Source organism: Sphingomonas sp. SORGH_AS_0870, from assembly GCF_031453175.1.
Lineage (GTDB): Bacteria > Pseudomonadota > Alphaproteobacteria > Sphingomonadales > Sphingomonadaceae > Sphingomonas.
Map to the genome: position 1 here is coordinate 3,531,800 of NZ_JAVIYW010000002.1, position 225,073 is coordinate 3,756,872.

The 225,073-nt window shown below is 67.3% G+C and carries 213 protein-coding genes, 4 tRNA genes, 4 pseudogenes, 1 CRISPR repeat array and 3 riboswitches (2 of these 225 cut by a window edge); of the genes and pseudogenes, 97 read left to right on the top strand and 124 right to left on the bottom strand.

Translation table 11 applies throughout. The annotated features are described in order from the left end of the window. The 4 genes from QE363_RS16375 to QE363_RS16390 form a co-directional block, all read right to left on the bottom strand. Positions 1 to 327: the 5' portion of a hypothetical protein gene (locus QE363_RS16375; RefSeq protein WP_309696960.1), read on the bottom strand. 255 nt of this gene lie to the left of the window's left edge; 327 of the gene's 582 nt are visible here — the first part of the coding sequence; its start codon is at positions 325 to 327; its stop codon lies off the left edge, out of view. Further along, on the bottom strand, positions 327 to 1,202 hold the full coding sequence (locus QE363_RS16380; protein ID WP_309696963.1) for a F0F1 ATP synthase subunit gamma: 876 nt from the start codon (positions 1,200 to 1,202) through the stop codon (positions 327 to 329). Before QE363_RS16380 ends, QE363_RS16375 begins: the two co-directional genes overlap by 1 nt. A gap of 102 nt (positions 1,203 to 1,304) precedes the next feature. Continuing rightward, on the bottom strand, positions 1,305 to 2,834 hold the full coding sequence (atpA, locus tag QE363_RS16385; RefSeq protein ID WP_007406897.1) for a F0F1 ATP synthase subunit alpha: 1,530 nt from the start codon (positions 2,832 to 2,834) through the stop codon (positions 1,305 to 1,307). 6 nt (positions 2,835 to 2,840) lie between these two features. Further along, positions 2,841 to 3,410 carry a F0F1 ATP synthase subunit delta gene (locus QE363_RS16390; RefSeq protein WP_307104613.1) on the bottom strand — a complete coding sequence of 190 codons (570 nt, stop codon included), beginning with the start codon at positions 3,408 to 3,410 and terminating at the stop codon, positions 2,841 to 2,843. 251 nt (positions 3,411 to 3,661) lie between these two features. On the opposite strand from QE363_RS16390, the gene QE363_RS16395 reads away from it, so the two are divergent. Continuing rightward, positions 3,662 to 4,492 (top strand): bifunctional transcriptional activator/DNA repair enzyme AdaA, encoded by an 831-nt coding sequence (locus QE363_RS16395; protein ID WP_405053194.1) that lies wholly within the window; start codon positions 3,662 to 3,664, stop codon positions 4,490 to 4,492. A gap of 270 nt (positions 4,493 to 4,762) precedes the next feature. On the opposite strand, the gene QE363_RS16400 is transcribed toward QE363_RS16395, so the two are convergent. Both QE363_RS16400 and QE363_RS16405 read right to left on the bottom strand, forming a co-directional pair. After that, the gene (locus tag QE363_RS16400; RefSeq protein WP_309696966.1) at positions 4,763 to 6,319 is read right to left on the bottom strand and encodes a hypothetical protein; all 1,557 of its coding nucleotides are present in this window, start codon (positions 6,317 to 6,319) and stop codon (positions 4,763 to 4,765) included. Positions 6,320 to 6,410: 91 nt separating this feature from the next. After that, the gene (locus QE363_RS16405) at positions 6,411 to 7,934 is read right to left on the bottom strand and encodes a trypsin-like peptidase domain-containing protein (RefSeq protein WP_309696968.1); all 1,524 of its coding nucleotides are present in this window, start codon (positions 7,932 to 7,934) and stop codon (positions 6,411 to 6,413) included. Between the two features lie 109 nt (positions 7,935 to 8,043). Between QE363_RS16405 and QE363_RS16410 the strand changes: the two genes are divergently transcribed. Beyond that, complete coding sequence (locus QE363_RS16410; RefSeq protein ID WP_309696970.1) at positions 8,044 to 9,564, top strand: ATPase, T2SS/T4P/T4SS family; 1,521 nt, start codon at positions 8,044 to 8,046, stop codon at positions 9,562 to 9,564. 61 nt (positions 9,565 to 9,625) lie between these two features. Further along, the gene (locus QE363_RS16415) at positions 9,626 to 10,876 is read left to right on the top strand and encodes an aspartyl protease family protein (protein ID WP_309696972.1); all 1,251 of its coding nucleotides are present in this window, start codon (positions 9,626 to 9,628) and stop codon (positions 10,874 to 10,876) included. Positions 10,877 to 10,880: 4 nt separating this feature from the next. On the opposite strand, the gene QE363_RS16420 is transcribed toward QE363_RS16415, so the two are convergent. From QE363_RS16420 to QE363_RS16445, 6 genes are all read right to left on the bottom strand, one after another. Next, positions 10,881 to 11,153, bottom strand: coding sequence for a 3TM-type holin (locus QE363_RS16420; RefSeq protein WP_309696974.1), 273 nt, complete (start codon positions 11,151 to 11,153; stop codon positions 10,881 to 10,883). Continuing rightward, positions 11,150 to 11,710 carry a glycosyl hydrolase 108 family protein gene (locus tag QE363_RS16425; RefSeq protein ID WP_309696976.1) on the bottom strand — a complete coding sequence of 187 codons (561 nt, stop codon included), beginning with the start codon at positions 11,708 to 11,710 and terminating at the stop codon, positions 11,150 to 11,152. Before QE363_RS16425 ends, QE363_RS16420 begins: the two co-directional genes overlap by 4 nt. A 58-nt stretch (positions 11,711 to 11,768) precedes the next feature. After that, a complete protein-coding gene (locus tag QE363_RS16430; RefSeq protein ID WP_309696979.1) occupies positions 11,769 to 12,674 on the bottom strand; it encodes an ROK family protein in 906 nt (301 codons plus the stop codon). 107 nt (positions 12,675 to 12,781) lie between these two features. After that, positions 12,782 to 13,771: an SDR family oxidoreductase gene (locus QE363_RS16435; RefSeq protein ID WP_309696982.1), complete on the bottom strand. Its 990-nt coding sequence runs from the start codon at positions 13,769 to 13,771 to the stop codon at positions 12,782 to 12,784. Between the two features lie 83 nt (positions 13,772 to 13,854). Next, on the bottom strand, positions 13,855 to 14,652 hold the full coding sequence (locus QE363_RS16440) for a phosphatase PAP2 family protein (protein WP_309696983.1): 798 nt from the start codon (positions 14,650 to 14,652) through the stop codon (positions 13,855 to 13,857). A 38-nt stretch (positions 14,653 to 14,690) separates the two neighbouring features. Further along, positions 14,691 to 15,137, bottom strand: a complete 447-nt coding sequence (locus QE363_RS16445; protein WP_309696985.1) for a MerC domain-containing protein — start codon at positions 15,135 to 15,137, stop codon at positions 14,691 to 14,693. 142 nt (positions 15,138 to 15,279) lie between these two features. Here QE363_RS16445 and QE363_RS16450 point away from each other — a divergent pair, with 142 nt between their 5' ends. From QE363_RS16450 to cobS, 6 genes are all read left to right on the top strand, one after another. Beyond that, entirely contained in the window at positions 15,280 to 18,417 is a 3,138-nt protein-coding gene (locus QE363_RS16450) for a glycoside hydrolase family 2 TIM barrel-domain containing protein (RefSeq protein WP_309696987.1), read from the top strand. After that, positions 18,414 to 20,681: a DPP IV N-terminal domain-containing protein gene (locus QE363_RS16455; protein ID WP_309696988.1), complete on the top strand. Its 2,268-nt coding sequence runs from the start codon at positions 18,414 to 18,416 to the stop codon at positions 20,679 to 20,681. The genes QE363_RS16450 and QE363_RS16455 overlap by 4 nt, the downstream gene beginning before the upstream one ends. A 409-nt stretch (positions 20,682 to 21,090) precedes the next feature. Further along, positions 21,091 to 21,275, top strand: a riboswitch (cobalamin riboswitch). Between the two features lie 91 nt (positions 21,276 to 21,366). Continuing rightward, positions 21,367 to 21,774: a DUF1636 domain-containing protein gene (locus QE363_RS16460; protein WP_307100414.1), complete on the top strand. Its 408-nt coding sequence runs from the start codon at positions 21,367 to 21,369 to the stop codon at positions 21,772 to 21,774. Beyond that, positions 21,771 to 22,781, top strand: a complete 1,011-nt coding sequence (gene cobT / locus QE363_RS16465) for a nicotinate-nucleotide--dimethylbenzimidazole phosphoribosyltransferase (RefSeq protein ID WP_309696991.1) — start codon at positions 21,771 to 21,773, stop codon at positions 22,779 to 22,781. The genes QE363_RS16460 and cobT overlap by 4 nt, the downstream gene beginning before the upstream one ends. Next, the gene (locus QE363_RS16470) at positions 22,778 to 23,335 is read left to right on the top strand and encodes a histidine phosphatase family protein (protein WP_309696993.1); all 558 of its coding nucleotides are present in this window, start codon (positions 22,778 to 22,780) and stop codon (positions 23,333 to 23,335) included. Before cobT ends, QE363_RS16470 begins: the two co-directional genes overlap by 4 nt. Next, positions 23,332 to 24,048, top strand: a complete 717-nt coding sequence (gene cobS, locus QE363_RS16475; RefSeq protein ID WP_309696996.1) for an adenosylcobinamide-GDP ribazoletransferase — start codon at positions 23,332 to 23,334, stop codon at positions 24,046 to 24,048. Before QE363_RS16470 ends, cobS begins: the two co-directional genes overlap by 4 nt. On the opposite strand, the gene QE363_RS16480 is transcribed toward cobS, so the two are convergent. From QE363_RS16480 to QE363_RS16490, 3 genes are read right to left on the bottom strand one after another with little or no spacing between them, the layout of a single operon-like run. Next, positions 24,033 to 25,487: a cobyric acid synthase gene (locus QE363_RS16480; RefSeq protein ID WP_309696998.1), complete on the bottom strand. Its 1,455-nt coding sequence runs from the start codon at positions 25,485 to 25,487 to the stop codon at positions 24,033 to 24,035. The two genes, cobS and QE363_RS16480, sit on opposite strands and share 16 nt — an antisense overlap. After that, entirely contained in the window at positions 25,475 to 26,413 is a 939-nt protein-coding gene (gene cbiB / locus QE363_RS16485) for an adenosylcobinamide-phosphate synthase CbiB (RefSeq protein ID WP_309697000.1), read from the bottom strand. Before cbiB ends, QE363_RS16480 begins: the two co-directional genes overlap by 13 nt. After that, entirely contained in the window at positions 26,406 to 27,395 is a 990-nt protein-coding gene (locus tag QE363_RS16490) for an aminotransferase class I/II-fold pyridoxal phosphate-dependent enzyme (protein ID WP_309697003.1), read from the bottom strand. The genes cbiB and QE363_RS16490 overlap by 8 nt, the downstream gene beginning before the upstream one ends. Before the next feature lie 27 nt (positions 27,396 to 27,422). On the opposite strand from QE363_RS16490, the gene cobU reads away from it, so the two are divergent. Both cobU and cobO read left to right on the top strand, forming a co-directional pair. After that, positions 27,423 to 27,947, top strand: coding sequence for a bifunctional adenosylcobinamide kinase/adenosylcobinamide-phosphate guanylyltransferase (gene cobU, locus QE363_RS16495; protein ID WP_309697005.1), 525 nt, complete (start codon positions 27,423 to 27,425; stop codon positions 27,945 to 27,947). Next, positions 27,947 to 28,546, top strand: coding sequence for a cob(I)yrinic acid a,c-diamide adenosyltransferase (cobO, locus tag QE363_RS16500; protein ID WP_373424646.1), 600 nt, complete (start codon positions 27,947 to 27,949; stop codon positions 28,544 to 28,546). Before cobU ends, cobO begins: the two co-directional genes overlap by 1 nt. Positions 28,547 to 28,725: 179 nt before the next feature. Here cobO and cobF read toward each other — a convergent pair whose 3' ends face one another. From cobF to cbiE, 6 genes are read right to left on the bottom strand one after another with little or no spacing between them, the layout of a single operon-like run. Further along, positions 28,726 to 29,490, bottom strand: a complete 765-nt coding sequence (cobF, locus tag QE363_RS16505) for a precorrin-6A synthase (deacetylating) (RefSeq protein WP_309697007.1) — start codon at positions 29,488 to 29,490, stop codon at positions 28,726 to 28,728. Next, a complete protein-coding gene (gene cobA, locus QE363_RS16510) occupies positions 29,487 to 30,209 on the bottom strand; it encodes a uroporphyrinogen-III C-methyltransferase (RefSeq protein WP_309697009.1) in 723 nt (240 codons plus the stop codon). The genes cobF and cobA overlap by 4 nt, the downstream gene beginning before the upstream one ends. Next, positions 30,206 to 31,513 carry a cobyrinate a,c-diamide synthase gene (locus tag QE363_RS16515; protein ID WP_309697011.1) on the bottom strand — a complete coding sequence of 436 codons (1,308 nt, stop codon included), beginning with the start codon at positions 31,511 to 31,513 and terminating at the stop codon, positions 30,206 to 30,208. Before QE363_RS16515 ends, cobA begins: the two co-directional genes overlap by 4 nt. Further along, entirely contained in the window at positions 31,510 to 32,274 is a 765-nt protein-coding gene (cobM, locus tag QE363_RS16520) for a precorrin-4 C(11)-methyltransferase (protein WP_309697013.1), read from the bottom strand. The genes QE363_RS16515 and cobM overlap by 4 nt, the downstream gene beginning before the upstream one ends. After that, positions 32,271 to 32,627: a cobalamin biosynthesis protein gene (locus QE363_RS16525; protein WP_309697015.1), complete on the bottom strand. Its 357-nt coding sequence runs from the start codon at positions 32,625 to 32,627 to the stop codon at positions 32,271 to 32,273. Before QE363_RS16525 ends, cobM begins: the two co-directional genes overlap by 4 nt. After that, the gene (gene cbiE, locus QE363_RS16530) at positions 32,621 to 33,820 is read right to left on the bottom strand and encodes a precorrin-6y C5,15-methyltransferase (decarboxylating) subunit CbiE (protein WP_309697017.1); all 1,200 of its coding nucleotides are present in this window, start codon (positions 33,818 to 33,820) and stop codon (positions 32,621 to 32,623) included. The genes QE363_RS16525 and cbiE overlap by 7 nt, the downstream gene beginning before the upstream one ends. On the opposite strand from cbiE, the gene QE363_RS16535 reads away from it, so the two are divergent. After that, positions 33,819 to 34,565 carry a cobalt-precorrin-6A reductase gene (locus QE363_RS16535; protein ID WP_309697019.1) on the top strand — a complete coding sequence of 249 codons (747 nt, stop codon included), beginning with the start codon at positions 33,819 to 33,821 and terminating at the stop codon, positions 34,563 to 34,565. The genes cbiE and QE363_RS16535 overlap by 2 nt on opposite strands. On the opposite strand, the gene cobJ is transcribed toward QE363_RS16535, so the two are convergent. The 7 genes from cobJ to QE363_RS16570 all read right to left on the bottom strand — a co-directional run bounded on the left by cobJ (position 34,541) and on the right by QE363_RS16570 (position 43,726). Continuing rightward, the gene (gene cobJ / locus QE363_RS16540) at positions 34,541 to 35,290 is read right to left on the bottom strand and encodes a precorrin-3B C(17)-methyltransferase (protein WP_309697021.1); all 750 of its coding nucleotides are present in this window, start codon (positions 35,288 to 35,290) and stop codon (positions 34,541 to 34,543) included. The two genes, QE363_RS16535 and cobJ, sit on opposite strands and share 25 nt — an antisense overlap. Further along, the gene (gene cobI, locus QE363_RS16545) at positions 35,287 to 36,015 is read right to left on the bottom strand and encodes a precorrin-2 C(20)-methyltransferase (protein WP_309697023.1); all 729 of its coding nucleotides are present in this window, start codon (positions 36,013 to 36,015) and stop codon (positions 35,287 to 35,289) included. The genes cobJ and cobI overlap by 4 nt, the downstream gene beginning before the upstream one ends. Next, the gene (locus tag QE363_RS16550) at positions 36,012 to 36,641 is read right to left on the bottom strand and encodes a precorrin-8X methylmutase (protein ID WP_261269916.1); all 630 of its coding nucleotides are present in this window, start codon (positions 36,639 to 36,641) and stop codon (positions 36,012 to 36,014) included. The genes cobI and QE363_RS16550 overlap by 4 nt, the downstream gene beginning before the upstream one ends. Next, positions 36,641 to 37,765 carry a cobalamin biosynthesis protein CobG gene (locus QE363_RS16555; protein WP_309697025.1) on the bottom strand — a complete coding sequence of 375 codons (1,125 nt, stop codon included), beginning with the start codon at positions 37,763 to 37,765 and terminating at the stop codon, positions 36,641 to 36,643. Before QE363_RS16555 ends, QE363_RS16550 begins: the two co-directional genes overlap by 1 nt. Further along, a complete protein-coding gene (cobN, locus tag QE363_RS16560) occupies positions 37,762 to 41,208 on the bottom strand; it encodes a cobaltochelatase subunit CobN (RefSeq protein WP_309697027.1) in 3,447 nt (1,148 codons plus the stop codon). The genes QE363_RS16555 and cobN overlap by 4 nt, the downstream gene beginning before the upstream one ends. 5 nt (positions 41,209 to 41,213) lie before the next feature. Continuing rightward, positions 41,214 to 42,251, bottom strand: a complete 1,038-nt coding sequence (gene cobW / locus QE363_RS16565; RefSeq protein ID WP_309697029.1) for a cobalamin biosynthesis protein CobW — start codon at positions 42,249 to 42,251, stop codon at positions 41,214 to 41,216. Positions 42,252 to 42,431: 180 nt separating this feature from the next. Next, positions 42,432 to 42,633: riboswitch (cobalamin riboswitch) on the bottom strand. A gap of 22 nt (positions 42,634 to 42,655) precedes the next feature. Then, positions 42,656 to 43,726, bottom strand: a complete 1,071-nt coding sequence (locus QE363_RS16570; RefSeq protein ID WP_309697031.1) for a HoxN/HupN/NixA family nickel/cobalt transporter — start codon at positions 43,724 to 43,726, stop codon at positions 42,656 to 42,658. A 164-nt stretch (positions 43,727 to 43,890) separates the two neighbouring features. Continuing rightward, a riboswitch (cobalamin riboswitch) is annotated at positions 43,891 to 44,093 on the bottom strand. A 109-nt stretch (positions 44,094 to 44,202) separates the two neighbouring features. Here QE363_RS16570 and QE363_RS16575 point away from each other — a divergent pair. After that, positions 44,203 to 44,769: a septal ring lytic transglycosylase RlpA family protein gene (locus QE363_RS16575; protein WP_309697033.1), complete on the top strand. Its 567-nt coding sequence runs from the start codon at positions 44,203 to 44,205 to the stop codon at positions 44,767 to 44,769. Between the two features lie 201 nt (positions 44,770 to 44,970). Here the strand turns inward: QE363_RS16575 and QE363_RS16580 are convergent. Next, positions 44,971 to 45,047, bottom strand: a tRNA-Pro gene (locus QE363_RS16580). Between the two features lie 192 nt (positions 45,048 to 45,239). On the opposite strand from QE363_RS16580, the gene yajC reads away from it, so the two are divergent. From yajC to QE363_RS16600, 4 genes are read left to right on the top strand one after another with little or no spacing between them, the layout of a single operon-like run. Continuing rightward, complete coding sequence (yajC, locus tag QE363_RS16585) at positions 45,240 to 45,590, top strand: preprotein translocase subunit YajC (protein WP_307100460.1); 351 nt, start codon at positions 45,240 to 45,242, stop codon at positions 45,588 to 45,590. A 4-nt stretch (positions 45,591 to 45,594) separates the two neighbouring features. After that, a complete protein-coding gene (secD, locus tag QE363_RS16590) occupies positions 45,595 to 47,199 on the top strand; it encodes a protein translocase subunit SecD (protein WP_307100462.1) in 1,605 nt (534 codons plus the stop codon). Positions 47,200 to 47,215: 16 nt separating this feature from the next. Next, positions 47,216 to 48,196, top strand: coding sequence for a protein translocase subunit SecF (gene secF, locus QE363_RS16595; RefSeq protein ID WP_309697037.1), 981 nt, complete (start codon positions 47,216 to 47,218; stop codon positions 48,194 to 48,196). Positions 48,197 to 48,205: 9 nt separating this feature from the next. Further along, positions 48,206 to 48,589, top strand: a complete 384-nt coding sequence (locus QE363_RS16600; RefSeq protein ID WP_307100466.1) for an Mth938-like domain-containing protein — start codon at positions 48,206 to 48,208, stop codon at positions 48,587 to 48,589. Here QE363_RS16600 and QE363_RS16605 read toward each other — a convergent pair. Beyond that, a complete protein-coding gene (locus tag QE363_RS16605; protein WP_309697039.1) occupies positions 48,571 to 49,767 on the bottom strand; it encodes a glycosyltransferase in 1,197 nt (398 codons plus the stop codon). The two genes, QE363_RS16600 and QE363_RS16605, sit on opposite strands and share 19 nt — an antisense overlap. Positions 49,768 to 50,001: 234 nt before the next feature. Between QE363_RS16605 and QE363_RS16610 the strand changes: the two genes are divergently transcribed. Then, positions 50,002 to 51,447, top strand: coding sequence for a S41 family peptidase (locus tag QE363_RS16610; protein ID WP_309697041.1), 1,446 nt, complete (start codon positions 50,002 to 50,004; stop codon positions 51,445 to 51,447). A 61-nt stretch (positions 51,448 to 51,508) separates the two neighbouring features. On the opposite strand, the gene QE363_RS16615 is transcribed toward QE363_RS16610, so the two are convergent. Then, positions 51,509 to 52,333 carry a phosphoheptose isomerase gene (locus QE363_RS16615; RefSeq protein ID WP_309697043.1) on the bottom strand — a complete coding sequence of 275 codons (825 nt, stop codon included), beginning with the start codon at positions 52,331 to 52,333 and terminating at the stop codon, positions 51,509 to 51,511. A gap of 180 nt (positions 52,334 to 52,513) precedes the next feature. On the opposite strand from QE363_RS16615, the gene QE363_RS16620 reads away from it, so the two are divergent. From QE363_RS16620 to QE363_RS16650, 7 genes are all read left to right on the top strand, one after another. After that, the gene (locus QE363_RS16620; protein WP_307100473.1) at positions 52,514 to 53,449 is read left to right on the top strand and encodes an outer membrane protein assembly factor BamD; all 936 of its coding nucleotides are present in this window, start codon (positions 52,514 to 52,516) and stop codon (positions 53,447 to 53,449) included. Between the two features lie 214 nt (positions 53,450 to 53,663). Beyond that, positions 53,664 to 55,328 (top strand): DNA repair protein RecN, encoded by a 1,665-nt coding sequence (recN, locus tag QE363_RS16625; RefSeq protein WP_309697046.1) that lies wholly within the window; start codon positions 53,664 to 53,666, stop codon positions 55,326 to 55,328. A gap of 137 nt (positions 55,329 to 55,465) precedes the next feature. Continuing rightward, positions 55,466 to 55,594 carry a hypothetical protein gene (locus tag QE363_RS16630; RefSeq protein WP_307100476.1) on the top strand — a complete coding sequence of 43 codons (129 nt, stop codon included), beginning with the start codon at positions 55,466 to 55,468 and terminating at the stop codon, positions 55,592 to 55,594. 92 nt (positions 55,595 to 55,686) lie between these two features. Next, a complete protein-coding gene (gene ligA, locus QE363_RS16635; protein WP_309697048.1) occupies positions 55,687 to 57,819 on the top strand; it encodes an NAD-dependent DNA ligase LigA in 2,133 nt (710 codons plus the stop codon). 329 nt (positions 57,820 to 58,148) lie between these two features. Then, positions 58,149 to 60,902 (top strand): TonB-dependent receptor domain-containing protein, encoded by a 2,754-nt coding sequence (locus QE363_RS16640; protein ID WP_309697050.1) that lies wholly within the window; start codon positions 58,149 to 58,151, stop codon positions 60,900 to 60,902. Positions 60,903 to 61,029: 127 nt separating this feature from the next. Next, a complete protein-coding gene (locus tag QE363_RS16645) occupies positions 61,030 to 62,169 on the top strand; it encodes a histidine kinase (RefSeq protein WP_309697052.1) in 1,140 nt (379 codons plus the stop codon). After that, entirely contained in the window at positions 62,166 to 62,963 is a 798-nt protein-coding gene (locus QE363_RS16650; RefSeq protein WP_307100485.1) for a LytTR family DNA-binding domain-containing protein, read from the top strand. The genes QE363_RS16645 and QE363_RS16650 overlap by 4 nt, the downstream gene beginning before the upstream one ends. Positions 62,964 to 63,189: 226 nt before the next feature. Here the strand turns inward: QE363_RS16650 and queE are convergent, their stop codons facing one another. From queE to QE363_RS16665, 3 genes are all read right to left on the bottom strand, one after another. Next, positions 63,190 to 63,822, bottom strand: a complete 633-nt coding sequence (gene queE, locus QE363_RS16655; protein WP_309697053.1) for a 7-carboxy-7-deazaguanine synthase — start codon at positions 63,820 to 63,822, stop codon at positions 63,190 to 63,192. A gap of 4 nt (positions 63,823 to 63,826) precedes the next feature. Continuing rightward, positions 63,827 to 64,522, bottom strand: coding sequence for a 7-cyano-7-deazaguanine synthase QueC (gene queC / locus QE363_RS16660; protein ID WP_309697055.1), 696 nt, complete (start codon positions 64,520 to 64,522; stop codon positions 63,827 to 63,829). A gap of 234 nt (positions 64,523 to 64,756) precedes the next feature. Then, entirely contained in the window at positions 64,757 to 65,608 is an 852-nt protein-coding gene (locus QE363_RS16665) for an ABC transporter permease (RefSeq protein WP_309697057.1), read from the bottom strand. An 87-nt stretch (positions 65,609 to 65,695) separates the two neighbouring features. Here QE363_RS16665 and QE363_RS16670 point away from each other — a divergent pair, with 87 nt between their 5' ends. Then, on the top strand, positions 65,696 to 66,346 hold the full coding sequence (locus QE363_RS16670; protein ID WP_309697061.1) for a GcrA family cell cycle regulator: 651 nt from the start codon (positions 65,696 to 65,698) through the stop codon (positions 66,344 to 66,346). Between the two features lie 184 nt (positions 66,347 to 66,530). Here the strand turns inward: QE363_RS16670 and QE363_RS16675 are convergent, their stop codons facing one another. Next, positions 66,531 to 67,391, bottom strand: a complete 861-nt coding sequence (locus QE363_RS16675; protein WP_309697063.1) for a hypothetical protein — start codon at positions 67,389 to 67,391, stop codon at positions 66,531 to 66,533. Positions 67,392 to 67,541: 150 nt separating this feature from the next. Here QE363_RS16675 and parE point away from each other — a divergent pair, with 150 nt between their 5' ends. The 4 genes from parE to QE363_RS16695 all read left to right on the top strand — a co-directional run bounded on the left by parE (position 67,542) and on the right by QE363_RS16695 (position 72,821). Beyond that, complete coding sequence (gene parE / locus QE363_RS16680) at positions 67,542 to 69,521, top strand: DNA topoisomerase IV subunit B (RefSeq protein WP_309697065.1); 1,980 nt, start codon at positions 67,542 to 67,544, stop codon at positions 69,519 to 69,521. 99 nt (positions 69,522 to 69,620) lie between these two features. Beyond that, positions 69,621 to 70,811 carry an aspartate aminotransferase family protein gene (locus QE363_RS16685; RefSeq protein WP_309697067.1) on the top strand — a complete coding sequence of 397 codons (1,191 nt, stop codon included), beginning with the start codon at positions 69,621 to 69,623 and terminating at the stop codon, positions 70,809 to 70,811. Between the two features lie 53 nt (positions 70,812 to 70,864). Then, the gene (argF, locus tag QE363_RS16690; RefSeq protein ID WP_309697069.1) at positions 70,865 to 71,788 is read left to right on the top strand and encodes an ornithine carbamoyltransferase; all 924 of its coding nucleotides are present in this window, start codon (positions 70,865 to 70,867) and stop codon (positions 71,786 to 71,788) included. 118 nt (positions 71,789 to 71,906) lie between these two features. Further along, positions 71,907 to 72,821 carry an Hsp33 family molecular chaperone HslO gene (locus tag QE363_RS16695; RefSeq protein WP_307100506.1) on the top strand — a complete coding sequence of 305 codons (915 nt, stop codon included), beginning with the start codon at positions 71,907 to 71,909 and terminating at the stop codon, positions 72,819 to 72,821. Between the two features lie 40 nt (positions 72,822 to 72,861). Here the strand turns inward: QE363_RS16695 and QE363_RS16700 are convergent, their stop codons facing one another. The 4 genes from QE363_RS16700 to QE363_RS16715 all read right to left on the bottom strand — a co-directional run bounded on the left by QE363_RS16700 (position 72,862) and on the right by QE363_RS16715 (position 75,709). After that, positions 72,862 to 73,191, bottom strand: a complete 330-nt coding sequence (locus QE363_RS16700; RefSeq protein WP_309697072.1) for a TM2 domain-containing protein — start codon at positions 73,189 to 73,191, stop codon at positions 72,862 to 72,864. Between the two features lie 126 nt (positions 73,192 to 73,317). Next, positions 73,318 to 74,109: a LysR family transcriptional regulator gene (locus tag QE363_RS16705; RefSeq protein WP_309697075.1), complete on the bottom strand. Its 792-nt coding sequence runs from the start codon at positions 74,107 to 74,109 to the stop codon at positions 73,318 to 73,320. Further along, the gene (apaG, locus tag QE363_RS16710) at positions 74,106 to 74,504 is read right to left on the bottom strand and encodes a Co2+/Mg2+ efflux protein ApaG (RefSeq protein ID WP_309697077.1); all 399 of its coding nucleotides are present in this window, start codon (positions 74,502 to 74,504) and stop codon (positions 74,106 to 74,108) included. Before apaG ends, QE363_RS16705 begins: the two co-directional genes overlap by 4 nt. Continuing rightward, positions 74,501 to 75,709 carry an aminotransferase class I/II-fold pyridoxal phosphate-dependent enzyme gene (locus QE363_RS16715; protein ID WP_309697079.1) on the bottom strand — a complete coding sequence of 403 codons (1,209 nt, stop codon included), beginning with the start codon at positions 75,707 to 75,709 and terminating at the stop codon, positions 74,501 to 74,503. The genes apaG and QE363_RS16715 overlap by 4 nt, the downstream gene beginning before the upstream one ends. A 135-nt stretch (positions 75,710 to 75,844) precedes the next feature. On the opposite strand from QE363_RS16715, the gene QE363_RS16720 reads away from it, so the two are divergent. Further along, positions 75,845 to 76,150 (top strand): hypothetical protein, encoded by a 306-nt coding sequence (locus QE363_RS16720; RefSeq protein WP_309697081.1) that lies wholly within the window; start codon positions 75,845 to 75,847, stop codon positions 76,148 to 76,150. 69 nt (positions 76,151 to 76,219) lie between these two features. Here the strand turns inward: QE363_RS16720 and QE363_RS16725 are convergent, their stop codons facing one another. Further along, positions 76,220 to 78,079 carry a beta-galactosidase gene (locus QE363_RS16725; RefSeq protein ID WP_309697083.1) on the bottom strand — a complete coding sequence of 620 codons (1,860 nt, stop codon included), beginning with the start codon at positions 78,077 to 78,079 and terminating at the stop codon, positions 76,220 to 76,222. A 197-nt stretch (positions 78,080 to 78,276) separates the two neighbouring features. Between QE363_RS16725 and QE363_RS16730 the strand changes: the two genes are divergently transcribed. Further along, a complete protein-coding gene (locus tag QE363_RS16730; RefSeq protein WP_309697085.1) occupies positions 78,277 to 79,521 on the top strand; it encodes a phospholipid carrier-dependent glycosyltransferase in 1,245 nt (414 codons plus the stop codon). A 106-nt stretch (positions 79,522 to 79,627) separates the two neighbouring features. Here QE363_RS16730 and QE363_RS16735 read toward each other — a convergent pair whose 3' ends face one another. Genes QE363_RS16735 through recO form a run of 3 tightly spaced genes read right to left on the bottom strand, consistent with a single transcriptional unit; the run spans position 79,628 to position 82,563 of the window. Then, positions 79,628 to 80,728 (bottom strand): glycosyltransferase family 2 protein, encoded by a 1,101-nt coding sequence (locus QE363_RS16735; protein ID WP_309697087.1) that lies wholly within the window; start codon positions 80,726 to 80,728, stop codon positions 79,628 to 79,630. Positions 80,729 to 80,733: 5 nt separating this feature from the next. After that, on the bottom strand, positions 80,734 to 81,777 hold the full coding sequence (gene leuB / locus QE363_RS16740; RefSeq protein ID WP_309697089.1) for a 3-isopropylmalate dehydrogenase: 1,044 nt from the start codon (positions 81,775 to 81,777) through the stop codon (positions 80,734 to 80,736). A 54-nt stretch (positions 81,778 to 81,831) separates the two neighbouring features. Next, positions 81,832 to 82,563 carry a DNA repair protein RecO gene (gene recO, locus QE363_RS16745; RefSeq protein ID WP_309697091.1) on the bottom strand — a complete coding sequence of 244 codons (732 nt, stop codon included), beginning with the start codon at positions 82,561 to 82,563 and terminating at the stop codon, positions 81,832 to 81,834. Positions 82,564 to 82,776: 213 nt separating this feature from the next. Between recO and QE363_RS16750 the strand changes: the two genes are divergently transcribed. Further along, positions 82,777 to 83,997: an aspartyl protease family protein gene (locus tag QE363_RS16750; RefSeq protein WP_309697094.1), complete on the top strand. Its 1,221-nt coding sequence runs from the start codon at positions 82,777 to 82,779 to the stop codon at positions 83,995 to 83,997. A gap of 14 nt (positions 83,998 to 84,011) precedes the next feature. Here QE363_RS16750 and uvrC read toward each other — a convergent pair whose 3' ends face one another. The 10 genes and pseudogenes from uvrC to QE363_RS16800 all read right to left on the bottom strand — a co-directional run bounded on the left by uvrC (position 84,012) and on the right by QE363_RS16800 (position 93,660). Next, positions 84,012 to 85,931 carry an excinuclease ABC subunit UvrC gene (gene uvrC / locus QE363_RS16755; protein WP_309697096.1) on the bottom strand — a complete coding sequence of 640 codons (1,920 nt, stop codon included), beginning with the start codon at positions 85,929 to 85,931 and terminating at the stop codon, positions 84,012 to 84,014. Positions 85,932 to 86,155: 224 nt separating this feature from the next. Then, positions 86,156 to 86,476: an SMR family transporter gene (locus QE363_RS16760; protein ID WP_309697098.1), complete on the bottom strand. Its 321-nt coding sequence runs from the start codon at positions 86,474 to 86,476 to the stop codon at positions 86,156 to 86,158. A gap of 346 nt (positions 86,477 to 86,822) precedes the next feature. Further along, positions 86,823 to 87,485 (bottom strand): hypothetical protein, encoded by a 663-nt coding sequence (locus tag QE363_RS16765; RefSeq protein ID WP_309697099.1) that lies wholly within the window; start codon positions 87,483 to 87,485, stop codon positions 86,823 to 86,825. Further along, on the bottom strand, positions 87,478 to 87,972 hold the full coding sequence (locus QE363_RS16770) for an ATPase (protein ID WP_261269959.1): 495 nt from the start codon (positions 87,970 to 87,972) through the stop codon (positions 87,478 to 87,480). Before QE363_RS16770 ends, QE363_RS16765 begins: the two co-directional genes overlap by 8 nt. A 63-nt stretch (positions 87,973 to 88,035) precedes the next feature. Continuing rightward, a pseudogene (locus tag QE363_RS16775) lies at positions 88,036 to 88,264 on the bottom strand (F0F1 ATP synthase subunit C). A gap of 81 nt (positions 88,265 to 88,345) precedes the next feature. Next, positions 88,346 to 89,137, bottom strand: a complete 792-nt coding sequence (locus QE363_RS16780) for a F0F1 ATP synthase subunit A (RefSeq protein ID WP_309697103.1) — start codon at positions 89,135 to 89,137, stop codon at positions 88,346 to 88,348. A 33-nt stretch (positions 89,138 to 89,170) separates the two neighbouring features. After that, a complete protein-coding gene (locus QE363_RS16785) occupies positions 89,171 to 89,488 on the bottom strand; it encodes an AtpZ/AtpI family protein (RefSeq protein WP_307100533.1) in 318 nt (105 codons plus the stop codon). Between the two features lie 388 nt (positions 89,489 to 89,876). Beyond that, a complete protein-coding gene (locus tag QE363_RS16790) occupies positions 89,877 to 90,257 on the bottom strand; it encodes a YdbL family protein (RefSeq protein WP_309697106.1) in 381 nt (126 codons plus the stop codon). Between the two features lie 2 nt (positions 90,258 to 90,259). Further along, positions 90,260 to 90,448: a YnbE family lipoprotein gene (locus tag QE363_RS16795; RefSeq protein ID WP_307100536.1), complete on the bottom strand. Its 189-nt coding sequence runs from the start codon at positions 90,446 to 90,448 to the stop codon at positions 90,260 to 90,262. Positions 90,449 to 90,477: 29 nt separating this feature from the next. After that, positions 90,478 to 93,660 (bottom strand): YdbH domain-containing protein, encoded by a 3,183-nt coding sequence (locus QE363_RS16800; RefSeq protein WP_309697108.1) that lies wholly within the window; start codon positions 93,658 to 93,660, stop codon positions 90,478 to 90,480. Between the two features lie 127 nt (positions 93,661 to 93,787). Here QE363_RS16800 and radC point away from each other — a divergent pair, with 127 nt between their 5' ends. The 8 genes from radC to QE363_RS16840 all read left to right on the top strand — a co-directional run bounded on the left by radC (position 93,788) and on the right by QE363_RS16840 (position 99,849). Continuing rightward, the gene (radC, locus tag QE363_RS16805) at positions 93,788 to 94,489 is read left to right on the top strand and encodes a DNA repair protein RadC (protein WP_307100540.1); all 702 of its coding nucleotides are present in this window, start codon (positions 93,788 to 93,790) and stop codon (positions 94,487 to 94,489) included. Between the two features lie 183 nt (positions 94,490 to 94,672). Then, entirely contained in the window at positions 94,673 to 95,248 is a 576-nt protein-coding gene (gene pth / locus QE363_RS16810) for an aminoacyl-tRNA hydrolase (RefSeq protein WP_307100542.1), read from the top strand. After that, positions 95,245 to 95,847: a TIGR02466 family protein gene (locus QE363_RS16815; RefSeq protein ID WP_309697111.1), complete on the top strand. Its 603-nt coding sequence runs from the start codon at positions 95,245 to 95,247 to the stop codon at positions 95,845 to 95,847. The genes pth and QE363_RS16815 overlap by 4 nt, the downstream gene beginning before the upstream one ends. Positions 95,848 to 96,007: 160 nt before the next feature. Beyond that, the gene (locus QE363_RS16820; RefSeq protein ID WP_307100545.1) at positions 96,008 to 96,202 is read left to right on the top strand and encodes a hypothetical protein; all 195 of its coding nucleotides are present in this window, start codon (positions 96,008 to 96,010) and stop codon (positions 96,200 to 96,202) included. 206 nt (positions 96,203 to 96,408) lie between these two features. Then, complete coding sequence (gene ychF / locus QE363_RS16825; RefSeq protein ID WP_307100547.1) at positions 96,409 to 97,509, top strand: redox-regulated ATPase YchF; 1,101 nt, start codon at positions 96,409 to 96,411, stop codon at positions 97,507 to 97,509. 79 nt (positions 97,510 to 97,588) lie between these two features. Further along, complete coding sequence (locus tag QE363_RS16830; protein ID WP_309697113.1) at positions 97,589 to 97,981, top strand: BLUF domain-containing protein; 393 nt, start codon at positions 97,589 to 97,591, stop codon at positions 97,979 to 97,981. A gap of 86 nt (positions 97,982 to 98,067) precedes the next feature. Next, complete coding sequence (locus QE363_RS16835) at positions 98,068 to 99,387, top strand: ectonucleotide pyrophosphatase/phosphodiesterase (RefSeq protein ID WP_309697115.1); 1,320 nt, start codon at positions 98,068 to 98,070, stop codon at positions 99,385 to 99,387. Positions 99,388 to 99,399: 12 nt separating this feature from the next. Next, on the top strand, positions 99,400 to 99,849 hold the full coding sequence (locus QE363_RS16840; protein ID WP_309697117.1) for a MaoC family dehydratase: 450 nt from the start codon (positions 99,400 to 99,402) through the stop codon (positions 99,847 to 99,849). Here QE363_RS16840 and QE363_RS16845 read toward each other — a convergent pair whose 3' ends face one another. After that, positions 99,850 to 100,374, bottom strand: a complete 525-nt coding sequence (locus QE363_RS16845) for a hypothetical protein (RefSeq protein WP_307100555.1) — start codon at positions 100,372 to 100,374, stop codon at positions 99,850 to 99,852. It lies immediately after the preceding gene. Positions 100,375 to 100,661: 287 nt separating this feature from the next. On the opposite strand from QE363_RS16845, the gene petA reads away from it, so the two are divergent. From petA to QE363_RS16880, 7 genes are all read left to right on the top strand, one after another. After that, positions 100,662 to 101,255, top strand: a complete 594-nt coding sequence (petA, locus tag QE363_RS16850) for a ubiquinol-cytochrome c reductase iron-sulfur subunit (protein ID WP_309697120.1) — start codon at positions 100,662 to 100,664, stop codon at positions 101,253 to 101,255. 15 nt (positions 101,256 to 101,270) lie between these two features. Beyond that, a complete protein-coding gene (locus QE363_RS16855) occupies positions 101,271 to 102,569 on the top strand; it encodes a cytochrome b/b6 (protein ID WP_309697122.1) in 1,299 nt (432 codons plus the stop codon). 25 nt (positions 102,570 to 102,594) lie between these two features. Beyond that, the gene (locus QE363_RS16860; protein WP_309697125.1) at positions 102,595 to 103,443 is read left to right on the top strand and encodes a cytochrome c1; all 849 of its coding nucleotides are present in this window, start codon (positions 102,595 to 102,597) and stop codon (positions 103,441 to 103,443) included. A 249-nt stretch (positions 103,444 to 103,692) separates the two neighbouring features. Further along, positions 103,693 to 104,229: an adenine phosphoribosyltransferase gene (locus QE363_RS16865; RefSeq protein WP_309697128.1), complete on the top strand. Its 537-nt coding sequence runs from the start codon at positions 103,693 to 103,695 to the stop codon at positions 104,227 to 104,229. Continuing rightward, positions 104,229 to 104,684, top strand: coding sequence for a TrmH family RNA methyltransferase (locus QE363_RS16870; protein ID WP_309697130.1), 456 nt, complete (start codon positions 104,229 to 104,231; stop codon positions 104,682 to 104,684). Before QE363_RS16865 ends, QE363_RS16870 begins: the two co-directional genes overlap by 1 nt. A 35-nt stretch (positions 104,685 to 104,719) precedes the next feature. Further along, positions 104,720 to 105,580 (top strand): oxygen-dependent coproporphyrinogen oxidase, encoded by an 861-nt coding sequence (gene hemF, locus QE363_RS16875; RefSeq protein WP_309697132.1) that lies wholly within the window; start codon positions 104,720 to 104,722, stop codon positions 105,578 to 105,580. 3 nt (positions 105,581 to 105,583) lie between these two features. Next, positions 105,584 to 106,177 carry an N-acetyltransferase gene (locus QE363_RS16880; protein WP_307100568.1) on the top strand — a complete coding sequence of 198 codons (594 nt, stop codon included), beginning with the start codon at positions 105,584 to 105,586 and terminating at the stop codon, positions 106,175 to 106,177. Here the strand turns inward: QE363_RS16880 and QE363_RS16885 are convergent. Then, positions 106,167 to 106,895, bottom strand: a complete 729-nt coding sequence (locus QE363_RS16885) for a hypothetical protein (protein WP_309697135.1) — start codon at positions 106,893 to 106,895, stop codon at positions 106,167 to 106,169. The genes QE363_RS16880 and QE363_RS16885 overlap by 11 nt on opposite strands. Before the next feature lie 11 nt (positions 106,896 to 106,906). Next, complete coding sequence (locus QE363_RS16890; RefSeq protein WP_309697137.1) at positions 106,907 to 107,758, bottom strand: hypothetical protein; 852 nt, start codon at positions 107,756 to 107,758, stop codon at positions 106,907 to 106,909. A 172-nt stretch (positions 107,759 to 107,930) separates the two neighbouring features. Here QE363_RS16890 and lipB point away from each other — a divergent pair, with 172 nt between their 5' ends. The 4 genes from lipB to QE363_RS16910 all read left to right on the top strand — a co-directional run bounded on the left by lipB (position 107,931) and on the right by QE363_RS16910 (position 111,938). Continuing rightward, positions 107,931 to 108,602, top strand: a complete 672-nt coding sequence (gene lipB, locus QE363_RS16895; protein ID WP_405053195.1) for a lipoyl(octanoyl) transferase LipB — start codon at positions 107,931 to 107,933, stop codon at positions 108,600 to 108,602. A 90-nt stretch (positions 108,603 to 108,692) separates the two neighbouring features. Next, positions 108,693 to 108,959 (top strand): hypothetical protein, encoded by a 267-nt coding sequence (locus QE363_RS16900; protein ID WP_307100572.1) that lies wholly within the window; start codon positions 108,693 to 108,695, stop codon positions 108,957 to 108,959. Between the two features lie 247 nt (positions 108,960 to 109,206). Further along, positions 109,207 to 109,914, top strand: coding sequence for a hypothetical protein (locus tag QE363_RS16905; protein WP_307100574.1), 708 nt, complete (start codon positions 109,207 to 109,209; stop codon positions 109,912 to 109,914). Between the two features lie 161 nt (positions 109,915 to 110,075). After that, entirely contained in the window at positions 110,076 to 111,938 is a 1,863-nt protein-coding gene (locus QE363_RS16910) for an ABC-F family ATP-binding cassette domain-containing protein (protein ID WP_309697140.1), read from the top strand. A 245-nt stretch (positions 111,939 to 112,183) separates the two neighbouring features. On the opposite strand, the gene QE363_RS16915 is transcribed toward QE363_RS16910, so the two are convergent. Then, positions 112,184 to 112,462 carry a DUF3297 family protein gene (locus QE363_RS16915; protein WP_309697142.1) on the bottom strand — a complete coding sequence of 93 codons (279 nt, stop codon included), beginning with the start codon at positions 112,460 to 112,462 and terminating at the stop codon, positions 112,184 to 112,186. 76 nt (positions 112,463 to 112,538) lie between these two features. Continuing rightward, positions 112,539 to 112,907 (bottom strand): hypothetical protein, encoded by a 369-nt coding sequence (locus QE363_RS16920; protein ID WP_309697144.1) that lies wholly within the window; start codon positions 112,905 to 112,907, stop codon positions 112,539 to 112,541. Positions 112,908 to 113,047: 140 nt separating this feature from the next. Here QE363_RS16920 and QE363_RS16925 point away from each other — a divergent pair, with 140 nt between their 5' ends. Then, positions 113,048 to 113,449, top strand: a complete 402-nt coding sequence (locus QE363_RS16925) for an EVE domain-containing protein (protein WP_309698232.1) — start codon at positions 113,048 to 113,050, stop codon at positions 113,447 to 113,449. 259 nt (positions 113,450 to 113,708) lie between these two features. Here the strand turns inward: QE363_RS16925 and QE363_RS16930 are convergent, their stop codons facing one another. The 4 genes from QE363_RS16930 to QE363_RS16945 form a co-directional block, all read right to left on the bottom strand. After that, positions 113,709 to 114,527 carry a shikimate 5-dehydrogenase gene (locus tag QE363_RS16930; RefSeq protein WP_309697146.1) on the bottom strand — a complete coding sequence of 273 codons (819 nt, stop codon included), beginning with the start codon at positions 114,525 to 114,527 and terminating at the stop codon, positions 113,709 to 113,711. An 88-nt stretch (positions 114,528 to 114,615) separates the two neighbouring features. Further along, positions 114,616 to 115,683, bottom strand: a complete 1,068-nt coding sequence (locus tag QE363_RS16935; RefSeq protein ID WP_309697148.1) for a sialidase family protein — start codon at positions 115,681 to 115,683, stop codon at positions 114,616 to 114,618. A 45-nt stretch (positions 115,684 to 115,728) separates the two neighbouring features. Then, entirely contained in the window at positions 115,729 to 116,769 is a 1,041-nt protein-coding gene (locus tag QE363_RS16940; RefSeq protein WP_309697150.1) for a nitronate monooxygenase, read from the bottom strand. Between the two features lie 7 nt (positions 116,770 to 116,776). Further along, positions 116,777 to 117,484 carry a cytochrome c family protein gene (locus tag QE363_RS16945; protein WP_309697152.1) on the bottom strand — a complete coding sequence of 236 codons (708 nt, stop codon included), beginning with the start codon at positions 117,482 to 117,484 and terminating at the stop codon, positions 116,777 to 116,779. 117 nt (positions 117,485 to 117,601) lie between these two features. Between QE363_RS16945 and QE363_RS16950 the strand changes: the two genes are divergently transcribed. Further along, on the top strand, positions 117,602 to 118,492 hold the full coding sequence (locus QE363_RS16950; protein WP_309697154.1) for a prephenate dehydratase: 891 nt from the start codon (positions 117,602 to 117,604) through the stop codon (positions 118,490 to 118,492). 361 nt (positions 118,493 to 118,853) lie between these two features. Here QE363_RS16950 and nudC read toward each other — a convergent pair whose 3' ends face one another. From nudC to mutY, 3 genes are read right to left on the bottom strand one after another with little or no spacing between them, the layout of a single operon-like run. After that, positions 118,854 to 119,708 carry an NAD(+) diphosphatase gene (nudC, locus tag QE363_RS16955; protein ID WP_309697156.1) on the bottom strand — a complete coding sequence of 285 codons (855 nt, stop codon included), beginning with the start codon at positions 119,706 to 119,708 and terminating at the stop codon, positions 118,854 to 118,856. Then, positions 119,705 to 121,024, bottom strand: a complete 1,320-nt coding sequence (locus tag QE363_RS16960) for a serine hydrolase domain-containing protein (protein WP_405053224.1) — start codon at positions 121,022 to 121,024, stop codon at positions 119,705 to 119,707. Before QE363_RS16960 ends, nudC begins: the two co-directional genes overlap by 4 nt. Positions 121,025 to 121,032: 8 nt before the next feature. Beyond that, complete coding sequence (gene mutY, locus QE363_RS16965; RefSeq protein ID WP_309697160.1) at positions 121,033 to 122,082, bottom strand: A/G-specific adenine glycosylase; 1,050 nt, start codon at positions 122,080 to 122,082, stop codon at positions 121,033 to 121,035. 26 nt (positions 122,083 to 122,108) lie between these two features. Between mutY and QE363_RS16970 the strand changes: the two genes are divergently transcribed. The 3 genes from QE363_RS16970 to QE363_RS16980 are packed head-to-tail and all read left to right on the top strand — an operon-like array spanning position 122,109 to position 124,085. After that, entirely contained in the window at positions 122,109 to 122,624 is a 516-nt protein-coding gene (locus QE363_RS16970; RefSeq protein ID WP_309697162.1) for a DciA family protein, read from the top strand. Further along, positions 122,624 to 123,319, top strand: coding sequence for a thioredoxin domain-containing protein (locus QE363_RS16975; RefSeq protein ID WP_309697164.1), 696 nt, complete (start codon positions 122,624 to 122,626; stop codon positions 123,317 to 123,319). The genes QE363_RS16970 and QE363_RS16975 overlap by 1 nt, the downstream gene beginning before the upstream one ends. 28 nt (positions 123,320 to 123,347) lie before the next feature. Continuing rightward, positions 123,348 to 124,085 carry a thioredoxin domain-containing protein gene (locus tag QE363_RS16980; RefSeq protein ID WP_309697165.1) on the top strand — a complete coding sequence of 246 codons (738 nt, stop codon included), beginning with the start codon at positions 123,348 to 123,350 and terminating at the stop codon, positions 124,083 to 124,085. A gap of 1,105 nt (positions 124,086 to 125,190) precedes the next feature. Here the strand turns inward: QE363_RS16980 and groL are convergent. Next, positions 125,191 to 126,831 carry a chaperonin GroEL gene (gene groL, locus QE363_RS16985; protein ID WP_307100603.1) on the bottom strand — a complete coding sequence of 547 codons (1,641 nt, stop codon included), beginning with the start codon at positions 126,829 to 126,831 and terminating at the stop codon, positions 125,191 to 125,193. 57 nt (positions 126,832 to 126,888) lie between these two features. Beyond that, entirely contained in the window at positions 126,889 to 127,176 is a 288-nt protein-coding gene (gene groES / locus QE363_RS16990; protein ID WP_230483787.1) for a co-chaperone GroES, read from the bottom strand. A gap of 226 nt (positions 127,177 to 127,402) precedes the next feature. On the opposite strand from groES, the gene sppA reads away from it, so the two are divergent. The 5 genes from sppA to QE363_RS17015 all read left to right on the top strand — a co-directional run bounded on the left by sppA (position 127,403) and on the right by QE363_RS17015 (position 133,706). Continuing rightward, positions 127,403 to 129,367 (top strand): signal peptide peptidase SppA, encoded by a 1,965-nt coding sequence (sppA, locus tag QE363_RS16995; RefSeq protein WP_309697168.1) that lies wholly within the window; start codon positions 127,403 to 127,405, stop codon positions 129,365 to 129,367. 204 nt (positions 129,368 to 129,571) lie between these two features. Next, the gene (locus tag QE363_RS17000; RefSeq protein WP_309697170.1) at positions 129,572 to 130,162 is read left to right on the top strand and encodes an N-acetyltransferase family protein; all 591 of its coding nucleotides are present in this window, start codon (positions 129,572 to 129,574) and stop codon (positions 130,160 to 130,162) included. A 146-nt stretch (positions 130,163 to 130,308) separates the two neighbouring features. Beyond that, positions 130,309 to 131,799: a glucose-6-phosphate isomerase gene (gene pgi, locus QE363_RS17005; protein ID WP_309697172.1), complete on the top strand. Its 1,491-nt coding sequence runs from the start codon at positions 130,309 to 130,311 to the stop codon at positions 131,797 to 131,799. A 226-nt stretch (positions 131,800 to 132,025) separates the two neighbouring features. Beyond that, the gene (gene gorA, locus QE363_RS17010) at positions 132,026 to 133,375 is read left to right on the top strand and encodes a glutathione-disulfide reductase (RefSeq protein ID WP_309697174.1); all 1,350 of its coding nucleotides are present in this window, start codon (positions 132,026 to 132,028) and stop codon (positions 133,373 to 133,375) included. A gap of 163 nt (positions 133,376 to 133,538) precedes the next feature. After that, positions 133,539 to 133,706: a hypothetical protein gene (locus QE363_RS17015; RefSeq protein ID WP_307100613.1), complete on the top strand. Its 168-nt coding sequence runs from the start codon at positions 133,539 to 133,541 to the stop codon at positions 133,704 to 133,706. A gap of 15 nt (positions 133,707 to 133,721) precedes the next feature. On the opposite strand, the gene QE363_RS17020 is transcribed toward QE363_RS17015, so the two are convergent. The 7 genes and pseudogenes from QE363_RS17020 to ptsP form a co-directional block, all read right to left on the bottom strand. Beyond that, a complete protein-coding gene (locus tag QE363_RS17020; RefSeq protein WP_309697177.1) occupies positions 133,722 to 134,345 on the bottom strand; it encodes a glutathione S-transferase family protein in 624 nt (207 codons plus the stop codon). 30 nt (positions 134,346 to 134,375) lie between these two features. Then, on the bottom strand, positions 134,376 to 135,272 hold the full coding sequence (locus tag QE363_RS17025) for a dienelactone hydrolase family protein (protein WP_309697179.1): 897 nt from the start codon (positions 135,270 to 135,272) through the stop codon (positions 134,376 to 134,378). Between the two features lie 285 nt (positions 135,273 to 135,557). After that, a pseudogene (ftsH, locus tag QE363_RS17030) lies at positions 135,558 to 137,537 on the bottom strand (ATP-dependent zinc metalloprotease FtsH). A gap of 124 nt (positions 137,538 to 137,661) precedes the next feature. Continuing rightward, complete coding sequence (gene tilS / locus QE363_RS17035; protein ID WP_307100620.1) at positions 137,662 to 138,654, bottom strand: tRNA lysidine(34) synthetase TilS; 993 nt, start codon at positions 138,652 to 138,654, stop codon at positions 137,662 to 137,664. Positions 138,655 to 138,761: 107 nt separating this feature from the next. Beyond that, a complete protein-coding gene (locus tag QE363_RS17040) occupies positions 138,762 to 139,697 on the bottom strand; it encodes a tetratricopeptide repeat protein (RefSeq protein WP_309697182.1) in 936 nt (311 codons plus the stop codon). 73 nt (positions 139,698 to 139,770) lie between these two features. After that, positions 139,771 to 140,748 (bottom strand): helix-turn-helix domain-containing protein, encoded by a 978-nt coding sequence (locus QE363_RS17045; RefSeq protein ID WP_309697184.1) that lies wholly within the window; start codon positions 140,746 to 140,748, stop codon positions 139,771 to 139,773. 70 nt (positions 140,749 to 140,818) lie between these two features. Then, positions 140,819 to 143,093 (bottom strand): annotated as a pseudogene (ptsP, locus tag QE363_RS17050) (phosphoenolpyruvate--protein phosphotransferase). 189 nt (positions 143,094 to 143,282) lie between these two features. On the opposite strand from ptsP, the gene QE363_RS17055 reads away from it, so the two are divergent. Next, positions 143,283 to 143,813 (top strand): DUF4142 domain-containing protein, encoded by a 531-nt coding sequence (locus tag QE363_RS17055; protein ID WP_309697186.1) that lies wholly within the window; start codon positions 143,283 to 143,285, stop codon positions 143,811 to 143,813. Here QE363_RS17055 and lldD read toward each other — a convergent pair. The 3 genes from lldD to QE363_RS17070 form a co-directional block, all read right to left on the bottom strand. Then, a complete protein-coding gene (gene lldD, locus QE363_RS17060; protein ID WP_309697187.1) occupies positions 143,810 to 144,955 on the bottom strand; it encodes an FMN-dependent L-lactate dehydrogenase LldD in 1,146 nt (381 codons plus the stop codon). The two genes, QE363_RS17055 and lldD, sit on opposite strands and share 4 nt — an antisense overlap. Positions 144,956 to 145,432: 477 nt before the next feature. Continuing rightward, on the bottom strand, positions 145,433 to 145,948 hold the full coding sequence (locus tag QE363_RS17065) for a hypothetical protein (protein WP_309697189.1): 516 nt from the start codon (positions 145,946 to 145,948) through the stop codon (positions 145,433 to 145,435). Then, positions 145,945 to 147,219, bottom strand: coding sequence for an XRE family transcriptional regulator (locus QE363_RS17070; protein WP_309698233.1), 1,275 nt, complete (start codon positions 147,217 to 147,219; stop codon positions 145,945 to 145,947). The genes QE363_RS17065 and QE363_RS17070 overlap by 4 nt, the downstream gene beginning before the upstream one ends. Positions 147,220 to 147,336: 117 nt before the next feature. On the opposite strand from QE363_RS17070, the gene QE363_RS17075 reads away from it, so the two are divergent. Then, positions 147,337 to 147,561 carry a DUF2188 domain-containing protein gene (locus tag QE363_RS17075; protein ID WP_309697191.1) on the top strand — a complete coding sequence of 75 codons (225 nt, stop codon included), beginning with the start codon at positions 147,337 to 147,339 and terminating at the stop codon, positions 147,559 to 147,561. 359 nt (positions 147,562 to 147,920) lie between these two features. Here the strand turns inward: QE363_RS17075 and QE363_RS17080 are convergent, their stop codons facing one another. From QE363_RS17080 to QE363_RS17100, 5 genes are all read right to left on the bottom strand, one after another. Continuing rightward, the gene (locus tag QE363_RS17080) at positions 147,921 to 148,460 is read right to left on the bottom strand and encodes a hypothetical protein (RefSeq protein ID WP_309697193.1); all 540 of its coding nucleotides are present in this window, start codon (positions 148,458 to 148,460) and stop codon (positions 147,921 to 147,923) included. 52 nt (positions 148,461 to 148,512) lie between these two features. Next, complete coding sequence (locus tag QE363_RS17085) at positions 148,513 to 149,376, bottom strand: hypothetical protein (RefSeq protein ID WP_309697196.1); 864 nt, start codon at positions 149,374 to 149,376, stop codon at positions 148,513 to 148,515. A 51-nt stretch (positions 149,377 to 149,427) separates the two neighbouring features. Then, positions 149,428 to 150,099: a hypothetical protein gene (locus tag QE363_RS17090; protein WP_309697199.1), complete on the bottom strand. Its 672-nt coding sequence runs from the start codon at positions 150,097 to 150,099 to the stop codon at positions 149,428 to 149,430. Positions 150,100 to 150,123: 24 nt separating this feature from the next. After that, positions 150,124 to 150,804 (bottom strand): hypothetical protein, encoded by a 681-nt coding sequence (locus tag QE363_RS17095; RefSeq protein ID WP_309697201.1) that lies wholly within the window; start codon positions 150,802 to 150,804, stop codon positions 150,124 to 150,126. 591 nt (positions 150,805 to 151,395) lie between these two features. Then, positions 151,396 to 151,578, bottom strand: coding sequence for a hypothetical protein (locus QE363_RS17100; RefSeq protein WP_309697203.1), 183 nt, complete (start codon positions 151,576 to 151,578; stop codon positions 151,396 to 151,398). 44 nt (positions 151,579 to 151,622) lie between these two features. Here QE363_RS17100 and QE363_RS17105 point away from each other — a divergent pair, with 44 nt between their 5' ends. The 3 genes from QE363_RS17105 to QE363_RS17115 are packed head-to-tail and all read left to right on the top strand — an operon-like array spanning position 151,623 to position 154,847. Next, positions 151,623 to 153,692: a S8 family peptidase gene (locus QE363_RS17105; RefSeq protein WP_309697205.1), complete on the top strand. Its 2,070-nt coding sequence runs from the start codon at positions 151,623 to 151,625 to the stop codon at positions 153,690 to 153,692. Between the two features lie 25 nt (positions 153,693 to 153,717). After that, positions 153,718 to 154,458 carry a hypothetical protein gene (locus QE363_RS17110; RefSeq protein ID WP_309697207.1) on the top strand — a complete coding sequence of 247 codons (741 nt, stop codon included), beginning with the start codon at positions 153,718 to 153,720 and terminating at the stop codon, positions 154,456 to 154,458. Then, positions 154,458 to 154,847: a DUF4878 domain-containing protein gene (locus tag QE363_RS17115; RefSeq protein ID WP_309697209.1), complete on the top strand. Its 390-nt coding sequence runs from the start codon at positions 154,458 to 154,460 to the stop codon at positions 154,845 to 154,847. The genes QE363_RS17110 and QE363_RS17115 overlap by 1 nt, the downstream gene beginning before the upstream one ends. An 8-nt stretch (positions 154,848 to 154,855) precedes the next feature. On the opposite strand, the gene QE363_RS17120 is transcribed toward QE363_RS17115, so the two are convergent. Beyond that, positions 154,856 to 157,504 (bottom strand): MobA/MobL family protein, encoded by a 2,649-nt coding sequence (locus tag QE363_RS17120; RefSeq protein WP_309697211.1) that lies wholly within the window; start codon positions 157,502 to 157,504, stop codon positions 154,856 to 154,858. 339 nt (positions 157,505 to 157,843) lie between these two features. Between QE363_RS17120 and QE363_RS17125 the strand changes: the two genes are divergently transcribed. The 6 genes from QE363_RS17125 to QE363_RS17150 all read left to right on the top strand — a co-directional run bounded on the left by QE363_RS17125 (position 157,844) and on the right by QE363_RS17150 (position 161,846). Further along, positions 157,844 to 158,578: a hypothetical protein gene (locus tag QE363_RS17125; RefSeq protein WP_309697213.1), complete on the top strand. Its 735-nt coding sequence runs from the start codon at positions 157,844 to 157,846 to the stop codon at positions 158,576 to 158,578. Next, positions 158,575 to 158,907, top strand: coding sequence for a hypothetical protein (locus QE363_RS17130; protein ID WP_309697216.1), 333 nt, complete (start codon positions 158,575 to 158,577; stop codon positions 158,905 to 158,907). Before QE363_RS17125 ends, QE363_RS17130 begins: the two co-directional genes overlap by 4 nt. Then, complete coding sequence (locus QE363_RS17135) at positions 158,904 to 160,616, top strand: hypothetical protein (protein ID WP_309697218.1); 1,713 nt, start codon at positions 158,904 to 158,906, stop codon at positions 160,614 to 160,616. The genes QE363_RS17130 and QE363_RS17135 overlap by 4 nt, the downstream gene beginning before the upstream one ends. Positions 160,617 to 160,686: 70 nt before the next feature. Next, the gene (locus QE363_RS17140; protein ID WP_309697220.1) at positions 160,687 to 160,812 is read left to right on the top strand and encodes a hypothetical protein; all 126 of its coding nucleotides are present in this window, start codon (positions 160,687 to 160,689) and stop codon (positions 160,810 to 160,812) included. Next, positions 160,809 to 161,330, top strand: coding sequence for a GNAT family N-acetyltransferase (locus tag QE363_RS17145; protein ID WP_405053196.1), 522 nt, complete (start codon positions 160,809 to 160,811; stop codon positions 161,328 to 161,330). The genes QE363_RS17140 and QE363_RS17145 overlap by 4 nt, the downstream gene beginning before the upstream one ends. A gap of 108 nt (positions 161,331 to 161,438) precedes the next feature. Then, on the top strand, positions 161,439 to 161,846 hold the full coding sequence (locus QE363_RS17150; RefSeq protein WP_309697225.1) for a DUF6326 family protein: 408 nt from the start codon (positions 161,439 to 161,441) through the stop codon (positions 161,844 to 161,846). Positions 161,847 to 161,913: 67 nt separating this feature from the next. Here QE363_RS17150 and QE363_RS17155 read toward each other — a convergent pair whose 3' ends face one another. Together QE363_RS17155 and QE363_RS17160 are read right to left on the bottom strand one after the other, a co-directional pair. Next, a complete protein-coding gene (locus QE363_RS17155; protein ID WP_309697227.1) occupies positions 161,914 to 162,312 on the bottom strand; it encodes a VOC family protein in 399 nt (132 codons plus the stop codon). A 68-nt stretch (positions 162,313 to 162,380) separates the two neighbouring features. Further along, positions 162,381 to 162,872: a GNAT family N-acetyltransferase gene (locus QE363_RS17160; RefSeq protein WP_309697230.1), complete on the bottom strand. Its 492-nt coding sequence runs from the start codon at positions 162,870 to 162,872 to the stop codon at positions 162,381 to 162,383. Between the two features lie 178 nt (positions 162,873 to 163,050). On the opposite strand from QE363_RS17160, the gene QE363_RS19735 reads away from it, so the two are divergent. Both QE363_RS19735 and QE363_RS17165 read left to right on the top strand, forming a co-directional pair. Beyond that, a complete protein-coding gene (locus tag QE363_RS19735) occupies positions 163,051 to 163,620 on the top strand; it encodes a helix-turn-helix domain-containing protein (RefSeq protein ID WP_405053197.1) in 570 nt (189 codons plus the stop codon). A 54-nt stretch (positions 163,621 to 163,674) separates the two neighbouring features. Further along, entirely contained in the window at positions 163,675 to 164,250 is a 576-nt protein-coding gene (locus QE363_RS17165; protein WP_309697232.1) for an HD domain-containing protein, read from the top strand. Between the two features lie 67 nt (positions 164,251 to 164,317). Here QE363_RS17165 and QE363_RS17170 read toward each other — a convergent pair whose 3' ends face one another. Then, positions 164,318 to 165,016 (bottom strand): GNAT family N-acetyltransferase, encoded by a 699-nt coding sequence (locus tag QE363_RS17170; protein ID WP_309697234.1) that lies wholly within the window; start codon positions 165,014 to 165,016, stop codon positions 164,318 to 164,320. A gap of 73 nt (positions 165,017 to 165,089) precedes the next feature. Further along, the gene (locus tag QE363_RS17175; RefSeq protein WP_309697236.1) at positions 165,090 to 165,590 is read right to left on the bottom strand and encodes a hypothetical protein; all 501 of its coding nucleotides are present in this window, start codon (positions 165,588 to 165,590) and stop codon (positions 165,090 to 165,092) included. 386 nt (positions 165,591 to 165,976) lie between these two features. Here QE363_RS17175 and QE363_RS17180 point away from each other — a divergent pair, with 386 nt between their 5' ends. Beyond that, positions 165,977 to 166,849, top strand: coding sequence for a DMT family transporter (locus QE363_RS17180; RefSeq protein WP_309697238.1), 873 nt, complete (start codon positions 165,977 to 165,979; stop codon positions 166,847 to 166,849). 59 nt (positions 166,850 to 166,908) lie between these two features. Here the strand turns inward: QE363_RS17180 and QE363_RS17185 are convergent, their stop codons facing one another. From QE363_RS17185 to QE363_RS17195, 3 genes are all read right to left on the bottom strand, one after another. Further along, on the bottom strand, positions 166,909 to 167,484 hold the full coding sequence (locus tag QE363_RS17185) for a hypothetical protein (RefSeq protein ID WP_309697239.1): 576 nt from the start codon (positions 167,482 to 167,484) through the stop codon (positions 166,909 to 166,911). A 1,352-nt stretch (positions 167,485 to 168,836) separates the two neighbouring features. Beyond that, positions 168,837 to 169,055, bottom strand: coding sequence for a VOC family protein (locus tag QE363_RS17190; RefSeq protein WP_309697241.1), 219 nt, complete (start codon positions 169,053 to 169,055; stop codon positions 168,837 to 168,839). Between the two features lie 70 nt (positions 169,056 to 169,125). Next, positions 169,126 to 170,157 (bottom strand): NADP-dependent oxidoreductase, encoded by a 1,032-nt coding sequence (locus tag QE363_RS17195; RefSeq protein WP_309697243.1) that lies wholly within the window; start codon positions 170,155 to 170,157, stop codon positions 169,126 to 169,128. Positions 170,158 to 170,441: 284 nt separating this feature from the next. On the opposite strand from QE363_RS17195, the gene QE363_RS17200 reads away from it, so the two are divergent. Beyond that, positions 170,442 to 170,810: a hypothetical protein gene (locus tag QE363_RS17200; RefSeq protein ID WP_309697245.1), complete on the top strand. Its 369-nt coding sequence runs from the start codon at positions 170,442 to 170,444 to the stop codon at positions 170,808 to 170,810. A 110-nt stretch (positions 170,811 to 170,920) separates the two neighbouring features. On the opposite strand, the gene QE363_RS17205 is transcribed toward QE363_RS17200, so the two are convergent. From QE363_RS17205 to QE363_RS17215, 3 genes are all read right to left on the bottom strand, one after another. Then, positions 170,921 to 171,319 (bottom strand): VOC family protein, encoded by a 399-nt coding sequence (locus QE363_RS17205; RefSeq protein ID WP_309697227.1) that lies wholly within the window; start codon positions 171,317 to 171,319, stop codon positions 170,921 to 170,923. 81 nt (positions 171,320 to 171,400) lie between these two features. Next, the gene (locus tag QE363_RS17210) at positions 171,401 to 171,934 is read right to left on the bottom strand and encodes a haloacid dehalogenase-like hydrolase (protein ID WP_405053198.1); all 534 of its coding nucleotides are present in this window, start codon (positions 171,932 to 171,934) and stop codon (positions 171,401 to 171,403) included. Then, positions 171,909 to 172,529 carry a LysE family transporter gene (locus tag QE363_RS17215; RefSeq protein WP_309697249.1) on the bottom strand — a complete coding sequence of 207 codons (621 nt, stop codon included), beginning with the start codon at positions 172,527 to 172,529 and terminating at the stop codon, positions 171,909 to 171,911. The genes QE363_RS17210 and QE363_RS17215 overlap by 26 nt, the downstream gene beginning before the upstream one ends. Before the next feature lie 87 nt (positions 172,530 to 172,616). Here QE363_RS17215 and QE363_RS17220 point away from each other — a divergent pair, with 87 nt between their 5' ends. After that, positions 172,617 to 173,492 (top strand): LysR family transcriptional regulator, encoded by an 876-nt coding sequence (locus QE363_RS17220; protein ID WP_309697251.1) that lies wholly within the window; start codon positions 172,617 to 172,619, stop codon positions 173,490 to 173,492. Between the two features lie 497 nt (positions 173,493 to 173,989). After that, positions 173,990 to 175,033, top strand: a pseudogene (locus QE363_RS19740) (recombinase family protein); the annotation flags it as partial. A 564-nt stretch (positions 175,034 to 175,597) separates the two neighbouring features. Here QE363_RS19740 and QE363_RS17235 read toward each other — a convergent pair. The 3 genes from QE363_RS17235 to dapB all read right to left on the bottom strand — a co-directional run bounded on the left by QE363_RS17235 (position 175,598) and on the right by dapB (position 177,125). Continuing rightward, a tRNA-Arg gene (locus QE363_RS17235) sits at positions 175,598 to 175,674 on the bottom strand. 45 nt (positions 175,675 to 175,719) lie between these two features. Further along, positions 175,720 to 176,391 (bottom strand): endonuclease III, encoded by a 672-nt coding sequence (nth, locus tag QE363_RS17240; protein WP_309697255.1) that lies wholly within the window; start codon positions 176,389 to 176,391, stop codon positions 175,720 to 175,722. A gap of 5 nt (positions 176,392 to 176,396) precedes the next feature. Further along, entirely contained in the window at positions 176,397 to 177,125 is a 729-nt protein-coding gene (gene dapB / locus QE363_RS17245; protein ID WP_309697256.1) for a 4-hydroxy-tetrahydrodipicolinate reductase, read from the bottom strand. 245 nt (positions 177,126 to 177,370) lie between these two features. Between dapB and QE363_RS17250 the strand changes: the two genes are divergently transcribed. Together QE363_RS17250 and QE363_RS17255 are read left to right on the top strand one after the other, a co-directional pair. Beyond that, positions 177,371 to 177,835, top strand: a complete 465-nt coding sequence (locus QE363_RS17250) for a hypothetical protein (protein WP_309697258.1) — start codon at positions 177,371 to 177,373, stop codon at positions 177,833 to 177,835. Between the two features lie 144 nt (positions 177,836 to 177,979). Further along, the gene (locus QE363_RS17255) at positions 177,980 to 178,681 is read left to right on the top strand and encodes an NAD-dependent deacylase (RefSeq protein WP_309697260.1); all 702 of its coding nucleotides are present in this window, start codon (positions 177,980 to 177,982) and stop codon (positions 178,679 to 178,681) included. Here the strand turns inward: QE363_RS17255 and QE363_RS17260 are convergent. The 4 genes from QE363_RS17260 to QE363_RS17275 form a co-directional block, all read right to left on the bottom strand. After that, positions 178,671 to 179,480, bottom strand: coding sequence for a 3'(2'),5'-bisphosphate nucleotidase CysQ (locus tag QE363_RS17260; RefSeq protein ID WP_309697262.1), 810 nt, complete (start codon positions 179,478 to 179,480; stop codon positions 178,671 to 178,673). The genes QE363_RS17255 and QE363_RS17260 overlap by 11 nt on opposite strands. Continuing rightward, complete coding sequence (locus QE363_RS17265) at positions 179,467 to 180,813, bottom strand: metallopeptidase TldD-related protein (protein ID WP_309697263.1); 1,347 nt, start codon at positions 180,811 to 180,813, stop codon at positions 179,467 to 179,469. The genes QE363_RS17260 and QE363_RS17265 overlap by 14 nt, the downstream gene beginning before the upstream one ends. A gap of 58 nt (positions 180,814 to 180,871) precedes the next feature. Continuing rightward, positions 180,872 to 182,602, bottom strand: coding sequence for a HAMP domain-containing methyl-accepting chemotaxis protein (locus tag QE363_RS17270; RefSeq protein WP_309697265.1), 1,731 nt, complete (start codon positions 182,600 to 182,602; stop codon positions 180,872 to 180,874). A gap of 150 nt (positions 182,603 to 182,752) precedes the next feature. After that, positions 182,753 to 183,382, bottom strand: coding sequence for a DNA-3-methyladenine glycosylase 2 family protein (locus QE363_RS17275; RefSeq protein ID WP_309697267.1), 630 nt, complete (start codon positions 183,380 to 183,382; stop codon positions 182,753 to 182,755). Positions 183,383 to 183,451: 69 nt separating this feature from the next. Between QE363_RS17275 and QE363_RS17280 the strand changes: the two genes are divergently transcribed. After that, on the top strand, positions 183,452 to 183,769 hold the full coding sequence (locus tag QE363_RS17280; RefSeq protein ID WP_267434059.1) for a 2Fe-2S iron-sulfur cluster-binding protein: 318 nt from the start codon (positions 183,452 to 183,454) through the stop codon (positions 183,767 to 183,769). A gap of 353 nt (positions 183,770 to 184,122) precedes the next feature. Here QE363_RS17280 and rlmB read toward each other — a convergent pair whose 3' ends face one another. Beyond that, the gene (gene rlmB / locus QE363_RS17285; RefSeq protein WP_307100665.1) at positions 184,123 to 184,866 is read right to left on the bottom strand and encodes a 23S rRNA (guanosine(2251)-2'-O)-methyltransferase RlmB; all 744 of its coding nucleotides are present in this window, start codon (positions 184,864 to 184,866) and stop codon (positions 184,123 to 184,125) included. Beyond that, entirely contained in the window at positions 184,866 to 186,476 is a 1,611-nt protein-coding gene (locus tag QE363_RS17290) for a M20/M25/M40 family metallo-hydrolase (RefSeq protein ID WP_309697272.1), read from the bottom strand. The genes rlmB and QE363_RS17290 overlap by 1 nt, the downstream gene beginning before the upstream one ends. Positions 186,477 to 186,643: 167 nt before the next feature. On the opposite strand from QE363_RS17290, the gene QE363_RS17295 reads away from it, so the two are divergent. The 5 genes from QE363_RS17295 (at position 186,644) to QE363_RS17315 (ending at position 188,211) form a co-directional block, all read left to right on the top strand. Then, positions 186,644 to 186,729, top strand: a tRNA-Tyr gene (locus tag QE363_RS17295). Between the two features lie 42 nt (positions 186,730 to 186,771). After that, positions 186,772 to 186,845, top strand: a tRNA-Gly gene (locus tag QE363_RS17300). A gap of 112 nt (positions 186,846 to 186,957) precedes the next feature. After that, positions 186,958 to 187,266, top strand: a complete 309-nt coding sequence (locus QE363_RS17305) for a polyhydroxyalkanoic acid system family protein (RefSeq protein WP_309697274.1) — start codon at positions 186,958 to 186,960, stop codon at positions 187,264 to 187,266. A 103-nt stretch (positions 187,267 to 187,369) separates the two neighbouring features. After that, entirely contained in the window at positions 187,370 to 187,822 is a 453-nt protein-coding gene (locus tag QE363_RS17310; RefSeq protein WP_307100671.1) for a DUF2721 domain-containing protein, read from the top strand. Next, positions 187,819 to 188,211: a DUF4345 domain-containing protein gene (locus tag QE363_RS17315; protein WP_309697276.1), complete on the top strand. Its 393-nt coding sequence runs from the start codon at positions 187,819 to 187,821 to the stop codon at positions 188,209 to 188,211. Before QE363_RS17310 ends, QE363_RS17315 begins: the two co-directional genes overlap by 4 nt. Positions 188,212 to 188,277: 66 nt before the next feature. Here the strand turns inward: QE363_RS17315 and QE363_RS17320 are convergent, their stop codons facing one another. Beyond that, the gene (locus QE363_RS17320; protein WP_309697278.1) at positions 188,278 to 189,621 is read right to left on the bottom strand and encodes an amidohydrolase; all 1,344 of its coding nucleotides are present in this window, start codon (positions 189,619 to 189,621) and stop codon (positions 188,278 to 188,280) included. 83 nt (positions 189,622 to 189,704) lie between these two features. Between QE363_RS17320 and uvrB the strand changes: the two genes are divergently transcribed. Next, on the top strand, positions 189,705 to 191,897 hold the full coding sequence (gene uvrB / locus QE363_RS17325; RefSeq protein WP_309697280.1) for an excinuclease ABC subunit UvrB: 2,193 nt from the start codon (positions 189,705 to 189,707) through the stop codon (positions 191,895 to 191,897). A gap of 496 nt (positions 191,898 to 192,393) precedes the next feature. On the opposite strand, the gene QE363_RS17330 is transcribed toward uvrB, so the two are convergent. Continuing rightward, entirely contained in the window at positions 192,394 to 192,765 is a 372-nt protein-coding gene (locus QE363_RS17330; RefSeq protein ID WP_309697282.1) for a PRC-barrel domain-containing protein, read from the bottom strand. Between the two features lie 129 nt (positions 192,766 to 192,894). On the opposite strand from QE363_RS17330, the gene QE363_RS17335 reads away from it, so the two are divergent. Continuing rightward, positions 192,895 to 193,428: a hypothetical protein gene (locus QE363_RS17335; RefSeq protein WP_309697284.1), complete on the top strand. Its 534-nt coding sequence runs from the start codon at positions 192,895 to 192,897 to the stop codon at positions 193,426 to 193,428. Positions 193,429 to 193,819: 391 nt separating this feature from the next. Here QE363_RS17335 and QE363_RS17340 read toward each other — a convergent pair whose 3' ends face one another. The 4 genes from QE363_RS17340 to ruvB form a co-directional block, all read right to left on the bottom strand. After that, positions 193,820 to 195,091 carry a hypothetical protein gene (locus QE363_RS17340; protein ID WP_309697285.1) on the bottom strand — a complete coding sequence of 424 codons (1,272 nt, stop codon included), beginning with the start codon at positions 195,089 to 195,091 and terminating at the stop codon, positions 193,820 to 193,822. Continuing rightward, positions 195,088 to 195,822 (bottom strand): hypothetical protein, encoded by a 735-nt coding sequence (locus QE363_RS17345; protein ID WP_309697287.1) that lies wholly within the window; start codon positions 195,820 to 195,822, stop codon positions 195,088 to 195,090. Before QE363_RS17345 ends, QE363_RS17340 begins: the two co-directional genes overlap by 4 nt. A gap of 4 nt (positions 195,823 to 195,826) precedes the next feature. After that, entirely contained in the window at positions 195,827 to 197,038 is a 1,212-nt protein-coding gene (locus QE363_RS17350; RefSeq protein WP_309697289.1) for a toxic anion resistance protein, read from the bottom strand. Between the two features lie 304 nt (positions 197,039 to 197,342). Further along, complete coding sequence (ruvB, locus tag QE363_RS17355; RefSeq protein ID WP_309697291.1) at positions 197,343 to 198,368, bottom strand: Holliday junction branch migration DNA helicase RuvB; 1,026 nt, start codon at positions 198,366 to 198,368, stop codon at positions 197,343 to 197,345. Between the two features lie 182 nt (positions 198,369 to 198,550). On the opposite strand from ruvB, the gene QE363_RS17360 reads away from it, so the two are divergent. Beyond that, positions 198,551 to 199,453, top strand: coding sequence for a 2-hydroxyacid dehydrogenase (locus QE363_RS17360; protein ID WP_309698234.1), 903 nt, complete (start codon positions 198,551 to 198,553; stop codon positions 199,451 to 199,453). A 16-nt stretch (positions 199,454 to 199,469) separates the two neighbouring features. On the opposite strand, the gene ruvA is transcribed toward QE363_RS17360, so the two are convergent. The 4 genes from ruvA to QE363_RS17380 all read right to left on the bottom strand — a co-directional run bounded on the left by ruvA (position 199,470) and on the right by QE363_RS17380 (position 202,298). Then, positions 199,470 to 200,069: a Holliday junction branch migration protein RuvA gene (gene ruvA / locus QE363_RS17365; protein ID WP_307100688.1), complete on the bottom strand. Its 600-nt coding sequence runs from the start codon at positions 200,067 to 200,069 to the stop codon at positions 199,470 to 199,472. A gap of 296 nt (positions 200,070 to 200,365) precedes the next feature. Beyond that, complete coding sequence (gene ruvC / locus QE363_RS17370) at positions 200,366 to 200,884, bottom strand: crossover junction endodeoxyribonuclease RuvC (RefSeq protein WP_309697292.1); 519 nt, start codon at positions 200,882 to 200,884, stop codon at positions 200,366 to 200,368. Positions 200,885 to 200,987: 103 nt separating this feature from the next. Next, the gene (locus QE363_RS17375; RefSeq protein ID WP_307100692.1) at positions 200,988 to 201,731 is read right to left on the bottom strand and encodes a YebC/PmpR family DNA-binding transcriptional regulator; all 744 of its coding nucleotides are present in this window, start codon (positions 201,729 to 201,731) and stop codon (positions 200,988 to 200,990) included. A gap of 27 nt (positions 201,732 to 201,758) precedes the next feature. Continuing rightward, a complete protein-coding gene (locus QE363_RS17380; protein ID WP_309697295.1) occupies positions 201,759 to 202,298 on the bottom strand; it encodes a DUF1003 domain-containing protein in 540 nt (179 codons plus the stop codon). A 69-nt stretch (positions 202,299 to 202,367) separates the two neighbouring features. Here QE363_RS17380 and QE363_RS17385 point away from each other — a divergent pair, with 69 nt between their 5' ends. Continuing rightward, positions 202,368 to 203,831, top strand: coding sequence for an ATP-binding protein (locus tag QE363_RS17385; protein WP_307100696.1), 1,464 nt, complete (start codon positions 202,368 to 202,370; stop codon positions 203,829 to 203,831). Positions 203,832 to 203,841: 10 nt separating this feature from the next. Continuing rightward, positions 203,842 to 204,348, top strand: a complete 507-nt coding sequence (locus QE363_RS17390) for a hypothetical protein (protein ID WP_309697298.1) — start codon at positions 203,842 to 203,844, stop codon at positions 204,346 to 204,348. Here the strand turns inward: QE363_RS17390 and QE363_RS17395 are convergent. Together QE363_RS17395 and QE363_RS17400 are read right to left on the bottom strand one after the other, a co-directional pair. Continuing rightward, positions 204,294 to 204,554 (bottom strand): DUF2312 domain-containing protein, encoded by a 261-nt coding sequence (locus QE363_RS17395; RefSeq protein ID WP_261268946.1) that lies wholly within the window; start codon positions 204,552 to 204,554, stop codon positions 204,294 to 204,296. The two genes, QE363_RS17390 and QE363_RS17395, sit on opposite strands and share 55 nt — an antisense overlap. 171 nt (positions 204,555 to 204,725) lie before the next feature. After that, the gene (locus QE363_RS17400) at positions 204,726 to 205,028 is read right to left on the bottom strand and encodes a DUF1244 domain-containing protein (RefSeq protein ID WP_261268945.1); all 303 of its coding nucleotides are present in this window, start codon (positions 205,026 to 205,028) and stop codon (positions 204,726 to 204,728) included. Positions 205,029 to 205,099: 71 nt separating this feature from the next. On the opposite strand from QE363_RS17400, the gene pyk reads away from it, so the two are divergent. From pyk to cas2, 4 genes are all read left to right on the top strand, one after another. Continuing rightward, the gene (gene pyk, locus QE363_RS17405) at positions 205,100 to 206,569 is read left to right on the top strand and encodes a pyruvate kinase (protein WP_309697301.1); all 1,470 of its coding nucleotides are present in this window, start codon (positions 205,100 to 205,102) and stop codon (positions 206,567 to 206,569) included. 315 nt (positions 206,570 to 206,884) lie between these two features. After that, entirely contained in the window at positions 206,885 to 210,157 is a 3,273-nt protein-coding gene (gene cas9 / locus QE363_RS17410; protein ID WP_309697303.1) for a type II CRISPR RNA-guided endonuclease Cas9, read from the top strand. A 15-nt stretch (positions 210,158 to 210,172) separates the two neighbouring features. Next, on the top strand, positions 210,173 to 211,102 hold the full coding sequence (gene cas1 / locus QE363_RS17415; protein WP_309697305.1) for a type II CRISPR-associated endonuclease Cas1: 930 nt from the start codon (positions 210,173 to 210,175) through the stop codon (positions 211,100 to 211,102). Between the two features lie 56 nt (positions 211,103 to 211,158). Next, positions 211,159 to 211,452, top strand: a complete 294-nt coding sequence (gene cas2, locus QE363_RS17420; protein WP_309697307.1) for a CRISPR-associated endonuclease Cas2 — start codon at positions 211,159 to 211,161, stop codon at positions 211,450 to 211,452. Positions 211,453 to 211,524: 72 nt separating this feature from the next. Beyond that, a CRISPR array of direct repeats spans positions 211,525 to 212,088; the repeat unit is 36 nt; unit sequence AGCATAGCCGCTCAGAGATTGCGGTCCAGCGGCAAC. Positions 212,089 to 212,275: 187 nt separating this feature from the next. On the opposite strand, the gene lpdA is transcribed toward cas2, so the two are convergent. The 10 genes from lpdA to phhA all read right to left on the bottom strand — a co-directional run bounded on the left by lpdA (position 212,276) and on the right by phhA (position 224,446). Continuing rightward, positions 212,276 to 213,670 (bottom strand): dihydrolipoyl dehydrogenase, encoded by a 1,395-nt coding sequence (lpdA, locus tag QE363_RS17425; RefSeq protein ID WP_309697309.1) that lies wholly within the window; start codon positions 213,668 to 213,670, stop codon positions 212,276 to 212,278. A 109-nt stretch (positions 213,671 to 213,779) separates the two neighbouring features. After that, positions 213,780 to 215,012 (bottom strand): 2-oxoglutarate dehydrogenase complex dihydrolipoyllysine-residue succinyltransferase, encoded by a 1,233-nt coding sequence (odhB, locus tag QE363_RS17430; protein ID WP_309697311.1) that lies wholly within the window; start codon positions 215,010 to 215,012, stop codon positions 213,780 to 213,782. A gap of 114 nt (positions 215,013 to 215,126) precedes the next feature. Beyond that, the gene (locus QE363_RS17435; RefSeq protein ID WP_309697313.1) at positions 215,127 to 218,105 is read right to left on the bottom strand and encodes a 2-oxoglutarate dehydrogenase E1 component; all 2,979 of its coding nucleotides are present in this window, start codon (positions 218,103 to 218,105) and stop codon (positions 215,127 to 215,129) included. Between the two features lie 130 nt (positions 218,106 to 218,235). Further along, the gene (sucD, locus tag QE363_RS17440) at positions 218,236 to 219,120 is read right to left on the bottom strand and encodes a succinate--CoA ligase subunit alpha (protein WP_307100711.1); all 885 of its coding nucleotides are present in this window, start codon (positions 219,118 to 219,120) and stop codon (positions 218,236 to 218,238) included. Positions 219,121 to 219,173: 53 nt separating this feature from the next. Continuing rightward, on the bottom strand, positions 219,174 to 219,473 hold the full coding sequence (locus QE363_RS17445; protein ID WP_387429495.1) for a GIY-YIG nuclease family protein: 300 nt from the start codon (positions 219,471 to 219,473) through the stop codon (positions 219,174 to 219,176). Between the two features lie 58 nt (positions 219,474 to 219,531). Further along, positions 219,532 to 220,494, bottom strand: coding sequence for a malate dehydrogenase (gene mdh, locus QE363_RS17450; protein ID WP_261268936.1), 963 nt, complete (start codon positions 220,492 to 220,494; stop codon positions 219,532 to 219,534). Positions 220,495 to 220,621: 127 nt separating this feature from the next. Continuing rightward, on the bottom strand, positions 220,622 to 221,740 hold the full coding sequence (gene zapE / locus QE363_RS17455) for a cell division protein ZapE (RefSeq protein ID WP_309697317.1): 1,119 nt from the start codon (positions 221,738 to 221,740) through the stop codon (positions 220,622 to 220,624). Between the two features lie 226 nt (positions 221,741 to 221,966). Then, positions 221,967 to 222,746, bottom strand: coding sequence for a succinate dehydrogenase iron-sulfur subunit (locus QE363_RS17460; protein ID WP_261268934.1), 780 nt, complete (start codon positions 222,744 to 222,746; stop codon positions 221,967 to 221,969). 109 nt (positions 222,747 to 222,855) lie between these two features. Beyond that, a complete protein-coding gene (locus QE363_RS17465) occupies positions 222,856 to 223,431 on the bottom strand; it encodes a ClpP family protease (RefSeq protein WP_307100720.1) in 576 nt (191 codons plus the stop codon). A 145-nt stretch (positions 223,432 to 223,576) separates the two neighbouring features. Further along, positions 223,577 to 224,446 (bottom strand): phenylalanine 4-monooxygenase, encoded by an 870-nt coding sequence (phhA, locus tag QE363_RS17470; protein ID WP_309697320.1) that lies wholly within the window; start codon positions 224,444 to 224,446, stop codon positions 223,577 to 223,579. 14 nt (positions 224,447 to 224,460) lie between these two features. Here phhA and QE363_RS17475 point away from each other — a divergent pair, with 14 nt between their 5' ends. After that, positions 224,461 to 225,073, top strand: partial view of a TIGR02117 family protein gene (locus QE363_RS17475; protein ID WP_309697323.1) — the 5' portion only. Its footprint extends 83 nt past the window's final position; only the first 613 of its 696 coding nucleotides appear in the window; it begins with the start codon at positions 224,461 to 224,463; the stop codon falls past the right edge of the window.

Sequence of the window (225,073 nt, forward strand, 5' to 3'; positions counted from 1 at the left end):
ATCGAGCGTGAAGCGAAGCGTGTTCAGCGTCTTCGCATCGCCCTCGACGATCAGATTGGCCATGTTGACCGGCGTCACCGACGGATCGGCCATCGGCGTGGCTTGCGCGACCGCGCGGTACTGGCCTTGGACGGGCACATAGCCGGTCATGCGAAAGCCCATCCGGTCGAGCAGGCTGACCGTCTCCGGTGCATTGCCAAACACGGTCGCCCACCCGCCCGTCACGAGCGGCGTCGGCGTCGCGCGGGGTGCGCCCTTCGGCTGATCGGACGCCTGGCCGCATCCGGCCAGAGCGACCGTCAGGCCCAGAAGGAGCGCAAGACGCATCAGAGCGCCTCGGCGCCCGAGATGATTTCGACCAGCTCGGTGGTGATCGCGGCCTGACGCGTGCGGTTATACTGGATCGACAGGCGGCGGATCATGTCGCCCGCATTGCGCGTGGCATTGTCCATCGCGTTCATCTGCGACCCGTAGAAACCGGCCTGGTTCTCCAGCAGCGCGCGGAAGATCTGCACCGCGACGTTGCGCGGCAGCAGCGCGTCGAGGATGTCCTCCTCGCTCGGCTCGAACTCGGCGACCGCCTCGACCGAGGTTTCGGCCTTGGTGGCTGCGGGCATCGGCACCGGGATCAGCTGCTGCGCGACCGGGTCCTGCACCAGCGCCGAGACGAACTTGGAATAGAACAGGTGCGCCACGTCGAACTCGCCGCGCTCGAAGCGGGCGATCAGGTCGTCGGCGATGACGCGCGCATCGTCGAACTTGGGCGCCTTGATCGCGCTCATGTCATGATCGGCGAGGATCGCGCCCGGGAAGAAGCGCTTCAGCACGCGCCCCTTCTTGCCCGCGATATAGAACTTCACCGTCTTGCCCTGCGCGGTCAGCTCTTCGGCCTTGCGGCGCGCGGCGCGGACGATGTTGGTGTTGAACGCACCCGCCAGGCCACGCTCGGAAGTCGCGACGACCAGCAGCTGGACATCGTCCTTGCCGGTGCCCGCCAGCAACGGCGACGCACCGACGCCGCCCACGCGCGCGGCCATGCCGGCCATCACCGTTTCCAGCCGCTCGGCATAGGGACGGCCGTTCTGCGCCGCGTCCTGCGCCCGGCGCAGCTTGGCGGCGGCGACCATCTTCATCGCCTTGGTGATCTTCTGGGTCGACTTGACCGAGTTGATCCGGATTTTGAGGGCCTTGAGGCTCGCCATCTAGTTTCCCACTTCGTCATCCCGACGCTTGAGGCCGGGATCTCTCACCTCGAGCGCGCGCTTGCGGCACGAGACCCCGGCTTTCGCCGGGGTGACGGACAATTACGCGAAGATCTTCGCGAACTGGTCGAGCGCGGCCTTGAGCTTGCCCTTGGCCTCGTCGCCCAGATCCTTGGTGTCGCGGATCATCGCCAGCACATCGGCATGATCATTGCGCAGATAAGCGAGCATCGCCGCTTCGTAGCGGACGACCTGCGCCACCGGCACGTTATCGATATAGCCGTTGGTGCCCGCGAAGATCGACGCCGTCTGCTCCTCGAAGGGCAGCGGGTTGAACTGCGGCTGCTTGAGCAGCTCGGTCAGGCGCGCACCGCGGTTGAGCAGCTTCTGCGTCGAGGCGTCGAGGTCCGAGCCGAACTGCGCGAAGGCGGCCATTTCGCGATACTGGGCCAGCTCCAGCTTGATCGAGCCCGACACCTTCTTCATCGCCTTGGTCTGCGCGGCCGAGCCCACGCGGCTGACCGACAGGCCGACGTTGATCGCCGGGCGGATGCCCGCGAAGAACAGGTCGGTTTCGAGGAAGATCTGGCCGTCAGTGATCGAGATCACGTTCGTCGGGATGTACGCCGACACGTCGCCCGCCTGGGTCTCGATGATCGGCAGCGCGGTCAGCGAACCGGCGCCATTGGCGTCGTTCATCTTGGCCGCACGCTCGAGCAGACGGCTGTGCAGGTAGAATACGTCGCCCGGATAGGCTTCACGGCCCGGCGGACGGCGCAGCAGCAGCGACATCTGGCGGTACGCAACGGCCTGCTTCGACAGATCGTCGAACACGATCAGCGCGTGCATGGCATTGTCGCGGAAATACTCGCCCATCGCGGTGCCGGTGTACGGCGCCAGGAACTGAAGCGGGGCAGGCTCCGACGCGGTCGCGGCGACGACGATGGAATATTCCATCGCGCCATTCTCTTCGAGCGTCTTGACCAGCTGCGCCACGGTCGAGCGCTTCTGACCCACGGCGACGTAGATGCAGTAGAGCTTCTTCGACTCGTCGGTGCCCGCGTTGACCGTCTTCTGGTTGATGAAGGCGTCGATCGCGACGGCCGACTTGCCGGTCTGGCGGTCGCCGATGATCAGCTCGCGCTGGCCACGGCCGACGGGGACGAGGGCATCGATCGCCTTCAGGCCGGTCTGCACCGGCTCATGCACGCCCTTGCGCGGGATGATGCCCGGCGCCTTCACCTCGACGCGGCGGCGCTCGGTCGCCTCGATCGGGCCCTTGCCGTCGATCGGGTTGCCCAGGCCGTCCACGACGCGGCCCAGCAGGCCACGGCCGACCGGCACGTCGACGATGGTGCCGGTGCGCTTGACGGTGTCGCCTTCCTTGATCTCGGCGTCCGAGCCGAAGATCACGACGCCGACATTATCGGCCTCGAGGTTCAGGGCCATGCCCTGCACGCCATTGGCGAACTCGACCATCTCGCCCGCCTGGACATTGTCGAGGCCGTAGATGCGCGCGATGCCGTCACCGACGCTCAGCACCTGGCCGGTCTCGCTGACCTGGGCCTCGGTGCCGAAATTGGCGATCTGGTCCTTGATGACCTTGGAGATTTCTGCGGCGCGGATATCCATGGAACGTCAGCCTTTCATCGCGCTGGCGAGCGCATTCAAACGGGTGCGGATCGAGCTATCGATCATCTGGGAACCGATGCGGACGACGAGCCCGCCGAGCAGGTCGGGATCGACCGACAGGTCGACCGAAACCTCACGACCGACGCGGGTGCGCAGCTGCTGCTTGAGCGCGGCGACCTGATCTTCGGTCAGCGGGTGGGCGCTCGTCACCTCGGCGGCGACCTCGCCGCGATGGCGGCTGGCCAGCTGGCGGTACGCGCGGATGATCTGCGGCAGCGCCGAGAGGCGCCGATTCTCGGCGAGCACGCCGAGGAAATTCTTGGTCACGCCGTCGAGGCCCAGCGTGTCGGCGACCGCCAGGATCGCCTTGACGGCAGCCCCGCGCGCCACGACCGGGCTCTTGGTCAGCGCAGCGAGGTCCTTGTCGGCGGCCAGCGCATCGCGAAGGGTCACGAGGCTCGCCTCGATCGTGTCGATCGAACGGCCCTCAACGGCCGTTTCGAACAGCGCGAGCGCATAACGTCCACCCAGGCTCGCCTGGATGCCGCCTGTGCCGCTTATAGTACCGCCGGACATCTCCACGGATGCGAATTCCTCGAACAACGAACGGGTTGGCCCCATGGGGAACGGGGCGCGAAAAACGCGCCTCCGATGGGTTGGCGGGCGGTTAGCATCGGGAACCTTGGGATGCAAGCTGCGTGGCGCATCTTGTGACGGGATGGTGACGCAAGTTTAACGGCTTTGGGCGCAAGCCGTGGGATGTATGCCACAGCGGCGCTGCTATCATGCCCCCGTCCCCAGGCCGGGGATCGTCGGAAGCCGTTGAAATGACTGACTTGCCCCGCCCTTTCGATGCGGATGCCGCCTGGGATGCCTTTTGCCGCAGGGACCGGCGGGCGGACGGGCAGTTCGTCGTCGCGGTCCAGACCACCGGCATCTATTGCCGCCCCAGCTGTGCCGCCCGGCGACCCCGGCGCGAACATGTCCGCTTCCACGCCGATGGCGCCTCGGCGCGGGCGGCGGGCTATCGCGCATGCCTGCGCTGCCTGCCCGACGACGTCGCGCGCGACCGGCAGGCGGTGGCCGAGGCGGTCGCCTTGCTCGAGGCCATGGAAGGCACCCCCGCGCTGACCGAGCTGGCGGCGCGGGTCGGCTATGCGCCGCATCATTTCCACCGGCTGTTCCGGCGCGCGACCGGGGTGACGCCCGCCGCCTATGCCCGCGCCCTGCGCACCGACCGCGCCGCGCGGGCGCTGGCGAGCGGATCGAGCGTGACGCACGCCGTGTACGAGGCGGGCTATGCCGGGCCGAGCCGATTCTATGCCGACAGCGAACAGCGGCTGGGCATGGCGCCCGGCCAGTGGCGGCGCGGCGGCGCGGGCGTGACGATCGAATGGGCGGTGGTCGATTCCCCGCTGGGCGCGCTGCTCGTGGCGGTCACGCCGCGCGGGGTGGCGCGGATCGCCTTCGAGGGGGACGCGGGGGGCCTGCGCCAATCCCTCCCCTCCGCCACGATCCGCCCGGCGGAAGGGGCGACCCGCGATCGCCTCGCCAGCGCCGTCGCCGCCGCCACCCCGCCCGACCCGCTGCTCGCCAAAGCCGCGCGGCACACTGCCTTCATCGCGGCGGTCGCGGGCGCATGGCGGACCCGCGGCTAGGGCAGATCGACATTCAGGATTGCGTCTTCCTCCCTCTCCCCTGGACAGGGGAGAGGGTTAGCGAAGCTTGCCAGCCTGCTGGCTAGCGCAGCTTGGGTGAGGGGTTGAGCGAGCCCAAGGGCTCGCGCGCTCGCCAAGCGAGCGCCCACCCCTCACCCAGCTCCGACTAGGCCTTTGCTTTGGCAAAGACCAAGTCTGCGCAACCCTCTCCCCTCTGACGAGGGGCAAGGGAAGGATAAGGCATCGCTAAATGTCGATCGGCCCTAAGGCCTATTCGCCGGGCGATTGCCCCGACATGGCGCCCAGCGCCTTGCGCACCGCATCGCCATTGCCCGCGTCGAGCAGCGTCAGCAGCTGCGCAGCCGGATTGTCGGGCGGCATATGCGGGTCGAAGGCGAGCGGGCGCAGCAGGCCCTTCGCCGTATCGATATGGTTGGCGCCGATCTCATGCGCCGCCAGCGTGAAGCGCAGCCCCTTGTCCTGCGGCACCAGCTGGAAGGCACGCTCCAGCCCGAGGACGGCGGACTCGCGCGGCTTTTCGCCCGCCATCACGAAGCTGCGATAGAATATCGCCAGCGGCTCGGCGGCATTGGGATCGGCGCGATTGGCGCGGACGATCCAGCTGCGCGCCTCCCCCCAGCGCTTCGCATCCTTGCTATGCTCGGCCTGGGCGCGGCGCAGATGGATCAGCCCCTTGTAGAGCAGCGCCTGTTGCGACTTGGCATCGACCGCCAGCGCGCGGTCCGCCGCCGCCTCGGCCGCCGCATCCTCGCCCGCGTCATAGGCCATCTCGGCGAACCAGCCCTGCGCCACCGCATCCTGCGGATAGGAGGCCGCGAGCGACGCGGCGCGCTCATAGACCTGCCGCGCGCTGGTCTGGTCGACGCCGCGATCCGACCGCATCCGCAGTTCGATCAGCGCCTGTTCGCCGGGGCTCAGCACGCGCACCGCGACCTGCGGCTTGGGCAGCCGGTCATAGGGGATCAGCATCCCCGGTATCCGGCTCTTGCGCAGATAGCTCTCCAGCTCCCGGTCGAGCTGCTTGAGCGAGCCATAGGCCTGGTCGCCCGCCGCGATGCTGGGCGTGCCGGTGTTGAGCAACGTCAGATAGCGATTGAACTTCGCCTTCTGGGCCGGGTCGAACATCAGCAAATGGGTCAGCAGCCAGCCGCGCCCATAAACCTGATCCAGCTCGGCGGGCCCCAGCTTGCGGCGCGACGAATCGAACAGCGTCTCGATCGGCAGCTTGCTGCTGTCCAGCAGGCCATAGGCGCGGTGCTGCGCCGCGACGCCGACCATCACCCCGTCGCGATCGAACCGCGCCGTGCTGGCGAACTCGGAAAAGCCCTCCGAGAACCAGGCGGGATAGGCGACGGTCGAATTGCCGAACAGGAAATGATGGCCATATTCGTGGAACAGCACGATCTGCGGCTGGAGCGCATTGGGGCCGTCGCCATCGCCCCGGATCGGGGTGAACGCCACCGAGCCCGAGGCGCGCGGCTGGTAGAAGCCGGCGACATGATCGCCGTCCTTGCCGTACAGCCGACGGATCGCCGCCACATTGGCCACGGCATAGACGGTGACGGGGTTGCTCTCCTGCCCGTCGACCTCGGGCAGATGGTAGAAATAGCGCAGCACGCCGTCGAACTGCTCCAGCCGCGTCGCCATCGCGCGGATCGCGTCCTCGGACATGTTGCCATAGATGACGAAGTGCCGGGCGCGCGCCTCGCGCCATTCGGCCTGTGCCGGACTGCCCAGAAACGCCGTGCAGACCATCATCAGCGCCGCCGCCATCCAGCGACGCGCGCGCATTCCCCCCAGGATCATCCCCGGCCCTCCCAAGCCGCTTCAGCCAAGGCCCCTTCTCACCGCAAGGGGGGATCGAGGCAAGCCCCATAGGGCCTTGCCCCCGACTTTGTCAGGTCGAGCGACAGCTATAGACCAGCTTCTCGTTGGGAAGCGGCGGCAGTTGCTGGCGGATCTGCGCCTGTTCGCTCTGCAGCCTCTGGAGCGCGGCATCGTCGCGGGTGCAGGCGCGCGGGGTGGCGGGCTGGCGCAGCTTGCGGATCGCCTCCATCGTCGCGGCGGGCAGCAGATAGCGGGTCTGGGTATAGCGGCGCGTGACGGGGTCGAAGCGCGCGACGGTCACCGTCTGCTCGTCATCGGGGACCAGGATACGCTGCCAGCCGCCCTCGCCTTCCAGGAACTGGACGTTGCGGTCGGCACAGCCGTCCGCGCCCCAGTCCAGCCGCGCCTCTGCGGTGGAGGATATGGTGATTCGGCTGCGATCGGGCTCCAGGGTGCAGATCAGCGCGCCCAGCGCCTTGCCCGGCGGCGACGCGCTGGGCGTCGTCGTCATTTCGGGCGGCAGCGCGATCTCGCCGGAGGGGCGCAGCAGGAACACGACCACCGCCGCGACGATCGCCGCTCCGCCCGCCGACACGGTCCAGATGGCGGGCCGCCGTCGACCGCGCGATTCGAGCAGCCCCGCCGCGCCGATGCCCAGCGCGCCGCCGACCAGCAGCAGCGCGGCGATCGCCATGACATTCTCCCGCGACCGCTCGGCCTGGGCGCGGGCGGTGGCCAGCGCGGCCTCGCGACGGATCGCGGCGGTGTTGGCGGCCTCGCGCCGGGCGGCGGCGGCATCGGCGATCGCACGCGCATCCGCCGCGCTGTCCTCGCGCAGCCGCTCCTCGATCGAGGTGCAGGGCATGCCGACCGCGGTATAGGGCTGCTTGGCGGCGCGGAGGAACGCCATCAGCTCGGTATCGGCGATCGCGAAGCCGAAGGTCGAATCGCCGTCGTCCGCGCGCGTCAGCGCCGAATTCACCCCGATCACCCGCCCGCAGGGGTCGAGCAGCGGCCCGCCCGAATTGCCGCGCGCGATGCTGGCGGTGTGGAGCAGCACCTCGATCCCGGTCAGCGCGCGGCGGCCCGAGGCGACACCCTGCGACCGGACGGGCGAGAGCGGACGGATATAGTCGGCGGCCGACTGCGCGGTCGCCAGATCGACATTGCCCGGATAGCCGAGCGCGATGACCTGATCCCCCTCGGTCACCGGGCCGGTGAACAGCGCCACGGTCGGCAGCTTGGCCTCGCTGACCTCGATCAGCGCCAGGTCGCGGTGCGCGTCATAGGCGATGACCCGGCCCTGATAGGATTTGCTGCCCTCGGACGGCACGACGCCGATCACGACATTGTCGGGATAGCGCTCGGCGAGTTCGACGACATGCGCGTTGGTGACGATCCGGTTGGGTGCGACCGCAAAGCCTGAGCCATGGCCGAACCCGGCCACCTGGTCGTCGACCATCGCGATGGTGACGACCCGCACCACCCCGCGCGCGGTCGCGGCGATGTCGTCCGCCCCGGCCGCGACGGGCATCAGTCCCAGCACGGCCAGCATCAGCGGCAGGAAACGGGCGAGGACGAACCGGCTCAACATGTCCTGCGCGCCATATCCCGCCATTTCCATGCCCCGCAACCGGGATCGGTTAGGCTTATGGTAAATCTTGCCATTTACCCCTGCCCGCCATGTCATGGGGAATTGCGGGATGAGTGCGTTCGGTCGCCGTCACGGTCTGGGAAGCGGGCAAGCGGGCCGCCCCGCCTTCGGCGTCGCGCGGCCGATGCACGGCCCCGGCCCGGCCGCCCGCCCCGATGGCGATTCGGCGGCCGCCGGACAGACGCTGTCCCCGCCCCCCTTTGCCGAGGGCCCCCGCGCCGCACCCGCCACTGCCGCCGATGCGATGCAGCGGCTGGCCGAACGCCAGGCCGCCCCGGTCGACGGCACCGCCGCGCGCGGCGAGGGCTTCGAGGCGTCGATCCACCGGATCAAGGAACAGGTGCTCCCCCGCCTGCTCGAACGCGTCGATCCCGAGGCCGCCGCGACGCTGGGCAAGGACGAGCTGGCCGAGGAATTCCGCCCGATCATCGGCGAGGTGCTAGCCGAGCTGAAGCTGACGCTCAACCGGCGCGAACAATTCGCGCTGGAAAAGGTGCTGGTCGACGAACTGCTCGGCCTGGGGCCGCTCGAGGAATTGCTGGCCGATGCCGACATCACCGACATCATGGTCAACGGCCCCGAGCAGACCTATGTCGAGCGCAAGGGGCGGCTGGAGCTCGCCCCCATCCGCTTTCGCGACGAGGAGCATCTGTTCCAGGTCGCGCAGCGCATCGTCAACTCGGTCGGCCGCCGCGTCGACCAGACCACGCCGCTGGCCGATGCCCGCCTGAAGGACGGCAGCCGAGTCAACGTCATCGTGCCGCCGCTGTCCCTGCGCGGCACCGCCATCTCGATCCGCAAATTCTCGGCCAAGCCGATCACCATCGACATGATGGCGGCGGGCGGATCGATGAGCCAGGACATGGCGACCCTGTTGAAGATCGCGGGGGCGTGCCGGTTCAACATCGTCATCTCGGGCGGCACCGGCTCGGGCAAGACGACGATGCTGAACGCCTTGTCCAAGATGATCGACCCCGGCGAGCGCGTGCTGACCATCGAGGACGCCGCCGAGCTTCGCCTGCAACAGCCGCACTGGCTGCCGCTGGAGACGCGTCCCGCCAATCTGGAGGGCCAGGGCGAGATCTCGATTCGCGACCTGGTGAAGAACGCGCTGCGCATGCGGCCCGACCGGATCATCCTGGGCGAAATCCGCGGGAGCGAATGTTTCGACATGCTGGCCGCGATGAACACCGGCCATGACGGGTCGATGTGCACGCTCCACTCCAATTCCCCGCGCGAGGCGCTGGCCCGCATGGAGAATATGGTGATGATGTCGGACATCAAGGTGCCCAAGGATGCGATCAGCCGCCAGATCGCCGACTCGGTCGATCTGGTCATCCAGGTCAAGCGCCTGCGCGACGGCAGCCGCCGCGTGACCAACATCACCGAGGTGATCGGGATGGAAGGCCCGGTGATCGTGACTCAGGAGCTGTTCGCCTTCGCCTATCTGGACGAGGGCACCGACGGCAAGATCATCGGCGAGTTCCGCTCGGCGGGCCTGCGCCCCTATACGCTGGAAAAGGCCAAGCAGTACGGCTTTGACGAGGCGCTGCTGGAGGCATGCCTCTGACGTCGAACGCGCGCGATTTCCCGCGCGCGCAGCTTCGGGCTGGGCTAGGCGTTGGGGCACGATGCCTCGCCTCTTCTATCTGCTCCCCGTCCCGTTCCTGCTGGCCGCCGCGATGGCGGTCCCCCGTGCCGATCAGGCTTCCAAGCCCGCCACGCCCGGTGCCGGGGCGGACGATATCGTCGCGGCCGCCGCGCGCGATCCGGGGGTCCAGACGCTGGCCCCCGATGCCGAGCAACGCTGGATCCCCTTTCAGCTGACCCCCGGCAACCAGATCCGCTTCGCCATGGCGATCGACGGGCAGCGCGTCTCGGCGATCCTCGACACCGGGGTCAGCTTCACCCTGTTGTCCAAGAGCTCGCCCATCGCCGCCAGGGCGAAGGTGCGCCCCGGCGGAGAGGCCAGCGCGATCGGCGGCGCGGTGGCGGTCGGATGGATGCCGACGCGCACCCTGGCGCTGGGCGGTCTGACCCGCAGGGGCGGCGGCGTGGTGGTCGCGCCGCTGCCCGCGCTGGCGACCGGGGATGCGACGCCGGTCGACCTGCTGGTCGGGCGCGACCTGCTGGCCGCCCATGCGCTCGACATCGACTATGCCGCCAAGCGCTTCCGCCTGATCCCCTCGGGCCGGATGCCCTTTACCGGGGCGACGGCGCCGCTGACCGTCTCGACCGAGCGGCGCGTCTATGAAAGCGCGGTCGGCCTGGGGGCGGCCAAGCTGTCGCCGGTGATCGTGGATACGGGGGACGGATCATCGCTGACCGTGACCCAGGCGGGATGGCGCGCGGCGCGGCTGTCCGCGCTGCCGACGACGACCGCGATCGGCTTCGGGCTGGCGGGGGCCAGCATCAACGATCTGGCGATCGTCCCCACGGTCCGGCTGGGCACGCTGACCGCGCATGAGGTCGAGGTGCGGATCGAACCCGCGCAGGGGTTCAGCGAATCGGTCGGCGCGGCGGGACGGATCGGGTCGGGCTTTCTCCAGCGTTACCGCGTCCTGCTCGATCCCGGCGCGGGGCGGATGATCCTGTCGCCCGGCCCCGATGCGGACAAGCCCATGCTGCGCTCGACGGCGGGGTTGTTGATGGGCGTGGCGGGCGACCGGCTGCGCGTGCTGCACGTCATGCGCGGCGGCCCGGCGGCGAAGACCGGCTGGCGCGACGGCGACACCATCTGCGCCATCGACGGACAGCCGATCCCCAAGGACTATGTCGACGGCCCGCTCGCCCGCTGGACGGTCGGCAAGCCTGGCACCGTCGTCCGCCTGCGCACCTGCGACGGGCAGGACCGCTCGCTGACGCTGGCGCGCTTCTATTGAGCCGTCATCGCCGCTTTCCCCATTCGCGCGCCACCGTATAGCCCAGATAGCCGGTGCCGAAGAGCGCATAGAGCGGCTCGGGTATGGCCGCGAGATATTGCGCCATGCCCCGGATCATCGCCGCCGCCATGCCGGGCCGCAGACCGGCGAGCAGCCCCATCGGGATGCTCCACAGCAGCAGCGCGTACATGACATAGAGGAAGGTCGGCCGCGCCCGGCGGGTCCAGGCATCGCCGCCCTCCCCCGCCGCATCGTCGATGCCGTCGCCGCCGGTCACGACAGCCGGTCCGCGAGCCAGCCGTACAGGAACGCCTCGTTGGCGGGCCGCCGCTCGGCGAGCGTCAGATAGCGTTCGCCCTGCAACGCCTCGACCGCCTTCAGCAGCACGGTCTCGCCCGCCGCCCCGCGATGCCGCAGGAACGCCGCCAGCGCGGCCAGCGTGGCGGGGCCGATCCGCCCGTCGGGCACTAGGTCGGGATAGTCGCGCCCGCCCCGGTTCAGGGCGGTCAGCGCGCGTTGCAGGAACCCGGCCGCCACCCCCGGCCCCATGTTGACACCGGTGTCGAACAGCTCCTCGGCCAGCGTCGGGGCCAGCTCGTCCACCCGGTCGAGCCCCGGCGCGGTCCAGTATAGCCGCCGATAGATCGCCTCCGCCCGCGCCAGCGGCAGGCGGCGCATCGGCCCGGTATAGCCGTCGGCGCGCGCGACCGTCTCGGTGATGCCGAACCGCGTCGCGCCGCCCCGGTCGGCGGGGTGATCGCTGTAATCGCCCTCGCGCGCGATCACCTGTGCGATCAGCGCATCGACCCCCGCCGTCTTGTTCCCCTGTCCCATATCACCCTCCCATGACAGGAGGGAAGGAACCATATCGGTTCGTTGTAGGACAGGGATTTTACGCTTGGGGCAGGACGCTGCGCGCCAGGGCCAGCGTGCCCAGCGGCCCCGCCTGGTCGCCCAGCTGCGCATGGACGATCCGGTTGGCGACCTGTGCGGCGTCCACGAAGGGCAGATAGCCCGACAGCTTCTCGACCGTGGCGGCCCGCACCATGTCGAGCAGGTGCGGCTGGCCCACGCCCACGCCGCCGCCGATGACGATCCGCCCGCAGGCCAGCGTCAGGAACAGCCCGGCAAAGCTCTCCGCCAGCGCATCGGCGACGAAGCCCCAGGCGGGATCGTCCGCCGCCAGCTCCTGGGCGGGCTTGCCCGTGCGCGCGGCGATGGCGGGGCCCGCCACCAGCCCTTCCAGGCAATCGCCGTGGAACGGGCAGGAGCCCGCAAAGGTGTCGCCCGGCACCCGGCGGACGCGGACATGGCCCGCCTCGGGATGCATCCGGCCCGACACCGGCTGGCCGTTGACGATGATGCCCATGCCGACGCCGGTGCCGATGGTGACATAGACATGGTCGGACAGGCCACGCGCCGCGCCCCACTGCCCCTCGGCCAGCGCCGCGCCGGTCACGTCGGTATGGATCGCGACGTGATCGCCAAAGCCCTCGGCCAGCGCGCCCGCCACGTCCGCCCCCGCCCAGCCGGGCTTGGGGGTGGCGAGCATATGGCCATAGTCCATGCCGGTCTTGTCCAGCGCGATCGGGCCGAAGCTGCCGATGCCCAGCGCCTCGGGCCGATATTCGTCGCGCCATTCGGCCAGACGCTGGCGCAGCGCGGCCAGCGTGACGGCGGGCGTGGTCGTCGGCAACCGCTCGGATACCAGAATGTCCCGTCCGCGCCCGATCAGTACAATCGATTTCGTACCGCCAAGCTCGACCCCCGCGACGATCCGATCCTGTGCCTCGGTCATTCCATTCTCCCGCCAGACTCTTATTCGCTAAGATGTGCGCGCCTGCGCGAAACCGCGCGTCGCGGTCAAGAGCGAGGCTGCAAAAAGCCTGGCGGGAGCGGGACGGTTCAGCCCACGCCGGTACCGCCCGAGGCGCCGAACACCTGTCCCGTGGCATAGCTTTGTTCGGACGCGGCCAGCGTCACATAGGTCGCCGCCAGTTCGGCGGGCTGGCCCGGACGGCCCAGCGGCGTATCCTCGCCAAAGCTCGCCACCTTGTCGGTCGGCTGCCCGCCCGAGGGCTGGAGCGGGGTCCAGAACGGGCCCGGCGCGACCGCGTTCACCCGGATGCCCTTGGGGCCGAGCTGCTTGGCCAGCGACTTGGCGAAGGCGACATTGGCCGCCTTGGTCTGGGCATAGTCGAACAGATTGCCCGAGGGCTGGAACGCCTGGACCGAGGCGGTGATGATGATCGCCGATCCGGGCTTCAGATGCGGCAGCGCCGCCTTGGTGATCCAGAAGGGCGCATAGATGTTGGTCTTCATCGTCCAGTCGAACGCCGCCTCGTCCAGATCGGCGAGGTCCTCGACCGATTGCTGGCGCCCGGCATTGTTGACCAGTATGTCCAGCCCGCCCAACTCGCGCACCGCACCGGCGACCAGCTTGCGGCAAAAGGCGGGATCGCGAATGTCGCCGGGGATGGCCACGCCCTTGCGCCCCTCGGCCCGGATCAGCGCGATGACCTCGCGCGCGTCCGATTCCTCGGCGGGCAGATAGTTGATCGCGACATCGGCGCCTTCGCGCGCATAGGCGATGGCGGCGGCGCGCCCGATCCCCGAATCACCGCCGGTGATCAGCGCCTTGCGCCCCGACAGCCGCCCCGAGCCGCGATAGCTCTTCTCGCCATGATCGGGCAGCGGCTGCATCTTGCTGGCGAGGCCGGGCCAGGCCTGGGGCTGGCGGGGAAAGGACGGCCTGGGGTAACGGTTGACCGGGTCCTGCACGGTGTTGACCGGCGTGGTCGCGGGGCCGGTGGCCTGCGCCGCGACCGCAGGGGCCGCGACGGCCGCCGCCGCTCCACCGAGGACAGCGCGCCGCGATGCCGAAATCTTGTCCATAATCCCGTTCCTTGCCGAAAAGCCGCCCGCCCCACCCGAACAGGTGCGGCGGATGACAGTTCCGTCATGAAACGGGTGAAGGGTCAGAAGATCGGTTGCGCGACCAGCGCCGCCTCCTGCCGACAGGCGGCCGCGTCCGGGCGCGGCGTCGCCGGGTTCCGGCGCAGCGCGTCGATCTCTGCCCGCGCGGCCGCCAGGTCATGCTGGAAGGCGGGGCTTTGCGACAGCGCGGTCAGCGTCACGGTGGCGGACAGCCGCCCGCCCTCGACCGCGCTGGCATTGTGCGCACCGCAGACGATCCGGCTTTCGCCAAAGGCCCGCCCGCGCGCCAGGATCGGCGTCGCGCGATCGGGCGCGATCTCGGCCAGCAGCATCGCCCAGGTCCATCCCGCCGTGGTGTGGCCCGAGGGATAGTCATAGCTGCCCTTGAGCTCGGATGCGGGCTGGCAGACCGGACCCCGGTCGATCAGATAGGGGCGCTGCCGCTTGTAATAGCGCTTGGCGATCCCCGTGGCGCGCGCGGTGTCGGAGCCGACCGCATCGATCAGCCGGATCGTCACCGGGGCGTTCTGCGGGGTCAGCGCGATGCCCAGCGCGCAGGAGAAGTCATGCGCCATGTCCGCATCGTCCAGCTTCACGTCGTTGGTCGCCAGCGCCCAGCGCGGCGTGCCGACCAGCTTGCGCGTCTGGCGGAAGATCGCCCGGTCGGCCTTGCCACGCGCATCGTCCGGCCTGGGCGCGGGCGGCAGGATCGCGAGCAGGTCGAACCCGCCCGCGGGCAGATAGTGCGGCGGCTCGTCCCCCTCGCGCACTTCGGCCAGCGCGGCGGTGCCCATCAGGGCCAGGACCAGACAGGATGCGACGAACTTCGATTTGGACACGGCGTCCCCCACTCACGGCTCGGGTTGAAGAAATCGGGTTACAGCGCGGTCAGCAACCGCATGTTGGTGGCATGGAGATTGGCGATATGCGCCAGCGCCAGCGTGATGCCGCCACCGACGGTCAGGATCGTGCCGATCAGCATATGGTCGAGCATCACCCCGAACATCAGCAGGAGCAGACCGCTCGCGCCCGCCAGCAGCGGGCCGACCACGCGATGCTGCCGCCACCCCCGGATCAGTGCGAAGCTGCTCAGCGGGACCGCGATGGCCAGCATGACGAGATGGAACGCCTCGCCGGTGTCGGTCCACTGGGCGAGCGCGGGCAGGAAGGCGGCCAGCACGGGCAGGAACAGGCAATGGATCAGGCACAGGGTCGATGCCGAGATGGCCAGACGGTCCACGCCCCAGCCGCCGCGATGATGCGGCGCTCCTCCCGGCATCGCGGCCAGCGCCGCTTCGTCGCCATCGTTGCGTTCGGTCATCATCCGGGCCTTTCCCATTCGCCCCCCGGTGGCGGCTAATGATATTATGTATCATGGATGGCAAGTGCTAAATCCGACGACCATGCCTTTAAATTGTATTCCGTATAATCTAGCATGGCGTGGTTTCAGAGGAGGAGGATGGGATATGGCGACGAAGCGACTGGCCCTGTGGGCAAGCCTGTCGGCCATGATGGCGAGCACCGCGCTGGCGCAAACCCCGGCTCCCCAACCGGCCCAACCCGTCCCGCCCCGCCCCGATTGGGAGAATCCCGCGATCGACCGGATCGGCGCGGAGCCGATGCACAGCAGTTTCGTCGGGTTCGAGACGCGGTCGGCGGCGCTGGCGGGCGATGTCGCCCGCTCGCGCTATCACCTGTCGCTCGACGGGACGTGGAAGGTGCACATGTCGCCCAATCCCGAGGCGCGCCCGATCGGCTTCGAGGACCCGGCGCGCGACGTATCGAGCTGGCACGACGTGGCGGTCCCCGGCATCCTCCAGGCGCAGGGGCTGAGCCGTCCGGTCTTCGTCGGCAGCGGCTATCCCTTTCCGCGCAACGAACCCTTTATCGAGCATCGGCTGAACGAGGTCGCCTCCTATCGCCGCGACTTCACCGTTCCGGCGCATTTCGCCGGACGCCGCCTGCTCCTCAACATCGGCGCGGCGGGGGCGGCCTATTATCTCTGGGTCAACGGCCAGAAGATCGGCTATTCGGAGGATTCCAAGCTCCCCGCCGAATTCGACATCAGCCGCGCCGCCCGGCCGGGCCGGAACACCATCGCGATCGAGCTCTACCGCCATTCGGACGGCAGCTACCTCGAGGATCAGGATTTCTGGCGGGTCAATGGGATCGAGCGGTCGATCACCCTCTATGCCGCGCCGCAGACGCATATCCGCGATCTGGCGATCGATGCCGGGCTGACCCATGACTATCGCGACGGGACGCTGTCGGCCGCGATCGACCTGGCGGGCGCGGCGCAGGCGACCTCGGTGCGCGCCACGCTGCTCGACGGCAAGCGGGTCGTGCTGACCCGGACCGCGCCGCCGACCGGCACGGCCGCGACGATCGCCGCCGAGGTTCCGGCGGTGAAGACGTGGAGCGCCGAGGACCCCAACCTCTACACGCTGCTGGTCGAACTGCTCGACGCGAAGGGCAAGCTGATCGAGGCGACCAGCCGCCGCATCGGCTTTCGCACCGTCGAGGTCGCGGGCGGCGAGGTGCGGGTCAACGGCAAGCGAATCATGATCCGCGGCGTCAACCGCCACGAGCATGACCCCCACACCTTCCGCGTCGTCTCCGAAGAGACGATGCGCAAGGATATCGAGCTGATGAAGGCCGCCAATATCAACGCGGTCCGCACCTCGCACTATCCCAATGATCCGCGCTGGTACGACCTGGCCGACGAATATGGCCTCTACGTGATGGACGAGGCCAATATCGAGAGCCACGGTTACTTGAGCCTCACCCAGGAAAAGGGCGATCCGACGCTGAACCTGGGCCACAAGCCCGAATGGGCGGCGGCGCATCTCGACCGGGTGCAACGCATGGTCGAGCGCGATCGCAACCACCCCTCGATCATCTTCTGGTCGCTGGGCAATGAAAGCGGCGTCGGCCCCAATTTCGAGGCGGCGGCGAAATGGATTCGCAAGCACGACAAGACCCGGCTGATCAACTTCCTGGGTTACAGCATGAGCGGCTGGCGGCATCCGACCAATGCCTATGTCGACATCTTCGCGCCCATGTACGACGATGTCGAGAAGCTGGCCGACTATGCCCAGCGGCCCGAATTCACCCAGCCGCTGATCCTGTGCGAATATGCCCATGCGATGGGCAACAGCCTGGGCGACTTCCAGGGCTATTGGGACGTGTTCCGCAAATATCCCAAGCTCCAGGGTGGCTTCGTCTGGGACTGGGTCGACCAGACGATGATCCTGAAGGACAAGGACGGCCGCCCCTATTGGGGGCAGGGCCTGGACTATGATCCCGATCCCAAGGATGCCGGGCTGCACGGCGACGACAGCCCGGTCGGCGACGGCGTGATCCAGTCGGACCGGACCCCCGACCCCGAATATTACGAGATGGCGCATGTCCAGTCGCCGATCCATTTCACCCACAAGGACGGCGGGTGGCAGGTGGTCAACCGCCACGACCATATCGACCTGTCGCGCTTCACGCTGGACTGGACGGTGCTGGAGAATGGCGTCGAGACGGCCCGCGGCAGCATCGCCACCCCGTCCGTGGCGGCGGGAGCGAGCGCGCCCCTGTCCTTCACCCTGCCCGCGCCCAGGGATGCCTCGGCCGAGCGTTCGCTGATCCTGCGCGCGCGGACCAGGGCGGGGGCGATCCCGCCGCTGCCCGCGGGCCATGTCGTCGGCTGGGACCAGTTCGCGCTGACCGGCCCGGTCTTCGCCGCCGTACCCGCCGGGTCGGTCGCGCCGCAGGAGAGCGCCGATGCGATGACGCTGGCGGCGGGCGATGCCGTGCTGGAGATCGACCGGACGACCGGGCTCGTCCGCCGTTATGCGCGGGGCGGCAAGACGCTGCTGACCGGCGGCACCCCCGATTTTACCCGCGCGCCGACCGACAATGACGTGGGCGCGGGCGTGCCCAAGAGCCATGCGATGTGGCAATATTTCTCCGAGCATCGCCGCCTCGACGCGATCCGGCGCGAGGGCGATGCCATCGTCGTGGATCACGACATGGGCGTCGGATCGGTCAAGATGCAGACCCGCTGGACCATGGCGCCGGACGGCAATGCGGCGGCGACCGTCCGCTTCACGCCGCTGCGCGCAACGCTGCCCGATCCCTTGCGCGTCGGCCTCGCCTTCGCGACGCCGGGGCAGCAATTCACCCAGGTCAGCTGGTTCGGGCGCGGCCCGTGGGAAAGCTATGCCGACCGCAAGACCGGCGCGATGATCGCCCGCTGGAGCGGGGCGCTGGCCGACCAGTATCACGACTATGCCCGGCCGCAGGAGAGCGGCAACAAGACCGATGTGCGCTGGGTGCAACTCACCGGCACCGGGGTCGGGCTCCGCGTGACGGGGGCGCAGCCGCTTTCGGTCAACGCCCTGCCCTTCCCCTATGCCGACCTGGCGATGAAGCCGCCGTCCCAGGCGCACAGCTCGGACATCCGCCCGCATGGCGACGGCACGCTGTTGATCGACGCCGCGCAGGTCGGGGTCGGCGGCGATACCGGCTGGAGCCTCGATGGCCGGGCGCACATGCCGTACCGCATTCCGCTCCAGCCCCTGACCTACAGCTTCACCATCGGAGCGGCCCGTTGAAGACCCTGCTGACCCTTTCGCTGTTGCTCGCCGCCGGTCCGGTCGCCGCGCAGGGCGTGCCCGACCGTATCGCCCAGTCGCTGGCCCTTCGCGAGCAATGGCAATGGCTGACCCGCGACATCGCCTCCCCCGCCGAGTGGGACGCGGACGGACGGCATTTCCATTATCGCAAGACGGTGGCGGGCGGCTTCGCCTTCGTCGATGTGGACGCGACCAGCCGCGCCAAGGCGCCCGCCTTCGACGCCGCCGCGCTCGCCCCCGCATTGGCCAGGGTCATGGGCAAGCCGATCGCACCGCTCCGCCTGCCCTTCGATCATTTCGCCTATACGCCCGATCGTTCGGCAATCACCTTCAGCATCGGCTATGAGGACGGCGTCACCTATCGCTGCGTCCTCGCCCGGCCCGCCTGCACCGTCGTCCCGCCGGAAAACCCCGGCCGCCCGCGCGGCTTCGGCGTGGTGCGCGACCTGCGCGTGCCCGCCGACAACCATCCCCGCCTCTCGCCCGACGGCAGGCTGGAGGCGCTGGTCCTCGACGACAATCTGGTCGTGCGCGAGGCGGGGGGCGGCAAGGAATTGTGGCGGTCCCAGGACGGCAGCCCCGCCAATTTCTACGATCCCGAGACGATCGCCTGGAGCCCGGACGGCCAGCATGTCGCGCTCCAGCGCGTCCGCCCCGGCTATCCCCGCATGGTCACCCGCGTCCTCGCCGCGCCACCGGGCAAGGTCCAGCCCGAGGTCGTCCAGCAACTCTATCCCAAGCCCGGCGACGCGGTGGACCAGGAGGCACCCGTCCTGTTCCGCGTCGCCGACGGCAAGCGGACCGAGATCGACCCGTCGCTGTTCGCAAATGCCTATACCCTGTCGGCCCCGGCCTGGCGGGCCGATGGCAGGAGCTTCGCCTTCGACGATCTGAAGCGCGGCTTCGGCGAGGCGAAGATCATCGCGGTCGATGCCGACACCGGCAAGGCGCATGCCGCCGTGACCGAAACCGCGAAGACCTTCGTCTTTCGCGACCGCATCTGGTCGCACGACGTGAAGGATATGGGCCGCGAGATTCTCTGGGCGTCGGAGCGGGACGGCTGGCGGCATCTCTATATGATCGACGGCACGACCGGCCGGATCGTTCGCCAGATCACCAAGGGCCAATGGATCGTCCGCGACATCGCCAAGGTCGATGACGACAAGCGCCAGATCTGGTTCTCGGCCAGCGGCTTCGTGCCCGGCGAAGACCCTTATTATAAGCAATGGTTCCGGGTCGATTTCGACGGCCGTAACCTGACCCGGCTGACCCAGGAGAATGCGACGCACGAGGTCCGCTTCTCCCCCGACATGACGACCTATGTGGACGTCTATTCGCGCACCGACCTGCCGGAGACGATGGAACTGCACGACGCGCGCGACGGCCGCCTGATCCAGACGCTGGAGAAAGGCGACATCACCGCGCTGACCGCCGCCGGGTTCCGCCCGCCGGAGCGCTTCACCGCCAAGGGCCGCGACGGCCGGACCGATATTTACGGCCTAGTCGTCCGCCCGCACGATTACGACCCGGGCAAACGCTATCCGGTGATCGAGAACATCTATGCCGGGCCGCATGACAGCTTCGTGCCCAAGGCCTTCTGGCCGTTCGGCGGCTTTTCGGGCGGCGACAAGGTCATGGGGATGCAGCAGCTCGCCGATCTGGGCTTCATCGTGGTGATGATCGACGGCATGGGCACCGCCAACCGCTCCAAGGCGTTCCACGACGTCGCCTGGAAGAACCTGGCCGATAGCGGCTTTCCCGACCGGATCGCCTGGATGAAGGCGCTGGCGGCGAAGGACCCCGCCGTCGATCTTTCCCGCGTCGGCATCTATGGCGGCTCGGCGGGCGGGCAGAGCACGCTGAACGCGCTGTTGTTCCACCCCGATTTCTACAAGGCCGGGGTCGCCTATGCCGGGTGTTTCGACAACCGGATGGACAAGATCGACTGGAACGAACAATGGCTCGGCTATCCGGTCGACCAGAGCTATCTGGACGCGTCGGGCGTGGTCCATGCGCACCAGTTGCAGGGCAAGCTGATGCTGGTCGTCGGCGAACAGGACTCCAATGTCGATCCCGCCAGCACGACCCAGGTGGTCGATGCGCTGATCAAGGCGGACAAGGATTTCGACCTGCTGGTCATCCCCGGCGGCGAGCATACCGCCGGGCGCAGCACCGGCCCGGTGGCCTATGCGATGCGACGGCAATATGCCTTTTTCCTGAAGGCCTTGCGCGGGGAGGAGTGAATTCCTCCCCTGCAAGGGGAGGGGGACCAGCGAAGCTGGTGGAGGGGTGTCCCCCTATCCAGAGTGCGACACCCCTCCGTCAGGCCTTACGGCCTGCCACCTCCCCTAGACATTCAGCAATGCCTTTCCTTCCCTCGCCCCTCGCAGAGGGGAGAGGGTTGCGCAGACTTGGTCTTTGCGAGAGCAAAGGCTTAGTCGGAGCTGGGTGAGGGGTGGGCGCTCGCGAAGCGAGCGCGCGAGCCTTTCGGCTCGCTCAACCCCTCACCCAAGCTGCGCTAGCCAGCAGGCTGGCAAGCTTCGCTAACCCTCTCCCCTGTCCAGGGGAGAGGGGAAGAAGACGCAATTCCGAATGTCGATCCCCCTGGCAGGGGAGGAATTAGCGGTGTTGCCTCCCGCCCTCCCCGCGCCTATCGCTCCGCCCGCGACAGGTTCCCCTCGGGGATGAAAAGGGAATGGGGTGCAACGCCCCGGCTGCCCCTGCAACTGTAAGCGGCGAGCCATCCGCCATCACGCCATTGGGGTTCGCCCCCGAGAAGGCGGCGGACCGGCACCGACCCGCGAGCCAGGAGACCTGCCCGTCGCGGTCGTCTTTCGGCCGGTCAAGGTGTACCGGGCGGACGGGGCTATCCCCTCGCGCGACGACAGCGCCTTTGTGGAGACATGCCCCGATGACCGAGCCCTGTTCATGCTGAAACCCGCCGCGAACGGCCCCGCCGTGGTCGCCTGCAACACCTGTCGCCTGTCCGACGACGCGCGCGAGGACGCCGAAGGGCGGCGCGGCGGCGCGCTGCTGGTCGAGGCGTTGCGCGCGGTGAAAGCCTCCGACCCGGCCTATGCGGATGTGGCGGTCGAGGAGATGCCCTGCCTCTTTGCCTGCCAGTCCTTCTGCACGGTCCATCTTCGCTGCCCCGGCAAGGTCGGCTATGTGATGGGCAAATTCGCCCCGGACGAGGAGGCCGCGCGCGCGATCCTGGACTATGCGCGCGCCTATGCCGACAGCGACTGGGGACAGGTGCCGTACAAGCAATGGCCGCAAGGGGTGAAGGGCCATTTCCTGACCCGCACGCCGCCCGAGGGATTCATCGTCGAATGACCGCTTTCCCGACCATCGCCAGCTTCGAGACGACCCTGGCCGTGTTGCCCGCGCCGGATACCGGCGCGCGCGACGCCGCCGCGCGGCGGCAGGGACAGCTGACCAAGCCGCCGGGCTCGCTCGGGCGGCTGGAGGACATCGCGATCTTTCTGGCCGGATGGCAGGGGCGCGAGCGGCCCCGGATCGATCGCGGGCGCGCGGTGATCTTCGCGGGCAATCACGGCGTGGTCGCACGCGGGGTCAGCGCCTTTCCGGCGGAAGTGACTGCGCAGATGGTCGCCAATTTCGCCGCCGGGGGCGCCGCGATCAACGCGCTGGCCGCCGCCGCCGGGCTGGAGCTGTCGGTCGTGCCGCTCGACCTCGACCGGCCGACGGTCGACTTCACCACCGGCCCGGCGATGAGCGAGGCGGAATGCCTGGCCGCGCTGTCGGCGGGGGCGGCGGCGGTCGGCGATGCCGACCTGCTGGTGCTGGGCGAGATGGGGATCGGCAACACGACCCCCGCCGCCGCGCTGGCCGCCGCCAGTTTCGGGGGCGATCCCGCCGACTGGGTCGGTCCCGGCACCGGGGTGGATGCACGCGGCCTGTCGCGCAAGGCGGCGGTGGTGGCCGAGGGGCTGGCGCTGCACCACGAGCATCTGACCAGCGCGTTCGAGCTGCTGCGCCGTCTGGGCGGGCGGGAGATCGCGGCGATGGCGGGCGCGATCCTGACGGCACGTACCCGCGGCGTACCGGTGGTGCTGGACGGCTTCATCGGCACCGCCGCGATCGCGCCGCTGGCACTGGTCAATCCCGCGATCACCGCCCATTGCCTGGCGGGCCATTGCTCGGCGGAGCCTGGCCATATTCGGCTGCTCGACCGGCTGGACCTTGTGCCGATCCTGTCGCTGAACATGCGGCTGGGCGAAGCGAGCGGCGCGGCGGTGGCGGTCCAGGTCATCCGCGCGGCGCTGGCGGCGCATGACGGCATGGCGACCTTTGCCGAGGCGGGCGTGGCGAGCGCGTGAGCGCGTTTCGCCTGCATCTGCTTCGGCATGGCGAGCCCGAGGCGGCGGGGCGAATGCTGGGGCGCACCGACAGCCCGGCGACGGTCGAGGGCATCGCCGCCTGCGCCGCGCGCGGACGCGATCTGGCGGTGACCCGGCGGATCAGTTCGCACCTGTCGCGCGCGCGCGCCTGTGTCGAGGCGATCGGGCCCGCCACGGTCGATCCCCGCTGGCGCGAACTGGATTTCGGCGACTGGGACGGGCTGGCGCCCGAAGCGATCGACCGGACCGCGCTCGGCCGGTTCTGGGACGATCCCGATGCCGCCCCTCCGCCGGGCGGGGAGCGCTGGTCCGATCTGGTCGCGCGCGTCGCGGCGGCCATCGCCGAGCTGCCGCCCGAACCGACGCTGGTCGTCACCCATGGCGGCGCGATGCGCGCGGCGCTGCATATCCTGTGCGGGTTCGACCGCCGCACCGTCTGGGCCTTTGCGCTGCCCTATGCCAGCCTGTTGACGCTGGAGGTGTGGGACGGCCGCCCCCGCGCGGCGCAGGTGACGGGTCTGGTCACGGCATGAAAGCGCTGATCCTCGCGCTCGGTTTCCTGACCCGCCTGCCCATGCCGCGCGTCGCAGCGGACGAGGCGGATTTCGCGGCGGCGATCCGGCTCTATCCGGTCGCCGGACTGGTCGTCGGGGCGATCGTCGCGGCGGCCGCCTGGCTGGGCGCGCGGTTCGATCCCTGGGCGGGGGCGCTGGCGGGGCTGGCGGCCTGGGTCTGGGTGACGGGGGCGCTGCATCTCGACGGGCTGGCGGACCTGGCCGATGGGCTGGGCGCGGCGCATGGCGACCGGTCGCGGCTGCTGGCGGTGATGGCCGAGCCGCAGATCGGCAGCTTCGGCGTCGTGGCGCTCGCCATGCAGCTTCTCGCCAAGCTGGTGCTGCTCCACGCAATGCCCGCCCGCGCCTGGCCGATGCTCGCGCTGATCCCGGCGGCGGCGCGGGTCGGTCCGCTGGTCTGGGCGCGCGTCCTGCCGCCGTTGCGCCCCGGCGGGCTGGGGGCGATGGTGGCGCGCGCGGTGCGGCCGTTCGACATGATCGCCTGGCTGATGGCGGCGGTCCTATTGGGTCTGGCCTGTCCGCCCATCGCCGTCACGCCGCTGCTGATCCTGCCGCTGTCGTTCTGGTTCCGGCAAAGGCTGGGCGGCGTGACCGGCGATGTGCACGGCGCCGGGATCGAGCTGACCGAGACCGGCCTGCTGATCGTCGCCCTCCTCTATCTGGCGGCCTGAGCGATCCGCAACAGCGCGTCGCAATCGACATGCGCCTCCAGCACGGCGGCGATGGCGTCGAGCGCGGCGTTTACATCGGCGCGGTGATCGGGCCCCGCCCCCGCCACGCCGATCCGCGCCAGCCACGCCGCGCGCTGCCCCGCCTCGCCCAGCAGGCCATGGACATAGCTGCCCGCGACCAGCCCGTCGGCGCTCATCGCACCCTCCGCCCGGCCATCGGCGAGGTGCCCGACGGGACGTGTGGCATCCGGCCCCTCAGTCCGGCCAAGGTGAATCTCATAACCGGAAAAGACCGCGCCCAGCGCCTCGCCCGTTACCGGCCGCACCGTCTTTTCGCCGGTCAGCACCGTCTCGACATCCAGCAGCCCCAGCCCCGCGACGCTGCCCGCCGGGCCCTCGACGCCATCCGGATCGGCCACCCGCCGCCCGAGCATCTGATAGCCGCCGCACAGGCCCAGCACCGGCCGCCCGCGCCGATGATGCGCGGCGATGTCGATATCCCACCCCTGCGCGCGGACGAAGGCCAGATCGGCGATGGTCGTCTTCGATCCCGCCAGCACGATCATCGCGGCATCGGGAATCGGCTGGCCGGGGCGGACCATGACCAGATCGACCTGGGGTTCGAGGCGCAGCGGATCGAGATCGTCGAAATTGGCGATGCGCGGGGTGATCGGACAGGCGATGACCACCCGCCCCCCAGCCCCGGCGGCGGGCCGCTCCAGCGCCACCGCATCCTCGCTCGGCAGGCGGCGCGCGTCCGCCAGCCACGGGATCAGCCCCAGCGAATGCCAGCCGGTATGCCCGGCGATCAGCGCCATGCCATCGGCGAACAGCGCCGGGTCGCCGCGAAACTTGTTGACCAGAAAGCCCCGGATCATCGCGGCATCGGCCGGGTCGATCACCGCCCTGGTGCCGACCAGCGACGCGATCACCCCGCCCCGGTCAATGTCTCCGGCCAGCACCACCGGCACGTTCGCCGCGCGCGCAAAGCCCATATTGGCGATATCGCCGCTGCGCAGATTGACCTCTGCGGGCGACCCCGCACCCTCGACGATGACGAGGTCGCATTCCGCCTCCAACCGGCGATAGCATTCCACCACCTCGGGGAGCAGCCCGATCCGCCCCTCGCGCCACTTCGCGGCGGGCAGCATCCCGCGCACCTGTCCGCGCACGATCAGTTGCGAGGTGCGGTCGCCCTGCGGCTTGAGCAGCACCGGGTTCATGTCGACATGCGGTTCGACCCGCGCCGCCATCGCCTGGGTCGCCTGCGCCCGGCCGATCTCGCCGCCTTGCGGGGTGGCGGCAGCGTTGTTGCTCATATTCTGCGGCTTGAACGGGCGGACGGACAGCCCGCGATTGGCGAAGACCCGGCACAGCCCCGCCACCAGCACCGACTTGCCGACATCCGACCCGGTGCCCTGGATCATCACGCCAGCCATGCGACACCCCCCGCGACGATCCACAGCAACAGGCAGGCGCGGGCATAGATCTGCAAGCCCGTCACGATATCGGCGGGCGTCGCGCTGCGGCCGCCGCGCCCGATCCAGGGCTTGATCTGGGTCACCCCGTCATAGCTCACCGGCCCCGCCAGCGCGACGCCCAGTGCCCCCGCCATCGCCGCCTCGGGCCAGCCCGCATTGGGCGAGGCATGGGCGCGCGCATCGCGCTTCATCACCGCCCAGCCGCCCGCGCCCGCCACACAGACCAGGACCCCGGCGATCCGCGCCGGTATCCAGTTCGCGCCGTCATCGATCCGCGCCGCCGCCCAGCCAAAGGCACGCCAGCGCGGCTCCTTGTGCCCGATCATGCTGTCGGCGGTGTTGATCGCCTTATAGACCCAGACGCCCGGCAGGCCGAGCAGCAACAGCCAGAAGAGCGGCGCGACGATGCCGTCGCAGAAACTCTCCGCCAGCGTCTCGATCGCGGCACGCGACACGCCCGCCTGATCCAGCCTTTGGGTATCGCGCCCCACCACCCGCGCGACCGCCGAGCGAGCGGCGGGCAGGTCGCCGCGCATCAGCGCGTCGGCGACGGGGCGGACATGCCCGTACAGGCTGCGCTGCGCCAGCGCGGGCCAGGCCAGGACCGCACTGGCGATCCAGCCCCATCGACCGAACAGCAGATGCGCCTCGCGGTCCAGCCACCATGCCGCAGCACCGGTCAGCGCGATCAGCATCAGGATCGTCGCCACCCCCAGCGCCCGGCGGGTCGCCTCGGACCGGTCGGGCCGGTTGCCATGCCGTTCGCAGACATTGAGGAATCGGGCAAAGCCGCCCACCGGATGCCCGACCCGGGCATAGAGCCGATCGGGCCAGCCGATCGCGGCATCGAGCGCCAGCGCCACCAGCGCGATCGGATCAGCCATGACTCAATACCTTGTCCAGCCGCGCAAGCTCCGCGAGCGAGGCGGGCACGCCGAAACGCAACCGCTCGGGCGCGTCGGCAAAGGGGCGGACGAGAATCCCCGCCGCCGCCAGCCGGTGGAAAACAGACCCCGCATCGGGTGTCTCGACCATGCGGAACAGCGGACACGCCCCCGTCGCGACCAGCCCGTGCCGCGCCAGCACGGCATCGAGCGCCGCCGCGCGTTCGACCAGCGCGAGGCGGGTCGCCGCGATCCACGCGCGATCGGCATAGGCCGCGCCGCCCCAGACCATCGCATGGCTCGACACCGGCCAGTCGCCCAGCAGGTCGCGAAGCCGCGACAGCAGCGCGGGCGCGGCGATCACGAAGCCCAGCCGCACGCCCGCCAGTCCGAAGAACTTGCCGAACGAACGCAGCACCACCACCCGCTCGCCGCCGGTGAAACCGGGATCCGGCATCGCATCGGCAAAGGCTTCGTCCAGGATCAGCCAGCCGCCCGCGCGCGCCTGCGCCTCGGCCAGCCGGGCCAGTGTCCCGCCGGTATGAACCACGCCATCGGGGTTGTTGGGATTGGCGAGCAACAGGCTGCCCGCCTGCCCCGCCCAGTTCTCCAGCGCGGCATGATCGACCCGCGTCATGGCGATCGCGCCGTGCGTGCCATAGCTGGGGCGAAGCGCCACGATCGGCTGGGCCACCCCGAGCAGCGGCAGCAGCCGCAACGCCATCTCGCTGCCCGGCACCGCCGCCACGCGTTCGGCCGCGACCCCGAAATGCGCCGCCGCCAGCGCCTCCAGCCGTGCGAGCGCGCCGCGATCGGGCAAGGGCCCCGCATCGACGTCCAGCCCCTCGGGCGGCGTCCAGGGAACCGGATTGATGCCGGTCGACAGGTCCAGCCACGGCGCGGGCGCGTTCGGGAACAGCGCCCTGGCCGCGTCGATCCGGCCGCCATGATAGGTCAGCGCGGCCATTTCCGCTTGCGTCACAGCCCGGCTCCCGCGATGCGGACGGGCATGCGCACGCCCCGCACCATCCTCGTCCTCGGCGGTGCCCGGTCGGGCAAGAGCCGCCATGCCCAGTCGCTGGCCGAGGCGATGACGCCGACCGGCTGCTTCATCGCGACGGCGCAGGCCTGGGACGCGGAGATGCGCGACCGGATCGCGCGGCACCAGGCCGACCGCGACGCGCGCTGGACGACCGTGGAGGCGCCGCTCGCGCTGCCCGAGGCCATGGCCGCGCATGGCCGTGCCGACCGGGTGCTGCTGGTCGACTGCCTGACCTTGTGGCTGACCAACCTGCTGCTGGGTGAGGCCGATCTGACGGCGGCGGGGGATGCGCTGGTCGCCGCCATCGCGGATGCGCCCGGCCCCGTCGTGCTGGTCAGCAACGAGGTCGGCTTCGGCATCGTCCCCGACAATGCGCTGGCCCGCCGCTTCCGCGATGCGCAAGGCACGCTGAACCAGCGGCTGGCGGGGGTCTGCGACGCGACCGACCTGGTGGTCGCCGGGCTGCCCCTTCGTCTTTCAGGAGAGAAATGATGCGAACCGACGCCGAACATGCCGAGCGCATGGCCAAGAAGAAGGTCGCGCAGGACAGGATGGTCGCCGCGCGCGACGCCGAAAAGGGGCTGGTCATCGTCCACACCGGCAAGGGCAAGGGCAAGACGACCGCCGCGCTCGGCATGGTGATCCGCGCGGTCGGCCACGGGATGCGCGTCGGCATGGTCCAGTTCGTCAAGGGCGCGATGACCACCGGCGAGGCGGCGGTGCTGGCGCGCTTTCCCGAGGTGGACTTCCACGCGATGGGCGAGGGCTTCACCTGGAACACCCAAGACCGCACCCGCGACATCGCCACCGCGCGCACCGCCTGGGACGAGGTGAAGCGGATGATCGCCGACCCGGCCTATGACCTGATCGTCGCGGACGAGCTGAACATCGTGTTGCGCTATGACTATCTGCCGGTCGACGAGGTGCTGGAGGTGCTGGCGACAAAGGGCGCGATGACCCATGTCGTCATCACGGGCCGCAACGCCCCCGACGCGCTGATCGCGGCGGCCGATCTGGTGACCGACATGACGCAGGTGAAGCATCCCTTCCGCGAACAGGGCGTGAAGGCGCAGAAGGGCATCGAGTTCTGACCCCGTCATCCCGGCACAAGCTTGCGGCGAGGCAATCCGTTTTAAGCCCCTCCTCCCGGAAGGGGGGGGGGGTTTGGGGTGGGGGCTCGGCCACGCGCGACACAATTTGGGGCGCAGCCCTCCCCCATCCCCTCCCGCCTGCGGGAGGGGAGCGGCTAGCGGCGAGTTGAGGGACATCGTCACAACCCCTCCCCCGCCAGATCCCCGCCCCGCCGCAGCAGATACACATCCATGATCCAGCCATGCGCACGCCGCAGCGCCGCCCGGCGCGCCACGATCCGCTCGGCCACATCCGCCAGCCGCCCGGTCTCGATCGCCTGCTGCGCCATGCCCAGATACGCCCCCCACCAGATTGCCGCATCCGGCTGATCCAGCGTCGTGAAGGCGCATCCGCCGTCGAGCATCACCGCTACGCTGTCCGCCCCTTGCGGCCAGCCCGTTTCGCGCAAGCGTCGCCCAGTCGTCACCATCACCGGTGCGCCGACCGCGTTGAACGGGATGGCATGCGCCGCGCACAGCGCCTGGATGCTGGTGATCCCCGGCACCACCGTCACCCGCTCCACCGCCGCCAGCCGCCGGGCGATGCGGATCGTGCTGTCATAGAGCGAGGGGTCGCCCCAGACGAGCAGCGCCACCCGCCCGCCATCCGGCAGATGTGCGGCAATCTCCGCCGCCCAGCATTCGGCGATCGCGTCATGCCAATGCTCGACCGTATCGAGATAGACGCCCTCTGCGGCGCGCACCGGCAGGTCGAACTCGACCACCCGCACCTCCGCCCCCACCAGCACCTGCGCGCAGATGTCGCGGCGCAGATCGATCAGCTCGACCTTGTCGCCTTTACGCGGCAGCAGGATCAGGTCGGCGGCGCGCATCGCGGCCTCCGCGGCGCGGGTCAGGTGCTCGGGATTGCCCGTGCCGATGCCGATCAGGTCGAGATGGATCACAGATCCTCCATCAACGGGCCATAGAGGATCAGCGCCGCCTTGTCCGACACGCCCTCCGCCAGCCGCGCGGCCAGTCCGGCCACGGTCGAGCGGGTCAGCCGCTGGTCGGGACAGCCGACATGCTCGGCCATCAGCGCGGGCGTTTCGGGCGGCAGGCCATGCGCGATCAGCGCCTCGGCCAGCGCGGGGAAGGTCCGCTTGGGCATGAACACAACCGTCGTCGCGCTCGCATCGGCCAGCGCCGCCATGTTGCGGTCGGCGGGCAGCGCGCCGGTCACGTCATGGCCGGTCACGAACTGCACCCGCCGCGCCTCGGCCCGCCGGGTCAGCGGAATGGCGGCAGCGGCCGCCGCCGCGCTCGCCGCGCTGACGCCGGGGACGATCTCGAAGCCGATACCGGCCGCCTTCAGCGCGACCATCTCTTCCTCCAGCCGCCCGAAAATGCCGGGATCGCCCGATTTCAGCCGCACCACCCGCTTGCCCGCCAGGGCGTGATCGACCAGCAGCCGGTCGATCTCCGCCTGTTTGGGCGAGGCGCGGCCCGCCCGCTTGCCCACCGCGATCAATTCCGCATCGGCGCGCGCATGGGTCAGCATGGGTCCGGCGGCCAGGTCGTCGAACAGCACGATATCGGCCTGCCCCAGGCAGCGCACCGCCTTGAGCGTCAGCAATTCGGGATCGCCCGGCCCCGCGCCGACCAGATAGACGAAGCCGCTCACCACCAGCGCGCCACCAGATGGAAGAAGGTGCCGGTCACCGCGCCCCGCCGCGATCCGGTTTCGGGCACCGCCTCGCCCTGCGCATCGACGACATGCGCAAGCGGCGCGTCGGGCTGTTCGAGGACGGTCGAATAATGGAATTCATGCCCGCCCAATACCGCGCCCTCGGGCATCCCCGCCACCTCGCCCAGCAGGGTCGCACGGCGATAACCCAGATGCATCTTGCGCTTGGCATAGCTGGTCACGAGGCCGAGCAGCCCCGCCATCCGGTGGCTGACGCCCTCGGCATCGATCAGCGCCTCGCCCAGCGCCATATAGCCGCCGCACTCGCCATGGACCGGCCTGGTCCGGGCATGGTCGGCCAGTCCGGCGCGGAACGTATCCGCCGCCGCCAGCCGCCCGGCATGAAGCTCAGGGTAACCGCCGGGCAGCCAGACCAGATCGGCCGACGCATCGGGGGCTTCATCGGCGAGCGGCGAGAAGGGCAGGATTTCAGCACCCGCCGCCCGCCAGCCCTCCAGCATATGCGGATAGACGAAGGAAAAGGCCGCATCCTGCGCCAGCGCGATCCGCTGCGCCGGGGGGGGCGGTAGGATCACGTCGGTGACGGGCGCGGTCTTGGCATAGGCCGCCGCGCGGATCGCTTCCAAGTCGACATGCGCCGCCAGGAACGCCGCATAGTCGCCGATCAGCCGGTCGAGTTCGGGATGCTCCACCGCCTGCACCAGCCCCAGATGCCGCTCCGGCAGCACCAGATCGCCGCGCCGGGGAAGCGCGCCGAAGACCGGCAGGCCAATCTCCTCGAACCCCAGCTTCGCCAGCCGTTCGTGACGCGGGCTCGCCACGCGGTTCAGGATCACGCCCGCCACCCGCAGGTCGGGGTCATAGCGCGCAAAGCCCAGCGCGGTCGCCGCCGCCGACTGCGCCTGGCCCGACACGTCGATGACCAGCACCACCGGCCAGCCCATCCGCCGCGCCGTCTCCGCGCTGCTGCCCATGCCGGTCGCGCCGGGTCTGGCGACACCGTCGAACAGCCCCATCGAGCCCTCCGCCAGCACCAGTTCGGCATCCGCCCCGCGCTGCCCCAGCGTATCGAGCAGCGGCGCAGGCATCGCCCAGCCGTCGAGGTTGAACGACGCCCGCCCGCACGCCGCGCGGTGGAAGGCGGGGTCGATATAGTCGGGGCCGCTCTTGAACGGCTGCACCGCCACCCCCGCATCGCGAAATGCGCGAAGCAGGCCCAGCATCACCGTCGTCTTGCCGGTGCCCGAAGCGGGCGCGGCGATCATCAATCCTGGCGTCATTCGATCGTGTTCCCAGGGCGATAGCGGCGGTCATAGCCTTCCGCATACAAGCGGCTTTCGGCGAAGTCGCTCTGGTCGAGCACGCGGCCGACCAGGATCAACGCGGTCCGCTCGGGGCCGTCGGCGGCCGCCGCCTCGATGGTGGACATAGTCGCGCGGACGATCCGCTGCTCGGGCCAGCTGGCGCGCCAGACGATCGCGACGGGGCAGTCCGCGCCGTAATGCGGGGTCAGGTCGGCGACGACCCGCGCCAGATTGTGGATCGACAGATGGATGGCCAGCGTCGCGCCGGTCGCGGCGAAGGCGGTCAGCGTCTCCCCCTCGGGCATGGCGCTGGCGCGACCGGGGGTGCGGGTCAGGATCACCGACTGGGCGATGCCGGGCAGGGTCAGCTCGCTCTCCAGCGCCGCCGCCGCCGCCGCGAAGGACGGCACGCCGGGCGTGACCGACACCGGGATGCCCAGTTCGCGCAACCTCCGCACCTGCTCGCCCATCGCCGACCAGACCGACAGGTCGCCCGAATGGAGCCGGGCGACGTCCTGGCCTTTGCGATGCGCGTCGGAAATCTCGGTCATGATCTCGTCCAGCGTCATCGGGGCGGTGTTCACGATCCGCGCGTCCGGTGGACAATGGTCCAGCACCGCTTCGGGCACCAGCGACCCGGCATAGAGACAGACCGGGCAGGCCGCGATCAGGTCGCGCCCGCGCAGGGTCAGCAGATCGGGGGCGCCGGGTCCGGCGCCGATGAAGTGAACGGTCATTGATCGGGTCCTTGGGCGATGGCGCAGGTCGCCATGCGGTCGGAGGAAATCAGGCGGGGCACGACGATCCGCGCGCCCGGCCCGGCGGCGGCGAGCGCCGCAGCTTCGGCGACGCTACCGACGCCGCGACGGGCGAGGCTGACGGTCGAGCGGGTCGGCGTATCCAGGCCGTCCAGCAGGGCCGCGTCGATCGGACGGACGGACAGGCCCTGCCCTTCGGCAAAATCGGCGATGACGGCTGCGCGGTCGGCGGGCACGGCCAGCGCATCGGGACGTATCCCCGCCGCCGCCAGCGCGCTGCGGAAGGAGTCGGGGGTCGCCCCCGCCCGGCATCCGAACCCGGCGATCACCATGCGACCCGCCACTGGACGATGGGATAGCTGGCCTTCCAGCCGCGCTTCGTCCCCAGCGGCCGGGCCTGGGCCAGTTCGATCCGCAACAGTTCGCCCCCGAAACGAGCATGGCACTCGGCCAGCAAAGCCTCCGTCTCCAGCGTCACCGCATGCGCGACCAGGCGGCACCGGGGCAGGCCGCGCAGGGCCTCGACCAGCGGCCGCGACAGGCCGCCGCCGACGAAGACCGCATCGGGATACGGCCGGTCGGCGAGCCGGTCGAGCGCATCCCCCTCGACCAGTTCGAGCCGCTCGACGCCCAGCCGCAGGGCATTGTCGCGGGCGCGGGCCAAGCGGTCGGGATCGCGCTCGAAACCGATGGCGCGGGTCGTCGGGTCGCTCAGCAGCCATTCGATCGCGACCGACCCCGAACCGGCGCCGATATCCCATAATAGCTCACCGGCACGCGGAGCCAGCGCCGACAGTGCAAGCGCACGGACGGGGCGCTTGGTGATCTGTCCGTCATGCGCGAACCAGTCATCGTCCAGCCCGCTCGCGCAAGGTAGGGCGCGGCCGTCTCCCGCAGGCTCGATCGCCACCGCGACCGGGTGCGCGATGTCGGTCCCGTCGAGCGCCGCCGCCGTCGTCCGCCGCACCCGCTCGCGCGGACCGCCCAGCGCCTCCAGCACGGTCAACACGCTGTCGCCGAAACCCTGATCGACCAGCCAGGCCGCGAGCCCCGGCACCGCCGCCCCGTCGCGCATCAGCGCCAGCACCCGCCGCCCCGGTGCCAGATGCGGGCGCAGCGTCTCGATGGGGCGGGCGTGCAGCCCGACGCTCCGGATCGTCTCGACCGGCCAGCCCAGCCGCGCGGCCGCCAGTGACAGGGTCGAGGGGGCGGGATGGGCGATCCACTCGCCCGGCTCCAGATGGCGGGTCACGACCGACCCCGCGCCGAACCAGAAGGGATCGCCCGAGGCGAGCATCACCACCCGTTCCCCCCGCCGGTCGAGGAGCATCGGCACCCCGTCCGCGAACGGCACCGGCCAGACGATGCGCCGCGCCCCGCCGCACTCGGGCAGCAGCGACAGGTGACGGGCCGCGCCCATCACGCTATCGGCCGATTCGATCGCGGCGCGCGCGGGGGCGGTCAGGCCGTCCCAGCCATCCTCGCCGATCCCGACGATCGTCAGCCAGGGCCCGGAGTCAGCCATGCGCCATATCCTTCTGCTCGGCGGCACGACCGAGGCGAGCGCGCTGGCCACCGCGCTGGCAGAGCGTGGCGAGTGCGCGGTGCTGAGCTATGCGGGCCGTACCGAAGCGCCGCGCGCGCAGGCGATCCCGACGCGGGTCGGTGGCTTTGGCGGCATCGAGGGGCTGGCCGATCATATGACCCGCGAGGGCGTAACGCATCTGGTCGACGCCACCCATCCCTTCGCGGCACGCATCAGCGCCAATGCGATCGCGGCGGCCGAGCTGGCGGGCGTGAAGCTGCTCGCAATGACCCGACCCGCCTGGGACGCGTGCGCTGGCGACCGCTGGATTCGCGTCGCCGATACGGCGGAGGCCGTCGCTGCGCTGGGCAGCGAGGCGGCACGAATCTTCCTGGCGCTCGGTCGCCAGACCATCGGGGACTTCGCCGATGCTGCGCAGCATTTCTACCTGCTGCGCTTCGTCGATGCCGCCGAGGTCCCCGCCCTGCCGCGCCATCATCTGGTCGTGGATCGCGGTCCCTTCACGCTGGCGGGGGAACTGGCCCTGCTGCGCGAACACCGGATTGAGGTCATCGTCGCCAAGAATGCGGGCGGCGCGGGCGCGCGGGCCAAGCTGGATGCGGCGCGCGAACTCGGGCTGCCGGTCGTGATGATCGACCGTCCCTTCATCCCCGACCGGCCTCAGGTGGAGAGCGTCGCGGCGGTGCTCGACTGGCTCGATCACGGCGTCGTCCGCGGGGTGTAGAGGATCGGGCGACCCGAGTGCGGGATCATCCGCGTGCGGCTGGAACCGATGATGACGACGGTGCGCATGTCCGCCATCTCGCCCCGCGCCTGGGGCAAGGGCACGATGCGCAGATGCTCCTCCGGGGTCGAGACGGCGCGCGCGAACAGCACCGGGCGGTCGTCGCCGCACGTCTCGCGGAGCAGCGCAAAGGCTGCGTCCAGTGCATCGGGCCGCGCCTTGGACCGGGGATTGTAGAGCGCGATGGCAAAATCCGCCTCCGCCGCCAGCCGCAGCCGCCGCTCGATCAGCGCCTGCGGCTTGAGGTTGTCGGACAGGTTGATCGCGCAGAAATCATGCCCCAGCGGCGCGCCCGCGCGCGCGCTGGCCGCCAGCATCGCGGTGATGCCGGGCAGGACGCGGATGTCTAGGTCGTGCCACCGCGCCGGATCTTCCTCCACCCGCTCGAAGATTGCCGCCGCCATGGCGAAGACGCCCGGATCGCCCGAGGACACCACGACCACCCGCGCGCCCGCCTCCGCCATTTCCAGCGCATGGAGCGCGCGGTCACGCTCGACCCGATTGTCGCTGGCATGGCGGGTCAGGCCGGGGCGTTCGGGCACGCGCGCGACATAGGGGATATAGCCGACCACATCGGTCGCCTCCGCCAGCGCCGCCGACACCTCGGGCGTGACCATGGCGTCCGCCCCCGGCCCCAGCCCCGCGACGATCAGCCAGCCGCTCATGGCCGCCGCCCCTGCCCATGGATCAGCGCGATCGAGAAATAGGGGGCGGGTGCGTCCTCCACCTCCGCCAGCCGCCGCACGCGCTCGCCCGCCTGGGCGGCATGTTCGATCAGCCACGCCTGGTCCGACCGCCCCGCCGCCGCGATGGCACGGCGCAGCTTGGGCAGATGGCGGCCGATCTTCATCACGACCAGCGCATCGGTTTCGGCAATGCGGCGGGTCAGTTCCGGCTCGGGAAGGGTCGCCATCGCGACGGTCAGCACATCGTCGCCCCAGGTGATCGGCGCGCCGCTGGCGGTCCAGGCGCCCGACATGCCGGTGATGCCCGGCACCACCACGACGGGGGCATGGGGAAGCAACCTGCTGTGCAGGTGCATGAACGATCCGTAGAAGAACGGATCGCCCTCGCACAGCACCACCACATCCTCGCCGCGCTGCACCAGCGACAGGATATGCGCGGTGCAGGTCGCGTAGAAGGCGGACAGGCATTCATTGTAACGCGGGTCGGTGAAGACGATCTCGGTCGTGACCGGATAGTCCATCGGATATTCGACCACGTCGTCCCGCAACATGCCCTCGACGATGGTGCGCGCATGGCCGCGCCGCCCGGCCTTGCGGAAATAGGCGACGTGCCGCGCGCCGCGCACCAGCCGGTCGGCGCGGACGCTCATCAGGTCCGCCGCGCCGGGGCCGAGGCCGACACCGTGGATCGTGCCCGTCGTCATTCGGCGCGGCTCGCCAGCGCGTTGATCGCCGCGACGGTGATCGCACTGCCGCCCGGGCGGCCCTTCACGATGGCGCAGGGGACGGGCATCGCCTCCCACAGCGCGTCCTTCGACTCCATCGCGCCGACAAAGCCGACCGGACAGCCGATGATCGCCGCCGGGCGCGGACAGTCGGGGTCTTCCAGCATGGTCAGCAGGTGGAAGAGCGCGGTCGGCGCGTTGCCGATCGCGACCAGCGCGCCCGCCAGATGCGGCCGCCACAGCTCCAGCGCGGCGGCGGAGCGGGTCGTGCCCATATCCTTGGCCAGTGCGGGCACCGACGGATCGCGCAAGGTGCAGATCACCGGATTGTCGGCGGGCAGCCGCGCGCGCGTGACGCCCTCGCTGACCATATGCGCATCGCACAGGATCGCCGCGCCCGCCGCCAGCGCCTGCCGCCCCGCCGTCGCGAAGCCGCGCGAGAAGTGGATCGACGGGGCGAGTTCGACTAGCCCGGCGGCATGGATCATGCGGACCGCGACCGGCTCCTCCTCCGCATCGAAGCGGGCGAGCTCCGCCTCGGCGCGGATGATGGCGAAGGACTGGCGATAGATCGCCGCGCCATCGGTTTCGTAACTATAGGGCATCAACAGGCTCCGAGAAGCGCGACCGCCCGCTCGGGCGACAATCCGGTGTGAAGCGGTGCCGCCCCGGCGCGGGCATGGCGGGCCAGATCGAAAGCCCCCTCGCGCCCGGTCAGCACCCAGTCCGCCGCCCGTGCCCGCGCGCAGCCCTTCGCGCAACCCGAGACGTGCAGACGCCCCTCGATCGACGGCGCGAGGCGGGCGGCCAGATCGCGGGTCTCGACGCTCGCCTGCGGACAGGCGGGCGCGCCGACACAGGCGTCGACATGCAGGATCGGCGCATCGTCCAGCACCATGCCGGTGGCCGGCCGGGGAGCGACGCCCTCCGCGATCAGCAGCCGCCACGGGGTCAGCCGAACGGCACAGCCCTGGCTGCGGACAAAGGTCGCCAGCGCCGATGCCCCGATCCGGCCGAACGGCAATCCATAGACCGCACCGACCGGATGGGCGCCGGGCCGCATCGGCGGGCCGCCCTCGCCCGGCACCGCATCGCCGCTCGCCCAGTCGGGCAGATCGGCCGCGTGGCGCGCCATCCGCCCGGCGGCGGCGCCTTCGCTCTCGACGAACCAGTGCGCCAACCGGATCAGCGCATCGGCGGCGGTCCGGCGCGTAATGCGCATGCCCGCCGCCCGGCCATCGGCGCGCAGCAGCAAGTCCCCATCCGCCCCCCGCTCGATCCGGAAATCGGCGGGCGCTTCCATCAGCATCGGGGTTGGCCCCGCATCGATCGCAAAGCCGATCTTGCTCGGCAGATCGGGCAAGTCGGTCAGCCGCGCGCGCAACTCGGTCGCGATGCCATGCGAATCGTCGCCCTCGCGCCAGTCGGGATTGATCAGGATCGCGCCCCGCGCCTCGCGCACCGGATCGGGATCGACCAGCCCCAGCGCGCGGAGCGCCTCGACCATCGGGGGCCAGCTCCGCTCGGTCGCGCCGCGCAGTTGCAGGTTCGCGCGCGCCGTCAGGTCGATCTGGCCATTGCCATGGGCGTTTGCGGCCTCGCACAGCCCCTCGACCTGATGCGCCTCCAGCCGGGCCAGCGGCGGCCGGACCCGGACCAGCAGGCCGTCACCCGCCATCATCGGCCGCCACGCATCGGGGCACCAGCCCTTGACCACGAACTCGCTCATGCCGCGCCGTCCAGCATCGCCAGCACCGAGTTGCGCCGCGTCCGCCACAGCCCCGCCGCATGAAGCGCCGCGAACCGCGCCTCCATCGCCGCCAGCGCCGCCGGATTGGCCTGCGCCATGAAGTCGCGCACCTCGTCGCGGGCGAGCGTCGCGTCCCAGTACAGATCGATCAGTGACGCCGGGACCATGTCGGCCAGATGCGCAAAGCTGCCCAGATGGTCGAGCGTCGCGGCGATCTCCGCCGCGCCGCGAAAGCCATGCGCCATCATCCCCGCCATCCAGCGCGGATGGGCGGCGCGGGCATGGACGGTGCGGGCGATCTCCTCGGCCAGCGTCCGCGCCCTGGGGCTGGCCGGATCGCGCGTGTCGAGATGATAGAGCGACGCCGCCCCCTCTCCCAAGGCCACCCGCGCCGCCGCGAAGCCCGCCTGATGCGCGGCATAATCCGCCGCCAGCAGCAGATCGCTCTCGGGGAGGTCATGGACATGGACAAAGGCCTGTGCCCCCGCCACCCGCGCGGCGATCCCGTCCGCATCGCGCCGGTCGCCATCGTCGAGCGCGGTGGCCGAGGCCGCGAGCCAGCTTTCCCCCGCTGCGATCCGCGCGGCCTCGTCATAGCCCGCCTCGGGGTCCAGCCCGATGCCGTATCGGCCGGGCGCGGGGCCATAGACGCGCGGTGTCGCCTGCCCGACATAGGGGTTCCATTCGGGCTCTTCGTCGCGCTGGCCGAGAGCCCGCACCGCCTGTCCGAACAAGGCGACCAGATGCGGGAAGGCGTCGCGGAACAGCCCCGACACGCGCAGCGTCACATCGACGCGCGGCCGGTCAAAGCGCATCAGCGGCATCACCTCGAACCCCGTCACCCGTTCGGAACGGTGGTCCCAGACCGGCTCGACCCCGATCAGGTGGAGCGCCATGGCGAATTCCTCGCCCGCGGTACGCATCGTCGCCGATCCCCAGAGATCGACGATCAGGCTGCGCAGGTGATCGCCCTCTTCCTGCATGTGGCGCCGGATCAGTTCCTCGGCGAGCTTGACCCCTTGCGTCTGCGCGGCGCGGCTCGGCACCGCGCGGGGATCGATGGCGTAGAGGTTGCGGCCCGTCGGCAACACATCGGCGCGGCCCCGGTAGGGCGAACCCGATGGCCCCGCCGCCACCCGTCGTCCGTCCAGCCCCGCCAGCAGCCCGGCCCGCTCGGCCGCGCCCTGTTCGCCGCGCCCGAAGACATGGAGCCCTTCGCCGAACTGGCTGTCCTTCACGTCGCAGACAAAGGCGTCGATCCGGGCGAGCGGATCCTCCGCCCCCGCCAGCCCCAGCGTCTCGCCCAGCCCGACGCTGTCCGCCTCCTCCGCGATCAGGCCGCGCAGCCGGTCGCGGCGCGCCGGGTCGAGGCCATCGGCATTGGCATATTCGTCGAGCAGCGCCTCCAGCCGCCCCAGCCCCGCGCCGCTCCCCGCCTGGACCAGCGCCGGGGGGACATGGCCGAGGGTGACGGCACCCAGCCGCCGCTTGGCCTGCGCCGCCTCGCCCGGATCGTTGACGATGAAGGGATAGAGGACGGGCCAGTCGCGCGTCAGCGCCTCGGGCCAGCAGGCGTCGGACAGCGCAACCGCCTTGCCGGGCAACCACTCCAGCGTGCCATGCGCGCCGACATGGACCAGCGCGTCGATCGCTTGCGCGCGGAGCCAGAGGTAGAAGGCGACATAGGCGTGGCGGGGACAGCGCGACAGGTCGTGATAATCCTCGCCCCGCGCGCTCGGTCGGCCGCGTTCGGGCTGGAGCGCGACGATCGCCTTGCCCAGCGCCAGCGCGGGGAAGTGGAAGGCGTCGCCCTCGACCAGCGGATCCTGTTCGACCGCGCCCCAGCTTTCGAACAGATCGGCGCGCAACGCTTCGGGTAATGTGGAAAGTGCGTCGTGATACGCCGCCACCGGCCATGCGATTCGGTTGGCGAGCAACGCGGCGGGCAAATCCGACGGGGCTTCCACATCATAACCGGCCTCGCGCAGATCGCCGAGGATCGCTTGCGCCGAGGCGAAACCGTCCAGCCCCACCGCATGCGCCGCCTGCCAGTCCTTGCCCGGATAGGTGGACAGCAGGATCGCCAGCCGCCGCTCGGCCGCCGGGGTCGTCGCCAGCCTCGCCCAGCCCGCAACCTTGTCCGCCACGGCGGCGATCCGCGCGGGCTCGGCGCGGTGGAGGCGCAGGGCGATGTCGAAATCAGGGTCACGCTCGCCGGGTTGCTTGAAGCTGATGACCCCTGCGAACAGCCGTCCGTCGATCTCGGGCAGGACAACGTGCATGGCGAGGTCGGCGGGTGACAGGCCCCGCGCCGCGCCCTCCCAGCCCTCACGGTCGCTGGTCGCGAGCGCGACCTGGAACACCGGCACGCCCGCCCCGTCGAGCGGGGTGGTGTCGTCCTCGCCTCGCGCGGAGAAGGCGGTGGCGTTGACGATCGCGGCCGGGGCGAGCGCCGCAACCCAGCGCGCGATCCACGGGCCTGCGCCCTCGGCCTTCAGCGAGGGGACGAACAGCGCGACGGGGTCGAAGCCGCGTTCGGTCAGGGCGGCGTGGAGGGCGGCGATCGGCTCGAGGTCGGCGGCGGCGAGATAGGCACGGTAGAAGGTGATCAGGACGCGGGGGCGTGTTGCCCTGAGCAAAGTTGCGGCTGGGCAGGACAAGCCTTCTGGCATCCAGCCCCCGACCGGAGCCACTATAAAGCCTCTCTCCGGGCAGGGAGTTTCAGGTCGGTCATGCCCCCAGCATGACCTGAACGATGCGAGGCATCGTTCACCTGAAACTGGGTTGGGGAGGGGCAAGGCCGCGGGCAACTTAGCCTGTGGATAGGGCCCTCCCCCACCCCCTCCCGCCTGCGGGAGGGGCGTGTTTGTGGCCAACGCCGGTCCATCTAGCCCCTCTCCCGGCAGGGGGAGGGGTTGGGGAGGGGCAAGGGCCACGGGCGATACAACTGCCGCAAGCGCCTCCAGAGCGGCAGCCGCCGCCTCCGCTCCCCCCGCATCGCACAGCGCCGTCAGCCGCCGCACCACCGCCTGATCGACGGTGGACGCCGCCATCAAACGCCGGTCCTCCCGCCCGTCCGCTGCCAGCACCGCCAGCGCAATCCCGCGCTCGCGCGCCAACCGCTCGACTTCGCGCAGGCCATATTCCCAATAGGCCGCCCCGCCGATCAACCGGATCAGGATCGCCTTCGCATGCGCCAGCGTCTGTTCGACATAGGTGTCGACCGACAGCGGATGGACCAGCGCCGCCAGATTGGCGAGCCGCAGCGACCAGGGGAATCCCCCTGCCCGCCAGCCCGCCGCAAAGGCACTGAGGTCGCTGTCGGAAAAGGACAGCACCACCACGTCACCGGGACGCTGCCCCAGATCCTGCGGAACCGCCTGTTCCTCCAGCCCATGGCTCTCGCGAAAGACGAGATGCACTGCGCTTAGCCCTTCAGCACGCCCTCGATCGCGGCACGGTCGATCCGGTCATGCTCGGCGATGACGACCAGCCGGGTGCCGCGTGGCTCGCCCGCACCCCAGGGGCGGTCGTAGCTGGTGCGCACCCGGCGGCCGACCGCCTGGACCAGCAGCCGCATCGGCTTGCCCGCGACCGCCGCATAACCCTTTACGCGCAGGATATCCTGCTGCTCGGCGAGCGTGACGATGCGCGCGGCAATCGCCTCGGGGCTCTCCACCTCGCCCAGCATCACCGAGAGGCTGTCGAAATCGTCATGCTCGTGATCGTCCGCGCCGTCATGGTGCGAGGGGCGCGCGGCGATGTCGTCCTCGGCGGCGGCTTCCAGGCCCAGCACGATCTCGGCAGAGACGATGCCGTCGACCGCCTCGACCATGGGCAGCGGGCGCGGGGCCTCGGCGGCGATGATCTCGCGCGCCCTGGCGACGTCCTCCGCCCCCGCCAGATCGGCCTTGGTCAAGAGGACGAGGTCGGCGCACGCCAGCTGATCCTCGAACACCTCGGACAACGGCGTTTCATGGTCCAGGCTGGGATCGGCGGCACGCTGCGCCTCCACCGCGTCGAGATCGGGGGCGAAGCGGCCCGCCGCGACGGCCTCCGCATCGGCCAGTGCCACCACGCCGTCGACAGTGATGCGCGAGCGGATCGCGGGCCAGTCGAACGCCTTGAGCAGCGGCTTGGGCAGCGCGAGCCCTGAGGTCTCGATCAGGATGTGATCGGGGCGCGGCTCCATCGCGAGCAGCTTTTCGACCGTCGGGATGAAATCGTCGGCGACGGTGCAGCAGATACAGCCATTGGCCAGCTCGACGATATTCTCCGCCGGGCAGTCGGGGATGGCGCAGCTTTGGAGGATGTCGCCATCGACGCCCAGCGTGCCGAATTCGTTGACGACGACCGCCAGGCGGCGACCGCCGGCGTTGCGGATCAGGTGGCTGATGAGCGTGGTTTTTCCGGCGCCCAGAAAGCCGGTGACGATGGTGACGGGGACCTTGCTGAGGTCACGCATGCTATTTCTCCGACGCGCCGGACGAGCGAGCGCGGACACGGGACCGATCGCCGGAGCGGTGACGGACGGGCGCAGTCGAATGCGTCCGCCCCGCGTGTCGGCGACCGATGCGGCCCCGGCCGCATGGCTTCGTCGCTCCCCGACGGAGAACCGTGCCCCGACCACCCCCTGGGTCCAGGCAAGAGCGACCATGACGCCGGCAGGTCTCCTGGCTCGCGGGTCAAAGCGAGGGGATGCGCCTTCCCGGATCGCTCCAGTGGCCGTGCCTCCGATGGGGCACCAGCATCGCTCGCTCGCCGCTTACAGTTGCAGGGACAGCCGGGGATTTGCACCCCATTCCCGTTTCAAAGCCCCAAGGGGCACCGGCGCGATCTTCGGGGCGTTTCGGCCCCGATGTGCGGCATTTATCCCGCCGCGCCGGGCTTGGCAATTCGCGCCTCCATCGCGGCGAACCCGCGCCAGCGATAGAGGAGGAAACTCGCGCCCCAGCAGATCACGAACAGCCCGACGATGGCGAAGCCCAGCACGTTGAAATGCTCCGACAGCGCCCCCGCATAGCGGAACGGCCCCGCCGTCCAGCCGAACCGCTCGGCGAGCAGCGCGGTCGCCTGGATGCCGCCGATCACCAGCGCGACCAGCGCCGAGACCAGGGTGATCGTCATGTTGTAATAGAGCTTGCGAAGCGGATGGACGAACGCCCATTCATACGCGCCCAGCATCACCAGCCCGTCGGCGGTATCGATCAGCGCCATGCCCACCGCGAACAGCACGGGAAAGACCAGGATCGTCGCCAGCGACACGCCGTCCGCCGCATGCGCGCCCGACAGGCCGAGAATGGCGACCTCGGTCGCAGTGTCGAAACCCAGCCCGAACAGGAAGCCGAGCGGCGCCATGTGCCAGCTCCGCCGGATCAGCCGGAACAGCGGACGGAAGAGGCGCGACAACGGCCCCTGCCCCGAAAACATCATCGCGGCATCCGCCTCCGCCATCGGCTCGCCGCGCGCGACCCGGCGGAACCGGGTCCAGACATCGCGCAGGATGATCAGGTTCATGATCGCGATGGCGAACAGGAAACTCGCCGAGACGATGGTGGCGATGGTCCCGCCGCTCTGCCCGAACGCCTCGAAGTCGGACAGGGTGCTGGCGGCCAGCGCGACCGTGGTCGCCGCGATCAGGACGATGGCGGAATGGCCGATCGCGAACCACAGCCCGACCGCGATCGGGCGCTGGCCGTCCTGCATCAGCTTGCGGGTGACATTGTCGATGGCGGCGATGTGGTCGGCATCGACCGCATGGCGCAGCCCCAGGCTATAGGCGAGCAACGCGGTGCCGAGCATCAGGCTGTTGCCCGCGAAGACGCTCAGCGCCCAGCCCCAGACGGCGATATTGACGAAGACCAGCGCGCCCATCAGCAGCGCGACCCGCTTCTTCAGCGGCAACCGGGCGCGCGGCGCTCCGGCATGATGGTAGGACATGGGTGATACCCCCGGCGTCATTGCGACAAGGGCCGAACTCCGCTGTCGCGGTCGCCATCCCACCCCACGGACGCACGCCGGGCGGGATGGCCGATTCGTCTCGGCCGATGGGCGTCGCTCGCATGATACAATATATCCAGCCGGTGACCATCCCCTGGATCGCGGCAAGAGCGACTCGCACCGGCAGGTCTCCTGGCTTGCGGGTCGAAGCGCACGCGACACGGCCTTCCCGGATGGCTCCAGTGGCTGTCCCCTGTCGCAGGGACCGGCGTCGCTCGCTCACCGCTTACAGTTGCAGGGACAGCTGGGGATCTTCACCCCATTCCCGTTTCAAGCCCCGAGGGGCACCGGCGCGATTGACCGGCGGTCGGGCTGAAAGCCGTTGCCGGTCGGCACGGGGATAGTCTGCGGCGGGTGGAGGCGCAAACCGCTTTATCGGGCCGGACGCCCGGCTTAATCCGGATCACATGGTGGATGTGAGAAGATGGCGCCGCTGGGCGCCGGCGGCGGCGTGCCTGGTCGCGGCGTGTTCGGGCGGGAATTACCGGCCGGTCAGCGATTATCCGGTGCGGATCGGCAAGCCCTATACGGTGCGCGGCGTCACCTATGTGCCTGCCGAGGACGCGACCTATGACATGCTGGGCTATGCCAGCTGGTATGGCAGCGAATCGGGCAAGCGCACCGCGAATGGCGAGCGTTTCCGCCCCGGCTGGGCGACGGCGGCGCATACCACCCTGCCGCTGCCCAGCTATGTCGAGGTGACGGCGCTGGATACGGGACGGCGGATCATCGTGCGGGTCAATGATCGCGGGCCGTTCGCGGGATCGTCGCGGATCATCGACCTGTCGCGCGGCGCCGCCGAACAGCTCGGCCTGCGCGCGGTCGGCAAGGCGGCGGTACGGGTGCGGCGGGTGGAGCCGGACGAGAGGGACCGCGAACGCCTGCGCCACGGCAAGGCGGCGCGGCCATTGCCGCCGGTATCGGATGCAGTGCGGGCGAATCTGCTGTCGCAGATCGCGGCGGCGGGCATGACGGTGCGGTAACGCATTTCTCCCCAAGCTCGCTTGGGGAGGGGAACCGCTCGCGTCAGCGAGGGGTGGAGGGGCCGGAGGGACTTGCCCCACCACCACCGCTTCGCGGCGGTCCCCCTCCCCATCTGCGATGGGGAGGAATTAAGGGGTCCAGAAACGAAAAAAGCGGGCTTTCGCCCGCTTCATCGTCGTCCACTGATGTCAGTAGAAGATTGGTCGGGGCGACAGGATTCGAACCTGCGACCCCCACACCCCCAGTGTGATGCGCTACCAGGCTGCGCTACGCCCCGACCGAGCGGCGGCCTCTAGGCGGGTTTTCCGAAGGATGCAAGCCTTGATGTGAAGATAGTGCGCACCCCACATCCGGCGCTCCATTGCGCCTGTTCGCCTGCGATGGTAGCGGGCAGGCTATCCGACATGGGGGCTGGTCGATCGTTCGCGGTCGGCGGGTGCCCGTGCCCATTCAGCATAGACGGGTCCGAATGTTCATTCCCTTCACCGCCCCAGTCGCCGCGATGGCTGCCGCCACCGGGGCCACCGCATCGAGCGGCGCCGCCTCGTTCCTCAGCCTGGCGCCGCTGCTCCTCGTCTTCGTGGTCTTCTATTTCCTGATGATCCGCCCGCAACAGCGCCGCATGAAGACGCTGCAAGCCTCGATCGAGGGGGTCAAGAAGGGCGATCAGGTCACCACGGCGGGCGGCATCGTCGGCAAGGTGACCCGCGTCGAGGACCAGCTGGTCGAGGTCGAGATCGCGCCGAACGTCCGCGTCCGGGTGGTCAAAGCGACGTTGACCGACGTGGTCAATCCGAACGCCAAGCCCGCGAACGACTGACCCGATGCTCGATTTCCCCCGCTGGAAGGTCGCTTCCATCGTCGCGCTGCTGGCGGCCCTGTGCCTGCTGGCGATCCCGAGCTTTCTGCCCGAGAGCGTCACCAACACCTGGGGTTCGATTCCGCACCCGCGTGTGAACAAGGGCCTCGATCTGGCGGGCGGCAGCTATCTGCTGCTGGAGGCGGACACCGCCGACCTCGCCAATTCGCGGCTGGAGACGATGCGCGACCAAGTGGCGGCGGAGATGCGGCGAGGCAATCCGCGCATCGAGATCGGCGACATCTCGGTCCGCGGCGGACAGCTCAGCTTCATGCTGCGCGATCCGACCCAGGTCGATGCGGCGCGTGAGCGGCTGCTGTCGATCACCGGCGGCGGGGCGGGCATGACCGGCCAGCGCGAATGGGACATCCAGGTCGTCGACACCTCGCGCTTCGTGCTGAAGCCGACCCAGGCGGGCCTGACCCAGGCGGTCGACACCGCGATGAAGACCGCGACCGAGGTCGTGCGTCGCCGCATCGACGCGCTGGGCACCAAGGAGCCGACGATCCTTCAGCAGGGCAGCAACCGCATCGTGGTGCAGGTGCCGGGTCTTCAGGATCCGCAACAGCTGAAGGACCTGATCGGCAAGACCGCCAAGCTGGAGTTCAAGCTGGTCGACACGACCGCCAACCCGGCCGAGGTGGTCAAGGGCAACGCCCCCGCCGGCAGCCAGGTCCTGCCCTATCCCGGCAACCCGCTGGGCGCGCCGGTGATCGCGGTCAAGCGGCCGGTCATCATCTCGGGCGACCAGCTGATCGACGCGCAGCAGACCTTCGACCAGCAGACCAATGCGCCGCAGGTGGCGATCACCTTCGACGCGCAGGGCGGTCGCAAGTTCGCGCGGATCACGCAGGAAAATACCGGCAAGCCGTTCGCTATCATCCTCGATGGCCAGGTGCTGTCGGCTCCCAATATCAACGAACCGATCCTGGGCGGTCGTGCCCAGATCATGGGCAACTTCACCGTCGACACCGCCAACCAGCTCGCGATCTCGCTGCGTTCGGGCAAGCTGCCGATCGACCTGAAGGTCGTCGAGGAACGCACCGTCGGCCCCGACCTGGGCGCCGATTCGATCCGCGCCGGTATCCTGGCCTCGGCGATCGCGGCGGTCGCCGTCATCGTCTTCATGACCGTCACCTATGGTCGGTTCGGCATCTATGCGAACATCGCGGTCGTCATCAACGTACTGGTCATCCTGGCGGTCATGGCAATGCTGAACGCGACGCTGACCCTGCCGGGTATCGCGGGCTTCATCCTGACCATCGGCACCGCGGTCGACGCCAACGTGCTGATCAACGAGCGTATCCGCGAGGAACGCAGGCGCGGGCGAAGCGTCATCCAGTCGGTCGAGCTGGGCTATAAGGAAGCCAGCCGCACCATCTTCGAGGCGAACGTGACCCACGCCATTTCGGGCGTCATCATGCTCGTGCTGGGCTCGGGCCCGGTCAAGGGCTTCGCGGTCGTGCTGCTGATCGGCATCGTGACCAGCGTGTTCACCGCCGTTACCTTCACGCGGATGCTCGTGGCGCTGTGGTTGCGCCGCGAAAAGCCCAAGACCATCAATATTTGAGGCAGGAGAACAGATCATGCGCCTCCTGAAACTCGTCCCCGACAACACGAACATCGACTTTGTCCGCCTGCGCGGCTGGGCGTTCGGGCTGACGCTCGCGCTCACCCTGCTGGCGGTCGGCGTGACGTTCGCCAGAGGTCTCAATCTGGGCGTCGACTTTGTCGGCGGCCTGATGATCGAGGAAAAATTCCCCACCCCGCCCTCGGCCGACCGGGTACGTTCGGTCATCGACGGGCTGGGCGTCGGCGAAGCCAATATCCAGACGGTCGGCGACGGCCGGACCATCAGCATCCGCCTGCCCGCCCCGGCCTCCAACGACGAAGGCGCGACCAACGCCGTCGTCCGCAAGGTCGAGACCGCGCTGGGCCAGCGATTCCCCGGCGCGACCTTCAGCCGTTACGACACGGTGTCGGGCAAGGTGTCGGGCGAGCTGATCAAGCACGGCGTGCTGGCGGTCGTCCTGGCGATCCTGGGCATCGGCCTGTTCGCCATCTTCCGCTTCGAATGGCAGTTCGGCGTGTCGACCATCGTCGCCATCGTCCACGACCTTCTCGTCACGCTGGGCTTCTTCGCGATCACCCGGTTCGAGCTGGACCTGACGATCATCGCGGCGTTCCTGACCATCATCGGCTATTCGATCAACGACAAGATCGTGATCGACGACCGTATCCGCGAGAATATGCGCCGCTATCGCAAGATGGACATGCGCGAGATCATCAACCTGTCGGTGAACGAGACGCTGCCGCGCACGGTCATGACCTCGGTCACGATCCTGCTGGCGCTGATCGCGCTGCTGCTGCTGGGCGGCCATGTGCTGCGCGGCTTCACCGCGGCGATGATCCTGGGCATCGTGGTCGGCACCTATTCGTCGATCTACGTCTCGTCCTCGCTGCTCATCACGCTGGGCCTGCGCGCCGAGCCGAACCGCGAAAAGCCCGGCACGACCGACAAGCGCAGCATCGCCGACGCCGAGCGCATCACCCCGCGAGAGGGGTGAGCCGGGCGCATGAGCGACTCGATCCGCATCACCCGCGATCCGACCGCCCCCGGCCCGATCGTCCGTGGCTTTGCCGCCACGGGCTTCCGGGTCGGGGAGATCGCCTACCCTGCGCTGCTGCTCTCCCCCGACTGGCATGAGCCGTGGAGCCCGCCGCCCTTCGAGGCGCTGGATGCACAGGCGGTGGCGTCGTTGATCGACGAGGCGCCGGAATTCCTGTTGCTCGGCACGGGCGCGACGCTGCGTCGGGCGCCGCGTGCGCTGATCGAGGCGCTGGAGGCGCGCGGACTGGGCGTCGAGGCGATGGACAGCCGTGCCGCCGCCCGCGCCTGGGGCGTGCTGCGCTCCGAGGGGCGCAAGATCGTCGCCGCGCTCTACCCGCTCGACGCCTGAGCGGCCGCCTGGCGGCGCGCGACCAGCCCCGCCAGATGCGAGTGAAGCGCCGCGGCATTGGCCGCCCAGGTGAAGTCGCGCACCGCCGCGCGCACCGTCCAGGGGTCGGGCGCCTGCTCCAGCACATCGCGGATCGCATCCGCAAAGGCTTCGGCCTCGGGCGCGGTGATTCGCCCCGCCGTGCGGCTGGTCACCACATCGCCCGCCCCGCCCGCCGGCGTGATGACGATGGGCGTCCCGCAGGCGAGCGACTCGACCCAGGCATTAGCAAGCCCCTCGGATGCCGAGGCCAGCGCCATCACATTGGCCGCTCCCAGCAGCGGCGGCAGCGCCTGGTGCGGGATGCCGCCGACCAGCTGCACCCGCTCGCTCATGCCCAGCCGTGCGACCTGCGCTGCGAGCGCGTCACGCTCCGGTCCCTCTCCCACGATCAACAGCTCGACGCCGGGCAGCCGGGCGACCGCATCGATCACCACATGATGTCCCTTGCGCGGGATCAGCGCGCCCAGCGAGACGACCAGCGGCCCCCGGATTCCCAGCGCCTGCTTGGCAGCGGGCCGGTCGATCGGCTGGAAGATCGCCTGGTCGACGCCGGTATGATGGACCCGTATCCGTTGTCGCGCCACGCCGAGCGCGGCGACGTCGTCGGCCATCGCATCGCTGACCGCCAACAGCCCGTCGGCCCGCGCCGCCGCCCTGGCGACCTGATGGCGGGTGGCCGGGGCCCGCCCCCAATGATGGATGTCCGCGCCCCGCGCCTTGATCGAGACCGGCACGCCATAGCGCCGCCCCAGCGCCACCGCCGCCGGACCATCGGGAAAGAAGAAGGAGGCATCGATCACGTCGAACCGCTGCTCCTCCCACAGCCGGTCGAGCAGCGGGCACAGCGCCCGGACCAGCGCGGCGACATGGAACCGCCCGCCCGTGCCCGGCAGCGTCACGAAGCGCGGCCGCGCGACCGACAGCCCATGCCATGTCTCCGCCACCGGCAGCGCGGCCTGCGCCCGGAACCGGGCGGCGCGCGCCAGCGGCCAGACGGGCAAGCCGATCGGCGCGACCACGCGCACCGAAACACCGGGCCGCTGCGCCAGCGCCGCCGTCTGCCGCTCGACGAAAATGCCGAAATTCGGGCGCGTCGCATCGGGAAACAGGCTCGACAGGGTCAGGACGTTCAGCATCAATCCTTCAACTCCGGTCGGCGCGCCCACGATGCGCGACGCTCATCCTAGCCCGGAAACGGGTGGTGGCAAAAACCATGGCCGCGAAAGATGATGGACATGCGATCATCTTGCGCGATCAAATACCCATCCTGACTCGCCACAGTTAAGAATTGTTCATCAACGCGACAGATCGTCCCTGACACAGTTACGGCCATGGGCTATCCAGTCCAGACCAACAGGGTGGGACATTTCATGACGCGATTCGGACGTTTGGGCACGATGCTGGCCCTGGCCGCGACGCTGGCGGGCTGTGGCGGCGATGGCGGGTCGAACACGATCACCCCTTCGGGCGGGGGCGGCTCGGGAAGCGGCTCGAGCGGCACCGCGACGAACGGCTGCTCGCTGCGCAACCGACAGAACTGGGTCGCGGCGCAGATGAACGAATGGTATCTCTTCCCCGAGACGCTGCCCGCCAGCCTCGACCCGACCCCCTATTCCACCGTCAGCGACTATATCGACGCGCTGACCGCGACCGCACGGGCGCAACGCAAGGATCGCTATTTCACCTACATCACCTCCATCAAGGAGGAGGATGCCTATTATAATTCGGGTGCGGATGCGGGCTTCGGCTTCCGCCTGACCGCCGACGCCTCGCAGACCAGGCTGATGGTCGCCGAGTCGTTCGAGAGCGGCGCCGCGCTGGCCGCCGGAATCGATCGCGGGACCGAGATTCGCGGCATCGGCACCACGACCGCCAATGTCCAGTCGATCGCCGACATCGTTCGCGCCGATCCGAACAACGGCCTGTCCAACGCGCTCGGTCCCGATACGGCGGGCACGACCCGCGTGCTCCAGGTCGCCGACACGTCGGGCAATGTCCGCACCGTCACGCTGACCAAGTCGGCCTTCACGCTCCAGCCGGTGTCGCCCAATTACGGCACCCAGGTGATCGTCGAGAACGGCCAGCGTTACGGCTATATCAACCTGCGCACCTTCATCAGCACCGCCGATCCGCAGTTGCGCGCCGCCTTCGCCACCTTCAAGCAGCAGGGCATCACCCAGGTCGTCGTCGACCTGCGCTATAATGGCGGCGGCGCGATCACCATTGCCGACCTGTTCAACAACCTGCTGGGCGGCAATCGCCAGACGTCGGACGTGATGGGCTATACCGCCTTCCGCGCCAGCAAGGCGTCGAACAACACCACCACCTATTTCGCGCCCCAGTCCGAATCGATCGTACCGACCCGGCTCGCCTTCATCGGCACGGGCGGCACCGCCTCGGCCAGCGAATTGGTGGTGAACCGGACGCTGCCCTATATGGGGTCCAATAGCGGGCTGATCGGCGCCAACACCTATGGCAAGCCGGTGGGGCAGATCGCGCTCGACAAGAGCGAGTGCGACGACCGGCTGCGCGTCATCGCGATCTCGATCCAGAACGCCAATCAGCAGGGCGGCTATTATAACGGCCTGGCCAGCGTCGTGCCCGCCAGTTGCAAGGCGGGCGACGACCTGACCCGCAAGATGGGCGATCCGCAGGAAGCCTCGACCCGCGCCGCGCTGGACTTCCTCCAGGGCAAGACCTGCACTCCGATCAGCGCCTCGACCGCGACGGCGCAATCGCTGTCGGGCGGCGCGCGCAAGCTGCTCCAGCCCGAACGCCCCTCGGTCGCGCAGCGCGACGTGCCGGGCCTGTTCTGATACGAAAACGCCCCTCCGGCCATAAGGCGGGAGGGGCGCTTTTCCGTCCAGGACCTCCGGCTTACAGCCGCTGCGTCCCCGCATAGGCGAACAGCGCATCGCCGTCGCCCGACAGCGTCACTGTCTCGGCGCCGGTGACGGTCAGGCACTGGCCCGCCTGGAACGCGACGCCCGCGACCTCGCCCGATCCGGTGATCGGGATCAGCCAGGCCGTCCGCCCCTCGGGCAGCGCCACGGCGTGCTCGCCCGCCGCCCAGCGTTCCAGCACGAATTTCGGCCCCTCGACCAGGATATCGCGCCCCTCGCCCGCCGGCCCCGGCGAGACGATCGGCTGATAGGGGGTCAGATGCGCGACATCGACCCCGTCCTCCAGATGCAGCTCGCGGTCGCTGCCATAGTCGTAGAGGCGGTAGGTGGTCTCGCTGTTCTGCTGCACCTCGATCACCGTCAGCCCGGCGCCGATCGCATGGATGGTGCCCGACGGCGCGTAATAGAAATCGCCCTCCTTGACCGGCACCCAGTCCAGATCGGCCTCGACCGAGCCGTCGCGGGCGTCGGCGCGCAGCTGTTCCTTGGTCATCGGCGCCTTGGGGCCCAGCGCGATGGTCGAATCGGGCTCGGCGGTCAGGATGGTCCAGCATTCGTCCTTGCCGCGCGGCAGGCCACGGGCATGGGCCTGTTCGTCGTCGGGATGGACCTGGACCGACAGCTTCTCGCTGGTGAACAGATATTTGATGAGCAGGTCGGGCGAGGTGTCGCCCGGCGCCTGGAACCAGACCTCGCCGATCGGCGCGCCGTCGGCGGGCGCATCCTCGAAGCCGGGATACAGGGTATGGCGGCCCCAGGGCTTTTCGACGCGGTGGGTATGGAGCAGCGTGGCGGGCATGGGTCTATCTTCCTTCCGATCGGGCGACGGGAAAACCGTCGGCGCCATGGGCCGTTCCGCCCTGCCCCGCCCATGCCGCGACCCATATGTCGATGGCAAGCCGCGTCGTTTCGCATCCGTCGCAGACGCATGTGCGGAAGGACTGTTCCCCGCCGTCCGGCTGCGCTAAGGACATGCGCGATGCGTAACCCCCGTTCCCGTGCGCTGTCGCTGGCGCTCATCGCCGCTCTGGCCCTTCCGATCGCGGGTTGCGCCCGCAACCGTACCCGCACCGACCTGCCTTATGTCGCACGCGACGTCGGCACGCTCTATACCGCCGCCAAGAACCGGCTGGATCAGGGCCGCTATAAGGAGGCCGCGCTGCTGTTCGACGAGGTGGAGCGTCAGCACCCCTATTCGATCTGGGCCCGCCGCGCGCAGCTGATGAGCGCGTTCAGCTATTATCTGGGCCGCGACTATACCCAGTCGATCCAGTCGGCGCAGCGTTTCATCTCGGTCCATCCCGGCAATCGCGACGCGCCCTATGCCTATTATCTGATCGCGCTCGGCTATTACGAGCAGATCCAGGACGTCACCCGCGACCAGAAGATCACCCGCCAGGCGCTCGACGCGCTGGGCGAGCTGATGCGCCGCTATCCCAATTCGCGCTATGCCGCCGATGCGCGGCTGAAGGTCGATCTGGTCAACGATCACCTGGCGGGCAAGGAAATGGAGATAGGCCGCTTCTACGAGGACCGGCACCAGTGGCTGGCCGCGTCGATGCGCTTCCGCACCGTGGTCGACAAGTACCAGACGACCAGCCACACGCCCGAGGCGCTGCTGCGGCTGACCGAGACCTATCTGGCGCTGGGCGTGCGTCCCGAGGCGGAACGCGCCGCCGCCGTGCTGGGCGCCAATTATCCGGGCAGCGACTGGTATAACCGCGCCTACAAGCTGATGCGCGAATATCCGGTCGAGACGATCCCGCCGATCCAGCCGGGCCAGCCCGTGGTGCCGCAGGGCACGCCGGGTTCGGTCAATGTCACCCTGCCGGGCAGCGCGGGCAACGCCACCCCCAGCGCCGCCGCACCGGGCCGCCCGACCCCGACGGGCAACAACAGCTCGCCGACCGGCTAAGCCCTTTTCCTCCCCCGCAAGGGGAGATGGCATGCCGAGGGCCTGACGGGAGGGGTGTCGCGCGCTCGACAGGGCGCCCCCCTCCGTCAGCTTCGCTGACCCCCCTTCTCTTGCAGGGGAGGAAGGCCATGTATCGCGCCCCACCCGAACAAATCGGGATCATTTTCGCGCAGGGGGATAACATCGCGCGGCATTTGGCTTTATATCGCGCCCCATGCTGACCGCGCTGTCCATCCGTGATGTCGTGCTGATCGAGGCGCTCGACCTCGATTTCGGCCAAGGCCTGGGCGTCCTGACGGGCGAGACGGGCGCCGGCAAATCCATCCTGCTCGACGCGCTGGGCCTGGCCCTTGGCGGGCGCGGCGACAGCGGCCTTGTCCGCCATGGCGCGGGCCAGGCGATCGTCACCGCCAGCTTCGAGCCCCCCGCCCCCGACAGCCGCCTCGCCACGATCCTCGACGATGCGGGCATCGCGGTCGAGCCGGGCGAACCGCTGATCGTCCGCCGTCAGGTCAAGGCCGATGGCGGCAGCCGGGGCTTCGTCAACAGCCAGCCCGCCTCCGCCGCGCTGCTGCGCGAGATCGCGCCCTTCCTGGTCGAGATCCACGGCCAGCATGACGATCGCGGGCTGCTGAACCCGCGCGGCCACCGGATGATGCTCGACAGTTTCGGGCGGATCGACACCGGCGCGGTCGCCGCCGCCTGGACCAAGCTGCGCGAGGCGGAGACGGCGCTGGCCACCGCGCGCGAGGAGATCGAGACGGCGGCGCGCGACCGCGAATGGCTGGAACATGCGGTCGCCGAACTCACCAGGCTCGCTCCCGAACCGGGCGAGGAGGAATCGCTGGCCGACCGGCGGCGCACCATGCAGCGTTCGGAAAAGATCGCGGGCGAATTGTCCGCGATCGAGGACCATTTGCAGGGCTCCGACGGCGCGCTGGCGGGACTTCGCCAGGCGGCCCGCGTGCTGGAACGGATCGGCGAGGATCACCCCGCGCTGGCCGAGGCGCTGGCGGCCATCGACCGCGCGGTGATCGAGGCGTCGCTGGCCGAAGAGCGGCTGGCCGATGCGCATCGCGAGCTCGCCTATGATCCCCGCGCGCTGGAGGAGGACGAGGCCCGGCTGTTCGAGCTGCGCGGCATGGCACGCAAGCACCGGGTCCAGCCCGACGACCTGGCCGAGCTGACCGAGCAGCTGCGCGGGCGGCTGGAGCGGCTGGATGCGGGCGAAGAGGGGATCGGTCGGCTGGAGGCCGCCGTCGCGACCGCGCGCGCGTCCTATGACAAGGCCGCGGCCCAGATTTCTAAGGCGCGCGCCGCCGCCGCCGAGCGGCTGGATCAGGCGGTGAAGAGCGAACTCGCCCCGCTCAAGCTGGACGCCGCGCGATTCCGCACCGTGGTCGCCACCGTCGAGCCGTCCGGCTGGTCGGCAGCGGGCAAGGACCGGGTCGAGTTCGAGATTTCGACCAACCCCGGCGCGCCCTTCGCCCCGCTGATGAAGATCGCCAGCGGCGGCGAATTGTCGCGTTTCATCCTGGCGCTGAAGGTCGCGCTGGCCGAGGAAGGCGGCGCGACGACGATGATCTTCGACGAGATCGATCGCGGCGTCGGCGGCGCGGTCGCCTCCGCGATCGGCGACCGGCTGCACCGGCTGGCGCGGCGGACCCAGTTGCTGGTCGTGACCCACAGCCCGCAGGTGGCGGCGCGCGGCGCGGCGCATCTGCTGATCGCCAAGAGCCATGACGGCACCGTCACCCGCACCGGGGTCCGCGCCTTGAGCGAAGCGGAACGGCGCGAGGAGATTGCGCGTATGCTGTCGGGCGCGACGATCACCGACGAAGCCCGCGCCCAGGCCGACCGACTGCTCGAAACGCTGTAGGCGACGCCAATTCGATTTTATATCTGATGTCGATCAGTTATGAAGGCGATGCGTTCGATCCTTGCGCACGCCTTCAACGGATTCATCGCATGCCCGTCACTCTGCCTTTCACGCCCGCTCCGCCCAGTGCAAACGATATGACGGCATTGGTGGCGGGACTGCGTTCCTGCCTGGCGCTGGCGGATCGACTCGACCTGCCGATGGTCGGCATCCATCTGGAACAGGCCCGGTCATGGCTGATCGCCCATGGCTATGACGAGGCATAGCGCCATCCCCAAGATACGCCCGTTCCTCGCGACGTCGGACTGACGTCATCGCGGTCTTGATCCTCCGGCGGGGGGTGGACTAGCACGGCGGCGTGACTGCCCTCCCCGCCCTGCCGCAAACCGATCTCGAAGCCGCCGCCGATCTGGAGGCGCTCGCCCGCGACATCGCGCATCATAACCGCCTCTATCACACCGAGGACGCGCCCGAGATTTCGGACGCCGACTATGACGCGCTGGTCCGCCGCAACGCCGCGATCGAGGCGGCCTTCCCCCATCTGGTCCGGAGCGACTCGCCCAGCGTCCAGGTCGGCGCCGCCCCCGCCGCGCATCTGGCCAAGGTCGCGCATGCCCGGCCGATGACCAGCCTCGACAACGCCTTCACCGACGAGGAGGTCGAGGAATTCGTCGGCCGCGTCCGCCGCTATCTGAAGCTGCCCGACGACGCGCCCGTCACGCTGACCGCCGAGCCCAAGATCGACGGCCTGTCCTGTTCGCTGCGCTATGTCGACGGACGGCTGGTCCAGGCGCTGACCCGCGGCGACGGCGCGATCGGCGAGGACGTGACCGAGAATGTCCGCACCATCGCCGACATCCCCCAGACCATCCCCGCGCCGGGCGTGTTCGAGGTGCGCGGCGAGGTCTATATGAGCAAGGCCGATTTCGCCGCGCTCAACGCCAAGCTGGCGCAGGAGGCGGCCGAGACGGGCAAGGAGGCGCGCCAGTTCGCCAATCCGCGCAACGCCGCCGCCGGTTCGCTGCGCCAGAAGAACCCCGCGATCACGGCGGGCCGCCCCTTGCGCTTCCTGGCGCATGGCTGGGGCGAGGCGAGCGAGGTCGCGGTCGACAGCCAGTTCGACATGGTCGAGACCTGGCGCCGCTGGGGCTTTCCCATCGCCGACGCCTTTGCCCGCGTGCCGGATGCCGCCGCCGCGCTGGCCATCTATCGCACGATCGAGGCGCAGCGCGCCGACCTGCCCTTCGATATCGATGGCGTGGTCTACAAGGTCGACCGGCTCGACTGGCAGGCGCGGCTCGGCATCGTCGGGCGCACCCCGCGCTGGGCGATCGCGCACAAATTCCCCGCCGAGCGCGCGCAGACCACGCTGGAGCGGATCGACATCCAAGTCGGCCGCACCGGCGCGCTGACCCCGGTCGCGCGGCTGGAGCCGGTGACGGTCGGCGGCGTGGTCGTGACCAATGCGACGCTGCACAATGCCGACGAGATCGAGCGGCTGGGGGTGCGCCCTGGCGACCGAGTCGTCCTGCAACGCGCGGGCGACGTCATCCCGCAGATCGTCGAGAACCTGACCCGCGACGTGGCCCGCGAGCCCTTCGCCTTCCCCGATCACTGCCCCGAATGCGGCAGTCTGGCGACTCGCGAGGAGGGCGAGGTCGTCATCCGTTGCACCGGCGGGCTGATCTGCCCGGCGCAACGCGTCGAACGCCTGATCCATTTCGTCTCGCGCCATGCCTTCGACATCACCGGGCTGGGCCTGGTGCGGATCGAGGATTTCTTCCGCGACGGCCTGATCGCCTCGCCCGCCGACATCTTCCGGCTGCACCGGCACCGCGAGGCGCTGATCGCGCGCGAGCGCATGTCCGAACTGGTGGTCGACAAGCTGCTGGCGGCGATCGACGCGCGGCGCGACATATCGCTCGACCGTTTCCTCTTCGCGCTGGGCATCCGCCATGTCGGCGAGATCACCGCGCGCGATCTGGCGCGGCGTTTCGTGTCGATGGCGGGCTTCCGCGCGATGATCGACGCCGCGCTTCAGGTCCGCGCCGAAACGGTGCCCGCGCTGGGCGAGCCCGAGCGCAAGTTCGAGCTGCGCCGCCAGCGCGCCATCGTCGCCGCGATCGACACCCCCCAGATCGGCCCCGAAGTCGCCGATGCGCTGCTCGACTTCTTCGCCGAGGAGCATAACCGCGCGGTCGTCGACGACCTGCTGGGCGAGGTGACGCCCGCCGACACCGTTCACCAGACCCGCGAGTCGGAGGTCACCGGCAAGACGCTGGTCTTCACCGGCACGCTCGAAACCCTGTCGCGCGACGAGGCCAAGGCCCAGGCGGAGGCGCTGGGCGCGCGCGTCTCGGGATCGGTCTCGGCCAAGACCGACCTGGTCATCGCCGGGCCGGGCGCCGGATCGAAGCTGAAAAAGGCGCAGGACCTGGGCATCCGGGTAATCGACGAAGCCGCCTGGAACGACCTCGTCGCATCCAGCTGACCCTGCGCGACGCCGCCGCCGAATCATGACGGCGGCGTCACCTTCGCAACGACGGTCGAGCGCCCTTATCGGCCCTTGCGTGTCGCCACCGACCGCGCCGCTGGAACCTTGCGAACCGGAAAATTGCCGCGATCCGAATGCGATGGCGCTGTGATCGCTCCCATTACCGTTGCCAAACTGCAACGCCCGGCAATTGAGTGATCACCCCCCTGTCGTAAGCGTGAACTTTGTCACATAACGGCAATGTTCGTCAGTCAGGGGCACGCTCAACCGAGCCGGAAAACACGGCCGGACCGCGCCGCTTCGCGCGAAAAGGGGACCTTTTATCTATGCGTAATTCGCTTTTCCTGGGCGCGGCCATCGTCGCGCTCGCCATTCCTGCGGCGGCCGCCGCGCAGTCGACGGGCTCGGTCGATGCTGAGGACGTCGTCGTCACCGGCAGCCGCAACGACAGCGTAGGCGGCGTGAAGACGGTCGACACCACCCGCAACAAGGCGGTCCTGACCCAGCAGTTCATCAGCCGCCAGACGCCGGGCCAGAGCGTCAATGAGATCATCAACAACCTGCCGGGCGTCAGCTTCCAGAACAACGATCCCTTCGGATCGGCGGGTGGTACGCTGACGATTCGTGGCTTTGATTCGACCCGCATCAGCCAGACCTTCGACGGCATACCGCTGAACGACACCGGCAACTATGCAATCTATTCCAACCAGCAGTTGGACCCCGAGCTGATCGAGCAGGTCAACGTCAATCTCGGCACCACCGACGTCGACTCGCCGACCGCCGCCGCGACCGGTTCGACCGTCAACTATCGCAGCCTGATGCCCTCGGACACGTTCGGCGCGCGCATGGTCGGATCAGTCGGCGACTACAGCTTCTTCCGCGTTTTCGGCATGGTCAACACGGGCGTCTTCACGCCGTGGGGCACCAAGGCCTGGATTGCGGGCAGCAGCGCGACGAACAACGTCGTGTTCAACAATTACGGCAAGATCGCCAAGCAGCAGTATAACGCGAAGGTCTATCAGCCGATCGGCAGCAACGGCGACTTCATCGCTGTGTCGGGCCATTACAATCAGAACCGCAACAACTTCTTCGGTTCGGCTCCGCTGCGTGAAGACACCAACGTGTTCACCTCGACCGGCGGCAGCGGTCCAAATGCCGCTGCCCCGACGCTGGTGACCGGTGCTGTCCGCACGGCTGGCACGGGTTCGAGCAACCGCTTCCCCAACAGCCGCGATGAACTGCCGTACAACGTCGCGCGCTGCCAGATCGACACGCCGCAAGCAGGTGTGAACGACGTCCCGAACAGCTGCGGCACCAGCTTCGACGAGCGCTACAACCCCTCGAACACCGCCAATATCCGCATCAACTCGCGTTTCACGCTGGCTGACAACCTGATCCTGTCGGCGGATCCCTATTATCAGTATACCAAGGCCAATGGCGGCGGCACCGTGCGCGGCCAGGAAGGTGGCTTTGTCCGCAACGGCGTCACTTATTACGGCTTCATCAACAACAACTACTATTTCGGCCGTGATCTGAATGGCGACGGGGATGTGCTGGATCGCACGTCGACCACCGGCACGACCACCACGAACGGCGGCGTCACCCTGCTGGCTCCCAGCCAGACCGTCACCCATCGTTACGGCCTGATCTCGTCGCTCCGCTACGATTTCGCGCCTGGTCAGACTTTCCGTGTCGCCTACACGCATGAATATGCTCGTCATCGCCAGACCGGCGAACTGGGCTATCTCCAGTTGAATGGTCCGCCATTCGACGTTTTCCCGATCAACAACCCCATCCTCGCAGCCAATGGCTTTGCGGTACAGAAGCGTGATCGCCAGTCGTTCGCGATCCTGGACCAGGTTTCGGGTGAATATACCGGTAAGTTTCTCGACGATACGCTGACGCTGCAGGCTGGCGTCCGCGCTCCGTGGTTCAAGCGCGACTTGAACAACTTCTGCTTCGTCACTTCGGGCGGCGGCAATGTTGACTGTCTGGGTCGGGGCAATGATGCAGCCAATGCTGCCTATGCCGCGCAGAACCCCTATTCGTACAACGCCGCCACCAATACGGTGACCGGCTATGCAGTGCCGCAGCAGCGTGTTCTGAAGTACAACCGCGTTCTTCCAAGCGCAGGCTTCACCTATCGCTTCGACGGCAGCGCCTCGGTCTTCGGTAACTACTCGCGCGGTTTTCAGGTCCCGGGTACGGACAATCTGTACCAGACAATCTATTATCCCGCGAACACCGAAGCGGCCAACCCGAAGCCCGAATTTTCGGATAACTTCGACCTCGGCGCGCGCTACACCACCAATCGCCTTCAGGCGCAGGTCGGCCTGTGGTACACCAAGTTCAGCAACCGTCTGGCCTCGGCCTATGACGTCGACACCCAGCAGACCATCTATCGCAACCTGGGCCGTGTCGACAAATATGGCATCGACGGTTCGATCGCCTATCGCCCGATCAATGAACTGCTGTTCTACGTCTTCGGCTCGTACATGAAGTCGGAGATCAAGAACGACGTCGTGCTCGGTCGCTGCCCAACCACGCTGACCGCAGCAAATACGACGACCAACTGCACCACGGCGGGAGCGCCGACCTACGCCTTGACCGCTGGCAAGCGGGAATCGGGTGCGCCCGTCTACACGCTGGGCGGTCGCGTCCAGGCCACACTCGGCCCGGTGGACCTCGGCGTCCAAGCCAAGCGGACCGGCCGTCGTTATCTGAACGACCAGAACCTGCCGCAGTTCGCCTGCACGGTCGCATTGATCAACAATGTCTGCCCGACCGTCTCCAACGTGCCCGCGTCGTTCACCGGCACGCGCGGTATCCAGTACCAGACCTATGGTGCCTATGCGCCAGGTTACACGACCGTCGATCTGGACGCGCGTATCTCGCTGGGCTGGACCGGCATTGGCACCGACAAGACCTACATCCAGCTGAACCTGCAGAACGTGTTCAACACCTTCTATGTCGGCGGCATGGGTCAGGCCGGTCAGACGGCGAACGTCGTGTCGTCGCTGCCCTTCGTCCAGATTGGTTCGCCCCGCGCACTGATCGTGTCGCTCAACACGCAGTTCTGAGTTCCGACCCGGCTTTTAAGTCGGACTGGATTTCGGGCCGCCCCTCCTCCGGGAAGGGCGGCCCTTTCTTTTGCCCCTGCCCCAATCTTTGCCCTTCGCCTGTGGTCCGTGTAGATGTCGCCCGGCCATGGCCACCCATTCGCCCGTCGCGACCAGCACCGCTTCGCCCGCCGCCGCCGACCAATTGTCGGTGCGGCCGTTTTTCGAGAACAAGGCGCGTGCCTTCTGGATACTCCAGGCGGTCGGCTGGTCCGGCTATCTGGTCCAGCGTTCGGTGGTCGGCGTCTCCAACGGCTTTTCGCTGGAGAAGATCATCCCGGTGATCATCGAGGCGATCCTGGGCTATTGCATCACGCTGCTGCTCTCGACCCTCTATGGCTATTACCGGCGGCTGCCGCGCATCGCGGGGGTGTTCCTGACGCTGGCGACGCTGGCGGCCGCGACGTTCCTTTATGCCGCGCTCAACGCCTTTTCCTTTTCGTTCATCACCACGACCCAGCCGGGGGTCACCGTCTCGCTGCTGATCGGCAATCTGTTCATCACCTTCGAGGTGCTGGCGGGCTGGTCGGCGCTCTATTTCGCGATCAACTATTATCTGATCGTCGAGCACCAGATCGACGAGATGCGCGCGCTGGAGCATCAGGCGTCGTCGGCGCAGCTGGCGATGCTGCGCTACCAGTTGAACCCGCATTTCCTGTTCAACACGCTCAATTCCATCTCGACGCTGGTGCTGCTCAAGCAGACCGAGCGGGCGAATGCGATGTTAAGCCGGCTGTCAGCCTTCCTCCGCTACACGCTGGCCAATGAGCCCACGGCGCATGTGACCGTGGCGCAAGAGGTTGAAACGCTGAAACTCTATCTGGAAATCGAGAAGATGCGCTTCGAGGATCGCCTGCGCCCGAGTTTCGAGATCGACCCGCGGGCCGAACGTGCCCGGCTGCCCTCGCTGCTGCTGCAACCGCTGGTCGAGAACGCTATCAAATATGCCGTCACCCCGCAGGAAGAAGGCGCCGATATCCGCGTCGATGTGCGACTGGTCGGGCAACGGGTGCGGATCGCCGTATCCGATACCGGTCCCGGCTTGCACGAGGTGCGTCATTCCTCAAGCGTTTCGACCGGCGTTGGGCTGTCCAATATCCGCGAACGGCTGGCCCAGGCTTATGGCCCGGATCACCGCTTCGAATCCCGCTCCGCGCCGGCTGGCGGATTCTCGGTCGAGATCGAGATCCCCTTCCAGCTTGAGAATGTGAACAGAGAGGCCGCATGACCATCCGTACCATCCTCGTCGACGACGAGCCCCTGGCGATCCAGGGACTGGAGATCCGTCTCCAGGCGCACGAAGACGTCGAGATCATCGAGCGCTGCTCGAACGGGCGCGAAGCGATCCGCGCGATCAAGACGCACAAGCCCGACCTCGTCTTCCTCGACATCCAGATGCCCGGTTTCGACGGTTTCTCGGTGATCCAGGGGCTGATGGAGGTCGAACCGCCCTTGTTCGTCTTCGTCACCGCCTATTCCGACCATGCCCTGCGCGCGTTCGAGGCGCAGGCGGTCGACTATCTGATGAAGCCGGTCGAGGAGGCACGACTCGCCGACACGCTCGACCGCGTGCGCCAGCGGCTGAACGAGAAGCGCGGCGCGGGCGAGGTCGAGAAGCTGAAGGAAGTGCTCGCCGAGCATGCCCCCGAAGCGGTCGCCGACCTGAACGAAGGCGGCGAGGTCGCCGCCAGCCGCTTCGAGAAGCTCATCAACATCAAGGATCGCGGCCAGATCTTCCGCGTCGATGTCGACACGATCGAGATGATCGAGGCGGCGGGCGATTACATGGTGATCAACACCGGCGACAATTCGCTGGTCCTGCGCGAGACGATGAAGGACCTGGAGAAGCGACTCGACCCCCGGCGGTTCCAGCGGGTGCACCGTTCGACCATCGTCAACCTGGACCTGGTCAAGCAGGTCAAGCCGCACACCAATGGCGAATGCTTCCTGCTGCTCGAGTCGGGCGCGCAGGTGAAGGTCTCGCGCAGCTACCGCGACGTGGTGGCGCGGTTCGTTCACTAAAGGACTCAGCCTCCGTTCGCACTGAGCGAAGTCGAAGTGCACGTTCCGCGTTGGGTTGGCGTCGGGCGTGGCCTTCGACTTCGCTCAGGCTGAACGGAGGGTGGGACTTATCGGCAGAGCCGTTCATGCTGAGCCCTTCGACGGGCTGGCAAGCCAGCCGCTCAGGATGAGCATCGGCACTTCGCGCTGAAGTCGAAGCGCACGCTCCGACGCCAGCCCAAAACCCCTACCGCAACCCCAGCATCTTGTGCGTCTGGAGCGTCAACCGCCAGCGCGGCCGCTCCATGACCATGGCAATGCACGCCTCGCGATTCGCCTCCGCGCGCGGATCGTCGAGCGGCTGGAGCAAATGGTTGGCGAAGTCCCAGCCTTCGACCTCCGCCGGGTCGATGCCTGCCTGGGGCCAGACCAGCTTCAACTCCTGCCCGGAGCGCTGGACGACCTGCGACCCCGCCTTGGGGCTGATGCACACCCAGTCGATGCCCGGATGCGCTGAGATCGTCCCATTGCTCTCGATCGCGATGAAGAACCCCGCCGCATGCAGCGCCTCGACCAGCGCGTCGTCGACCTGAAGCATCGGCTCGCCCCCGGTCAGCACGACGAAGCGCTGGTCGCGCGTCGTGCCCCAGAAACCCTCGACCGCCGCGACCAGCGCCGCCGCATCGGCGAAGCGCCCGCCGCCCAGGCCGTCGACCCCGACGAAATCGGTGTCGCAGAAGCGGCAAATCGCGCTCGCCCGGTCCTGCTCGCGCCCCGACCACAGGTTGCACCCGGCAAAGCGCACGAACACCGCCCGCCGCCCCGCCTGCACCCCTTCGCCCTGGAGCGTCAGGAACATCTCCTTGACGGCATAGCTCATGGCCTCAGCCCTGCGGCTTGACCGCATAGGCGGTGGGATCGGGAATGCCCGCTTCCTCGAACCCGCGCGAACGCAGGCGGCAGCTGTCGCACTCGCCGCAATGCAGCCCCTCGGGCGTCGGGTCGTAACAGGACCAACTGATCCCCATGTCGACGCCCAGCCGCGTACCTTCGCGCACGATGTCGGCCTTGGTCATGTGCTGGAGCGGCGCGTGGATCTTGAAGGGGTGGCCCTCGACGCCCGCCTTGGTGGCGATCTCGGCCAGCCCCTCGAAGGCGGCGATGAATTCGGGGCGGCAATCGGGATAGCCCGAATAGTCGAGCGCATTGACCCCGATGAACAGGTCGCGCGCGCCCGCCGCTTCGGCCCAGCCCAGCGCCAGGCTGAGGAAGATGGTGTTGCGCGCCGGGACATAGGTGATGGGAATGCCCGGCTGCACCCCGTCCTTGGGCACGTCGATATCGGCGGTCAGCGCCGACCCGCCGAACGCCGACAGGTCGAGCGGCAGGACGATATGCCGCTCGGCCCCCAGCGCCTCGGCGACGCGCGCGGCGGCGGCCAGTTCGACCTTGTGACGCTGGTTGTAATCCACCGACAATGCGAGGATGCGATAGCCTGCGGCCTTGGCCGAGGCGGCGGAAATCATCGAGTCCAGCCCGCCCGAAACGAGCACGACCGCCATGGGAGCAGAAGATGTCATGATGGGGTCCTCCGCTACGCCCATTGGCGCGCGCTTGCAATGCCGCTTGGATCACGGAGCGCGAAAGGCCGGGACCGCCTGGCCCGATCCCCGAGGGGCATCGACGGCGCAGGCGGTCCCGCTAAGGACCTGAACCGGGCATGCTGACAACCCGGCCAAGAGGAGGTTCCGCTGCTGGAGCAGAGAGGCAGGAATAGCGGCTCTATGGTGAAAAAGCGGTTAAGCCGCAGGGCCTTAATTTTTCAGCTTCCAGCCTTTGCGCAACAGCACATAGCACAGCACCGCCATCGCGACGTCGATGCCCAGCACGATCGCGCCGCCCAGCGTCACCGGCGAATCGGCCAGCCCCAGAAAGCCGTAGCGGAAGCCCGAGATCACATAGAAGAACGGGTTGGCATGGCTGATCGCGCGGAACGTCGGGGCGAGGCCATCGACCGAATAGAAGGTGCCCGACAGCAGCGACAGCGGCACGACCACGAAATTGGTGACGGCGGCGGCATGGTCGAACTTCTCCGCCCAGATCGACGTCAGCACGCCCAGCAGCGCCAGGAACACCGAACCCAGCAGGCCGAACCACAGCACCGCGAAAAAGGCGTGCGGCGTCACATGGACGCCCGGCCAGATCGCCATCGCCGCCCAGACGGTCACCCCGACCAGCACCGCGCGCGTCACCGCGCCGCCGACCAGCGCGGCCAGCAGCTCGGCGGTGGACAGCGGCGGCATCAGATAGTCGACGATCGTACCCTGGATCTTGCCGACCAGCAGCGAGAAGCTGGCATTGGCGAAGGCGTTGTTCATCATCCCCATGACGATCAGGCCCGGCGCGATGAAATCGGCGAACGGCACCTGCATCCCCGCCACCGGCACGGCATGACGCCCGCCCAGCGCGGTGGTGAAAATGATGAGGTAAAGCAGGGTCGTGACCGACGGCGCCCAGATCGTCTGGAGCTGCACCTTGAAGAACCGGCGCACCTCCTTGATATAGAGGGTTCGCAGGCCTCCCCAGTTGATGTTCCGGATCACGGGCTTACCAGGGGCGGCGCGCACCGCCGAGTGGATTTCGCCGATTGGGGGCTGGCTGCTCATCGCCATAGCGCGTAACCGTTGCCGTGGCCGCCCGCAACCCGGTACAATGACTGGCCGGTGCGATGATGAAGTGAGGAAAGGTTTCGAATGTCGTGGACCGATGAGCGGATCGATACGCTCAGGACGATGTGGGAGGCGGGACAGACCGCCAGCCAGATCGCCGAAGCATTGGGCGGAGTCAGCCGCAACGCGGTGATCGGCAAGGCGCATCGCCTGGGCCTTCAGGCGCGTCCGTCGCCGGTAAAGGCCAACGAGCCCGCCGCCGCCCCGGTGGCCGAGGCGCCCGAGCCGGTTCCTGCCGCTCCGCCGCCCGCCCCGGAACCCGAGCCCGAACCCGTGCGCGCCGAACCGGTCGCCCCCGCCGCGCCCGAACCCGCCGCCGAACCGACGCGCGAGCCGCAGCCGATCCTGCGTTCGGTCGGCCCCGGCGGCTTCGTCCGCCAGTCGCCCGGCGAGCAGCAGCCCCCGCCCTCGCCCGCTCCGCCGCGTCGCCTGGTCCCCGCCAAGCCCAGCGCCGAGATTGCGGGCAAGACCTCGCTGCTCGACCTGAACGACCGCATCTGCAAATGGCCGATCGGCCATCCGGGCGAGCCGGACTTCCACTTCTGCGGCGAAAAGGTGAATCCGGGCTTCCCCTATTGCGTCGAGCATTGCGGCCACGCCTATCAGGCGCAGCTGCCCCGCCGCGACCGTCGCCCGCCGCCGCCGCTGCCCTTTGGCGGCCCGCGCGTCCGCTGATTCGGGGTCGATGGAAAAAGCCCGCCGGTTTCGCGACCGGCGGGCTTTTTCGTTGCTGGCGTAATTCCGTGGCCTTCGACTTCGCTCAGGCTGAACGGACGTCAGGTACCAACCTCCGTTCGCACTGAGCGAAGTCGAAGTGCACGCCCCGCCGCTCTTCCCGAGCGACGGGACGCCCCTCGCATCAGAACCGGAACGCCGCCGTCGCGCGCAGCGAGTGCCAGCGGAACTTGTCGTCCGACCGGCGGATGTCGGTGCCCGCCGTATTGGGCGCCAGCACGAACGGGTTGGTCGCGGGCGCCGACCCCTGGGTCACGCGGACGCGGGTCTCGTCGTCGTTATACTGGTGGTACATATATTCCATGCCGATCGAGAAGTTGCGGCCGATCTTCTGCTCGATGCCGCCACCCCCGAGAAAGCCGAACCGGTTGCGATCGCCGCTGATCGCAAAGGCGTTGGCGGTGTTGGACGTGGTGAAGGTCCGGTTGATCCGCGCATAGCCGCCACCGAAGGTGCCGTAGAACAGCGTGTTGTTCGCCGCATAGCCCGCGCGTCCGCGAACCGAGGCTTCCCAGTCGATGCTGCGGGTGAAGGTGTACCAGGCGGGCGTGGTCGAAAAGCCCGAGACGCTGTCGGTGATCTCCGACTTGCCGAACTCGCCGACCGCGCCATAGACGATGTTGCCGACCTGATGGTCGATGCCGACCCGGCCATAATAGGCGATGCCGTCCTTGTCGTTATTGCATCCGGTGGCTGCATTCTGGGGCGACAGGTTGCTGCGCGCGGCGCCGTTGCAGAAGCCCGGCGAGAAGGCGTTGGCGCCGGTCGAGGTCGTCACGACATCGCCGAACCGGCCGTCGCCGTTGCGATCGAACAGCAGGCGCGAGCCGACATCATTGGGCTGCACGTCGTAACCGAAGCTGCCCCCGACATAGACGCCCGAAAACGGAGCGGCATCGTCCCCCGTCGCATAGCTGTCCTGCGCCATTGCCGGCGCGGCGAACAAGGCCGAGGCTGCGGCGCCCGCCATCCAAAACTTCACCATAAATTCTCCCGTGTCCCTTGGCTAAGGTTCCGGGGGAACGGACGGACGCGACCGAAATATCCCGCGACTTAACGTAAGCAAAGTTTTGTCGCATTTGCGCGGTGCAGGCGGCGCTGGCGCACCGGCCTTACAGCCCCTATAGTTCCCGTTATGTCCAATGACCTGTTCGCGGGCACGCCCCGCACCCAGCCCGCCTATGACGCCTCCTCGATCGAGGTGCTGGAAGGGCTGGAGCCGGTGCGCCGCCGCCCCGGCATGTATATCGGCGGCACCGACGAACGCGCGCTGCACCACCTGGCCGCCGAGGTCCTCGACAATGCGATGGACGAGGCGGTGGCGGGCCACGCCACCCGGATCGAGGTCAAGCTGGAGCCGGGCAACCGCCTGACCATCGTCGACAATGGTCGCGGCATCCCGGTCGACCCGCACCCCAAATTCCCCGACAAGTCGGCGCTGGAGGTGATCCTGTCCACGCTGCATTCGGGCGGCAAGTTCACCGGCAAGGCCTATGCGACCTCGGGCGGCCTGCACGGCGTCGGCGTGTCGGTGGTCAATGCGCTGTCCTCGGACACGGTGGTCGAGGTCGCGCGCGAGCGTATCCTCTATCGCCAGTGTTTCGCGCGCGGCGCGACGCTGGGGCCGCTGGAGACGGTGGGCGCCGCCCCCAACCGGCGCGGGACCAGCGTCGCCTTTACCCCCGATACCGAGATTTTCGGCCCCGAACTCGCCTTCAAGCCCGCCCGGCTGCACAAGCTGGTCCGCTCCAAGGCCTATCTGTTCGCGGGCGTCGAGATTCGCTGGCACTGTTCGCCCGCGCTGATCACCGACGACACGCCCGCCGAGGCGGTGTTCCAGTTCCCCGGCGGCCTGGCCGATCACCTGAAGGAACAGCTGGGCGGGCGCGAATGCGCCACTGCCGATTTCTTCTCCGGGAACCAGGAGTTTCCGGGCGAACAGGGCCGCGTCGAATGGGCGGTCGCCTGGCCGCTGTGGAGCGACGGCAGCTATAGCTGGTATTGCAACACCATCCCGACCCCCGATGGCGGCACCCATGAACAGGGCCTGCGCCAGGCGCTGGTCCGGGGCCTGCGCGCGTTCGGCGAGCTGGTGAACCAGAAAAAGGCCAAGGACATCACCGCCGACGACGTCATGGTCGGCTCCGAACTGATGTTGTCGGTCTTCATCCGCGAACCGCAATTCCAGAGCCAGACCAAGGATCGCCTGACCAGCCCCGAAGCCGCCGGGCTGGTCGAAAAGGCGGTGCGCGACCATTTCGACCATTATCTCTCCGCCAATATGGAGCGCGGCAAGGCACTGCTCGGCTATGTGCTCGACCGGATGGACGAACGGCTGCGCCGCAAGGCGGAGCGCGAGGTCAAGCGCAAGACCGCGACCTCGGCGCGCAAGCTGCGCCTGCCCGGCAAGCTGACCGACTGCGCCGCCGACAGCCCCGAGGGGACCGAATTGTTCATCGTCGAGGGCGACTCGGCGGGCGGCTCGGCCAAGCAGGCGCGCGACCGCAAGACCCAGGCGATCCTGCCGATCCGCGGCAAGATCCTGAACGTCGCCAGCGCCACCTCGACCAAGATCCTGCAGAATCAGGAAATTGCCGACCTGACGCTGGCCATGGGCTGCGGCACGCGCAAGGATTGCGACCCGACCCAGCTGCGCTACGAAAAGATCGTCATCATGACCGACGCCGACGTGGACGGCGCGCATATCGCCACGCTGCTGATGACCTTCTTCTTCCAGGAAATGCCCGATCTGGTGCGGCGCGGGCACCTCTATCTCGCCCAGCCGCCGCTCTATCGCCTGACGGTCGGGGCCAAGTCGCTCTACGCCCGCGACGACGCCCACCGCGCCGAGCTGGAGCGCACCGCGTTCAAGGGAAAGAAGGTCGACGTCGCCCGCTTCAAGGGCCTGGGCGAGATGAACCCCGGCCAGTTGCGCGAAACCACCATGGACCCCGCCACCCGCAGCCTGATCCGCATCACCCTGCCCCAGGAATATGAAGAACGGGCGGGCGTGAAGGACCTGGTCGACCGGCTGATGGGCAACAACCCGGCGCACCGCTTCGCCTTCATCCAGGAGAATGCGGCGCGGCTGGACGAAGAGGTGATCGACGCCTGACGCGATGACGGCAGCGGTGTTGTCTCGCTTTTGGTGATCGGCTATCGTGACGAAGGGCGGCCCATTGAGCCGCCCTTTGCTGTTTGAAGGAGACGTCCCGTGACCATCACCGCCCTGATGCCCGTTTACCCACGGTGCGGGGTGCGTCCGGTCCGAGGCGAGGGCGTCTATCTGTACGGCGAAAATGGCGAGCAGTATCTGGACTTTGCCGCCGGGATCGCGGTGAACGCGCTGGGCCATGGTCATCCGAAACTGGTCGAGGCGATCGCCAAACAGGCCGCGACGCTGATGCATGTGTCCAACCTGTACGGTAGTCCGCAGGGCGAGCATTTCGCGCAGCGGCTGGTCGATTCGACCTTTGCCGATACGGTGTTCTTCACCAATTCGGGTGCCGAGGCGGTCGAGTGCGCGATCAAGACCGCGCGCCGCTATCACTTCGCCAATGGCAATCCGCAGCGTCATACGCTGATCACGTTCAACAACGCCTTTCACGGGCGGACGCTGGGCGCGATCTCGGCGACCAACCAGCCCAAGATGCGCGACGGGTTCGAGCCGCTGCTGCCCGGCTTCGCCTATGCGCCGTTCGACGATCTGGAGGCGGCGCTCGCGCTGATCGACGAGAACACCGCCGGTTTCCTGGTCGAGCCGATCCAGGGTGAAGGCGGCCTGCGCCCTGCCAGCACGGAATTCCTCCAGGGCCTGCGCAAGGCGTGCGACGAGCATGGCCTGCTGCTGGTGCTGGACGAGGTGCAGTGCGGTTACGGTCGCACCGGCAAGTTCTTCGCGCATGAGCTGTACGGCGTGACGCCCGACATCATGGCGGTGGCCAAGGGCATTGGCGGCGGCTTCCCGCTGGGCGCGTGCCTGGCGACCGAGGAAGCGGCCAAGGGCATGGTGATCGGCACCCACGGCTCGACCTATGGCGGCAACCCGCTGTCCATGGCGGCGGGCGAGGCGGTACTGGACGTGATCCAGGAGCCGGGCTTCCTCGAGCATGTCGAGGCGATGGGCCAGCGGCTGCGCTCCACGCTGGAGCAGATGACTCCGAACTTCGATCATCTGTTCGAGGAGGTTCGCGGTCATGGCCTGATGCAGGGCCTGAAGATGAAGAGCGACAGCCGTCGCTTCGTCGCGCATTGCCGCGACCATCACGGTCTGCTGCTGGTCGCGGCGGGCGAGAATGTGATCCGCATCCTGCCGCCGCTGACCATCGACGAGAGCCACATCACCGAGTTCGCGACGAAACTGTCCGACGCCGCGCGCGTCTATGTCCCCGCCGCCGACGATTGATGATCCCTGCCACCCCGGCGGCACCGTCCGCCGGGGCGACGGAGTAATATTCCATGACGATCCGCCACTTCCTGAACCTCGCCGACGCCGGTCCCGAGGGTGTGACCGCCATTCTGACCGATGCCCAGGCCCGCAAGGCCGCGCGCGCCGGTTTCACCAAGGGCCGCGTCGATGCCGACGCCCCGCTGGCCGGGCACACGCTCGCCATGGTGTTCGAGAAGAACTCGACCCGCACCCGCGTCAGCTTCGACATGGCGATCCGCCAGCTGGGCGGCACCTCGATCGTGCTCGATGCCGGGACCATGCAGCTGGGTCGCGGCGAGACGATCGCCGACACCGCGCGCATCCTGTCGGGCTATACCGACGCGATCATGATCCGCACCGACGATCATGCCAAGGTCGAGGAGATGGCGCATTATGCCAGCGTGCCGGTCATCAACGGGCTGACCGACCTGTCGCACCCCTGCCAGATCATGGCCGACCTGCTGACCGTGATCGAGGCGGGCAAGACGCTGCCCGGCATGAAGGTCGCCTGGCTGGGTGACGGCAACAACGTGCTGCACTCGATCGTCGAGGCGGGCGGACTGCTCGGCTTCGACGTGGTCGCCGCCTGCCCCAACGGTTATCACCCGGAGCCGGGCACGCTCGAACTAGGCAAGGGTCGCGCGATCTGCACGACCGATCCGCGTGCGGCGGTCGAGGGAGCGGACATCGTCGTCACCGACACCTGGATCTCGATGGGCCAGGCCCATGCCGAGGAAAAGCTGGCCGCGATGATGCCGTTCCAGGTCAATGCCGAGCTGATGGCGCTGGCCAAGCCGGATGCCAAGTTCCTCCACTGCCTGCCCGCGCACCGCGACGAGGAAGTCACGTCGGACGTCATCGACGGGCCGCAATCGCTGATCTGGCCGGAAGCGGAGAACCGCCTTCACGCGCAGAAATCGGTGCTGCGCTGGTGCTTCGGCCAGATCGGTTGATCGGCAGCGAACCGATCCTATCTATGGAAAGGCCGGCGGGTTCGTCGGCCTTTTCTCTTTCCCCCGCCGCACCGGCACCATATCGCCCGGACGTTTCCCGGCGCGTAAAGGCACGACCATGACCGACCTCACCCTGCCCGACCTCGACCGCGCGATCGCGTTCACCATCCCCGAGCAGCATGCGCGTGGCCGGCTGGTGCGGCTGGGCCCCGTGCTGGACGAGATACTGGCGGCGCATGCCTATCCCCCGGTGATCGAGCGGCTGCTGGCCGAGGCGCTGACGCTGACCGCGCTGATGGGCGCGACGCTGAAGGACACGGGCGGGCAGCTGACCATCCAGACGCGCAGCGACAGCGGCGTGATCCGGCTGCTGGTTTGCGATTATCGCGGCGGCGAGCTGCGTGGCTATATCCAGTATGACGAGGACCGGCTGGCCGAACTGCCCGCCGACCCGACGCTGTTCGCGCTGTTCGGCCAGGGCTATCTGGCGATCACCTTCGACCTGGCGGTGACGGGCGAACGCTATCAGGGCATCGTGCCGATCGACGGCGAGACGCTGTCGGCGGCGGCGGAAAGCTATTTCATCCAGTCCGAACAGATCCCCAGCCTGTTGCGCGTGGGGATCGCCAAGGGACCGGACGGCCGCACCGTCGCGGGCGGTCTGTTCCTCCAGCATCTGCCCGAGGGCGAGGAAGGCCGCGAGCGGCTGCACGTCAAGCTCGACCACCCCGAATGGGAGCATGTCCAGGCGCTCGGCCAGACCATGCAGGCCGAGGAACTGGCCGACGCCGCGCTGCCGCTGGAGACGCTCGTGTGGCGGCTGTTCAACGAGGAGCAGAATGTCCGCGTGTCGGAAAGCCCGGCCATCGTGCGCGGCTGCCGCTGCTCGGCGGAGTATATCGCGAGCGTCATCACCAAATTCTCGGTCGAGGAACGGCGCGAGATGGCGGATGCCGAGGGACTAATCCAGGTCGACTGCGCGTTCTGCGCGAAGAAATTCCCGGTGCCCTTCGACGCGGAAGCCGCGGCCTGATCCTCGTCGCCCCGGTGAAGACCGAGGCGACGACCATGGTTCAAATCGTGGCGGGAATGCCGCCGGTCAGATCGTTCGCCAGACGCATATTATAGCGGCGCGCAATACCGGGCAGCAGGAACAGGTCGACAAACAGCCACAACCAAGCAAATCCCAACACAACCAAGCCGACGCCCATCCAGACCGTCATCCAGCCGACGAAGTTCAACAGCAGCATCGCCACCGCCGATCCCGTGCTGCCGAGATAAAAGCGGTGCGCCCCGAACCCGCCCAGAAATATCAACAGCAAATAGGCGACACCCACCGACTTGCGGCTGGCATCGTATATGAGTTGTGAACGGGCGATTTCGGCACGATTCAAATCCGACATGGTCTCTCCCCCCTGATGTCAGGTGAGATCAAAGCGCAATTCGCCGGCGATGACAAACAAACTTTTGGATTTACTGGAAACCGTACGATCCCGAAAAGCCGGGGCCATGTCGATCGACCGGAGAGACTAGCCCCCCAGCGCCTCGACCAGCGCCTTGACCTTCTGCTGGCGCCATTGCGGGAGCGGCGCGACCAGCCAGTATCCCATCCGCGACGGCACCGCCTCGCCGGTGGCGACCACCCGCCCCTCGGCCAGATCGCGCTCGGCGAGCAGCTGCGGCACCACCGCCCTACCCAGCCCCGCCGCCACCGCGTCGATCGCCAGCCCCGCATCGGTCACGCGGACCAGCGGCGTTCCTTCTTCGGGCGCGCCGGGCCAGGCGATCAGCGGCGCGTCTTCGGGACCGCCAGGAGCACCGATCGCGATCATCCCGTCCGACTCGATCGCCTCGCCCTCCAGCCCGCCGGGCCCATCGCCCCAGCGGATGGCGAGGTCCAGATTGGCCTCGGTGAAGTCCAGCCCCTCGTCCGATGCGATCAGCGAGAAGCGCAGGTCGGGATCGCTGGCGGCGATCGCGGCCAAGCGCGGCATCAGCCACTTCTCGGTCACGTCGCGCGGCGCGGCGATGGTCAGCGACTTGGACGACTGGCCCGCCTGCATGGCGCGCACGGCGTCCTCGAATTGCAGGAAACCGGCGCGCAATGGCGCCAGCCCCGCCTCGGCCTCCGGGGTCAGCTCCAGCCCGCGCGTGGTGCGGCGGAACAGGACGACGCCCAGCGTATCCTCCAGCGCGCGGATCTGCTGCCCGACCGCCGCCGGGGTGACGGCCAGTTCGTCGGCGGCGCGGGTGAAGCTCAGATGCCGGGCCGCCGCGTCCAGCACGCGCAAGCCGTTCAGCGGCAGATGCGTCCGCTTCACGATTCCACCGCCGGCGCGATCAGCGCGAAATGGGGGATGGCCGCATCGAAGGTCGCGCCGTCCGCGCCGACCATACGATAGCTGCCCTGCATCGCCCCGCTGGTCGTCGCCAGCGGGCAGCCCGAGACATAATCATAGGCCGCACCCGGCTGGATCACCGGCTGTTCGCCGACCACGCCCTCGCCCTCGACCGAATGGCGTGCGCCGCGCCCGTCGGTGATGATCCAGCGGCGGGTGAGCAGCTGTACCGGCTGATCGCCCTCATTCTCGATACGGACATGATAGGCCCAGAACCAGCGCCCGCGCTCGGGCTCCGACTGTTCGGGCAGATAGCTGACCGACACCCGGACCGTCACCGGCCCGGTGGTCAGCGCATGGGAAAAGAGCGCCTTCACAGACCCACGGCACGCAGCGCCTGGTCGAGATCGTCGATCAGGTCGTCCGCATCCTCCAGCCCGACATTCAGGCGCAGCATCCCCTCGCCGATCCCCATCTCGACCCGCTTGTCCTCGGCGACGCCCGCATGGGTGGTCGAGGCGGGGTGGGTCATCAGCGAGCGCGAGTCGCCGATATTGTTGGAAATATCGATCAGCTCCAGCGCATCGAGCAGCCCGTGCGCCTGGGTCCGCCCGCCATCGAGTTCGATCGCGAAGATGCTGCCGCCCGCCTTCATCTGGCGCATGGCGAGTTCGTGCTGCGGATGGCTGGGCAGCGCCGGGCACAGGACGCGGGGGACACGCCCCTCCAGGAACTGCGCGACCTTCAACGCCGATTCCGACTGGCGATGGATGCGCAGGTCGAGCGTCTCCAGCCCCTTGAGCACCACCCAGGCGTTGAACGCCGACAGGGTCGGGCCGGTGTTGCGGGTAAAGGGCAGCAGCGTGTTGGTGATGAAGTCTTCGGTCCCGCACACCGCGCCCGCCAGCACGCGCCCCTGCCCGTCCATCATCTTGGTGGCGGAATAGGCGGTCACGTCCGCGCCGAAATCCATCGGCCGCTGGAGCGCCGGGGTGGCGAAGGCATTGTCGACGACCGTGGTGATCCCACGCTCGCGCGCGATGGCGCAGATCGCCTCCAGGTCGGCCACGTCCATGGTCGGATTGGCGGGCGTCTCGAAGAAGAAGACCTTGGTCTCGGGCCGCACCGCATCCAGGAACGCCTGCGGGTCGCGGGCGTCGACGACGGTGGTGGCGATGCCGAACTTGGGCAGCAGCGTGTCGGTCAGCCAGCGGCACGAACCGAACGCCGCGCGGCCGCCGACCAGATGGTCGCCCGCCTGCAACTGGCAGAGCAGCACCGCCGTCATCGCCGCCATGCCGGACGCCATGGTCCGGCACGCCTCGGCGCCCTCCAGCAGCGCGATACGCTGTTCGAGCATCTCGACGGTCGGGTTCTGGAGGCGGGAATAGGTCATCCCCTCCTGCTCGCCCGCGAACCGCGCCGCCGCATCGCCCGCCCGGTCATAGCAATAGCCCGAGGTCAGGAAGAGCGCCTCGGAGGTTTCGCCATATTCCGACCGCGCGGTGCCGCCGCGAACGGCCTGCGTGGCGGGGCGCCATTGGGTGGTGATCGAACGGTCCTGGCCAGTCTTGCGCTTCATGCCAGCCCATTTGCCGGTCCGGGGGGCGGGGTTCAAGGATATTCGGACACGCGCGGCCAAGTGTAGCCGTTACCGAAGCGGAACGGAATTGCGACGATCCGGTTGTTGCGGCCGAAACGAACAGGGGAAATGACGATGAAGATGCGTATCGGTCTTTTGCTGGCGGCCAGCCTGGTCTCGCTGTCGGCCTGCAACAACAAGGGCACCGACAAGCTGGCGGGCCGCGTCGAGGACGCTGCCGACAACCGCGCCGATAATATGGAAAGCCAGGCGGACATGCTGCGCAACGAGGCCAAGGCGCTCGACAAGCAGGCCGAGAAGACCCGCGACTATGCCGAGGACCGCGCCGACGCGATCAAGGCCGCCGACGTCAATGCCAGCGCCATGAGCCAGGAACAGCGCGACGCGATCGTCGCCAACCAGGCCGCGGCGGTCCGATAATCCCATCGGCACGCGTTGCCCCTCCGCCACCGGCTGCGCCTGGCGGTGGAGGGGCAGAGCCGGTCGACCTTATTGCGCCTCGCGATGGTTGGTGATCTTGCCGTAGATCGGCTTGGTCACGCTGGTCAGCCGGTCGCCGGCATCGCCGGTCAGGTCGAAGAACAGGACGCGGTTCGCCCCCTGCTTCATCCATGGTGCGGGCGTGAACAGCGTATGGACGGGGCCGATCCCCCAATAGCGGCCCAGATTATGGCCGTTGAACCACAACTGCCCCTTATGCGCGCCGCGCATGTCGAGATAGGTGTCGGCGGGCTGCGTCACCGTCATCTCCGCCTCGTAGAAACAGGGCCCGGTGCAGGGCTTGGCCGATAGCTTCAACGCCGACAGGTCGTCCATCGGCAGGCGGAACATCTGCCAGTCGGTCAGCGGCTGCCCCGCCAGCGTCACCGCGCCGGTCAGGCCGGCCTGCTCGGTCCGGATGGCATGGCTGTAGTTCACACGGCCGGTATTCTCGACCAATATGTCCAGCGTTGCGGGCGCGGTCCGCGCGGGCAGCTCCACCGTTTCCTGATCCAGCCGCCGGTCGAGCGTGCCGACCAGCTTGCGGCCCAGATAGACCTGCGCATAGCTGTGCATGCCCTTCAGCATCAGCGTCCCCGCCGGGCCCTTTGGCACGGTGACGCGGTAGAGGACGTAACCGTAATTCTGGTCGAGTTCCTCGAACGTCTTGGGCTGCGCCGCGCGGATCGGCTGCGGCAGATTGTCCCAGAGCGAGGCGCTGCGCCGGACCGGCGAGACGGGGAAGCTCTGCGCGACGGTGGGCGCGGGAGTGGGGGCGGCGGGCTTGCCGGTCACCTCGGCGATGGCGGCGGCGATCAGCCCGTATTTGTAGCGCGGATTGCCCGCCTCATCGATCGGCGCGTCATAGTCATAGCTGGTCGTGTCGGGGTGATAGTCCTTGCCGGTGTGCGAATCCGCCCCGTTCATCCAGCCGAAGGTGGTGCCGCCATGGACCATGTAGAGCGAGATCGAATAGCCGCGCTTGAGCATATAGGCCATTTCCTCGGCCTCTTTCTTGCCGTCGGTCTCGTGATGGTCCTCGCCCCATTTGTCGAACCAGCCCGCCCAATATTCGCCGACCATGCGCAGGCCGTCGGGGCGATAGGCCTCCAGCTTGGCGATGGCGTTCTGCGCACCACCCGACCCGAAATTGACGACCGAGGGCAGGTTGGGCAGCGACCCCTTGGCCAGGTCGCCGCCCTGGTTGCTGGTGAACAACACCCCGTCCGCCAGCCCGGCGCGCTTGTAGCTGGCCTCCAGCCCGCGCAGATAATCCTGGTCGCTGCCAAAGGCGCCATATTCATTCTCGAGCTGGACCGCGACGATCGGCCCGCCATTCTTCAGCAGCAGCGGCTTGACCTCCTGCCCCAGCCGCATCAGCCAGCGATCGACCGCGGCGGTATATTTGGGATCGGTCGAGCGCAGCACGAGGCTCCGGTCCTTGAGCAGCCAGGACGGATAGCCGCCCAGTTCCCATTCGGCGCAGACATAGGGACCGGGGCGCAGGATGACGTCGAGCCCCTCGGCCTGCGCGTCGCGGATGAAGGCGACGATGTCGTTCTGGCCGCTGAAATCATAGGTGCCGGGGCGCGGTTCGTGCGCGTTCCAGAAGGCATAGGTGGTGATGGTGTTCAGCCCCATCGCCTTGGCCTTGCGCAGCCGGTCGCGCCAATAGGCACGCGGGATGCGGACATAGTGCATCTCGCCCGAAATCACCTGATGCGGCTGGCCGTTGCGCAGAAAGCCCTTGCCCTGCACCGCGAAGGTCCGGGGCGGGCCGTCATTGGCGGTGGGGCCTTGCGCCTGAAGCGGCGACAGGGCGGTGGCCGCCAGAATCCCGCACAAGATCGATCGAACCGCTCGCGTCACGTCACTCTCCCGCAATCTGGACCGGACGGGATGTGTCGGACGATTGCGCCCCACCCCTGCCCCTTCGCCATGGGTGCCATGTGCAAAGCCTTTCGTCAAATTGTCTGACCATTGAAAAGGGGAACCGGCGACCCTTTCGCATCGGGCGTCACCAACCCCATTGCCCCGCCTCACCTGCGGCGTCATGACCTGGGGCCATGCGCCGCCTGCTCGCCCGCTTCAGCCGCCCGGTCCCCGCGCTCCTCGCCCTTCTGGTCGCCGCGCAGGCCCTGTTCTGCTGGCGGCTGACCACGCCGCACAAGCTGGTCTTCGACGAGGTTCATTACGTCCCCGCCGCCCGCGCGCTGCTGGCGCTGGAGGGGCCGGTGAACATCGAGCATCCGCTGCTCGGCAAGGCGCTGATCGGGCTGGGCATGATGGCCTTTGGCGACAATCCGCTCGGCTGGCGGGCGATGTCGACGCTGGCGGGCACCGCGATCGTCGGCGGCGTGTTCGCCATCGTCTGGCTGATGACCCGGCGGACGCGCGCCGCCGCGATCGGCGCGGGGCTGACGCTCGCCAACTTCATGGTGCTGGTGCAGGCGCGGATCGCGATGCTGGACGGCTTCATGGCGGCGTTCACCGTGCTTGCGGTCGCCACCATGGGATGGGCGATGCGCGGCACGCCCGCGCAAAGCCGGTGGCGCTGGGGCCTGGGCGCGGTGCTGCTGGGGCTGGCGGTCGGAACCAAATGGGCGGCGGTCCCCTATCTGGGCTATGCCGCGATCGGCTTCGTCCTGATGAAGCGCGGCGATCCCAGCCGCTGGCCGGGGCTGCGCTGGTCGTCGGCCTGGGGGCTGCTGGGCATCGGGGCGGGGCTGGCCTATGCCGCGACCTTCGCACCGGCCTTTTTCTATGCGCGCGATCCGCTGACCGTGGCGGGGTTCGTGCCCTTTCAGCTCGACATGTATGCGCGCCAGACCCAGGTGCTGGCGGCGCACACCTATCAATCGGCCTGGTGGAGCTGGCCGGTGATCGGGCGGCCCATCTGGTATTTCTACGAGGTCGCCGACGGGGCGCAGCGGGGCATCTTCCTGCTCGGCAATCCGGCGGTGATGTGGGGCGGGCTGGTAGCAGTGGCGGCCTGCGCGCTGGGCTGGGTCCGGACGCGCGAGGTGCGGCCGGGGTTCGCGGCGGCGCTGTGGATCGGCGGCTTCGCGGTCTGGGCGATCATCCCCAAGTCGCTGGGCTTCTATTATTATTACTTCCTGCCCGCCATCTGGCTGTCGGTCGCGCTGGCGGTGGCGATCGATCGGTGGCGGGCGGCGCTGCGCGACTGGGACGAGGCCTATCTGGTCGCGGCCGCCTGTCTGTTCGTCTACTTCTATCCGATCCTGACCGCGGGGGCGCTGGCGGGGCCGAAGTCCTTCGTGCGGTGGACGTGGTTTGTCGATTGGCGGTGAAGGACGGGACGTGCACTTCGACTTCGCTCAGTGCGAACGGCGTTTCGTACCAAGATCCGTTCAGGCTGAGCGAAGTCGAAGCCCACGCCCCGCCATCACCGCCAGCTCAATACCGCCCCCAGACGAACCGCGACGACAGCGCGTAATTCCACACCGCGCCGACCAGCACGCCGATCAGCGCCGACACCGCCCATTCGTTCGCCCGCGCATCGTGCAGAAAGGCCGCGACGCCGACATTGGCGATCGCCCCGACCGCGCAGACCAGACAGAAGGACACCCATCCGTCGAGCAGCGGCCGGAACCCGCGCAGGCGCCGATCGCGATAGGTCAGCGCGTTGTTCAGAAAGAAGTTGAACGTCATCGCCGCCGCCACCGCGACGATCTGGCTGGCCAGGAAGGTCGCGCCCAGCAGGACGAAGAACAGGCTCAGCACCGCCATATGGATGCCGACCCCCAGCACGCCGATCGCCGAGAACATGGCGAAGCGCACCGGCACCACCTTCCCGAACCGCCGGTCGTAGAGCGCGATCAGATATTCCATCGCAACGACGTGATCGAGCTTCGACTCGCCCTCGGTCCGCACGCGGAAGACATAGGGCATCTCGGCGGCGCGCAAGGGGCGCGGCGAGGCGCTCATGATGTCGAGCAGGATCTTGAAGCCGATCCCCGACAGATGCGGCACCGTCTCGCGCGCCACGGCCGTACGGACCATGAAGAAGCCGCTCATCGGGTCGGACAGGTTCACGTTCAGCACCCGCTGCGACAGCCGGGTCGCAAAGGCCGACTTGGCCACCCGGTCGCGGTCCCAGTCGCCCGTACCGCCGCCATCCACGAAGCGCGAGCCGACGACGATGTCGAGATCGTCCTCCGCCTGCAACCGGTCGAGCATCTTCGGCAGCAGCGTCTCGTCATGCTGCAGATCGCCGTCGATCACCGCCACCATCGGCGCGGCGGTGGCGCACATCCCCTCGATACAGGCCGAGGACAGGCCCCGCCGTCCGATCCGCTGGATCACCCGGACGCGGGGATCGACCCGCGCCAGCTCGCGCGCGGCATCGGCGGTGCCGTCGGGACTGTTGTCGTCGACGAAGATCGCCTCCCACCGCCGCCCGGCCAGCGCCTGGTCGAGCTTGGCGATGAGCACGGGCACATTGGCGCGCTCGTTGAAGGTCGGGATGACGACCGCGAGTTCGAGGAGCGCGCTCACCGGTATCAGAGGCGCTCGAGGATCGCGTCGGCCATGGCGCGGGTCGACAGGCTGCCGCCCAGATCGCCGGTCCGCGCACCGTCGCGGATCGCGCTTGCCACCGCCGCGTCGATCCGGTCGGCGGCCTCGCCCAGCCCCAGCGAGTGGCGCAGCATCATCGCCGACGACAGGATCGCCGCGCACGGATTGGCCTTGCCCTGCCCGGCAATGTCGGGGGCCGAGCCATGGATCGGCTCGTACAGCCCCTTGCCCGTCGCACCCAGCGCGGCCGAGGGCAGCATCCCGATCGAGCCCGCACACATCGACGCCTGATCCGACAATATATCGCCGAACAGATTGCCGGTTAGTATCACGTCGAACTGGCCCGGATCGCGCACCAGCTGCATCGCGCAATTGTCGACATACATATGCTCGAGCGTGACCTCGGGGTAATCCTTCGCCACCTCGATCACCACGTCGCGCCACAGCTGCGACGTCTCCAGCACATTGGCCTTGTCCACCGACAACAGGCGACGGCGGCGGCGCATCGCGGTCTCGAAGCCGACGCGCGCGATCCGCGCGACCTCTTCCTCGTCATAGCGCATCAGGTCATGACCCTCGCGCAGCCCCGCCTCGGTGGTGCCGCGGCCCTTGGCGCCGAAATAGACGTCGCCGGTCAGCTCGCGCACGATCACCATGTCGATGCGCCGCGCGATGTCGGGGCGCAGCGAGCTGGCATCCTCCAGCCCCTCGAACAGCCGGGCGGGGCGCAGATTGGCGAACAGGCCGAACGCCTTGCGCAGCCCCAGGATCGCCTGCTCCGGCCGATGCGCGCGCTCCAGCGTGTCGAAGCGCGGATCGCCGACCGCCCCGAACAGCAGCGCATCGGCGCGCTCCGCCACCTCCAGCGTCTCGGGCGGCAGCGGATGGCCCGCCGCTTCATACGCCGCGCCACCGACCTTGGCCTCCTCGAAGGTCAGGCCGAGGTCCAGCGCCTCCAGCACGCGCCGCGCTTCGGCGGTCACTTCCGGGCCGATGCCGTCACCGGCGAGGATCGCGATCAATGCCATGGCTGGCCCCTTCTCATTTCCGTTCGGAGCGCCCTTTGCCTTAGCGGGCGGGCATCACGCAACCGCCCTTTTGAAACGATCGAACAGCCGGGCGCGGGCCGGCATCGGATCATGGCGCAGACCGGCCAGGATATCGCGCGCCAGGAAATGCGCGGTGATCCGCCCGGCGGCGAAGATGTCGGGCCAGTCCCCCGCCCCGCCCTCGCGCAGAAAGGGCGGCAGGGGAAACAACCGCGCCTCGTACCCGAACGCCGCCCCCGCCGACACCGCCGCGCCGCTCTTGGGGCTGACATAGGCGAGATCGGCGGTCCCGCCGGTGACGGTGCACCGCTCCAGATCGAGCCCGAACCCCAATTGTCCCAGCAGCAGCAATTCATACCGCACCAGCGCCCCCGCCCAGCCGCGCGCCGACGGGGCCGACTCGATCGCGGTCAACACCGCGTCGAGCGCGTCGTACAGGATGGGATAGGGCTGCTCCTCCGGCAGCGCGGCAGCGGTCAACGCGCAGAGCCACTCGATCCCGGCGGCAGCCAGCGGCTCGCCGTGGAGCCCCGCGCGGCTATGCCCGGGCTCGATGGTCAGCGCGGCGAGTTGCTCGACCGTCCGCGCCCGCCACTCGCCGATGATCCCGTTGCCCGGTTGCAGCACCGGCCTGAGCGCCCGCGACCGCCCGCCCCGGACATAACCCGGCTGCACCCCGTCCTCGCGGGTCAAGGTCCGCACGATCGCCCCATGCTCGCCATGCGGCCGGACCGACAGGATGATGGCGGGGGCGACGCGGTGCATGGAGGGGATGTAGGGGGGAATGGGGTGGGATGCCATGGAGAGCGAGCGGACAACAGTATCGAAGATACCAGCGCACGCCACCAAACAACGCCAAGGCCGCCGATGAAAAGTTGGTGACTACGGCGTTTTCAGCTTGCCCCAATGATCCGCGTTACGTCACCATCCCGCAAAGTTATCTCGAGGCAAAACCGCAGAAATGGGCAGGTCATTGATATGATTTCGGGTTTTGTCAAAAGATCGTTGACTTGGGCGGCATTGCTCATATTTTCCCAAGCGGCGCTTGTACCACTCTCGGCACTTTGGGCGCAAGAAAACCCCTCCACCCTACCCGCGACCTTTACCGACCGCCCGGTTTTCTGGATACCCGATGCCGGATCGGGATGGATCGACTTCGAGCCCAAAAGCGATATCGTCATCATCCCGGTCGTCTTGAACGGTCACCCCACGAAAGCGATGATTGATACGGGCTTCGATCATGTCGTTGTGAGCAAGGCCTATGCCGACGCCCATCATCTTCCCCTGACGCCTTGGGCCAAACCGGAAAGTGACGGTGGGCCGACGCAACTCTATACCACGCCGTCCGTCACCCTGGATGTCGGCGCGATTCGCACCACGAAACCCGGTGCCGTCACCGTCATGGACCTCAGCCGCTTGAACGCCATGGGCCTTGCCGATGTCGAGGTGGTCATCGGCCTGCCCATACTTGGCATCTTCGAATGGCAGGTCGATCAGGATCATCATCGTTTCCGGTTGCTAAGCAGCGGATCCATCCCGATCCCCGACGGCATTCCCATCCGGGTAGGGCCAAACAACTCTCGGCTGGTCACCGACGTCTCGATCAACGGCCAGTCCGCATCCCCCACGATGATTGACACCGGCAACGACAGCGCGGTTTCCATCTCGCCTGCTGTTGCCGAGCGTACGGGGTTCAAGCCGCAGACGGACATCGGATCGGTCGGCGTTGGGGGCATGGTCGTCCACCCCCTCGGCCGACTGACCGATTTCACGCTCGGGGCGTACAGGGTTTCGGGTGCCTATGCGACGGTCGAGCAAGCGAACTGGTGGGGATCGAACGAGATACAGGCCTCGATAGGCATGGGCGTGCTGCGCGCCTATAATATGACGGTCGACCTGACAGCGGGACGGATGCTGCTGGAACCACGAATGCCGCCGTTAAAGCCAGCCTATCGAAGCACATCCGGCATACAGGGATATACCCGGAACGGGCGGTTATCGGTCGCCCATGTCATGAGTCAATCACCAGCGGCCGCTGGCAAGCTGAAACCGGGCGACGAGATATGTGCCATCGATCAAAAGGTCGTCTCAAAAGAATTGGTCGAAGATTATTTTGCTCATGCTGCCCCAGGAACCAAACATCTGCTGACTCTCTGCGATGGCACTTCGCGGGCAATCACATTACGCAGCTTCTACTAACGGCGGCAACACCCTCATCGGCTATGGTAAAAATCGTACACCTGCTGCGCCACCGCCTGGCTCACCCCCGGCGCCTTCTGCAAGTCTTCCAAGCTGGCATTGCGCACCGCCCGGCCCGTGCCGAAGTGCATCAGCAGCGCCTTCTTCCGCGCCGGGCCGATGCCGGGCACTTCGTCCAGCGGGCTCGCGCCCATCGCCTTGGCGCGCTTGTCGCGGTGCGCGCCGATCACGAAGCGGTGGACCTCGTCGCGTAGCCGCTGGAGGTAGAAGAGCAGCGGCGCGTTGACCGGCAGCATCCGTTCGCTGCCGTCCATCATGTGAAAGACCTCGCGTCCCTCGCGGCCGTGATGCGGGCCCTTGGCGACGCCGACCAGGCAGACATCCTCGATGCCCAGATCTTCCAGCACCGCCTTGGCCGCGTTGAGCTGGCCGCGCCCGCCGTCGATCAGAACCAGGTCGGGCCAGGTCGCATCGTCGCGGTCGGGATTTTCCTCGAGCTGGCGCGCGAAGCGGCGACGGAAGACTTCGCGCATCATGCCGAAATCGTCATTGGTTGCCGCCTCGTTCCCCTTGATGTTGAACTTGCGATACTGGCCCTTCTGGAAACCCTCCGGCCCGGCCACGACCATCGCGCCCAGCGCATTGGTGCCCTGGATATGGCTGTTGTCGTACACTTCGATCCGCTGCGGCGGTTCGGACAGGTCGAAGAAGTCCGCCACCTCGCGCAGCAATTTCGCCTGGGTGGTCGACTCGGCCAATCGCCGGTCGAGCGCCTCGACCGCGTTGCGCTTCGCCTGATCGAGCAGGCGGCGGCGGTCGCCGCGCTGCGGCACGGTGAGTTGCACCTTATACCCAGCGCGCTCGCCCAGCGCCTCGGTCAGCAATTCGCCTTCAGGCAGGTCGCGGTCGAGCAGGATCGTCTTGGCGGGCGGCACCTCCTCATAGAATTGGCTGAGGAAGCTGGTCAGCACCTCCTCCTCGGGCACGTCGGTGGTGTGCGCCGGGAAGAAGCTGCGATGCCCCCAATTCTGGCCGCCGCGAATGAAGAAGGCCTGGATGCCCATCACCCCCTCGCGACACGCCAGCGCGAAGATGTCGGCGTCGCCCACGCCCTCGGCATTGATCGCCTGCGTCCCCTGGATGAAGGTCAGCGCCTTCAACCGGTCGCGCAGGATCGCGGCGAGTTCGAAGTCCATCGCCTCAGCCGCCGCCTGCATCTGCGCGCCCAGCTTGGCCTGGACCTGGGTGGACTTGCCGCCGAGGAAATTCTTCGCATCCGCGACCAGCTCGGCATAAGCCGCCTCGTCGATCCGGCCGACGCACGGGGCCGAGCATCGCTTGATCTGGTAGAGCAGGCAGGGCCGGTCGCGCCCCTTGAAGAAGCTGTCGGTGCACGACCGCAACAGAAACAGCTTTTGCAGCGCGTTCAGCGTGTTGTTGACGCTGCCCGCACTGGCGAAGGGGCCATAGTAATTGCCGACCGCCCGCCGGGCGCCGCGATGCTTCTGGATGCGCGGAAAGTCGTGATCGTTGCGCAGCAGGATGAAGGGAAAGCTCTTGTCGTCGCGCAGCAGCACGTTGAAGGCCGGGCGGTAACGCTTGATGAGTTGCGCCTCGAGCAGCAGCGCCTCGGCCTCATTGTTGGTCGTGACGATCGTCATCGACCGGGTCTGCGCCACCATCCGCTGGAGCCGCTTGGGTAGGCGATCGACCTGGGTATAATTGGCGACGCGGTTCTTCAGCGCGCGCGCCTTGCCGATATACAGCACGTCGCCGCGCGCATCCTGCATCCGGTACACGCCCGGCCGCAGCGGCAGCGTCGCCAGCACGTTGCGGATCGCCGCCACCCCCGCCTTCAGATCGGGCGCATCGGCCCCGCGCAGGGTGAAGGTGGATTTCTCTTCGTTGAAGCGGTCGACGGGAGGCTCGGACATTACGGCCGATTTAGGAGCGCGGGGGGCGGATCGCTACCCTGTGAGGTGGCTTTGGTTCACGCGAAGACGCGAAGACGCGACGGTTTTTTGTTCGCGCGGAGGCGCGGAGGACGCAGAGGCGTTCCAAACGTGGCGGTCGGAAGACCTTCTTCTTTCTCCGCGCTCTCTGCGCCTCCGCGCGAACCATCTTCTTCGTGTCTTCGCGGCTTCGCGCGAACCAAAATTCAGCCCTGCGCGAACAGCTTGGTCCCCATCACGCCGATCACGGTCAGCACCATGAAGCCCGCCTGGATCGGCGCGATTCTGTCGCCGAAGACGATCGCGCCGCCGATCACGACGCCCACCGCGCCCAGCCCGGTCCACACCGCATAGGCGGTCCCGGCCGCAAGCCCGCGCATGGCCAGCGCCAGCAGGCCCATGTTCACGAAGCTGAGCAGGATCGGCACGCTCGACGCCTGCCAGGTGGCAACGGTCGCCGCCCATTTCAGGCTAAGCGCCCAGCAAATCTCGGTAATCACGGCAATGCCCAGAATGACCCATGCCATCGGAGCGTCTCCTTGGTTACGGGCTCGGCACTATGGGCATCGGCGCCGGAAACCCGGAAGAGACGGCGATGCGGCCCCGTGCTTGCGGGGTTATGTCATGTGGGGCCTGGCCCGGCGGGCCCCCTCCCCAAGTCGAGCTTGAGAAGAAATTGGCTTTCCCATCCCCCGTTCGGGCTGAGCGAAGTCGAAGCCCACGCCCTGCCCTCTTCACACGCAGGGCGAGGGATTCCCTTGGGCTTCGACTTCGCTCAGCCTGAACGGTGTGGGCGGTCGTTCGGCCGCCAAAAACGACCGAACCGCGCCTCGGTCGCCCGAAGCGCGGTCCTGTCACTGGCCCTGGCGCCGATCAGTTCGGGCGGCCGAGCCCTGCAATCGAGCGGTCAATCATCGCCCGGTCGGCCTCGACCGAGTGATGCTCGGCGATCAGCAGACCGGCGGCCTTGGCCGCGGCCTCGGCGGCGCGGGCGCGGACCTCGGCCAGCGCGGTGCGCTCGGCGGCCGCGATCTTGTCCTCGGCCATCTTGGCGCGACGCTCCATCAGCGCCTCGGCATCGGCCTTGGCCTTGCTGAGCAGCTGACCCGCCTCATGCTGCGCCTGGACGCGCATCGCCTCGGCATCGGCATGGGCCGCCTTGGCCTTGGCCTCATATTCGGCCTTCAGCGTTTCGGCTTCCTGACGCAGCTTGTTCGCTTCGTCGAGCTGGGCGCGGATGCCGGCGATCTTCTGGTCGAGCGAACGACCGATCATCGCGGGCACCTTCTTCACCAGCATCCCGATCAACACGACCAGAGCGGCGAGCGCCACCCAGCCGGTCGAATCGAAACCCAGCGCGGTGGGGCTGGCGGCGTGATGCTCGCCCTCGGCGGGCGCGACCGTGTTCGCGGTCAGGCCATCGCCCTCGCGGATCGGCTGGGGGGCCATGCCCTCGGCCGAGGCCGCATCGGCCAGGTTCTGCGCGACCAGCGCGTCGGCGTTGGTCAGCGCGCCGTTCGCGGAATGATTAGCCATGCGCGCTCACCTTTCGCACCGCGTCGGCCGCCGCATCCTCGCCCACATGGACGCCGGACAGCTTGGCGACGAGATCGCGCGCGGCCTCGGCCGCCACGGACTGAAGATTGGCCATCGCCTCGGCCTTGGCATTGGCGATCGCCAGGTCGTGATGACCCAGCCGCTCGGCCAGGTCGGCATCGGCCGCCTTGACCTGCGCCTCGAAGGCATGGGTGGCCCGCGCCTTGGCGGCGTTGGTTTCCGCCATCGCGGCGGTGCGCGCGGCGTCCATCTCGGCCCGCCATGCCGCCTCGACCCGGTCGGCCTCGGCACGCGCGGCCTCCGCCGCCGCCAGATCGCCGGCGATACGGGCTTCGCGAGCGTCGACGGTCGCCTGAATCTTGGGCACCATCCCACGACCGACCACGAAATAGAGCAGGCCGAAGGTGATCAGGAGCCAGAAGATCTGCGACGCATAGGTCGCACTGATCTGTGCTATCTGGGGCATGGAGTCCTCGTTGCCATATCAACCGGGCGCATCGTCACCGACACGCCCGGCCGATCCGAATGATTAGGCGACGAACACCAGGATGATCATCGTCACGAAGGCGAGCAGGCCCAGAAGCTCGGCACCGGCGAAACCGATGAAGAGGCGGCCCTGCTGGCTGTCCGCCGCACCCGGATTGCGCAGCGCGCCTTCGAGGAACTTGGCGAACACGTTGCCCACGCCGAGCGAGGCGATGCCCATGCCCGATAGCGGCCAGACCGGCACCGATCAGCTTCGCGGCTTCTGCGTCCATTTCAATCACTCCAGTTCAAAAAGGGTCGTTTGGGTATTCAAGTCGTGCGTCGCGGCCACCCGCCCGGTCCGGCTTCCCGGATCAGTGCAGGTTGACGGCGTCGTTCAGGTAAACCGAGGTCAGCAGCGCGAAGACATAGGCCTGGATCGCGGCGACCAGCAGTTCGAGAAGCGTGATGCCGATCATCAGCAGGAAGCTCGGCAGGGTGATGAGCGCGGCATAGCCCGGGCCCATGTTGATGCCGTTGATGACGAAGGCGGCGAGAACCTTCAGCAGGATGTGCCCCGCGGTCATCGCGACGAACAGTCGCAGACCCAGCGAGAAGGGGCGCACCAGGAAGCTCATCAGCTCGACCACGAAGATCAGCGGGATCATCGGGACCGGCGTGCCGTGCGGCACGAACAGCGCGAAGAAGTGGAAACCATGGCGACCGAAGCCGACGATCAGCACGATCGCGAACGAGATCAGCGCGAGCACGCCGGTCACGGTCACATGGCTGGTCACGGTGAAGGGATGGACACCCGGCACCACGCCGAAGGGCAGCAGGCCCAGCACGTTGGCGAACAGGATGAACATGAACAGCGAGAAGACATAAGGCAGGAAGCGCTTGCCCTCCGGCCCGATATTCGACGTCAGCATCGAATTGACGAAGCCGGTGAAGCCCTCGACCGCCGCCTGCCAGCGACCGGGGACCAGATCGCGCTTCATCCCGCCGATCATGAAGATCCACAGCGCGACCAACGTCGCCACCATCCACAGAGCGGAATTGGTGAAGGAAAGGTCGTAGCCGCCGACCACCCAATGCCGACCGAGCACCGGCTCGATCAGGAACTGGTGCATCGGATCAATCTTGCCGCCCGATTCTGCCGCCACGCTGCTTCGTTCCCACATATGACGAACGCCCGGTTACTCCGGGCGTTCGCCAGAAATCCGAATGATCTGCCTGAACGCCACGCCGATCCCCAGGAACAGCATCACGATCAGGGCCCAGGGTGCGGTGCCGAACCAGCGGTCGAAAAGCCAGCCGATCAACGCACTGCCCACAAGACTTCCGATCAGCGCGGAGATGACGCGGCTGCCCTGGGAATATCCCCTGTCGGCATCCACCTTCACCCCCTGCCGCGATGCGCCCTCCGCGCGTGCCTGTGCCAGTCGCTTGTCCAGCGCGGCCAGACGCGGATCGTCCGCATCGCCAAAGTCCTGTCCGGGCTCTTTCTCCGCCACGCAGCCACCCTCACCTGTTTTCGTCACCGAAGGGGAGAATGCGCGCGAACGGCGAGCGACCCCGCCAAGGCGAGGCCCGTTTAGAAAGGCCCTCCCCCCAAGTCAACCGCCTGGGGTGGGCGTTGTGACAGATGCGTTAAGGATTGTTGCCGAGGAGCGACAGGACCGCCCGATTCGCGGGCCGGTTCTTCTCCGCCCCATGGGGAGCCCCCCTTCTTCCCCCCTCCCGCAGGCGGGAGGGGTCGGGGGAGGGCTGGCGCTATCGTCGGGCAATGCCTTTGAAGATACGGGACTTCGCCCCCCCCTCCCCTCAAACCGATCGCCTGACCGCAACCGGACTCCCCTCCCCCAGCCCCTCCCGCCTGCGGGAGGGGAGTAAGAAAGGAGCTTAAACGCAGGCCGGTGCCCGCTCGGGCGCCGCCGCGGTGCGCGTCTTCCACACGCCCTCGGGCGTCTTGTACTTCTCGCCGCTGGCGGTCTGCGCGATCAGGTTGCAGCCGCTGGTAAAGGCCATCTGCTCGACGGTCGCGCCGCTGGCCTGCGCCTTCTGGGTATAGGCCGCCTTGCGCTGGATATTGATGCTGTTGACCAGCGTGCGCAGCGCGGGGGTCGCGGCGCCGACGATGCCCAGATAGCCGTCGGGCTGCTCGCCGACCAATCCCTCGGCGCGCGCGGCGGCATAGGCGGGATCGCGTTGCGCGATCGCCACGCCCGAAATGCCGATCAGCGCGACCGCTGCCGCCACCATCATCACCGCCTTGGTCTTCATGATCAGAATATCCCCGGATTCTGCTGGATCAGCGATTTGGCCTCGCCGTCCAGGCGATATACCACTTCCTGCGTCACATTGATGTTGAGATTGATCTCGATCGGCTTGTCCGGCGCGGAAATGTTCACACATCCCCCGCTCGCCAGGACCAGCGCGACCGGCATCCATCGCGTCATCCCCAAGATCGGCATTCTGTCCTGCATTTTCAATCCTGTTACGGTCATGGCACGGTCTCGCTTGCGCTGCGCTGAATGGGGGTTCCGGCGGCCGGGGCGGGGGGCGGCGCGGTGCGCTTATTCTGTTCCTCCAGCAGCGCGGGCAGGTTCCGCTGGATCAGGCGGCGCGGGTCGTAGAAGGACTGCGCCGAATCGAGCAGCCCGCGAAAGGGCGCCTTGATCCGCACGTTGAACACGAAGGGCAGCTTCTGCAGCCGCCGGATCAGGAAGTTCGACTTGGCGCCCTTGCCCTGGCTGATCCCGGCGAAGCGGACATCGGTCACCATCTCGCCCGCCAGCGGCCCGTTCATGTCGATCCGGAGCGAACGATAGTTGAGCGAGCGAAGCGCCCCGAAGGCCAGATTGCCCCAAAGCCCCAGATCCTTCTGGCTGACCGCCCCCAGATAGGCGATGCTGCCCCCGCCCGGCCGGACGACTAGCCGCCCGCCCTCGATCCGCCCGCCGCGCTCGTCGAAGACCATCGGCAGTTCGCCGTCGAAGATGCCGGTGGCGTTGAGATTCTGGAAATCGAACTGGAGCAGGAACTGGTCGGCCGCCGCGCCCTTGACGTGGAAGGTCATCCGCCGCTCCACCGGCTGCGAGAAATCGAGCAGCGTCGGGTCGAGCGTCAGCGTGCCGCCCGCAAAGGGCCAGTTGCCGCTCTCCACCCGGATGCGCGTGCCCGACAGCGTCTGGTAGCGGACGGTGCCGTTCGTCACCTGGATGCCGGGATTGATCGTGCGGATCGTCACCACCTGGCCCGGCGCGCTTTCCAGCGCCAGCAGGTCGGTGAAATGGATCTTGCCCGCAATCCCGGTGACGGGGCCGAGCGCGGCGGCGAGGTCGATGCCCTCGGTGCCGAAATCGCCGGTCGAGCGGACGCCATCGGCATCCCAGGCGATCCGCCCCTGACCGGACATCTCGCCTCGCACATCCTCGATCACGCCCTTGGTGACGGGGGTCAGCAATTCGGGCTGGAACTCCTTGGTAAAGGTCAGCCCCGGCACCACCAGCTCGGCCGAGCCCGCGCCCCGATCGAGCGCATGGGTGATGGCGACATCGGCGACCTTCACATTCCTGGTGGGCTCGAACAGCCCGCCCTTCGCATCGATCCGGCTGCCCGCCAGCGTCAGCGTCAGCGTCACGTCCCGCGCCGCCATCGGCAGGAAGCGCGGCGAATCGGCGCGGGCATCGCTCACCTGCAACCCGCCGTTCAGGGTCAGTACGCCCTTGGCCAGCCGCCACGTGCCATCGGCCTGCCCCAGCAGCAGCGGCACCTGCCCGACCTGGCCGCTACCGCCGGTGAACTGGCCCGCGATTCCTTCCGGCGTGATCCGGCCCGACAGGCTCGCCGCGTCGATCCGGGTCGGCGATTCGGGGCGGCCGATGCGGCTCTCGACGCCGGTCAGCGTGAAGCTGCGATCCGCCAGCGCGAAACGGGTCGCCGCCGCCGACAGCGCCAGCGGGCTGCTCCCGATCCGCCCGGCGAGCCTTGTCGGCCCCAGTTGCGCCCCGCCGCCGATCCGCCCACCGTCGAGACGGACCAGCGCGCCGTCGAGCGGGCAAAGCGTCGTCGCGACCCGCTCCAGCCGGAGCCCCGACAGCGCCAGCCGGTCGATCGCCAGCGGCTGGCAGCTCGGATTGACCCGCAAGCGCCGCCCGCCATCCCAGTTGGCGGTGATGGGCAGGACCAGATTGTCGATCCGGCCGCCGCTGATCGGCCCGGACAGCATGGCGCGTGTCGTGATCTGCGTCTCGCCATTCATCGCCGCCTGGAACACCAGCCGGTCGAGCGCCAGGCTGGCACCACCCGCGTCGTAACGCGCCAGCTCGGCGGTGCCGCGCATCGGCGCGCCCGGTGCATCCTGTCGCAAGGTGGCGCGCAGGCCGGGCAGGCCGCCTCCGCGCATCGCCAGCCGGGTGTCGAGCCGCAGCCCCCGCGCGTCATAGGTCAGCCCCGCGCCATCCGCGAAGGCCAGCCGCCCGCCACTGGCCGAGGCGAGCGACAGGCGCGGCACCCGCACCGCAAAGCCGGGGCCGCGCGGCCCCTTGTCGCTGTCGATCGCCAGCGCGACGTCGGCGGCGAATCGCCGCCCGCCGCGCCGCACGGCCTCGGCCATGGCGCTCGCCACCGGGCCGACCGGGGTTCCGGCGGCGGCCGCGCCCCATTGCCCGACCCGCGCCAGCATGGCGGGCGACAGCTGTGCGTCCCCCAGCGTCATCCGGCCGTCGAAGCGGGTGGCGGGGCCGACCAGATATTGTCCGGCGATCGTCGCCCGCCCGGCACGGCCCGGTTGCGCGACGACGTTGCGCGCGGCCAGCTGCATCCGGCCATGCGTGCCCTTGGGCGTGCCGGTGAAATCGAGCTGTCCTTCGATCGCGGCGGCGGCCATGACGGGATGGCGGATCGCGCCGCTGCCCACCGTGGCACGCCCCTGCCACCGATCGAGCGCCGCGCCGAAGGTCACATCGACCCGCGCCGCCAGATCGGCCACCGCCACCTCGCCGCAGCGCAGATTGCCGAGCCGCAGCGGCCCCGTCAGCGTCGGCTGCTCGCGCACCACCCGTACGCGCAGCGGCGCGGCAAGCCCCGTGGCGACGCAATCGCCCATCACCAGCCGGGGCGCCACCGCCGCCAGATGCCCGGTGAAACCGTCGCTCAACACCCCCCGCCCCGACAGGCTGATCCCCACCGGCCCATGCGGCGTGTCGAGCCGGATGCCGCCATCATCGACCACGACATCCAGCGCGGGGAGCGCAAAGGGCTTGCCCGAGGACGGCCCCATCAGCTTGTCCAGCGCGCCCAGCGTGATCCGTCCGCCGACCAGACGCCCGTGCAACCGCACCCGACCGGCCCGCACCCCCGTCACCTCGGGGCCGGACAGGGTCAGCCGGGTCCGCGTCTCCAGCCAGTCGGCGACCAGGTCGGGATCGCGCGGATCGCCGATCACCACATCGGTCAGCCTTTGCCGTCCCGTCCCCAAGTCGGAAATTTTGTAGCGCGCAGGAACGCCGCGCCGCGCCAGTTCGCGATCGATGAAACCCCCGGCGAGCGGCTTGCGCTCCAGCCACAGCGCGATCAGCGCGACCAGGATCAGCAGCGCGATGGCGATCAGGATACGCTGGAGGCGACGGAAGCGCCGGATCGGGCTTTCGGGGGTGCCGACTTCCTCGTTCGCGCCCTCCACCCCGATGCCACTCCTTCCGTCTTGACCTGTGTCATAACCCTATGGTCGCGCCGCACGCAATCGCACGAAGCCCGGCGACAGTTCCCCGCGCCGCCCTTATGCTTTCCGGCAAAGGGGGAAGCGGACCATGGGCGACGGTGGCGGCGGGGACGAGCGGGATCAGCCGAATGACCATGCCGGACACCGTGCGCGACTGCGCGACCGGTTGTTGGGCGGTGGCGGATTGCTCGACCATGAACTGATCGAATATCTGCTGATGACCGCCATCCCCCGCCGCGACACCAAACCGATCGCCAAGGCGCTGTTGCGCGAATTCCATGACATAGGCGGGGTGCTGACCGCCGATCCCAATGCCCTGCGGCGCGTCGACGGGGTGGGTGAGACGGCTGCGGCGGCGCTCAAGATCGCGCAGGCCTGTGCGCTGCGGCTGGTGCAGGTGGAGGCGGCGAAGCGCCCGGTCCTGTCCAACTGGCAGGCGCTGCTCGACTATCTCCATGCCGACATGGCGCATCACGGGGTCGAGCGGTTCCGGGTGCTGCACCTCAACACGCGTAACATGCTGATCCGCGACGAGCTGATGGGACAGGGTTCGATCGACCAGGCGCCGGTCTATATCCGCGAGGTGATTCGCCGCGCGATCGACTTCGGATCGGCGGCGCTGATCCTGGTGCACAACCATCCCAGCGGCGACCCCTCGCCCAGCCGCGCCGATATCGACGTGACCCGCGCCATCGCGGAGGCGGGCAAGCGGCTGGGGATCACGGTGCACGACCATCTGATCATCGGCACCTCGGGGCATGTGAGTCTGCGGGCGCAGGGGTTGATCTGAGGGGGATTCCCTTGGGCTTCGACTTCGCTCAGCCTGAACGGCTGTTGATAGTGCGGCAGGATTACCCAAACCTCGTTCAGGCTGAGCGAAGTCGAAGCCCACGCCCCCATTACCCTCACCGCATTGGAAACCCGAAGCCCCCGGTGCTAGGGCCCTGCCAACCAAGCGAATAAGGAATATCACATGCAGGTCTGGGCCGGGTTGGGCAATCCGGGGCCGCAATATGCGATGCACCGCCACAATGTCGGCTTCATGGCGATGGACGCCATCGCCGAGGTGCATGATTTCGGCCCCGTGAAGAAGCAGTTCCAGGGCTGGACCCAGGAAGGCCGCATCGGCGGGCAGAAGATCCTGCTGCTCAAGCCCGCGACCTTCATGAACGAGAGCGGGCGCAGCGTCGGCGACGCGCTGCGCTTCTATAAGCTGGGGGTGGAGGCGCTGACCGTCTTCCACGACGAACTCGACCTCGCCCCCTTCCGCGTGAAGGTGAAGACCGGCGGCGGCACGGCGGGGCATAACGGACTGCGCTCGATCGACCAGCATCTGGGGCCCGACTTCCGCCGCGTCCGGCTCGGCATCGGCCATCCGGGACACAAGGACCGCGTGACCGGCCATGTGCTGGGCAATTACGCCAAGGCGGAGATCGAGCCGCTGTCCGACCTGCTCGGCGCGCTGGCGGCGGAGGCGCGCTGGCTGGCCGAAGGGGACGATGTCCGCTTCGTCAACGACATCGCGCTGCGCCTGGGAGATCCGGCATGAGCGTGCGCCGCCTCTTCGCCTCGCTTCTCTATGAGGGCCAGCTGGACGATGCCGATCTGCTGGAGGAGATCGAGCAGAGCTGCTGGGCGTTGGCCGAGGACGACCGCGCCGGGCGGCGCTGGTCGAAGGAGCATGGCTATCGCGGCTATACCAGCTATGCCTCGCTCAACGACCTGCCGATCCGCGATCCGGTCTTCGCGGACCTGCGCAAGAAGCTCGACCGCCATGTCGCGCGCTTCGCCGAGGAATGCGCCTTCGACCTGGGCGGGCGCAAGCTGAAGCTGGACAGCCTGTGGGTCAATGTCCTGAAACCCGGCGGGCATCATTCGGCGCATATCCATCCGCACTCGGTCGTGTCGGGCACGCTCTATGTCGCCATGCCCCAGGGATCGGGCGCGCTGAAGCTGGAGGATCCGCGGCTGTCGATGCTGATGGCCGCCCCGCCGCGCCGTGCCGATGCGCCCGACGACCTGTCCACCTTCGCCACCGCCACGCCCCAGCCGGGAACGGTGCTGCTGTGGGAAAGCTGGCTGCGGCACGAGGTCGTGCCCAACGGCGCCAAGGGCGAGCGGATCAGCGTCAGCTTCAACTATCGCTGATCCGCCGCGCGCGACGATCCGCGCCGCACCCGCGACAGGGCGAAAGGTTCCCGCGCTTCATCGATGAAAGCGGGCGCTTCGCCGCGCCGGTATCGTGCCGTTAACTTATCTCGGTTAAGGGGGATATCGATCGCACCCCCTATCCCGGACGTTATTCCCGATGATCGAATTCGCTGTCTTCACCTTCGGCATGTTGGCGAGCTTCGTGCTGTCGGGCCTGGGCCGGAACAAGAAGGCGCAGCGCGCCAATCCGCCTATGCTGCACTATCTGGGCCTGGTGCTGATGGGGTTTTCGGGGGCGCTGGGCGTGATGCTGCTCGCCTGGGCCGCCGCGATGATGGTCGGGATCGCCTGACCCCATAACCCCTTCCCCCAGTCCGTTCAGCCTGAGCGAAGTCGAAGGCCACGCTGGAACATCCGACAATGGCGCCCCGCCCAACCGTCATCCCTTGGCCTTCGACTTCGCTCGGGCTGAACGGAGCATGGGAGAAGCGCTCGGTTGAGAAATATCCCCATCGTCGCTAGAGGGACGCTTTCCCCTTCCTGTAGGATAAGCGACGCATGGGTTTCCGCTGCGGCATCGTCGGCCTGCCGAATGTCGGCAAGTCCACCCTCTTCAACGCGCTGACCGAAACGGCGGCGGCGCAGGCCGCCAATTATCCGTTCTGCACGATCGAGCCGAATGTCGGCAACGTCGCGGTCCCCGATCCGCGCCTGTACCAGCTGGCCGAGGTCGCCGGTTCCGCCAAGATCATCGAGACGCAGCTCGCCTTTGTCGACATTGCCGGGCTGGTGCGCGGCGCGTCCAAGGGCGAAGGCCTGGGCAATCAGTTCCTGGGCAATATCCGCGAGGTTGACGCGATCGTCCATGTCCTGCGCTGCTTCGAGGACGGCGACGTGACCCATGTCGAGGGCAAGGTCGACCCCATCGCCGATGCCGAGACGGTCGAGACCGAGCTGATGCTCTCCGACCTCGAAAGCCTGGAAAAGCGCGTGCCCGCCTTCATCAAGAAGGGGCAGCAGGGCGACAAGGAGGCCAAGATCGCCGCCTCGGTCCTGGGCCAGACGCTGGAGTTGCTGCGCGACGGCAAGCCCGCGCGGCTGACCGTGCCCAAGGATGAGGAAGAGGCGCGCGTGTTCTCGCAGGCGCAGCTGCTGACCGCCAAGCCCGTCCTCTATGTCTGCAATGTCGAGGAATCGAACGCCGCCAACGGCAATGCCCATTCGGCGCGCGTCTTCGAAAAGGCCGCCGCCGAGGGCGCGCAGGCGGTCGTCGTGTCGGCCGCGATCGAGGCCGACATCGCGACCATGCCCGCGGAGGATCGCGGCGAGTTCCTGTCCGAGCTGGGCCTGTCCGAAACCGGCCTCGCCCGCGTGATCCGCGCCGGTTACGCGCTGCTCGACCTGCTGACCTTCTTCACGGTCGGCCCCAAGGAGGCGCGCGCCTGGACCGTCCATCGCGGCGCCAAGGCGCCCAATGCGGCGGGCGAGATTCACAGCGATTTCGAACGCGGCTTCATCCGCGCCGAAACCATCGCCTTTGCCGACTATATCGCCTTCAAGGGCGAGGCGGGCGCCCGCGACGCGGGCAAGCTGCGCGCCGAGGGCAAGGAATATGTCGTGCAGGACGGCGACGTGATGCTGTTCCGCTTCAACGTCTGACCCATTATGCGCCGGTCGGCTCCGGCCGCCCGGCGCATTGCCGCTTTGCAGCGCGCGCCGGAGGACCTAGAAGCCCATTATGATCCAGGTTAGTTCGTTCCGGCGTATCATCTATAGCAGCCAGGCCGTGGGCGAGGATGGCCGGTCGGACCACCTGGCCATATTGCGCGTCTCGCGCCGCAACAACGGCATGGACGGCATTTCGGGCATCCTCTGGATCGAGCGGGGCCGCTATCTCCAGTTGATCGAGGGCCCCGTCGACAGCGTCGGCGATGCGTTCGAGCGGATCCGGCGCGATCCGCGCCACACCGACATCCAGGTCCTCGACGACCGCCGGACCGACACGCCGACCTTCGGCGACTGGGCGATGGCGGGGCTGCCCGGCGATCATCCCGCCGAAGCCGCCGAACGGCTGCGGGTCCTGCTTCGCCATGCCGCGCCGGAGGTGCGCCACTTCTTCCCGCTGGACTGACTGGCCGGGCAAGCGCGATCCTGCCGACGGGCCTCGCCAGTGTCACAGGACGACGCTATCGGCTGGCCTGAAAGGATAGCCGCTCCGTGACCCGACTCCCCCTCGCCGCCCTGGCCCTGACCCTCCTGGCCGGTTGTGCCTACCCCTATACGCCGCCCGCATTGCCCCCGATCGGCGAGAGCGCGGCAAACGCGGGGGCGGCGACGCCCCGCCCCGCCGCCGATGCGGTCGCGGCGCGCGCGCCGGTCACGATCCTGGTATCGATCGACGGCTTCCGCCCCGATTATCTGACGCGCGGGCTGACCCCGAACCTGTCGCGGCTGGCGGCCGAGGGAGTCAGCGCATCGATGCGCCCCTCCTTCCCGTCCAAGACCTTCCCCAATCACTGGACGCTGGTCACCGGGCTGGTGCCCGATCGCCACGGGATCGTCGCCAACGGCTTCACCGATCCGGCCCATCCCGACGCGCGCTTCACCATGGCCTCGGACCAGCCCTATTGGTGGAATACCGCCGAGCCGATCTGGATCACCGCCGAAAAGGCCGGGATTCCCACCGCCACCATGTTCTGGCCGGGATCGAACGTCGCCTGGGGCGGCACCTTCCACCCCGGCGACTATGGCGGCACCGTGACGGGCGGCATGCGTCCGCACGACTGGCAGCAGTTCAACCAGAACGTGACCGACCGCCAGCGAGTCGATTCGATCATCGACTGGCTGCGTCGCCCGGCGGCCAGCCGCCCGCAGTTCCTGACGCTGTATTTCGACGAAGTGGACAGCGCGGGCCACGACGCCGGCCCCGACTCGCCGCAGGTGAACGCGGCGGTCGGCAAGGTGGACGAGGCGATCGGCCGCCTGCTGGCCGGGCTGGCCGAACTGGGCCAGCCCGCCAATCTGGTCGTCGTCGCCGATCACGGCATGGCCGCGACCTCCAGCGACCGGATCGTGACCGAGGATATGCTGGTCGATCCCGCCGATGCGGTGATGACCGAGGACGGTCCCTATGCGACCTTCCGCGCGGTGCCGGGGCACGAGGCCGCGCTGGAGCGGCGGTTGCTCGGCCATCACGATCATGCCGATTGCTGGCGCAGCCCGGCGATGCCCGCGCGTTTCCATTATGGTCGCAACCCGCGCATCCCGCCCTATTTCTGCCTCGCCCAGACCGGCTGGCTGATCCAGGCCAAGCGGCCCGACGCCCCCTTTGCCAAGGGCACCCATGGCTATGACAATGCCGATCCCGCCATGGCCGCGCTGTTCATCGCGCAGGGCCCCGCATTTCGGTCGGGGGTGCGGCTGGCGCCGTTCGACAATGTCGATGTCGCCCCGCTGCTGCGCGATCTGATCGGGCTCCCGGCGGGTCGGGGGCTGGACGGCAACGATGCGCCGTTCCGCCGCGTTTTCAAACGATAAGGAGAGGATTCGATGATCTGGCTGGAGGATGTGGCGGTCGGCGATACCGCGCGGTTCGGAAATCATCGGGTCGAGCGCGACGAAGTCATCGCCTTTGCCACGCGCTACGATCCCCAGCCCTTTCACCTGTCCGACGAGGACGCCGCCGCCACCCATTTCGGGCGGCTGTCGGCCAGCGGCTGGCACACCGCGTCGATGACCATGGCGATGATCGTCGAGCATTACCGGGCGACCGGCTTTCAGAGCCTGGGTTCGCCCGGCATCGACGAGCTTCGCTGGCTGAAGCCGGTCTATCCGGGCGACACGCTGCGCTGCGAGACCGAGGTGCTGGAGGTGCGCCGCTCGGCCAGTCGGCCCGACATGGGGCTGATCGTCAGCCTCCTGACCGTCTATAACCAGGACGATGTGGCGGTGATGCGGTTCCGCCCCACGCTGATGATCCGGGCCCGCTCGGCAGGCTGATCAGCGCGGCCCGCGCGGCCCACCCCGCGCGCCGCCGGGCCGCCCGCCGCGCCAGCCGGGATTGCCGCCGCGAGGGCCGCGCCATCCCTCGACCCGTGGGGCCGGTGGGCGGGGCGCGACACCAACACCGGGGTTGGGGCCGGGGCCACGCGGGCCGTTGCCCCAGCGATCGCCGCGCCAGCCGTTGCGACCCCAGCCGCGCCACTGGTCGCGGATCGGGGCCCCGCGCCACGCGCCGCGCCGCCCTTCCCAATAGGCGCGCTGGCCCTCGTTCCAGCGGAACGGCCGACGATAGCGGTCATAGACATAGACGCCCGTGCCCGGATAATAAAAGTCGTCGTACCAGCCATAATAGGACGGCGCATAACCCGCGCCATAATAGCCGGGGGCGTAGCCATAGCCGCCATAACCGCCATAGCCCGTGCCCACCGACACGCCGCTATAGCCATAGCCGTCCGCGCAGCCGCCCAGCGCCAACAGCCCGGCGGCCAGCAAGCCGCCCCATCCGATCCTGCCCAAGAGCATCGCCTCTCTCCATGCCCCTGGTCGTTCCTGCGGATGCGACAGGGGCCCGTCATCCGCGTCCGTCATCGGTCAACCCGAACCACGCCATCATGGTTCCTGCGCCCGCCCGACTGCAACCGCCATGAACGCCACCGCAAAGGGGATTGGCAAAGCCCGCCAAGCAAGGCTAACCTGACGCTCCGTTCATCATGGGCGGGCGAGATCGGGCGGCGCATGACCGGGGACAATCCGGCACGACCGCCAGGGCGCGACCGGCGCCACGCGAACGAGGTGGAGGGACAGGACGAATGGCGATGACGGAGAACACCGTACCCCCCGGCGAGTCGCCGGAGCCATTCCACGAAGAGGTCCATGATCCCCGCCGCCGCGACTTCATCAACGTCGCCGCCGTGTCCTTCGCGGGCGTGGGGGGGCTGGCCATCGTCCTGCCGCTCATCAACCAGATGAACCCCTCGGCCGACGTGCTGGCGCAGTCGACCACCGAGATCGACCTATCCAAGATCGCGCCGGGCCAGGCGATCAAGGCCAGCTTCCGCAAGCAACCGCTGTTCGTCCGCAACCTGACGCCCAAGGAGATGGCGGAGGCCGATGCGGTGCCGCTGTCCGAGCTGCGCGATCCCCAGACGCTGGAGGAGCGGACCAAGCCGGGCAAGAAGAACTGGCTGATCACGCTGGGCGTCTGCACCCATCTGGGCTGCGTGCCGCTGGGCGCGGGCGAGGGCGAGAATAAGGGCCCCTATGGCGGCTATTTCTGCCCGTGCCACGGTTCGGCCTATGACACCGCCGCGCGCATCCGAAAGGGTCCGGCACCGAAGAACCTCTTCGTGCCCGATTACAAGTTCGACAGCGACACGACCGTCACGGTCGGCGCGGCCGCTTAAAGGGGGACCCGAGACATGAGCTTTCCCTGGGCCAAGCATTACGAACCGAAACAGCCGGTCATGCGCTGGCTGGACGAGAAGCTGCCGTTGCCGCGCCTCGTCTATAATGCGGTGGGCGCGGGCTATCCGGTGCCGCGCAACCTGAATTACTTCTGGAATTTCGGCGTGCTGGCGGGCGCCGCGCTTGCCATCCAGATCATCACCGGCGTGGTGCTGGCGATGCATTATGCCGCCAATGCGGGCGTCGCCTTCGACTCGGTCGAAAGCATCATGCGCGACGTCAATGCGGGCTGGTTCCTGCGCTATGCCCACGCCAACGGCGCGTCGATGTTCTTCATCGTCGTCTATACGCACATCTTCCGCGGCCTCTATTACGGGTCCTACAAGGCCCCGCGCGAGATGGTGTGGCTGCTCGGCGTCGTCATCTTCCTGCTGATGATGGCCACCGCCTTCATGGGCTATGTGCTCCCCTGGGGGCAGATGAGCTTTTGGGGGGCGCAGGTCATCACCGGCTTCTTCTCGGCGATCCCGCTGGTCGGCGACACCATCCGCGTCTGGCTGCTGGGCGGTTTCGCGCCGGACAATGCCGCGCTCAACCGCTTCTTCTCACTCCACTATCTGCTGCCCTTCGTGATCGCGGGCGTCATCATCCTGCACATCTGGGCGCTGCACATTCCGGGTTCCAACAACCCGACCGGCGTCGACGTGAAGGGCGAGCAGGATACGGTGCCCTTCCACCCCTATTACACCGCCAAGGATGCGGTGGGGCTGGGCGTGTTCCTGCTGGTCTTTGCGACCCTGTTGTTCTTCTTCCCCAACTATCTGGGCCATCCGGACAATTACATCCCGGCCAACCCGCTCTCGACCCCGGCGCATATCGTGCCCGAATGGTATTTCTGGCCCTTCTACGCGATCCTGCGCGCCTTCACCGCCGACTTCATCCTGCCCGCCAAGCTGTGGGGCGTGCTGGCGATGTTCGGGTCGATCCTGCTGCTGTTCTTCCTTCCCTGGCTGGACAGCTCGCCGGTGCGGTCGAGCAATTTCCGGCCCAAGGCGCGGATCGCCTTCTGGGTGCTGGTGGTCGACGTGCTGCTGCTCGGCTGGTGCGGGGGGTCGCCCGCGACGCCCTTCTTCATCATCCTCAGCCAGGTCACGGCGGCCTATTACTTCCTCCACTTCCTGGTGATCCTGCCCTGGATCGCGCGGACGGAGCGGCCCGCCCCCCTGCCCCATTCGATCACCGAAGCCGTGCTGGCCAAACATGGCGGCACCGCGCCCACCAAGTCGGCCCTAACCCCTTCGGCTTCGGCCTGACACGAACCGAGAGAGGATTTCGAACATGGTTCGTGGCATCGCATTCCTGGTCGGGGCGGCCTTCACCCTGGTCCTCGCCATCGCGCTGTGGGGCAGCGTCTCGGGGCTGGTCTCCGACCCGCCCGCCCCCACCGCCGAGGAGGAGTTCCACCTCCACCCCAAGCCCGCGCATCTGGCCTCGGACGGGATATTGGGCCGGTTCGACCGGCGCCAGCTCCAGCGCGGCTTCCAGGTCTATAAGGAGGTCTGCGCGGCCTGCCATTCGCTGCGGCTGGTGGCGTTCCGCGACCTGAAGGATCTGGGCTATAACGAGGCCGAGGTGAAGGCGATCGCCAACCAGTGGGTGATCGAACAGCCGAGCATCAACCCGGAGACGGGCGAGGCGACGACGCGCAAGAACGTGCCCGCCGACCATTTCCCCTCGCCCTTCGCCAACGAGGTCGCGGCGCGCGCGGCGAACAACAATGCGCTGCCGCCCGACCTGTCGCTGATGACCAAGGCGCGGCATGACGGCACCAATTACGTCTATTCGCTGATCGGCCCCGATGCCTATCGCAACCAGCCCGCCGCGCTGCTGCGCCAGTTCCCGGATGCGAAGACGCCGGCGGGGCTGCACTACAATCCCTATTTCGCGAACCTCAACATCGCGATGCCGCCGCCACTGACCCAGGACGGGCAGGTCCAATATACCGACGGCACGCTGGCGACCCGCGACCAGATGGCCAAGGACGTCGCCGCCTTCCTGACCTGGACCGCCGAGCCCAAGCTGGAATCGCGCCACGCTGCGGGGATCGGGGCGGTGATCTTCATCCTGATCTTCTGCTTCCTAGCCTGGGGCGCGTATCAGAATGTCTGGCGCGACGTGAAGCATTGAGGCCGTATCGGATCATGTGAGAGACTGGGGCGGTTTTCCGACGAGGGAGCCGCCCTTTTTTTTCTTTGGGAACCCGCCGCCCCACTCCCGACCTCCGTTCAGGCTGAGCGAAGTCGAAGCCCATGCCCGAACCTTTCCTCCGGCCCCTTTGGCAATGGATTCCCTTGGCCTTCGACTTCGCTCAGGCCGAACGGAGGGTTGGGATTGCCCCCCTTTACCCCCGCCGCCATCAGGCCCATGAGGCGCCGCATGAACGCCAATGACGATCTGAAAGCCCTGATCCGCACGATCCCGGACTTTCCCAAGCCCGGCATCGCGTTCCGCGACATCACCACGCTGCTGCTCGACCCGACGGGTTTCGCGAAGACCATCGAGCGGATGGTCGCCGCGACGCGCGGGCCGGTCGACATGATCGCGGGAATCGAGGCGCGGGGCTTCCTCTTCGCTGCCGCGCTGGCGGTGCCGCTGAACGCGGGCGTGCTGCTGATCCGCAAGGACGGCAAGCTGCCCGGCGCGACCATCGCCGAGGATTATGCGCTGGAATATGGCCAGGACCGGATCGCGATGCACGAGGATGCGCTGGTCCCCGGCGCGCGCGTCCTGCTGGTCGACGACCTGATCGCCACCGGCGGCACCGCCCGTGCGGCCGTCCGGCTGTTGCGCAAGGCGGGGGGCGTCGTCGAACAGGCGCAGTTCCTGGTCGACCTGCCCGATCTCGGCGGCGCCGACGCGTTGCGGGCCGAGGGGCTGGCGGTCGATGCGCTGCTGTCCTTTCCGGGCCATTGATGCGGCTGGCGCTTCATGAGCCCGATATTGCGGGCAATGTCGGCACGCTGATCCGCACCGCGACCTGTTTCGGCGTCGCGGTCGACCTGATCGAGCCGATGGGCTTTCCCTATTCCGACCGGGCGCTGGCGCGATCGGCGATGGACTATGCCGCCATGGCCCAGGTGGTGCGCCATGCCGATTGGGACGCCTTCCGCGCCGCCACGCCGGGACGGATCGTACTGGCGACGACGCTGGGCGCGCTGCCGCTGCCCGAGATGGTGTTCCGCCCCGACGACGTGATCCTGCTCGGCTCGGAGGGCGCAGGGGTGCCGGAGGCGGTGCACGACGCCGCCGACATCCGGGTGCGCGTGCCGATGCGCAGCGGCGTCCGCTCGCTCAACGTCGCGATCACCGGCGGCATCCTGCTGGCCGAGGCGCGGCGGCAGACGGGTTGGGACCAAATGCCGGGTTGACCCCCGCCCCCTCCCCCGCCCAGAGACTCCGGACCATGACCAGCCGCACCCCCGACATCGCGCTCGACGCCGAGCAGGACGCCGCCCGCCTCTGGTTCGAATCGCTGCGCGACCGGATCTGCGCCGCGTTCGAGGCGATCGAGCGCGAGGCGGGGTCGGACGCGGCCTTCACCTATACCGCCTGGGACCGTGCCGACCCCAGCGGCGAGCCCGGCGGCGGCGGGGTGCGCGGCGTGATGAAGGGGCGCGTCTTCGAAAAGGTCGGCGTCAACGTCTCGACCGTCGGCGGCACGTTCGAGGGGCCGTTCGCCCAGACCATCCACGGCGCGGGCGAGGATCCGCGCTTCGTGGCGACCGGCATCAGCCTGGTCGCACACATGGCCAACCCGCATGTCCCCGCGGTCCATATGAACACCCGCTTCCTGACCACGACGAAGCGCTGGTTCGGCGGCGGTGCGGACCTGAATCCGCCGCTGCCCATCGAGGAGGATACCGCCGAATTCCATGCCGCGATGCAGGCGGCGTGCGATGCGCATGACCCGGACCATTATCCCCGGTTCAAGGCCTGGGCCGACGACTATTTCTACATCCCCCACCGCAAGGTGCATCGCGGCGTGGGCGGCATCTTCTACGATCATCTGGAGGGCGATTTCGACGCCAATTTCGCGCTGACCCGCGATGTCGGCGAGGCGTTCCTGGACGTCTATCCGCGCATCGTCCGGCGGCGGATGGACCAGCCCTTTACCGAGGCGGATCGCGCGACGATGCTGGCGTGGCGCGGGCGCTATGCCGAGTTCAACCTGGTCCATGATCGCGGCACGCTGTTCGGGCTGAAGACGGGCGGCAATATCGAGGCGATCCTGATGAGCCTGCCGCCGCTCGCGACCTGGGAATAATCCATGGCGCTGATCCCCGTCGATCCCGGCGAGATCGCCACCATCGTCACCACGCTGGAGATGCGCGAGCGCCCGCGCCCGCGCCCGATGCTCGCCTCGCCGTTGCGGCTGACCGCCTGGGCCAGGCCCGACCCTGCCAAATACCGGGCGCTGTTCGCGCGGGTCGGCGCGCCGTGGCTGTGGTTCTCGCGGCTGGTGATGGACGATGCGATGCTGACCGGGATCATCCACGATCCCGCCGTCTCGGTCTTCGCGGTCATCGACCGGATGGGGATCGAGGTCGGCTTGCTCGAACTCGACCATCGCCAGACGGGCGCGTGCGAGATCGGCTATTTCGGACTGATCCCCGAACTGGCGGGGCATGGCCATGGCCGTTGGCTGATGGCGCAGGCGATGCTGCGCGCCTGGACGCCGGGGGTGGAGCGGGTCTGGGTGCATACCTGCACGCTCGACCATCCCTCGGCGCTGAGCTTCTACCGCAAGCAGGGATTCACCCCGATCGGGCGCGCGATCGAGACCTTTCCCGATCCCCGCGCGCTGGGATTGTTGCCCGAGGATGCCGCGCCGCAAATCCCGCGCCTGGGGATCAGCGGCTGACCAGTCGGCGATAGGCGGCGAGCGCGATCAGCGCCTGGGCCACCCCGGACGCCAGCGCCACCGCCGCCGCCCCGGTCTGGAGCAGGGCGATCGCGACCGGATTGCCGCCGCTGCCCTGCACCGTGTCGATCAGCAGGATGAAGGGCTGGCCCAGGATCATCCCGCCCAGATAGGTGCAGGAGGCCAGCGCCGCCATCGGCAGCCCGACGCCCCGCGTCAGCGCGAACGAGCGGGCCAGCGCCGCCAGCGCGGGCATCCGCCGCTCGGCCAGCAGGATCGGCCCGACCAGCAGCAACCGCCCCGCGACATACAGCCCCGGCAGGATGTAGAGCAGCATTCCCGCCCCCACCGGCAACGCCACTAGGATCATCGCGAGCAGGAAGCGCGGCGCGATCCGCAGGCTGACGTTCAGCGCCTGTCCCACCGTCAACCGGCCGCCGCCCAGATGCAGCGCCAGCAGCGCCGCGGTGCCGATCAGCCCGATCGCATAGGTGGCGAAATACCAGCCGCCATATTGCCCGGCCCAGTTGCCCACCGAATCGACCCAGGCCATCGCACGCGCCGCGCCGTCTGCCGCGTCCTCCTCGGGCAGCGGCGGCGCAGGCACCAGCAGGCCGAGCGCGAGCGTCGGCAGGAACAGGAAAGGCGCGGCGAGCCGCAGCGTAAGGTCGGCATTCCGGCGGAACAGGCCCCAGGCGTCCCGCAGCGCAGCCATCATGTCGAACGTCATCACAGCGACGGCGTGCCGTCCTCCGTGGCCGGACCGGCGGGATGCTCGGCCGCCGTCGCGACATAGAGCCGGGCGACGAAGACATAGGCCAGCGTCATGAAGGCGGCGGTGACGATCGACCCCAGCACCCCGACCAGCCCCAGCACGATCCCCGGCCGGTCGGGCCCGAGCGCCAGCCGCAGGACGGCGCCGGTCACCCCCTGCACCGCCAGCGTGGTGACGAACAGGACGATCAGGAACAGCAGCGAGACGCCGATCAGCCGCCAGGTCATCCCACGCGTCAACGTCAGCGACCGGCGATAGGCGCCCAGCCCCCGCCGCTCGTTCAGGACCACCGCATAAAGGGGCATGAACCGCACGCCGATCCACACCGCGACCAGGGCGAGGGCCAGGATGTAGAGCCCCAGAATCGCACCCAGCCCCGAGGGGATGGGCGGCATCAGCGCGGGATTGCCATTGGCGGCCACCGCCTGCGCGAAGTCGAAGCCCGAGGCCCCCAGCAGGACCATGGGAATGAGGATGGCGACCATGAACGCCAGGCCGAGCACCAGCGCCACGCCCAGCGCCGCCGGGAATCGCCGCCACCCGGCACGCGCCGCATCGGCCTGGGTGGTCGCGGGATGGGTGGCCAGCGCCATGATCGCCAGCTGCGCCCAGATGCCCAGCAGCGCGCCCAGGATCGTCGATACCATCATCAGGCCGCCATGCGGCACGCTGCCAGCGGGGACGAGCAGCAGCTGGACCAGGACCGGGACCACGAACCCGATCGCGGCGAAGGGGACCAGCATCCCGGCCCTGCCCGCCAGCACCTGTTGCGTGCTGTCCCACACCGATCCGATCCTGACGGTCATCTTGCTTCCCTTTGCCCCGTCATGCGGCCGACCTGTCCGGCGTCATCCGTCATGAACATGACTCCTGCCTAACCGATTGCCGGACGGGATGCCATCGGTCGCGTTGGCCCGCCGCCCCCTTCCCGGCGGAACGCTTGCATCGCCGCCGCCCCAGGCGCAGATAGCGCGCATCGTGACCGATCTTCCCGCCTTTTCCGATATCGAATGGCGCATCAGCGCCGGGCTCACCCCCTATGACCAGTCGCTTGCCGAGATGGAGGCGCGCGCCGCCGCGGTGGCGGCGGGCGAGGCGCGCGAGCTGGTCTGGCTGCTCGAACATCCCCCCGTCTATACGGCCGGGACCAGCGCCGATCCGGCCGAGCTGGTCGATCCGCGCTTTCCGGTGCACCAGACCGGGCGCGGCGGCAAATATACCTATCACGGGCCCGGACAGCGGACCGGCTATCTGGTGCTCGACCTGACCAAGCGCGGCCGCGACGTGCGGCAGTTCGTCCATGCGCTGGAGGACTGGCTGATCGCCGCGCTCGGCCGGCTGGGGGTGAATGCCTTCAGCGTGGACGGGCGCGTCGGCATCTGGACCCGCGACGGCGGGCCGGAGGCCAAGATCGGCGCGATCGGGGTGCGCGTGCGCCGCTGGGTCACGCTGCACGGGTTCGCGGTCAATATCGCGCCCGACCTGTCCCATTTCGGTGGCATCATCCCCTGCGGCCTGCCGGAGTTCCCGGTGACCAGTCTTTTTGCGTTGAATGGCACCAAGTCATTGGAAACCTTTGACGAGGCGCTTGCGTTCAGCTTTCCGGCTTTCCTCAAGACCCTTGATCCGGTCCGACAAAACGAGGCTTGAGGACCAGGCGGTATCCGATTAATGTCCACCCCGATTTGGGTAATAGGGCCAGCAAGCCGTTCCAAATCCTTATTATCAAGGGAGCTTCCAATGCGTGCAATCATCTCCAAGGTCCTGACGGGCTCGATCATCGCCGGCGCGGCGCTCGCGGTTTCGGCTTGCGGCTCGAAGACCGAGAACACCACCGACGCGAACATGACCACCGAAATGAACGCTTCGGAAGGCATGGACACCACCACCGACAACATGACCGCCGTCGACGGCGCCATGAACGGTGGCGTGATGGCCAACGACACCATGTCGAACGACATGATGATGGCCAACGACACGATGACCAACGCGTCGAACGCGATGTAATCATCGCCAGGATCATTCCTGACGACAGGGGCCGTCCGGGCGACCGGGCGGCCCTTTTCATGGGTGCGCCAGCCCGCTTAAAGGGGGTGTCGGTGCCACCGCCAACACCGCGATTTCGCTGCCTTTCCGTAACGACCGATCGCATCCGACAATCGACGCGACCCCGTGATTTCCATTTGGGTCGCCCCCCAAAAAGCGTTATGTTTCGGGACGCTCGAAAGCCCTACGGGGGAAGGATCGGAACACAATGAAGGTGGTGCGTACCGCGCTGGTCGCCGGCGTGGCTTTTTGGGGGATGGGTGCCGCGGCACCCGCATCGGCACAATTCTTCCTGCAGCCCTATAATTTCCAGGGAAAGCCCGTTCAGGGCGACGAACCCGGCATCGGCCAGCCGCTGCCCGGCGCGACCCCGGCCGAGCTGCGCGCGGGGCTGCTCTGGAACATGCGCGCCGCGCTCAACGTCGCCGCGCTGCAATGCCAGTTCGAGCCGACGCTGGCCACGGTCGCCAACTACAACGCGATCCTCAAGGATCATGAGGGCGAGCTGAAGGGCGCGTTCGACACGCTCGGCGCCTATTTCAAGCGCAAGAACAAGACCGTGAAGGAAGGCCAGAACGCGCTCGACCAGTTCGGCACGCGCACCTATGCCAGCTTCTCCTCGGTGTCGGGCCAGCTGGGCTTCTGCCAGACGGCCAGCTCGATCCTGCATCAGGCGGTCTTCACCCCGCGCGGCCATCTGGGCGAGCTGGCGGTCGACCGGATGCAGGAACTGCGCAACAGCCTGGTCCCTTATGGCGAGCAGCGCTTCCCGCGCTATATCGGCCGCGAGCATGTCGCCGTGACCATGCCGCGCCTGGACGCGCTGTGCTGGAACAAGCGGGCCGAATGGGTCGTCAAGAAGTGCGGGCCGCAGAACTGGCCGCCCGCCGGCGCGACCAACCTCGCCGCGCGCTGAACCCTACACCTCCCCGACACGGGGAGGTCGCAGGCCGAAGGCCTGACGGAGGGGTTTTCCCGGCGGCAAGGCAGAGCCGACCTCGCCAGCCGGGACACCCCTCCACCATGTTTCGCATGGTCCCCCTCCCCTTTCGCGCCGGAATTTGCTACGCGCGCGCCATGCTCAATCTGAATGGCATCACCGTGCGCCTGGGCGGCCGCACGATCCTCGACGGTGCATCCGCCGCGCTCCCCCCCGGCAGCCGGGTCGGCCTGATCGGCCGCAACGGTGCTGGCAAGTCGACGCTCGTCCGCGTGATCGCGGGCCAGCTGGAGGCCGATGACGGCGCCTGCGAAATGCCCAAGGGCGCGCGGCTCGGCTATATCGCGCAGGAAGCGCCCGACGGCACCGCCACCCCGTTCGAGACGGTGCTGGCCGCCGATGTCGAGCGCGCCGAGCTGATGGAGCGCAGCGAGACCGAGAGCGATCCCGAAAAGCTGGGCGACATTTACGAGCGGTTGATCGCGATCGACGCCTATACCGCCCCCGCGCGCGCCTCCAGCATCCTGCAGGGGCTGGGTTTCGACGAGGCGATGCAGGCGCGCCCGCTGTCCAGCTATTCGGGCGGGTGGAAGATGCGCGTGGCGCTCGCCGCCCTGCTCTTCTCGGCGCCCGACGTGCTGCTGCTCGACGAACCGTCGAACCACCTCGACCTCGAAGCGGTGATGTGGCTGGAGGATTTCCTCAAATCCTATCGCGCGACGATCCTGCTGGTCAGCCATGAGCGCGACTTCCTGAACAATGTCGTCGACCATATCCTGCACCTGCAGGGCGGCAAGGTGACGCTCTACCCCGGCGGTTACGATTCGTTCGAGCGCCAGCGCGCCGAGCGGATGGCGCAGCTCGCCGCCGCCAAGGCGAATCAGGAGGCGCAGCGCGCCAAGCTACAGGATTACATCGCGCGCAACTCGGCCCGCGCCTCGACCGCCAAACAGGCACAGAGCCGCGCCAAGATGCTGTCCAAGATGCAGCCCATCGCCGAGATGGCGAACGATCCCTCGCTGTCCTTCGATTTCCCCGATCCCGACCAGCTGCGCCCGCCGCTGATCACGCTCGACCTCGCCAGTGTGGGCTATGCGGAGACGCCGATCCTGAAGCGGCTGAACCTGCGTATCGACCCGGACGACCGGATCGCGCTCCTGGGCCGCAACGGCAACGGCAAGACGACGCTGGCCCGCCTGCTCGCCGCGCAGCTGACGCCGATGGAAGGCGACATGAATTCGTCGGGCAAGATGCGCGTCGGCTATTTCACCCAATATCAGGTCGAGGAGCTCGACACCGACGATACCGCGCTGGAACACATGACCCGGATCATGCGCGGCGCGACCCCGGCGGCGGTACGCGCGCAGCTGGGCCGGTTCGGCTTTTCGGGTGACAAGGCGACGACCAAGGTCGGCAAGCTGTCGGGCGGCGAGCGGGCCCGCTTGGCGCTGGCGCTCATCACGCGCGACGCGCCGCACATGCTGATCCTCGACGAACCGACCAACCACCTCGACGTCGATGCGCGCGAGGCGCTGGTCCAGGCGCTCAACATGTACAAGGGCACCGTCGTCCTGGTCAGCCATGACCGCCACATGCTGGAGATGACCGCCGATCGGCTGGTGCTGGTCGACAACGGCACCGCCAAGGAATTCGACGGGTCGCTGGACGATTATATCGCCTTCGTCCTGAAGGGCGATGCGGGCCAGGGCGATGCCGCCTCCAAGGCGGACCGCGCGGCCAGCAAGAAGGCCTCGGCCGAGCAGCGCGAACGCTTCAACGCGATGAAGAAGACGCTCCGGGGCATCGAGGACGAGATGGCCAAGCTGACCCGCGAGCGCGACGCGCTGGACAAGGCGATGAACGACCCGGCCTCGGCCGAACCACGCCATGCCAGGCTGTCGATGGGCGAACTGAACAAGCGCCGCGCCGAAGTGGTCGAGAAACTCGCCGATGCCGAGACGCGCTGGATGGAGGCGGGCGAGGCGATGGAGGCGGCTTGAGCCCGGCCCTCCGTTCGCGTTGAGTGACGTCGAAATGCGGCAGGGGATTCCCTTGGGCTTCGACTTCGCTCAGCCTGAACGGGGGGTTGGGAGCAGATGGTCCATAACGCAGGCATGTTCCCCGGCGAAGGCCGGGGCCCAGTTACAGCGAAGGTAGATGGCGCGCTACCCGACGAGTGGGAGGCAACCACACCTCACCCTCGAAGGCAACCGGACCCCGGCCTTCGCCGGGGTCCGACCGGAAATCAGGCCTCGTCCGAACCCTCGGCGGCGTCTTCGCCAGCGGCCGGGTTCTCGATCCACGCCTCGACCTCGCCGGTCAGCTTCAGGGTCAGCGGGCGGCCATGGCGGTCGACCTTCTTGCCCAGCGCGACGCGGATCCAGCCTTCGGAAATGCAATATTCCTCGACGTCGCGGCGCTCGGCGCCCTTGAAGCGGATGCCAACGCCCCGCTGGAGCAGGTCCTGGTCGAAATAGGGGCTGTCCGGGTTGGTGGACAGGCGATCGGGAACGGTATCGGTCATGTCCGCGCCTTAACGCCGAGACGGGCTCGCTGCCAAGAAAAAGCGGCGCCGGAATGATCCGACGCCGCCCTTGGACTTAGTTGCAGACCCGCACCTGGACGTTGCGGCCCCAATAGGGGTCCCAGCGCCAGTCGTTCCAGCAACGCGGCCGGTAATCCTGATATTCATAGACCACCGCCGGGGGCGGCGGCGCATAATAGGGATCATAGCCGCGATCGTAATAATAACCGCGATCGACATAGCGCGGCCGGTTGCTGCTGGCGATCGCAGCCCCGACGCCCAGGCCGAGGATGCCGCCGAGCAAAGCGCCCGCCACCGCATCGCCACCGCGATCCCGGTTGTAATAGCCGCGACCCCAACGCTGCGCCTCGGCGGGTGCCGCTGCGGTCAGCGCGGTCGCGGCCAAGGCGAAGCCCAACCCCACTTTCTTCAAAACTCCGTTCATACCGAACCTCCGATACTGATACGCCCGGTCCGCTGATGGCAAAACGCGCCGCTGGCGTCGGTGTTGCGTTCCCTGCCATCATCGGGCTGAATGGACATGGAATGCGGCGTTTAGTCGCGGTTCAGGAGCGCGATACGACCATGGCCCATTGGCTGCTGAAATCGGAGGCGGACAGCTATGGCTGGGACGATCTGGTCCGTGACGGCGAGACCGAATGGGACGGCGTACGCAACGCCGCCGCCGCCAAGCATCTGCGCGGCATGGCGGTGGGCGACTCGGCGATCTTCTATCACAGCGGCAAGGACAAGGCGGCGGTCGGGATCGTCACCGTCACCCGCACCGCGCGCCCCGACGGCGAGGATGGACGCTGGGTATCGGTCCAGGTCGCGCCCGACCGGCCGCTCCCCCGCCCCGTCACGCTGGCGGCGATGAAGGCGGAGGCCAGGCTGGCCGACCTGCCGATGCTGCGCCAGTCCCGCCTCTCCGTCTCGCCGGTAGGCGAAGCCGAATGGGCGGTGCTGATGGCGATGGGCGGAATCTAGGGCGGGTCGACGCTCAGCGATGCCTTTCCGGCCCTCGCCCCTCGCAGAGGGGAGAGGGTTGCGCAGACTTGGCCTTTGCATAGCAAAGGCTTAGTCGGAGCTGGGTGAGGGGTGGGCGCTCGCGAAGCGAGCGCGCGAGCCTCTGGGCTCGCTCAACCCCTCACCCAAGCTGCGCTAGCCAGCAGGCTGGCAAGCTTCGCTAACCCTCTCCCCTTTCCAGGGGAGAGGGGAAGAAAACAATACTGAATGTCGATCGGCCCTAGCCCAGGCTGCGCGCATAGGCGGCCGCTTCGGCCACCTGATCGGGGGTGGGGCGCAGGCCGGTATAGAGGACGAACTGTTCCAGCGCCTGGATGGTCGCGACCTCGGTGCCGGTGACGATTCGCTTGCCCAGCGCCCGCGCGGTCTTCAGGAACCGTGTCTCGGGCGGATATTGCACCACATCGAAGGCGATGTCCGCATCGGCGATCATCGCCTCGGGAAAGGCCAGGTCATCCTCATTGCCGCCGGTCATGCCGATCGGCGTGACGTTGATGAGCAGCGGCGCGCCCTCACCCAATTCACTCGCCCAGCCAAAGCCGTAAAGCTCGGCCAGCCCCCGCCCCGCGGCTTCGTTGCGCGCGACGATGGTGCCGTGGGTGAAACCCGAATCCCGCAGTGCGGCGGCGACCGCCTTGGCCATGCCGCCCGATCCGCGCAGCACGAACGGCGTCGCGCGATCGATATCGGCGACTAGTTCGACGACAGCGGCATAGTCGGTATTGTATCCCGTCAGCCGCCCGCCATCGTTGACGATCGTGTTGACACTGTCGATCGCCGCCGCCGACCCGGCCAGCCCGTCGAGCATCGGGATCACCGCTTCCTTGAACGGCATCGAGATCGCACAGCCCCGAATGTCCAGCGCGCGAATCCCCCCGACCGCCGCCGCCAGATCGGTGGTGCTGAACGACTTGTAGACATAGTCGAGCCCGGTCAGCTCATAGAGCCAGTTGTGGAAGCGCGATCCGAAATTGCCGGGCCGCGCCGACAGCGACATGCACAGCCGCGTATCGCGACCGATGGGGGGCTTGGTGGTCATCGCGACGGTGTAGCGGGCTGCGGCGCGGGTGGCACCCCCTTGTTGATTTCGCGGGCGATTCCCGTGGCCTTCGACGGGCCTCCCTCCCTTACCTGAGCAGCCTGGGATCGATCACGACATGCCGGATATGCTGCCGGTTCCAGGTATAGGTCACATGGACCAGCCCGTCGCGCGTCTGGATCACCGCCGGATAGGCATAGCCATCGGGCATCGGCTTGCTCTCCAGCGTCAGCGCGTTGCGCCAGCGCACCCCGTCATCGGACAGGCCGATATTGATCGGCCAGCGCGGCCCGTCGCCCGGCGTATCGGGGGCGTGTGCGCTGTGGTTATAGACGATCAGCTGGCGCCCGTCGGCCAGCGTCACCGCATCGGTGCCCGCATTGGGATTGGGCAGGTCGATGGCCGCGATCGGCGACCAAGTGACGCCATTGTCGCGCGACCAGCTCTGCGCCAGCGCCCCCTGCCGCGTCCGCGCGATCAGTTCCAGGCGACCGTCCGGGTGGAAGAGGATGCTGGGCTGGATCGCCTCGATATGCATGGGGCTGGCGATGCGCGGGCCCACCGTCCAGCTCTTGCCCTGGTCGGTACTACGCTCGATCCGCAGCGACCAGATATTGGCCTCGGCATTGCCCTCCTCGCGGCTGGATGGAGCGATCCAGCTGCCATCGGCGGCGATCACCAGCTTGTTCTTGATCGGCCCCAGCACGCCCTCGGGCAGCCGCTCGGGACGCGTCCAGGTGCGGCCGCCATCGGTCGAGCGAATCACCATGCCCCACCATTCGCGTGGGTTCGGCCCCACCTTGTAGAACAGCTGGAGCGCGCCGCCCGGCGGCTGGAACAGCACAGGGTTCCAGGTCGGATAGCGTTTGCTGTCCGCGCTGACGCCATCGGCGACGGGCACCGGCGCGGCCCAGCCCTTTGCCTCCCGGCGCGCGAACCAGATGCGGACATCGGGGCGGCTCTCGCCCGAGCCGGCGAACCAGGCGGCGGCCAGCGTGCCGTCGGGAAGCTGGACGATCGTGGAGGCATGCGCCTGTGGATAGGGGGCGGCGGCATCGACGAACTCGGACAGCAGGATCGGCGAGCGGCTCTCCGCTGCGGGCAGGGGCGCGGCCGCGACCAGCGCGGGGGCCGCCATCCAAAGCGCGATTCTCACAAACTGTCCCTTTCCGATGCCTGCAATCGTCGGCGCGGATAGACGCTATCGCCGTATCTCGCCAGCGATCGTGCGGACCAGCGTGCCCGCCGGCAGGGCGCGGGCCAGCGGAGCCCCCTGCCCGGCCCATTGCGCGCCATAGCCAGGCTCGCCCTTCGCACGGGCGGCGGCGTTCAGCGCCTTTCCGGCGTCATAGGCCTGCGGATAATCGGGCGGCGCGACCGACAAGGTCTCGCCCAGCGCGGTGAAGCGATTGGGCAGGCAGCGCGCGGGCCGCCCGGATATGGCGCGGGTCATGACGCTATGCGCCGCTCCGGGGCCGCTCAGCGCCGCGCGATAGGCGTCATCCGCCGCGCTTTCCGGACAGGCGATGAAAGCGGTGCCCAGCTGCGCCGCCACCGCCCCCAGCGCCAGCGCCGCCGACACGCCCGCCCCGTCCATGATCCCGCCTGCCGCGATGACCGGCAGGCGCGTCCGCACCACCAGCATCCGGGTCAGCGCCAGCGTCCCCAGCCGGTCGTCGGGCGCATCCGGGTCGAAGACGCCGCGATGCCCGCCCGCTTCATAGCCTTGCGCGACCAGCGCATCGATGCCCGCATGCTCGGCGGCCCGCGCCTCCGCCAGCGAGGTGACGCTCGCCAGCAACCGGCAGCCGACGCCTTTCAGTGCCGCGATCCGATCGGCACCGGGCAGGCTGAAATGGAAGCTGACCACCGAGGGGCGCGTCGCGACCAGCAGGGCCAGCATCGCGTCATCCTCGGCAAAGCTGGCATAGATGGTGCGCAAGGCCAGCGGCGGAGCGGCGTCCTGTTCGGCGAAGGCGGGCCGCAACGCCTCGCGCCAGGCCGCCTCCCGCTGGGGATCGGGGCGAGGCGGCGCATGGACGAAGAGATTGACGTTGAAGGGGCGCGGCGTTCGGCCCCGCGTCTCGGCGATCATGGCGGCGGCACCGGCGGCATCGCTCGCCCCCAGGGCGACCGCGCCGAGCCCGCCCGCCTCCCCGACCGCCGCCGCCATGGCGGGCGTCGACACCCCCGCCATCGGCGCTTGCAGGATCGGCGGATCGAGGCTCAGGCCGGGCAGCATCCCCCGGTCAGCGCGGCGCCTTGGCCCCCTCCACCGCCGCCTGCGGATCGACCGAGGGTGCGCCCCGCGCGGGCGTGCCGGTATTGGCGATCGACCCGGTATCGCCGCGCGGATCCTCCTCGACCCGGTTGACCGCCGCATCGACGCCGTTGGCGGGGGCGTCGCCCGCCGCCGGTTCCTTGGCGGCCGGCGCGGCGGGCAGCGGCAGGTTCGATCCCTGCTGGTTGAGATAGAGGATCACGTTCGCGCGGTCCTGCGGATTGGACAGCCCGGCAAAGGTCATCTTGGTGCCGGGCGCGAATTTGCGCGGGGACGTCAGCCACGCGTTCATCTTGTCCCAGTCCCATGTGCCGCCGACCGCCTTCAGCGCGTCGGAGAAGGCGAAGCCCGCCTTGCCCTGCGCGATGGCCTCTCCCATGGTGGCATAGAGGTTGGGACCGATCCCGTTCGCGCCGCCCTGGTTGATCGTGTGGCAGGCGGCGCATTTCTTGAAAACTTCGGCGCCCTTGGCCGCATCGGCGGTCGGCAGCAGCGAGGCGATCGGCACCTCGGCGGCACCCCCGCCCGATCCCTCGGCCTCGACGCCCTCGATCGCATAGCCCATTTTCTCGGGGCGCTCGTCGTGGAAGATCATGCCGCCGACGATCGAAAGGCCCAATGCGACGCCTGCCGCGCCCAGCACCCATCCCGCGATCGTATTGGTCTTTAGGTCCATCGCTTTTCGCTGCCCCGCCAATATCTCTCCTGAACGCAGACCTTAGGTGCGGCTTTCGCCGACGGCAAGTTTTGCTTCCCTTGATCGCATGGCGCCCGCGCTTTAGGCCGCTGGCCCATGGAAAATTATGCCGCCCCCGCCCGCCCGATCGTCGCGGCGATGACCGAGGCCGCGCTGGCCGAACCCGCGCGCGCGGTCGCCTTTCAAGGTGCGCCGGGCGCCAACAGCCATGTCGCGGCGGTGGAGGCCTTTCCGGACGGCCTGCCGCTGCCCTGTTTCGACTTTGCCGACGCGCTGGATGCGGTGAAGAGCGGCAAGGCCGACCGCGCGATCATCCCGATCGAGAATTCGCTGCACGGGCGCGTCGCCGACATCCATTTCCTGCTGCCCGAATCCGGGCTGGCGATCGTCGGCGAGCATTTCCTGTCGATCCGCCATGCGCTGATGGCGACGGGCGGCCGTGAGGGGCTGGTCGAGGCGATGAGCCATCCGCAGGCGCTGGGCCAGTGCCGCCACTGGCTGCGCGCGCATGGGATTCGCCCGATCGCCTATGCCGATACGGCGGGCGCGGCGGCGCGGGTGGCGGAGATGGGCGACGCCAGCATCGCCGCGCTCGCCCCCCCGCGCGCCGCCGAGCTGTACGGCCTGAACCTGCTGGCCGAGGATGTTTCGGACGGCGACCGCAACATGACCCGCTTCGTGGTGCTGGCGCGCGGCGGCCAGCCGCCGGTGGGCGACGGTCCGTGGATGACCAGCCTGATCTTCGAGGTGAAGAACATCCCCGCCGCGCTCTACAAGGCGATGGGCGGCTTTGCGACCAACGGCGTCAACATGACCAAGCTGGAAAGCTATCAGCGCGGCGGCAGCTTCGCGGCGACCGAATTCTATTGCGACGTGGTCGGCAAGCCGGGCGACCCCGCCTTCGACCGCGCGATCGAGGAACTGGGCTTCCACAGCAAATGGATGCGGGTGCTGGGCACCTACGCCCAGGCACGCCAGCGCGGCTGAAATCCTCCCCGGCAGGGGGGGGGGGAGACCGCCACAAAGCGGTGGTGAAGGGGGATGGCAGCCAACGAGCGCCGATCGACATTTCCTCCCCTCGCCCCTCGCAGAGGGGAGAGGGTTGCGCAGACTTGGCCTTTGCGAAAGCAAAGGCTTAGTCGGAGCTGGGTGAGGGGTGGGCGCTCGCTTGGCGAGCGCGCGAGCCCTTGGGCTCGCTCAACCCCTCACCCAAGCTGCGCTAGCCAGCAGGCTGGCAAGCTTCGCTAACCCTCTCCCCTGTCCAGGGGAGAAGAAGCGATCCTGAATGTCGGTCCGCCCTAAGCCCCCCCATCAGGCCTTCGGTCTGCCACCTCGCCATGCCGGGGGATTATCGGGCCCACGTCTCCAGCAGCGTATGCGCGATGGCATAAGCGGGCGGCACGCCGAAGCGCGACGCATCCCCCGCCAGCGCGGCGCGCACCTCGTCCCGCGACACCCAGATCGCGTCCTCCAGCTCGGTCGTGTCGATCGCCAGCCGGTCGTCCAGCGCCGTCGCGACACAGGCGATCATCAGCGACGAAGGGAAGGGCCAAGGCTGGCTGGCGATATAGCGCACGTCGCGCACCCGCACGCCCGCCTCCTCGAACAGCTCGCGCGCGACCGCTTCCTCGATCGATTCGCCGGGTTCCAGAAACCCCGCCAGCGCCGAATAGCGCCCCGGCGGAAAGGCGGGCTGGCGGCCGAGCAGCGCGCGACCCTCATGCTCGGCGATCATGATGACCACCGGGTCGACTCGCGGGAAATGCTCGGTGCCGCACGCCGGGCAGCGCCGCCCCCAGCCCGCGCGGAACGGCGCGGTCGCCGCGCCGCAGCGCGCACAAAAGCCATGCCGGGCATGCCAGTCGAGCACCGAGCGCGCCGCCGCATAGGTCGCCGCCTCGCCCGCCGCCAGCGCGTGGAGGGCCGCGATCATCTCGACCGAGCGCCCTACCGCCGGTTCCGCGACCAGCCGCGCGAAATGCGGCACGCCGTCCTCGATGCCCAGCAGGACATGATCCTCCGGCCGGGCGTCAGGGGCGATGGCGGTCCAGCCGAGGCGCCCCTCGGCCATGACCGGCTGATATTCGTTCAGGATCAGCAGCCGTGCCGCCGGATCGGCCAGCGCCGCGGCGAAACCCGGTTCGTCATGACGCAGCGGATCGGCGCGGTCGAGTCGCCCGCCGGTAAAGCCCAGTCCGTTCATCGACGCGGTGCCCCCAGATCCTGGTACAGCGCCGCCGCCAGATCGCGCCGCAACGGATAGCGGTCCGCCGGGAAGTAATTGACCATGACGGTCCCACGCATGTGGCGGCTGGGGTCGACAAAGGCGATGGTGCCCGCCGCGCCGCCCCAGCCATAGGTGCCCTTGCCCGGCCCGCCCGGCGTATCGGCCAGCGTTACCGACCCGCCCGCGCCGAAGCCGGTCGGCACCTCACCCGCGCTGCCCCCGGTCGTGCCCGAAACCGAGCCATAGGTGACGCCCGGCGGCAGCAGGTTCGACATGGCGAGCTGGACCGTCTCGGCCTTCATCACGCGGACGCCGTCCACCTCTCCGCCATTCTGGAGCATCTGGAGGAACCGGTCATAGTCGCGCGCCGACATGACCAGCCCCGCCCCGCCATAGGGAAAGCTGGGCGGCTGGCGAAAGACCGAGCCCGCCGCCGGATCGAGCGGCACCAACTGGTCGCCGATGAAGGTGTAATTGGTCGCCAGCCGGTTCGCCGCCGAGGCCGGGACCTGCCAATAGCTGGATGTCATCCTGAGCGGGGTGAATAGGCGCGTCTGGACGAACCGTTCGAACGGCATGCCCGACACCTTCTCGACCACGGCCGCCAGCACGTCGAGGCCGATCGAATAGCTCCATTTGGTCCCCGGCTCGGCGATCAGCGGCAGGGTCGCGACGCGCTCGGCGAATTGCTGGAGGCTGGCGGGGCGGGTCGGCCGCACCTTGGCCTCGACCTGCGCATTGGCCGCGAAGGGCACGATGCCGAGCCGCTCATATTCCTGAAGCAGCGGCCCCTTCGTGACGATGCTGTATCCCAGCCCGGCGGTGTGGGTCATCAGCTCGCGGATGGTGATCGGCTTGGTTGCAGGCCGGGTTTCCAGCGAATGGTCGGGGTCGGTCAGCACCCGCATCCGCGCATAGGCCGGATAGATGTCGGACAGCGGCTGGTCGAGCTTCAGCCGCCCCTCCTCGATCAACATCATCGCGGCCATCGCGGTGATCGGCTTGGTCATCGAATAGACCCGCCACAGTGTGTCCGGCCCGGCGGCGGGCGCGTTCGGCTCCAGGCCGGTCCGCCCTGCCGAGACGAAGACGGTCGGCTGTCCCTGCATCCCCAGCGCGGCGACGATGCCGGGCATCTTGCCGGTGCGGACATAGCTGTCGAACAGGGCCTGGGTCGCGGGCAGCCGGGTCGCCGCCGCCGCCGATACGCGGGGCGGTGCCGCCAGCTGGGCCGGGGCGGCGGTCGCCAGCAGGGTCATCGCCACCCCGCCCGTCATCATCATTCGGCGCATCATCGGCATCAGGTCCTTTTCAACAGATCGGCCGCCCGCGCGAACAGCGTGGGGAGCCCGGCGGTTCCCAGATCGGCGATCAGCCACCATTCCCCCGCCGCCGCGTCCTCGGGCCGCCCTTCGCTCCGGGCGAGCGCGAGTTCCAGCTCGAAATGGGTGAAGCCATGCACGACCGTTTCGTTCAGCATCGTCCATGGCCCCTTGCCCGGTGCCTCGGCCAGCCCCGGCCGTTCGTCGCTCCATGGCCCGGTCGGCAGCGCGCGCATGCCGCCCAGCATCCCCTTGTCCGGGCGGCGGACCAGCCAGACCCGCCCTTCCTGCTCGATCCAGAAGACGGTGCCGTGACGATAGGGACGTTTTTTCTTGGGCGCCTTGGCGGGAAGCGTCTCGGCAATCCCTTGCGCGCGGGCATCGCAATCGACCGCCAGGGGGCAGAGCAGGCATTGCGGCTTCTTCACCGTGCAGATCGCGGAGCCCAGGTCCATCATCGCCTGCGCGAAGTCGCCAGCGCGGGCGTCGGGGGTGATTCGGTCGGTCGCAGCGCGGATCGCGGGCCGCGCGGCGGGCAGCGGCGTTTCGATCGCGAACAACCGGGCTACGACGCGCTCGACATTGGCATCGACCACCACCGCGCGCTCGCCGAACGCGATCGCCGCCACCGCCGCCGCCGTATAGGCCCCCAGCCCCGGCAGGTCGCGCAACGCCGCCTCCGTCGCCGGGAAACGCCCGCCATGCTCCGCCACGACCGCCCGCGCGGCCTTCACCAGATTGCGCGCACGGGCATAATAGCCCAGCCCCGCCCAGGCGGCCATGATGTCCTCGTCGGGCGCGGCGGCCAGGCTGGCCACGTCGGGCCAACGTTCGACCCAGGCGGTGAAGCGCGGCGCGACCGCCGCCACCGTCGTCTGTTGCAGCATCACCTCCGACAGCCAGACCCGGTACGGATCGGGCGTCTCCCCCGGCTTGCTGCGCCAGGGCAGGTCGCGGGCATGACGGTCGTACCAGGCGAGCAGCCGGGCGGCAGGATTGTCGGGCGATGATGAAGGCTTGGCGTGCACCGGCCCGCTATGGCATGGAGCGCGACATGAGCAAGCGCGTCCGCGCCCCCCAGGAGCCGCCCCCCCGTTCCAACCGCCCCCGCGCGGTGTCCGAACTGCTGCCCGCCATCGGCGGCGCGGCCTTTCGTCGTTTCGGCTTCGTGCAGAGCGCGATCGTCAGCCGCTGGCCCGATATCGTCGGCCCGCGCCTGTCGACCGCCAGCGCCCCCGAATCGATCCGCTTTCCGCAGGGCGAGAAGCAGGATGGCGTGCTGACCCTGGTCGTGCGCGGGGCCCATGCCCCGATGATGCAGCATATCGCGCCCGAGATCATCGAGCGGGTGAACCGCTTCTTCGGCTATCCGGCGGTCGCGCGGTTGCAGATCCGGCAGGGCGAGCTGCCGATGGGCGCCCCCCGCCGCCCCGCCCGCCCCAAGCCCCAGCCGGTGCCGCCGGAAATGGGCGACGGCCTGCGCCAGATCGCCGACCCAGAGCTTCGCGCGGTGCTCGAATCGCTGGCCGCGGGCGTCGCGGCGACGCGCGGCATTCCCAAGGTATCGTGATGCGCCTTTTCCTGTCGCTGGCCGCGATCGGCCTTTCGCTTTCCGCCACCAGCGCCGTCGAAGCGGCCCAGGCACAGCGCAAGACCGACTGGACGACCCATATCACCCAGACGCCGACGGGCGCCTATGTCATCGGCAATCCGGCGGCGCGGGTGAAGCTGGTCGAATATGTCAGCTATACCTGCCCGCATTGCGCCGCCTTCATCAACAGCTCGGGCGCGGTGCTGAAGGGGCAGATGGTCCGGTCGGGCTCGACCAGCATCGAGCTGCGCCATTACATCTTCAACCGGATCGACCTGGCGGCCGCGCTGATCGCGCGGTGCGGCGGCGCGGCGAAATTCGCAGGGCTGACCGACACGCTGTTCGCGCAGCAGAAGACGTGGCTGGCGCGCGGCATGGAGTTCGAACAGGCCAATGGCCAGCGGATCGGCATGTATCCGGCGGCGGCGCAGATGCGCGCGATCGCCGATGGCGCGGGGCTGACCGAGATCGGCCGGAGCGCCGGGCTGACCGATGCGCAGATCACCGCCTGCCTGTCGGATCGCGCCGCCACCGACCGGATCGTCGCGATGACCAGCTCGGCCCCCAAGACCCTGGAGGGCACGCCCGGCTTCTTCATCAACGGTCGCCAGGCGACGGGCGTCTTCACCTGGGAGCGCCTGTTGCCGCTGTTGCGCGCGGCCGGAGCCCGCTGACCCCCCTTTTCTCTCGGAGCATTTGTCGATGAAGTCTCGTCTCCTCCTTCTCGCCCTGCCTCTCGCGCTGGCCGCCTGCGGTGGCGGCGGCGACGCCAACAGCAGCGCTCCCGCCGCCTCGCCGGTCGCGGCGGTTCCCGCGCCTGCGGGCAAGGACTGGACCCAGGTCGTCAGCAAGACCGGCGAAGGCTTCGTGATGGGCAACCCCAATGCCCCGATCAAGCTGGTCGAATATGGCTCGCGCCTGTGCCCCGCCTGCGGCGCCTTTGCGCGGGAAGGCTATGAGCCGCTGACGAACGATTACGTCAAGTCGGGCAAGGTCAGCTGGGAATTCCGCGAATTCCTGATCCACGGCGCGCCCGACCTGCCGCCCGCGCTGCTCGGCATCTGCGCGGGCGAGGCGACCTTCTTCCCGATCCTGGAACAGATGTACCAGTCGCAGCAGGGCTTCAACGACAAGCTCCAGGCGATGAGCCCCGAGCAGCAAAAGGCGTTGCAGAATGCCAAGCCGGTCGACGTGATCAAGGCGCTGGCCGACCAGATGGACCTGATCAACTTCGTCAAGCAGCGCGGCATCCCCGAGGCCAAGGCGCGCGCCTGCCTCGGCAACATGCTGGAGATCGACCGCCTGACCAAGCAGACCCAGGATCGCGGGGCCGACGGCACGGTGACGGGTACCCCGACCTTCATCCTGAACGGCAAGCCGCTTCAGGGTGCGATCACCTGGAAGGACGTCCAGGCGGCGCTGAAGAACGCGGGCGCGTAAGCGCGGCATTCGCGGTTCGTGAAGGGCGGTCGGGCGAAGGCTCGGCCGCCCTTTTTCGTGTCCACGCCTCCTGCTCCCCGGCGAAGGCCGGGGCCCAGTCGCCCCATCGTCGCTGGCGCGCGGACGGTTTCATGGGAGGCGTTTGCAACGCGCCGGTTTGAGCCTCCCACGCGACGCCGGGAGCCATCTCGATCGCTTCGTAACTGGGCCCCGGCCTTCGCCGGGGAACGGGGCCTTTCAATGGCTCTCCCCTACCCCGTTCGCACTGAGCGAAATCGAAATGCACGCCCCGCCATCTCCGCGAGGGGATTCCCATGGCCTTCGACTGCGCTCAGGCTGAACGGAGGGAGGATGTAGGATGGTGCCGACGCTCCCCCACCCCGTTCGTACTGAGCAAAGTCGAAGTGCATGCCCCGCCATCTCCGCGAGGGGATTCCCATGGCCTTCGACTGCGCTCAGGCTGAACGGAGGGAAGGATGTGGGATGGCGCCGACACTCCCCCACCCCGTTCACACTGAGCGAAGTCGAAGTGCACGTACCGCCGTCTCCGCAAGCGGATTCCCATGGCCTTCGACTACGCTCAGGCTGAACGGAGGGAAGGATGTGGGATGGTGCCGACACTCCCCCACCCCGTTCACACTGAGCGAAGTCGAAGTGCACGTACCGCCGTCTCCGCAAGCGGATTCCCATGGCCTTCGACTACGCTCAGGCTGAACGGAGGGCAGACTGTGGGATAGCGCCGACACTCCCCACCCCCGTTCGCACTGAGCGAAGTCGAAGTGCACGCCCCACCATCTCCGCGAGGGGATACCCATGGCCTCCGACTGCGCTCAGGCTGAACGGAGGGAAAGATGTGGGATCGCGCCGACACTCCCCACCTCCGTTCGCACTGAGCGAAGTCGAAGTGCACGCCACGCCATCTCCGCGAAGGCATTCCCGTGGCCTTCGACTACGCTCAGGCTGGACGGAGTTCGGAACCATGAAGCAGACACAAAAAAAGGGCCCGGGGATCGCTCCCCGGGCCCTTTTCTGTTGGCTGTGCCGCAAGGACAGGCCGGTCCGGTTCCCGGCGAGGCGCAAGCCCCGCCGGTCGCCGCTATCCGACTTAGAAGTCCATGCCGCCCATGCCGCCCATGCCGCCACCGGCGGGCATGGCGGGCTTGTCTTCGGGCAGCTCGGCCACGGTGGCTTCCGTGGTGATCAGCAGGCCCGCGACCGACGCCGCGTTCTGGAGCGCGGTGCGCACGACCTTGGTCGGGTCGATGACGCCGGCGGCGACCAGGTTCTCATAGGTGTCGGTCGACGCGTTGAAGCCGAACGAGGTGTCGTTCTGGTCGAGCAGCTTGCCCGACACGACCGCACCGTCATGACCCGCGTTCTGAGCGATCTGGCGAACCAGCGCGGTCAGCGACTTGCGAACGATGTCGATGCCGCGGGTCTGGTCGTCGTTGACGCCCTTGACGCCGTCCAGCGCCTTGGTCGCGTACAGCAGCGCCGTACCACCGCCGGGGACGATGCCCTCTTCGACGGCCGCGCGGGTCGCGTGCAGCGCGTCGTCGACGCGGTCCTTGCGCTCCTTCACCTCGACCTCGGTCGCACCGCCGACCTTGATCACGGCCACGCCGCCAGCGAGCTTGGCCAGACGCTCCTGGAGCTTCTCGCGGTCGTAATCGCTGGTGGTGTTCTCGATCTGCGCACGGATCGCCTCGGTGCGGCCCTTGATCGCGTCGGCATCACCCGCACCATCGACGATGGTGGTGTTGTCCTTGTCGATCGTGACGCGCTTGGCGGTGCCCAGCATGCCGACGGTGACGGTCTCGAGCTTGATGCCCAGATCTTCCGAGATCAGCTCGCCCGCGGTCAGGATGGCGATGTCTTCCAGCATCGCCTTGCGACGATCGCCGAAGCCCGGTGCCTTGACCGCTGCGACCTTCAAGCCGCCGCGCAGCTTGTTGACGACGAGCGTGGCGAGCGCCTCACCCTCGATGTCCTCGGCGATGATCAGGAGCGGACGGCCCGACTGGACGACGGCTTCCAGGATCGGGAGCATCGCCTGCAGGTTCGACAGCTTCTTCTCGTGGATCAGGATGTACGGGTCGTTGAGTTCGACCGTCATCTTCTCCGGGTTGGTGATGAAGTAGGGCGACAGGTAACCACGGTCGAACTGCATGCCCTCGACGACGTCGAGTTCGAATTCGAGGCCCTTGGCCTCCTCGACGGTGATGACGCCTTCCTTGCCGACCTTTTCCATGGCTTCGGCGATCTTCTCGCCGACTTCACGGTCGCCGTTCGCCGAGATGATGCCGACCTGGGCAACTTCCTGGCTGCCCGAGACGGGCTTCGAGCGCGACTTGATGTCCTCGGTCACCTTGGCGACGGCGATGTCGATGCCGCGCTTCAGGTCCATCGGGTTCATGCCGGCCGCAACCGACTTCATGCCCTCGCGGACGATCGCCTGAGCGAGGACGGTCGCGGTGGTGGTGCCGTCACCGGCGATGTCGTTGGTCTTCGACGCCACTTCGCGCACCATCTGGGCGCCCATGTTCTCGAACTTGTCCTTGAGTTCGATTTCCTTGGCGACCGAAACGCCGTCCTTGGTGATGCGGGGCGCACCGAACGACTTGTCGATCACGACGTTGCGGCCCTTCGGCCCCAGCGTGACCTTGACGGCATCGGCGAGGATGTCGACGCCCTTCAGAATGCGCTCACGCGCGTCGCGCGAAAACTTGACTTCCTTGGCTGCCATGGTGGCTACCCTTTCGATCTGGAATTGTCAGAAAAACGGAAAAGAAGAAACGGTCGCTCAGCCGATGATGCCGAGGATGTCCGATTCCTTCATGATCAGCAGGTCTTCACCGTTCACCTTGACCTCGGTGCCCGACCACTTGCCGAACAGGATGCGGTCGCCCGCCTTCACGTCCAGCGGGGTCAGCTTGCCGTCTTCGGCCTTCGCGCCCGAACCGGCGGCGACAACCTCGCCCTCCTGGGGCTTTTCCTTGGCGGTGTCGGGGATGATGATCCCACCGGCCGTCTTTTCCTCGGCCTCGACGCGACGGACGAGAACGCGGTCGTGCAACGGACGAAAGTTCATTGCCATGTCCCTTTATCTGGCATGTTACACTTTTCTGGCACTCGAGCCATGCGAGTGCCAACGCCACCGGATATGTGAACGCCGGTTCAGGCCGTCAACGACCCCCATCAAAAAATTTCGACCGGCCGCCCCGAAAGCGGGAACAAAATCGCGGTGCGGCGGCGTCCGTATTGGGTGGCTAATACGGACCATTGCCGCGCCTTCGCGGCTGGGGTAGCGATGGGGAATGACCGACGCTCGCGCAGACGCTCTTCCGCCCGCCTCTCCCCTCGACCAGGATTTCAGCCGACCGGGACGCAAGCCGGGCAAGCGCAGCGGCTGGCGCATCCTGAAGGCGGCGTGGCGGCTGCTGGTCGGGATCAAGGATTTCCTGGTCCTGGCGGCAATGCTGTTGTTCTTCGGCCTGATCTTCGCCGCGCTCAACGCACGGCCGGGGACCAAGGCGATCACCGACGGCGCCCTCCTCCTCAAGCTGGACGGCCCGATCGTCGAGCAGCCCGAGACCATCGCGCCGCTCGCCATGCTGTCGGGGCGCAGCGTCCCGCACGAATATCGCCTGCGCGATCTGGTCCGCGCGATCGATGCCGCCAAGGATGACGGCCGGGTCAAGGTGCTGGTCCTGGACCTGGATGCGTTCGGCGGCGCCTATCCCGCCAGTCTTCAGGAGGTCGGCGACGCGATCCAGCGCTTCCGCAAGGGCGGCAAGCCGGTGCTGGCCTATGCCACGGCCTATACCGACGGCGCCTATCGCCTGGCCGCGAACGCCAGCGAGATCTGGGTCAACCCACTGGGCGGCACGCTGTTCGCGGGGCCGGGCGGCAACCAGCTCTATTACAAGGGCCTGATCGACAAGCTGGGCGTCAACGCGCATGTCTACCGCGTCGGCAAGTTCAAGTCCTTCGTCGAGCCCTATATCCGCGCCGACCAGAGCCCCGAGGCGCGCGCGGCCTCGCAGGCGCTGTACGGCACGCTGTTCGCCCAGTGGCGCGAGGGCGTCGCCAAGGCGCGGCCCAAGGCGCAGATCGACGGCTTCCTGGCCCAGCCCGACCGTGCGGTGCTGGCCGCGAACGGCAGCATCGCCGATGCGAACCTGAAGGCCGGGCTGGTCGACAGGCTGGGTGACAAGCTGGCCTTCGGCAAGCGCGTCGCCGAGATTGCGGGCGCCGACGCGAGCAAGCCCGCGGGCAGCTTCCGGACCATCTCCTACGCCTCCTGGGTTCGTGCCCACCCCCTGCCGACGCAAGGCGACGCGATCGGCGTGCTGACCATCGCGGGCAATATCGTCGATGGCGAGGCGGGCCCCGGCACCGCGGCGGGCGATACGATCGCCAAGGCGCTGCTCGACGGGCTGGCCAAGAAGAAACTGAAGGCGCTGGTCGTCCGCGTCGCCTCGCCCGGCGGCTCGGTGCTGGCCTCCGAGCAGATCCGCCAGGCGATCCTGGAGGCCAAGCGCCAGAAGCTGCCCGTCATCGTGTCGATGGGCGGCCTGGCCGCATCGGGCGGCTATTGGGTCTCGACCCCCGCCGACCTGATCTTCGCAGAGCCGGGCACGATCACCGGGTCGATCGGCATATTCGGGCTGATCCCCTCGTTCGAGAACACGCTGGCCAAGATCGGCATCACCACCGACGGGGTGAAGACCACGCCGCTGACCGGCCAGCCCGACGTGCTGGGCGGCTTCACCCCGATGCTCGACACGATCCTCCAGGCGGGGATCGAGAATGGCTATCGCCAGTTCCTGACCCGCGTCGCCGAGTCGCGCCACATGTCGGTGGAAAAGGTCGACACCATCGCGCAGGGGCGCGTGTGGGACGGCGGCACCGCGCGGCAGATCGGGCTGGTCGACCGGTTCGGCACCCTGTCCGACGCGATCGCCGAGGCCGCGCGCCGCGCCAGGCTGGACCCCGCCAAGGTCCATGCCGAATATCTGGAGAAGAAGCCGGGCTTCGCCGCGATGCTGGCCGAAGGATTCGACGGCGACGATGACGACACGCAGCAGGGCGGCGACGTGTTCGCCATCGCCGCGGCGGAGCGTCGCGCGGTCGCGGCCCGCGCGCTGGGCGATGTCGCACGGCTGGCGCGCGGCGGGTCGGTGCAGGCGCGCTGCCTGGAATGCGGCGGCCTGGGTCCGGTGGGCTCGGTCAGCGACGAGCGGCTGCTCGATCTGCTGATCGCGCGGCTGGGGTTGTGAGCTGATCCGCCATCTCCGTTCAGCCTGAGCGAAGTCGAAGGCCAGAGGACTCTCTTGCCCCTACGTGGGGCGTGCACTTCGACTTCGCTCAGTGCGAACGGGGCTTGGGATTGTGGCCTTCCCAAAACGGCGCGCGGGAATCGGGGCTTTCCGAACGGCGCATCCGCACGCTAGGCAGGCCCATCGTTTCAGGAGACGCCCCCCATGATCGCCATTCGCGCCGCCCGCCCCGATGACGCCGCCGCCATCGCCGCCATCTATGCGCCGCACGTGCTGGCGGGGGTGGTGTCCTTCGAGACGCAGGCGCCCGATGCCGATGCGATGCGTGCGCGGATGGAGGGCGCGGACGGGCTGTATCCATGGATCGTCGCCACGCTGAGCGACGAGGCGGGCCGCGAGGATGCCGTGATCGGCTATGCCTATGCCGCGCGCTTCCGCGAGCGCGCGGCGTATCGCTGGGTGGTGGAGACGACCATCTATGTCGCCGACGTGTCGCAACGCGCGGGCGTCGGACGGCTGCTCTACGAGGCGCTGGTCGACACGCTGACCGCGCAGGGCTTCACCCAGGCGATGGGCGTGATCGCGCTGCCCAATGACGGATCGATCAAGCTGCACGAGGCGGTCGGCTTCCGCCGCGCGGGCGTCTTTCGCGAGGTCGGCCACAAGCATGGCCGCTGGATCGATGTCGGCTATTGGCAGCGCGAACTGGCCCAGCCCGTGCCCCAGCCCGCCGAGCCCCGGCGCTTTGCCGATGTCGGCGTGGTGCGCGACCCGGTGGCGGTGAAGCACCGCTGACCGATCCGCCGCAAGTCGCCCGCCCGTGGCGATTTCGCGTACCAGCCTGATCCACCATACCAATCTAGGGCTTGGCTTTGCGCACCCGCATTGTCTAACGCCGTGGATGAAGCCCTTTGGGGCAGGTCAAGGAAGGAACAGGCATCATGGCTGCCGACTGGTCGACGATCGAATCGCTCCCGCAGACTCCGCTTCTCGATCTTTTCGCGAATGATCCCAACCGGCTGGCCTCGCTCAGCCTGGACGTGGCGGGCATCCATTTCGACTGGTCCAAGACGCATCTGACGCCCGACGCCGTCGCCGCCTTCGCCGAACTGGCCAAGGCCAAGGGGCTGGCCGCCAAGCGCGACGCGCTGTTCGGCGGCGAGGTGGTCAACGTCACCGAAGGCCGCGCGGTCGAGCACACCGCCGAGCGTGGCGAGGGCAATCCCGAAAGCGTCGCCACCGCCCGCGCCTCGCACGCCCGGATGCGCGCGCTGATCGACGCGATCGAGGCCGAGGCGCTGGGTCCCATCCGCCATGTCCTGCACATCGGCATCGGCGGATCGGCGCTGGGCCCCGACCTGCTGGTCGACGCGCTGGGCCGCGACAGCGACCGCTATGACGTCGCCATCGTCTCCAATGTCGACGGCGTCGCGCTGGAGGAGGTGTTCAAGCGCTTCGACCCCGCCGCCACCTTGCTGGTCGTCGCATCCAAGACCTTCACCACCACCGAGACGATGCTCAACGCCACCTCGGCGCTCCAGTGGATGACCGAGCATGGTGTCGAGGACCCCTATGGCCGCGTCATCGCGCTGACCGCCAACCCCGCCAAGGCGGTCGAATGGGGCGTGGACGAGACGCGCATCCTGTCCTTCGCCGAGTCGGTCGGCGGCCGCTATTCGCTCTGGTCGACGATCGGCTTTCCCGCCGCGCTGGGCCTGGGCTGGGACGCGTTCGAGGAACTGCTGGAAGGCGCGGCCGAGATGGATCGCCATTTCCGCCTGAGCGACCTGTCGCAGAACGCCCCCGCGCTCGCCGCCTTTGCCGACCTCTATTACACCCAGGTCCGCCATGCCGAGACGCGCGCGCCCTTCGCCTATGACGAGCGACTGCGCCTCCTGCCCTCCTATCTCCAGCAGCTGGAGATGGAATCGAACGGCAAGGGCGTGACGGTCGACGGCCAGCCCGTCGGCCGTCCCACCGCCGCGATCACCTGGGGCGGGGTCGGCACCGATGCGCAGCACGCGGTGTTCCAGCTGCTCCATCAGGGCACCCACCTCGTCCCCGTCGAGTTCATCGCGGTGGTCGAGCCGGGCGACGTGCTGAGCGACGAGCATCACCGCCAGCTGCTGCTCAACGCCTTCGCGCAGGGCGCCGCGCTGATGAAGGGCAAGAAGACCGACGATCCCGCGCGCAGCTATTCCGGCGATCGTCCGTCCTCAACCATCCTGCTCGAGACGCTCGACCCGCGCACGCTGGGCGCGCTGATCGCCTTTTACGAGCACCGCGTGTTCGTGAACGGCGTGATCCTTGGCATCAACAGCTTCGACCAGTTCGGCGTCGAGCTGGGCAAGGAAATGGCGAAGGCCGCCGATCAGGGCGGGCAGGATTTCGATCCCTCGACCGAGGACCTGATCAAGCGCGCCTTTGGGTGATCCGATCCTCCCCCTGCCAGGGGAGGGGGACCGGCGAAGCTGGTGGAGGGGTGTCGCCCTTTCGATAGCGGGACACCCCTCCGTCACGCGACGCGTGCCACCTTCCCTTGCAGGGGAGGAATTTGAATTTCCGATCACTGTCAGGGGGACGCTGAACTTGGCTCGGCGTCCCCCGTTATGCTTTTAGGCGGGCCTGTCGCCCCCATTCCCCGGAGAAACCGATCCCATGGCTGAGTATGACTATGACCTGTTCGTCATCGGCGCAGGCTCGGGGGGAACGCGGGCGTCGCGGGTCGCGGCGGCGCATGGCGCGCGCGTGGCGGTGGCCGAGGAGTATCGCGTCGGCGGCACCTGCGTCATCCGTGGCTGCGTGCCGAAGAAGCTGCTGGTGTACGGCGCGCATTTCGCCGAGGATCTGAAGGACGCCCGCCGCTTCGGCTGGCAGGTGCCCAGCGAGTGCGAATTTTCGTGGAAGACGCTGCGCGACAATGTCCTGTCGGAGGTCGACCGGCTGAACGGTGCCTATACCAACACGCTGGAAAGCCATAAGGTCGAGATCATCCAGCAGCGCGCGGTCGTTACCGGCCCGCACAGCGTGCGCCTGGCCGATGGGACCGAGAAGACCGCCGACAAGATCCTGATCGCGGTCGGCGCGCATCCCGCCGTCCCCTCCTGCCCCGGCCATGAGCATGGCATCACCTCCAACGAGGCGTTCCATCTCGATGCGATCCCCAGCCGCGTGCTGATCGCGGGCGCGGGCTATATCGCGAACGAATTTGCGGGCGTCTTCCACCAGTTCGGCGCGCACGTCACGCTGATCAACCGCAGCAAGGATATCCTTCGCGGATACGACCTGACGATCCGCGACCGGCTGCTCCAGATTTCGATGATGAAGGGGATCGAGTTCCGCTTCGACGCGACCTTCGAGGGGATCGAGAAGCAGGCGGACGGCTCGCTGCTGGTTTCCATGTCGAACCATGCGCCGATCGAGGTCGATCTGGTCATGTTCGCGACCGGCCGCCTGCCCAACACCCATGGGCTGGGGCTGGAATCGGCGGGCGTCGAATTGGACGAGCATGGCGCGATCAAGGTGGACGAGGATAATCGTTCGACCTGCGACAGCATCTATGCGGTCGGCGACGTGACCAACCGCGTCCAGCTGACCCCAGTGGCGATCCGTGAGGGACAGGCCTTTGCCGACACGATCTTCGGCAACAAGCCGACCCGCGTCGATTATAACTGCATCCCCGCCGCCGTGTTCAGCCACCCGCCCATGGCGGGGGTCGGCATGACCGAGGCGCAGGCCAAGCAGAAGCTGGGCTCGGTCCGCGTCTATACCTCCGACTTCCGCCCGATGAAGAATGTGCTGGCGGGGCGCGACGAGCGTGCGCTCTACAAGATGGTGTGCGACGGCGACACCGACCGGGTGGTCGGGCTGCACATGATCGGCCCCGACGTGCCCGAGATCATCCAGGCGGCGGCGGTCGCGGTGAAGGCGGGGCTCACCAAGGCGCAGTTCGACGCCACCGTCGCGCTGCACCCGACCATGGCCGAGGAACTGGTCCTGATGCGCTGACCCGCGCGCACCCTGCCCCCGAGTGTCCCGCTCGGGGGCAGATGGTCACTTGGCCCAGGGAATTCGTTATCGCGAAAAACGTTATCGAAGCTTAAGCCTCGCGCGTTATGCGATTGCACGGCCGTCACGCGATGGTCCGAAACCCGTTGCCCTGGAAACCGCGATGTCCGCTCCTGCCCCGACCCTCGATCAGATCATCGCGCTGGCCCAGGCCGCGCTGGAGGGCGCCGATGCGCTGAACCAGCCGCTGGCGGGCAATCATTTCGCCGCCGGGCTCGACATGCTGCGCGCCGCCCAGCAGGCACAGCGCGCGTTTCCGGTACTCGCCTGACCCGCCGGGGCGGAGTCAGGCCACCCCTTCCTCGACCCTTTCGTCGTCCAGCGCAGTGGCGCGCGCATGGGCGGGGCGATCGCTCAACCGGCCGATATAGGCCATGACCGGCTCGGTCTTGGGCAGCAGTCCGAACTGGGTGAACCACATCAGTTGCGACCCCAGATAGACATCGGCGGCCGTGAAGCGATCCCCCGCGATATAGGGATGGCGCGCCACCGCATCGCCGATCACCGCCACCGCCCGGTCGAAATCGCCATAGCCCGCCATGCGCTGCTGCTCGACCGTCGGGGTCACGCCCATCGCGCGGTTGGTGATCGCCGCCTCCAGCGGGCCCGCCGCGAAGAACAGCCAGCGATAATAATCGGCACGCTCCGCCGGCAATGGCGCCAGCCCGGCATCCGGAAAGGCATCGGCCAGATAGGCGCAGATCGCAGCGGTTTCGGTCACCACCTGCCCGCGATGGACGATGGCGGGCACCTTCATCATCGGGTTGATCGCGCGATAGGCGGGCGCGACCATCGTCGTCCCATAGTCGAGCACCACCGTATCGTAAGAGGCCCCGCTCTCCTCCAGCATCCAGCGCGCGATGCGGCCGCGCGAGCGGGGGTTGGTGTAGAGCGTCAGATCGTCGGTCATCGCATGTTTCCTCGATACGTGCCGGACCGGTCAGACCCGGTCGAGATGGCGATGCAGGAAGCGCATCGTCCGCTCCCATGCCTGCGCGGCCGCCGCCGCGTCATAGCGCGCCGCCGAGCTGTCATTGTTGAACGCATGATCGACGCCGGGATAGGTGAAGGCCTCGACCGGCCGCCCCGCCGCCTTGAGTGCCGCGACCCAAGGCGTGCCGGTCGCGTTCACCCGCGCATCCTTGCCCGCATAATGGAGCATCAGCGGCGTGCGGACCTTCACCGCTTCGGCCGGGTCGGGGGCAGGCCCGTAATAGGCGACCCCCGCCGCCAGGGCCGGTCCCGCCGCCACCGCCAGCCGGTTGACGAACGCCCCGCCCCAGCAAAAGCCGACCGCGCCGACCTTGCCGGTCCCCGTCCGATCCGCCCGCCCATGGTCGATCATCGCCCGCGCCTGGGCCAGCGCCAGATCATAGTCGAGCGTACCGATCAGGGTGCGCGCCTTGTCCTCGTCGGGCGGCGTCCCCCCCTGGGGGGCGAGCAGGTCGGGCGCGATCGCGTGGAATCCGGCCAGCGCCAGCCGCCGCGCGACATCCTCGATATGTGGGGTCAGGCCGCGATTCTCATGGATGATCAGGACCGTGCCCAGCCGCTTCCGCGCAGTCCGGGGACTGGCGAGATAGGCCGCCGACCGCGCGCCCGCCTCCATCCCCTCGCGCCGGTCGATCCGCAGCCGCGTGTCGTGCGGATCGGTCTGCGTGGCCGCCGCCGGACTGGCGGCGATGCCAAGGATCAGCGCCTCGGCCGCCGCGGCCGACCCGGCCAGCGCGGTCATCTGACGCAACAGGGTACGGCGGTCGTGATGCTCATGGGTGAAGGCGTCATAAATCCGGACGGCCCGGTCATGCAGCGAATCGGTCGGGGGGATATCGGTCATGCGGGCATCCTCCACTCCTGATCGCGGGTCCGGCATCGGCGCCGGTGATTTTGCGATCCGGATGAGTAGCTTAGTCGGGTGCGGGGACCGGGGCTAGGCTTGATCGGGTCCGGTTGGGACATGGCCTTCGACTTCGCCCAGGCCGAACGGAGAGAGGCACCGCCCCCCTCACCCGAAACCGCCGTTCACGCTGAGCGAAGTCGAAGCGCACGGGATGGCGCACGCCTCCAAACAAAAAGGCCACCCCCTTTCGGGGATGGCCCTTATGTCAGCTTGGCTGGAAGATCACGCCCCCAGCGGGCTCGGCGATCCGAACGGTCCGGGGCCGCGCCGCGTCTTCGGGATCGAGGTTCCCGCCTTGGCGATCGGCACCGCCTTCGCCTTGGGATCGTCGCGACCGATATCGTCGCCCGCGATCAGCTTCTTGATCTCGTCGCCCGACAGCGTCTCATATTCCAGCAGCGCACCGGCCAGCAGATGGAGCTGGTCGACATGCTCGGTCAGGACGTGCTTGGCGCGGTGCAGGCCGCCCTCGACGATCGACTTGATCTCGTCGTCGATCAACTGCGCGGTCTGGTTGGACATGCGCACCGGCTGGCTGGACGAGTAACCCAGGAAGCTCTCGCCCTCGGGCTGGGCATATTCCACCGGGCCGACCTTGTCCGACATGCCCCATTTGGTGACCATGTCGCGCGCCAGACCCGTGGCATATTGGATGTCGCCGCTCGCGCCGCTCGACACCTTGTCGTAACCGAAGATGATCTCCTCGGCGACGCGACCGCCCATGGCGACGGCCAGGTTCGCGTACATCTTGTCGCGGTGATAGCTGTACGAGTCGCGCTCCGGCAGGCGCATCACCATGCCCAGCGCGCGACCGCGCGGGATGATCGTCGCCTTGTGGATCGGGTCCGAGGCCGGTTCGTGCAGCGCGATGATCGCATGGCCCGCCTCGTGATAGGCGGTCATCCGCTTCTCGTCCTCGGTCATGACCATCGAGCGACGCTCCGCGCCCATCATGACCTTGTCCTTGGCTTCCTCGAACTCGGCATTGGCGACCAGGCGCTTGCCCTTGCGCGCCGCCATCAGCGCGGCTTCGTTGACCAGATTGGCCAGGTCCGCACCCGAGAAGCCCGGCGTGCCGCGCGCGATGACGCGGGCATCGACGTCGGGTGCCAGCGGCACCTTCTTCATATGGACTTCGAGGATCTTCACGCGGCCGTCGATGTCCGGACGCGGCACCACGACCTGGCGGTCGAAGCGGCCGGGACGCAGCAGCGCGGGATCGAGCACGTCGGGGCGGTTGGTCGCGGCGATGATGATGATGCCCTCATTGGCCTCGAAACCATCCATCTCGACCAGCAGCTGGTTCAGCGTCTGCTCGCGCTCGTCATTGCCGTTGCCCAGGCCCGCACCGCGATGACGGCCGACCGCGTCGATTTCGTCGATGAAGACGATGCAGGGCGCGCTCTTCTTGGCCTGTTCGAACATGTCGCGCACGCGGCTGGCGCCGACGCCGACGAACATCTCGACGAAATCCGAACCCGAAATGGTGAAGAAGGGCACGCCCGCCTCCCCCGCGATCGCGCGCGCCAGCAGCGTCTTGCCGGTGCCGGGCGAGCCGACCAGCAACGCGCCCTTCGGGATCTTGCCGCCCAGACGGGCGAACTTCGACGGGTCCTTCAGGAACTCGACAATTTCCTGCAGCTCTTCGCGCGCTTCGTCGATGCCGGCCACATCGTCGAAGGTCACCTTGCCTTCCTTCTGGGTCAGCATCCGCGCGCGGCTCTTGCCAAAGCCCATCGCGCCGCTGGCCCCGCCGCCCTTCTGCATCTGGCGCAGCACGAAGAAGGCGATGCCGATGAACAGCAGGAACGGCAGCGAATTATAGAGCATCAGCATCCAGATCGACGGGCCTTCCTCGGCCTTGGCCGTGAAGGTCACGCCTCCTCACCCGCCCTTGTCGCGCAGACGCGGGATCAGCTGCGAATCGGGAACCGGGCTGGTGCGAAATTTCTCGCCCGAGGACAGCGTGCCCGTGATCGAATCGCGCGAGATGACGGCGGTCTTCACCGTCCCCTCGTCCACCTTGTCGAGGAAGGTGGAATATTCGATCTGGTTGCCGCTCTGGGCCGACGATCCCGCGCCGGACAGGCTGACGAACAGGGCGAGCGCCATCAGGATGCCCACCCAGATCAACAGGCTCTTCATCCAGGGGTTGCCGCCCCCATTGGGATCGGGGCTCTGTTGCTTGTCGTTGTCGTTCATCGGTGCCGGATACCTTTCAGCCCTCAAGATAGGCACAGCGAGGTTAATGGCAATGGAACAACGCCGATCAAAGTGATCGAGCGCCCCCTCCGACGTCGATCACGCGCCCGAGTCAGCCCCCCAGTCAGCCGGTGCGGCGGGGCGGCGCGGGACGGAAGCGCCAGATACCCGACCGCACGCTGGCGATCACGCCCGCCTGGGTCGCGCGGCTGCCTTGTGCCAGCGCGTCGAGCAGCTTCTCGATATTGCCGCCCTCGTTCCAGGCGGGAGCCTCGATCGCGGCGGCGGCGCGAACGGTGCCGATCGCGCGCCGCGCCAGCCGACGCCCCAGTTCGCGCGGCAGGTCGGCGGCGGCGATGCGGACATTGTCCCCGTCGATCTGCGCCCGCTCCTGCCACAGCCAGTCGACCGTCGCGCGCAGATCGGTGTCCGCCTCGGCCAGCTGCGCCGCCGCCCGCGCGAGTTGCGCCACGCCCAGCCATTCATGCCCGTCGAGCAGCTGGCGGAACCGGGTGCGGTCGTGCCGGGGATCATGATTGGCGGGATCGTCGACAAAGGGCGCCTCGGCGCGGCGGACGATCCGGCGCAGCTCGGCGCGGCGCCAGTCGAGCAGCGGGCGCAGCACCGTCATGCCTGCGATGACCGTCCGGGCCCGGACCCCGGACAGCCCCGACAGCCCGGCCCCGCGCGCGGCGCGCATCAGGAAGGTCTCGGCCTGGTCGTCGGCATGATGCGCGGTCAGGATCGCCGCTGCGCCGATCGCGCGCGCCTGCTCGGCGAGCAGCGCATAGCGGACCTCGCGCGCCTGCGCCTGGATGCTGGCTCCCGCGATCGCCTCGCCGGGCCTGAGGGCGTGATGCGGCACGCCCAAAGTGGCGCAGTGTGCCGCGACCATCCGCACCTCGTCGGCGGCCTCGGGGCGCAGACCGTGATCGACCGTCGCCACCGCGATCCGCCCCGGAAAAGCCGAAGCCGCCAGCATCAGCATCGCCATGCTGTCGGGGCCGCCCGACACGCCCAGCAACAGCGGCGCCGTATCGGAGGACAAATCGTGAAGGATCGTCAGATCCGCCGCGAAACGCGCGATCTGATCGACGGCCGTGGCATCGGTGGCCATGATGCTCTCGAAACTGGTGAGGGATGCGCCCGCTCTGGCCCTTCCGCCGCCCGCGCGCAAGGGGTTTCGGCCCCCTGCCCGCCGCCGGTTTCGAGCGGATCAGCCGCTTACTGGCACTTGGCCGCCGAACGTCCCGCCGCGACCTGCCCCTTCATCGCGCCCGACAGCTTGGCGCCATAGACATCGCTCAGCTCGTCATAGACCTTGCAGGCATCGGCGGCCTTGTTGAGCTTGGTCAGCGCCTGGCCCAGATACATCAGGCTTTCGGGGGCGCGCTCGCCATCCGGGAATTTCTTGTAATTCTCGTAAAAGGCCATCGAAGCGAGGCTGGGCTTGCCCGAGTCGAGATAGGTGCGGCCCAGCAGATTCTGCGCATAGCTGGCGCGGCGGCTCTTGGGATAGTCCGCGACGACCTTCTTCAACTGCGCCTCGGCTTCGGGGTAGCGCTTGGCCGCCCACAGGCGATAGCCATAGAGATAGGCGTCCTCGGCCGCATCGCCGGTCGATGGCTTTTCCACTGCCGCGCCGCCGGCCGCCGCCGGGGTCGCCGTATCGCCGCTCGCGACGACCGCCGCCGGGGTCTTGGTCGGGCGGGTCGAGGCCGTCGGAGCGGGCGTTCCGGTGTCGAGCGGCGCGCTCTGCCCGGCCGGGGCGATCGGGGCGGGCCCGGCCTCCAGCGCCTTCAACCGCGCCTCGGTGCCGCGCCTATAGGCGTCGAACTGCTCCTGAAGCTGGCGGGTGCGAAAGCCGTTCTGCTCGATCTGGCCGGTCAGATTGGCCATCTGCTCCTCAAGCGAGGTGACGCGCGAGGTCAGGTCTGCCAGCGCGCTCGTCGCGGGCACGCCGGGGGCCTGCGCCTGGGTCTGGGGCGCGGTGATCTCGGGCTGGACATAGCCGCCCGCGCCGTTCGGAAACACCTTGCGCTGGACCGCGCGCATCTCGCTTTCCAGCTTGCCGACCCGGCCCTCGACATTGGACTGGGCTTGCGCGGCGGTCGGCAGGATCATCACGGCCGCGACCCCGGCCAGCAACAGGTTACGCATCGGTCTCACCCCCCGGTGGGCTGGTTGTTGAACGGACGCGGCACCCTATGCCCCGTCCCGGCTGTCTCCAGCCTTAAAGATCGGCCGGTGCCGTGGCGGCGGGCGTCGGCGACGGCGCGGGGGCGGGCGGTGCCGTCACCCCTGCATCATTGCCGGTCGTCGTCGGGCGCCGTCGCTCCTCGCGCACGCGCGGCGCGGCGACAGGAGTCGGCAAGGCGCTGGCGGCGGGCTGGGGCGCGCCGGACAGACGCGCCGCGATCGAGGCGGGGTCGAGCCGCACGTCCTTGATCGCGCGCGAACCGTCGCCCAGCGGCGGGATGGCCGCGCCGTTCAGCGTCACCGCCAGCTTGTCGGGACGGCCGACATTCAACAGCGGCCCCTGCGCATCGGCGGGCACCTCATATTGCTCGCCGGGCTTCAGCGTGCCCATCTTCAGCGTGACGTTGTTGGCGTCATAGACACGCAGCCAGACATCGCCCTTGGCGGTCAGCACGACCTTGCCGCCCGTCACCGGGGTCGGGCTGGGCGCGGGCGTCGGAGCCGGAGCGGCGGCGTTCGCATTGGCGAGCGGGGTCGCAGCGGGCACCTCCTGTGCGGTGTGGTCGCGGCGGAACAGGTCGGTGCCGTACCACAGCCCGGCGATGATCAGCAGCGCCAGCGCCAGCCCGACGCCGAAAATCGCCAGCCCGCGCGACGGCACGCGGGCGGGATCGGCGATATCCTGGGGCACATATTCGGTGATGCGGCGGCCCAGCCGGTCGACATCGGCGCGCACCGCCTGCGCGATCGCCACCTCGTCCGCGCCCACGGCACGGGCATAGGCCTTGGCGAAGCCGACCGCATAGGTGGCCGATGGCAGGCTCTGATAATCGGATGCCTCGATCGCCGCGAGATGGCGGCTGGGGATACGCGTCCGCGCACCGATATCGCCGAGCGAAAGCCCCTGCGCCTCGCGCGCCGTGCGCAGGACGTCACCGGCGCGGGCAGGTGCCGCCGGTGCGGCATCGTGGCCGGGATTGACCTCGTCCATTCTCAACTCCGAAGTGACCATGGCCCACCCCATGATCGCGGTCGTTCTTTCAGACGGCTGGGATCAAGTCAACGCGGAGCCCCGCCCCGCGTCAGGCCAATTCCACACCATTCGTCGCAGCCCAGGCACCAAGCGCCCCGCGCATGTCACGGACCGGATTGGCAAGCAGCCGCGCCATCTCGGCGGTGATCGCCGCGCGGTCGAGCGAGCGGATCATCGCCTTGACCGGCCCGACCGCCGCCGGGGTGATCGACAGCCGGTCGAGCCCCAGCCCGATCAGCGCCATCGCCTCCAGCGGACGCCCGCCCATCTCGCCGCACACGCCGACGCGCACCCCCGCCGCGCGCGCGGGCTCGACCACCCGGCGCAGGAAGCGCAGGATCGAAGGGCTGAGCCAGTCATAGCGCTCGGCCAGCTTCGGGTTGGCCCGGTCGGCGGCGAACAGGAACTGGGTCAGGTCGTTGGTGCCGATCGACAGGAAATCGACATTGGGCAGTATCAGGTCGAGCTGTTCGGCCAGCGCGGGCACCTCCAGCATCGCGCCGTAGCGCACCTCGATCGGCAGGCGGCGTCCGCGCGCGCCCAGCCAGGCGCGCTGCGCCTCGAACAGCGCCTTGGCCTCGTCGAACTCCCACGCCTCCGACACCATCGGGAACATGACGTGGAGGGTGCGCCCCGCCCCCGCCTCGATCAGCGCGCGCGCCTGCGCCTTCATCAGCCCGTCGCGCTCCAGCGCCAGGCGCAGCGCGCGCCAGCCCATCGCGGGATTCTCCTCGTCCCCGGCGGGCGTGTTCAGATAGGGCAGCGCCTTGTCGCCGCCGATGTCGATGGTGCGGAACACGACCGGCCGGTCGCCCGCCGCCTCCATCACGTCACGGTACAGACGCTGCTGCCGCTCGCGCTGCGGCAGGGTGGCGGAGACGAGGAACTGGAATTCGGTGCGGAACAGCCCGATCCCGTCCGCCCCCGTGGTGTCGAGCGCGGCGGCATCGTCGCGCAGCCCGGCATTGACCATCAGCGTGACGCGGTGCCCGTCCTTCGTCACCGGCGGCACGTCGCGCAGGGCCGCGAACGCCGCGCGCCGCTTCTGGCGCAGCGCCAGCTTGGCCTCGAACGCCTCCTCCATCGCCGAGGTCGGACGGACCAGCACGCTGCCCTCGGTCACGTCGAGGAGCAGCTGGTCGCCCTCCGCGATCTGGCGCCGCACGTCGCTGACCCGGCCCAGCACGGGCACGCCCATCGCGCGCGCCACGATGATGACATGCGCGGTCAGCGACCCTTCCTCCAGGATCACGCCCTTCAGCCGCCGCCGGTCATATTCCAGCAGCTCGGCCGGGCCCAGGTTGCGCGCGATCAGGATCGTGTCCTGGCGCAGGCCCAGCTGCGCCGCCGTCCCCATCTGGCCCGACACGATGCGCAGCAGCCGGTTGGACAGGTCCTCCAGATCGTGCATCCGGTCGGCGAGCAGCGGGTCGTCGATCTGGCGCATCCGCTGGCGCGTGCGCTGCTGCACCCGCTCGATAGCGGCCTCGGCGGTCAGGCCGCTGTCGATCGCCTCGTTGATCCGGCGCGCCCAGCCCTCGTCATAGGCGAACATCTTATAGGTCTCGATGACCTCGACATGCTCGCCCGCCACACCGAACTCGGCCTCGCGCGCCATGCGGTCGATCTGTTCGCGCATCTTGTCGAACGCGGCATAGACCCGGCGGCGCTCGGCATCGATGTCCTCGGCGACCGTATGCTCGATGACGATGCGCGGCTGGTGATAGACCGCAAAGCCGCTGCCCATGCCGTCGACCAGCTTCTGTCCGCCCAGCCGGACCGACGCGGTCATCTGCGGCCGCGCGCCCGCCGCGCCCGCCGCGTCGATCAGCCCGGCATTGGCGATCAGTTCGGACAGGACCATCGCGACGGTCTGCAGCGCCTCGATCTCGACATCGGCATATTTGCGCGGCTCGCTATGCTGCACCGCCAGCACGCCCACCGCCCGTTCGCGCCGGGATGATCGGCACGCCCGCAAAGCTGTGGAACCGGTCCTCGCCCGTCTCGGGCTTATAGGCGAAATCGGGATGGCTTGCGGCTTCGTCCAGGTTCAGCACCTCGACATCCTCGGCGATCGTGCCGACCAGCCCCTCACCCAGCGCCAGCTTGGTGACGTGGACCGCCTCCTCGGCCAGCCCGCGCGTCGCGAACAGCTCCAGCACGCCCTCGCGTAGCAGATAGATGGAGCACACCTCGCTGCCGATCGCCTCGCCGATGATCTGGACCACCTGGTTCAGCTTGGCTTGGGCTGGCGCGCGCGACGCCATCACGTCGTGGAGGCGGACGAGGATCTCGCGGGCGGATGCGGCGGCCGAAACGGGCATGGCGACAGGGCTAACAGACGGCAGGCGGCGGTGTCATGCCCTAATATCGCAGCGCCGTGCCTTTTCCGGTTGGACGCGCCCCTCCCATATCGCCCAAGTGACTGATCCGCGTTATATTTCAGATATTTATCTGGAACAGCGCGATGATCGGCCGGTTGCGATCCCACATCCATTGCACGGGAGATCATCATGCCCAAGGCCCTTCGCATCGCGCCCGCCCTTTGCCTCGCGCTCGGCATCGCCGCCGCCACCCCCGCCATGGCGCAGACCCCGCCGCCCCCGCCCCCTGCCGCCGCCACGGCGAAGGCCCCCGATTATGTGAAGGCGGCGGGCATGAGCGATCTGTACGAGATCACCTCCAGCAAGCTCGCGCTGCAAAAGTCGCGCAATGCCGATGTCCGGCGATTCGCGCAGATGATGATCGATCATCACCAGCAGACGACCGCCGCCACCGTGCAGGCGGCGCGGCAGGACGGCCTGAGGCCGACACCGCCCCGGCTGGGCGGGGCGCAGGCCTCGATCGGCGAGCTGAGCCGCGCTTCGGGCGATGCTTTCGACCGGCTCTATATCGGGCAGCAGATTCCCGCGCATCAGGCCGCGCTCGAACTGCACCAGGGCTTCGCGGCGAATGGCGACAAGCCCGCGCTGAAGGCCAGCGCGCAAAGCGCCATCCCGATCGTGCAGCAGCATATCCAGATGCTGCAACAGATGCCGCGCTAGGCGATACGCCCGGCCAGCGCCGTCCGGTCGAGTTCGGCGACCGAACGGACGCCGGTCAGGGTCATGGCGACGCGCATCTCGCTGTCGATCAGGCGGAGGAGGTTGGCGACCCCGGCCTCCCCGTCCGCCGCCAGCGCATAGATGAAGGCGCGGCCCAGCATCACCGCATCCGCCCCCAGCGCCAGCATCCGCACCACGTCGAGCCCCGATCGGATGCCCGAATCGGCGAGCAGCCGTAGTTCGCCCTTCACCGCGTCGGCGATGGCGGGCAGGGCGTGTGCGCTCGACCGCACGCCGTCCAGCTGCCGCCCGCCATGGTTGGACACGACGATCCCGTCCGCGCCGAAGCGCACCGCGTCGCGCGCGTCCTCCGGGTCGAGAATGCCCTTGATGACGATCGCGCCCTTCCAGACACCGCGAATCCATTCCAGGTCGCGCCAGGCGATCGACGGATCGAAATTGGCCGCCAGCCAGCCGATATAGTCGGCCAGCGCGGTCGGCGCGCCGCGATAGGCCGAGATATTGCCCAGGTCATGCGGCCGCCCGCGCAAGCCCACATCCCAGGCCCAGCGCGGATGCGTGACCGCCTGCACCATCCGGCGAAACGCGGCATTGGGCCCCGACATGCCCGAATGCGCATCACGGTAGCGTGCACCGGGCGTCGGCATATCCACCGTGAAGACCAGGGTCGTCACCCCCGCCGCCTGCGCCCGCTCCAGCGCGTCGCGCATGAAGCCGCGATCCTTGAGCACGTAGAGCTGGAACCAGATCGGCGCAGCGGACGCCGCCCGCACTTCCTGGATCGCGCAGACCGAGACGGTCGACAGAGTGAAGGGAATGCCCTTGGCCGCCGCCGCGCGCGCCGCCTGCACCTCGCCGCGCCTGGCATACATGCCGGTCAGCCCGACGGGCGCCAGGACCACCGGCATCGCCATCCGGGTGCCGAACAGCTCGGTCTCCAGGCTGAGATCGGCGACGTCGCGCAGGACCCGCTGGCGCAGTTCGATCCCGGCCAGATCCTCGACATTGCGGCGCAACGTGTGCTCGGCATTCGCGCCGCCGTCGATATAGTGGAACAGGAACGGCGGCAGCCGCCGGCGCGCGGCCTCCCGATAGTCGGTCGGGGCGGAGATGATCGTCACGCGGCAGCCTCTATCCCGGATGGCCCGGCACGCCCGAGCACGACGACTCGCTGACGGAGCCCTTGCCCGTTCCGTACACCGCGCCACCCCCACGACAAAAGCCCCAGCGGCCCAGCCCCACGCGCGATGCGCAGCGGCCTCGGTCAGGCGATCAATCCGAAATGTTCGATGGCGCGCCCGAGGTGAAAGCGGTGGGCACTCAGATCATTGGGAAATTCGGGTTCCGAGGGCGGCTTAATGGGGTCTTCTACCCGAACGTGAGTCGATAGGGCCTGACGCGACGATTCATCGATAGCCCTCGCGGCCTAGTCCCGAATCTCGGGTGGCCGAGTTTGGGACGAAGCCGTCGTTCTGAGATTACAGGTCGATGACCGTTCTCGCCGAAAGCTGCCAATCGCATGGGATTTTGGCGTTGCTCTCGCCAGCGAACGCCGCATCGCAATCGCGCACTTCTTTATGAATGCCACAAACGGAAGGCTACATCATCTCGGTGAAGCTGGCGACAGGAATGCGAAAGCGGTGATTAGCTGCCCAATCGTCCTTGATGGTGTCGGCCTGCGCAACTGTTATCAAGGCATGCTCAATCATGCGCACCATAAGATCAGCGGTCCGCACGATCACCAATCCTTCGGCGATCCGCTGGGCCTCGTTGATGGCACGTCGGTCGTCGATCGCCACCCCCGCACCTGTCACCATGGCATGCGCGATCGTGGCACTTTCACCCACGCCTAGACGGGTCGTACCCGTCAGCTGCCCGAAAATATTGAGCGCCGCCTCGTTGGTGACGGTGCAGGCCTCGACGTGGCCTGCGGCCAATGCCGCTCGATACCGCTCCACCTGCTCAGGATAGAAATCTGTCAGCTCGCCTGCGGCATGGTCGGTGACGATGAAGCGGCAGGGCAATGCGCCAAGCAGTTCCATCCGATCAATGCGGAGGAAATTGACCAACACGGAGGTGTCAGTCACGAGGATGGCGTCAGGAAAAACCATCACGCAGAGCGGGCCACCTCAGCCAGATCGAAGAGATGACGACCTTCGATTTCGAGGGACTTGCTCAGGTCGAGCAATCGCCCACGGGAGATTTCCCCACGGCGGTAGGCCTCAATGGCCAGGTGCGCGATGCGACTACGCAGCTCGCGGCTGCCACGCTTCTGGTTGTCGGTGCCTTCAAGGTCGTCAAACAGCTCCAGCGCCCTGAGGTAATCGCGTCCCGCATCCTGCTTGCCGGGGGTGCGCAGCGCTTCACTTTCCGCTGGACTGATGCGGCGAAGGCTCTTGAGGCGAAACACCGCCGCTTCGTAGCTCACGCCAAAGCGGTGGGCGATGTAGGCCACGTCCTGAAAGCCGATGGTTTGCGAATTGGGTGCAGGCCGTGCCTGCCCCTCGATGCTGCCGCCGCTGGCGGCATCGAACACAAGTACGTCACCACGGGAAGGCTGGCCCTTCCCGAGCTGGCGCAATTCGTCGTCTATGCCTTCTGCGGGTAGCAGAAAAGCGGAAGCGAAGGCGTTCGCGCGCTGCTCAACCCGTTCTGCCCGATTGTCGGTGGTGGTGACATTCGCCACCCGATCCCGATCGAACAGGGCATGCGCATATTCATGCGCGTAGGAGAAACGGCGGCGCGCGCGCGGATGCTGCGCATTGACGAGAATTGCCATGCCGATGCTTGGATGGTGCAGGAATAGGCCAGACATGGTGCCAGGCAGGTTTGCCCCTGATGCCCAAATGCCCTGATCAACCATCATCTCAGCGAGGTCTGGAAGTGGCGCGCTTCCCAAACCAAGACGACGGCGCTCTTGGTCGGCAACCTTATGCCCCTGAAGGACGGCATCCCACACGGAACGGGGGGTGGGCTCCTGATACACAGGGGGGCTGGGGCGCTCTTCGCGTCCAAGCATCGCCTCAAGGTTGACGCCTTCGCGGCACAGGGAAACGCACCGCGTCACCTGAAGACGGATGCTATCATCTTCTTGCAGGCCAGGTGCAAGCCGATGGAGTGCGACAAGCACGTCATCATCCTGCGGCTGCACTTCGGTGAGGAACCACGATAGTGGCCGACGGTAAAGCTCGGCGAGCTTGCTCAGCTCCAAGGTGGAGACAAGACGGTTGCCCGCCTCAATCTGGGTGATCGCGGTGCGCGGAATGCCGACGTGATCTGCCGCGGCTTGCTGGCTTACGCTGGCAAGCTCCCGTGCTTCCCGCAGCCTGCGGGCTAGTTCTGGGCTGGTCATGACGATCTCCTCACTGCCAGGGAGGGCAGTCATCTCCACACATTTTTCCCCTTCTATATACACCATCGAACAAAAATGTCAAATTCTTCCTTGAATGTTCGATTGCTCAATTCCATATTCTAACTGCCAATCCGGAAGGGGGTGATTTGAATGGCAGGCAAGAACCAGCATGTGGTCCGTCGCGGTGACGACTGGGCAGTTCTGGGGGCGGGAAACAGCCGTGATACGGCACACTTCGACACGCAGCGCGAGGCAATCGCGCGGGCGACGGAGATTGCCCGTAACCAGGGCAGCGAAGTCCTCATCCATGGCAGGAATAATCTGATCCGTGAGCGTAACAGCTACGGCAACGATCCCTTCCCGCCGCGCGGCTAAGAGGGAAGCCCTGAGGCTTCCCTCTGCCGATGGCTGATGCACGGTGCGAAACGGACTTCAGCTGACGGTAACATAGACGCTGCTCCTGCTCGTAACGGGGGCAGCGTCTATATGTGCGTTGCGTTGACGAATGCCACCCATTTTATTCGCTTTGCCAATCGTCTGCTTAGGTCACGGCGATTGACCGCATTTGGTGGAACCGGAAGTTGGCCGTGCAGGGCAGAACGACTGGCTTTGGTCGAAAGTTGACTGGCTGGCGGTCGATTGAATACTGTCGTCCAATCGACCGCCAACGATGTGACAGTCCTGTCAGCGTTGACGGTACGCACATCTTACGCGCCAACGAGGCTGACGACGCCTCACGCCGCCACCCGCACCTCCTCCATCGGTGTCGCGTCGGCGTAGCTGCCCCCGGCGGGTATGAAAACCGAACCGTGCAATTCGATGCCGCGCATCTGATCGGCGGCTTCCCGCCAGCGCCGGTGCGCGCGTTCAATGCCGCGCTTGATGCGGCTGTGGGACGGCAGCGGCGACGCGGTCAGGATGGAGCGCGGCCCGACCGACCAGCGATGCGTGTCGCTGAGCAGTTCGATGATCCCGTCGTCGCTGGCGAGGTAGGGCTGCACGTCCGCGTGCCACTCGACAAGGACGTTGCCGCGTGTGGCAAGCGAGATGCCAACTGGCCCATCGGCGATGGGCAGGTCGAATTGCACGAGGACGAAGTCTCGGTTGGTCTGTTCGACGATGGCGGCGATCTCCAGTGCCTCGGCGAAGTTCTTGCGCCCGCCCGAGGCATAGGCGATCGGATTGCCGATGGGCGCATATTGTGGATAGCCCATCGCGAGACGCAGGCCGATGGTCCAGGCCTGCATCGTATCCATTGATTCGATGACGCTCATATCGTTGATCCTTCTTTCTTTTCCGCCCCTTCGAAGAGGCCATCATCACGGCTCAGTTGCAGGCCGAGGCTCCCAAGGTTTCCAGTTTGCGGGCTTCCGCCGCGAAGGATGCGGCGAGCAGGTCGTCGGCGTATCGCTGCCAATCGGCAGCGTAAGGTCGGTGGGCGCAGTGCTCGGTGACGAAGCCCGTCAACCGCCGCGTTGCCTCCAGGACGGAGACGGTGCCGCCGGACAGGTGGCGCCAGCGCATCAGAAGTGCCGCAGTGCTCAGCACGTCGCCCTCGCAGACCGAGCGGACTGCCGACCATTTGCCCTGCTGCATCAATTGCGAGACGAGGTCCGGCCGGCAGGTCAGTTTGGCCGGGATGCCCAGCCGGGCAGCGACCTCGGCGAGGTGCGCGGGGGCCGCCCCGCCGCACATTTCGCTGCAGAGGTCGAGATGGCCCGATGCATCGCGCCGCCATGGCGACAACAGGCCTGTCAGGCACGATGGCAACCGCAGGCCGGCGTCGATCGCCCCGATCAGGATCTGCGGCAGGTCGGCGTGGAAGCCACCCCAGGTCGCGAGCTGGACGTGGCCAAGCTGCTCCATATCGGTGAAAAAGGCCTTCAGGACAGCGGCTTCGTCCTGCTCCGGCAGGCCGCGCGTTTCCAGCCTAACCGGTCGCAGGCCGTCATCGGCCTCGGTCATCACCAGCCAACTCAGTGTCGTGATCCGGTGACAGGGCCAGCGCGGTGTCACGCGCGGGTCAGTCCGTAATTCGCGCGAAGACAGGTTAGCCGCATCGGCGGGCAGGAAGCGTTCGCTTGCCTGGTATCGGCCATGCGCTTCATGGTCATAGGCGAGTTCGGCATCGAGGACGACGACGAAGCGGGGCGTGTTGCTCTTCCAGAGCGAGGTCAGGTCGTGGTGCATAGTAGTTCTCCGGCGGGCGATCGCGCGCCCACATTTCGGTTAAGGGAAAGGTCAGCGGGCGGTGCGTTGCTCGCCCCGCCAGCGGTCCAGTGCCCGGAGTGCTGCCTGTGCGGGGTGATCGGCGTCGTCGAAATCGCCGAAGCCTTGAGCCCAGCATCGCCATCCGGCGATCGCCTCGCCGATCAGTTCGACAGCAGTCGTGCTCGGATCCGGCAGCAGGAAGGTCGGCATTGACCCCTCGCATTCGTCGACCGGCGTTTGCAGCGGGCACATGCACGGCATGAGATGCGCGCGTGCCTGGCGAAGGTGCCATGTGTGGCCGGGCGGCAGGGCCCGCCATCGCCCCGCGGTGTCGGCTGCGGCCGCGATGATGCGCGGGTGGCGCGCCGGATCGGCCAGCGCGAGCAGACGATATGGGACGGCGCCGAAATTGTGCCAGCTGATCAAGGCATGGGGTGATGCGATCTGCGGCTCCAGCCAGTCGAGCAGATCGAGGACCGTATCCCCTTCGCCGAGACAGCGAGCCTCGGTCGAGAAGCGGTAGCCGTCATGATCCGGAGTGACAGTGAGCATGCCGATCCCGCAGAGGATGCGGGCATCCGGCCTGTTGCGGGCGGCGGGACAGGCCCCGATGGTGCGGATGGCGAGTGCGATCGACGCGGGCGCGAAACCTCGCTCCTCGATCGACAGGTCGATGAAAGACATGGGTATTTCCTTGAACATTGGCCGCATGGCGGCCGTGTGGGATCAGTCGGCGGCGGACAGCAGGTCCGCGACATGCGCTTGCGCTGCGGCTTGATCGCTTTCGCCGAGCCAGACGGAGAGATGGTCGCTGAGGACGGCGGCGATGCTGTGTCCGACCGGGTTCAGCGCGGCGAAGCGCCGTATGACGAGCCGAAAGGTGGCGATTGCATCGACTTGCACCTGCCCCTCGATCTCACTGATGTCCGACCGCAGCCAGCTAGCGAAGCGGCGCCCCCGATCGACCTGGGCATGAAGAATGTTCATGTTCGCGCAGGCCTGCGCGAAGGTCAGCCGTTTGTCGTCGTGGCTGGCGGTCAAATTCAAGGCATATTGTTGACCGCATCCCGCAAGCGCGCGGATGCAGGGCGACCATCTGGCACCGGGCAGGCGCTCGAGAAGCGCCGCGTCATCATCTAGGCCATATCCGGCAATCGTTGCCCCATCACGTAGCAGCTGTTCGTCGAGCCAGGTCAGGAGCCACTCTGCGGGATCGGAAGGCTGGAGAACACAGCTGTCGAGGGCAAAGTGAATGTCCGAACCGCGCAGTTCAGCGGTCAGGATGGCGGCACCGATGGGGATTTGGCGGTCGACGCCCAGGCGATGACCGATATCGAGCCGGGCGACGCTCAGGGCCGTGATGATAGGTGAAGGAAGCATTGGCAATGTGCTCCAGGCACGCGGCATTGTCCCCAGACTGCGTGAAGCAGCTGGAGTTTAGGGCACGCGGATGGTGGCGGATGACCGGCAGAACCGGCCGACGACGAAAATTCTGACCGAGGGCCGAGCCGGCGGATGCCGACCCTGTTTTTTCCTTCTTTCAGAACCTTCGCATCGTCCGTCCGTACGGATCAGCGCCAACGGCGCCCCTTTTCCATGCCAGCGGCATGGCTTTGCCTTTCGGAGGCACTTCCGGGCTGTCGCAATTCGTTAAGGATTGCCCTATAGCCTGAGGTGGCCTGTGGGAGTTTGTCCTGTGGGCCGGGGCGTCGAAACCCCGAAATGGAAGCCGGTCGAAAGACCAACAAGGTCGAAAAGCTCTTCGGCCGGGTGGCGGACGCGCATGTCCAGGCCCCGGCTAAAGGCGTTCGCGCCTGTTCCATTTCAGGTTTCGAACACCCGGCTCACGGGCCGGCACCCTAGGTTTACTGGGGTGCCGCCGGCTGTCCGGCGTGCATCCCCATTGGGGGATGATGATGGTCGGAATACGGGGAATCAGAGCAGCATCGGCCAGCATGCTGGCGATGACGATCGCCGCCTGCGGGGGCGGCGGCGCGATCAGCAGTGCGGGCAGCGTAGCAACGCCACCGCCGACTGGCGGCTCGACGCCGACGCCCAGTCCATCACCGACGCCTGCGCCGACACCGACGCCCGCGCCGACGCCATCGCCAAGTCCGACACCGTCGCCAACGCCCGCGCCGTCTCCGACGCCTTCACCCACACCCACACCCACACCCACACCCACGCCCACGCCAACGCCGCCGCCGCCGGTCTATTCGACGCCGGTGACGCCACCGCCGGGCTATGTCATCACGCCATCGGACCGCCAGCCGATCCGCTCGGTCAACGACACGCCCGAGTTCCGCCGCAACTACGGTGCCAACGAATTCATGAATGCGCTCTACGCGCTCGATAGCGGGCACACCGGTCAGGGCGTCACCGTCGCCGTGGTCGACGATGGCGTGATGAACGTGAACGGCGAGCTTGAGGGCCGCATCGACCAGACGCTGTCCAAGGACTTCGGCTATATCGTGGCCGCCGACGGCACCCGGACCAAGCGTAACGAACTGGGCAGCGCAGCGTCGGACCACGGCACGGCGGTCGCCAACATCATCGCCGCCCGCATCAACGGCGGTGGCGCGGTGGGTTATGCGCCATCCGCGACGATCGTTGCGCTCCGCGTCGCCGACTGGGACGAAAAGACGCAAGGGGAAATCTTGTGGCACACCGACGAGGCCATCCGCTATGCGGCGGACAAGGGTATCAAGATCGTCAGTTCATCGCTGGTCGGTGGCAGCGCGAGCTGGACTGCGGCAACCGAAAGGCTGGCGGCGACCGGTGGCCTGCTGGTCAACTCGACCGGCAATTACGGCGCTGCCGATCCCCACAATAGCCAGTGGATCACCGCCGACAATCGCAAGGCGCTGCTGTTCGTCGGCGCACTCAGCCCGGCACTGAACGCCTATGAAATTGAGGCCTATTCCAATCGGGCGGGGACCATGAAGGACCGCACCGTCGTCGCGGTCGGCTCCAATGTTACCACGCTGGTCGATGGCACGGTCGGTGTCTTCTCCGGCACCAGTTCGGCGGCGCCCGTGGTCGCAGGTCTCGCTGCCGACATTCTGTCCAAATGGCCGCAGTTGAGCGGCCAGCAGGCAGGCGACGTCATCCTGAAGACTGCCAAGGACATCGGTGCACCGGGACCGGACGAGGTGTTTGGCATGGGGCTGGTGGACTTCAAGGCGGCGCTGTCGCCGGTCAATCCGACGCTGTCGAACGGATCGACCCAGACCAGCGTCGCGAAATCGGTGATGGTGGTGCCGGGGGCGGTCGGTACCGCTGCGATCCAGACGGCGCTGTCGCATGTGACGGTGCTCGACGCCTATGGCCGCGACTTCGCCGGTTCAGTCGCTGCGCTCGTCTTCCAGCCGCAGGTCATGGCCGATCGCCGGATCGAGCGGCGGGTCCAGCAGATGGGGCGACAGGCGAGCCTGTCACTCGGCGGCTTCAGCGGGACGATGGGCTTTACCAGCACCCGCTTCGGCCCCGGCCAGGATCAGGTCCGAGCCGCAGCGACGGCAGGCACCTTTGGCTATACCGACGGGACAATTGGGGTGCATGCGGCATGGAATGCCGGTGACATGCTCCAGGCCGATGTCATGGGTCTGGCGCCCTTCGCCGATGGCGTGTTCGCCTATGCCCCGCAGGCCGCGACCAGCCTCGGCGTCGACCGGGCGGTCGGTGGCGGACGGCTCGGGCTGACCATGGCGGCGGGGCGAGCCAGCGGGAGTTCCGCGCAGGCGATGACGCTGGGCTGGAGCCGGGGTGGCCTCGATCTGCGCGCCTCGTTCATCGACGAGGATGGCACGCTGATGGGTATGCCGACCGGTGCCGGTGCGCTGCGATTGGGACGCGGCGCCCGCACCGTCATGGTCGAGGTTCACCACCGCATCGGTGTGACCGATAGCTGGGCGCTGGAGGGCTATGGCTCGCTGGGCGTCACCCGGCTGAAGATCGACGCCGCCTCGCTGGTGACGGGCGCGACCCCGATCCTCGGCAGCCGGATCGGCATGCAGGCAACCGGCGCGGTGCCCGGCGGTCTGCTGACGCTCGGGATCGCGCAGCCGCTCGCCATTGAGGCGGGCGCGGCGGAGCTGACCCTGGGCACCGGCTACGACCTTTCCAGCCGTTCGGTCCTGTACGGCGTCACCCGCGCCAGCCTTGCAGGGCAACGCCGTGTCCAGATTACCGCCGGTTACGTCACCCGCACCGCCATGCCGCTTCGCCTCGGCGTCATGCACGACGTCACCGACGGCTCCGTCGCCGCGCTCGTCGGCTGGCACACCGGCTTCTGATCCGACTAATTCAAGGGAGACACACATGCGTTTGACCATTGCACTCGTCATCGGGCTGGCCGCCGTGCCCGCCGCCGCTCAGCGGGCACCGATCACCAAGTTGCTCGACAAGATCCCATCCGTCTTTGGGACTGGGCCGAAGCAGCCTGCCATCACCATGCCGGCCACGCCGGTGATCGTCGGCCTGACCCGCGCTGCCGGTCGCAGTGTTGCCGGTGATCCGGTCACCTTCGATCTCGGCGGCTTTCGCCTCGGTATGAGCGAGGCGGAGGTGACCGCTGTCGCGACATCCCGTAAATTGGTCACCAAGGGCGCAACCCGCTTTGTCGATTTTGAAAGCGAGGTACGCGGTGCGATCAATATCGCGGGTGGCGCTGGTGGAGCCCCGACCCGACGCAGCGTGCTCGGCGACACGACGCTTCAGGACGACGCTGGCGGGCGATATACGCTAAGAATGCTCGTCTGGCCGGACGGGGCGCATCTGTCGTCGATCGTGTACCTCGCGCCGCAAGGGACGACGGTTGCCGAATGGCGTCGCATGCTGGTCGAAAAATGGGCCAAGCCTCGCGAGGAGCAGCTGGGCGATACATTCGCGGCACGCTGGAGCAAGAACGGCAGTGGCTTCCGCGCCAGCGCGAATGTTGGCCCGCAGGGCGGAACGGTAATGATCGCGCCACCGGAAGGTTCGGCCCAGCAACCCGGCCGACTGGTCGAGCAGGCCGCTGACGCCTTCATCGCTGCTCGTGCCAAGAAGCCGGTGCTGTGATGGACGCGATCCTGAAGGGGACGATGCACATCCGTCCGCTGGTCGTAGCCGCCGCGCTTCTGGCGCTGACCGCCTGCGGCCAAGGACCGGGTGACGCCGCCCGTGCCGCAATAGAGGCGATTGGGCGCGGTCAGACCGCCGAGGCGCTCGAGCGGATCGACCCGGAAATCAAGGCGACCGCCGGGATCTTCATCACGCCGATGCTGCAGGACAAGGCCAGGAAGGCCAAGGCGAAGGGCGGGGTCACGTCAGTCGAGGTCGAGAAGGTCGATCATACCGAGGCGGATCACGCCGTGGTGACCACCGTCACCCGCTTTGGCGACGGGTCGAAGCAGACCGACACCGGCAAGGTACGCCGCATCAACGGCAAGTGGTACATTACCATGTGATGGACTGCTCACCGTGACATCGTGCCCGGATCGTCGATCAGCGGCGTCCGACGGGGGCTCCCGCCTCCGTTGCCATCCGCATGACGCGGAGAGGTTCCGCCAGATGCGGGCGGCGCGGCGCCATGAATGCCGCTTCGCGATAATGGCGGCGGTGTGCTGGATGACGAGGCATCAGGCACACCGCTCCGCCGCGAAGCCCCCGTCGGCGGGTCGGCCATCGCCAACCCTGGCTTCGGCGCGGTCCCAATGTCGGCCCGCACCCGTTCGGCGAGCCTTCCAAGGACACTTTGCACCTTGTCGTCATGGCGCCAAGCCTCGACCAGATCTCGCATGACGTCTGGGGCGGCTTGGCCCAGCGACCAACCTGCGTCGCCCCGCACCAACTGGTCGGGATGCGCAACGGCATAGCTTGCGATCATCGCGTGTTCGCCAATTTGCTGTGCAGCGATATCTTCGAGCTGGCGCTGCACCCGTTCGGTTTGGATATCGTCGTCACGCAGGCCGAAAGTCGCCAGTGTCAGCGCATCGATCTGTCGGCGGCCATCGACGTTCGGTACAGGACGGCGTTCCCGCTCGATCTCATCCAGCATCGCTGTGGTCCGGTCAGCACGGTCGTCTTGCCGGACGCGTTCGAGGAGAGCGCGGCGCAAGTCATCGTCGCCGATGCCGACCGCCATCACCGTGTCACGCTCGCGCTGAGGCAGGACGGACCAGGCGGGTTCGATCCGTTTGCCGTTCCGGTGATACGGGCGCGGTTCCGCGTTGCGCAGGATGCGGCACGCTTCCTCGACCAGTGTACGTCGAGCGACTTCGGCGGCGCGTTCGGCGTCGGCCTGCTTTGCCGCTGCCTCGGCGCCCTTTCGTTGTTCGGCTGCACGCTGCTGGTCGAGGCGATGACGCTCGCGCAGGGCGCGGCCGAGATCATCGTGCGGCAGGCTTTCAATCATTTGACGTGCCGCCATCGCCATGGCGGACAGATCAAGGATCAGGCGGTTGTGTTCCCGCCGATAGGGCGTCGGTTCAGCGGTTAGGATCAGGAGGCGAGCCTGTTCATGCGCATGTTGCCGATCAAGTGCGACGAGGCGCTGGTGAATCGCTACGGCTGTGGCGCGCTGCTCGGCCAGTTTCTGATGCCGCACCGTCGACGTGGCCCGACCCGCCACGATGGTCGCGACACGCCGGGACTGCGTCAGCGCAGTCCGGGACGGTATGACCGGTGCCGATACCATGCCGATCCGCTCCGCGATCGTTCGAGCCGTGACCGCCAATGTCATGGCCGTGTGGCGCACCGCAGGCGACGGCTGATGCACGACCCGCCGCCGCTGGATGCGCCGCAGGATCGCCTGGGCGTGATCGCGGACCTTCAGGACGGTTTGTGAAGCGACGGGTCGAACGACAGGCTTCGCTCGGCGGACCCGTTCGATCATCTCGCGGGCTGACGTAGCGATCACCGTCGCATGGGCGGTGAGCGCAGCGGCGTGTGCCCGCAGGCCAGCCACGTGCATCCGCCGTTCGAGCAGCGACGTCAGCCGGCCGTGGGCCTGTACCTCGCGTTCAACCCGCGCCTTCTCGACCGCAAGCTCGTTGCTCTCAGCGATGACGGCGTTGCGAGTGACGGCATAAACATGCTCTCCGCGTTCGTGCGCCGCCATCGCGGCTGCACCGACATGCGCCTGCCGTTGGGCGTCGATCCCGCGCTCCTTGTACGTCTGATGGGTGAAACGCTCCGGTCGGCCAGCCGCGCGGCAGGCACGGTTCATGTGCGCGGCGGCCAGCGCCCGCATCAGCTTCAGGCCGTCCGGGTCGGTCAGGCCGTTCACCTTCTCCTGCGCGATCGACCATTCATGGTCGCCGGTGCGCTCGCAGGGTCGCAGCGAGAAACAAACATGGGCATGGTAATTGCGCTGATCGCCCTTGGCATCTGGCGTGTGGATCGCAGCGACCCACGGCAGGCCGAGTCGGCCGAAAGTCCGCTGGCAGAACTCCTCGACCAGCGCGCGGCGTTCAACCGCGGTCAGGTCATGCGGCAGGTTCCAGATGATGCGATGCTGGACGATCGCATTCGCGCGATAGCCTTCCTCGACCGCCTCCAGCGCGCGCCAGCCTGCAGCAATCTCGTGGGCGTCCTTACCCATGTTCGACATCGGCACAGAATCGGTCGCGTCATCGCCGATCCGCTCGAGCGCATCCTCGCGCAGGATATAGAGCGCGTGATCGGCGGGCAGGCCCGCGCGCCATGTCTTCGATTTGAAGCCGACGTAGCGAATGCGGAAGTACAACGAGACGCGGCCGCGTTCGTCGACCATTGGCATCTGGTAGGTGCGGATGGCGCGCTTCGACACGCCGGTGAGCATCGCCATCTTACGGGACGGTGCTGCGCTGCCCGATCCCGGTCGATCGGCCTTGGCCATGCGGATGCGCAGCGGATGCCCCCAGGCACGCGCCAGTTCCCGGTCAAGTCTGCGGTCTGCCGCCGCCTGTTCCCGCGCTGCGCGAACGCGCCGACGTTGGCGCAGCGCTGCGACGCGCCGGAAGGCCGTGGCGACCGTGCGTTCCGCCGCTTGGATGCGGCGCTCTGTCCGCCCGCCGTCCATCATCAGGCGGAAGACTGCCGCGTCCGCCCGCGCCCATATCCCTTCCTCGGTCTCCAGCAGCATCGCGCGCCCTTGATTGTGACGCCGCAGGCTGGGGGGTGGGATCAGGAGCGGATGCGCCGTTGACCGGGGTCAACATTTCTTTCGCATCCCACCCCTCAGACCTTCCCTCATCTGCGGTCTTTCGCTTCGTAGGAACTGATGCTCACCGCCGTTGCGGGGGGCGCTCCATTTGACGGAACCAGAAATGCGCGGCGCAGGCGGGTTCCGGTTCGACGTCGCAGCAGGCGGTCGATCGCACACCCGCGCATCCATCGTCAGCGAAAATGGAGCGCCCCCCGCAACGGCCGGAATCGGAGGTTCGTATCGTCAGCCCGTCCAACACCGACGAGGAGACGACCCATGGAATACGACGCCATCGAAGCCCGCCGCCGCCGCGAATATGAGGCGGCCATCGCGGTAGAACGCAGGGCTGAGGAACGGCTGGCCGAGATCAAGCGAAGGGCGCGTAACGCCAAGGGGCGATTATTGTCGACCACGCGATCGGAGCAGTGGCACCGCATGGCCCTCGCGTGGCTCGAGCGGGATGTGGGATACACGGGCGAAATGGCGGCGGCGCGCGTCTGGCTGCGCCACCAGCCGCTCGACGCTTATACCGAGTTGGTCGCACCCTTCGCCGCCGCGATGCCGGGCGCCACGATCATCGCGGCCGAGGTCGCGGCGGTCCGTGCCCATCTCGACGAGTGGACGAAGCGCGGGGAGGCGCTACTGCTCGACCGCGCAGCCCGCGCCTATGCGGAGGACGTCGCGGGCTTTCGCGTCTGGCAGCGTGACCATCCCGACAGCAATGCATGGCGGCGCAAGGCGATGACGAAATCGCAGGGATTCCTGATCGGGCGGATGGTGGCCGCGCTCGATCTCGAGCCGCCCGCGCGGATGAATCGCGGCGAGGCGCACGACTGGATCGAACAGCGCGGCGGGAATCCGCGGCTCGTCGGCCTGCCGATTGATTCCGATACGCCGCGCGGGCCGTCGCACTTCTCGTCGGAGGTCACAGCTGCGTCGACCGGTGAGGTTTCCAGCGCAACCGATCAACGCTCGCTCGGCGACGCGGGCCATCGAGGGGACGCGGCATGACTGATATCCTCGACGAATTCCGCTCGGTCATCGTCGGCGACCGCGTCGAGCGCTTCCCGGGGTACGACGCGCTCGCGCGTCGTGCCGAGGATCTGATCGGCCGGATGCAGCAGATTGAAAGAGCGCTGGGTGCAACCCCGCCAGGGTCGGAAAAGGACTGGCATGATCTGGCGGCCGCCGCCGAAGCACTGGTCGCCATCACCGCGGCGCAGGAGCAATGGCTCGCCGATCACGATGCCGCGCTCGGCCGTGCGATCGAGCAGGCGCGCAGCGACATACGATCCCTCAACCATCGGGAAGGTAAGGCGGACGCGGGAGACGTGGCATGAGCATCATCGACGAAATCGCCGCAGCGGTCGCGCAGGCCGGCCTCGACGACGGCATTGATCCGTCCGTCGGTCTGCGGTGTGGCTGGGACTATTGGGTGCCGGGCCAGCCGCTGACCGATCGCTGCGGAATTGCCCGCACGCCACACCGCCTTCCCATCGACCTGGACCCGCTGCCCGAAGGCGCCGTTGCGATCATCGACGGTACGATGACCGCGGCGCAACTCGGCGGATCGATCTGGCGGCAGATCCTGGTCCGCCCGCGCGATCCTCGCGCAGTCATGGGCCATGACCCGTTTGCCGTCAGCAGCATGGCCGCGCATTGCGGACGTGCCGAGCATCTGGTCACGCTGGTCGGTCATTCGCCCCGCGACCTGGCGATCTATCTCGACGACCTGCGACTGCGCGACCGTGCGGTCTTCGACCGGGTGATCGCCAAGGACTTCAAGGGCGCGATCGCGCTGCGCCCGACAATTGCCGATGATCCGTGGCCCGACCGCGTGCGCGCGTTGTGGGAAGCGCCGGAGGCGGACTATCTCCCGCCCTTCCTCGTCGCCGTCCTTTACGCCGAACTTGCCCGCCTGGCCGTCAACCACGACGGGCTTCTCGTCATGGCATTCGACGGAGGCATCGAACTCTCGACGCGGCGCTTCGTGCCCCGCGTCCCGCTGGCGGGCGGTCCCCATCAACCGTCAGCGATCAAGCGGGCGATCGATATGCTGCCCTATCAGTCGATCGCCTTGAGTGCGCCGGGGACCATCCTGCAGCGCGGCGATGCCGAAGCGGCAGCGGCCTGGGCCAAGGTCTGCGCCGCAAGTCTGTCGGCGGTGGCCGAAGAGCGGGAGGGTCTCGATATCGCGCCCGCCACGCCCCAGCAGGCCAAGGCGATCGCCCGCGATTTCGAGGCACATCCCGCCTTCTGGCTGGAACAGCGCAACGATCACGGATGGTCGCGCCAGAACCGCCCCGCCGCGACATATTGGGGGCTGGATTGGCGCCAGCACGCCTCGGTCGGGCTGGTGGAGATCATGATGACGGCCCAGGACTGGAACTGTCGCTGCCGGCCGGGCGGACGGAGACTCAGCACCATGTCGATGCGGCGCGTGTCCTGGGCGATCGCGACGATCAGCTATGCATGGATGACGGAGAACAACCCGGCTGCCGCGGTCTGGCTGTTGCGGCAGGCGCAGGGCAAGAACGAAGATTCGCTCGACGCGTTCAGCCCCTTCGCGATGGACGATATCCTCAAGGAGAAGTCGGGAAACACGCTGCGCAAGAAAGCCCTTGCGCTGGTTGCCGATCGGCCGAAGCCGGGCGAGCTGGGCTATACGGCGCGCTATCAGGCCCATTTGTGGCTCAACGACCGTGGGGACGACATCGCGCATTACCGGCAGTATAAGTGGGACGCGATCATGGGGTACCATAAGGCGAAGGCGGGTATCTTGCCCAAGATCCTCCGGGATACGAGCCGAGTGCCCGAAGAAGTGGCTGCGGTTTTGGGGCGAGCACATGGCGTATCGCCGATCCACGGTGACATCGGACATAATAAGCCGCCATCCTCCGCCATGGCCGACGACATTGCTGCCGCTCGCGGTTCGCAGAACGTCGGCATGATGATTTCGCCCTTGGCGACCGACCCGATGCGCGAAATGCTGTTACGAAAGCCGAGGGCTCAGTCGAAAAAGAAGGAGGCGAAGACCAAAACGCGATGACCTCGTCCATGCCACCCATTTTTAGCGGATGGCATGGACGGCAATCCGTCGGACGCTAATCGTCCTACACTTGGCCGATCGTCACTACGTTCCGCTGGTCGGCAGTGGGGTGAAATCAAACCGTTCCGGCGTCGATATGCGGGTGACGGCGCACATGGCCGATAGCGTGTCGGCGCAGATGAACCCGGCAATTTGAGTGAGGCGGCTTTTCCACAAGGATCGAGTTTCAGGAAAGAGAATGAAAGCGACCGACGTAAGCAATATGGCCGAAAACATGAAGGCTGTGCGGTAGCAGAGGCGTTTATGGCGGTCACGTTGAGGTTGCAGAAGGTGACGGAGGCTGACCCGGAGCGTGGTTGGGCACCGGCCGAGTTCTACGACATAATTGCTGGCGGCGAAGTGGTTGGCACAATCCAACTTCGCCTCGGCAATACTGATTACATGCGCCTGTATGGCGGGCATGTGGGATACAAGGTCGAGCCGGAACATCGAGGGCACGGCTATGCGAGCCAGGCGCTGGCGGCATTGGGGCCGATCGCTCGGAACCACGGTTTTGACGAAATCTGGGTCACCGTTCGGCCGGACAATACTGCCTCTTGCCGCACGTTGGAAAAGGCCGGAGCCAGCTTTGAGGGAACATTAGCAGTCCCGGTCGACAGCGACCTATATGCACGGGGCGACCTCCACATGCGGCGCTATCGTCTATCCCTGTAATCGGCTCCGGCAGCTTCCCAATGGGATCGAGAAATGGGAATCTCACACCGGTCGTTGCGATGATGGCCCAACTGTTTTATTGCGGCAATACACTAGCAGGGGGCGTAGGTGGGGTTGGAAGAATATCGAGCGCCGGCCAAGGTGAAGCTGGCGGCACTGTGGGCGTCGACGATGTTCTGCTACATCTACGGCGACTATTTCGGCCTCTACGTCGCCGGCACGCTGGCGGATATGAACCACGGCAGCATGGGGCCACTCGGCCATGCAACCCCCGGCGTCCTCACGGGCGTGTCGTTGATGATGGCAGTGCCGAGCCTTATGGTCGCGCTGTCGCTCCTGCTCCCGGCGCGCATATGTCGGTGGGCCTGCATCGTCCTCGGGCTATTCTACACCGCGATCATGGCGGTCAGCCTTCCCGGATCGGAACCGTTCTACAAGGTGCTGGCGGTGATCGAGATGACGCTGACGCTGGCGATCGCCGGCATCGCGATCCGCTGGCCGCGCCCATCCGTTTGATCGGCTTCCCATAAGGAACGGCGGATGGGACGTTCAACGCCGTCTCATTAGGATGGTGAATTGGGAATCATTGTGTGGCGGTGACAGGTTCGATCAAATCCCACCGATTGCCATAGAGGTCCTCGAAGACGGCCACGATGCCATACGGTTCATGGCGAGGCTTCTCGACGAACCGGATGCCCCGCTGGGTGTAAGCAAGATGGTCACGGGCGAAGTCATCGGTTTCGAGGAACAAGAACACCCGACCGCCACTCTGATCGCCGATCGCTCCACGTTGCCTGTCACCGACAGCCCGTGCCAGTAGCAGTCCGCTCGCCGCGCCATGCGGCGCGACCACCACCCACCGCTTGCCATCTGTCATCGCTGTGTCGTCGCGTAACTCGAAGCCAAGCTTTCCGACGAAAAAGTCGATGGCAGTGTCATATTCGTCAACGAGGAGGGCGGTCAGGTTCAGGCGCTGCGGCATCCGGTGAAGCTGCCCTAATCCGGGCGTCGAGCCAACGCCTGCTTCCCATTGGGATCGAGAAATGGGAATCAGTCGATCGGCCTCATCATCATGAGGCAAGGCGTGTCCTCACCCCACAAGTCCGAAAACACCTCGAGCGGCTCGAACCCGCTGGCTTCATAGAAGAGCCGGGTTTCCGCATAATGCGGATCGGGATGGGATGCAGCTAGGGTCTTGACGGTGAACCAGCGGATGCCTTCGGCTCTTAGCATGGTTTCTGCTTGCTCGATCAGTTTGCGCCCGCAGCCCCTACCGCGCTGATCCCGCGCGACACCAATTACATGGATTTCGGCTGCGACGGATGTATGTTTTTCCAGCGACAGAAAACCGGCAGCTTTGCCGTTCTCCGAATAGGCGACCAGGGTCGGCAAACGCGTCGTGGCGGCGACATATTCATCGAGCGATTCAGGCCGTCCGAACCATTCGGGCAGGCTGTCGAGAATATCTCGCGCGATAATCTCTGTCCCTTCGCGCACCACTTCGATCCGGTACGTTCCACCACTTGATCCGACGCCGCTCATACGCCCCCCGTTGTCGATGGCTAATGACGTCGATCGGCGGGATCGCCAAGGGCTGTCAGGCGCTGCTTTCGGCTTTCCGATTGGGAACAGCGACGAAGACGGTCTGCGCATTCCCATTGGAAGCGAATATTGGCACGGCATATGACCGATATAGACTGGCCGACGGTGAGGGAGCGACGTGAGCGAAGCGGTTTCTATACCCGGCCACCACCTTGGCGTTCGCCTAAGGCGCTTTCGGCGCCTGCGCGGCTTCAAGCAGGAGCATGTCGCGGAAACCCTGGGTGTATCGCAAGGGCTCGTTTCACGCTGGGAATCAGGCAGGCACGTTCCATCGCCCGCATTGGGGCGTCAAATCCGCGACCTTATCGCCGTGGCCCCGGATTCGTCCTCAGATCGGGCGCTGCGACGGCTTGTTGAGTGCGCGAACGTTCCTGTCCACCTGATCTGTGACGCGACCCACCGACTGCTTGCCGCTTCCCCATCACGCGAGCGGGAGTGGGGAGCATCCGCACGGACGTTCGTTGGAAGTTCGCTGTGGCGGTACGCTACCGATGATATCGTCATGGCTGAGGATCGCCTTGCCGATGACGGGTGGTTCGAGCGTACTGACCCTGCCGGCATCTCTATTCCCACCTTGGGTAATGGCAGTGTTGAGATGCGCATCCTCCCTAGCATACTCGAATGGGAGCAAATCGGTCTCGCGGAAGGGCGCGTAGGCAGGCTGGTGACGACGGTAGCGTTTGCCTGAGGTCGAATATTTCATTCGTCGTCGGAACGGCTGAGGGAGAGTAAGACCACGGTCATGCAAGACCGCCTCAATCGCCAACTGGCCTTCCTTACCGAGATCGACGCCCTTAAATCGGTTGTCCGTCAATCCCGCATCGCGGATGGCAGTCGCCGCGAGAACTCGGCCGAGCACTCATGGCATCTGGCAATGTTCGCGTTGATCCTTGCCGGCGACGAACTTGATGCTGGCAAAATCATTGCGATGCTGCTCATCCACGACATTGTTGAGATCGACGCCGGCGATGCGCCAATCCACGGCGTCCACGATACCGCGGCGCTTGAAGCTGCGGAGCGGCAGGCTGCTGATCGGCTCTTCGGCATATTGCCGACAGATCAGGCGACGCGCCTGCTGTCGCTCTGGCGAGAGTTTGAGACGGCGGAAAGTCCCGAGGCCCGGTTCGCCAAAAGCCTCGATCGACTGCAACCGCTATTGCTGAACACGCTGACCGGTGGAGGCACCTGGACCGAGAACAGCGTGTCGGAACAACAGGTCTATGAACGCTACGGCCCGACCATTGCTGGCGGCTCGCCCCTACTGTGGGAACATGCGCGCACGCTGGTAGCACAGCATTTCGGCGACCGGACACCATAGGCTCAAGGGGGAGCCCGCCTCCCGACTGGGATCGGGAAATGGGAATGCGCGACATTCAAGCCATAGCTTACTCAAGCACGTCGGATGCCACGATCCACTTTCCGAACAGCGCAAAGCCACACGATTTGGCGAGGGCGACGGATGCAAGGTTGTCGAGCTGGCAACGATATTGCGGCTCGTATCCCTCTCGGCGCGCGAAGTCGCTGATCGTCAGGACAACCGTGCGTGCGCAACCTCTTCCCCGAACATCGGGTAGCGTCAGCACGCCGAGGTCCGCGACCGGAGCGTTTTCCCAGAGACATGCGCTGGCGGCGCTGACCAATCGATCGCCGTCGAAGCAACCGAACACCGCCCAGTGATCGATTTCAACGAACGCATCGTCGCGATCCCGCTCTGATGCATCGGCCTGGAACGCCTCGAACGCAGCGCGATCCTTGATCGTGAGGCGACGTGTAGCCATCGATCGATTGGGCTCGATGCAGGTGTCCGCAGGAAGGTAGAACAGATAATCAGGATCGTGCAGGCTGACGCCAGCGCGTGCCAACTGGTCCTGAATGCTGGCGATCGATGTAGCATCTGCCGCGTGGGGACCAATCCGGTCGATCAGCTCGGGCCGCAATACGGTTCGCACCGAGCCGTCCATCCCTTCCAGCATCATCGCCGGACGTTTGGGGTTCAGCTTCTCGCTTACCGCCCACGTCGAGCTGCTGTGGCCAGCGAACGCTTCATGCCAGTAGTCCAGAACGGGCTTGGGAAAGTTCGTCATACGGCGGCACTACCATAACGGCACATCGCCCCGGCAGCCCTCTTTCCCGACGGGGTGATGAAGTGGGGAATGGTCAGACTGTCGCTGCCGTTCGCCCCTTTGCCAACCAGTCGCGTCGAACTGCGATACTGGACGCAAGCCACAGCGCACCAGCAGCCATGAAACCGGCGACCTCGCCGCCTGTAGGGGCTTCGACGATGAATCCCATAATTGCTGCAACAACCAGTGCCGTCCCGAGAATATAGAACGGACGAAAGCCAGCAGCGAAAGCGATTGGCAGGAAATGCAGGCCGACGACCAGCGTCATCGATGGCAACAGAAGATCGGGCCGATGCAGGTTTATAACAATGTTGGCGGCAAGGAAAAGGCCAACGCCTTCACCGATGCTGCTCCACATGATAGCTCGTTCTTCCTTTGGCGACGGCTTGATGCCCTCGCCGGGGGTGCGGATCACATAGCTTGCGGCGAAACCGATCAGGACGAACGCCAAGAAGGGAAGCGCCAGAGCAACCCCGGACAAATGCCACTGCCAATATAGCGTCAACGAAGCGAAAACTGCTCCGAAGAAGCTCATAATTAGCGCACCCCATGCCCCCACAGACGGTCCCCTTTTCTCTACGTAGCCGACTCACAGTACGTCTGCCAGTTGAACTGGTCGAGCGAGATTAGATCAGGCGCTATACCGATGCCTGTTCCCGATTGGGAACGGCCAGTGAGACGGCCGGGGCATTCTCATTGGGATCGGGAAATGGGAAAGCGCGAGGCCACGCCTTGATCGGTAATGCCGGGTTGCGATAGCTGTGCCGTCTCGACTGAGTGGCAACTAGGGTTCCGGACAGGCATCGTCGCTGGACCGAGCGTTGCAGAGACCGCGGGAGTTCCGCGGCTGCACCCAAGGGATAAAAACCCAGGGGAGGAGACGTCGAGATCAACCGGCGCTGCTGCGCCAAAGGGGGTCTCGTGACGCTTGCCTCGCTTCTCCTCATCATCCTGGCTTCGGTGATCCACGCGACGTGGAACTTGCTGGCGAAACGCGCGGCCTCGATCGGTCCGGTATTCGTCTTCGCCTATAATCTGGTCGCCTGCATGGCATATGCGCCGTGGGTGCTTTACCTGCTCAGGCGCGGGGCAATCGACTGGACAATGGAAGGCATCTGTTTCGTGCTGCTCAGCGGCCTGATCCATCTTGCCTACAGCCTGTGCCTACAGCGAGGCTACCAGGTCGCGGACCTATCCGTGGTCTATCCCGTTGCCCGCGGCACCGGGCCGATGCTCTCCACCATCGGCGCGATCCTGTTGCTCGGCGAAACGCCTAGCGGCCGGAGCCTGGGCGGCCTTGCGCTCGTCGTGATCGGGATTGCCCTGATTGCGACGCGGGGCGATCTCGCCGCCTTCCGCCGTCCCGGCGGTCAAGCCGGCGTGCGCTGGGGCACGGCGACCGGCGGACTAATCGCATCCTACACCGTCGTGGACGCCTATGCTGTGAAGGCGCTTGGCATCACGCCGGTCATTCTCGACTGGTTCTCGAACCTCCTGCGCTTCTTCCTGTTGGCCCCCGTCGTTGGGTCGAACCCGCGGCGAGCGATGATCGCCATGAAGGGGCACTGGTGGCTGGCGGTCGGCGTTGGGTTGCTGTCGCCGCTATCCTACATCCTCGTCCTCGCCGCGTTGCAGCGCGGCGCACCGCTCAGCCTCGTCGCGCCCATGCGCGAAATGTCGATGATGGTCGGCGCATTGCTCGCGATGGCGATCTTACGGGAAACGGTCGGCTTCTGGCGCTTGGCCGGGTGCGGCATTCTCATCATGGGCGTGATCGCTCTTGCCGGCGCCTAGGTGATCGTCGCGTTCCCAGAAGGATCCCAATCGGGAATGTCGATGACGCAGCGCGCGCGTCAATTGGCCGGGAAGCGATAAATCTCCTTACCTGCTTTCATCATGGAGATGTGTGGCCCCTTTTCATCGATCCCAACATCTACCCGATCCTTGGTATCGGCGTTGAACAAGCGCAGCGTTGTCGCGCCCGTCGGTTCGGCGATGAACATCGCGTGTTGCTTGGTTTGATCGTCGAGCGTCAGCAGGACATTCGAATATCCGTGGTCGACCGTCGCATATCCGCTCCGCTCATTACCCTGGGCATCAAACAGCAAAATGCCAGACATGGTATCCTCCGGACGACCACCCCGTGATTTGAGCTGATGGCCGTTGATGACGGCATGTGGAAGCGGTGCGCCGATCTTGACACGGGTGACGCCATTCTGATCGACGATATTCAATTCCCGGACACGAAGCACGTCCGTGACCTTACTATCGGGCCGGGTGGTTATCGCTGCGCCGGCGCGAGTACCAACTGCTCCAGCAATAGCCAGAACGCTGCAAACCGAGGCGATCGCTGCGCTTGTGAAGGCGATGCGATACTTGCGTTCAAGACGAGCAAGCCGGTGGTCAAGATCGGCATCGTGGACAGGCATCGTAAGACATCCCCAGGAAGTGTTGTATATATGATACTAATAAGGGCGTTGGGAGCAATATGGATGTGGCGACTACGGACGCCGCTTGCCCATTCGACCATCGAATATCGGGAATGTCCGGGTTTGGTGGTTAGCTGCCATTCCGCAGGCGCCTGTTGTGATAGAAATGGGCGGGTTGTCGCCGATCCTTACCCAACCAACGGAACACCCGCACATTTACGCTGGTCAACAATTGAAGTGCGTTGGATCGATCAATGAGATTGCATAATCGTAGTAGGCGCGCCGCGCTCAACTGCTCCGGACAAATTGCCGTAATGGCCCATTGAGTAGAGTTCACCCTCACTGGGATCGTAACTTCAAGCCCATGCAGTCGCAGCAGACGTGCGATGCCACCAATCTCTTTTAGCGATGCTCGGAATCTGAACTTACTCGGTCGTTCGTCCAAAGACGGCCGCTTTCGGCGATACCTCTTCCTAGCTTCGAAGGTCCAAGGCTTTTCGATCATATGGCAAGATGACGTGTCGCTAGAATGTCCGCAAGTGGGCGTGAGCGGCCCGACGGCTATGGGTGGGGAGCTGACGTTTCGATCAACCTACCGGCAGGTTGATCCCGAGGAACGCCAGAAGAAACACCAGAGCCACGGACGTTGCGAGGGCCAATCCAATCCATCTCTTCGCAACCCGGAGCCGGCGACCAATTGGGTTGGTTCGCTCCCATTCCCAATGTGGTCGATAGAATTCGCGGGCAAGGGGTGGCGGCTGATCTGCTCGATCGTAACGGAGGATGCCTAACATTACGATCACAGCCATCAACATAAGCGGCAGCATCTCCCAACGAATATGCATTTTGGCGTCCCTAATCGATATTCTACGCTAACGGCTTGCCAATGCCGATGGAAGGTGCGCGTTCAGGGAGCTGGCGATCGAGGCGGAACGTCTGGAAATGGGCGCTTTCAGCCATTCCCGTTTGGGAACGGCGATCGAGACGACCGGGGCCTTCTTGATCGCGATCGTGAAGCAGGGAAACGTCCACCGGCCCGTTAACGGGCTGGCGGCTGCATAAGCTCTACCGTGATATGATCGGGGCCGGAAACGTAGGCCACCAACGTTCCCTTCCGCGGACCACCCGCGATCGGCAGCGGGCTACCCTTGGCCTTCCATCCTGCTGCTTCAACGCGAACGATGGCAGCATGGATATTTTTCACGGTTAGAGCCAGGTGGGCCGCACCGACCGCCCAGCGCTGTTGGGAACCGCCCCGTCCTGGTGCCCTTTTGAATATTGCAACAGCTCGACCGCGTAGCCGTCTGGCGCCCTGACGATCGCCGTTTTGACATTGGGATCGTCGACACCAATCACTTGATGCAGGAAGTCCCCCCCATCTCCGACTGCCGCTCGAGCTTGAAGCCGAGCGCTCCTGTCCAGAACTGAACGGCTTCGTCCAATGACGATACAGCGAAGCCCGTGTGGTCCACCGCCATTACGTTTGCGTCGTCGTTCATTGCTGCACTCTCGTTGGGCCGTGCTTGCGGTGTGTGGGCCTGCGCTCCGGCTGCAAACGACGCCAGCAGCATAGCAAACATGATCGTTATGGTGACGTTTTAACGCTGAGGCCTTTTCCTGAAAGGATGCTGTTTTGAGAGACTATTGATCGGCGGAAATACGAACGATCAATTTGCCGAAGTTCCGCCCCCGCAGCAGGTCGATAAAGGCCGAGGGCGCGTTTTCCAGCCCGTCCACCACATCTTCGCGGTAGCGAAGACGCCCGTCGGCAATCCATTGCGCTGCTTGTCGATAGAAATCAGGCCGTTGATCGGCGAACTCGCGCTGAATGAAGCCGCGGATCGTCAGGCTCTTGCTCAAAACATCCCGCATCAGCGTAGGCAGGCGGTCACGGGGACCAGCGGCACCGGGGCGATCATTGTAATGGGCGATCAGGCCGCACACTGGCACCCTTGCGAAGGGATTAAGCAGCGGAAAGACCGCATCCCATACAGCCCCGCCGACATTCTCGAAATAGACGTCGATGCCGTTCGGGCAGGCAGCAGCCAGTTGTTCGGCAAAGTCCGGAGCGCGGTGATCGATCGCAGCATCGAAGCCGAGTTCGTCACGGACGAACGCGCATTTCTCTGGACCACCGGCGATCCCCACCGCCCGCGCACCCTTGATACGGGCGATCTGCCCAACGGCGGACCCGACGGCCCCACTTGCAGCCGCCACGACGACCGTCTCGCCAATTTGCGGACGGCCGATATTGAGAAGACCTGCATAGGCGGTGAAGCCCGGCATGCCGAGGACGCCGAGCGCCGTGGTGATGGGCGCGGCTTTAGGGTCGAGCTTGCGCAGGCCGACGCCATCGGAGAGCGCAAAGCTCTGCCAACCGGAATGCGACAAGACGATATCCCCCTCGGTGTAATCAGGATGGCGAGAGGCGATGACGCGCGCGACGGTTCCGCCCTCCATGACCTCGCCGATCCCAACTGGAGCGGCGTAGGACTTGGCGGCGCTCATCCGTCCCCGCATATATGGATCGAGCGACAGATAAAGGATTTGCAGGAGTAGCTGTCCGTCCCCCGGCTCGGGGACGCTGGCCGTGCGGACCTCGAAATTCCGTGCCTGCGGCTCTCCGTCTGGACGTGAGGCGAGGAGGATGCGCTGGTTTGTGCGGTCGGCCATGGATCGGTTCCTTGCGTGTCGCTTGAAGGTAAGCGAGCGCGCGACGGACCTGCAGCAAGCTTTTCCTTTACGGCTTTCAATCGGCAATGCGGCGCCGTCGCGGAGCATGGAGCGTCGGCATTGCAAAGCGACCAAGACGGCGCCGCGACCGTCTTGCAATGAAACGGCCAGCGAGATGTCCGACGCATTCCCGATGGGATCGAAAAATGGGATGCTGGGGGGCGAACTATCACGTCGCCTTGTCCAAGGGTAAAGGCGGTAGCCTAAACTCCATTGGATACAATATGAACGATACCCCGGCAAAACTCTTCGACAATCCGATCGAGCTATATCGGAAGCTTCAGGCGGCTTGGTCCGCCGAAACCGCGAGTCCTCCTGAGAGCTGGTCCGCCGATAACCCTGCGAAGAATCATTGCAGCGTTACGGCTTTGATCGTTCAGGATCATTTCGGGGGTGACATTCTTACTACTAAGACCGTTGGCGGCACACACTTCTACAATCTCATTGATGGCACGCGGTGGGATTTGACGGTAAGTCAGTTTGCCGAGCCGATCCCGTTTGATGACAATCCGTCTTCTCGTGACGCGGCGATGCGCGACACCACGCCGGAAAAATACGAAGCAGTTACGCGCCGCCTTCAAGCGCAACCTTGATAGTGCAGGCCGCGCCCGCTCCAAAGCGCGGCCGCACGGGTTCACCGCTTCCGATTGGGAACGGCCAGTGAGACGGCCGGGGCATTCTCATTGGGATGGTGAATTGGGAATCATTGTGTGGCGGTGACAGGTTCGATCAAATCCCACCGATTGCCATAGAGGTCCTCGAAGACGGCCACGATGCCATACGGTTCATGGCGAGGCTTCTCGACGAACCGGATGCCCCGCTGGGTGTAAGCAAGATGGTCACGGGCGAAGTCATCGGTTTCGAGGAACAAGAACACCCGACCGCCACTCTGATCGCCGATCGCTCCACGTTGCCTGTCACCGACAGCCCGTGCCAGTAGCAGTCCGCTCGCCGCGCCATGCGGCGCGACCACCACCCACCGCTTGCCATCTGTCATCGCTGTGTCGTCGCGTAACTCGAAGCCAAGCTTTCCGACGAAAAAGTCGATGGCAGTGTCATATTCGTCAACGAGGAGGGCGGTCAGGTTCAGGCGCTGCGGCATCCGGTGAAGCTGCCCTAATCCGGGCGTCGAGCCAACGCCTGCTTCCCATTGGGATCGGATATTGGGAATGCAATCCTATTCTTAAAACTCAGCTGATCGAGAATATCTGGCTCTTCGCTGGTTCGCGAAGGCATCAATCGCGTCTGCATAGGTCGTCGCGACCGGGAGATTCTGACCGGCCCGCCTCGTCTCCGAAGAGGGCCGGAATAGGACGCTGTATGTCGCTGCACGCAACAGTGGGAGATCGTTGAAGGCGTCGCCAATCGCCATTGTGTCGCCGTCGATGCCGGCAAGACATAGCTGCTTGCCAGCCAGGCCGTTCCAATAGGCGCAATGGCCGATGTAGCCTCTGTCGTCGGGGACGAACCGATGACACAGGACACGATCTACCTCGAAGGCAGCGATCAGGACCGAATTCATCGGATCGAAGGAGTCCGTCACCAGTGTGACAGGGCCATGCCGGCGTAGTGCGGCAACGAAGGCGGCCGCCCCGTCATAGGGCGTCATGTCGGCGACCGCGCCGCAGAGTGTGGCCACATCTCCGGCACAAGCACGCCCTTCAGGTCGCAGAAGATATGCAGCGGCGGCCTCATGCCCTTCCTCCAAGGTCGGCAAGCCCTAGCGCAACGCCGAGCAGGATCAGCACCGTGCCGATGATCCGGTTGACGACATGCTGCCGCGCCAGCACCCAGGCCCGGATCGCGGGATGCGAAAGGAAGAGGGCGACCGCCGCGAACCAGGCAAGATGCGACAGCGAGATGATCGCGCCGTAGCTGAGCTTGACCGCCAGCTGCGTCCCCGGTTCAATCGCCTGCGCGTAGAGGCTGACGACGAAGATCGAGGTCTTCGGGTTGAGGGCGTTCGTCAACAGGCCCGTCACCAATGGGCGCCTGCGGTTTCGCGGGGATACTCCCTCCGCCGGTGCCGTCACAGCCTGGGCGGTTGCCATCGTCCACCCGAGCCAGACCAGGTAGAGCGCGCCGGTGAGCTTCAGCACCGACAGGAACTGTGGGAATAGATGGGCGACGAGGCCGAGGCCGAACGCGGCATAGGCAATGTGGAGCCAGCAGCCGAGCGCGATGCCGAGTGCCGCCATGAGGCCGGCGCGCCGGCCATCAATGGCGCTCACCCGCGATATCATCGCGAAGTCGGCGCCGGGACTGATGACGGCCAGCCATATAACGGGAAGGATCAGGAGCAGGTTGGACATGATGGCAATCCGGGTTCGAGGGACCACGCGTCATCTCGCACGCCCGTCGCCTGGAAAATCGAATGTTTGTCGCTTAATCTGTGAACGATGGTCACACATGTTCCGCCCCGACTCCCAGCTCTCGGTTCGCTCCGCGCGTTCGAGGCGGCGGCGCGTCACCGCAGCATGGTTGCCGCAGCGACAGAGCTGAATGTCACGCACGGCGCGATCTCGAAGCAGGTACAGGCGCTTGAAGACGAACTGGGCACGCGGCTATTCGAGCGGCGCAATCGGGGCATCCATCTCACCCATAGGGGGATGTGGCTGGCCGAACGCCTGGAAGCGACGTTCACCGACCTTCATCGGACGATGCGCGACTTTCGGATGCAGGACGACGCTGCCGGCCCGCTAACCGTTTCGTGCGAACCGACACTATGCCTGCGCCTGCTGATCCCGGCGCTGGGCGAACTGAAACAGGCGACTGGCCTAGATTTGCGGGTGCTGGCGGCCGGCGGACCGATCGACTTCGCCCGCGATCACGTCGATTTAGCGATCCGGCGCAGCGACTTCCCCCTGCCGCCCGGCGTGGAGACGGCAATACTAGCCACCGAGCGCATGGGGCCGGTGATGCGGCCCGATCTCACCAAGGCCGGCGGTGACGTGCTACCACGCCTATATAGCGAGACGCGACCGGATGCTTGGCAAGGCTGGGACGATGCTGGTGGGGCGGTGTTTACCGGACCGGCGATCCGCTACCAGCATTTCTACATGGCGATCCAGGCGGCCGAGGCTGGTCAAGGCGTCGCAATGGCTTCGGCTCACATGGTTGCCGACGCGCTCGTGAGTGGGCAACTGGCCGCGCCGCATGGCTTCATGCCCGATGGGACGCACTACCTTGCCATCTGGCCGGGCAACGCGATCGATCCGCGACCCACGATGCTGATTGCGTGGTTGAAAGGTCGGCTGGCTACGCTGCAAGCCTGACTGCACCAATTGCATGACCTTTCCCGGTTGGGAACCCGAGGTAGGATTCCGGTTGAGCCGGGTGGTCCAACGTATGCCCCGGGCATGGGCATTCTCAAAATCCGTTCCCGATTGCCATTTCCCAAAACCACCGTTCTGTGATGGGAAATCGGGAACGCCATCAACCAGCCTGCGATAGACAGCAAGACGTCGAAAACTCGCCTCCTTCTTGTCGACCTGACACGGTGAACCGGTAACGCAGGCACTTCTGGAAAATTCGCGAGCGCCCCCCGCAACGGCGTCGCGTCGAACCTGCCACGCCCGGCCCATGAGCCGGCGCGCATCACCTCCAACGACCCAAGTGACCTCCGCGTCGCCGGGCAGTCATGCGCGTATAAACGATCCGGGGCTTGTCAGCGCGGCCTTCGACGATTCATGGTCGACCCTCGAACAGGAGGTCGCGCTGATCGATCGGCTGTTCGGCGGCGAGATCGCCGCGCTGTTCGAAAGGTCTAACAATGGGAAGCGACACGTTCGCGGGTAAGCGCGTCTTCGTCTATGCGCGGGTATCGACGACGCGGCAGGAAAAGAACGACTTGTCGTTGCCGGATCAGATCGCCACCGCCGAACGCTGGATCGAGGATCATGGCGCGCAGTCCGTCAGGGTCTTCTCGGAAGCGGGCAGCGCGACTGACGATCATCGGCGAGCCTTTCGTGAGATGATCGCGCTCGCCGAGTCGAATGAGCGTCCGGTCGACATCATCCTCGCGCATTCGCTGTCGCGGCTGTTCCGCAACGCGCTCGACTTCATGCAGTATCGCGAGCGACTCCGCAGCAAGAAAATCCGCATTATTTCGGTGACGCAGGATTTCGGCGACGATCCGACGTCCGACCTAGCCGTGTCGATGCTCGCCATCTTCGACGAATATCATTCGGCCGAGAACGCCAAGCATGTTCGCCGCACCATGGTGGCCAATGCCGTGAACGGCTTTTGGAACGGGCAGACACCGCCGATCGGCTTCCGCACCTGCACCGTGCCGCAGGCGCGCGGCAAGGACCGCAAGAAGCTGGAGCACGACCCCGAGACGGTCGACATGGTCCGCTACATCTTCAAAACGTATCGCGAAGGCACGGCGAGCGGCCCGATCGGCGTCACGGGCTTGGCGCATCACCTCAACGAACGCGGCTATCGCATCCGGGGCAAGCGGTTCAGCATCGGGACGCTGCACAACATCCTGACTAACACCGCCTATATAGGCTATGTCATCTTCAACCGCCGGAATTCTCGCACCGGTGAGACGCGGCCGGAAAGCGAGTGGGTGCCGATCCCGGTGCCGCCGATCATTGATGAAGAGACGTTCTACGCGGTCCGCCAGCAGATGGCCGACCGCGACCCGCGGATGGGCGAAGCGGCCGCGAAGACGAATACGAATCTGCTGACCAGCCGCGCGGTCTGCGGTTGCGGTGGGGACGGTTGCGGCGCCGGGATGATGACGAGCACCGGCAAATCCGGCCAGTATCGCTATTACGCCTGTTCGGCGCGGATCAAGCGCGGGCCGGACGCGTGCACGGGACGCCGCGTTCCGATGGAGCAGCTGGACGATCTGGTCGTCGGCGCGGTGACCCGTCATCTCGTCCAGCCGGAACGGCTGACCACGCTTCTGCAGACATGGCTGGACCGGTCGGCCACCGCCGTCGCGGAGCGCGCCGCTGAACTTAAGCGGCTACGCGCCCGACTGACCCAACTCGATGGCGAAAGCGCTAGCGTAATCAGGCTGGTCCGGAACAACACGCTGAGCCCCGACGATCCGCAAGTCGCCAGTGAACTCGGCAACATCCGTGCGCAGAAGGCCAGCACCCAAGCCGACATCGCCGTCCTCGAACGGCAGCTCGACGCTGGTGATCGGCGAATCACGCCTGAAATCATCGCCCGGTTCGGCGATCTGCTTCGCCGTAAGCTAGACGAATCGGACGGCAGGATGCGCAAGGAATACATCCACCTGCTCGTGGACCGCGTCGAAGTCGGCGACCGCGAGGTTCGGATCACGGGGCGCAACGCGATGCTGGAACGCGCGATCATAGCATCCCAGACGCCGAGTGCCGCAGTGCCCAAAGCTGAACAGAAATGGCGCACCCGACAGGATTCGAACCTGTGGCCTCTGCCTTCGGAGGGCAGCGCTCTATCCAGCTGAGCTACGGGTGCGTGGGCGAGCCGACTAGCATCGCCCGTCCGCACGCGCCAGCCCTTTTATGCCGCCACGGGCGCTTTTCCGGATTTGGCCGCAGGGGCGGGCGTCTTGGGGCGATAGGCGCACAGGTCCTCGACCGGGCAGCGCCAGCATTCGGGCCGCCGGGCCTTGCAGATATAACGGCCGTGCAGGATCAGCCAGTGATGGGCATGGACGCGGAACGGCGCGGGCGTCGCCTTATCCAGCTTGAGTTCGACTGCCAGCACCGTCTTGCCCTTGGCCAGCCCGGTGCGGTTGCAGACGCGGAAGATATGCGTGTCGACCGCGAAGGTCTCCTGCCCGAAGGCCACGTTCAGCACGACATTGGCGGTCTTGCGCCCCACGCCGGGCAGCCGCTCCAGCGCGGCGCGATCCTCCGGCACCTCGCCGCCATAATCGTCGACCAGCATCTGCGACAGGGCGATGACGTTCTTGGCCTTGGTGTTGAACAGGCCGATCGTCTTGATGTGCTGTTTCAGCCCATCCTCGCCCAGTTCGAGCATCTTTTGCGGCGTGTCGACCTCGGCGAATAAGGCGCGCGTCGCCTTGTTGACGCCGATATCGGTGGCCTGCGCGGACAGCGCGACCGCGACCACCAACGTATAGGGGTTGCGGAACTCCAGCTCGGTCTCGGGATGCGGGTTCGCCTCCGCCAGCCGGTGATAGAATTCGACGACGTCCGCCTTCTTCATGTCCGTTACAGGCCCAGCACGTCGCCCATGCGATAGCGGCCCGGCGCCTGCCCCGCGAGCCACAGCGCCGCGCGCACCGCGCCCCGCGCGAAGATGCTGCGGTCCTGCGCGAAATGGCCCAGCGTCACCCGCTCGCCCTCGCCCGCGAAGATCACCTCGTGATCGCCGATCACCGAGCCCCCGCGCAGGGCCGCAAGCCCGATCGTCCCCTCGGTCCGCGCGCCCACCAGCCCGGCACGGCCATCGACGCGCAGTTCGGACAGCGGATGCCCCCGCCCCGCCGCCGCCGCTTCGCCCAGAAGGAGCGCGGTGCCCGAGGGCGCATCGACCTTGTGCCGGTGGTGCATCTCGGTGATCTCGATATCCCAGTCGCTGCCCAGCCGCGCCGCCGCCTCGCGCACCAGATTGGCGAGCAGCGTGATGCCGAGCGAGGTGTTGCCGGTCTGGAGCACCGCGATGTCCGCGGCCGCCGCGTCGATCGCGGCATGCTGCGCGAGCGACAGGCCGGTAGTGCCGATCACGATCGGGGTGCGCGCCGCGCGGGCGGCCGCCAGATGCGCGTCGAGCGCGCCCGCGATCGAGAAATCCACCAGCACATCGGCCGCCTTGGCCAGTGCGTCCGGGTCGTCGCGCGAGTCGCACCCGCCCGCGAGCGTGGCGCCCTCGCCCTCGATCAGCTCGGCAATGGCGCGGCCCATGCGCCCGGCGCTGCCATAGATACCGATGGCGGTCATGCGGGGGCCTTTGGCGACAGGAGAGTGCGGGTGGTCATGCGAATTTCCTTGGCACAGGTCCGGGCGAGTGGAAACCGGCGGTTAGCGATCGCAGAACCGATCAACGATCATTTGTGCGGCGGGTCGCGCAAAATTTTATTGCCAATCCGTCCGCCGAGCCGATGCTATGATCTGTGATGCAGAGCCGGTACTGCCCGGAATAGCGACGGGGACGAACAATCTTGCACCGCGCGATAAGGATGCTGATGATCGCAGTGCTGCCCCTGCCGCTCATCGCCTGTGGGAAACGCGAGATGCCCCCAACCGCAGAACAACTCCACGCCGAGCAGAAACGATCCACCTATGGTCCCACGACTGATTGGCGGCTCTCCGACGCGACGTGGTCGCGTTCGACTCAAAAGATGCGCGATCGGGCCTATCTGTTCTGTTGGCAAAAGCGACGTGGTGATCCACAATGTCCGCCGTCACAGGATTTCGCACTCATCCTGGCCAATCATGCCGAAAGCAATGCGCGCGCCGCTGTCCGCGGCGAGAGACTTGGCATGCCCTTTTTCGATGCGATCCGTCAGCGTCCCGATGCCTACATCGCAGCCCGACAACACTGCATGATAGTCTATCAGGATGGAGGAGCGGCTGATGCCCGGAGTCTGGGACCATGCCTTACCAACGCCGTGGGCGGCGATTATTTCGGCATCGTGCCTGTACCATGAAAAGGCTCTCCGGGCATTTCGACGCTCCTGCCGCCAAAGGCTTCGCGATGAGTGGCATCCTGTTGATCGCCGCACTGAAAACGACCTCTTGTACCGTTAAGGCTGGATCGTTTCACCCAGGCAATGGCAAGGACTCTCTTTCAGATGACCGTGATCCCGAACATCGTCATCCTGACCGGCGCAGGCATCTCTGCGGAGTCCGGCATCGCCACCTTTCGCGGCCCCGGCGGATTGTGGGAAGGGCACCGGGTCGAGGATGTGTGCACGCCCGAGGCGCTCGCCGCCGATCCAGACCTTGTCCACCTTTTCTATGATCGGCGGCGGGCGGCGCTGGCCGATGTCGTGCCCAATGCGGCGCATGCGGCGCTGGCGCGGCTGGATCGGGCGTGGTCGGGCGAGTTGCTGATCGTCACGCAGAATGTCGATGACCTGCACGAGCGGGCGGGGGCGAAGCGGCTGTTGCATATGCACGGCGCGTTGAAACGGGTCCTGTGCGCGGGCTGCGAGGAGCGGTTCGACTGGCATGATGATCTGCCGCCGGGCTCCCCCTGCCCCGCCTGTGCGTCGCCCGCGCTTCGCCCCGACATCGTGTTCTTCGGCGAGATCCCCTATCACATGAACCGGATCGAGGCGGCGCTGGCCGAGGCCGATCTGTTCGTGTCGATCGGCACCTCGGGCGCGGTCTATCCCGCCGCCGGGTTCGTGCGGATGGCGCGCGAATATGGCGCGGCGACGCTGGAGCTGAACCTCGATCGCTCGGAGGGAAGCGGCTGGTTCGACGAAAGCCGCCTGGGTCCGGCGGGGCAGCTGGTGCCCGAATGGGTCGAGCAGATGCTCAGCCGGTGAGGGGTACGATGACCTCGCGGGCGCGGGGGCCGAGCCGTTCGACCGCCGGAGCCTGAAGCCCGCGCGCCGTCACCAGGACGCCAAAGGCGCGCGGATCGGGCTTGTTGAAGAGCAGCGGCTGGCCCAGCGCATCGGCGACCCCGGCCCCCGCCTCGGACGCGATCAGCGCGGCGGCGGCGATGTCCCATTCATTGCCCCAGCGCAGCGTGGCGACCAGATCGGCCTCGTCGGCGGCGACCATCGCGATGCGCAGCGCGATCGAGTTGGGCTTGAAGACGGCGACCAGATCGCGATCGGCCTTGGGCAGCGCATCGACCGGCACCCGCGCACCGGGCATCTGGCGGCAATAGCCCGCACTCAGCGCGCGCCCGTTGCGCGTCGCACCCTGCCCCGCCTGCGCCAGCCACAGCTCGCCGCGCGCGGGGGCGGCCAGCACGCCGATCACCGGCCGCCCGTCCTCGACCAACGCGACCGACACCGCCCAGCCCTCGCGCCCCCGGATATAGTCGCGCGTGCCGTCGATCGGATCGACCACCCAGACCCGGCGCGCGGCCAGCCGGTCGGGCTTGTCCGCCGTCTCCTCGGACAGCCAGCCCGCATCGGGGACCAGCGCGGTCAGCCGGGCATGGAGCATCCGGTCGACGTCCAGATCGACCTCGCACACCGGGCTGCCGGGGGTCTTTTCCCATTGGCGGAAATCGGTGCGCCAGCGGGCGAGCGCCATCGCCGCCGCCTCGCGCGCCGCCGCCACGACCGCCGGGATCAGGTCCCGGGCGGGGATCGGGTCAGCCGCCGGCAACCGTCATTCCATTGATGCGCAGCGTGGGCACGTTGACGCCGTAGCGGAACTCCAGATCATGGGCCGGGGTCATGGCGAGGAACATATCCTTCAGATTGCCTGCCACGGTGAACTCCGCAACCGGCTCCGCGATCCGCCCGCCGACGATGCGAAAGCCCGCCGCGCCCCGGCTATAGTCGCCGGTGACGGGATTGACCCCGCTGCCGATCAGCTCGGTCACATAGACGCCGTCGGCGATGTCGCCGATCAGCGTGTCGACCGGCACCCGGCCCGCCGCCATATAGAGGTTGCTGGTCGAGACGCCCGGCGCACCCGCCGTGCCGCGCGCGGCATGGCCGGTCGGCTCCAGCCCCAGCTGCCGCGCGGAGGCGGAATCGAGCAGCCAGGTCTCCAGCACCCCGTCCTCGACGATCGCGGTCGGCGACACCGCCAGCCCTTCGCCATCGAAGGGGCGCGAGCGCAGGCCGTGCGGGCGGTGCGGATCGTCCTCGATACGGATGCCCTCGGCCATCACCCGCTCGCCCAGCCGGTCGAGCAGGAAGCTGGTCCGCCGCGTGATCGCCGCCCCCGCGATCGCCGAGACGAGATGCCCGACCAGCGACGATCCGACGCGCGGATCGAACACCACCGGCATCGCGCCGCTCGCCAGCTTGCCGGGGTTCAACCGCGCCACGGTCCGCTCGCCCGCGCGCGTGCCGATCGCCTCGGGGCTTTCGAGCAGGCGACGCAGGCGCGCGCCATGATGCGCATAATCGCGCTGCATGCCCGCGCCCTCGCCCGCCACGACACTGACCGACAGGCCATAGCCGGTGGCGGCATAGCCCGCCGCGAATCCATGGCTGGTGGCTAGCGCGGTGACGATGCGTGAGGCGGAGGCGCCGCCGCCTTCGGAATTGGTCACGCCGGGCACCGCGCGCGCGGCTTCCTCGGCGGCGAGCGCGGCGGCGCGCAGCGCCTCGGGCGCGACCTCGCCGCCATCGTCCAGGTCGAGCATCGGCGGCGCGCCGTGCAGCAGCCGCTCCTCGGGCGCCAGGCCCGCCCAGCGATCCTCCGGCGCCTCGCGCGCCATCGCGACCGCGCGTTCGACCGCGCGGTCCATCGCATCGCCCGACAGGTCCGAGGTCGAGACGCTGGCCGAGCGCCGCCCGACGAACACGCGCAGCCCCAGCTCCTCGCTTTCCGACCGTCCGACATCCTCCAGCGTGCCCAGCCGTACCGACACCTCCAGCGCGGCATCGGCAGCAAAGATGGCGTCGGCGGCATCGGCTCCGGCGGCACGGGCGCGGGCGACGATATCGGCGGCCCGGTCGCGGGCCTGTTCGGGGGTCAACATGCCACAGGACTTAAGGGCGCATGCGCGGCGATGCCAGTCCCCACGAACCCGCGCCCCGTCAGCCGGCCCGCGCCAGCGCCAGTACCGGGCGCGACGCGGCGGCGGGCGCCCGGACCGCCGGTCCGTCCCCGCGCGTCAGCCGGAACTGCGCCACCTCGTGCGCCAGCCCCTCGGCCTCTGCCGCCAGATGACGCGCGGCGGCATGGGCCTGTTCGACCATGGCGGCATTTTGCTGGGTCGATCCGTCCATGTCGGCGACCGCGAGATTCACCTGTTGCAACCCGGTCGCCTGGCGCTGTGCCGAGGTCGCGATCTCGGCGACGAGCCCGGCAATCTCCTCGATCCGTACCGAAATCGCCTCCAGCGCGCGCCCCGCCTCGCTGACCAGCCCGACACCCATGCCGATCTGCGACGACGAGGTCTGGATACGCTCCTTCACATCCTTGGCCGCGTCGGCCGAACGCTGGGCGAGCGCGCGCACCTCGCTGGCGACGACGGCAAAGCCCTTGCCCGCATCGCCCGCGCGTGCTGCCTCCACCCCGGCGTTCAGCGCCAGCAGGTTCGTCTGGAACGCGATGCCGTCGATGACCGTGATGATCTCGGAAATCTCGCCCGAGGAGCGTTCGATCGCCCCCATGGCATCGACCGCGCGGCGGACGACCTTGCCCGATTCCTGCGTGTCGCGGTGCGCGGCGGTGACGGCCGCGTTGACGCGCGTCGCACCCCCGGCCGTCTCGCGGACCCCGGTGGTGATCTCGTCCATCGCCGCCGCCGTCTCCTCCAGGCTGGCCGCCTGCTGCTCGGTACGCTGCGACAGGTCGTCGGACGCCGAGCGGACCTCCGTCGCCCCCGTCCTGACATGGCCCGCCGACGCCGCGACGCGCGACAGCGTCTGGGTCAGCCGCTCCATCGTCGCGTCGAAGGACAGGGCCAGCCCGCGATATTCCACCGGCAGCGTGTTCCCGATCCGGTGCGTCATATTGCCTTCGCCCAGTTGGTCGAGCGCGCAGGCCAGTTCGCGCACCACAATTTCCTGCTTGTCGGCGTTGGTCCGCTGCGCCAGCGCGGCGACGCGGAACACCTCGACCGCCGAGACCATGGTCCCGATCTCGTCAGTGCGCTCGCCCCCGTCGAGCGCCAGCGCCAGGTCGCCGCCCGCCATCCGGCGCATCGCATCGGCGGTCGCCCCGACCGGCCCCAACACGCGGCGCATGAGATAGACCAGCCCGCCCGCCAGCAGCGCGCCGATGACCAGGCCCAGCGCCACCAGGATCGCGATCGTGCTGTGCAGCGACGTCAGGCTGGCATCGGTCACACGCCCCTTTGCCCGGGTGACGGACGCGACCAGCGTGTCGATGTCGCGGCGATGCGCGGCATAGGCCTGGGTCAGCCGGGCATAGCTGGTCTCGGCCGCGGCGCGGTCGCCGCGCTGGATGGCGGGGATCGTCACATCGTCCAGCTCGGTCCAGAAGCGGTCGGCGTGACGCGCCGCCTGGTCGACGAGCAGCGGCTTCAGCCCGTCGCCGATCGCCGAGCGCCGCCAGCGCGCGATGCTCGCCCGGAAATCCTTCTCCAGCATGGCCAGCGCGGCCCGGCGCCGGGGCAGCGTTTCCGGATGCTGGACGAGCAGCGTCGCCTCCAGATAGGGCTCGATGATATAGGCGGGCGGCGGCAGGATATCCGCCTGAAGATCGCTGATCTCCTGATTGGCGTCGGCCAGGGGGCCACCGATCCGGATGCGGTCGATCTCGAATCCGGTCACACCCCCGCCCACGACCAGCATGGCCATTATGGACAGGCCGCCCGTTCGACACTTTTCTTTGATATTCAAGAGATTGGCTCCTCACCCTCTCTCCTGATACCAATCAAAACTTAAGATATGTTGTTTCGGCGGTTCAACGGTTGCTCATTCCGGGCATGCCGTCGACCCGCCTTTTCCTCAGACCGGGGCCGCATCCGCGCCCGCGCCATAATGATGCCAGGTGAAGATCGCCAAGGCGCTGCGATGGGGGCGAAACGCTTCCGCCAGAGCACGCACCTGCTTTTCCGAGGGCCGCGTGTCGTGGCCCAGGATCCGACCCATCTCGATCTGCACCGCCAGATCCCCGGCGGGCCAGATATCGGTCCGCCCCTCGGCGAACAGCAGATAAACCTCCGCCGACCAGCGGCCGATGCCCTTCACCGCGACCAGTTGCGCGATCGCCTCTTCGTCATCCTCGGGCAGATTGGCCAGATCGAGGCGGCCGCTCGTCACCTCTTCGGCCAGGCTGCGCAGATAGCCCGCCTTCTGGCGCGAGATGCCCGCGCCTCGCAGCGCCTCGTCGGTGATGCCGTGCATCCGGGTCGGATCGGTCGCATCGCCCAGCAATTCGTGCAGCCGCCGCCAATGCGCATCCGCCGAGGCGACCGAGACCTGCTGGCCCAATATGGTGCGGACCAGCGTGGCATAGCCGCGCGCGCGGATACGCGGCTCGGGATAGCCGATGCGCGCCACGGCCGCGGCGATGGCGGGCTCGGCAGCGGCCAGCGCGTCGAGACTTTCGCGAATCTGTTCGGCGCTCAGCCCCATGATGCTTGATCCGCGCGTTCAGGCCCGGCAGAGGCGCTTTCGACATCAGGGCCGACAAGGAGAATGGACATGCCCAAGCTTATCGTCGTGACCCGCGACGGGGAAGAACGCGAAATCGACGGCGAGGCCGGTCTGTCGGTGATGGAAGTCATCCGCGATGCAGGCGTCGACGAATTGCTGGCGCTGTGCGGCGGGTGCTGCTCGTGCGCGACCTGCCATGTCCATGTCGATCCCGAATTCGCCGGCACGCTGCCCGCGATCGGGCCGGACGAGGACGATCTGCTCGATTCGACCAGCGAGCGCGACGCGACCTCGCGGCTGTCGTGCCAGCTGCCCTTCGGCGCGGCACAGGACGGGATGCGGGTGCGGATCGCGGCGGAGGACTGACGGCGCATTGCGCGTGAACGTCGAGGGCGGGGTTTCGGCCCCGCCTTTTTTGTTCGCGCGGAGACGCGGAGATGATGGGTTTGGCCGCGAGGCCATTCCATCCCCTCAGGCCGTCGCAAAGTCTGCCGGTCATGATGGCGGGCTTCGATCACCCGGAGCCGGACATCTCCGCGTCTCCGCGTGAAACCCGTGGCCTTCGACTTCGCTCAGGCTGAACGGAGTTTGGGGATCATAGCCACCCATACCAACATCCGTTCAGCCTGAGCGCAGTCGAAGGCCACGCTCCGCCGTCGACAACGATCCGCTCCGCGCGCAAAAAAAGGCGGCAGGACCAGACCCGCCGCCCCAAGACATCACCGCGCCGCCACCGCGTAGAGGGCGATCGCCGCCGCGTTGGAGACGTTCAGGCTCTCCACCTTCGGGCTGATCGGCAGCTTGGCGAGCTCGTCGCAATGCGCCTCGGTATTCTGGCGCATTCCCTCGCCCTCGGCGCCCAGCACGATGCAGATGCGCTGCGTGCCCATCGCCTCGGCCAGCGTCTGGTTCGCATGGCCGGTCAAGCCGATCCGCCAGAAGCCCGCCTCCGCGATCTCCTCCAGCGCGCGAGCGAGGTTGACGACGCGGATCCACGGCACCGTCTCCAGTGCCCCGCTGGCCGAACGCGCGACCGTGCCCGATTCGGGCGGCGCGTGCCGGTCCTGGGTCACAATCCCCAGCGCGTCGAACGCGGCGGCCGAGCGCAGGATCGCGCCGACATTGTGCGGATCGGTCACCTGGTCGAGCACGACCAGCGGCCGCCGGTCGTCCTGCCCCTCGTGCAGCAGATCGCCCAGCCACATGTCCTCCAGCGGATCGACCTCCGCCACCAGGCCCTGGTGCGGCGCGTCGGCGGGGACCAGGCGGCCCAGATCGGCCACATCGGCATAGGTGATCGGCACCACCGGCGGCAGGTCGAGCGCGGCCAGCGCCTCGCGCGTGCCCCAGATCTTGCGCACGGTGCGGTTGGGGTTGGCGAGCGCCGCCGTGACCGCATGCCGCCCCCAGAAGCGCGGGCGGTTGGAAGAAGCCTGGCTGGGGCGATGTCCTCGGCGTGCCATCAGTCGTCGGTATCCGTATATGCAAAGGGGTTGGTCGATGCCGGTTCGGTCGGCACCGGCGGACGCGGCAACGCCTTGTCCGCATTCGCCGCCGCGAGCAAGACCCCCGCGAGCACGACCGAGGCCTGGCGCATATCCTCCCCCTTCAAATGATCGAAGGTGTCGGCCGAGCTGTGATGGATGCGGCTGCCATAGTCCAGCGGGTCCTGGATGAACTGGAAGCCCTGCACGCCGACCGCCTGCATGAAGACATGGTCGGTGCCCCCCGTCGTCCGCTGGACGACATTGCCCGCCCCCATCGAGGCATAGGGCGACAGCCATTCCTTCAGCATCGGCACCGCCGCCGGATTGTTCTCGGCATAGAGCCCGCGCAGCTTGCCCGAGCCATTGTCGATGTTGAAATAGGCGGCGAGGTCACCGTAACCCGGCTTGGGCGTGATCGGCCAGCGATTGGTCCAGCCATAATAGCGCTTCAGGCCCGTCTGCGGCGCATCGCCCGGCCGCCCGCGCGTCGCCAGATGCTGCTCGACATAGGCCATCGAGCCGAGAATGCCCTGCTCCTCGCCCGACCAGAGCGCGAAGCGGATGGTCCGCCGGGGCCGCTGGCCGGTAGCAGCCAGGATGCGCGCGGCCTCCATGACCATCGCGCTGCCCGCCGCATTGTCGGCCGCGCCGTCGCCCGCGACCCAGCTGTCGAGATGCGCGCCCGCCATCACATAGCCCGCCTTGGGATCGGTGCCGGGAATTTCGGCGATGATGTTATAGGCGTTCTCGTCGCTGTCATCGTACCGCACATCGCTCAGCACCTCGATGGTGGGCGCGGGGCCGACCTTGGCGAGCCGTGCGAGGCGGCGATAATCCTCGGCGGCCAGCTCGATCCCCGGCACCGCGGGCGTCTCGCCGCGTCCGAACAGATAGCCCTCGCCATGGAGCAGCTTGCCGTCGCGATAGCTCTGCGTGACATAGGCGACCGCGCCCTCGGCCTTCAGAAAGGCGTCGAGCTTCTGCGCGAAGTCCAGCCGCTTCATCCGGCGGTCGGCGCTTTCGGGATCATGCTCGGGCTGGACATAGAGGTCGAGCTTGGCGATGTCCTCGCCCGACAGGCGGCGGAAGGGCGCGGTGCCGGGTTCATCGCCGGCGCCGGGCAGCGACACCATCACGATCTTGCCGCGCAGCTGGCCCCGGTACTTGTCGAAGTCGCGCTCACGCTTCATCGGCGCGACGATCACCGGGGCGGTCACCGCCCCGTTGGTGGCGGGCGTCCAGGCGATCGGGATCGCGGTCAGCTGCAACGGGCGGGGCGAGACCATCCGCACGCTCGCCCGCTCGATCGACCAGCCGCGCCCGAAGGCGAAACCTTCCTTATGGACGTTCTTCAGCCCCCATTTGGCGAATTGCCCGGCGGTCCAGGCTTCGGCGGTGCGCATCGCGGGGCTGTTGGTCATGCGCGGGCCGATCACGTCGGTCAGATGCTGGGCGGTCTGCATCGCCTGGCTGTGATTCATGCCCTCGTCGATGATCCGGTTGGCGGCGGCACGATCCTGGGCGGAGGCGGCGGTGACGGGCAACAGGGCGGCCGCCGCGACGGCGGCGAGCAGGGAAACGCGCATCGAAATGAAAACCCCCAGGTAACTGATATGGGACAGAGGCTATGTCCCGGTCCCGGGCGATGCAAGCGAGTGATCGCACATTCCGGCCAAAAAACCCGCAAAACGGCGTTGACAGCCGTGCTTTGCTTCGGCATTTGGCGCGCCTCGCTCCGATGGAGTGACACCCCGGAAGGGTGGCCGAGTGGTTAAAGGCAGCAGACTGTAAATCTGCCCGCGTGAGCGTACACTGGTTCGAATCCAGTCCCTTCCACCATCCCCGCCGATCGGCTAGGGTCGATAGCGGCGCTGGATCTGAGCGGGTATAGCACAATGGTAGTGCAGCAGCCTTCCAAGCTGAATACACGGGTTCGATTCCCGTTACCCGCTCCATTCTCCCCGACCGTGCATCAGCCTAACGATCTGAATAATTTGCCGTTCGCCGCTTGACGTTCACGTAAAGCGCCGCCACTCCGCCCGTTCACCGGACGAGAGGATTTGCGCCATGGCATCGGTCAATTTCGACATCCCCCACGAACTGGGCCATGCCGAGGCGCGCCGCCGGATCGAGCAGGGCCTGCCCAAGCTGGAATCCAAGATTCCCGGCGGCGGACAGGTCTCCTCGGAATGGGTCGCCGATGACCGGCTGATGCTGACCATCATCGCGATGGGACAGACGGTGAAGGCCGACATGGCGGTCGCCGACCGTGCGATCACCGGCACCGTCACCATCCCGATGATGCTGTCGATGATGGCGGGGTCGATCGGCGAGTTCGTGAAGACCAGCGCCGAAAAGATGCTGGCCAAGGGCTGATCGCCCGAAAGGTTCCTCCGCGAATTCGGTGACGGGCAGCCCCGTGGCGGGGCAGCACTTCCCCCTTGCCCGACCGCGCACGACACGCCACCATTTCGCGGACATGCCTACCCTTCCCGCCGTCGCCACCATCGCCCAGACCATCCAGCTGTCGCTGGCCCCCGTCTTCCTGCTCGCCGCCATCGGACAGCTGCTGAACGTCCTGGCGGGGCGGCTGGCGCGGGTGATCGACCGGGCGCGCGGGCTGGAGATGATGATCCACAAGATCGATCACGGCCCCGACCTGCTGCGTCACAAATGGGAGTTGCGGCTGCTCGACCGGCGCATGTCGATCATCAACGCCGCGCTGTTCCTGGCGGTGTCGAGCGCGGTCATGGCCTGCATCGTGATCGCGGTGCTGTTCATCGCCAATCTGGGCAAATTCCATATCGGCACCTGGATCGCGCTGGCCTTCATCCTGTCGGTCAGCCTGCTGACGCTGTGCCTGATCGCCTTCATGGTCGAGGTGCGCATCTCGCTGCGCGCGATCCATGTCCGCAAGGAGATACTGGATTGATCGCCGAGCGTCGCGCGCTGCAGGCGGTGGTTGCGATCGCCTGTCTGGTGCCGCTGTCGATCGGGGGGATCAGCGTCGTCAGGGGGCCCGGCTGGCTGGGCCATGCGCCGTCGATCCCGGCCGATCTGGACAGCCAGTTCCGCTATGTCTCGGGCATCTTCCTGGGCCTGGGGCTCGCCTTCGTCACCTGCGTGCCCGCGATCGAGCGCAAGGGCGCGCGCTTCCGCCTGCTGGGCGCGCTGGTGATCGCGGGCGGCATGGCGCGGGCGCTGTCCTGGGCGATCGTCGGCGCGCCCTCGACCGGCCATCGTCTGGGGCTGGCGATGGAACTGGGCGTCGTCCCGCTGCTGATGCTGTGGCAGGCCCGCGTCGCACGCCGCCGTCGCTGATCCAGCCGCAGCGTCGCGATACGGGCGGGCGGCCGCGCGACGACCGCCCTGTTCCACGCCGACGGGTCAGAGCGACGCCGTCGCCCCCGGCTTCAACAGATCGAGGATCGCCGCCGTCGTCGCCACCGCGCCGGTCACGATCGAGGGCTCGGGCGCGATCCTGAACTGGGGCGAATGGTGCGACGCGATCGCGGGCCCACCCGCCTTCGCCGCCGCCAGCGCCGCGGCGGGCGTGCCGCCGACCGACAGATAATAGCCGCGCACCCCACTGTCCGGCTGGACCAGATAGGCGAAGTCCTCCGCCCCCATCCCCTTCTGCTCGAACGGCGTGACATGATCCGCCCCGAAGGTCGCCGCCATCACCGCGTTCAGCCTTTTGGCCAGCGCGGCGTCGTTGATCGTGGTCGGCGTCCCCTCGGTCACGGTCACGACCGGCATCTTGTCCTCGGGCATGCCGTTCATCTCGCCCACCCCGCGCGCGACCCGCTTGATACCCGCCAGCAGCCGCGCCCGCTCCGCCTCGTCATTGGCGCGCACCGTTACCTGGAGCTTCGCCTGGTCGGAGATGATGTTGTGCTTCAACCCGGCATGGAAGGAGCCGACCGTGATGACGCCGGGCTTGAGCGGCTGCTGCTCGCGGCTGATCAGCCCCTGGAGCGCCACGACCAGTTGCGAGGCCATATAGACCGGGTCCTTGCCCATATGCGGGCTCGCCCCGTGCGCGCCGATGCCCGGCACCGTGATGTCGACCGAATCGGACGAGCTGTACTGGATGCCCTCCGACGCCGACACGGTGCCCGCCGCGCGCTCGGCATCGACATGGAAGGCGACCGCATAATCGGGCTTGGGGAAGCGGCTATAGAGCCCGTCCGCCACCATCGCCTTCGCCCCGCCGACGCGTTCCTCGGCGGGCTGGACGATGAAGACCACCGTGCCCCGCCAGCGATCCTTGAGCGCCGCCAGCCGCCGCGCGGTCGCCACCATCGCGGTGATGTGCGTGTCATGGCCGCAGGCGTGCATCACCGGCGCCTCCACCCCGTCCACGCCCACCTGTCGCACGGTCGAGGCATTGGCGAGCCCTGACTTCTCCTCGACCGGCAGGCCGTCCATGTCGGCGCGCAGCAGCACGACCGGCCCCGCGCCGTTCTTCAGGACGCCGACCACGCCGGTCCCGCCGACCTTCTCGGTCACGACCATACCCGGCACCGCGCGCAGCTCGGCGGCCATGCGCGCACTGGTCTTCACCTCGCGAAAGGACAGTTCGGGGTTGCGGTGGAACCAGTCCCAGAGCTTGCCCAGATCGCGGTCGTAATCCGCCTTCACCGCGGCGGCATAATCGGGCTCGGCAAGCGCGGGCGCGGCGGCCAGCATCAGAGAAGCGGTCACCAAGAGAGCGGCGGCGTGGCGCATGATATCCCCTTTTCGCGTTTTTCCGCGATGCTAACCCAGATCGACGGGTGACGAAACGGGAACAGATACCCATATTCGCATCCATGGCGATCCAGATCCGCACCACCCTAGACGAGCCCGAAACCGGGGTCAGCTTCATCCCCCACCGCCCGTCGCGCCCCGAAAAGGCCGAAGGCGGCAAGCGGTTCGAGCTGGTGACGGACTATACGCCGAACGGCGACCAGCCCGCCGCGATCCGGGAACTGACCGCGGCGGCGCGCGCGGGCGACAAGGATCAGGTGCTGCTGGGCGTCACCGGCTCGGGGAAGACCTTCACCATGGCCAAGGTCATCGAGGAGTTGCAGCGCCCCGCGCTGATCCTGGCACCCAACAAGATCCTGGCGGCGCAGCTCTATGGGGAGTTCAAGAACTTCTTCCCCAACAACGCCGTCGAATATTTCGTCAGCTATTACGACTATTACCAGCCTGAGGCCTATGTGCCCCGTTCGGACACGTACATCGAGAAGGAAAGCTCGATCAACGAGTCGATCGACCGGATGCGCCACTCGGCGACGCGCGCGCTACTGGAGCGCGACGACGTCATCATCGTCGCCTCGGTATCGTGCCTTTACGGTATCGGCTCGGTCGAAACCTATTCGGCGATGATCTTCGACCTGAAGAAAGGCCAGAGCGTCGACCAGCGCGAGATCATCCGCAAGCTGGTCGCGCTCCAGTACAAGCGCAACGACGCCGCCTTCATGCGCGGCAATTTCCGGGTGAAGGGCGACAATCTCGAAATCTTTCCCTCGCACTATGAGGATTCGGCCTGGCGTATCTCGTTCTTCGGGGACGAGATCGAGGAGATCGTCGAGTTCGATCCGCTGACCGGCAAGAAGGTCGCGCATCTCAACTCGGTGCGAATCTACGCCAACAGCCACTATGTGACGCCCGGCCCGACGATGAAGCAGGCGGTCGAGGCGATCAAGTTCGAGCTGGCCGAGCGGCTGAAGGAGCTGGAGATCGAGGGCAAGCTGCTGGAACGCCAGCGACTGGAGCAGCGCACCAATTTCGACCTGGAGATGATCGCCGCGACCGGCAGCTGCAACGGCATCGAGAATTACAGCCGCTTCCTGACCGGCCGCCTGCCCGGCGAGCCGCCGCCCACCCTGTTCGAGTATCTGCCCGAAAACGCCGTGCTGTTCGTGGACGAGAGCCATGTCACCATCGGCCAGATCAACGGCATGTCGCGCGGCGACCATCGGCGCAAGATCACGCTGGCGGAATATGGCTTCCGGCTCCCTTCTGCGATCGACAACCGGCCGCTGCGCTTCAACGAATGGGACGCGATGCGCCCGCAGACGGTCAGCGTCTCCGCCACGCCCGGCAATTGGGAGATGGAGCAGACCGGCGGCGTCTTCGTTGAACAGGTCATCCGCCCCACCGGACTGATCGACCCGCCGGTCGAGATCAAGCCGGTCGAGGAACAGGTGCAGGACCTGATCATCGAGGCGCGCAAGACGACCGAACTCGGTTACCGCACCCTCGTCACCACGCTGACCAAGCGGATGGCGGAGGACCTGACCGAATATATGCACGAGGCAGGGATCAAGGTCCGCTACATGCACTCCGACGTCGAGACGCTGGAGCGTATCGAGCTGATCCGCGACCTGCGCCTGGGCGTGTATGACGTGCTGATCGGCATCAACCTGCTGCGCGAGGGGTTGGACATTCCCGAATGCGGGCTGGTCGCGATCCTCGACGCGGACAAGGAAGGCTTCCTGCGCTCCGAGACCTCGCTGATCCAGACGATCGGGCGCGCGGCGCGCAACGTCGATGGCCGCGTGATCCTGTACGCCGACCGGATCACCGGATCGATGGAACGCGCCATGTCGGAAACGTCACGGCGTCGCGAGAAGCAGATGGCCTATAATGCCGAACACGGCATCACGCCGCAGACGATCCGCCGCCAGATCGGCGACATCATTGCGCATGTGGCGTCGGGCGATCAGGTGACCGTGCCGATCGACGAGGACCGTCCGCACATGGTCGGCCACAATCTGCGCGCCTATATCGAGGAACTGGAAAAGAAGATGCGCAAGGCCGCCGCCGACCTCGAATTCGAGGAAGCGGGCCGGTTGCGCGACGAGATCCGGCAGCTGGAGAATGAGGAACTGGGCCTGCCCGTCCATGAGCAGAAGGCCCCGATCATGGGTCGCTCCAACGAGGGCAAGCCGGGAACGCGCAAGACGCGGTTCGGCAAGAGCAAGAAGTTCGCGAGCGGGCGCAAGGCGAACTGACCCAAGGGGCAACCGCCCCATGTGAAACGCCCCATGAGGCACGCATCCCGCTTCCCCAAACCCGCCCCTCCCGCAAGCGGGAGGGGATGGGGGAGGGCCCGCGCCGCAAGGGCTCAGGGTCGGAACTGTTCGTGACCCTAACGCGAATGTTGCAGGAACCCCAGGTCGCGTCAGGGCCGAGCGACATTCCGCAGTGCCTTTTCCTCCCCTCGCCCCTCACAGAGGGGAGAGGGTTGCGCAGACTTGGCCTTTGCGAATGCAAAGGCTTAGTCGGAGCTGGGTGAGGGGGCGAGCGCGCGAGCCTCTGGGCTCGCTCGCCCCCTCACCCAAGCTGGACCTGTTTGGCCTAAGCCCCTCCCCAACCCCTCCCCCTGCCGGGAGAGGGGCTATCGGGTAACGCGGGGCGAAAGGCGTCGGGGCGTATCGATCGCCATTATTCGGGCATTCGAACAAAGCGGGCATACGGGGGAACCCCCGCAAACCGCGCTTCCGCCCCTCACCCCAGGTCGAGATTCTCCGTCGTCACGCCATAATAGCCCGCCACCCGATCGGCATAGGCCTGGTCGAAGATCGGCGCGTTATTGGCCCAGCTCGGACCGCCTTCCAGCAGGCGGCGGTCGACGGTGATGACATATTGGTCGTTCACCGGATCGAACTGCAACAGGCTGAACGGCACCGGGTAAAAGCTCTTGCCCATGCCCAGGAAACCGCCCAGCGCCAGCACCGCATGCGTCGCGCGGCCCGATCGCTTGTGGACCATGAAGGAATAGACGCTGCCGATCGTGTCGCCGTCGCGGCTCTCCAGCTTCAGCGTGCCCGCAACATTGGACTGGACCAGGATCAGGGTCGGCGTATCGTGATCGGCCATTCTTAACCTCCGTTTATCGCCCTTCAAACCCGCCAGGGCGAGGCCGGGTTCCGGTGCCCGCCGCAACGGCACGGCCTGCCGCAGCACGGGGTTGAGCGATAGTTGATGCTCGCCCATAGGCTGGGGGCGATGCGTCGCTTGTCACTTGCCCCCCTCGCCACGACGATGGTCGCGGCGGCCGCCCTGTCGGGCTGTATCCCCGCCACCCGCCCCGAGGCCGCTCCGCCGGTCCGTCACACGCCCCGCCCGGCTCCGCAGCCGCCCGCCCCGCGCCACGTGCTGGGCTCCGACTGGCGCGATTGGCCGCTGACGCCCGGCGACTGGCGCTATCGGCGCACCGCGCAAGGGTCGACCGCGGTGTTCGGTACGGCGGGGGTCACGCGGCTGGCGCTGACCTGCGATCCGCGCACCCGCCAGATCAGGCTGGACCGCCCCGCCTCGGTCGCCGGGAGCATCACCGTCCGCACCTCCAGCACGACCAAGGTATTGACCGCGCGCGCCGTCGCGACGGGGGCGGAAATCCTGCTGCCCGCCGCCGACCCGCTGCTCGACGCCATGGCGTTCAGCCGGGGGCGGTTCACGATGGAACAGGCGGGCCAGGTGCCACTCGTCATCCCCGCCTATGCCGAGATCGGACGCGTGATCGAGGATTGTCGGGGCTGAGTCCCTGCCGTTTGGCGGGCGCAAGATGCTCGGCCAAACATCGTTGCATTACAAGTCTTGTTTATCGACTTTCGACTACGCACATTGCGGTTGCGCACTTTGAAAGGGCGCGTTGGCTATCCACTAGCGAAAGGAGGTGATCCGATGTCTCATGGTTCAGCAAGGGGGTCGGTTCAGTTCGTTCGGGGGGCCGGTCTCTGACATCGATGGATGCGGTCCGGGGGGTATTCTCCCCCAATCAACGGCCGTGTCTGATGTCATGAGGCCCGCATGGTCTCCCGGGCTGGAGCTCTCCGGCCGCTGACCATGTTTAGGGGTTGCCGGGGCCGTCGCGATGACGTCCCGGCAGCCTCTTTTCATATGTGGGGCAGACGGGACGGCGGCGTCCGCGTCACGGCTTTGCCGGAGCCGGGTCCCGCATCACCAGCCGCAGCGGCTTGTCCCCCGGCACCATCAGCGACGGCGCATCCTCGCCCGCGCGGACCAGCACCTGATCGACCGGAATCGCATCGTCGCTCTCGCCCGCAATGAACGCCTGCACCAACCGCTCGCCCTTTTTGGGCAGGAACCCCGCCGGGATCGCCATCGCCCGCCGGTTCATTGCCGCGAGCCAATCGGGGCGGCCTTTCACCCAGCGAGTGACAGGATGATAGACTTGAAGGTCCACTGCACCGGCATATTGGCCCACCGTCATGGGATGATCGCCGTCGAACAGCACCACCGACCGCGTCACATTTCGGGCTGCCAGAGCGCGTCGCGCCAGCCCGTTGGAATCGTCCATCAGCGGGCCTAAGTTGGTCTGATCGATGGTCAGCGGATCGATGCCGGTCTTGGCCTTCAGCCGCGTCGCCATCCATTGGCTCTTGCCGTCATCCCCATCATCGATTGGCTGCTCGGTCACATGGCTGAAACCGACATAGACGAAGAACTTTGCCTTGGGATCGGCGGCCAGCGCCTGGGCCAGATGATTGGCCTGCGCCTCCTCGCGCCGGGCGATGCTCTCGGCCCGGCCGCGCGGCTGCCCCCGCTCTTCGCCCGTCTGTTCGTAGCTTAGCGGCCGATAACCCAGCGCTAGCGACTGGCGCGCGAAATCGCCGAAGACGGGATCATGCGTATAATAGCCCGTCCTCTGTATCGGATAGCCCTGCTTGGCCAGCTTCGACATGGCGACGCCCTTGTCGCCGACCATGAAGGTTTCCGCCGCCAGGACGGAATAGCCCAGCGGTTGAAGCGCCCGCGCTACCTCTAGCGCGAAGGCACGATCGCGTGGGAGTCCGTGATTTTCGTTGAGAATGACCACACGGGTCTTGGCGGCACGCGCAACGATCTCGGAAATCGCATCCCGCAAGGTCGCCCCCGCCACGCGCTCCGCCATGGCCTTGGCCTCTGCGTCCTCGGCAGGGGACGGCTCCGGATCGACCGGCTCAGCGGTCATCAACGTGTACAGTTCCGCCCATTGATCGTGGACAAAGCCAGCCTTAGGCTTGCCCGCCGCATCGAAAGCCAGTGGACGTAACGCCTCGGCCGCGTCCAGATAACGACCGGTATCGAGCCGATCCCCCGCAGCGCTGGCGACCGCGAAATCCGCCTTGCTCGGCCCGTCCTGCGCCGTCGCGGCGGTGGAGAGCATCATCAACACCACCACCGCCGCGCGCCGGATCATTCCGCTCTTTCCTCGCGATATTTCATTTCCAGGAAGCGTCCGCGCGTCGACAGGCTGTCGAGATCGGCCTGGGCCAGACGCTGGGTCATGTCGCCAATCTCCTGTTCGATCAGCTTCAATCCGTCGACCAGCTGCGCATCCGGCGTCCGCCCGTTGCGCTCGACCCGGCGAAGCGGCTCGGGCACGCGCTCATAATCGCGCAGAAAGGCGGGCAGCTGCTCGCCGATCAGGCGGCGGACCTCCATCGCCTCGGCGGTATCGTTGTCGACTCCGGCCAGCTGCGGCGACAGCGTGTCGAGCCGCTGGCCGATCCGGTCGACCAGTTGCACGGCGGGCGCGGGCAGCAAGGGGCGCTGCGCCTCCAGCCAGCGTTCGGTCTGGGCGGGCAGCGCCTTGATATCGACCTGCGCCAGCCTGGCCGGGCTGGGCGCGCGCGCGGCCGGGGCCAAGGCGATCGCCAGCGTCACCGCGATCATCAGCATCATCGCCGCCAGCGCCCCGAAAATGCCGATGCCGCCGGGCAGGATCAGCCCGGTCACCATCGCCGCGATCAGGATGACGGCATTGGCGACCGCGATCAGGATCACGCGTTGCAGGGCCGAGCGCGCGCGGCGGCGCACCCGCTTGACGGTCTGCTGCGCGGACCCGCGATAATCCTGCGAGATGCGCGCCATCACTTCGCGCGCACGCTCGATCTGGGCATCGACCTCGTTCGAGCGGGGTGTGGTCACGACCTTACAGCGCCTCCAGCTTGAACGACGACGATGCGCCGCCGGTCAGTTGCGGGTTCTGCGCCCCCTCGGCCCGCGCGATATAGCCCTTCGACTTCTCGACCTCGTTGCCCAGCGTCGTGACGGTGGTCTTCATCGAATCGAGCGCCTTCAGCTTGAAGCTGTCGATCGCGTCCATCGTGTCATAGATATTCTGGAAGGCGCGTTGCAGCGTCTCCAGCGGGATGGTCGAGGCCGCCGCCTGCTCATGGATCTGCGCGGTCTGGCTGCGCAGCAGCTTGCCGGTCGAATCGATGATGTTGGCGGTGGTCGAGTTGAGCGCGGTGATCTGGTCGAGCACCAGCTTCTGGTTGGCCAGCGCCTGCGCCACGGTGACCGCGGTGCGCAGCGCGGAGACGGTGGTGGTCGAGGCGCGGTCGACGCCCTTCACCAGCTCGACATTGTTCTTCTTGACCAGATCGAGCGCCAGATAGCCCTGCACCGTGACCGCCATCTGGGTCAGCAGGTCCTGCGTTCGCTGGCGCGTGTAAAAGAGTGCGGTCTCGCGGATCGCCTTGGCCTTGGCGGGATCGGTGTGATCCAGCTCGTTGGCCGTATCCTCCAGCTTGGCGTCCATCGTCTTGGACAGATGGATCATCTGCTCCAGCCGCCCCATCGCCGACCACAGGTTCGCCCGCTCGGTATCGATCGCGGCATTGTCCATCAGCAGTTCGTCGCGGCCCGAGGCCAGGCTCTTCAGGATCGCGGCGATATGCGTCTGGGACGAGCGATAGCCGTCGAAATAGTCGCGCATCTTGTTACCGAAGGGCAGGATGCCCAGCAGCTTGCGCGGGGCGGAGAGATTGCCCTGGCGACCGGGATCGAGGCTTTCGACCACGCGGCGCAACTCGGTCAGGTCCTTGCCTACCCCGGTCTCGCCGTCCATCGCCTTGACCGGGCGGTCGAGGAAGCGGTTGGACTGGCTGGCGGCCTCGCGAATTTCCTTCTGCCCCATGGCGGTGATCGCATCGACGCGGCGGCCGAATTCGGGGCTGTTGACGTCCTGTGCGATCAGTTCGGCGACGAAGCCGTCGACCTTCTGCTCCAGCTGGCTGCGGGTCTTGTCGTCGACCGGGACCAGCCCCGCGGCCTGGGACGGCGCCACCGTCGGCACGGGATCGGGCGGTGTCAGGGTCAGCCCCTTTTCCCCGGTCACAGTCTCGGCGGTCGTGGCCATTACGCGTCTCCAAATACCTCGCCGCCTAGTGTGGAGGGGATGGCCGCGCGGTTCAAGTGTATTAACCGCATAATACTATGCCAGGCGTTTTCCATCTGTTCGACGGGATCAACGAAACCGATGCGGCAAGGCTTCGTTGGATGGCGGCGGCCCGGCTTCTCCGGATGGCCTGCCGATCATGCAGGATGGCGACGACACTCCCGCCCGGTCCAGCCGACCGAGGGTCGAGCCGAGTTATACCCTGCCTGGCCCCTGCCGGTCGTCTGACCGGCGGGGGTCCTTTTCGAAAGGTCCTGCCCGCCCCTCAGGCGTCGAACAACCCGTCCTGCGACCCCACCGGCGGGTTCAGCCCCAGATGCTTCCATCCGCCCGCATTCAGGATACGCCCCCGCGCCGTCCGCGCCAGCAGGCCGAGCTGGATCAGATAGGGCTCGATCACCTCCTCGATCGTGTCGCGCGGCTCGGACAGTCCGGCGGCGAGCGTTTCCACCCCCACCGGGCCGCCGCGATAGACATCGGCGATCATCGTCAGATAGCGCCGGTCCATCGCATCCAGCCCCAGCGAGTCGACCTCCAGCCGGTTGAGCGCCTGGTCGGCGGCGGCGGCATGAACGATCTCATGCCCCGCCACCGTCGCGAAGTCGCGCACCCGGCGCAGCAGCCGCCCCGCGATACGCGGCGTCCCGCGCGACCGGCGCGCGACCTCGACCGCGCCGTCCTCGGCGATCGGCAGGTCGAGCAGCCGCGCGGCGCGGGTCACGACGCGGGTCAGTTCGGCGACCGTATAGAATTGCAGGCGGACCGGGATGCCGAAGCGATCGCGCAAGGGCGTGGTCAGCAGCCCCTGGCGCGTCGTCGCCCCGACCAGCGTGAAGCGCGGCAGGTCGATCCGTACCGAGCGCGCCGACGGCCCCTCGCCGATCATCAGGTCGAGGACGCGGTCCTCCATCGCGGGGTAGAGGACTTCCTCGACCGCGGGTTGCAGGCGGTGGATCTCGTCGATGAACAGGACGTCGCCATCCTCGAGATTGGTCAGCAGCGCGGCGAGGTCGCCCGACTTGGCGATGACCGGGCCCGAGGTCGCGCGGAACCCCACCCCCATCTCGCGCGCGATGATCTGCGCCAGCGTCGTCTTGCCCAGCCCCGGCGGGCCGAAGAACAGCACATGGTCCAGCGCGTCGCCGCGCCCCTTCGCCGCCTGGATGAAGACGCGCAGATTGTCGCGCGCGGCCTGCTGGCCGACAAACTCGTCCAGGCTCTTGGGGCGAAGCGCGGCGTCGACATCCTCGGGACGGCGGCTGGCGGACAGAAGACGGTCTTGGTCGGTCACGACACGCGCCCTAGCGGCTGGACGGCGTGGCTGTCGAGCAGCGGAAGAAAGGCAGAAACGGCGAACATTGCACGAACATAGCAGCCTGTGGCCGACAGGGACAGCCATGGCGTCACCGGCCGCGCGACCCAGCCCGTTGCGCTTGCCTCATGTGGCGGACTTTCGCCGCAAATCGCGCTAGACTGGCGGGCATGCCGCACGACCTCTTCCTGGCCACGTCCATTCCGCCCGCGCTGGAACTGGCGCTTGCCGAGCGCTTTCAGCTTCATCGCGACGACGCCCCGCCCTCGACCCGCGCGATCGTCGGCGGCGGGATGATGACGGTGGACCAGGCGCTGCTCGACCGGCTGCCCGCGCTGGAGATCATCGCGGTGCACGGCGTCGGCCATGACCGGATCGACCGAGAGGCGGTGGCCGCGCGCGGCATCCGCATCGCGATCACCCCCGATGCGCTGACCGAGGATGTCGCCGACCAGGCGATCGCGCTGTGGCTAGCGGTCGAGCGCCGGGTCGCCGCCAACGACCGGGCGATGCGGATGGGCAACTGGACGGTTCCGCTGGGCCGACGCGCGAGCGGGCGACGGATCGGCATCTTCGGGCTGGGCCGGATCGGCCAGGCGATCGCCCGGCGCGCCGAGCCCTTCGCCAGCGAAATCCTCTACACCGCCCGCTCGGCCAAGCCCGTATCCTGGCGATTCGTCCCCGACCCGGCGCAGCTGGCGGCGGAGAGCGACGTGCTGATCCTCGCCGCGCCGGGCGGGGCGGACACGCACCATCTGGTCGATGCGGCGATGCTCGACCGGCTGGGGCCAGAGGGGGTGATCGTCAATATCGCGCGCGGCAGCCTGATCGACGAGGAGGCGCTGATCGCCGCGCTGGAGGCGCACCGGATCGCGGGTGCGGGGCTGGACGTGTTCGCCGAGGAACCCGACGTGCCCTATGCGCTGCGCCGGATGAACCATGTCGTGCTCGCCCCGCATCAGGGCAGCGCCACGCGCGAAGCGCGGGCCGAGATGGCGGCGATGGTGGTCGCCAATCTGGAGGCGCATTTCGCGGGACGCGAGCCGCCGGGGTTGCTGGATTAAGGGGCGCCCCCCGCCCCTATTTGGCCGCCTTGCGCAGTGCCAGCCGCACCAGCGCATCGAGGGTCGCGCCCGCGCCCAGTTCCTCCTCGGCCGAAGCCACCGCCGCGCTTGCCTCGGCGGGGCGGAAGCCCAGGTTGAGCAGCGCCGACACCGCATCCGCGCCCGCCCCGACCGGGGTCGCCGCACCGCCGCCCGATCCGGGCGCCAGGACGATGCCGCCGACCTTGTCCTTCAACTCCATCACGATCCGCTGCGCCAGCTTCGGCCCGACGCCATTGGCGCGCGCGACCATCGCCTTGTCGCCGCTGGCGATCGCACGCATCAGGTCGGCGGGCTCCAGCGCCGACAGGATGGCCAGCGCCACCCGCGACCCCACGCCCTGCACCCCGGTCAGCAATCGGAACCAGTCCCGCTCGTCCGCGCTGGCGAAACCGACGAGGCGGATCGAATCCTCGGACACCAGCATCTCGGTATGCAGCATCGCCGCCTCGCCCACCGGGCCGATCGAGGATAGCGTGCGCGCCGAGGCGCCGACCAGATAGCCGACCCCCCCGACATCGATCACCGCATGGTCGATGCCGGTGGAGTCCAAACGTCCCTTGAGATGCGCGATCATGGCGACGGATTAGAACAAAACGGGGGTTTCGTCACGCCCCTCGCCGATGTTGCTAGTGGGACGGGTTCACGCGAAGCCGCGATGGCGCGAAGAATGAAGAGGAAGAGGTTTTTCGCGCAGAGGCGCGGAGGACGCGGAGGCGGCGTCCTGTTGGGCGAAGCCCAGGCTATACCATCAACCGTAGAGATAGGAGGGCCGCTGGCGCGGCATACCAACCATCTCTGCGTCCTCTGCGCCTCCGCGCGAACAAACCTCTTCTTCTTCGCGCCATCGCGACTTCGCGCGAACCACACCCCTTAAAAAGCAGAAGTCCGCCGCTGCATCGCCCGCGCGCTCGCCAGATGGTGGGCATGGGTGATCGCCACCGCCAGCGCGTCCGCCGCATCCGGCCCCGCCAGCTTCACGCCGGGGAGCAGGTGGCCGACCATCGCCTGCACCTGTTTCTTGTCCGCGCCGCCGGTGCCGACCGTCGCCTTCTTGACGATGCTCGGGTGATATTCGCCGACGATCAGCCCGGCCTGCGCCGCCGACAACAGGACGATGCCGCGCGCCTGGCCCAGCTTCAGCGTGGACTGCGCGTTGCTGTTGCCCAGCACCTCTTCCACCGCCGCGCCGTCGGGCTGTTGCTGGCGGATCACGTCGTAGAGCGCGGCGTGCAGGTTCGCCAGGCGGCGGGGGAGCGGCATCGACGGCTCGGTCTTGATCTGGCCGTTGGCGACATGGCGCAGGCGGTTGCCCTCCGCCGCGATCACCCCCCAGCCGGTGGTGCCGAGACCGGGGTCGAGGCCGAGGATGATGGCGGGGGGTGGGGTCATGACGGACTTTCGGGAGGGGTTATCTTGCGCGTGGCTTGCCCCTCCACCACGCGGCCATGCCGCGCGGTCCCCCTCCCCAAGCCGAGCTTGGGGAGGAATAGGGTTAGCCGAGCTTTTCCATCACTTCGTCGGAGACTTCGTAATTGCCCCAGACGGTCTGGACGTCGTCGTCGTCGTCCAGCGTGTCGATTAGCTTGAACAAAGTAGCCGCCGCCGCTTCGTCGACCGCGACCATGGTCTGCGGACGCCAGGCCAGCTTGGCGCCTTCCGCCTCGCCCAGCACGGGCTCCAGCGCCTTGGCGACTTCGTGCAGATCGGCCTGCGCGGTCCAGATTTCGTGGCCGTCCTCGGTGGAGGTCACGTCCTCGGCCCCGGCTTCCAGCGCCGCCTCGAACACCTTTTCGGCGTCGCCCGCGCTGGCGGGATAGTTGATCAGGCCCATCCGGTCGAAGCCGTGGCTGACCGAACCGGCGGTGCCCAGATTGCCGCCATTCTTCGACACCGCGGTGCGCACATTGGTCGCGGTGCGGTTGCGATTGTCGGTCAGCGCCTCGATGATCAGGCTGACGCCGCCGGGGCCGAAGCCCTCATAGCGGATTTCCTCGTAATTCTCCCCGTCGCCGCGCGAGGCCTTGTCGATGGCGCGCGCGATATTGTCCTTGGGCATCGAGGCCGCCTTGGCCGCGTTGACGGCGGCGCGCAGACGCGGATTCATGTCCGGGTCGGGGGTGCCCATCTTGGCCGCGACGGTGATTTCGCGGGAAAGCTTGGAAAATGCCGCCGAGCGCTTCTTATCCTGCGCGCCCTTGCGGTGCATGATGTTCTTGAATTTGCTGTGGCCTGCCATCGGTGCCTCGTAAAATGATCGCGCTCTCTACGACCGCGCAAGGGCTTTTGCCAACCCGTCGATCTTCGCCTCCAGCGAGTCGAGTCGTTCGACGACCGTGCTGTCCAGCTTGTGATGCAGCCGCAATATGTCGATCTCGGCGCGCAAATTGGTGCGATAGTCGAGGCTGGCGGCCAGCCGATCCTTGGCCGATTGCCGGTTCTGGCTCATCATGATGACCGGTGCCTGGATCGCCGCCAGCGTCGAGAGCATCAGGTTGAGGAAGATGTACGGATAGGGATCGAAGACCAGCCCGAAATGGCCGAGCACGTCCGAATTCAGCAGCATCCAGCCGAGCAGGATCACCGAAAAGGTGATGATGAAGCCCCAGCTTCCGCCGACCGCCGCCACCCGATCGGCCAGTTTCTCGCCCCAGGTCGAGCTTTCGTCCGCGACGTCGGCGGCGTCGCGGGTGCTCAGCTGGCCCGACTCGATGTCGGCGATGACCTGGCGTTCTTCCTCGTCCAATTCGTGCGCGGGCTTGCCCAGCGTACGGCGGGCGATTTCGGCGGCGGTCGACAGGGCCATGTTCGGTCGCTCCCTCGGGGAATCAAATGCCTTGCTCCTTGGGGCGTTGATCGGCCAAACGCCAGAGTCATGACGGTACGCGTGGATATGGGAACCGATGAGCGTGGCTCGTCGGTGCCGATCGATCTTGAGGAACTGCTGGCAACCCGGCTGCTGGTGCAGGGCAATTCGGGGTCGGGAAAGTCGCATCTGCTGCGCCGCCTGCTCGAGAAATCGGCGGGCCAGGTGCAACAGGTGGTGATCGACCCCGAGGGCGATTTCGTCACGCTTTCCAAGGCCTATGGCCATGTCGTGATCGAGGCGGGCGACTATGCCGAGCGCGAGGTCGGGCGGTTCGGCGCGCGAATCCGCGAACATCGCGCCTCGGTGGTGCTGAGTCTCGAGGGACTCGAGATCGAGGGTCAGATGCGCTGCGCCGCGACGTTCCTGAACGCGCTGTTCGATGCGCCGCGCGAGCATTGGTATCCCGCGCTGGTCGTGGTGGACGAGGCGCAGCTCTTCGCGCCCACCACCGGCGGCGAAGTGTCGGAGGAGGTCCGCCGCGCCTCACTCTCCGCCATGACCAATTTGATGTGTCGTGGGCGCAAGCGTGGCCTGGCGGGGGTGATCGCGACCCAGCGACTCGCCAAGCTGGCCAAGAACGTCGCCGCCGAGGCGTCCAACTTCCTGATGGGCCGCACCTTCCTCGACATCGACATGGCGCGCGCCGCCGACCTTTTGGGCATGGAGCGGCGGCAGGCCGACTCGATCCGCGACTTGGCGCGCGGCACCTTCCTGGCGCTGGGGCCCGCCGTCTCGCGGCGGCCGATCACGGTGAAGATCGGCGCGGTCGAGACTTCGGCGCGGTCCGGCAGCCCCAAGCTGACCCCCCTGCCCGACGCGCCGCCGCCCGATTTGCAGGAACTGCTCTTCGCGCCGGTCGAGGAAGCGCCGACCCTGCCCATGACCTTCGACCCGCGCCCGCGCCGGGTGCCCGCCGAGGAACTGATGGCCGATCTCGGCCGCCCGCCTCTGCCCACCACCGCCGCGCCGCCCGCGCCGGAAATGGACGAGGGCGAGGTCGAGGCGATCTACGAACAGGTGCTGCGCGCGATCGTCGAGGACCCCGAATCGACCTTCCGCCCCGCCTCGGTGCTGTTCCAGGATTTCCAGGTGCGGTGCCGGATGGCGGGGCTTGCGCGGCCGCCGCTCGACCTGAACGGCTTTGCCCGGCGGCTGTCCTGCGCGCGGGCGGGGATTTTCGATGTCAACGATCCCGACTGGCAGGAGGCGCTGGCGCTGGCCGGGATGCTGCCCGACGACATGCTGGGCGCGTTCCTGCTGGTCGCGCGCGCGGCGCGGGAGGGCCTGCCCTGCCCGCCGGATACCAAGATCGCCGAGACCTATGGTACCAGTTCGCTCGGCCGGGTGAAGCGGCTGATCGCCTATATCGAGAGTCGCGACCTGTTCGTGTGCCGCACCGACCTGACGGGGAAACGGTCGATCACGATTCCGCGGCTGGGCTGGACAACCCAGGCGGCGGAGATGGGGTGAGGGTTTGCCCTTGGCCTTCGACTTCGCTCAGGCTGAACGGACGTTGGGGGTTACGGCCGATAAAAACCTTGGTTCGCGGCTATGGCGCAGGCCAACGCCCTACCTCTCGCGACGTTTTGCTGGCTTGTCGTCATCACGGCGGATCTTCTGTTCCAACAGCATCGCAAGCAATTGGTCTGACCAGCATAGCGCGATGATGGCGGGAACAGCCAGAACAGCCAAAAGCCCCATCGTTTCCTCTTCGCCCAACGTCGACATCCCGCGCGACGATATGCCGGTCTTCAAGAAAATGTCAGCCTGGCGTGCACCTTTTCGCCTGAAACGCAAATTTCCTTACGTCGCCCCACCCCCGTTCAGCCTGAGCGAAGTCGAAGGCCACGCCCTGCCGCCTGCCATCAACAAAAAGGGCGACGGAGCCAAAAGCCCCGCCGCCCTTCGCATCCTGAAACCAGAAAACCGGGATCAGATCATGCCCAGCGCCTTCATATACACTTCGAGGATCGCTTCCTCTTCCTGATATTCCTCGCGCTTCTTCTTGCGGATTTGCATGATCTTCTTGATCGCCTTCGGATCGTAACCGCGCGCCTTGGCTTCGGCGAAGACGTCCTTGATGTCGTCCGAAATGCCCTTCTTCTCTTCTTCCAGCCGCTCGGCCCGCTCGATCAGCAGGCGCAGCTCGTCGGCCGTCACATTGCCGCTGCTGTCGTAATTGTCGTCCGCCATCGTCTTAACCCTCTGAATACCGATAGGCCCGCATGACCGAATCCATGTCGCGGCCCGTACCTGCCCCCTCAATCAAGCGAAGGTCGGTCTGGCGCGGCCGGATCAGGCCCCATGTCGGGATCGGCGGCGGGTCTAGGCGCTTAACGCGACGGGCTCAAGCGGGCATGTTCGTCAGGCGTTCTTCTTCACGCTTTCGGCCATGCGCGCCAGCTGCTCGGGCGTCGCTTCGCCCTGATGCTGCGCCTTCCACTGGTCATAGGGCATGCCATAGATCGCTTCGCGCGCGGTCGCCTTGTCGACCCCTGCGGCCTCGCCCACCCAGTCGGACAGGCAGTTGCGGCAAAAGCCCGCCAGCCCCATCAGGTCGACATTCTGCGCATCGGTCCGGTGGCGCAGATGCAGGACCAGCCGCCGAAAGGCCGCCGCCGCCGCATTGTCATCGATTGCATTCAACGCATCCACTGCATCGGCCATATTCGTCTCTCCAAGGTTGATCGCGCCGCATTAGGCTTTAGGACGCACCCAGAAAAGAAGCAGGATGTAAGATGACCCAGGCCCTCCCCCCGCGTTCGCGAAAAGTCCGCGTTCTTGCCACGCTTGGCCCGGCCAGCAGCGATCCCGAAATGATCGCCACCCTGTTTCAGGCAGGGGCCGACGCCTTCCGAATCAATATGAGCCATGGCGACCAGCAGTCCAAGGTTCCGCTGATCCAGGCGATCCGCGCGCTCGAGGAGCGGTTCGGTCGCCCGACCACGATCCTCGCCGATCTTCAGGGGCCGAAGCTGCGCGTCGGCAAGTTCGCCGAGGGTAAGGTGATGCTGGAAACCGGCAGCACCTTCGTGCTCGACCGCGATCCGACGCCGGGCGACGCCACCCGCGTCGAGCTGCCCCACAAGGAAATCTTCGCCGCGATCGAGCCGGGCGCGCGCCTGCTGCTCGACGACGGCAAGCTGGTGCTGCGCGTCGCCTTCCATGACGAGCAGAAGATCACGACGCTGGTCGAGGTCGGCGGCGCGCTGTCGAACAACAAGGGGCTGAACGTTCCCGACGTGGTGCTGCCCATGGCCGCGCTGACCGAGAAGGACCGTTCGGACCTGGCCTTCGCGGTCGAGCAGGGCGTGGACTGGATCGCGCTGTCCTTCGTCCAGCGGCCCGAGGATCTGATGGAGGCGCGCGGGCTGATCAAGGGTCGCGCCGCGCTGCTCGCCAAGATCGAGAAGCCGCAGGCGATCGACCGGCTGGAGGAAATCGTCGAGCAGTGCGACGGCGTGATGGTCGCGCGCGGCGATCTGGGCGTCGAGCTGCCGCCCCAGGCCGTCCCGCCGCTCCAGAAGCGCATCGTCGAGGTGTCGCGCCGCATGGGCCGCCCGGTCGTCGTGGCGACCCAGATGCTCGAATCGATGATCCAGAGCCCCTCACCCACCCGCGCCGAGGTGTCGGACGTGGCCACCGCCATCTATGACGGCGCCGATGCGATCATGCTGTCGGCCGAGTCGGCGGCGGGCGCCTGGCCGGTCGAATCGGTCGCGATGATGAATGCGATCGGCGTGTCGGTGGAAAACGATCCCGGTCACGGCGACCGCGTCCACTTCACCGCGATGACCCCCGACCCGACCACCGCCGACGCGCTGGCGGCGGCGGCGGCGGGCATCTCGCGCACCGTGTCGTCCAAGGCGATCATCTGCTTCACCTCCAGCGGCTCGACCGCCCGCCGCGTCGCGCGCGAGCGGCCCTCGGTGCCGATCCTGGTCCTGACGCCGCAGCTGGAAACGGCGCGCCGCCTGGGCCTGCTCTGGGGAACGCATGCGGTCCATACCCGCGACGTCGAGTCGTTCGAGGAGATGGTCGCCAAGTCCAAGCGCATGGCGCTGCGCCACGGCATTGCCGAGGCGGGCAACCAGGTCGTGCTGATGGCGGGCGTCCCCTTCCGCACGCCGGGATCGACCAACGTCTTGCACGTCACCCGCATCATGGGCGACGAGCTGGCCAATTATGGCGACCAGGCGGAAGCGTAAGTTTCCGCGCCTGGGCGCATGAACAGTCAAGGGCGGCGGGGCGAATGCTCCGTCGCCCTTTTCCATGCGACATCACCAACGCCGGACAAGAAAAAAGCCAGCGCCGTAGCGCTGGCCTTATCTGGTGCAGACATGACTGCTTGTTAGCCGCCAGTACCGCAATCTCTGAGGCCCGCAGTCTTTGCGATTTCATGGCGTCGGTCAAGTGCGATTTACCGCCGGAACGAACCATCTTCCGGTTTCCGCCCAAGGACTTTCCTCCCAAGATAAACGCGTCCATCATTCGGCCGAACGAAGAGATGGGCGGGGGAGCAGATGGGCTGGCGACTGGGACTGGATCTAGGCGCGAATTCGCTGGGCTGGGCCGCGCTGCACCTGGACGGCGCGGGCGATCCCGACGGCATCCTCGCCATGGGATCGCGAATCTTCAGCGACGGGCGCGATCCCAAGTCGGGCGCCTCGCTGGCCGTCGACCGGCGCGCCGCCCGCGCGATGCGGCGGCGGCGCGACCGATTCAAGCAGCGTCAGGCCGCACTCATCAAATATCTGATTCGCGACGGGCTTTTCCCCGCCGACCAGGCCGAGCGGCAGAGGCTGGCGGTCGAGGACCCCTATGCCCTGCGGGCCCGCGCGCTGGATGAAGCGCTGTCGCCGTTCGAGCTGGGCCGCGCGCTGTTCCACCTCAACCAGCGACGCGGTTTCCAGTCCAATCGCAAGACCGATCGCGGCCAGGATGACGAGGCGGGCAAGATCGCGGTCGGCGTCGACCGGCTGACCCGGCAGATGCGGGAAAGCGATGCCCGGACGCTGGGTGAGTTTCTCCATCGAAGGCGTCAGGCGGCGGAGGATGCCAACCATATCCCCTCGGTCCGCACCCGGCTGCGCCCCGAAACCGGCGAGGGGGCCAAGGGCGACGGCTATGACTTCTATCCCTCGCGCGCGCTGATCGCCGAGGAGTTCGCCGAGATCTGGGCGGCACAGGCACCGCATCATCCGACCGTGCTGACGCGCGAGGTCCATGACCGGCTGTACGAGATCATCTTTCACCAGCGCCCGCTCAAGGCCCCGCCGGTCGGGCAATGCACGCTGGTCCCCGGCGAGACGCGGCTGGCCAAGGCGCATCCGCTGTTCCAGAAGCGCCGCCTGCTCGAGGAGATCAACGCACTGACGATCGTGCGGGCGGGCGAGATCGCGCAGCGGCTGACGCCCGAGCAGCGCGATGTGCTGTTCCTGGCGCTCAAGACGCGCGCGAAGATGAGCTTCGCCACCCTGCGCAAGCAGCTGAAGCTCGACCCCGCCGACCGTTTCAACAAGGAGAGCGAGAACCGCACCGAATTGAAGGGCGACGAGGTCGCCGCCGAACTGGGCGCAAAGAAGCGGTTCGGGACACGCTGGGCCCATCTGTCGACCGAGGCGCGATGGGAGGTGGTGCAGCGGCTGACGGCGCTCGAGAGCGAGCGCGACGAGGCGGCGTTCGCGGACTGGCTGCGGCAGACCCATGGGCTTTCGGAGGACGAGGCCCGGGCGGTGCTGGGCGCACGCTTGCCGGACGGGCATGGCCGCTTCGGGCCGACCGCGACGACGACGCTGATCGACTCGCTGCTCCACGACCGGACCGAGGATGGCCGGGTCCTGGTCTATAGCGAGGCGGTGCAGAGATCGGGCCTCGGCCATCACAGCGATTTCCGCCGCGACGACTCCGATAGGGAGGTCAGCGAACTGCCTTATTACGGCGTCGCGCTGGAACGGCATATCATGCCGGGCACCGCCGAGCCGACCGATCCCGATGAGATGCGGATCGGCCGTCTGACCAACCCCACGGTGCATATCGGGCTGAACCAGCTTCGCCATGTCGTGAACCGCCTGATCCGCGCCTATGGCCCGCCCGACGAAATCGCGGTCGAACTCGCCCGCGAACTGAAGCTGACCGACGAGGAAAAGAAGCGGCGCAACCGCGAAAATGCCGAGAACCGCCTCGCCGCCGAGGGGCGGTCCCGCAAGCTGGAGGAGATTCGCCAGCGTGACAGCGGCGCGAACCGCGCGCTTCTGAAGCTGTGGGAGGAACTCAATCCGGGCAATGTGCTCGATCGCCGCTGCATCTATACCGGCGAACAGATTTCGATCGACATGCTGTTCTCCGCCCAGGTCGAGGTCGATCACATCCTGCCCTTTGCCGAGACGCTGGACGATTCGAACGGCAACAAGCTGCTCTGCCTGCGCGAGGCCAATCGCGAGAAGCGGCGCCGCTCCCCCTATGAGGCCTGGGGCCACACCGATCGCTGGCCGGGGATCGCCGAACGCGCCTCTCGGCTGCCCAAGGCCAAACGCTGGCGCTTCGAACCCGATGCGATGCAGCGTTTCGCGCAGGATGACGGATTCCTGGCGCGGCATCTGGTCGACACCCAGTATCTGGGGCGGCTGGCGCGCGAATATCTGACCTCGCTCTATCCCGGACGCGGGGAGGGATCGAACCCCGTCTGGGTATCGCCCGGCCGCCTGACCGAGATGGTCCGGCGCAAGCTGGGGCTGAACGATCTGCTGCCCGACCATAATTTCGGCGGCGGCGCGGACCAGCCCAAGAACCGGCTCGACCATCGCCATCACGCGATCGACGCGGTCGTGGTCGCGATCGTCGACCGGGGCATGCTGAACGCCATCGCCCGCGCTTCGGGTCAGGAGGGCAGCGAGGGGCGCGAGCGAATCCATGTCCCCGCCCCTTGGGACGGCTTTCGCGACGATCTGCGCGCGGCGGTCAACCGCATCATCGTGTCGCACCGCCCCGATCACGGCACGGTGTCCAAGGCGGGCCTGCACCCCGGTCGCGACCAGACCGCCGGGCGGCTGCACAACGACACCGCCTATGGCCTGACGGGCGAGACGGATGCCAAGGGCAACAGCATCGTCGTCCGGCGCGTGCCGCTGGGCGCGATCAGGAAGCCCGCCGATATCGTCCGGGTCCGCGATCCGCTGCTCCGAACCGCGCTGGCCGAATTCACCCAGGGGCATGACGGCAAGGCGTTCGAGGCCCGCATGGCGCGCTTCGGCGAACTCGGCCCCCTGCTCTACCGCGGCATCCGCCGGGTGCGCGTGACCGAGCCCCTGACCATCATCCCGATCCGCGACCGCGATGGCCGCGCGTACAAGGGCTATAAGGGCGACAGCAATTATCGGTACGACGTGTGGGAGATGCCCGATGGGAAGTGGCGGTGCCAGGTGATCTCGATGTTCGATGCCCACCAGACCTCCGAACAGCCACGCCCCCATCCGGCCGCGCGGAAAATCCTGAGCCTTCAGCGCAACGATATGCTCGCGGTCGAGCGGACCGACGGCAACCGCGAGCTGGTTCGCGTCGTGAAATTCTCCGAGAAGCAATTCGCCGTCGCGGCACCGCATGAGGGCGGAGCCCTGAAAGCCCGCGATGCCGATGGGGACGATCCGTTCCGCTATCTCTATCCGTCACCCAACACGCTCAAGGGCTGGCGGGCCCGACAGGTGCGCATCGACGAACTCGGCCGCGTGCTCGACCCCGGCTTTCCCGCCCGCAAGACCGTAAGGCGCACCCGCCCCCGCGCCGCGCCGGCCGACTGACGGACGCGCACCGCGATGGGGCTGGAACGGATCGTCGATATCGACACCGACAACCGGCATCTGTCCGCCCATCGCGGCTTCCTGATCGTCTCGGAGGATCGGGTCGAGGTCGGCCGCGTGCCGCTCGACGATGTGGGCGCGGTCATCGTCCATGCGCATGGCATCACCTGGTCGACCAACCTGATCGTCGCGCTGGCCGAGCGGGGCGCGGTCCTGCTGCTATGCGGCGCCAATCACAGCCCCGCCGCCATCTGCCTGCCGATCGACGGTCATCATGCGCAGAACGGTCGGATGCGCGCACAATGGGAGGCTGGCCGGCCGCTGTCGAAGCAGCTGTGGCGCGCGCTGGTCGTCGCCAAGATCCGCTGGCAAGGCGCGGTACTGGCCGCCAACGGCCACTCCGCCACCGCCTTCGACCATCTGGCGCGCAAGGTCGGGTCGGGCGATCCCGAAAATGTCGAGGCACAGGCGGCGCGGCGATACTGGCCGCTGCTGATGGGCGAGACCTTTCGTCGCGACCGGGATGCGGACGGCACCAATGCGCTGCTCAATTATGGCTATGCGGTGATGCGCGCGACCTGTGCCCGCGCGGTGGTCGCGGCGGGGCTCCATCCGTCGATCGGGGTGCATCATGCGCATCGCGGCAATCCGCTGGCGCTGGCCGACGACGTGATCGAGCCGTTTCGCGCGCTGGTCGATGCGCTGACCCTGAGGCTGATTGCGCGCGACATCACCCGCGTCACGCCCGAGGCCAAGCGCGCCTATGCCGGGCTGATCGCGGTCGACCTGATGCTGGATGACGGGATTACGACCGTCTGGCTCGCCATCCAGCGCGTCGCCCAGACGCTGGCGCGCAGCTTTCAGACCGGGCGTGCCGCGGACCTGATCCTGCCCCTGCCGCCCTCCGCGCTGGAGCTGGCCGGGCTGGACGGCTTGGTCCGATGACCATGGGATCGCCAGGCAACGGGCAATTGTCGGGATATCGGCTGATGTGGATCTTCGTGATGTTCGACCTGCCGGTGACCACCAAGTCGGAGGCCCGCGCAGCGACCAGGTTCCGCGAATATCTGCTCGACGAGGGATTCGAGAAAAGCCAGTTTTCGGTCTATGCCCGCTTTTGCAGCGGCAAGGAACAGATGGAGGCCTATCTGCGTCGTATCGAGGCCCATCTGCCCGACAAGGGAGAGGTCCACATCTTGAGCTTTACCGACCGCCAATATGAAAACATCATCCGCTTCGCCGGCCAGTCCCGCCGACAGCCGCGAAAAAACCCCGATCAGTTGGCGCTGTTTTGATGACTCGCGAAGGGTTTGACTATGCCGGATGGGGATTTCGTCGTTGCGGATCAACACGATATCCCACCATCCAGCATAGCCGCTCAGAGATTGCGGTCCAGCGGCAACTGCCGCCGCAACGGCCAAGCGCGAGCAGATAGCATAGCCGCTCAGAGATTGCGGTCCAGCGGCAACCCGCCGTTCGCGCTGCAGCTCCCGCCACAGAGCATAGCCGCTCAGAGATTGCGGTCCAGCGGCAACTCGGAGGCAAAGCCCCCGATCCTGGATATCAGCATAGCCGCTCAGAGATTGCGGTCCAGCGGCAACCCCCGAGGACAAGCGGGCATACACCTACCAAGCATAGCCGCTCAGAGATTGCGGTCCAGCGGCAACCCCCGAGGACAAGCGGGCATACACCTACCAAGCATAGCCGCTCAGAGATTGCGGTCCAGCGGCAACCTTGCTGTGCGGCCTGCATCTGAAGTTTTTAGCATAGCCGCTCAGAGATTGCGGTCCAGCGGCAACGAGCATGGACATGATCCGTGGTCAGAACGAAGCATAGCCGCTCAGAGATTGCGGTCCAGCGGCAACGAAGGACAGGTTGCGGACGTCCACGTCGGGAGCATAGCCGCTCAGAGATTGCGGTCCAGCGGTAACAGACGCCGGATGCTGGGCGCGAGGCAACCGAGCATAGCTGGTCAGACACTATAATCCAGCAAGGACCCCCGCACGAGAGCACGACGGAATGCGCCGCCGTAACCACCGCCCCCAACCCGCAAAACAAGAAAGGGGCAAGCATCCCGCGATGCCCGCCCCTTTTTGCGGATAGCCCAGCCGTGACGGGTCAGATGTGGATCGGCTTGCCCTGCACCGCCATGGCGGCTTCCTTGAGCGCCTCGGCATGGGTCGGGTGTGCGTGGCAGGTGTACGCGATGTCCTCGGACGTCGCGCCGAACTCCATCGCCTGCGCGGCCTGCGCGATCATCGTGCCCGCGAGGCTCGAGATGATCCACACGCCCAGCACGCGGTCCGTCTTCGCGTCGGCGATGACCTTCACGAAGCCGTCGGTGTCGCGGTTGGTCTTGGCGCGGCTGTTCGCCATGAAGGGGAACTTGCCGACCTTGACCTCGCCACGCTCCTTGGCGGCTTCTTCCGACAGGCCGACACCGGCGATCTCGGGCATGGTGTAGACGACGCTGGGGATGACGTCGTGGTTCACGATGCCGGTCTGGCCCGCGATGTTCTCGGCGACCGCGACGCCTTCGTCCTCGGCCTTGTGCGCGAGCATCAGGCCCGGCGCGACGTCGCCAATCGCCCATATGCCGTCGACATTGGTCGCGAAGTCATGGTCGATCTCGACCTGGCCACGGTTGTTCAGCTTCACGCCGGCGGCTTCCAGGTTCAGCCCGTCGGTGTTGGGCTTGCGGCCGATCGCGACCAGCACGGCATCGGCCGACAGCGTTTCCGCCGCACCGCCCGCCGCCGGCTCGACCGACACGGTCGCGCGGTCGCCCTCGACGGTGACGCCGGTCACCTTGGTCGAGGTCTTCAGCTCCATGCCCTGCTTCTTGAAGAGCTTGGCCGATTCCTTGCGGACCTCGCCGTCGAAGCCCGGCAGGATCTGGTCGAGATATTCGACGACCGTGACCTTGGCCCCCAGACGCCGCCAGACCGAGCCCAGCTCCAGCCCGATCACGCCACCGCCGATGACGACCAGATGCTCTGGCACCTTGGGCAGCGCCAGCGCGCCGGTCGAGTCGACCACGACCTTCTGGTCGATCGCGACGCCCGGCAGCGGGGTGACGACCGAGCCGGTCGCGATCACGATGTCGCGCGCGGTGACGGTCTGGTCGCCGACCGTGACCGTGCTCGAATCCTGGAACGCGGCCTTGCCCTTCAGCCAGGTGACCTTGTTCTTCTTGAAGAGATATTCGATGCCGCCGGTCAGCTCGCCGACCGCCTTGGCCTTTTCGGCGTGCATCTGGTCGAGGTTGAGCTTCGCGCCCTCGATCTCGACACCGAACTTGGCAAGCGCGCCGTGCGATGCCTCCTCAAACAGCTCGGAGGCATGGAGCAGCGCCTTGGACGGGATGCAGCCGACATTGAGGCAGGTGCCGCCCAGCGTCTCGCGCGCCTCGGCGCATGCGGTCTTCAGGCCCAGCTGCGCCGCGCGGATCGCCGCGACATAGCCGCCGGGGCCAGCGCCGATCACCAGGACGTCATAGTCATACTCAGCCATTTGTCTCTCCCGTTCCCCGGCTTTCGGGGTCCAGCCTGCGGGCGCACCCGCCTTACATAGCAAGGACGGACCCTCGCCGCGGCGAGGGCCCGTATAGATCACGAAACGATCAGAGGTCGATCAGGATGCGGGTCGGATCCTGGATCGCGTTCTTCAGCGCGACGAGGAAGGTCACCGCCTCGCGGCCGTCGATGATGCGGTGGTCATAGGACAGCGCCAGGTACATCATCGGGCGGATGACGATCTGGCCGTCGACGACGACCGGACGCTCCTCGATACGGTGGAGACCCAGCACCGCCGACTGGGGCGGGTTGATGATCGGGGTCGACATCAGCGAGCCGAACACGCCGCCGTTCGAGATGGTGAAGGTGCCGCCCTTCATCTCTTCCATCTTCAGCGTGCCTTCCTTGGCGCGCTTGCCGAAGTCGCCGATCGTCTTCTCGATACCCGCGACCGTCAGGTCCTGCGCATCGCGGATGACCGGCACGACCAGGCCGTTCGGGGCCGAGACGGCAACCGAGATGTCGGCATAGTCGTGATAGACGATCTCATCGCCCTCGATCGAGGCGTTGACCGACGGAATGTCCTTCAGCGCCATCGTCGCGGCCTTCACGAAGAAGCCCATGAAGCCCAGGCGGACGCCATGCTTCTTCTCGAACAGGTCCTTATACTTGGCGCGCGCCTCGATCACCGCGGTCATGTCGACGTCGTTGAACGTCGTCAGCATCGCGGCGGTGTTCTGCGCTTCCTTCAGGCGCTTGGCGATCGTCTGACGCAGGCGCGTCATCTTCACGCGCTCTTCCTTGCGCGCCGAACCGGCGGGGGCAGCAGCAGCCGGAGCGGCGGCCGGGGCCGGAGCGCTCGACTTGTTGGCGGCGGCGGCGGCGACATCTTCCTTGGTGATGCGGCCGTCCTTGCCGGTGCCCTTGATCGTCGCGGGGTCGAGGCCATGCTCGAGGACCGCACGGCGCACCGACGGCGACAGCGCTGCGGGCGAGTCGCTCGACTCCTCAGCAGCAGGCGCAGCGACCGGTGCAGGCGCGGCAGCGGCCGGAGCCGCGGTCACGGCAGGCGTCGCCGCTTCGGTCTTGGCCGGGGCCGAGCCACCGGCATCGACAGTCGCCAGAAGCGCGCCGACCTGCACCGTGTCGCCGACCTTGACGGCATGCTGGCCCATGACACCCGCCACCGGCGAGGGCACTTCGACCGAGACCTTGTCGGTCTCCAGGCTCGCGATCGGCTCATCGACCGCCACCGCGTCACCCGGCTGCTTCAGCCATTCGCCCAACGTCGCCTCGGAGATCGATTCGCCCAGCACCGGGACCAGAACTTCAGTCGCCATTTCCATTTCCTCCGCCCGGTCCATCGACCGGGGCTCTTACGCGGGCGGGCAAAACGCCCGCGCCAGATTTCATTCCTCCCCGGCCCGCTCAGGAGCCGGGGAACTCGGTTAAGATCAGTCCGCCGCCGCCGTGGTCGGCTTGGCGGTGGTGTTGCTGCCCTCGGCGCGCGTCCGGCGGATTTCCTCGCGGACATTGTGGCCCAGCGCATCGGCGACCAGCGCGCCCTGCTCGGCGGTGTGGCGCTTCATCAGGCCGGTGGCGGGCGATGCCGCCGCCGCACGACCCGCATAGCGCGCCCGCTTCACCGACGCCCCGGCCTCGGCCAGCGCTTCCTCGATCAGCGGCTCGACGAAGAACCAGTAACCGTTGTTCTTCGGCTCTTCCTGCGCCCAGACCACGTCCTGCAGGTTCGGCATGCGCGCGATCCGCTTGGCGAGCGCGTCGCTCGGGAACGGATAGAGCTGCTCGACGCGCACGATCTGGGTCGTGGTGTCGCCCGCCGCGTCGCGTGCCTCGATCAGGTCATAGGCGACCTTGCCGGTGCACAGGACCAGACGCGTCGTCGCCTCGTCGGCGGCGCCGTTGGTGTCCGACAGCAGGCGGCGGAAGTGGCTCTCGCCCTGGAAGTCCTCGGCCTTCGACACCGCCAGCTTGTGACGCAGCAGCGACTTGGGCGTGAAGACGATCAGCGGCTTGCGGAAGTTACGGTGCATCTGGCGGCGCAACAGGTGGAAATAGTTGGCCGGGGTGGTGCAGTTCGCAACCTGGATATTGTCGTTGGCGCAGGACTGGAGGAAGCGCTCGGGACGCGCCGACGAGTGCTCCGGCCCCTGCCCTTCATAGCCATGCGGCAGCAGCATCACGAGGCCGTTGGCACGCAGCCACTTGGACTCGCCCGACGTGATGAACTGGTCGATCATGATCTGCGCGCCGTTGACGAAGTCGCCGAACTGCGCCTCCCACAGCACTAAAGTCTTCGGATCGGCGAGCGCATAGCCATATTCGAAGCCCAGCACGCCATACTCGGACAGCGGGCTGTCCAGCACCTCGAAGCTGCCATGCTCGACGGTCTTCAGCGGCACGTACTTATGCTCGTCGGTCTGGTCGACCCAGACCGCGTGACGCTGCGAGAAGGTGCCGCGACCCGAATCCTGGCCCGACAGACGCACGCCGTAACCTTCCGACAGCAGCGAACCGAAGGCCAGCGCCTCGCCGGTCGCCCAGTCGAAATTCTCACCCGTCGCGAACATCTGCCGCTTGGCGTCGAGCACGCGGTTCAGAGTCTTGTGGACCTGAAGCCCCTCGGGAATCGTGGTCAGCGTGCGGCCGATCGCGTCGAACAGCTTCTTGTCGAGGCCGGTCTCCACGTTGCGGCGACCCTGGTCGGTTTCCTTGGGTGCCGACAGGCCCGACCAGCGACCGGCGAACCAGTCAGCCTTGTTGGGCTTGTAGCTCTGACCCGCCTCGAACTCGCCTTCGCAGCGCGTGGTGTACTGCTTGATATTCTCGTCGACCCAGGCCTGGTCCACGACACCCTCGGCGACGAGGCGCTTCGAGTAGATCTCGCTGACACCGGGGTGCGAGCGGATCTTGTTGTACATCAGCGGCTGGGTGAAGCCCGGCTCGTCGCCTTCGTTATGACCGAAGCGGCGATAGCACCACATGTCGATCACGATGTCGCGGTGGAACTTCTGGCGGAACTCGATCGCCATCTTGGTGGCGAAGGTCACCGCCTCGGGGTCGTCGCCATTGACGTGGAAGACCGGCGCCTGGACGCCCTTGGCCACATCCGACGGATAGGGCGAGGAGCGCGCGAACTGCGGGCTGGTGGTGAAGCCCACCTGGTTGTTGATGATGAAGTGGACGCAGCCACCCGTGTTGTAGCCGCGGATGCCGGAGAAGCCGAGGCACTCCCAGACGATGCCCTGGCCCGCGAACGCCGCGTCGCCATGGATCAGCACCGGCACCGAGGCGGCGTGATCGGTCAGGTCGCCCGCGATGGTCTGGATCGCGCGGGTCTTGCCCAGCACGACCGGGTTCACCGCCTCAAGGTGCGAGGGGTTGGCGACCAGCGACATATGGACCTTGTGCCCATCGAACTCACGGTCGGTCGAGGTGCCGAGGTGGTACTTCACGTCGCCCGAACCGCCGATGTCATCGGGGTTGGCCGAGCCACCGGCGAATTCGTGGAAGATCACGCGCAGCGGCTTGGCCATCACATTGGCCAGCACGTTCAGACGGCCACGATGCGCCATGCCGAACACGATCTCGCGCACGCCCATCTGGCCACCGTACTTGATGACCGATTCGAGCGCGGGGATCATCGACTCGCCGCCATCCAGGCCGAAGCGCTTGGTGCCGACATATTTCTTGCCGAGGAATTTTTCCCACTGCTCGGCCTCGATGACCTTGTTCAGGATCGCCTTCTTGCCATCGACGGTGAAGTCAATCGCCTTGTCCTGGCCTTCCATCCGGTCCTGGAGGAAGCGGCGCTCCTCCACGTCCGCGATGTGCATATATTCCAGGCCGATATTGCCGCAGTAATTCTTGCGCAGCGTGTCGACCAGCTCGCGAACGGTCGCCCATTCGAAGCCCATCGTGCCGCCCAGATAGACCTTGCGGTCGAGATCGGCGTCGGTGAAGCCGTGATATTCGGTCTTCAGGTCCTCGGGAAGCTCACGCAGGCCCGACAGGCCCAGCGGGTCGAGGTTGGCAGCAAGATGGCCGCGCACCCGGTAGGTGCGGATCAGCATCTGCGCGCGAATCGCGTCGCCCGCCGCCTTGACGATGTCGGCGGTCGAGGGGGCCGCAGCCGGAGCCGCCGCAGCGGGCTTGCCACCCTTGGCGGGCTTGGGCGCGGGTTCCATCTGGGTCGGGTCGAGGCCCGCCGTCAGATCGTCGGTCGAGGTCAGCGGCCAGCGCTTGTTCTGCCAGCTGGGCGCGCCCACGCCCTGCTCCAGACCGTCGAAAAAGGTCCGCCAGCCTGCATCGACCGACGACGAGTCGGCCTGATACTTGGCATAGAGCGTTTCGATGAAAGCGGGGCTGACGCCCGCCGCGATTTCGCTGAATTCCTGGCCTTCGTAGCCCATGAGACGCTTCCTCGACCGCCCGTCTTCTTCATGATCGCCACCCCGGCACATCCGCCTGGGGTCCGCAGCCGCGAGCGGCCCGCCTGCCGCCACGGACCCCGGCGGGTGTGCCGGGGTGACGCGATACGCCTTACTTGTTCAGCACCGACAACAGGGTCGAGCCGAGCTCCGACGGGCTGGCCGCGACCTTGATCCCGGCCGCTTCCATCGCCGCGATCTTGTCCTCGGCGCCGCCCTGGCCGCCCGACACGATCGCACCGGCATGGCCCATGCGACGGCCCGGAGGCGCGGTGCGGCCCGCGATGAAGCCGGCCATCGGCTTCGAACGGCCGCGCTTGGCCTCGTCGCGCAGGAACTGCGCGGCTTCTTCTTCGGCCGAGCCGCCGATCTCGCCGATCATGATGATCGACTTCGTTTCGTCATCGGCCAGGAACAGCTCGAGCACGTCGATGAAGTTAGTGCCGTTGACAGGATCGCCGCCGATGCCGACCGCGGTCGTCTGGCCAAGACCAGCGTTCGAGGTCTGAAACACCGCCTCATAGGTCAGGGTTCCCGAACGCGACACGACGCCGACCGAGCCCTTCTTGAAGATCGAACCCGGCATGATGCCGATCTTGCACTCGCCCGGCGTCAGCACGCCCGGGCAGTTCGGACCGATCAGGCGCGACTTCGAACCCGAAAGGGCGCGCTTCACCTTGACCATGTCGAGGACCGGAATGCCCTCGGTGATCGCGACGATCAGCGGGATCTCGGCGTCGATGGCTTCCAGGATCGAGTCGGCCGCGAAGGGCGGCGGAACGTAGATGACCGACGCATCGGCGCCCGTCTTCGACTTGGCTTCGGCGACGGTGTTGAAGACCGGCAGGCCGATATGCTCGGTGCCGCCCTTGCCCGGCGTCACGCCGCCGACCATCTGCGTGCCATAGGCCAGCGCCTGCTGGGTGTGGAACGTGCCGGTTTCACCCGTCATGCCCTGGGTGATGACCTTGGTGTTCTTGTTGACGAGGATGCTCATCTGCTTTTCGTCCTTACCGCCCCGGCGCAGGCCGGGGCCCAGTTGCGATACGGTTATGGCAGTGCGATGCGATCATACAGGTCATCCCAATCGGGATTTAGCCCTTCGATCTCTCGCAGCTTCCAAAGCCGCTTCCAATTCTTCATTCGCAGTTCGCGTTGCCGCGCTGCTTCCCAGCTATCATGCACCTCGTACCATACGAGCCGATGACAGCGGTTATCCCGCGTGAACCCAGCCACCACGTCGTTGCGATGCTCCCACACGCGCCGCGGCAAATTAGTCGTCGAACCGAGATAGATCGTTCCGTTCCGACCGCTGGCCATGATGTAGACGAAGGCTTGCGCTTCGATCACTCTGGCCAACCCAACTGGGCCCCGGCCTTCGCCGGGGCGGTGTTATTCCTTTAATGAATTACGCCAGGCTCTCGTCGATGCCCTTGCAGGCGACGAGCAGTTCCTTGACCGCGTCGACCGAGACCTGAAGGTTCGCCTTCGCCTCGTCCGACAGCTTGACCTCGACGACCTTCTCGACGCCACCGGCGCCGATCACGACGGGCACGCCGACGTACAGATTGTCGATGCCATATTCACCCGACAGGTGGGCAGCGGCGGGCAGGATGCGCTTCTGGTCGTACAGATACGCCTCGGCCATCGCGATGCCGCTGGTGGCGGGCGCATAATAGGCCGAGCCGGTCTTGAGCAGCGCGACAATCTCGCCGCCACCGCCACGGGTGCGCTTGACGATCTCTTCGACCTTTTCCTTGGTCGAGAAGCCCATCTCGATCAGGTCGCTGACCGGGATGCCGCTGACGGTCGAATATTCCAGGACCGGGACCATGGTGTCGCCGTGGCCGCCGAGGACGAAGGTGTTCACGTCCTTCACCGACACGCCGAACTCTTCGGCGAGGAAGTGGCTGAAGCGCGCCGAGTCGAGCACGCCCGCCATGCCGACGACCTTGTTCGCGGGCAGACCCGAAAATTCGCGCAGCGCCCAGACCATCGCGTCGAGCGGGTTGGTGATGCAGATGACGAATGCGTCGGGGGCGTTGTCGCGGATGCCCTCGCCGACCGCCTTCATCACCTTCAGGTTGATGCCGAGCAGGTCGTCGCGGCTCATGCCGGGCTTGCGCGCGACACCGGCGGTGACGATGATGACATCGGCGCCCGCAATGTCGGCGTAATCGTTGGAACCCTTGATATTCGCGTCGAAGCCTTCGACCGGGCCGCACTGCGACAGGTCGAGCGCCTTGCCCTGGGGCACGCCCTCGACGACGTCGAACAGGACGATATCGCCCAGCCCCTTGAGCGCGGCGAGGTGCGCCAACGTGCCGCCGATGTTGCCGGCGCCGATCAGCGCGATCTTCTTGCGAGCCATTCCAATCCTACTCCGTAGTGGACGTGCGTGATTGGTCACGCGGCCTACGCCTATATGGGCGTCGGGGCAACCGTTATTCCACAGAGTTTAAGATTTTAAACGATAATAGTTCGCAAGTGCATTAAGGTCAAATCAAGGGCTCGCCCGACCCGTGCCCCTGCGCCAGATAGTCCTCGGAGCGCATCTCTTCGAGGCGGCTGATCGTCCGTTCGAACTCGAATCGACCATCCCCGGTTTCATAGAGTTCGGCGGGCTGCGCATCGGCTGCGGCGAGCAGCTTGACCTTGTGTTCGTAGAGCGCGTCGATCAGCTGGACGAAGCGCGCCGCCTCGTTGCGATTCTCCGGCCCCAACTTGGGAATGCCCACCAGGATGACGGTGTGGAAGCGCCGTGCGACCGCCAGATAGTCCGCCGCCCCCCGCGCCGCGCCGCACAGCCGCTTGAACGAGAAGACCGCGACGCCCTTCAGCGCCTTGGGGACATGCAGCACCCGGCCGCCGACCTTCAGATCCTCCGAGGGCACATGCGCGGCATCCTCGACCGGATAGTCGGTCAGGCGGAAGAAGGTCGCCGACAGCGTCAGCGTGGCCTTCGGCCCATTGGGCACCAGCCAGGTGTCGAGCCGCCCCAGCCGGTCGCGCCGGTAATCGGTCGGCCCGTTGAGCGCCAGCACGTCCAGCCGCGCCTCGATCAGCGCGATGAAGGGCAGGAAATGCTCGCGGTTGAGCCCGTTCTTGTACAGGTCCCTGGGCGGCCGGTTGGAGGTGGTGACAATCGTCACCCCCGCCTCGATCAGCGCGGTGAACAGCCGCGACAGGATCATCGCGTCGGGGCTGTTGGTCACCATCATCTCGTCGAACGCCAGCAGCCGGACTTCCTCGGCCAGCGCGGCGGCGACGGGGGCGATCGGCTCGCCCGCCTGCTTGGCCCGCTCGGTGGCGATGCGGGCATGGACCTCCAGCATGAACTCGGCGAAATGAACCCGGCGCTTGGCCTCGACCGCGACATGGTCGAAGAACAGGTCCATCAGCATCGACTTGCCGCGCCCGACATCACCCCAGAGATAGACGCCCTTGGGCGCAGGCGTGCCCTTGCCGGTCAGGCGCGCGAAGAAGCCGGTCTTGCGCGGCGTTTCCAATTCGGTCGCCAGTTGCTGGAGCCGGGCGGCGGCGGCGGCCTGTTCGGGATCGGGGCGAAGCTCTCCGGCTTCGATCAGGCGGCGATAGGCATGGAGGATGTCGGGCATGTTGGGGGGCGGTGTCTGCCCTGGCCTCTTTCCCGTCAACCCCATTCCTCCCCTGGAAGGGGAGGTGGCAGCCCGCAGGGCTGACGGAGGGGTGTCACCGCCCGATCAGGGATACCGCCCCTCCACCATCGCCTGCGCGATGGTCCCCCTCCCCAAGCGAGCTTGGGGAGGAATAGAAAAAGGGGGCCGTTTCCGACCCCCTTCCCGTTTCCGTCGACCAACCGGATCAGATGATCCGCTCGGCCTCCATCTTCTTGATTTCCGCGATCGCCTTGGCCGGGTTCAGACCCTTGGGGCAGACATTCGCGCAGTTCATGATCGTGTGGCAGCGATAGAGGCGGAAGGGGTCTTCCAGCTCGTCCAGGCGCTCGCCGGTCATCTCGTCGCGGCTGTCGGCCAGCCAGCGATAGGCCTGGAGCAGGATCGCCGGGCCGAGGAACTTGTCGCTGTTCCACCAATAGCTGGGGCACGAGGTCGAGCAGCAGGCGCACAGGATGCACTCGTACAGACCGTCCAGCTTCGCGCGGTCGTCGGGCGACTGGAGCCGTTCCTTGCCTGAGGGCGCAGGCGACACGGTCTGCAGCCACGGCTTGATCGAGGCATACTGCGCGTAGAAGTGCGTGAAGTCGGGGACCAGGTCCTTGACCACGTCCATATGCGGCAGCGGGGTGATCTGGACGGTGCCCTTCACATCCTCGATCGCGGTGGTGCAGGCCAGGCCGTTGCGACCGTCGATGTTCATCGCGCACGATCCGCAAATGCCCTCGCGGCACGACCGACGGAAGGTCAGCGAGCTGTCCTGCTCCGCCTTCATCTTGATCAACGCGTCGAGCACCATCGGACCGCATTCGTCCAGATCGATCTCGAACGTGTCGTAACGCGGATTCTGGCCCGAGTCGGGATCGTAGCGATAGACCTTGAACTTTTTCAGACGGCCGCCGGTGGTCGCCTTATGCGTTTCGCCCTTCTTGATGACGCTGTTCTTCGGCAGGGCAAATTCGGCCATGGTCACAAACCCGCTGGATGGGCCGACAGGCATGTCGGCAAAGGATCGCTCCCGCCGATACATGACAGGGGCGCATGTCGCAAATGTCTTGACCGATTTAGGCGCTGCCTCAGATCACATCAAGGACGAGGCCCAGCTCGCGCGCCTCCTCGGCATCGATATACCAGTTGCTGCGGGCCTTTTCCTGAAGCGTCTCGAAGGTCACCTTCGATCCGTTGACGATGGCGCGGAAGCCCTCCTCCTGGATCAGCACCGACTGCTCGATCTCGTGCAGCTTGGCCTTCAGCACCACGGGCAGGTTGGTGAGCGGGCCGGACAGGTCGATGCTGCCGCTCATCTGCCGCTCGTGCAGCATTAGGCGGGTGCCGCGCGTCAGGAAGCGATATTCGACCGGAAAGGCCGACATGAAGGTCGCCCCCGCCGAATAGACCGCGACCTTGCCCAGGAACAGCGTGTCGCGCCCCGTATAGTCGCGCAGCAGCCGGATCGAGTCGCCCATCGCCCGCGCCATCTCCGGATCGCCGCCCAGCGTGGTGATCGACACGACCAGCGGACCGTCCGCCGGCGCGGCGGCGAGCTGGTCCTTGAACCCGGCATACATCACCTCGTCCACCGTGCCGTACAGCTGGATGTGCGGGCGGGCGAGCAGCGGATAGTTCACCGCATTGTTGGGATGGTCATGCATGATGCAGCGAACCGGGGGCGGAGGCGAAGGTTCCGATGGCCGGTTTGTCCGTGGCCTTCGACTTCGCTCAGGCTGAACGGAGTTTGGTATCCAGCCCCTCCCCACCGCCGTTCAGGCTGAGCGAAGTCGAAGCCCAAGCGACACCCTATCCCAGCCTTCCCTTCGCATAATCCTGCGTCCCGTGGGTCAGGACCTCATCACCGTCCACGATCTCCGCCACCGGTATATCGGGCAACGCCTTGATCTGCGCGTATAGCGGCGCGAAGTCCGTCTCCAGCGTGGTGCGAAGCAATTCCTCGAACGACGGGATCACGAAATAATTCTGCTGGAAATCGTCGATCCGATATTCGGTGCGCATCACGCGGGCGAGGTCGAAGCCGATCCGGTTGGGACTCGGGTCCTCCAGCGCGAAGCGGCTTTCCGAATAGCTCGACACGATGCCTGCGCCATAGATACGCAGGTCCCCGCCCTCGCGCACCAGCCCGAACTCGACCGTGTACCAATAGAGCCGCCCGAGATATTTCAGCGCATCCATTCCCAGCGCGCGCTGCCCCCCGCGCCCATAGGCGGCGAGATAATCGGCGAAGACCGGGTCGGCGAGCATCGGCACATGGCCGAACACGTCGTGAAAGACGTCGGGTTCCTGAAGATAGTCGAGCTGGTCGGGCCGCCGGATGAAGTTGCCCGCGACGAAGCGGCGATTGGCCATATGGTCGAAGAACACATCGTCGGGCACCAGCCCCGGCACCGCCACCACCTGCCACCCGGTCAGCGTCATCAGGCGTTCGGACAATTCCTCGAAATCGGGAATGCCGGGGCGCGACAGCTTGAGCACGTCGAGGCCGCGCAGATACGCCTCCGACGCGCGGCCCGGCAGCAATCTGGACTGGCGCGCGAACAGCGTGTCCCAGGTCGCATGCTCCTCGGCCGTATAATGCGCCCAGCCCTGGGGGATGGTCCAGTCGGCACCGGCCCCTTCGGGCGGAGCGGCGAGAACATGGGTATCCTGTGCCATTCGTGGAGCCTATCATGATGATGGTGACAAATGAAACCATATCGTGGCGACGGCTCGGCCGGGTTGCAAGGGGGATAGCGGCCGCCATCGGGTTGATCCTGCTGGGCTATTTCGCGTTGGGACTGGCGCTGGGGGCGGTTCCGCGTCGCACCATCGCCCTGCCCGCCCCCGGCCCCGATGCGGTCACCATCTTCGTCGAGTCGAGCGCGGTCCATACCGCCATCATCCTTCCCAAACAGGCGGCGGGGGTGGACTGGCGCGACTGGGCGCGGGCCGAGGACTTGCGCGATCCGCGCTATGCGGGCTTTCCCTATCTCGCCATCGGCTGGGGCGAGGCCGGCTTTTTCCGCGAGACGCCGCACTGGCGCGACGTCAGGCCGGGGACGATCCTCCATGCCGCGCTGGGCAGCGACCGGACGCTGATCCATGTCGACCACCTGCCGCTTCCGCGTGCGAATGGCGACGATGTGCGGATGATCCGCCTGTCGCCCGAGGCGTATCGCCACATGGTCGCGTTCATCCAGGGAAGCTGGCGGAGCAATGGCGCTCATTATCCCGGCTATGACGTGTACGATGCCTTTTACGAAGCGAGGGGGCGGTACAGCGCCGCCCACACCTGCAACAGCT

Excerpts from the sequence above, each read along its gene's own strand:
- QE363_RS17205 (WP_309697227.1), bottom strand. The coding sequence starts at position 171,319 with ATGCCGCAGCGCCTGAACCTGACCGCCCTCCTCGTTGACGAATATGAC.
- QE363_RS17265 (WP_309697263.1), bottom strand. The coding sequence starts at position 180,813 with ATGTTGACCCCCGAACAGGCCCGCGACCGGGCCGCCGATATCGTCGCC.
- pyk (WP_309697301.1), top strand. The coding sequence starts at position 205,100 with ATGACCCAGGCCCTCCCCCCGCGTTCGCGAAAAGTCCGCGTTCTTGCC.
- yajC (WP_307100460.1), top strand. The coding sequence starts at position 45,240 with ATGTTCATTCCCTTCACCGCCCCAGTCGCCGCGATGGCTGCCGCCACC.
- QE363_RS17160 (WP_309697230.1), bottom strand. The coding sequence starts at position 162,872 with ATGAGCGGCGTCGGATCAAGTGGTGGAACGTACCGGATCGAAGTGGTG.
- QE363_RS16880 (WP_307100568.1), top strand. The coding sequence starts at position 105,584 with ATGGCGCTGATCCCCGTCGATCCCGGCGAGATCGCCACCATCGTCACC.
- QE363_RS17020 (WP_309697177.1), bottom strand. The coding sequence starts at position 134,345 with ATGACCGACGATCTGACGCTCTACACCAACCCCCGCTCGCGCGGCCGC.
- recN (WP_309697046.1), top strand. The coding sequence starts at position 53,664 with ATGCTGACCGCGCTGTCCATCCGTGATGTCGTGCTGATCGAGGCGCTC.
- QE363_RS17095 (WP_309697201.1), bottom strand. The coding sequence starts at position 150,804 with ATGCCGCGTGCCTGGAGCACATTGCCAATGCTTCCTTCACCTATCATC.
- QE363_RS16915 (WP_309697142.1), bottom strand. The coding sequence starts at position 112,462 with ATGACCGATACCGTTCCCGATCGCCTGTCCACCAACCCGGACAGCCCC.
- uvrC (WP_309697096.1), bottom strand. The coding sequence starts at position 85,931 with ATGTCCGAGCCTCCCGTCGACCGCTTCAACGAAGAGAAATCCACCTTC.
- QE363_RS16790 (WP_309697106.1), bottom strand. The coding sequence starts at position 90,257 with ATGAAGACCAAGGCGGTGATGATGGTGGCGGCAGCGGTCGCGCTGATC.
- QE363_RS16620 (WP_307100473.1), top strand. The coding sequence starts at position 52,514 with ATGCGTAACCCCCGTTCCCGTGCGCTGTCGCTGGCGCTCATCGCCGCT.
- QE363_RS16815 (WP_309697111.1), top strand. The coding sequence starts at position 95,245 with ATGAGCGTGCGCCGCCTCTTCGCCTCGCTTCTCTATGAGGGCCAGCTG.
- QE363_RS17135 (WP_309697218.1), top strand. The coding sequence starts at position 158,904 with ATGAGCATCATCGACGAAATCGCCGCAGCGGTCGCGCAGGCCGGCCTC.
- atpA (WP_007406897.1), bottom strand. The coding sequence starts at position 2,834 with ATGGATATCCGCGCCGCAGAAATCTCCAAGGTCATCAAGGACCAGATC.
- QE363_RS16920 (WP_309697144.1), bottom strand. The coding sequence starts at position 112,907 with ATGAACGGAGTTTTGAAGAAAGTGGGGTTGGGCTTCGCCTTGGCCGCG.
- ruvA (WP_307100688.1), bottom strand. The coding sequence starts at position 200,069 with ATGATCGCGCATCTCAAGGGACGTTTGGACTCCACCGGCATCGACCAT.
- argF (WP_309697069.1), top strand. The coding sequence starts at position 70,865 with ATGACGATCCGCCACTTCCTGAACCTCGCCGACGCCGGTCCCGAGGGT.
- QE363_RS16830 (WP_309697113.1), top strand. The coding sequence starts at position 97,589 with ATGATCCAGGTTAGTTCGTTCCGGCGTATCATCTATAGCAGCCAGGCC.
- QE363_RS16845 (WP_307100555.1), bottom strand. The coding sequence starts at position 100,374 with ATGCTCTTGGGCAGGATCGGATGGGGCGGCTTGCTGGCCGCCGGGCTG.
- QE363_RS17165 (WP_309697232.1), top strand. The coding sequence starts at position 163,675 with ATGCAAGACCGCCTCAATCGCCAACTGGCCTTCCTTACCGAGATCGAC.
- QE363_RS17460 (WP_261268934.1), bottom strand. The coding sequence starts at position 222,746 with ATGGCCGAATTTGCCCTGCCGAAGAACAGCGTCATCAAGAAGGGCGAA.
- QE363_RS16640 (WP_309697050.1), top strand. The coding sequence starts at position 58,149 with ATGCGTAATTCGCTTTTCCTGGGCGCGGCCATCGTCGCGCTCGCCATT.
- QE363_RS16940 (WP_309697150.1), bottom strand. The coding sequence starts at position 116,769 with ATGCTGCCCGGCCTGAGCCTCGATCCGCCGATCCTGCAAGCGCCGATG.
- QE363_RS17045 (WP_309697184.1), bottom strand. The coding sequence starts at position 140,748 with ATGGTCACTTCGGAGTTGAGAATGGACGAGGTCAATCCCGGCCACGAT.
- ychF (WP_307100547.1), top strand. The coding sequence starts at position 96,409 with ATGGGTTTCCGCTGCGGCATCGTCGGCCTGCCGAATGTCGGCAAGTCC.
- QE363_RS16405 (WP_309696968.1), bottom strand. The coding sequence starts at position 7,934 with ATGTTGAGCCGGTTCGTCCTCGCCCGTTTCCTGCCGCTGATGCTGGCC.
- QE363_RS16630 (WP_307100476.1), top strand. The coding sequence starts at position 55,466 with ATGACGGCATTGGTGGCGGGACTGCGTTCCTGCCTGGCGCTGGCGGAT.
- QE363_RS16515 (WP_309697011.1), bottom strand. The coding sequence starts at position 31,513 with ATGACGCCAGGATTGATGATCGCCGCGCCCGCTTCGGGCACCGGCAAG.
- QE363_RS17255 (WP_309697260.1), top strand. The coding sequence starts at position 177,980 with ATGACCGTGATCCCGAACATCGTCATCCTGACCGGCGCAGGCATCTCT.
- pgi (WP_309697172.1), top strand. The coding sequence starts at position 130,309 with ATGGCTGCCGACTGGTCGACGATCGAATCGCTCCCGCAGACTCCGCTT.
- QE363_RS16950 (WP_309697154.1), top strand. The coding sequence starts at position 117,602 with ATGGAAAATTATGCCGCCCCCGCCCGCCCGATCGTCGCGGCGATGACC.
- QE363_RS16975 (WP_309697164.1), top strand. The coding sequence starts at position 122,624 with ATGCGCCTTTTCCTGTCGCTGGCCGCGATCGGCCTTTCGCTTTCCGCC.
- leuB (WP_309697089.1), bottom strand. The coding sequence starts at position 81,777 with ATGGCATTGATCGCGATCCTCGCCGGTGACGGCATCGGCCCGGAAGTG.
- QE363_RS16730 (WP_309697085.1), top strand. The coding sequence starts at position 78,277 with ATGCGCCGCCTGCTCGCCCGCTTCAGCCGCCCGGTCCCCGCGCTCCTC.
- QE363_RS16435 (WP_309696982.1), bottom strand. The coding sequence starts at position 13,771 with ATGGACAAGATTTCGGCATCGCGGCGCGCTGTCCTCGGTGGAGCGGCG.
- cbiE (WP_309697017.1), bottom strand. The coding sequence starts at position 33,820 with ATGGCTGACTCCGGGCCCTGGCTGACGATCGTCGGGATCGGCGAGGAT.
- QE363_RS16960 (WP_405053224.1), bottom strand. The coding sequence starts at position 121,024 with ATGCGCCGAATGATGATGACGGGCGGGGTGGCGATGACCCTGCTGGCG.
- radC (WP_307100540.1), top strand. The coding sequence starts at position 93,788 with ATGGGCGACGGTGGCGGCGGGGACGAGCGGGATCAGCCGAATGACCAT.
- QE363_RS16865 (WP_309697128.1), top strand. The coding sequence starts at position 103,693 with ATGAACGCCAATGACGATCTGAAAGCCCTGATCCGCACGATCCCGGAC.
- QE363_RS16525 (WP_309697015.1), bottom strand. The coding sequence starts at position 32,627 with ATGGTGATCGCCGGGTTCGGATGCCGGGCGGGGGCGACCCCCGACTCC.
- QE363_RS17175 (WP_309697236.1), bottom strand. The coding sequence starts at position 165,590 with ATGAGCTTCTTCGGAGCAGTTTTCGCTTCGTTGACGCTATATTGGCAG.
- QE363_RS16695 (WP_307100506.1), top strand. The coding sequence starts at position 71,907 with ATGACCGACCTCACCCTGCCCGACCTCGACCGCGCGATCGCGTTCACC.
- QE363_RS16430 (WP_309696979.1), bottom strand. The coding sequence starts at position 12,674 with ATGACCGAGGCACAGGATCGGATCGTCGCGGGGGTCGAGCTTGGCGGT.
- QE363_RS17185 (WP_309697239.1), bottom strand. The coding sequence starts at position 167,484 with ATGCCTGTCCACGATGCCGATCTTGACCACCGGCTTGCTCGTCTTGAA.
- QE363_RS16670 (WP_309697061.1), top strand. The coding sequence starts at position 65,696 with ATGTCGTGGACCGATGAGCGGATCGATACGCTCAGGACGATGTGGGAG.
- QE363_RS16610 (WP_309697041.1), top strand. The coding sequence starts at position 50,002 with ATGACGCGATTCGGACGTTTGGGCACGATGCTGGCCCTGGCCGCGACG.
- QE363_RS17155 (WP_309697227.1), bottom strand. The coding sequence starts at position 162,312 with ATGCCGCAGCGCCTGAACCTGACCGCCCTCCTCGTTGACGAATATGAC.
- QE363_RS16925 (WP_309698232.1), top strand. The coding sequence starts at position 113,048 with ATGGCCCATTGGCTGCTGAAATCGGAGGCGGACAGCTATGGCTGGGAC.
- QE363_RS16425 (WP_309696976.1), bottom strand. The coding sequence starts at position 11,710 with ATGGGACAGGGGAACAAGACGGCGGGGGTCGATGCGCTGATCGCACAG.
- QE363_RS16750 (WP_309697094.1), top strand. The coding sequence starts at position 82,777 with ATGATTTCGGGTTTTGTCAAAAGATCGTTGACTTGGGCGGCATTGCTC.
- QE363_RS17115 (WP_309697209.1), top strand. The coding sequence starts at position 154,458 with ATGGACGCGATCCTGAAGGGGACGATGCACATCCGTCCGCTGGTCGTA.
- QE363_RS16555 (WP_309697025.1), bottom strand. The coding sequence starts at position 37,765 with ATGAGCGAGTTCGTGGTCAAGGGCTGGTGCCCCGATGCGTGGCGGCCG.
- QE363_RS17195 (WP_309697243.1), bottom strand. The coding sequence starts at position 170,157 with ATGGCCGACCGCACAAACCAGCGCATCCTCCTCGCCTCACGTCCAGAC.
- lpdA (WP_309697309.1), bottom strand. The coding sequence starts at position 213,670 with ATGGCTGAGTATGACTATGACGTCCTGGTGATCGGCGCTGGCCCCGGC.
- QE363_RS16820 (WP_307100545.1), top strand. The coding sequence starts at position 96,008 with ATGATCGAATTCGCTGTCTTCACCTTCGGCATGTTGGCGAGCTTCGTG.
- QE363_RS16910 (WP_309697140.1), top strand. The coding sequence starts at position 110,076 with ATGCTCAATCTGAATGGCATCACCGTGCGCCTGGGCGGCCGCACGATC.
- QE363_RS17270 (WP_309697265.1), bottom strand. The coding sequence starts at position 182,602 with ATGGCCATGCTGGTCGTGGGCGGGGGTGTGACCGGATTCGAGATCGAC.
- QE363_RS17305 (WP_309697274.1), top strand. The coding sequence starts at position 186,958 with ATGGCATCGGTCAATTTCGACATCCCCCACGAACTGGGCCATGCCGAG.
- cobM (WP_309697013.1), bottom strand. The coding sequence starts at position 32,274 with ATGACCGTTCACTTCATCGGCGCCGGACCCGGCGCCCCCGATCTGCTG.
- QE363_RS16460 (WP_307100414.1), top strand. The coding sequence starts at position 21,367 with ATGCTGAAACCCGCCGCGAACGGCCCCGCCGTGGTCGCCTGCAACACC.
- QE363_RS17200 (WP_309697245.1), top strand. The coding sequence starts at position 170,442 with ATGAACGATACCCCGGCAAAACTCTTCGACAATCCGATCGAGCTATAT.
- QE363_RS16395 (WP_405053194.1), top strand. The coding sequence starts at position 3,662 with ATGACTGACTTGCCCCGCCCTTTCGATGCGGATGCCGCCTGGGATGCC.
- QE363_RS16665 (WP_309697057.1), bottom strand. The coding sequence starts at position 65,608 with ATGAGCAGCCAGCCCCCAATCGGCGAAATCCACTCGGCGGTGCGCGCC.
- groES (WP_230483787.1), bottom strand. The coding sequence starts at position 127,176 with ATGAACTTTCGTCCGTTGCACGACCGCGTTCTCGTCCGTCGCGTCGAG.
- QE363_RS16760 (WP_309697098.1), bottom strand. The coding sequence starts at position 86,476 with ATGGCATGGGTCATTCTGGGCATTGCCGTGATTACCGAGATTTGCTGG.
- cas9 (WP_309697303.1), top strand. The coding sequence starts at position 206,885 with ATGGGCTGGCGACTGGGACTGGATCTAGGCGCGAATTCGCTGGGCTGG.
- QE363_RS17125 (WP_309697213.1), top strand. The coding sequence starts at position 157,844 with ATGGAATACGACGCCATCGAAGCCCGCCGCCGCCGCGAATATGAGGCG.
- QE363_RS16870 (WP_309697130.1), top strand. The coding sequence starts at position 104,229 with ATGCGGCTGGCGCTTCATGAGCCCGATATTGCGGGCAATGTCGGCACG.
- QE363_RS16840 (WP_309697117.1), top strand. The coding sequence starts at position 99,400 with ATGATCTGGCTGGAGGATGTGGCGGTCGGCGATACCGCGCGGTTCGGA.
- cbiB (WP_309697000.1), bottom strand. The coding sequence starts at position 26,413 with ATGGCTGATCCGATCGCGCTGGTGGCGCTGGCGCTCGATGCCGCGATC.
- cobO (WP_373424646.1), top strand. The coding sequence starts at position 27,947 with ATGCGAACCGACGCCGAACATGCCGAGCGCATGGCCAAGAAGAAGGTC.
- QE363_RS17080 (WP_309697193.1), bottom strand. The coding sequence starts at position 148,460 with ATGAGCGTCATCGAATCAATGGATACGATGCAGGCCTGGACCATCGGC.
- QE363_RS17380 (WP_309697295.1), bottom strand. The coding sequence starts at position 202,298 with ATGGCCCTGTCGACCGCCGCCGAAATCGCCCGCCGTACGCTGGGCAAG.
- QE363_RS16855 (WP_309697122.1), top strand. The coding sequence starts at position 101,271 with ATGAGCTTTCCCTGGGCCAAGCATTACGAACCGAAACAGCCGGTCATG.
- tilS (WP_307100620.1), bottom strand. The coding sequence starts at position 138,654 with ATGGCCACCGATGCCACGGCCGTCGATCAGATCGCGCGTTTCGCGGCG.
- QE363_RS17340 (WP_309697285.1), bottom strand. The coding sequence starts at position 195,091 with ATGATCCGGCGCGCGGCGGTGGTGGTGTTGATGATGCTCTCCACCGCC.
- QE363_RS17310 (WP_307100671.1), top strand. The coding sequence starts at position 187,370 with ATGCCTACCCTTCCCGCCGTCGCCACCATCGCCCAGACCATCCAGCTG.
- groL (WP_307100603.1), bottom strand. The coding sequence starts at position 126,831 with ATGGCAGCCAAGGAAGTCAAGTTTTCGCGCGACGCGCGTGAGCGCATT.
- QE363_RS16415 (WP_309696972.1), top strand. The coding sequence starts at position 9,626 with ATGCCTCGCCTCTTCTATCTGCTCCCCGTCCCGTTCCTGCTGGCCGCC.
- QE363_RS16645 (WP_309697052.1), top strand. The coding sequence starts at position 61,030 with ATGGCCACCCATTCGCCCGTCGCGACCAGCACCGCTTCGCCCGCCGCC.
- odhB (WP_309697311.1), bottom strand. The coding sequence starts at position 215,012 with ATGGCGACTGAAGTTCTGGTCCCGGTGCTGGGCGAATCGATCTCCGAG.
- QE363_RS17130 (WP_309697216.1), top strand. The coding sequence starts at position 158,575 with ATGACTGATATCCTCGACGAATTCCGCTCGGTCATCGTCGGCGACCGC.
- QE363_RS16675 (WP_309697063.1), bottom strand. The coding sequence starts at position 67,391 with ATGGTGAAGTTTTGGATGGCGGGCGCCGCAGCCTCGGCCTTGTTCGCC.
- QE363_RS17330 (WP_309697282.1), bottom strand. The coding sequence starts at position 192,765 with ATGGCCGATCACGATACGCCGACCCTGATCCTGGTCCAGTCCAATGTT.
- QE363_RS16945 (WP_309697152.1), bottom strand. The coding sequence starts at position 117,484 with ATGGACCTAAAGACCAATACGATCGCGGGATGGGTGCTGGGCGCGGCA.
- QE363_RS17170 (WP_309697234.1), bottom strand. The coding sequence starts at position 165,016 with ATGACGAACTTTCCCAAGCCCGTTCTGGACTACTGGCATGAAGCGTTC.
- QE363_RS17215 (WP_309697249.1), bottom strand. The coding sequence starts at position 172,529 with ATGTCCAACCTGCTCCTGATCCTTCCCGTTATATGGCTGGCCGTCATC.
- QE363_RS16390 (WP_307104613.1), bottom strand. The coding sequence starts at position 3,410 with ATGTCCGGCGGTACTATAAGCGGCACAGGCGGCATCCAGGCGAGCCTG.
- QE363_RS17040 (WP_309697182.1), bottom strand. The coding sequence starts at position 139,697 with ATGCGTAACCTGTTGCTGGCCGGGGTCGCGGCCGTGATGATCCTGCCG.
- QE363_RS17435 (WP_309697313.1), bottom strand. The coding sequence starts at position 218,105 with ATGGGCTACGAAGGCCAGGAATTCAGCGAAATCGCGGCGGGCGTCAGC.
- QE363_RS16720 (WP_309697081.1), top strand. The coding sequence starts at position 75,845 with ATGAAGATGCGTATCGGTCTTTTGCTGGCGGCCAGCCTGGTCTCGCTG.
- cobS (WP_309696996.1), top strand. The coding sequence starts at position 23,332 with ATGAAAGCGCTGATCCTCGCGCTCGGTTTCCTGACCCGCCTGCCCATG.
- QE363_RS17375 (WP_307100692.1), bottom strand. The coding sequence starts at position 201,731 with ATGGCAGGCCACAGCAAATTCAAGAACATCATGCACCGCAAGGGCGCG.
- phhA (WP_309697320.1), bottom strand. The coding sequence starts at position 224,446 with ATGGCACAGGATACCCATGTTCTCGCCGCTCCGCCCGAAGGGGCCGGT.
- QE363_RS17220 (WP_309697251.1), top strand. The coding sequence starts at position 172,617 with ATGGTCACACATGTTCCGCCCCGACTCCCAGCTCTCGGTTCGCTCCGC.
- cobW (WP_309697029.1), bottom strand. The coding sequence starts at position 42,251 with ATGCGTGACCTCAGCAAGGTCCCCGTCACCATCGTCACCGGCTTTCTG.
- QE363_RS16570 (WP_309697031.1), bottom strand. The coding sequence starts at position 43,726 with ATGTCCTACCATCATGCCGGAGCGCCGCGCGCCCGGTTGCCGCTGAAG.
- QE363_RS17250 (WP_309697258.1), top strand. The coding sequence starts at position 177,371 with ATGATCGCAGTGCTGCCCCTGCCGCTCATCGCCTGTGGGAAACGCGAG.
- QE363_RS16715 (WP_309697079.1), bottom strand. The coding sequence starts at position 75,709 with ATGAAGCGCAAGACTGGCCAGGACCGTTCGATCACCACCCAATGGCGC.
- zapE (WP_309697317.1), bottom strand. The coding sequence starts at position 221,740 with ATGCCCGACATCCTCCATGCCTATCGCCGCCTGATCGAAGCCGGAGAG.
- secD (WP_307100462.1), top strand. The coding sequence starts at position 45,595 with ATGCTCGATTTCCCCCGCTGGAAGGTCGCTTCCATCGTCGCGCTGCTG.
- QE363_RS16450 (WP_309696987.1), top strand. The coding sequence starts at position 15,280 with ATGGCGACGAAGCGACTGGCCCTGTGGGCAAGCCTGTCGGCCATGATG.
- QE363_RS17290 (WP_309697272.1), bottom strand. The coding sequence starts at position 186,476 with ATGCGCGTTTCCCTGCTCGCCGCCGTCGCGGCGGCCGCCCTGTTGCCC.
- QE363_RS16535 (WP_309697019.1), top strand. The coding sequence starts at position 33,819 with ATGCGCCATATCCTTCTGCTCGGCGGCACGACCGAGGCGAGCGCGCTG.
- QE363_RS16885 (WP_309697135.1), bottom strand. The coding sequence starts at position 106,895 with ATGATGGCTGCGCTGCGGGACGCCTGGGGCCTGTTCCGCCGGAATGCC.
- QE363_RS16400 (WP_309696966.1), bottom strand. The coding sequence starts at position 6,319 with ATGATCCTGGGGGGAATGCGCGCGCGTCGCTGGATGGCGGCGGCGCTG.
- QE363_RS17015 (WP_307100613.1), top strand. The coding sequence starts at position 133,539 with ATGTCCGCTCCTGCCCCGACCCTCGATCAGATCATCGCGCTGGCCCAG.
- QE363_RS17400 (WP_261268945.1), bottom strand. The coding sequence starts at position 205,028 with ATGGCCGATGCAGTGGATGCGTTGAATGCAATCGATGACAATGCGGCG.
- QE363_RS17075 (WP_309697191.1), top strand. The coding sequence starts at position 147,337 with ATGGCAGGCAAGAACCAGCATGTGGTCCGTCGCGGTGACGACTGGGCA.
- QE363_RS16410 (WP_309696970.1), top strand. The coding sequence starts at position 8,044 with ATGAGTGCGTTCGGTCGCCGTCACGGTCTGGGAAGCGGGCAAGCGGGC.
- QE363_RS16480 (WP_309696998.1), bottom strand. The coding sequence starts at position 25,487 with ATGGCTGGCGTGATGATCCAGGGCACCGGGTCGGATGTCGGCAAGTCG.
- QE363_RS16860 (WP_309697125.1), top strand. The coding sequence starts at position 102,595 with ATGGTTCGTGGCATCGCATTCCTGGTCGGGGCGGCCTTCACCCTGGTC.
- QE363_RS16600 (WP_307100466.1), top strand. The coding sequence starts at position 48,206 with ATGAGCGACTCGATCCGCATCACCCGCGATCCGACCGCCCCCGGCCCG.
- QE363_RS16650 (WP_307100485.1), top strand. The coding sequence starts at position 62,166 with ATGACCATCCGTACCATCCTCGTCGACGACGAGCCCCTGGCGATCCAG.
- mdh (WP_261268936.1), bottom strand. The coding sequence starts at position 220,494 with ATGGCTCGCAAGAAGATCGCGCTGATCGGCGCCGGCAACATCGGCGGC.
- queC (WP_309697055.1), bottom strand. The coding sequence starts at position 64,522 with ATGACATCTTCTGCTCCCATGGCGGTCGTGCTCGTTTCGGGCGGGCTG.
- gorA (WP_309697174.1), top strand. The coding sequence starts at position 132,026 with ATGGCTGAGTATGACTATGACCTGTTCGTCATCGGCGCAGGCTCGGGG.
- hemF (WP_309697132.1), top strand. The coding sequence starts at position 104,720 with ATGACCAGCCGCACCCCCGACATCGCGCTCGACGCCGAGCAGGACGCC.
- QE363_RS17190 (WP_309697241.1), bottom strand. The coding sequence starts at position 169,055 with ATGCTGCTGGCGTCGTTTGCAGCCGGAGCGCAGGCCCACACACCGCAA.
- QE363_RS16765 (WP_309697099.1), bottom strand. The coding sequence starts at position 87,485 with ATGGCTAATCATTCCGCGAACGGCGCGCTGACCAACGCCGACGCGCTG.
- QE363_RS17395 (WP_261268946.1), bottom strand. The coding sequence starts at position 204,554 with ATGGCGGACGACAATTACGACAGCAGCGGCAATGTGACGGCCGACGAG.
- QE363_RS17385 (WP_307100696.1), top strand. The coding sequence starts at position 202,368 with ATGACGGTACGCGTGGATATGGGAACCGATGAGCGTGGCTCGTCGGTG.
- QE363_RS16905 (WP_307100574.1), top strand. The coding sequence starts at position 109,207 with ATGAAGGTGGTGCGTACCGCGCTGGTCGCCGGCGTGGCTTTTTGGGGG.
- sucD (WP_307100711.1), bottom strand. The coding sequence starts at position 219,120 with ATGAGCATCCTCGTCAACAAGAACACCAAGGTCATCACCCAGGGCATG.
- pth (WP_307100542.1), top strand. The coding sequence starts at position 94,673 with ATGCAGGTCTGGGCCGGGTTGGGCAATCCGGGGCCGCAATATGCGATG.
- uvrB (WP_309697280.1), top strand. The coding sequence starts at position 189,705 with ATGGCGATCCAGATCCGCACCACCCTAGACGAGCCCGAAACCGGGGTC.
- nth (WP_309697255.1), bottom strand. The coding sequence starts at position 176,391 with ATGAAGAAGGCGGACGTCGTCGAATTCTATCACCGGCTGGCGGAGGCG.
- QE363_RS16550 (WP_261269916.1), bottom strand. The coding sequence starts at position 36,641 with ATGCCCTATAGTTACGAAACCGATGGCGCGGCGATCTATCGCCAGTCC.
- cobI (WP_309697023.1), bottom strand. The coding sequence starts at position 36,015 with ATGACGACGGGCACGATCCACGGTGTCGGCCTCGGCCCCGGCGCGGCG.
- QE363_RS16700 (WP_309697072.1), bottom strand. The coding sequence starts at position 73,191 with ATGTCGGATTTGAATCGTGCCGAAATCGCCCGTTCACAACTCATATAC.
- QE363_RS17275 (WP_309697267.1), bottom strand. The coding sequence starts at position 183,382 with ATGGGGCTGAGCGCCGAACAGATTCGCGAAAGTCTCGACGCGCTGGCC.
- QE363_RS16980 (WP_309697165.1), top strand. The coding sequence starts at position 123,348 with ATGAAGTCTCGTCTCCTCCTTCTCGCCCTGCCTCTCGCGCTGGCCGCC.
- QE363_RS17055 (WP_309697186.1), top strand. The coding sequence starts at position 143,283 with ATGCCCAAGGCCCTTCGCATCGCGCCCGCCCTTTGCCTCGCGCTCGGC.
- QE363_RS17070 (WP_309698233.1), bottom strand. The coding sequence starts at position 147,219 with ATGACTGCCCTCCCTGGCAGTGAGGAGATCGTCATGACCAGCCCAGAA.
- secF (WP_309697037.1), top strand. The coding sequence starts at position 47,216 with ATGCGCCTCCTGAAACTCGTCCCCGACAACACGAACATCGACTTTGTC.
- cobU (WP_309697005.1), top strand. The coding sequence starts at position 27,423 with ATGCGCACGCCCCGCACCATCCTCGTCCTCGGCGGTGCCCGGTCGGGC.
- QE363_RS17465 (WP_307100720.1), bottom strand. The coding sequence starts at position 223,431 with ATGCATGACCATCCCAACAATGCGGTGAACTATCCGCTGCTCGCCCGC.
- QE363_RS17000 (WP_309697170.1), top strand. The coding sequence starts at position 129,572 with ATGATCGCCATTCGCGCCGCCCGCCCCGATGACGCCGCCGCCATCGCC.
- QE363_RS17025 (WP_309697179.1), bottom strand. The coding sequence starts at position 135,272 with ATGACCGATATCCCCCCGACCGATTCGCTGCATGACCGGGCCGTCCGG.
- QE363_RS17120 (WP_309697211.1), bottom strand. The coding sequence starts at position 157,504 with ATGCTGCTGGAGACCGAGGAAGGGATATGGGCGCGGGCGGACGCGGCA.
- QE363_RS17280 (WP_267434059.1), top strand. The coding sequence starts at position 183,452 with ATGCCCAAGCTTATCGTCGTGACCCGCGACGGGGAAGAACGCGAAATC.
- queE (WP_309697053.1), bottom strand. The coding sequence starts at position 63,822 with ATGAGCTATGCCGTCAAGGAGATGTTCCTGACGCTCCAGGGCGAAGGG.
- QE363_RS16890 (WP_309697137.1), bottom strand. The coding sequence starts at position 107,758 with ATGACCGTCAGGATCGGATCGGTGTGGGACAGCACGCAACAGGTGCTG.
- rlmB (WP_307100665.1), bottom strand. The coding sequence starts at position 184,866 with ATGGCACGCCGAGGACATCGCCCCAGCCAGGCTTCTTCCAACCGCCCG.
- nudC (WP_309697156.1), bottom strand. The coding sequence starts at position 119,708 with ATGAACGGACTGGGCTTTACCGGCGGGCGACTCGACCGCGCCGATCCG.
- ruvC (WP_309697292.1), bottom strand. The coding sequence starts at position 200,884 with ATGACCCCACCCCCCGCCATCATCCTCGGCCTCGACCCCGGTCTCGGC.
- QE363_RS16770 (WP_261269959.1), bottom strand. The coding sequence starts at position 87,972 with ATGCCCCAGATAGCACAGATCAGTGCGACCTATGCGTCGCAGATCTTC.
- parE (WP_309697065.1), top strand. The coding sequence starts at position 67,542 with ATGTCCAATGACCTGTTCGCGGGCACGCCCCGCACCCAGCCCGCCTAT.
- QE363_RS17110 (WP_309697207.1), top strand. The coding sequence starts at position 153,718 with ATGCGTTTGACCATTGCACTCGTCATCGGGCTGGCCGCCGTGCCCGCC.
- QE363_RS16970 (WP_309697162.1), top strand. The coding sequence starts at position 122,109 with ATGAGCAAGCGCGTCCGCGCCCCCCAGGAGCCGCCCCCCCGTTCCAAC.
- QE363_RS17085 (WP_309697196.1), bottom strand. The coding sequence starts at position 149,376 with ATGCACCACGACCTGACCTCGCTCTGGAAGAGCAACACGCCCCGCTTC.
- QE363_RS17090 (WP_309697199.1), bottom strand. The coding sequence starts at position 150,099 with ATGTTCAAGGAAATACCCATGTCTTTCATCGACCTGTCGATCGAGGAG.
- petA (WP_309697120.1), top strand. The coding sequence starts at position 100,662 with ATGGCGATGACGGAGAACACCGTACCCCCCGGCGAGTCGCCGGAGCCA.
- recO (WP_309697091.1), bottom strand. The coding sequence starts at position 82,563 with ATGCACCGCGTCGCCCCCGCCATCATCCTGTCGGTCCGGCCGCATGGC.
- QE363_RS17320 (WP_309697278.1), bottom strand. The coding sequence starts at position 189,621 with ATGCGCCACGCCGCCGCTCTCTTGGTGACCGCTTCTCTGATGCTGGCC.
- dapB (WP_309697256.1), bottom strand. The coding sequence starts at position 177,125 with ATGACCGCCATCGGTATCTATGGCAGCGCCGGGCGCATGGGCCGCGCC.
- cobJ (WP_309697021.1), bottom strand. The coding sequence starts at position 35,290 with ATGAGCGGCTGGCTGATCGTCGCGGGGCTGGGGCCGGGGGCGGACGCC.
- QE363_RS16615 (WP_309697043.1), bottom strand. The coding sequence starts at position 52,333 with ATGCCCGCCACGCTGCTCCATACCCACCGCGTCGAAAAGCCCTGGGGC.
- QE363_RS16795 (WP_307100536.1), bottom strand. The coding sequence starts at position 90,448 with ATGCCGATCTTGGGGATGACGCGATGGATGCCGGTCGCGCTGGTCCTG.
- QE363_RS16900 (WP_307100572.1), top strand. The coding sequence starts at position 108,693 with ATGCGTGCAATCATCTCCAAGGTCCTGACGGGCTCGATCATCGCCGGC.
- cobT (WP_309696991.1), top strand. The coding sequence starts at position 21,771 with ATGACCGCTTTCCCGACCATCGCCAGCTTCGAGACGACCCTGGCCGTG.
- QE363_RS16445 (WP_309696985.1), bottom strand. The coding sequence starts at position 15,137 with ATGATGACCGAACGCAACGATGGCGACGAAGCGGCGCTGGCCGCGATG.
- QE363_RS17350 (WP_309697289.1), bottom strand. The coding sequence starts at position 197,038 with ATGGCCACGACCGCCGAGACTGTGACCGGGGAAAAGGGGCTGACCCTG.
- QE363_RS16380 (WP_309696963.1), bottom strand. The coding sequence starts at position 1,202 with ATGGCGAGCCTCAAGGCCCTCAAAATCCGGATCAACTCGGTCAAGTCG.
- cas1 (WP_309697305.1), top strand. The coding sequence starts at position 210,173 with ATGGGGCTGGAACGGATCGTCGATATCGACACCGACAACCGGCATCTG.
- QE363_RS17335 (WP_309697284.1), top strand. The coding sequence starts at position 192,895 with ATGCGTCGCTTGTCACTTGCCCCCCTCGCCACGACGATGGTCGCGGCG.
- QE363_RS16930 (WP_309697146.1), bottom strand. The coding sequence starts at position 114,527 with ATGACCACCAAGCCCCCCATCGGTCGCGATACGCGGCTGTGCATGTCG.
- sppA (WP_309697168.1), top strand. The coding sequence starts at position 127,403 with ATGACCGACGCTCGCGCAGACGCTCTTCCGCCCGCCTCTCCCCTCGAC.
- QE363_RS16605 (WP_309697039.1), bottom strand. The coding sequence starts at position 49,767 with ATGCTGAACGTCCTGACCCTGTCGAGCCTGTTTCCCGATGCGACGCGC.